This window comes from Aureimonas psammosilenae (assembly GCF_009176975.1).
In the GTDB taxonomy this organism is placed as follows: Bacteria; Pseudomonadota; Alphaproteobacteria; order Rhizobiales; family Rhizobiaceae; genus Plantimonas; species Plantimonas psammosilenae.
In genome coordinates this window covers 399,462-619,788 of sequence record NZ_WEZG01000001.1, presented here as the reverse complement: position 1 = coordinate 619,788, position 220,327 = coordinate 399,462, and the positions used below count along the sequence as shown (strand labels likewise).

Here is a 220,327-nt window from a genome sequence, read left to right as displayed (position 1 = left end):
GATTGCTGCCGCCGTAGAGAACGGAAGCGGGACCGCGCAACACCTCGACGCGCTCCAGAAGGAACGGATCGATGATGAAGCCGCCGAAGGCGTAGGAGTAAAGATTCAGCCCGTCGAGATAGGCGCCGGTCTGTGTGGCGTTGAAGCCGCGAATATAGATCCAGTCCGTGTCGGTGTCCTGGCCGAAGGGCTGCGAGAAGACGCCGGGCGTGTAGCGCAGGGCCTCGTCCACCTTCTGCACGCCGCGATCGTCGAGTTCCTGCCGCCCGATCACGGAGACCGACTGCGGCACCTCCACCAGCGGGGTGCCGGTCTTGGAGCCCGTGGTGGTGCGCTTGGCGACGTAGCCATTAACCGGGCCGGTCGCCGCACCACCGGCGATGTCGCTCGCACCGCCCGCGTTGCCTTGGTTGCCGTTCGCGTCGATCGTCACCGTATCGAGTTCGATCGCCTGTTGCGCCACCGCCGCGGGGGCGAAGGCGGCGACCAGCGCGCAGGCGGCAACGGAAAGGTGAAAGCGGGAAGACATGGAAGGTCCGAACGTCGGTATTGAACGTCCGAGACCTATGGGATTTTAAGCTGACTCAGCAATTCATATTTGCCGCGCGCGCAGCTTCGTGCAGCAATTGTGGCGACGCCGCCACAATTCTGGAAGAGTTCCAGATTCAAGGAGATACGAGCGGGCGTCCGATCTGGGCGAGCGCCAAAAGTGCCGTCCCGACGCAGGCTTCCTGCGAGCGCGCTTCGAGAAAAGGCACCCCGAGCTTCGCCTGTCGGATGGCGCTCCAGGGCTCGTTCGACGCGCCCCCGCCGACGCTGCGCACCGAGACGAGCGGCGGCGCGCCGAGTTCCACCAGCCGGCGATAACCGAGCGCCTCGACGGCGGCGATGCCCTCCAGAACCCCTTGGAAGAACAAGGCCTCGTCGTCCGGGCGCGGGGTCAGGCGCGGCGGGAGCGAACCGTCCGCGATCGGAAAGCGCTCGCCGGGCTTGGCCAGCGGATAATAATCGAAGCCGGTCGGCCGGTCGGGCCGCATGGCGGCGGTGAGCCTCGGCAACTCGCTTTCGGCAAACAGCGACAGAATTGCCTTGCCGCCGGTATTGGAGGCCCCGCCGACGAGCCATTTCTCGGCCAGCCGATGGCTGTAGATGCCGTATTGCGGGGCGAAGACCGGGCGGTCGGACAGGAGCTTCAGCGTCAGGGTGGAGCCGAGCGCGGAGACGCCCTCCCCGAGTTCGCTGGCGCCCGTCGCCAGAAACGACGCGCAGCCGTCCGTGGTCCCGACATGAAGCCGTGCACCGGCCGGCAGGCCGAGCGCCCTTGCCGCTTCACCCACCATGGCGACGGGCGTTCCGGGGGCGAAAACGCGCGGCAGCCTGCCGATCTCGACCCCGACATCGGCGATCCAGTCCGGCCATTGCGCGGTGATCGGGTCGAAGCCCGTTTTCAGCGCATTGTTGAAATCGCTGACGGCAAAGCCTGCGCCGAGGCGACCGAGCAGCCAGTCGGCCTGATGGAGGACGCGCGACACGCCCGGCCGGCGGCCGAGCACCACGGCCCTCGCCAGCGCCGAACTCGCGCCCCGCGCCGCGCTGGTTTCCGGTGCGGCCGCCTCGATAGCCGCCAGAACCGCCGCGTCGCCGGCCGGCTCGTCATACATGATGGGCGCGCCGACCGGCTCGCCCTCCTCATCCAGTCCAAGCATCGTGCCGGACGTGCCGTCGACGCAAACGCCCGCCACGGCGCTAAGATTCGTGCGTCGCCCAAGCTCGCCAACCGCCTCGCCCACCGCCTGCCACCAAAAAGCGGGCGAGCGCGGCGCTTGCGCGATGGACCGGCTGACGAGCCCCAGCACTTCGCCCGCCTCACTCAGAGCCGCGACGCGCACGCCCGACGTGCCGATATCGATGCCGACGACGCGCGCTTCAGCCATTGCTGGCTTGCCTCCCCAAGGTCTGCCGATACTTCTCGGCTTCCCAGTTCGTCAGCGCATGAACCTCCTCACCTGTCAGGCGGCGAAGCGGCGCGCCTTCGGGCAAACGGGCCGCGACCTCGGCGAGGCAGCGCGCCATGAGTTCCCCGCCCCGATCGACGCTTTCGTGGAGGAAAACGCCCCGGCCGGGAGCCACGACGATCTTCGGCGGCTCGGTTGAGGAACCGAAGTCCGACAAGGATCGGCCTTCGGAGAGAACCCCGGTTTGGCTCCCAAGGAAGATCACATGGTCGGGATACATCGGCCCGCCACTCGCGATCTCGACACGCCAGGGCGAGGCCGCGAGCGAATGGATGATCGGATCGGAGGCAGGGCGGTAGGGCGACCCGGCGGCAAGGGCATCGAGGCCGCCCACCCCCTCCGGCGCCGGGAAGCTCGTCGGTTGACGCAAGGCCGCAACGACACGCTCCAGCCGCGCTTCCGCTTCCCCGACATCGGTGCCCGAAACGACGAGGCCGTGATTGGCGAGGATATGGACGTTCGTGCCCGGCGTCTGCGCGTCCACGATGGCTTTGCCGAGCGGCACGCCGGGCCGGCGATAGGGCACATGGGCCCAATCGACGCCCTCGATCCCGCTGAGTCGTCGCGCGACTTCCTCGCGGGCGTCGGTACGAACGGCGAGCGCGATCGTCTCTACGCAGTGGATGTGGAGGACGACCGGATGGTCGATCACCGCATGGACGGAGGTTTCGATGGAAGGCCGCAAACCGCTCGGGTTGCGATCCGTCAGCACGAAGTCCGTCGCCTTCTCGGCGCGCGGATCGCCGTCGCGAAAGGCCTCGCGCAGCGGCTCCACGTCCACCGGCACCATGATGTCGCAGCGTTCGGCCTCGGCGAGCCAGGTGCCGGAGGCCTTGATCCACATGGTGCCGTCGGCTTTCAGCGAGGTGTTGCCGCCCGCGCCCTGCGTGCGCGTCACGTCCTCCCCGAGCCTTGCCGACAGGGCCCTCAGCCTAGCGAGTTCCGTTTGCGCCGCCGTCATCGCATTCCTCCTGCCCCCGTTGAAGTTAGGACAGGACGAGACGCCTCGCAATTATTATCGCGGCATGAACTTTATTGCGTGAGCGAGGCCATGGCGGGCATCGGGTCGGCGGGGCCGAGATAGGCGTCCACCAGCCGCGTCACTTCCGCGTCGCGCGAGCGGCCGGTTTCCCCGCCGATCACCACCACGATGATCCGCTTGCCGTGCCGCTCGGCGCTGGCGACGAGGTTGAAGCCGGCATCGCGGATATAGCCGGTCTTCATGCCGTCGACGCCCTGGACCTTGCCGAGGAGCTTGTTGGTGGAGCGGTAGGGCCGTCCCTCGAAGGAATAGCCGGTCATGGCGTAGAAGGAGGTGAAGCGCGGATGGGCGGCGCGCAGCGACCGGGCGAGGATCGCCATGTCGCGCGCCGTGGAGATCTGGCGCGGATCGGGCAGACCGTTGGGGTTGACGAAGCTCGTGCGGCGCATGCCGATGGAGCGGGCCTTCGCCATCATCATCTTGGCGAAGCCATCGGCGGAACCGCCGAGGTTTTCTGCCACCACCATGGCCGCATCATTGGCCGATTTCGTCGCGATGCCGTGGGCGAGATCGCCGACCGCGACCTTGGTGCCGGCCTTGAGGCCGAGCTTGGACGGAGCCTGCCGCGCGGCGTTGGCGCTGACGTAAAGCGGCGTGTCGAGCGTGAGCTTGCCGGAATCCACCGCGTCGAACAAGAGATAAAGCGTCATCATCTTGGTCAGCGAGGCGGGGTAGCGCAGGCCGTCCGGGTTCAGCTCGTGCAACACGCGGCCGCTTTGGTAGTCCATCACGAGTTCGGCCGGAGCGCGCGGCTCGACATAGCCGAGCGTCACGTCCTCGAAGACGGTGGAGGTTCGGGGGCTCGCCGAAACGCCCTCGGCGGAAAGCTGCGCGCTTTGGCACCCACCGAGCGCGAACGCGGCGGCGAGCGCGAGAAGCCCCGTCCGGGTGAAGGAAAAGCTGGAGGCCATCGTCGTTCCGGCTATGAACCAAGCGCGGAACCGCCGCGCCTTCGCTTAAATTCTAGTCGCCATCTCCTTAAGGCTTGTTCACCATGCGGGGGAATGGCCGCCTTGCATCACGGAGCCTCAAGGAACGGTGGCCGGCTCGGAAAAGCCGCGTTATGAGGCGGTGATGGTGACGAACTCTCCCCTGCCGGACCGCCACGTAGTCTACGGTTTTCCGCCGGACGAACTCGTGGAACTCGCGAGCCACGCGACCCAGGTCTCGCCGCTCGTGCCGAACGCGGCCGCGCTGGAAGACCTTGGGCAATCGGGCGTGGCGTCGGCCGTGATCCTCGCCCCGCCCGGCACGATCGAGCGGCGCTATGCGATCGCCAAGCTTTTGCAAGCGGCCCGGCCGGGAGCGCATTTCACCGTGCTGGCCCCGAAGGCCAAGGGCGGATCGCGCCTCCAGGCCGAACTTGAGGCATTCGGTTGCGAAGCCGCCTTCGACGCGCGCCGACACTTCCGCATCGCCGAGTTCGCGCGGCCGACAAGCCCGGCGGGCCTCGCCGAGGCCATCGCGGCGGGCTCGCCCTTTTTCCACGAGGCGACCGGCTTCTGGACGCAGGCCGGCATCTTCGCCTTCGACCGGATCGATCCCGGCAGCCAGATGCTGCTCGACCACCTGCCCGCCTTGAAGGGGCGCGGCGCGGATCTCGGCTGCGGCATCGGCGTTCTCGGCCGCGCCGCACTCGGGCATGCCGGCGTCACCGAACTCGTCTGCGTCGACACCGACGGGCGCGCGGTGGAGGCTTGCCGCCGCAACCTGCCCGACCCGCGCGTCAGCGTGCGCTGGGCGGATCTGCGCCAACCGCTCGCCCAAGTCGAGAAGCTCGACTTCGTTCTGTCCAACCCGCCCTTCCACGATGGCGGCGCGGAGGATCGCAATCTCGGCCAGGCCTTCATCCGCCGCGCCGCCGACGTTTTGCGCAAGGGCGGCACGGCCTTCATCGTCGCCAACCGGCACCTACCCTACGAGGCGACGCTTTCCGCCGCCTTCGCCCGCGTGTCGACGCTCGCCGAAACCGGCGCCTACAAGATCTTCGAGGCCAGGCGATGAAGATACCGACATCGCGGCTCGACCGTCTTCTCGCCAATCTCGGCTATGGTTCGCGGCGCGAGATCCAGATGCTGGCGCGCCGGGGGCTCATCACGCTGGACGGCGCGCCCGTCTTTGACGCCGAAGCGCGCATGGCGGTCGCGCCGGACCTCTCCGCCCGCATGGTGGTGGACGGCGAAGCGCTCGATCCGCTGCCCGGCCTCGTTCTGATGCTGCATAAGCCGCTCGGCGTCACCTGTTCGCATAGAGAGGCCGGCCCCCTCGTCTACGGGCTCCTGCCGCCGCGCTGGCGGCGTCGCGATCCGGCTCTGTCCACGGTCGGACGGCTCGACAAGGAAACCTCGGGGCTCCTGCTTCTCACCGACGACGGCGCGCTCCTCCACCGCATCATCTCGCCCAAGCACCATGTGCCCAAACGCTATCTCGTGTCGCTCGCGCGGCCCTTGAACGGCACCGAGGCGGGTGTCTTCGCGACCGGCACCCTGATGCTGGAAGGCGAGGAAAAACCCCTGCTGCCGGCCGAGATGGAGGTGCTTGGGGCCCGCGAAGCGGCGCTGACGGTGCATGAAGGGCGTTATCATCAGGTGCGGCGCATGTTCGCCGCGCTCGGCAACCACGTGGAAGCGCTGCACCGCGACCGCATGGGCGCACTGGCACTGCCGGCCGACCTCAAGCCCGGCCAATGGATGGCGCTCGGCCAAGCCGAGATCGACGCGATCTTCGCGGTGAAGGCACCGACACCGTGAAACGCCCTTCTCTCTCGCTGGAGCGGGCCTTCGAGCCACGCCACGGCGAGGCCGTGCCGGTCGCGCCCGGCGTGCTTCGCATCACCGCGCCGAACGGCAGCGCCTTCACCTTTCACGGCACCAACAGCTATCTTCTGGGCGAGGAGCGGCTTTTCCTTCTCGATCCGGGGCCGGACGATGCGCGGCACCTGGCCGTGCTGGAACAAGCGGTCGCGGGCCGCCCGGTGGAGGCGATCCTTCTCACCCACACCCATCGCGACCATACCGCGCTCGTGCGCCAAGCTCGAAAACTCTTCGATGCGCCGGTCTGGGCCGAGGGTCCGCACCGGCCCTCGCGCCCCTTGCGCGCCGGCGAGGGAAACGCGCTCGATTCGGCTGGCGACATGGACCTCGCCATCGACCGAACGCTCGGCGACGGCGAGCGCTTGTCCACCGACATCGGCACGCTGGAAGTCGTCGCGACGCCCGGCCACACCGCCAACCATCTCGCCTTCGCGTTCATCGACGGCGCGGCGGCGGGCACGCTTTTCAGCGGCGATCACGTGATGGCTTGGTCCACCACCATCGTCGCGCCGCCGGACGGCGCCATGGCGGACTACATGGCCTCGCTCGACAAGCTGATGGCGCGGTCGGACAGCCTCTACCTTCCCGGCCATGGCGGCGAGGTCAAGCGCCCCCGCGCCTTCGTGCGCGCGATCAAGGCGCATCGGCTGATCCGCGAGGCAGCCATCGTCGCGGCGGTGCGGAACGGCGACGACAGCGTCGCCGCCATCGTGTCCCGGCTCTACCGCGACACGGACCCCAAGCTCCACGGCGCGGCGGGATTGTCGGTTCTGGCGCATCTGGAAGACCTCGTGCGGCGCGGCCAGATCCTCGCAGACGGACCGCCCTCGCTCGGTGCGCGCTACCGGCTGGCTTAACCTTTGGGCGTCGATGTCGCGCCGATCATGGCGGCGTCGACGCGCTCCAAGAAGTTCTCGATGAAGCGGCGGTTCTGCCCGAGATCGCGCGAGCCGAAGCGCGACACCGAGCGCAGGTCCAGATAGGCCTGTTCCTCGTCTTCCGTGATGCGGATTTCCACATCGCTCGGAAGCCTCAAGATCAGGTCTCTGGCTTCCGCGGTCACGCGATATTCGCCCGATTCCGGCCGGTCGAGCGGATCGGCTTCACCCTCCCCGGCTTCCTCGTCCGGCGCAACGCGGGGCGTCGGCACCGGAATGCCTCCCGCAATCACCGACGGCGCGGGCGCGGGCTCCGGCGGCTCGGCGGTGTCTTCGGCGACGGGTTTCGGGTCGGCCGTTTCGACGCCCGAAACGCTCCAGCCGACATCGCCGAGAACGAGCCGCACGGTCTGGTACATCTGCGACGCGCGCACCGGGAAAACGCGGCCGTTGACCACGGCGGCGGGGTCGACCGGCGCCGGCTCGTCCACGGCTTCGGCAAGACCGTCGGTTTCGGCCATGTTGATCGGCGGATTGGACAAGGCGAGCGCCCCGCCGAGCGCAAAGGGCGCGGCGACGAACAATCCGACGACGAAGGCTCCGAGCGCGGCCGCGCCGCCTTCGTGCCCCCGGCTCCACACACGCTGAAGGCCGAAGCCGGCGAGAACCAGCGCCGCGCCGCCGATCGTCGCGACAAGCGCCAGAAGGATCTCGAAAACGGCGAACTCGACCGCGCCGAGCCGCAGCATCAGCGCCGACACGACGAGGAGAATGCCGGAAAACCATGCCATCCGCCGGGCGACGGGCGCGCTGCGCAGCCTTTTGCGAAGATAATGCCCTGCCATTCGCTCCGGTCCCGGCGAGTGCCGCGAGGTGGTGATCGCAACAGCATTAAGCCGAACCGGCCGGGGGACGGAAGGGGCACGGCGCGCGAAGGCGGCTCCGGCACGCGCCATCATGAGGCCCCATTCGGTGCGGCAATCTCGCCCCGACGAGGCGACACGGCACCAGCCGACGCCTCACCGAAAGGGGGAATATCCATGTCCATGCGAAGCGAAGTCCATGCCGGCGCGGCTGCGCTCTCCCGCCCGGAACAAGTCGAAACCGTCGAGATGGAACTCGCGCTCGACATGCACGAGCCATCCGCCGAGAATTTCGAGGCCTGCGTCAGGGGCGCGGCCGAGGTGGTCGGCGGCGAGATCCTGTTCGACGTGCCCTCCGACGGTTCGGTCGAGGACGCCTCGCGCATCGCCGCCATCCGCGTTCCGGGAGCCACCGAAAGCCGCATCGTCTTCGCCGTCCTCGACGAGGACGAGCGCGAAATCCGCGTCGCGGACCGCGAAGAAGTGGGCGAGCGCTTCCACGGCTTCGCCGAAGCCTATGTCGGCGTGTTGAAGCGCATCCGCGACGATCTGGTGGAGGACGACGAGACGCCGGCCACGCTCGCGTCCTGAGCCGACCCTACTCGCCGGCGGGGGCGAGGCGCCCTCGCCCTTTGACGCCCGGTCCCTTCAGGCTGCGGGAAATGCGGATCGCAGCCTGCGCGGCAGCGATCCTCGCCACGGGCACGCGGAAGGGCGAGCAGGACACGTAGTCCAGCCCCGTCTGCTCGAAAAAAGCGATGGAGGCCGGGTCGCCGCCCTGTTCGCCGCACACGCCGAGCACGATGTCCGGCCGCGTCCGACGCGCCTTCTCGACGCCGAGCGCGATGAGTTCGCCGACGCCTTCCACATCCACCGACTGGAACGGATCGCGGGCGATGATGCCCTTCCTCTCATAGGTCGACAGGAAGTTCGCCGCATCGTCGCGCGAGATGCCGAAGACGGTCTGCGTCAGGTCGTTGGTGCCGAAGGAAAAGAAGTCCGCGACCTCCGCGATGGCGTCGGCCCGCACAATCGCGCGCGGCAGTTCGATCATGGTGCCGACGCGGTAGTCGAGAGACTGGCCGCGTTCGGCCATCACGAGTTGGGCCACCTCGTCCACCCGCGCCTTCACGAAGTCGAGTTCGGCCTTCAGCCCGACGAGCGGCACCATGATTTCGGGCACCACGGCCGCGCCGGAGCGCTTCTCGGCCTCGATCGCCGCTTCGAAGATGGCGCGCGCCTGGACCTCGACGATCTCGGGATGCGAGATCGCGAGGCGGCAGCCGCGATGGCCGAGCATGGGGTTGAACTCTTCCAGCTTGGCGATGCGGTCGGCGAGGACGCGCTCTTCGATGCCGAACTGGCTGGCGACCTCGGCGATCTCGGCCTCGCCCTTCGGCAGAAATTCGTGAAGCGGAGGGTCGAGAAGGCGGATCGTGACCGGCAGGCCGGCCATGATCTCGAAAAGCTCCACGAAGTCCGAACGCTGGAACGGCAGAAGCTCGGCCAGCGCTTCGCGCCGGCCCTTCTCGTCGGGGGCGAGGATCATCCGGCGCATGGCCGGCACGCGGTCGCCTTGGAAGAACATATGCTCGGTGCGGCAAAGGCCGATGCCTTCCGCCCCGAAAGCGCGCGCCGCGCGCGCTTCGGCCGGCGTTTCGGCATTGGTGCGCACCACCATGCGCCGCGCCCTGTCGGCGAAATCCATGAGGCGCGCCAGTTCCCCGGCAAGGCTCGGGCGCTCGAGTTCGGCGCCGCCCAAGATCACCTCGCCGCTGGACCCGTCGATGGTGATCGTGTCGCCGGCCTTCAGCGACAAGGTGCCGGCGGTGAGAAGCCCCCGTGCGGCGTCCAGCCGGAGTGCGCCCGCACCGGTGACGCAGGGCTTGCCGATGCCGCGCGCGACCACGGCGGCGTGGCTGGTGGTGCCGCCGCGAATGGTGAGAATGCCTTCCGAAACATGCATCCCGTGGATGTCTTCCGGATGCGTTTCGTTGCGAACCAGGATCACGGCCCGCCCTTCGCCCGCCGCGCGCCGCGCGTCCTCCGTGGTGAAGGCGATGGCGCCGCTGGCCGCACCCGGCGAGGCCGGCAGGCCCTTGCCGATCACCTGAAGGCTGTCGCGATTGACGATGGCGGGATGCAGCAACTGGTCGAGCGAGGTCGGATCGATGCGCAGGATCGCCTCGTCCTCGTCGATCAGGTCGTCCTCCACGAGGCCGATGGCGATCCGCACCGCTTCGGCGGGGCTGCGCTTGGCGACGCGCGACTGGAGAAGGAAAAGTTCCGAATCGCCGACCATGAAATCGACCTCGACCGCGTCGCCAAAATGCGCTTCCAGCCGGGCCACATGGGCGGCGAGCGCCTGGATATCGGCGGGAAAGGCTGGCTCCGCGCCGGCGCGGGCGAAGTCGGCGAGTTCCCCGATCGGCCCGCCTTCGCCGAAACGCGTTTCGGTGGCCGAACGTCCGCCGAAGCCGAATTCGCCGGTCAAGGCGGCCCGGCCGGTCGCGAAATCGCGCGAACGGGCGCGGCCCGTCCCCGAATTCATGTCGCGCTCGTTGAAGATCATGGCATGCGCCGTCACCGACAGGCCGGCATTTTCGGGTATGCCGTGGAGGGTACGGAACGAGCGCGCCAGCGGGCTGCGCCAGGAGGAGAAGCTCGCTTCCACCACGCTCAGCAACTGCTCGATCGGCGATTGCGGCAGCGGCAGGCCGGCCACTTCCTCGATGAACGCATGGTAGCGCGACACGAGGCGGCGCCATTCGCGCGCCTCCCCGGGCTCGACCCCGTTCCAGCCGCCGTCCAGCCGCTCCGCCTCGAAGACGTCCTCGAACTCGGCCCCGTCGATGCCGAAGACAAGGCCGGCGAAGGATTCCAGGAAACGCCGATAGCTGCGGAAGGCGAAACCCGCGTCACCGAGTTCGGCGGCGATGGTTTCCACCGTGCGGTCGTTCAACCCGACATCGAGAACGGTTTCGGCGAGGCCGGGAATGGGGGTGCGGGCACCGGTGCGAACGGCGAGAAGCAAGGGCCGGGTCGCGCCGTCGAAAACGCGGCCGGTCACGTCCTCCAGCCATTTCACCGCCGTGCCGACATCGACGCGCAAGCCGGCGGGGAGTTCGTTCGGGGTGCTGGAAGCTTCGCGCCATGCGCCGGAGGTGATCGTGAAGCCCGGCGGAACGGGAAGGTCCAGCGCGGCCAGAAGCGCGAGATTGGCGCCCTTGGAGCCGAGCGCCTCCAACGCGTCGGCCGGCCGCTCCGCCGAACCCTGCCGGAATGTGTGAATCCGCTTCGCCATGGCGCGGCGCTTGGCTCCTCGTCCGCGATCCCCATCGCAGGGCGAACTTAAGAAAGAACTGCGCCGCCGCCAATTGCTGCGGCGCAATAAAGTTATCGCATCATGTGCCGGCGGCGTCGATGGCGGCGGCGAACTCGGCCGGAGGCAGCGAGCCCTCGTAGCGCTTGCCGTTGATGAAGAAGGTCGGCGTCGCCTGGACGCCGAACTCCGTTTCGCCGCGCTGCTGCATCGCCACGACCTTGGTTTGAAGGTCCTTGTCGGTGAGGCAGGCCTTGAAGGCCTCGTCCGTGAAGCCGGCGAGCTTGGCGATGTCGAGAAGCGCCTGCGAGGCGTTCTGCGCCCGCGCCCATGTTTCCTGCTGCTCGAACAGGACCTCGACCATGGCGTTGCGGCGACCGTCCGGCGCGCAGCGCGCCAGCATGAAGGCGGCGACGGCGCGCGGATCGAAGGGGAACTCGCGCAGGACGATCTTGGCCTTGCCGGTGTCGACATAGTCCTTCTTGATCTGCGGCAGCGTGTTGACCGCGAAGTCGGCGCAATGGCCGCAGGTCATGGAGGCGTATTCGACGATGGTGACGGGAGCGTTCGGATCGCCCATCACGATATCGGGAAGCGGGCCGGGCTCCATCAGCTTGGCGACATCCACCGTGCCCTTGGCCTCGGGCGCCTTGGCGGCGGCGCCCGGAACGGGCGTCGCGGCTTCCTGAGCAAAAGCCGGCACGACCGCCAATGAGACGGCCGCGAGGAGCCCGGCTGCCGCCAGCGCTCGAAGCGCGGATGAGTTGCGAATGGATGCCATGGCGCGCGGCCTTTCTTTAAAGCCTTCGATTCGCCGTCTCTAGTAGAAGCGGATTGCGGCGCTGCCAAGCCGGCGGCACCGCACCTCCCTCACGGTTTTGCGGGAAGTCGCCGCAGAATGCTTTCGCCATAGGCGGCAAGGGCGGCGCGAAGCTTCGGGTCCTCGATGCGCTCCACCATCGCCTCCACCCGCTCGCCCTCCCCCGGCTTCAAGCTGCGCAGCTTCGGCTTCAGGTCGCGCACCGGAACGGCGACCGGCTTCTGAACGATGCGCAGCCGGTCCACCGCGTGGTGGCCGAGATAGGCGTTGACGCGCTGGACGATCTCGCCCGCCTGATGCTGGAGGCGCAAGGCCGCCGCGCCTTCGCAGGCGACAACGAGGGTGGCGGGACGAAAGTCGCGTTCGGTGCCCTGACCTTCCGGCGGCCAGACCAGCTTTTCGGGGCGTGTCACCTGTTCCAGCCGCGCGCCGACGATCTCGCCCCAGGCTTGGACGAGCCCGATGGTCATGCCGGCCTTGCGGCGCAGCACCGGGTCGAGGATCGCGGAGGCCATTTCGCCGACGGGCGTCGGCCCTCGTCTGGCGCGTTTCATGCGGCCTGCCCTTGCCGAGGCGGAACGGAGGCGGCGATCAGCGTCGCCGCAAACACCCAGACCGAATCGAGGATATCGTGGAAGAACATGATGTTGGAAAAACCCGGCACCAGAAAGGCGGTGACCAGCACCAGTGACGCCGCCAGCCGCCGGCCGCCGCCGATCCGCCCGCGCGCCCGCCAGGCCGTCCAGACCGGCGCGGCCAGGACGAAGCAGAGCGCCGCGATGCCGAGGAGGCCGGCATCCACCCCGACGGTCAGGAAGATGTTGTGGAGATGGCTGAAGGAGAAACCGGCGAAGGCCTGGCTGTCGAGATAGGGCTGGATCGCCGACCAACGCGCCGCTTCGCCATAACCGAAGAAGGGCTGCGCGGCGAAGGCCTGCATCCCCGCCTCGTACATGGCGCGGCGAAGATTGAGCGAGGTCGCCGAATCCACGTCGGCGGCGATTTGCGACAGGTCCGACACCATCGCCTCGACCCGCGTGCCGACCACCCGCGCCACCGCGACGGCGACCAGCGCGACGCCAAGAAGAACCGCGACGCTCATCGCCGCCTGGACGAGCGGCGATTTAGCGCGCCAGCGCTCGACCACGGCGCCACGACGGGCGAAAAGAGCGATGGCGATCACCACCGGCAGGGCCGGCCACGCACCGCGCATGCCCGACATCATCACCGCGAAGCTTGCCCCGAGGCACCCGACGACGGCCAGAACCGCGCGCGAGCGCGTCGGATGGTCCGGCAAGGACAGAACCGAAAAGCCGGCGGCCAGAAGCGCGCAGATCGACAAGGGCCCGGGATTGCCCGCGAGCCCCGCCACGCGCTCGCCCTCGATCGCATAGGACAGGATGCAGATCGGAATCAGGAGAACGCCGCCCACCGCCGCGCCCGCAAAAGCCGGCGGCAGGGTGTCGCGAAACACCGAACAGCGCATCCGGGGGATCAGGAAGACGGGGAGAAGAAACAGGAGAAGCTTGCCGACCAGATGCCAGGCATGGCCGAGACCCGCCCCTCCGTCGCCACCCGCATGGATGAGATCCGACCCCGCCATCACCGCGAAGAAGCCGATCAAGGATAGGAGAACCGGCAGGTCCGAGCGCTCGATCCGGACGCGAAAGCGGCGCAAGGCCATCGAGATCAGCGACCAGGAGGCGAGAAGAATGGCCACCACCGTCGCGCCCGATCCGCCCGCGGCGGCGAGAACGAAGAAGGCGAAGTTCGACCAGCCGTTGCGGCGACCGAGATCGAGACGCGATGGGCGGAACAGAACGGCGCGGGCGTGTCCCAACGAACCGGTCCGCGCGTGAGCGGGCGCCGGCGCCAGGAGATCGAGCCCGCTGCGCGGCGGCATAGGGCCGCTATTCACAGCGCCATCGTGACCCATGCCGAAGGCTCTTGCCAAGGCCGGCGCGGTGGGCTTTGTCGAATGTCGTGGAGCCAAAATTTCGCCGGACGTTGGCGGTCGAGGGCGACCGCGTTTCGATGTCGATGCGACGATACGGTCATGCAAGTCAAGACGAAGGCGGACGGCCATCAGGCGGCCGAGAGCATCGCGGTGCGTATGCTCGGCTGGTACGATCGCCACGCGCGCATTCTACCGTGGCGGGTTTCGCCGGCGGATCGACGCCAAGGCGTCAAGCCCGATCCCTACCGCGTGTGGCTGTCGGAGGTGATGCTTCAGCAGACGACGGTCGCGGCCGTGTCCGGCTACTTCCTCGATTTTCTCCAACGCTGGCCGAATGTCGAGGCCTTGGCGGCCGCGCCGAGCGAGGAGGTGATGGGCGCTTGGGCCGGGCTCGGCTATTATGCCAGAGCCCGCAACCTCCATGCCTGCGCCAAGGCGGTGGCCTCCGAGCATGGCGGCGTGTTTCCATCGACAGCGGAAGGGCTGAAGCGCCTGCCCGGCATCGGCGATTATACGAGCGCGGCCATCGCGGCCATCGCCTTCGACGAGCCGGCCGCCGTGGTGGACGGCAATATCGAGCGCGTCACGTCGCGGCTTTTCGCGATCGAGACGCCCTTGCCGCAATCGCGCCCGCTGATCCGCGCCCGCGTCGAAGCCATGACGCCGCGTTTACGGCCCGGCGATTTCGCGCAAAGCATGATGGATCTCGGTGCGACGATCTGCACGCCGCGCCGTCCGGCCTGCGTGATCTGCCCCGTTCAGCCTTCCTGCGAGGCGCAAGGCAAAGGCATCGCCGAGCGCCTGCCGGCGAAGGCCCCGAAGCGCGCCAAGCCGAGCCGGCGGGGCGCGGCCTTTGTCGCGGTGCGCCGTTGCGACGGCGCGGTGTTCCTGCGCCGACGCCCGGCGCTCGGCATGCTCGGCGACATGGCCGAGCCGCCGACAAGCGGCTGGAGCGCGAAGGCGGACGGCGCAACGGGAGCCGACGCCGCCCCCTTTCCGGCCGCGTGGAAGGAAGCCGGCACGGTGGCGCACGGCTTCACCCATTTCGACCTGACCCTCGAAGTCTGGCGCGCGGAACTGGACGCGGCGCCGAAGGGCACGGACGGTTGGTGGTCGCCGCCCGAGCGCCTCCTCACCGAAGCCCTGCCGACCCTGATGCGCCGGGCGATCGAGACCGCCCTCGTCTCGAAGTCTTAGAACCGGGGACAGAACCCAGCGGGTCGGTCTGACGAGCCTTTCCGCCCCCGGACTTCGTTGCCGATGCTCGCCCATGCGCTGCATGGACTGCGCTCGGCGCCTCGCCGGGAGCGAAAAGTCCGCGCCAGCCCTCCTCCGCCAGGTTCTGTCCCCGGTTCTTAGGCCCCCGCGCCACTCATGCCGGCGCGCACCTTTACGCGCAAGTCGTCGATCAGCGTCAGCGCGCTTCCTTCCCGAAGGTGCCAGAAGGTCCAGCCGTTGCAGGCGTCCAGTCCCTGCACCTTCGCGCCGAGACGGTGGATGGAGGCGACCTCGCCGTTCACCGCGATCGTGCCGTCGGCGCGCACTTCCGCCGTCCAGCGGCCGCGCGCGTCGGTGAGAAGCGAGCCCGGCTTCACCAAACCCGCCTCGATGAGGCTGGAGAAGGGCACGCGCGGCTCGGCGCGCTTGGTGGGCGCGGCCTTGAGGGCGCTCGCCCCCAAGGTTTCCACGGCGGCGATGCGGGCAGTCGCGGCATCGATGTAGGCCTGCTCGCGCTCGATGCCGACGAAATGGCGGCCGAGCTTCTTGGCGACCGCGCCCGTCGTGCCGGAGCCGAAGAAGGGATCGAGCACCACGTCGCCGGGCTTGGTGGAGGATAAAAGAACGCGGGCGAGAAGCGCTTCGGGCTTCTGCGTCGGATGCGCCTTGTTGCCGTCCTCGTCCTTCAGGCGCTCGCTCCCTGAGCATATCGGGAACAGCCAGTCGGAGCGCATCTGCACGTCGTCGTTGGCAGCCTTCATTGCGTCGTAGTTGAAGGTGTAGCTTTTGGCTTCCTTGTCGCGCGAGGCCCAGATCATGGTCTCGTGGGCGTTCTGGAAGCGGCGGCCGCGGAAGTTCGGCATCGGGTTGGTTTTCCGCCACACCACGTCGTTCAGCATCCAGAAGCCGAGATCCTGCATGATCGCGCCGACGCGGAAGATGTTGTGATAGGAGCCGATCACCCAGATCGTGCCGTTCGGCTTCAACACCCGGCGGGCGGCGAGAAGCCAGGCGCGCGTGAAGGCATCATAGGCCGCGAAGCTTTCGAACTGGTCCCAGGCGTCGTCCACCGCGTCCACCTTGGACTGGTCCGGGCGATGCAGGTCGCCACCGAGCTGCAGGTTGTAGGGCGGGTCGGCGAAGATCACGTCGACCGAATGCTTGGGCAGCATCTCCATGCGCGAGATGCAATCGCCGCGAATGATCGTGTCCAGCCACGGCTCGGGAGCGCGGGCGACCTCGCCGATCTCGCGGGTCTTGGAAACGGTACGAAGACGGGTGAGAGCCATGAATCGACATCCGGTACGCAAGAACGATCAACCGGATTCATGGTTACCGAATAGGGTAAACCAATCGCTAAGCGCCGCGCCTTTCTTATCGACCTCCGCACGAGCTTCCTGTACCCGGACGCTCGAACATGCGCATTCCGGAGCCTTCATGTCCTCCCTGTCCCTCGTCATTTTCGACTGCGACGGCGTTCTCATCGATTCGGAGATTCTTGCGGCAAAAGTCGAATCGACGATCCTGAAGGAATACGGCTGCGATCTTTCGGCCGAAGAGATCGCGCATCGCTTCGCGGGGCTGACCTGGGCGCGGATCATCGAGCTCCTGACCGCCGAAACGGGCATCAATTTTCCGGACGACCTGAAAGGGCGCGTGGCGGAAGCCTTCGACAAGCGCGTGCCGAAGGAACTCGTCGCCATCGAGGGCGTCGGCGCGATGCTGGACGCGCTCGACCTGCCGCGCTGCATCTGTTCGAACTCCACCGGCGCGCAGCTGAAGTTCATGCTCGGCCATGTCGGCCTATGGGACCGCTTCCGGCCTTACGTCTACCCGGCGCGCGAGGTCGGCGAAGGCCGGCCGAAGCCCGCGCCCGACGTGTTTCTCCATGCCTGCAAGGAGTTCGACGTCGAGCCGCGCCGGGCGGTGGTTCTGGAGGATTCGGTGCATGGCGCGGCAGCCGCCGTCGCAGCCGGCTGCCGCGTCGTCGGCTTCACCGGCGCTTCGCACAGCTATCCCGGCCACGGCGAGGCCTTGAGCGATGTCGGCGTCGAGACCGTGATCTCGCGCTTGTCCGACTTTCCCGCCGTGGTGGAAGCCCTGTCGAGCTGGGCCGAGACCTGAAAACTTATTTCCCGCTGTCGTCGAAGCCGACGAAGATCGAATAGTTCTTCGCCGCCGGCTCGGGCACGCGCACCATCTCGTCGACATAAACGAAGCGGCCGGCCGAGCCGGTGGCGTAGGACACGCTCTGCGTTCCCTTGTTGGCGTAGAGCACTTCCCCCCCGTTCCGCGTCACGGCGACGCGGATCGGCAGGGGGGCCGAGCCCGCACCACCCGCCGGCCCCGGCACGACGCGGCCCGAAACGCCGACCTTGATGCGAAGCTCGCCGTCCACCACGCGGCATTCGCGCGTCGTTTGCGTGATGGAAGCGATGTACTGGAGGTTCTCGCCCGCCCCCTTGCGCAGGATCGCCGTGCCTTCGCGTAAGGAAACGCGCGGGCAATAATCGGGCACGGTGCCTTCGGCATCGGCGCTGACCGGGCGGCGAAAATCGTCGGTGGGCGCGGCCTGGCGATCGGCCGTCGGCCCGCACGCCGACAAAGCGAGGATCGGAGCCATAAGGGCGGCGAAGCGGCAGGGTCGGGGCGGCATCGTGCGTGGTTCTTCCCATATCGTGGCGCCCCGTTCTATAACAGCCCACCGGGCCGGAGGCGACGGGTGCGAGATGCGAGATCTCGATCCGTGGGGAGGCCGAGCCGAGGCCCGGAAAGACGCGGGAAGTGAGCAGCGACGTGAGATATGTAAGTTCGCGGGGCGAAGCGCCGACCTTGGGCTTTTCCGACGTCCTTCTGGCCGGCCTTGCCAGCGATGGCGGCCTTTACGTCCCGGCGGAATGGCCGCAATTCTCGGATGACGAGATCCGCAGCCTTCGCGACAAGCCCTATGCGGACGTGGCGCTGGCGATCTTCAAGCCCTTCGTCGGACCGGAAATCCCTGAGAGCGTCCTGAAGCGCATGGTGGACGAGGCCTATGCCACCTTCCCCCATCCGGCCGTCGCTCCGCTCGTGCAGATCGGGCCGAAAGACTACGTGCTGGAACTCTTCCACGGGCCGACGCTCGCCTTCAAGGACGTGGCGATGCAGCTTCTCGCCCGCCTGATGGACCATGTCCTCAAAGAACGCGGGCAGCGCGCCACCATCGTCGGCGCGACATCGGGCGATACCGGCGGCGCGGCGATCGCGGCCTTCGCCGCCTCGACGCGCACCGACATCTTCATCCTCTTCCCCAAGGGTCGCGTGTCGCCCGTCCAACAGAAGCAGATGACGACGCACGGGGCGGCGAACGTCCACGCCATCGCCGTGGAAGGCAATTTCGACCATTGCCAGGCGCTGGTGAAGGCGATGTTCAACGACGCGCGCTTCCGCCATGACACGGCCTTGTCGGGCGTCAATTCCATCAACTGGGCGCGCATCATGGCCCAGATCACCTATTACTTCACCGCCGCGCTCAGCCTCGGCGCGCCGGACCGCCAGGTCTCCTTCACCGTTCCGACCGGCAATTTCGGCGACATCTTCGCCGGCTACGCCGCCAAGCGCATGGGCCTGCCGATCGACCGGCTGGTGATCGCCACCAACCAGAACGACATCCTGGCGCGCGCCATGGCGAGCGGGCGCTACGAGACGGCCGGCGTCCATGCCACCGCTTCGCCGTCCATGGATATCGAGGTCTCCTCCAACTTCGAGCGCCTCCTGTTCGAAGCAGGCGGACGCGACGCCGCTTCCATCCGCTCCCTGATGGCCGGCCTGTCGCAAAGCGGCGCCTTCACCCTGCCGGAAGGCACGCTGACGAAGATCCGCGCCGAGTTCGACGCCGGGCGCACCGACGAGGCGCAAACGGCGGAAACGATCCGCGACGTTCTCGACACGAGCGCTTATCTTCTCGATCCGCACACGGCCGTCGGCGTCCATGTGGCGCGTGGACAGACGGGGTCGGTTCCCATGGTGACGCTCGGCACCGCCCATCCGGCGAAGTTCCCGCTGGCGGTCGAGAAGGCCTGCGGCCGCTCGCCTACCCTCCCCCCGAGCCACGAGGGGCTGATGGAGCGCGCCGAAATCTTCGACGAGTTGCCGAACGACCTTCGCGCCGTTCAGGATTTCATCTCCGCGCGCTCGCGGGCGACCAGCGAAGGCAAAGCCGCATGAGCGTCGAGATCACCAAGCTTTCCAACGGCCTGACCGTCGCCACCGAAGTCATGCCGGCGCTGGAAAGCGCCGCGCTCGGCGTTTGGGTGAAGGCGGGTGCGAGAGACGAGACGGAGGGCGAGCACGGCATCGCCCATCTTCTCGAGCACATGGCGTTCAAGGGCACCTCGCGCCGCACGGCCCGCCAGATCGCCGAGGAGATCGAGGATGTCGGCGGCGAACTCAACGCCGCCACCAGCGTCGAGACCACCTCCTACTACGCCCGCGTCCTCAAGGAGGACGTGCCGCTCGCCTTCGACATCCTGTCCGACATCATGCTGGACTCGAAGTTCGACGAGGAGGAACTGGAGCGCGAGCAGCAGGTGATCCTGCAGGAGATCGGCGCGGCGGAAGACACGCCCGACGACATCGTCTTCGACCATTTCCAGGAAACAGCCTTTCAGGACCAGATCATCGGCCGACCGATTCTGGGCACCCGCGACACGGTGCGCTCCTTCACGCCCGATCGGCTGCGCTCCTATCTCGCACGCCATTATTCGCCCGAGCGCATCGTGGTGTCGGCGGCGGGGGCGGTGGACCACGACGCCGTGGTGCGCCAGATCGAAGCGGCTTTCGGCAGGATGCCGAGGTCCGAACTCGACATGGCGGCCCAGCGCCCGACAGCCCTTTATACCGGCGGGGAGTTCCGCGAAACGCGCGACCTGATGGACGCGCAGATGGTGCTCGGCTTCGAAGGGCGGCCCTACTACGCCCGCGACTTCTATTCTTCGCAGATCCTCTCCCTGATCCTCGGCGGCGGCATGTCGTCTCGCTTGTTTCAGGAAATCCGCGAAAAGCGCGGCCTTTGCTACGCGATCTATTCCTTCCATTGGAGCTATTCCGACAGCGGCATCTTCGGCGTCCATGCGGCGACGGGCGAGGAGGAACTCGCCGAACTCGCCCCCGTGATCGCCGAGGAGCTTGCCCGCGCGAGCGAGGGCATCCACGACGCGGAAGTCGCGCGCGCCAGAGCGCAGATGCGCTCCAGCCTGATGATGAGCCAGGAAAGCCCGTCTTCGCGTGCCGGCCAGATCGCCCGCCAGCTCATGTTCAACGGCGCGATCATCTCCAACACCGAGCTTCTCGACCGCTTGTCGGCCGTCACCGCCGGGCGCCTGACGGAACTGGCCGCCGCGACCTTCCTCGATCGCGCGCCGACGCTGGCGGCCATCGGCCCGATCAGCCGCCTGCCGAGCGTCGGCGAGATCGCCGGCGGGCTGACGGCGGCGGGGGCCGGACCGAAGCTGGCCGCCGCGCACCACTGAAACCGCGACGCGATGGGACTTCTGGACATCTTTCTTGCGCCGATGGGTCCGACCCTCAGGAGCGAGCGGGTCGTCCTTCGCCTGCCGCAAGGGCGCGACTACGAAAGCTGGCGACGGGTGCGCGAGGAAAGCCGCGACTTCCTGAAGCCCTGGGAGCCGCTGAGGCCCGTCGACGAACTGTCGCGCCGCTCCTATCGCCAGCATCTGTCGCGCTACGTGCAGGAAGCGCACGAGCGGACCTCCTTCACCTTCTTTCTTCTGCCGCCGGGCGGCGGTGAGGTTCTGGGCGGCATCACGGTCGGGAATATCCGGCGGGGGGTCGCGCAGTGCTGCACGCTCGGCTATTGGATGGGAGAGGCTCACGCGGGAAAGGGCTTGATGCGCGCCGCCGTTGAGCTTCTGAAACCGTTCGTGTTCGAGGTCGAAGGCCTGCATCGCATCGAGGCCGCCTGCCTTCCTTCGAACGCGCGCTCCATGCGCCTTCTGGAAAGAACCGGCTTTCGCCGCGAGGGTTACCTGAAAAAATATCTGAAGATCGACGGCTCCTGGGAGGACCATCACCTTTACGCGCTTCTGGCGGAGGACTGGACACGCCTGCCCGGCCCCGAGAACCGCGACGCGCCGGCCTCCTCGTTCACGAGCCCCGATCCGGTGGGTCCATGAACCCGGTTGCGATGCTCCTTCGGCTCTGTCTTTTCCTCCTGATGGCACTCGCCGCGCCCTTGCCCGCTTTCGCCTTGGAAGCGGTCGGGATCGCGCGCGACGATGTTGCCATCGACCTGAAGCCGGCGGTCGAGATTCACCGTGACCGGGGCAAGAGCTTTCAGGTCTCCACCGCGCCCGGCGCCGACGGCATCGTCCACCGCATCGAGGTGGAGGCCAACTCCCCCAATTCCTCCGGCGACTGGGCGGTGTTCGCCATCGCCAACAATACCGACGTGCAGCTCGACCGCCTCGTGGTCGCGCCGAACTTCCGCCTGCCCGGCTCCGGCGTGATCTGGCCGGATCTCGGGAGCCAGCGCATCGCCTCGATCACGCCGTCGGAGGGTTTCGCGCTGGAGCGCCAGCCGAGTTCCGAGGCCGACGTCTTTCTCGTCACGCTCAATCCCGGCTCCACCGTCACCTTCGTCGCCGAGATGGCGTCCCACGACATGCCGGAAATCCGGCTGTGGGAGCCGAACGCCTACAAGGACACGATCAACGCCTACACGCTTTATCGCGGCATCGTGCTCGGCATCGCCGGCCTTCTGGCGGTCTTCCTGACGATCCTCTTCGTGGTGAAGGGCTCGGCGATGTTTCCGGCCACCGCCGCGCTCGCCTGGGCCGTGCTCGCCTATATCTGCATCGACTTCGACTTCTGGCAGAAGCTCGTGCCGATCCAGCCCGGCCAGGAAGGCGTCTGGCGGGCCGGAACGGAAGTCGCGCTCGCCTTCACGCTGGTCGTGTTCCTTTCGGCCTATCTCCACCTCAACCGCTGGCACGGCGTCTTCTCGGCCTTCACGCTTCTCTGGCTCCTCGGTCTCGGCGCGCTCGGGGCGGCGAGCGGCTTCGATCCGCCGGTGGCGGCGGGCGCGGCGCGTATTTCCATGGCGGCGACGGGCGTCATCGGCCTTGGCCTGATTCTTTATCTAGCGGCCGTCGGCTTCGACCGGGCGATCATGCTGATCCCGACCTGGCTTCTCATCCTCGTCTGGACCTTCGCGGGGTGGATGACGGTGACCGGCCGCGTCAACAACGACGTGATCCAGCCGGCGCTCGGCGGCGGGCTGGTTCTCATCGTGCTCCTCATCGGCTTTACGGTGATGCAGCACGCCTTCGCCGGCTCCGGCTTTTCCGGCGGCGCGATCTCCGATCTCGAACGCCGCGCCCTGGCGCTGGCCGGCACGGGCGACGCGATCTTCGATTGGGACGTGACGCGCGACCGCATCTTCGCGGGAAGCCAGAAGGACGGACCGGAAGTCTTGCCCTTCGGCGAGATGACGGGCCATGCGCGCGACTGGCTGCCGATCCTTCATCCCGACGACCGCGACCGCTTCAAGCTGACGCTCGACACGATCCTGGAGCACCGACGCGGGCGCATCGCGCAGAACTTCCGGGTGAAGGGGCGCGAAGGGCATTACCATTGGGTCCAGCTTCGCGCGCGGCCGGTTCTGGGCAGCGACGGCGAAGTCGTGCGCTGCGTCGGCACGCTGAAGGACATCACCGACGAGCGAAAGGCCGAGGAACGGCTGCTGCACGATTCGCTCCACGACCAGCTCACCGGCCTGCCGAACCGCGAACTCTTTATCGACCGCCTGTCATCGATCGGCGCGCTCGCCACCGCACGGCCGGACGTTCGGCCAAGCCTTCTCGTGATCGACATAGACCGCTTCCGGCAGGTGAACGACGATCTCGGCATCGCCACGGGCGACACGATCCTTCTGACGGTCGGCCGCCGGCTGCGCCGCATCCTGAAGGTTCAGGACTCGCTCGCGCGCCTTTCCGGCGACCAGTTCGGTCTGATCCTCGTGTCGGAAACCGAGATGGAAGCGATCGCGGGCTTCGCCGACAAGCTGCGCGAGGCGATCAAGGCGCCGATCGCCTTCGGCGACAAGGAGATCGTTCTCACCGGCTCCATCGGCATCACCGGCTGGGCGGAAGGCTCGACGCCGGACGCCGCGCTGAAGGAGGCCGAGCTCGCCATGTATCAGGCCAAGCGCCTCGGCGGCGATCGCATCGAGCCCTTCCGCCCGGCGCTTCGCACCAACGGCTCGGGGCGCCTGGAACTCGAATCCGACCTTCGCCGCGCTTTCGGGCGCAACGAACTGTTCCTCGCCTTCCAGCCGATCGTGCGGCTGTCGGACAGGAAGATCGCCGGCTTCGAGGCGCTTTTGCGCTGGAACCACCCCAAGCGCGGCCTGATTTCCCCGGCCGAGTTCGTGCCGCTCGCCGAAAGCTGCGGCCTGATCGTCGATCTCGGGCAGTTCGCGCTGGAAGAAGCCGCGCTTCGCTTGTCCGACTGGCACAAGCTGACGGGCAGCGAGAAGCTCACCGTGTCGGTGAACGTGTCGAGCCGCCAGCTCATCCGACAGGACCTCGTCAACGACGTGCGCACTGTTATCGAGCGCTATTCGCTGCCGCCACGCTGCTTGAAGCTGGAAATCACCGAATCCATGGTGATGGACAATCCAGAGCGCTCGGCCCACCTTCTCGCGCGGCTGCGCGACATGGATGTCGGCCTGTCGATCGACGATTTCGGCACCGGCTATTCCTCGCTCGCCTATCTGACGCGCTTTCCCTTCGACACGTTGAAGATCGACCAGACCTTCCTGCGCGGCGAGCACCGGCCGGAGCGCCCGATCATCGTCCAGTCGATCATCTCCATGGCGCGCGAGTTGGACCTCGCGGTGATCGCGGAAGGCGTGGAAACCGCCGAGGATGCCGACAGGCTTCACGAGCTCGGCTGCGAATACGGGCAAAGCTATCTTTTCTCGCCCCCGCTCAGCCAGGAAGAGGTGCGACGCCGCCTCACCGAGCGCGGCGGGCCGCGCCGCAAGGGCCGCGCCCCGAGCGAACTTCCTCCAGAACGGTCCCATGCCCCTTCATAACGATACGCCGCTCGTCGCCTCGCGCCCCTTGAGCCTTCGCACCGGGCGCACCGTCTGGCTGAAGCTCGACGCGCTGCAGGTGCCGGGCTCCTTCAAGATACGAGGCGTCGGCGCGGCCTGCGAAGCCCATGCCCGCGCCGGCGCCAAGCGCTTCGTCTCGTCGTCCGGCGGCAATGCCGGCATGGCGGTCGCCTATGCCGGGCGCATGTTGGGCATTCCGGTGACGGTAGTGGTGCCTGAAACCGCCACCGACCATGCCAAGCGCCTTCTTGGGCAGGACGGGGCGGAGGTGATCGTCCATGGCGCGGCCTGGGCCGAGGCCAACGCGCTCGCGCAAGGCTTGGTGGACGAGAACACCGCCTTCATCCACCCTTTCGACGACCCCCTTCTTTGGCAAGGCCATGCGACGCTGATCGATGAGGTCGCCGCGAGCGGCGTGGCTTTCGACGGCGTAGTCCTTTGCGTCGGCGGCGGCGGGTTGCTTGCCGGCGTCGCGGAAGGGCTGGAGCGCAACGGCCTCAGTGCCCTGCCGATCCTGACGGCGGAAACGGAAGGCGCGGCGAGCCTCGCAGCGTCGGTCGAGGCGAAACGCCACGTTTCGCTTCCCAAGGTCACGAGCATCGCGACATCGCTCGGCGCGGCGCGGGTGGCGGATCACGCATTCGCGCTCTCGCAAAGCCGACCGATCCGCTGCGGCGTGGTGTCGGACCGGGAAGCCCTCGACGCCTGCGAGCGTTTTCTCGATGATCATCGCATTCTGGTCGAGCCGGCCTGCGGCGCGACGCTCGCGCTCCTCTATGAAGAACGTCACCGGCCGCTTCTCGACGGCTTGGAAGCGCCGCTCGTGGTGGTGTGCGGCGGCGCCACAGTGACCGTCCCCAAGCTCGCCGAATGGCAAGCGAGCCTTGCCGCCTGAAAAAGGCTGCCGGTGACGCCCTTCAGGCGTGGCCGGCTTCGGTCGCGAGAAAGGCCGGATCAACGCCGAGAAGAGCCAGCGCCCTCGAATATTTCCCGTCGAGCTTGGTGTCGAAGATCAGGCCATCATCGGCCTTGCAGGTCAGCCAGCCATTGGCCGCGATCTCGCCTTCCAACTGGCCCGCGCCCCATCCGGCATAGCCGAGCGCCATCAGCGCCGAGTCCGGCCCGACCCCTTGCGAGATCGCCTTCAGGATGTCGAGCGTCGGCGTCAGCGACACACCGGTGGAGATCGCCACGGTGGATTCGGAACTGTAGTCGCCGGTATGAAGCACGAAGCCTCGGCCGCGTTCCACCGGCCCGCCCATGCAGACGGACACGTCGCGCGTGCTGTTCGGCAAGCGGATGGCGTCCTCTTCCTTCACGATGTTGAGCTGCGCGAGAAGGGTCGCGAAGGTGATGGGCTGCGCCTTGTTGATGATGAAGCCCATCGCGCCGCTCGCCGAATGGGCGCAGACATAGACCACGGAGCGCGCGAAGCGCTCATCCTCCATGCCGGGCATGGCGATCAGGAAATGCCCTTCGAGCGAGTTCCCCGCCTCGCCGATCTGTCCGGCTCCCGGTTCGATGCCGGAAGGCATGGTCTGCTCGGTGCTTCCGCCGTTCTCGTCCATATCGGCTATCCCGCTTGATCCGGCACTTTCGGCAATGCGCGAACGCATTGCACCATTGGAGGGCGGCAATCGCAAGCCATCAAGGGCAAACACCGAAAAGTCGCAGCTTTTTCGGCTTGGTCACCATCGAGGACGGATCGAGATCGCGCCGCACTGGACAAGTGGGCACCGCGGCAGCGATGATCCATGCCATGCTACGCTTTGCCATACCGGTTCTCGGCTTCCTTCTTTTTCCGGCCGGGACCATCTCCGCTGCCGGAAAGCATGCCGAGGACGGCGCGCATTTCACGCTTCTGGCCGAGCCGCCCGGACCCGACGGGCGCTGGCGCGGCGCGCTTCTGGTGGATCTGGAACCCGGCTGGAAGACCTATTGGCTCGATCCCGGCGACGCCGGCATTCCGCCATCCATGGATTTCGCGGCCAGCGCCGGCACGAAGGCGGTGGAAGCGCATTTCCCCGCCCCGCATCGCTTCGATGACGGCTTTTCGGAATCCACCGTTTATTCAGCCCCCTTCGCGGTGGCGATCGAGGGCACGGCGACCGGGAATGCCGTCCCGCATCTCGACCTTCGTTTGACGATCGGGCTTTGCCGCGAGGTCTGCATTCCCGCTTCACTCCACCTGACCTCCGAGCCCCCAACCGACGAAGGTTCGATCGAGGCCGCCTTCGCCGCCCTGTCGAAGGCGAGCAGCCGAGACGAGGGCATCGCGTCGATGCGCCTTTCGCCGGACGGGAAAAGCCTCGACGTCACGGTGAAGCCGGGCGATCTCGGGCAAAATGCGGATCTTTTCGTCGCGGCGGAGGGCTGGGCCTTCGACAAGCCGTCCGGCACGAGCGAAACAACGGATGGCGGCGTCGTGCTTCGCCTGCCCGTGCTGCGCCAACCGCGAAAGCGCGGCGGCGAGCCGGTGCGGGCCGAGGCGATCCTCGTCAAAGGCGAGGCAAGCTGGCGCAGTGAGGTGGATTTGCCCCTTCCGGGAAACTGAGGAACGCTATGTTCCGCACCGAGAACACGCAAAAGGAAAGTCGAGCCCCATGACCATCGCGATCGGCGAGCCCATCCCGCAAGCCACCCTGAAGACGCCGACCGAGGACGGCACGCGCGAGATCGCCACGACGGAAGTGTTTGCGGGCAGGAAGGTCGTGCTTTTCGGCGTGCCGGGGGCGTTCACCCCGACCTGCAGCCAGAATCACCTGCCGGGCTTTCTCGACCACAACGACGAAATCCGCGCCAAGGGTGTCGACGAGATCGCCGTTCTGGCCGTGAACGACCACCATGTCATGAAGGCCTGGCAAAAGGCGACGGGCGCTGAGGGGCGCATCCTGTTCCTTGCCGACGGCAACGGCGATTTCACGAAGGCACTCGGCCTCGACGTAGATCTGGCGGTGGCGGGGCTCGGTACGCGCTCGCGCCGGTTTTCCATGATCGTCGAGGACGGCGTGGTGAAGCTTCTGAATGTCGAGGAAAAGCCGGGACTACCGGACAAAAGCTCGGCGGAGACCATCCTCGCGGCTCTTTGAAGCGGCAAGCAACGGCTGCTGAACCGCTTCCATGCTATGAGGGCGCAGCGTGGAAGGATCGAGGAAGGCGGCGGCGACGGGCGATGGACAGATGGACGGACAGCCCGGCCACCAGTGACGCGCCGGAATCAAGCTCGCCGCTCCGGCGCTTGTCCGCGCGCCTCGGCCACGCTTTCCAGACACTGGCGGCGGCCGCCCCTCTTCTGCGGGGCGGGCTCGTCGTGGCGCTCGTCGCCTGCGGCGGCGTCTTCGCCATGCTTTCCATGCGCGCCTCCGAAGAACCGCCGCTCGTGGTGAAGCCTCCGACCTTCACCACCGTTCCGACCGTGCGCCGCGAGCCATCCCCGGCGGCACCGGCGAGCCGGGCGAATGCGCAAGTCACCGATCCCTTCTTCTCGCCCGAGCCGACGCCCATCGGCGGTCGGCGCTTCCTCGCCTTCGCCGGATTGAACCCCGGCGATTTCTGCGAAAGTCTCGCCGCGCTCGGCTTCGATCAGGCGCGGTGGGAGCCGAGCCAGGTTTTCGCGGGCGAATGGGAATGTGCGTCACCGCTGCGGATCGACGGCGCGGCGGATGACGAGGCGTTTCTCGTGGCGCGGGGGCGCGGCGAGCGCGCGGTCGGCAGCCTGATGCTGAAGATGAACCCGCCCTCCCCGGACGGGCGGGACCGCCTGGCGGCCCTTGCCGAACGGGTCGGCGAACTCTTTGCCTCCGAGACGCATATCGTTTTGTCCGACGAGGCGACAGCGCTTCTCCGAAGCTGGACGGCGGGCGATGAGAAAAGCCTTGCCGGCCGGATACGCCTCCTTGGCGATCGCACGAGGCCGGGGAGCCTCACCATGAATCTGAGCGCCGATCCGCTTCTTCCGAGCCCATTGAGGACTTGCGACGCGCGCTGCTTTGCTCATTCGCGCGCTTTGGCGAGCCTCGCCTCGCCGCGTCAGGTCACGGTCGAGGAGCGATAGCGGCGGCGCCGCCCTTCTTGAAGGGCGCCATGGCAAGGCGGGCGAGTTCGTCGGCGCGCTCGTTTTCCGGATGGCCGGCATGGCCCTTGATCCAGTGGAAGGTCACCTCGTGGCGAAGGCGCGCGGCATCCAGCGCCTGCCAAAGCTCGGCATTCTTCACCGGCTTCTTGTCGGCCGTCTTCCAGCCGTTGCGCTTCCAGCCGTGAATCCACTTGGTGATGCCGTCGCGCAGATATTGCGAGTCCGAATGAAGGTCGATCGCCATCGGCCGCTTCAGGGCGTCCAGCGCCGAGATGGCGGCCAGAAGCTCCATGCGGTTGTTGGTGGTCAGCGGCTCGCCGCCCGACAATTCCTTTTCCGTGTCGCCGTAGCGCATGATCGCGCCCCAGCCGCCCGGTCCCGGATTGCCCGAACAGGCACCGTCCGTGAAAATCTCGACGCGCTGCCCGCTCATGCTTCTTCCAGATGCAAACCGTAATCCGCCGCGCTTTTCACGCCGCGATGGAAGCGCAGCTTGCGCAGGTATTCCTTCGGGTCCTTCTTGGTCACGAAGGAATCATCGGGAACGTTCAGCCAGTCGTAGAGCCGCGTCAGGAGGAAGCGCATGGCCGCCCCCCGCGCCAGAACCGGCAAGGCCTCGATCTCGCGCGCCGACAAGGGCCGGACAGCGCGATAGCCCTCGATCATCGCCCGGCCCTTGGTGATGTTGAAGGCGCCGTCCGGCTCGAAGCACCAGGCGCAAAGGCAGATGGCGAGGTCGTAGACGAGGATGTCGTTGCAGGCGAAATAGAAGTCGATCAGGCCCGAAAGCTGGCCTTGCAGGAAAAACACGTTGTCGGGGAAAAGATCGGCATGGATCACGCCGGTCGGCAGATCCTTCGGCCAAAGCGCCTCGATCTCGGCAAGCTCGCGGCTGATTTCGGTGAAAAGACCCGGCTCCACCCGGTTGGACTGCGGCCCGCAGCTTTCCGCGAGCGGCGCCCAAGCGGACACCGACAGCGCGTTCGGGCGATGGCCCTCGAAATCGGCCGTCGCGCCGTGCATGCCGGCCAGCGCGCGCCCGACGGCGCGGCATTCGGCGACGCCCGGCCGGCGCGTCCACATGCCTTCCAGAAAGGTGAAGATCGCCGCCGGCCGCCCGGACAACTCGCCCAGCGTTTCACCGTTCCGCGCTTCCACCGGCAGCGGACAGGACAGGCCGCGCGAGGCGAGATGGCGCATCAGGCCGACGAAGAAGGGCAGATCGCCCTTGTTCACGCGCTTCTCGTAGAGCGTCAGGATGAAGGTGCCGGCCGTGGTGCGAAGAAGGAAATTGGAATTCTCCACCCCTTCCGCGATCCCCTTGTAGCTGAGGAGATCGCCGAGATCGTAGTCCTTCAGGAAGTCCGAAAGCTGGGGCTCGGTGACGTCGGTATAAACGGCCATGGGTTCAACGCTCGCCGTTGACGAAGGCCATGTCCCTGGCCTCCAGCGGCGTTTCGCGAAGCGAGCGCACCACGGGGAAGTTCTCGTTCTCCACCGCCGTCTGCACCAGTTCGAGGCGCAGGTCGAAGCGGTCGCGCAGCGAGTTCACGATCTCGTCCACGATGATCTCGGGTGCCGACGCGCCGGCCGACATGGCCAGCACCATGCCGCCGTGGATACGCTCGAAGGGCACGTCCGCCGCCGTCTGGACGAGACAGGAATCCCTGGCGCCCGCCCGGCTCGCGACTTCCACGAGACGCATGGAATTGGAGGAATTGGGCGCGCCGACGATCATGAAGAGATCGGCTTGCGGGGCTGCGACCCGCACCGCGTCCTGGCGGTTGGTGGTGGCGTAGCAGATGGAATCCGACGAGGGGGCGGTCAGCGCCGGGAACTTCGCCTGCAGCGCCGCGATGACGCCCGCCGTGTCGTCCACGGACAGCGTCGTCTGCGTCACGAAGCCGAGGTTCTCGCGGTCGAGAGGCTCGAAGGCGGCGACGGCTTCTTCCGACTCGATCAGCGTCGCGGTGCCTTCGGGAAGCTGGCCCATCGTGCCGACGACTTCCGGGTGCCCGGCATGGCCGATCAGCAGGACATGCCGGCCGCGCTTCACATGAAGAAGCGCCTGCTTGTGCACCTTGGAAACGAGCGGGCAGGTCGCGTCGAGATACAAAAGCTCGCGGCGCTGCGCTTCCGCCGGCACGGTTTTGGGCACGCCGTGCGCGGAAAACACCACCGGCTGGCCGTCGTCCGGGATCTGGTCGAGCTCCTTCACGAACACCGCGCCGAGATTGCGCAGGCCTTCCACCACGTAGCGGTTATGGACGATCTCGTGGCGCACATAGACCGGCGCGCCGTACTTCTTCAAAGCGAGGACCACGATCTGGATCGCGCGATCGACGCCCGCGCAGAAGCCGCGCGGCTCGCAAAGGCGAAGGGTCAGCGGCGGTTTGGCGAGCGTTTGAAGCAAAGCGAAGCGTCCGTCTCTTCGTCGCGGGGGCAAATCAAGCGCCGTCGGGTCCCGATGGGGTGACCGGGCGCCAGGCGCGATAAACCTGATAACCCAGCATGGCGGCCAGCACGAGTGCCAATCCATACCATGTGATGGCGTATTGCAGGTGGTTGTTGGGAATGTCGATGACGGTCGTGCCGCCGGCCGGCCAGCCGCCGGGCGCACGCCCTTCGCCCGCATCCACCACGAAGTCGAGCACCTTCGCTCCCGCCGGCAAGCCAGCGCCGGCTGTGATGTCGGGCAGCGAGCGCCAGAAGAACTGGTTTCGGCCGATATCGTTGTCCGGGATCATGAAGAAGGGCTTCTCGGCATAGACGTCGCGCGCGAGGCCCGTCACCGTCGTCTCGCCCTCGATCTGGCTTTGCGGACGCTTGGCCGGGTCCTTCAACTCGTAGGGCACGAAGCCGCGATTGACGATCACGAAGCGGTTGCCGCCGATATCCATAGGAACATGGACGTTCCAGCCGGACTGGCCCTCGAAGGTGGACAAGAAGAAGCGTTCCGCCCCGTTGAGGAAGCGCCCCGTCACGGTGACCGGCAGATATTCGACATCGCCCGTCGCCTTCACTTGCGTCTCGATGGCGTCCGCCGTTTGAGGAGCGGCATGGATGCGCGCGTCGATGCGCTCGATGATGGCCTGCTTCCAATGGAGGCGCTCGACCTGCCACGTGCCGAGCGCGCAGAGGATCGCGACGGCGACGAGGCCGAGAACGAGCGCGATGATCCCCTTGCGGCGCGTCGGGCGGGGGACGGGCATGGCCGCTGTCCGATCAAGCATCGAGGCGGCCCTCGGCGGCGCGGTTGCGATATTGGAGCCCGATCAGGAGCCCTTTGAAAAGGCGCATTAGCGGAAGCACGAGAATCACGCTCAAGGGAAGCCAAAGGAGAAGGTGGACCCATAGCGGCGGGGAGAAGCTGATCTCGACCCAAAGCGCCAAACCGATCACCACGACCCCGACGATCAGGACCACGAAGGCGGCGGGGCCATCGCCCGCATCGGCGAAGGCGTAGTCGAGGCCGCAACGGGAACAGGACGGACGCAACTTCAGGAAGCCGTCGAACAAGGGCCCCTCCCCGCAGCGCGGGCAGCGCCCGCGCATGGCGGCGCGGCCAGGATCGACGTCGGGATAGGAGGCTTGCGGGTCCGTCATGGACTCCCCTTCAAAGGAAAAGGGCGGCGCCTCGCGACGCCGCCCTTCATGTAGGGATCAAAAAGCCGCCTGTCAGCCGGCGCCGTGGATCGTGCCGCCCCAGCCGCCCCAGACATAGATGGCGAAGAACAGGAAGAGCCAGACGACGTCGACGAAATGCCAGTACCAGGCCGCGGCCTCGAAGCCGAAATGCTTGTGCGGGGTGAAGCCGCCGCGAATGGCGCGCAGAAGACAAACGGCGAGGAAGATCGTGCCGATGATGACGTGGACGCCGTGGAAGCCCGTCGCCATGAAGAAGGTCGCGCCATAAATCGAGCCCGCGAACTCGAAGGGGGCGTGGGCATATTCGTGATACTGGACGTAGGAGAAGATCAGCCCGAGCGCGACGGTCAGCGCGAGGCCCGTGATCAGGCTCTGGCGGTCGTCTTCCAGCATGGCGTGGTGCGCCCAGGTGACCGTGGTGCCGGATAGAAGCAGCGTCACCGTTCCGAAGAGCGGCAGGTGCAGGGGGTCCAGAACCTCGATGCCCTTCGGCGGCCAAACGCCGCCCAGGACCTGCGCGCGCGAGGCCTGCACGAGTTCGCCCGGAAACAGGCTCGCGTCGAAGAAGGCCCAGAACCATGCGACGAAGAACATCACCTCCGAGGCGATGAACATGATCATGCCGTAGCGCAGGTGCATGGACACGACGGGCGTATGCGCGCCCTCCTGCCCTTCGCGGATCGTATCCGACCACCAGGCGTACATCGTGTAGAGCACGATCGCGAGGCCGAGAAAGAAGATCCACGGCGTCGCCAGATTCATGCCGAGGAAGTTGAACGGCTGGTCGAGGTGGAAGCGCATCCAGCCGACCCCGCCGAACATCATGATGAACGCGCCAAGGCTCGCTACAAACGGCCAGGGGCTCGGATCGATGATGTGATAGTCGTGCTGCTTGCCGTGCGCGTGGCTGGTATCGGCCATATCCCACTCCCCGAGGGTTTCCCGAACCCTCTCCCAACCTGTTCTACACGAGACCGCAACCCGCTTCCAGCAGGCCCATGGCGGGCCGGCGGAAAGGTTTGCGTCTTTCAGAAACTCGCTTGTGTTCCGTTCCGGGCCCCCGCCGCCACCGGAGACGCCGGCTTATCCACCCCGAAGAACGTATAGGACAGGGTGATGGTCGGCAGTCCGCGCATGTCCTCGGCGTCCAGAGCGTCGGGCGATACGAAAAAGATCACGGGCATCAACTGCTCCTCGCCCGGCTGAAGCGTCTGGTCGTTGAAGCAGAAGCAGGCGATCTTGTTGAAGAAGGCGCCGGCTGATTCGGGCGTCACGTTGTAATCGGCGCGGGCCGTGATCGGCTTGTCGGACAGGTTCTTCACCCGGTAGGCGGTCTGGCGCACTTCGCCGAGTTTCACGCGGAGCTGGCGTTCGGTCGGCTGGAAGGACCAGGGCAGCCCCTTCTCGACGTTGGAATCGAAGCGAACGTTGATCGACTGCTCGCTGACGGTAGTGGGTCCGGCTTCGGCGCGCTGGGTGGTGCCGCCATAGCCCGTCGCGTTGCAGAACATTTCGTAGAGGGGCACGGAGGCATAGGCCATGCCCACCATGCCGAACACGAAGGCGACGCAGGACAGGGCGATCGTGCGGCCTCGCGCTTGCTGGCGCTTGTCCTCGCTGGCAGACGGCTTCGCATCGTCAGCGGTCATCGCTCACCCTCCCAGCTTGGCGATCGTCACGACATAGAAGATCACGACGAGGCCGACGAGAAACAGTCCGATCGCCACGGATCGGCGACGCCTCGCGGCCTTCTCCTGCGGGGTCAGCGTAACGCGATCTTCCATTCTCAAACGACGCCCGGGAAGCCGAGGCGCGTCGCCACCGCACCGGCGAGAAGCACCGCGAAGAGCGCGAAGAGATAAAGGATGGAGAAGCCGAAGAGCTTCCTCGCGGGCAGCATCTTCGGATCGCCGTCGGCCATGCGGTAGGTCTTCCAGGCAAGGCGCAGGAAGTTCGCGCCAAGCAGCACGGAGACCGCGCCGTAGATCGGCCCGGCGAAGCCGAGAAGGCTCGGGGCGACGCCGACCGGCACGAGGATCAGGGAGTAAAGGAGGATCTGGAAACGCGTCGCCGCCTCGCCCGCGACGTTCGGCAGCATGGGCACGCCGGCCGCGCCGTAGTCCCGCATCTTGAACATGGCGAGCGCCCAGAAATGCGGCGGCGTCCAAAGGAAGATGATGAGAAAGAGCGTCACGCTTTCGACCGACACGCCACCCGTCGCGGCGGCCCAGCCGACCATGGGCGGGAAAGCACCCGCCGCACCACCGATCACGATGTTCTGCGGCGTCCAGCGCTTCAGCCACATCGTGTAGATCACGGCATAGAAGAAGATGGTGAAGGCCAGAAGCCCGGCGGCGAACCAGTTCACGGCAAGGCCGAGAAGCATCACGGACAGGCACGCCATGGCGGTGCCGAAGGCGAGAGCGGCTTCCGGCGTCACGCGGCCGGCCGGCACCGGGCGCTTGGCCGTGCGGCTCATCACGGCGTCGATATCGGCATCGTACCACATATTCAGCGCACCGGCCGCGCCCGCGCCGAGCGCGATCGACAGGATGGCGATGAAGCCGAGCGCCGGATTGACCGTGACCGGGGACATCAGGAGCCCGGTGATCGCGGTGAAGACGACGAGCGACATCACCCGCGGCTTCAGAAGAGCGAAGAAGTCGCCCGGCTCGGCAAGGCTGATGTTCCGCTCCGTCGCGAAGGCGGACATTTCGGTATGAACAAGCGTCAAGCGGACCTCGATCGCGGCTCGGAAGAGCTTTTCTTCCATGCGGTCGACCCCGCTTGCGCGGGGCCGGGACTATTGTTCGGACTCGAGCGCCCGATCAGCGGATGCGCGGGAGCTGTTCCCACTGGTGGAAGGGCGGCGGCGAGGAAAGCTGCCATTCCAGCGTCGTCGCGCCCTCGCCCCAGGGATTGTCCCCGGCAAGGCGCTTCTTCTGCATGGCTTCGTAGATCCCGTAAAGGAAAACGAACACCGCGATGCCGGAAATATAGGAGCCGAGCGAGGAAATGAGGTTCCAGCCGGCGAAGGCGTCGGGATAATCGACGTAGCGGCGCGGCATGCCCTGAGCCCCCAGGAAGTGCTGCGGGAAGAACACGAGGTTCACGCCGACAAAGGTCATCCAGAAGTGAATCTGGCCGATCCGCTCGTTGTACATGTAGCCGGAGATCTTCGGGAACCAGTAGTACCAGCCGGCGAAGATGGCGAAGACCGCGCCGAGCGACAGGACGTAGTGGAAGTGCGCCACCACGTAATAGGTGTCGTGCAGCACGCGGTCCATGCCGGCATTGGCGAGCTTGACGCCCGTGACGCCGCCCACCGTGAACAGGAAGATGAAGCCGATCGCCCAGAGCATGGGCACGCGGAACGAGATCGAGCCGCCCCACATGGTGGCGATCCAGGAAAAGATCTTGATGCCGGTCGGCACCGCGATCACCATCGTGGCGAACACGAAATAACGCTGCGTGTTGAGCGAGATACCGGTCGTATACATATGGTGCGCCCACACCACGAAGCCGACGACGCCGATGGCGACCATGGCATAGGCCATGCCGAGATAGCCGAAGACGGGCTTGCGGGAGAAGGTGGAGATGACGTGGCTGACGATGCCGAAGGCCGGCAGGATCAGGATGTAGACTTCCGGGTGCCCGAAGAACCAGAAAAGGTGCTGGTAGAGGATCGGGTCGCCGCCGCCGGCCGGCGCGAAGAAGGTCGTGCCGAAATTGCGGTCCGTCAGCATCATGGTGATGGCGCCGGCCAGAACCGGGAGCGACAGAAGAAGCAGGAAGGCCGTCACCAGAACCGACCAGGCGAAGAGCGGCATCTTGTGCAGCGTCATGCCCGGCGCGCGCATGTTGAGAATGGTGGTGATGAAGTTGATGGCGCCCAGAATCGAGGACGCGCCGGCGACGTGCAGCGCGAAGATCGCCAGATCCACCGCTGGACCGGGATGGCCGGAGGTCGAAAGCGGCGGATACATCGTCCAGCCGGTGCCCGCGCCGTGCGAGCCGGGCGCGCCGTCCACGAACATGGACATCACAAGCAGGAGGAAGGCCGGCACCAGGAGCCAGAAGGAGATGTTGTTGAGGCGCGGAAAGGCCATGTCCGGCGCCCCGATCATGATCGGGATCATCCAGTTGGCGAAGCCGCCGATCAGCGCCGGCATCACCATGAAGAAGATCATGATCAGGCCGTGGGCCGTGGTGAAGACGTTATACATCGCCGGGTCGCCGAAGATCTGGAGCCCCGGCTCCTGAAGCTCCATGCGCATGGCGACGGACAAGGCGCCGCCGACGATGCCCGCCATGATCGCGAAGATCAGGTAGAGCGTGCCGATGTCCTTGTGGTTGGTGGAATAGACCCAGCGCGTCCAGCCTTGCGGCTTGTGCGCGTGATCGTCGTGAAGCGCGGCTCCGGTGGCCATGACGATGTCCTTAAGGGGTCGGGTTCTAACGGCTGGCGAGGGCGGGCGCGCGCGCCGCCTCGACCGAAGCGGTCAGTTGCTTGTTGGCGTTCTGAAGATCGGTGGCGGCGCTGGCGAGCCATGCATCGAACTGCGGCTTGGAGACGACGCGAACGCCGATCGGCATGAAGGCGTGGTCGCGCCCGCAAAGCTCGGAGCACTGGCCGTAGAAGATGCCTTCGTGCTTGGCCTCGAAGTAATATTCGTTGTTGCGCCCCGGAATGGCGTCGACCTTCACGCCCATGGAGGGGATGGCGAAGGAATGGATGACGTCGCCGGAGGTCGCGAGGATGCGCACCACCGTATCGACCGGCACCACGAGTTCGTTGTCGACGGTCAGAAGGCGCGGGAATGCGGCCTTGTCTTCCTTGCCGGCCTTCGAGCGGTCGCCTTCCTGCAGCATGTAGGATTCGAAGGACACGGGCTGCGCGGCGGCCGCCGTCGTGGTCGCTTCCTGCGTGCCGGCGCCGGGGGCAACGGTCGGGGCGGGTCCGTTCGTCGCCGCCGGATCGGTTTGGCCCGGCTGGTACTCGTAGCCCCAGTACCATTGGTAGCCCGTCGCCTTCACCGTCAGTTCGGGCTCGCGCGGTGGATTGTACTGCTTGGACAGAAGCTGGAAGGACGGAATGGCGAGAAACACGAGGATCAGAACCGGCGCCAGCGTCCAGATCACCTCGATCGTGGTGTTGTGGCTGGTGCGGGACGGCACCACGTTGCGCTTGGCGTTGTAGCGGAATGCCACCCAGGCCAGGAGGCCCGCCACGAAGATCGTGATCGGCACGATAAAGGCGAGCGTGTAGTTCGAGAACCAGTGGATCTCGGCCTCGGTCGGCGACAAGGCTTCCTGGAGCTGCACGCCCCATGGGTGCGGCTGGCCGGGATGCAATTCCTGAGCCGCCGCCGCCAATACCCCAAGGAAAAGCGCCGGCGCGGCGATGATCGTTCTCTTCACGAAGCCTTCTCCTCTCGCGGGTGCCGACCTGCCGCCACGCGACACGGCCGAAGACGCCGCCTGCACTTGAAGCACTGCGACATCCGAGCCGTCACCCTCCCCGTGATTTTATTCGGCTCCCCGCCAAGGTTCAAACCACGAATGGCCCCGATCTGCAACAATTCCAAACTGCTTGAGCCATGCGGCATGATCGCGAAAGGGGGAAACCGGGTGCGGGAGTGGCGAAGGTCGCCATCGCCGTGCCATATGGGCCACGTTAACGCTTCGTTTTCCATCTTCGCGGCAGACTCATCCGCGGTACTTGATTCGGATTGACAAAGATGGTGGTTCGCCTCGGACGGCTCATGACGGCGGCAGCGCTCGCAGGGATGATCGGGGCTGTCACGGCCCCGTCGGCCCTTGCCCAGCCCGCCCCGGCCCCCTCTCCGGCAACGCCCGCGCCGGCACAGCCGCAGGCGCCGGCCACCGCGACGCCCGGCACGGTGAAGTCGCAGCACGGCGCCTGGAATCTCGTTTGCGACCGCCCGGCGGGCGCGGCCAGCGACCAATGCGCGCTTCTCCAGAACGTCGTGGCCGAGGATCGGCCGGAAATCGGCCTGTCGGTCGTGGCATTGAAGACCGCCGACGGCAAGGCGCGCATTCTGCGCATTCTCGCCCCGCTCGGCATTCTTCTGCCCAACGGGCTCGGCCTTTATGTCGACGGCAAGGACATCGGCCGCGCCCAGTTCGTGCGCTGTTTTTCCGATGGCTGCTATGCCGAGGTGATTCTGGCCGACGAGCTCTTAAGCACCCTGTCGAGCGGCAAGAGCGCCACCTTCATCGTGTTCCAGACGCCCGAACAAGGCATCGGCATTCCGGTGGATCTCAACGGCTTCGGCGACGGCTTCAAGGCGCTTCCGTAGAGCGCTCATTCTCAAACGGCTCGCGAAGTCCTATCTCCGGCCCAGTGAACGCCACCCGGAGACCGTCATGCCCGCATCGCTGATCGAGCGCTTCGATCTTTCGCGCTCCGCGATCGATTCCATTCTCGGCGACACGCTCGCCGGCACCGACGACGGTGAGCTTTTTCTGGAGCACCGCGAATCGGAAGGCCTCGTTTTCGACAACGGCCGCCTGAAATCGGGCAGCTTCAACGTCGATCAGGGCTTCGGTCTCCGCGCCGTCGCCGGTGAAGTCGTCGGCTATGCCCATTCCGGCGAGATGTCGGAAGCCGCGCTGAAGCGCGCCGTTGAAACCGTCGTTGCGGTGAAGGCCGGCCATTCCGGCACCTATTCCGAGCCCCCGCGCGGCACCAACGCCAAGCTCTACGGCGAAGAGAACCCGATTCCCTCCCCCGGCTTCGCCGAGAAGGTGAAGCTTCTTCAGGCGATCGACGCGTATCTTCGCGAGAACGACGGGGAAGTCCGGCAGGTTTCCGTGTCGCTCGCCTCGTCCTGGCAGACGGTGGAAATCCTTCGCGCCGGCGGCATTCTGGTGCGCGACGTGCGCCCGCTCGTCCGCATCAACGTGTCCGTCGTCGCCGGGCGCGGCGACCGGCAGGAAACGGGCTCCTTCGGCACCGGCGGACGCTCCGGTTTCGGCGAGTTTCTGGTGGAAGAGAACTGGCGGCGCGTCGCGGACGAAGCGCTGCGTCAGGCCAAGGTGAACCTCGAAGCCGTGCCCGCGCCCGCCGGTGCCTTCGACATCGTGCTCGGCTCGGGCTGGCCGGGCGTCATGCTGCACGAGGCGGTGGGCCATGGTCTGGAAGGCGACTTCAACCGCAAGAAGACTTCCGCTTTCGCCGGACTGATGGGCCAGCAGGTCGCCGCCAAGGGCGTGACGGTAGTAGATGACGGCACCATCGCGGGACGGCGCGGGTCGCTCACGGTCGACGACGAGGGCAGCCCCACCAACCGCACCACCCTGATCGAGGACGGCAAGCTCGTCGGCTACATGCAGGACCGGCAGAACGCCCGGCTGATGGGAGTGCCCGGCACCGGCAACGGCCGGCGGCAGTCCTATGCCCATGTGCCGATGCCGCGCATGACCAACACGATGATGCTCGGCGGCGACAAGACGCCCGAAGAAATCATCGCCTCCGTAAAGGACGGCATCTACGCCGTGTCCTTCGGCGGCGGGCAGGTGGACATCACCTCCGGCAAGTTCGTGTTCGGCTGCACCGAAGCCTATCGCATCCGCGACGGAAAGGTCGGCGAGCCGTTGAAGGGCGCCATGCTGATCGGCAACGGCCCGGAGGCGATGCACCGCGTTTCCATGATCGGCAACGATTTGAAGCTCGACACCGGCATCGGCATGTGCGGCAAGGCCGGCCAAAGCGTGCCGGTTGGCGTCGGCCAGCCGCATCTGCGGATGGACCAGATCACCGTCGGCGGCACGGAGACCTGACGCCTCAAGGCCACTCGGCGCGTTGGAAATTCGCGCGCCGAGGCCTTCTTGCGAAAAGCTTCACGGCGACAGCCGTGTCCGCTCCCAGCCGCCCGTGCCCTCGCCACCTTTGTACTGGATGCGGTCGTGGAGGCGGAACTCGCCGTCCTGCCAGAACTCGATCTCGGCGGGGCGGATGCGGAAGCCGGACCAGCGCGGGGGCCGGGGAACGGTATCGCCGGGATGTTGCCGGTCGACCTCGTCCACCGCGTCGATCAGGGCCTTCCGGCTTGCGATCGGCTGCGACTGGCGGGACGCCCAGGCGCCGAGGCGGCTGCCGCGCGGGCGCGAAGCGAAATAAGCGTCAGCCTCGGCGTCGGAGACCACCTCCACGGGCCCGCGCACCCGCACCTGACGGCGCAGTGTCTTCCAATGGAAACACATGGCGGCTTTTCGGCTGGCCAGGATCTCCTTGCCTTTCGCGCTCTCGAAATTCGTGTAGAAAACGAAACCGCGAGCGTCGAAGCCCTTCAGGAGCACCATTCGGACGTCCGGAAGCCCAGCGTCGTCGACCGTCGCCAAGGCGACCGCGCCCGGATCGTTGATCTCCGAGGCCTCGGCTGCGCGCAGCCAATCGGCGAAAAGCCCGAAAGGGTCTTCGCCGGCGAGGGTTTCACCAAGAGTTAAGCTTTCGTTCGTCATAGTGGATGGGCTCCGAGCCGACCTGATGCCCATCGCTCATCGCGACCTTCGGGCCAGCGAGACATAGGACCGAGATGCAGACTTACAAAGCCGCGCTCTTCGCCCTGATGACGGCATCCACACTTTCGGCCTGCGTCGTGTCCGGCGGCGGGCTGGAAGACGCCTTGGACAAGACCGCGACCAACTCGATCCCGCCCGCCCAGCAACAAGCGGCTGTCGCGAGCCCGGTCGACCAGTCGGACCAGAATACGGTGCGCAACGCCGTTTCCTCCGCCAACATCACCGGGGGCGACGCGCAGCCCATCGCCTGGGCGAATGCCGATACGGGCGCGAGCGGCGCGATCAGCGTCATCGAGGAGCATCGCGCCGGCAACATGATCTGCCGCCAGTTCCGCACCTCGCGCCAGCGCTACGACGGCGTGGCGCTTTACGACGGCGAAGCCTGCACCAAGGGCCAGGGCGAGTGGACGCTGACGAAGTTCAACGAAGGCGGCTGATCCGTCGCCGATAAGGGCGCTCTCGTCCTTCCGCTCTTCAATTGCCGGCATAAAGACGCCATATGAGGTCGCTGAAGCGGCGGCGCGAACGCCGATGCCACTTCTGTCGATCTTTAGGACGTTGAGCCCATGCGCGATCCCTACGCCGTTCTCGGCGTGCCCAAGACCGCCAGCGAAAAGGACATCAAGAGCGCTTTCCGCAAGCTCGCCAAGAAATATCACCCGGACGCCAATCCGGGCGATAGCCAGGCCGGCGCGCGCTTCAACGAGGCCAATCAGGCCTACGAGATCTTAGGCGACAAGGACAAGCGCGGCGAATTCGACCGCGGCGAGATCGACGGGGAAGGCAAGCCGAAGTTCCAGGGCTTTTCGGGCAGCAGTGGCAATCCGTTCGGGGGCGGCGGCAATCCCTTCGGTGGTTCGGGCGGTTTCGATTTCCGCTCCGCGGGCGGTGGCGGTGCGGGTGGGTCGGACAGCTCGTTCGCGGATTTCTTCGAACAGGCTTTCGGACGAGGAGCCGGTGCCGGCGCAGCCGGCGGTGGCGGCCGGCGTTCGGGCTTCAACGCCGCGCGAAGCGGCTCGGCCAAGGGCGAGGACATCCGCGCCACCTTGAAGGTGCGCCTGGAGGACGTGGTTTCCGACGACAAGGTCGAGGCCGTGTTTCCGTCCGGCAAAAGGCTGGCGATCCGCCTGCCGGCCGGCGTCGAGGACGGGCAGACGATCCGCCTTCGCGGGCAAGGCCAGCCGGCCTCCTTCGCAGGCGGCGAAGCCGGCGACGCGATGGTGACGATCGAATTCGTCGAGCATCCGCGCTTTCGCCTGAAGGACCGCGACCTGATCCTCGACCTGCCCGTGCCGCTCGACACAGCCGTTCTCGGCGGCACCCTGCCGGTGGACACGCTGGACGGCCGCGTTTCGTTGAAGCTCGCGCCCTGGTCGAATACCGGGCGAACCTTAAGGCTTCGCGGCAAGGGGCTCACCACGAAGGCCGGCGGGCGCGGCGACATTCTCGTTTCCGTCCGCATCACCCTGCCCGACGAGCCCGACGCGGCGCTTGCCGATTTCCTGAAAGCGCGCCAGCCGGCCCCCGCCGTGTGAGGCCGACGCCTTGATGGCAGCGAGGCGCTATGCCATACCGCCGCCGCGGGCGGCCGCGCCGTCCCCACATACCGGCAAGGAAACAGTCATGGCAGGAACCCAAGGCTTGATGAGCGGCAAGCGCGGCCTCATCATGGGCGTCGCGAACAATCGTTCGATCGCCTGGGGGATCGCGAAGGCTTTGCGGGAAGCCGGCGCAGAGATCGCCCTCACCTATCAGGGCGATGCCTTGAAGAAGCGCGTGGAGCCGCTGGCCGCCGAGCTCGGCGCCATCCTCGCCGGTCATTGCGACGTCTCCGACGCCTCAACCATCGATGCCGTCTTCCGGACGATCGAGGAAACGTGGGGCAAGCTCGACTTCATCGTCCACGCCATCGGCTTTTCCGACAAGGACGAGCTGACGGGCCGTTACGTCGATACGTCGGAAGCCAACTTCACCAAGACCATGCTGATCTCCGTTTATTCCTTCACGGCGGTCGCCCAGCGCGCCGAGAAGCTGATGACGGATGGCGGCTCCATGCTGACGCTGACCTATTACGGCGCCGAAAAGGTGATGCCGCACTACAACGTCATGGGCGTCGCGAAGGCCGCCCTGGAAGCGTCGGTGCGTTATCTGGCCGTCGATCTCGGCGGCAAGGCGATTCGCGTCAACGCGATCTCCGCCGGCCCGATCAAGACGCTGGCCGCCTCCGGCATCGGCGATTTCCGCTACATCCTGAAGTGGAACGAGTACAACGCGCCGTTGAAGCGCACCGTCACCATCGACGAAGTCGGCAATTCGGCGCTCTACCTCCTGTCGGATCTCGGCAGCGCCGTCACCGGCGAAGTGCACCACGTCGATTCGGGCTACCACACGATCGGCATGAAGGCCGTGGACGCCCCGGACATCTCCGTCGTCAAGGACTGACGCGCGAGCGGCGCGGCGCGATGCTGCCGCACCTTTTTCTTTGCCGGCATGGCGAAACGGCCTGGAACGCGGAGCGCCGCATCCAGGGCCAGACCGACATTCCGCTGAACGATCTCGGCCGCAGGCAGGCCGCCGGCAACGGCGCGCGTCTGCGTGAGCTCTTGGGGGCCGGTGCGCCCGGCTGGGATTTCCTGGCGAGCCCGCTCGGACGCACCCGTGAGACGATGGAGATCCTGCGCGAGGCCCTTGGCCTGCCGCGCGAAGGCTATCCGACCGACCCGCGTTTGATGGAACTCCACTTCGGCGACTGGCAGGGCTTCACCCTCGCCGAGATCGCGAAGGAAACGCCGGGCGCCATCGAAGAACGCGAACGGGACAAGTGGAACTACGTGCCGCCGGGCGCGGGCGCCGAAAGCTATGCGATGCTGGACAAGCGCATCTGGCCGGTCTTCGCCGAACTGACGCGCCCGACGATCGTCGTCGCTCATGGCGGCATCGCGCGCTGCTTCCTTGTTCGCCTCGATGAGATGACCACCGAGGAGGCGGCCCATTCCTTTATCGCGCAGGACCGCGTGATCGAAGCCCGCGAAGAACGCGTCGACTGGGTCTAGAAGCGCGTCAGGCCTTCAGGATCACATGCGCTTCCATGCCCGGCACGACGGCAGCGTAGTCGAAGCCCTTCGGCAGGGCGTAGGAAGAACCGTCCTCGAAGGTGATCGTGGAAAGGTCCGGGTCGAGCGCGGCGACCGTGCCGGTCTTTTCTTCGGCATGGACGGGGATGGTCATCGAGACGCAGAGAAACGAGGACGCGAAGAAGGCGATGATCTCTTTGTTGGTCATTGTTGCGTCCTGCGCCGGAACCCCACCGCTCGCGACTTCGGCACGCCGCGAGACATCTGGAATTTGGCGTCGCAATTATGTCTTTTTACGATCCGGGCGGCGCTTCTTGATCGACCGAAACACGATTTGACCGGAGGGTTGCCGCCCGTCTACATCCGCGTCGGTTCTTGCTATTTCGTAAACGATCCATGTCCCATAACAGCTTCGGCCATCTGTTCCGCGTCACCACCTGGGGCGAAAGCCACGGGCCCGCGATCGGCTGCGTGGTGGACGGCACGCCGCCGGGCCTTCGCTTCACCGAACGGGACATCCAGAACTGGCTCGACAAGCGCCGGCCGGGGCAATCGCGTTTCACCACGCAGCGCCGCGAACCGGACGAGGTGCGCGTCCTGTCCGGCACCATGCCGGGCGAGGCGGAAGGCGAACTGATCTCCACCGGCACGCCCATCGCGCTGGAGATCCAGAATGTCGACCAGCGCTCGAAGGACTATGGTGAGATCGCGCGCCGCTACCGACCGGGCCATGCCGACTACGCTTATGACGCCAAATACGGCATTCGCGATTATCGCGGCGGCGGGCGCTCCTCGGCGCGCGAAACGGCCTGCCGCGTCGCGGCCGGCGCCATCGCGCGCCTCGTTCTGCCGAATGTGCGCATTCGCGGCGCGCTCGTGGCGATGGGCGAGAAGCGCATCGACCGTGCCCGCTGGGACGATGCGGAGATCGACCGCAACCCCTTCTTCTGCCCCGACCCGGAAGCCGCCCGCGAATGGGAGGATTATCTGGATAACATCCGCAAGAACGGCTCTTCCGTCGGCGCGGTGATCGAGATCGTGGCGAGCGGCGTGCCGGCGGGACTCGGCGCCCCGCTCTACGGCAAGCTCGACGCGGATCTGACCGCCAACCTCATGTCGATCAACGCGGTGAAGGGGGTCGAGATCGGCAACGGCTTCGAAGCGGCGACGCTGACCGGCGAAGCCAATGCCGACGAGATGCGCGCTGGCGCGGACGGCAAGCCGGAATTTCTGTCCAACAATGCCGGCGGCGTTCTGGGCGGCATCTCGACGGGTCAGGACATCGTTCTGCGCTTTGCGGTGAAGCCGACCTCCTCCATCCTCAACCCGCGCCGTTCCATGGATGCGGACGGGGCGGAAGTCGATGTGGTCACCAAGGGCCGGCACGACCCCTGCGTCGGCATTCGCGCCGTGCCGGTGGGCGAAGCGATGGTGGCCTGCGCGCTGGCCGACCATTACCTACGCCATCGCGGCCAAACGGGCCGAGGCTGACGGCGAATTGAACAGAGCCGTGGCAAGCCTAGTTTCGCGCCGATGACGACGCGGCTTTATCACCACCCGATTTTTGCCGAGCACCTGACGGGCCTCGGCCATCCCGAGCGGCCGGATCGCATGGGGGCCGTCGAAAAGGCCTTATCCGACGAGCGGTTCGACCGGCTGGAGCGGGTGCTGGCGCCCGAAGCGACGATCGAGGCTGTCTACCGCGCCCATCCCGAGCAGCATGTGCGGCGCATCGCCAAGGCCGCGCCGCCGAGCGGCACGGTGCGGATCGAAGCCGACACGGTGATGAGCCCGAAAAGCTTCTCGGCCGCCTTCCACGCGGTGGGTGCGGCCTGCGCGGGCGTCGACGATGTGGTGGAAGGCCGTGCCGACAACGTCTTCGTGGCCTCCCGCCCGCCCGGCCACCACGCGACGCGGGAAACCGCCATGGGCTTCTGCCTGTTCAACGCGGCGGCGATCGCCGCGCGCCACGCACAGGAAGTGCATGGGCTGGAACGGGTCGCCATCGTGGATTGGGATGTCCATCACGGCAACGGCACGCAGGACATCTTCTGGACCGACCCAAGCGTGCTCTACGCCTCCACGCACGAGATGCCGCTTTATCCCGGCACCGGCGAGCGAAGCGAAACCGGCGCGGGCAACATCGTGAACGCGCCGCTTCTGGCCGGCGATGGCGGCGAGGCCTTCCGCGCGGCGTTTCGCGACGTGGTGATCCCCGCGCTCGACACCTTTCGACCGGACCTCGTGATCGTCTCGGCGGGGTTCGACGCCCACCATCTCGACCCCCTCGCCCACCTGCAACTCGAGGAAGGCGATTTCGACTGGGCGACCGGACAACTGTTAGCCATAGCCGACCGCCATGCTAGGGGCAGGCTGGTCAGCCTCCTCGAAGGGGGCTACGACCTTTTGGGACTGGAGCGCTCGGCCGCCGCGCATGTCGCGCGCCTGATGGCCGGCTGACCAAAAATCCGCAAGGACATCATATGGCATCCGACCTATCCGCGACCCTTCCGCCCGACGATTCCGACATCAAGCGCATGAGCTTCGAGGACGCGCTGTCGGCGCTGGAACGCATCGTTTCGGACCTGGAGCGCGGCGAAGTGGCCCTCGACGTGTCGATTCGCATCTACGAGCGCGGCGAGAAGCTGAAGAATCACTGCGAGCGGTTGCTGACAGCGGCCGAGGACCGGGTGGAGAAGATCAAGCTGTCGCGCGCCGGAAAGGCTGTGGGTACCGAGCCCATGGACCCCGCCTGATCTCCCTTCGACCCAAGGTCGCAGCGCTGCTTGATGGACAGCGCGACCTGATTAGGTTTTAACCATTCTGATTCCAGGCGTCCGTTCCTTTGGTGGTGCGGCGCTCGCCCCTCGTGTCGAAGGCCTTCAGCGCACGTGTCCAACAAGCTCGATACACCGCTCCTCGACACCATCGCGACGCCTGAGGACCTGCGCAAGTTGCCGGCGTCGCAGATGCGGCAGGTGGCGGACGAGTTGCGCACGGACCTCATCGACGCGGTGTCGCGCACCGGCGGCCATCTCGGCGCGGGGCTCGGCGTGGTGGAACTCACCGTCGCCCTCCATTACGTCTTCAACACGCCGGACGACCGCATCATCTGGGATGTCGGCCATCAGGCCTATCCGCACAAGATCCTCACCGGACGGCGCGAGCGCATGCGCACCGTGCGCATGGAAGACGGCCTTTCCGGCTTCGCCAAGCGCGCGGAAAGCGAATACGACGCCTTCGGCGCGGGTCATTCCTCGACCTCCATTTCCGCCGGCCTCGGCATGGCGGTGGCGCGCGATCTGTCGGGGGCCAAGCGCAACGTCGTGGCCGTGATCGGCGACGGCGCGATGTCGGCCGGCATGGCCTACGAGGCGATGAACAATGCCGGCGCGCTCGATGCGCGCCTGATCGTCATCCTCAACGACAACGATATGTCGATCGCCCCGCCGACCGGCGCGATGAGTGCCTATCTGGCGCAGCTCGTGTCCGGCAAGACCTATCGGGGCCTGCGCGATCAGGCCAAGCGCGTCACCAAGCACCTGCCGGACTTCGTGCGCGAAGGCGCGCGCCGGACGGAGGAACTGACGCGCGGCCTCTTCACCGGCGGCACGATGTTCGAGGAACTCGGCTTCTTCTATGTCGGCCCGATCGACGGCCACGACCTCGACCACCTCCTGCCCGTCCTCAAGAACGTGCGCGACGCCAAGAACGGCCCGATCCTCGTTCATGTCGTGACCAAGAAGGGCAAGGGCTACGGGCCGGCCGAAAGCTCCGCCGACAAGTATCACGGCGTTTCCAAATTCGACGTCATCACGGGCACGCAGGCCAAAGCCAAGGCCAACGCGCCGAGCTACACCGCCGTCTTCGCCGAAGCGCTGATCCAGGAAGCGGAGGCCGACGAGAAGATCGTCGCCGTCAACGCCGCCATGCCGAACGGCACGGGGCTCGACCTCTTCGGCGAGGCTTTTCCCAAACGCTCCTTCGATGTCGGCATCGCCGAACAGCATGCAGTGACCTTCTGCGCGGGCCTTGCGGCCGAAGGCTACAAGCCCTTCTGCGCGATCTATTCGACCTTCCTTCAGCGCGCCTACGACCAGATCGTGCATGACGTGGCGATCCAGCATCTGCCGGTGCGCTTCGCCATCGACCGGGCCGGGTTCGTGGGCGCGGACGGGCCGACCCATGCCGGTTCCTTCGACACCGGCTTCCTCGCGCCCTTGCCGGGCATGGTGGTGATGGCGGCGGCCGACGAGGCGGAACTGAAGCACATGGTCCGCACCGCGGCCGACTATGACGAGGGCCCGATCTCCTTCCGCTATCCGCGCGGCAACGGTGTCGGCGTCGATATGCCGGCGCGCGGGCAAAGGCTGGAGATCGGCAAGGGCCGCGTGGTCAAGGAAGGCACCAAGGTCGCCATCCTGTCCTTCGGCACCCGGCTTGCCGATGCGCTCGGCGCGGCGGAGGAGTTAGAGACCTTCGGCCTGTCCACCACCGTCGCCGACGCGCGCTTCGCCAAGCCCCTCGATACCGACCTCATCGCGCGCCTTGCCCGCGACCACGAGGTTCTCGTCACGGTAGAGGAAGGGGCTTCGGGCGGCTTCGCGTCGCAGGTTCTCCAGTTCCTCGCCGCCAGCGGGCTTCTCGACCAGGGCTTGAAGGTCCGGCCGCTCGTGATGCCGGACATCTTCATGGACCATGCCGCGCCCGAAGTGATGAACAAGCGTGCCGGCATCGACAAGGCGGGCATCGTGGATGCCGTGTTCAAGGCCATCGGCAAGGACGCCAAGCGGGTGATGCAGGCCTGACACGCTGACATTCGATGAAGCTTGAACTCTCCATTGAAGCGCTCGGCGCGAAGGGCGACGGGATCGCGCGCGAAGACGGCCGTCCGATCTTTGTCCCCTATGCACTACCCGGCGAGCGCTTCGAGGTCGTGGAACACGGCTCGGAGCGCGCCGATCCGGTGGCGATTCTCCAGAAGAGCCCTGAGCGCGTCGAACCGCCCTGCCCGCATTTCGGCGCCTGCGGGGGCTGCGACTTGCAACATGCCGGGCCGGACCTTTATCGCCGCTTCAAGCGCTCGCTGGTGATCGACGCTTTGGCCTCGCGCGGTCTGGAAACGCAAGTCCACGACCTCGCTCCCTGCCTTCCCCGCACACGTCGGCGCGCCGTCTTCACCGCGCAGCGCATCGGCGGGTCCACCGTCTTCGGCTTCCACGCCCGGCTCAGCGACCGCATCGTGCCGCTCCACGTCTGCCACGTGGTGGTGCCGGCCATCGCCGACAGGCTGGACGCGCTTCGCAAGCTCGCCGATCTCATCGCGCCCCGCAAGGGCGAGCTTCGCCTGACCGTGACGGCGAGCGATGCCGGCCTCGACATCGCGGCGAGCGACGCGCTGAAGCTCGACGACAAGCGGCGGCGCGAGATCGTGTCCTTCGCGATCGGCCAGGATTTCGCGCGCCTGACCGTCGGCAGCGAGACTTTGGTGGAAACGCGCCGGCCGGGCGTGGCCATCGAGGCCTTTCGCGTCGAACCACCGCCCGGCGCGTTTCTTCAAGCGGTGGCGTCCGCCGAGGAAGCGATGGCGAGCCTCGTCACTGCCCACCTTTCGGGCGCGAAGCAGACGGCCGATCTCTTCGCCGGCATCGGCACCTTCGCGCTGCGCCTTGCGCGCAAAAGCGCCGTGCGCGCCTTCGAGACCGACGCGCCCGCGCTGGCCGCGATCGAGAAGGCCAAACGCACCGCGAGCGGCCTGAAACCCCTGAGCGTGGAGCGCCGCGACCTTTTCCGCCGGCCAGTGACGGCGAAGGAACTTGGCAGCTTCGACGCGCTCGCCTTCGATCCGCCGCGCGCGGGAGCCGAAGCGCAGTCGCGGGAACTGGCCATATCGAAGGTCGGGCGGATCGCCGCCGTGTCCTGCAACCCGGCGACGCTGGCGCGCGATTGCCGCATTCTGGTGGATGGCGGCTACAAGCTCCTGTCGGTGACGCCGATCGACCAGTTTCTCTGGTCGCACCACGTCGAAGCGGTCGCGCTTCTGGAGCGCTGACGCGATGCTCGACACGATCATGAACTGGATCGCCGATTACGGCGTCATCATCGTGTTCCTGATGATCCTGGTGGAGTCCTCCGGCCTGCCCGTGCCGGGCGAAAGCATGCTGGTGGCGGCGGGCGTCCTGGCCGGCCAGGGTCGCATCACCTTCTGGGAGGTTTTCCTCGCCGCCTGGGCCGGAGGCACGATCGGCGACAATATCGGCTATCTTCTCGGCCGCCGTTATGGCCGCCGCTTCGTGTACCGCTACGCGGCGCGTTTCGGCATCCGCGAAGCGCAGGTCGCCAGGCTCGAAGCACGCTTCCTGAAAAGCGGGCCGCCGATCATCCTCTTCGCGCGGTTCATCTTCATCCTGCGTCAGCTCGCCGGCTTCTTCGCCGGCACGGCGCGCATGCCCTATGGCCAGTTCTCCTTCTACAACGTCCTCGGCGCAGCGCTCTGGCCGGCGGCCTATTGCGGCGGCGCTTATCTCCTCGGCGCGGCGGTGGAGCGCTATCTCGCCATGGGGCGCTGGGTGTTCCTCGGTGTCGGCGTGATCTTCGTGGTCGCGCTCGGGCTCACGATCCACCGCTTCATCAAGGAAGTGCGAAGCACGTCGGATGCCGACACGCAGACGCCTCCCGAACCCGGCCAACGATAAGAACGAACGCTTCTTCGCACGAACCCGCTTCCCGAACGGCTTCGCCTGCTTAGATTCCGCCGGACATGACGGCGGCCAAGCCGAAAGGGAGTGCAGGCATGAAGTTGGTGCGTTTCGGCAAAAGAGGCTCGGAGCGTCCGGGCCTGCTCGATGAAGCCGAACGCATCCGCGATCTGTCCGATCATGTGGCGGATCTGGCGGGCGGAGGCCTGTCGCCGGTTTCGATCGAGGCCTTGTCGCGGCTCGACCCGCACGCGCTCCCCTATGCGCCGCAGGAGGCCGAGCTTCTGTCGCCGATCGGCGGGGTCGGCAAGGTCATCGGCGTCGGTCCCAACTTTCAGGAAAGCGCGGAACTCGCCGGCTTCCGCATCAATCCCGAACCCACCGTTTTCATGAAAGCGCCCACCGCCGTTTGCGGGCCGAACGACCCGATCGAACTGCCGCGCTTGTCGACGCGCACCGATTGGGGTGTGGAACTCGGCGTCGTGATCGGGTCCACGGCGAAATACGTGTCCGTCGAGCGGGCGATGGACCATGTGGTCGGCTTCACGCTCGCCAACGACGTGACCGAGCGCAGCCTGCAGCTTCAGCGCGGCGGGCAGTGGTTCAAGGGCAAGTCGCATGACAGTTTCGCGCCGCTCGGCCCTTGGCTCGTGACCAAGGACGAGATTCCCGACCACAACGATCTGACGATCTGGCTGGAGGTGAACGGCGCGCGCCAGCAGGAGGACAAGGTCGGGCGCATGATCTTCAAGGTGCCCTACCTCGTGTCCTATATCTCGCGCTTCACGCGGCTGGAGCCCGGCGACGTGATCCTGACGGGAACGCCCGGCGGCGTCGGCCTGTCCTTCGACCCGCCGCGTTTTCTGGCCGCCGGCGACAAGGTGCGACTCGGCGGCGACGGGCTCGGCGTGCAGAACCATGTCTGCATCGCCCCCTGGTCCGACAAGGACCGCTGAGCGACCGTCAGATCTTCGAAACGGCGCGGTGGGCGATGTCGGAGCGGAAGAAGCCTTGCCCCCAATCCACCGCTCGTACCAGTTCGTAGGCCTTGCTTCGCGCTTGTTCGACATCGGTTCCGAGCGCGGTGACGCCCAGAACGCGCCCGCCATCGGCCAGCAGACGCGCCCCGTCCTGCCGCGTGCCGGCCTGGAAGACCACGGCGTCCGGGGCGGTTTCCTTCGGTAGGCCGATTTCGCTGCCTTTGGCATAGCTGCCTGGATAACCCTTCGCCGCCATCACCACGCAGACGGCCGCCTCGTCGCGCCATTTCGGCTGGGCCGAGGAAAGATCGCCCTTCGCCACGGCGAGGAGGATGGGAAGGAGATCGCCGTCGAGACGCATCATCAGCGTCTGGCATTCGGGATCGCCGAAGCGGACATTGTATTCGATGAGCTTCGGCCCCTCCGCCGTCATCATCAGACCCGCGTAGAGAATGCCGGAGAAGGGCGAACCCGCTTCGCGCATGCCGTCCAGCGTCGGACGCACGATGCGCGCCATGGCGGTTTCCACGAGATCGGGCGTCAGGGCGAGCGCCGGGGAATAAGCGCCCATGCCGCCGGTGTTCGGCCCTTCGTCGCCGTCGAAGGCGCGCTTGTGGTCCTCGGCGGTGCCGAAGAGAACGGCCCTCGTACCGTCGCAAAGGCAGAAAAGGCTGGCCTCCGGCCCTTGGAGGAGTTCCTCCACCACGACCTCGGTGCCGAGACCCGGCTCGCCGGCAAAGCAGGCATCCACCGCGCCGAGCGCCTCGTCGAGGCTCATCGCGACGGTGACGCCCTTGCCGGCCGCAAGCCCGTCCGCCTTCACGACGATCGGCGCGCCCTGTTCGCGGATATAGGCTTTGGCCGCTTCCGCCTCGCCGAACCGGCCATAGACGGCGGTCGGGATGTTCTTCAGGGTGCAGAGATCCTTGGTGAAGCCCTTGGAGCCCTCCAGCCGGGCTGCTGCCGCCGAGGGGCCGAAAACGAGGATGCCGGCTTGCGCCAACGCGTCGGCGAGACCCGCGACGAGCGGCCCTTCGGGTCCGACGACCACGAGGCCGATGTTTTTCTCCGTCGCGAAGGCCACCACCGCCGCCCGATCTTCGATATCGAGATCGACAATCTCGGCATGGGCGCCGATGCCGGGATTGCCGGGGGCCGCGTAGAAGCTGCCGAGTTCGGGCGACTGCGCGATCTTCCAGGCCAGCGCGTGCTCGCGGCCGCCGGAGCCGATAAGAAGAACATGGATCGACATGGCGTCTCGCGAAAGTCTACAAAAAGTTGATTGAGCGCTTACGAACGGTTCGCAGGCTTGGTCAAGTCCAATTCCCCTCCGCCAAGGCTTGACGCCGGAGCCGGAGAGATCGAAGTCTGCCGCGATGTCTTCGAAGCTCCATCCGATCGAAACGCCGCTCGGCGACCGCGTCTCGGACGCGCCGAGCAACAATTGGGTCTACCGCGTCCTGCCGCGATGGTTGTGGCCCTATGCCCAGCTCGCCCGCTGGGACCGGCCGATCGGCTGGCAGCTTCTGATGTGGCCCTGCTGGTGGTCGGCGGCCCTCGCGCCGCAGGCGATCGCCCCTTCCGCCATGGCGACGGGCCTGCCGATGCTCTGGCATCTGGCGCTGTTTCTGGTCGGGTCCGTGGCGATGCGCGGGGCCGGCTGCACCTATAACGATCTGGTGGACGAGCGAATCGACGCCAAGGTCGCGCGCACCCGTTCGCGTCCCCTGCCCTCAGGCCGGGTGTCGCGGGCCCAAGCGAAGGCGTTTCTGGTGGTCCAGGCGCTGGTCGGCTTCCTGGTTCTGATCCAGTTCAATCTCTTCGCGGTGGTGCTCGGCATCGCCTCGCTCGGCGTCGTCGCGGTCTATCCCTTCCTGAAAAGGGTGACGGACTGGCCGCAGCTCGGCCTCGGCTTCGCCTTTTCCTGGGGCGCGCTGATGGGCTGGGCGGCCTATTGGGGCGCTCTCGCCCCGCCGGCCTTGCTGCTCTACGCCGGCAGCATTCTCTGGACGGTCGGCTACGACACGATCTACGCCCATCAGGACAAGGAGGACGACGCGCTGGTCGGCGTCCGCTCGACGGCGCGGCTCTTCGGCGCGCGCACGAAACAGGCGCTGGCGATGCTCTACGGCGGCGCGATCTTCTGCTTCCTGTGCGCCTGCCTTCTCACCGAAGACGGCGCGGCCGGGCCGTCCTGGCCGGCCTATGCGGGCCTCCTAGTGGGCGCCGCGCAGATGCTTTGGCAGATCCGCTCCCTCGATATCGAGGACCCGGCCGACTGCCTGCGGCTGTTCCGATCCAACGGGTTGTTCGGCTGGATCGTCTTTTCCGGCTTCGTCTTCTCGGCGCTCTGGTCGCTTTCGTTCCCGATCCCGACCTGAGCATTCAGATTCAGTCGCGGGCGATGATCTCGTCGCCCGCCACGATCATGCGCATTCCAAGGCCGCCCGGCTTGCGGCGGGCGAGGAAGCGCGGCCGGCGATGGCGGCTGCCGCTGGCGCCCGAACGGCGCGAGGTCGGCTGCGAGGAACGGATGCCGCCGAGGGTTTCTTCCAGCGCCGTGACCTGCCCGCTGGCTTCCACCATCAGCATGGGAAGCGAGAAGAGCTCCGACCAGCCGCGCCAATCGGCCGCGACATCGAAGAGATCGGTCGCGACCAGCAAGGGCACGCAGAGTTTCGGGTCGTTGTGGAAGAGTTCCAGCGTCACCGTGACGGTGCCGTCCTCGCTTTCCATCGCTCTCGCCGCGACGCCGGCAAAGGCGGCCGGCGGCAGGGCGATCGTCATCGGCACGCCGGAGCGCTGAAGCCGGCGCTGGATCGCGACGCCGCGCTTGTCGATGCGGTAGGTGACGGTCTCGCCGTCGTCGGTGGTTTCCAGAACCTGCTTGCGGTCGAGAAAGGTCGGGTCGATGCGGATCGGCGCATTGGCCCATTCGGGACGCAAACTGGAAGAAGTCGCCTGTTGCATGATCTTCGCCTCTGCTTACCGGCGCCGGTGATGGCACCTTGGGCGGCCGTTGTTTCCCGGCCTTTGATGAGACGACATTATCGGCGCCATCTTGCAGGCAACCTAAGAAAGGCGGTTAAGTGTTGATGACCCTTTCCAAGGTTAGCAAGACGAAAACTTGAAAGGAACTTTAAACGACTTTTCCGGGGTTTAGAATGCGGTAAGGATCGAAGGTCTCCTTCAAGCGCCGCATCAGTTCGATCTCCGGTCCCGCCTTCACGCGGGCGAGTTCCTCGCGCTTCAACTGCCCGATGCCATGCTCGGCCGAGAAGGTGCCGTCCATGGACAGAACGATGGCGTGGACAATGTCGTTGATCTCCACCCAGCGCTGCAGGAACGTTTCCTTATCCGCGCCGATGGGCTGCGAGATGTTGTAGTGGATGTTGCCGTCGCCGAGATGCCCGAAGGCCGCGATGCGCGCGCCCGGCATCGCGGCGAGGACGGCGGCATCCGCGGCGTGGAAGAATTCGGGAATGCGCGCGACGGGCACGGCGACGTCGTGCTTGATCGAGCCGCCTTCCGGCTTCTGCGCCCAGCTCATCTCCTCGCGCATCCGCCAGAAGTCGGCGGCGTCCGACAAGGACTGCGCGATGGCCGCATCCTCGATCACGCCTTCTTCCAGCGCATTCTCCAGAACGGTTTCCATGGTTTCGCGGGCGTCCTCAGCGGAGCGCTGTGAGGAGATTTCCATGAGGACGTACCATGGATAGGCCGCTCCCAACGGGTCGCGCGCGCCCCGCGTATGGCGAAGCGTGAATTCCATGGCGGTGCGGGCCATCAGCTCGAAGCCGGTCAACTGGCTTCCCGCGCGGTCCTGCGCCCGGCCGAGAAGCGCGACGGCGTCTTCCGGAGAGCGCAGGCCGACATAGGCGACCTCGCGCCCCGCCGGCTTCGGGAAGAGCTTCAGAACGGCCGCCGTGATGATGCCGAGCGTTCCTTCCGCGCCGATCAGAAGATCCTTCCAGTCGTAGCCGCGATTGTCCTTGCGCAGCCGCCGCAACCCTTCCACCACTTCGCCGGTCGGCAGCACCGCCTCCACGCCGAGGCAAAGATCGCGCGCGTTGCCATAGGCGATCACCGCCGTGCCGCCGGCATTGGAAGACAGGTTGCCGCCGATCTGGCAGGAACCTTCCGAGCCGAGCGACAAGGGCAGGAGCAGCCCGACCTCGCTGGCGGCAGCCTGCGCCCTGGCAAGCACGACGCCGGCTTCCGCGACGAGAACGCGGCCGACGGGATCGACCTCGCGAATGCGGTCGAGCCGCGACAGGGACAGGACGATCTCGTCATGCCCGCGCGGCGACTGGCCGCCGACGAGCCCGGTATTGCCGCCTTGCGGCACGACGGGCGTGCGCGTTTCGCAAGCCAAGCTCAGGATGGCGGACACCTCCTCCACCGTTCTCGGCCGCAGCACGAGGCGGGTCTGCCCGCGATAGAGATCGCGCGGCTCGATAAGGTAGGGCTGGATCAGATCGGCTTCGCGCAGCGCGTTGGCCGAACCGACGATCGCGGCGAAACGCTCGGCGAGAGCCGGGGAAAGGTCGGGCGTCAGGTCGTCCATCAGTCCTCCTCGCGGATGAAGGCATCCGCATCATGCATGTCGTGTCGCGGAGCGGCGGCGCGGCTGAGGCGATCGTTGATCGCCATTCCGAGGCCATGATCCGGCACCGGCATCACGGCGATGCGCGCGATGTCCGGCCGGTCGAGTTCGGTGAGGATGGCAAAAAGATTGGCGGCGGCTTCGCGAAGATCGCGCGCGGCGCTGAGTTGGCTGATTCCTGCGGCCTTCTCTTCGCCCGCCACGGCTTCCTCGCCGAAGCGCACCAGCCATTCGCCGGGTTCGACGGAGCGCGCACCGAGCCGCACCGCGCCGTCCGGCGCATAATGCGAGCGAAGCTGGCCGGGCGCTTCGATCGCGCTCCCCTCCCCCACCGCGACGACGGGAAGGCCGCTTGCCGCCTCGATCTCGGCGACGTCCAGGCCGCCGGGGCGCAGGAGATGAATGCGATCCTCGCCCACGCGCAGGATGGTGGATTCCAGACCGACGCCGGCCGATCCCGCATCGAGCACAAGATCCACCGCTTCGCCGAGCGAGCGCGCGACATGGGCCGCGCTTGTTGGGCTGACCTTGCCGGACCGATTGGCGCTGGGCGCGGCGACGGGCCGGCCGAGGGCCTGGATGACGTCGCGCGCGGCGCCATGCGGCATGCGAAGCGCCAAAGTCGGCAAGCCGGCCCGCACCAGCGGGTGGATATCGGAGCCCTCCCTTGCCGGCAGGACGAGCGTCAAGGGTCCCGGCCAGAACCGCTCGGCGAGACCACGCGACACCGGGTCGAAGACGGCGTGTTCCTCGGCCATGGCGAGCGAGGACACATGGGCGATCAGCGGATTGAAGCGCGGCCGCCCCTTGGCGGCGAAGATCGCGGCGACTCCTTCCCCGGAACAGGCGTCGGCCCCGAGGCCATAGACCGTTTCCGTCGGGATCGCGACGAGACGCCCGGCGGCCAGAAGGCGCACGGCGTCAGTGATCGCGTTCGGATCGGAAATGGAAAGAAGGCGAGGCATGCCGTTCCATCGCATGGAAGCGAGGGCTTGGCAAAATCTCGATGTGCTTGAAAACGAACCCCACAAACGAGGAGAGCAGCGGCTCGAGGGGGCGGCCGCTGCTCTCAAAGATCGTCCAGAGGGGTGCTGGACGTGCCTTCAACGACACCGTGCGTCTTAGTCGGGAGGCCCTGAGGGGGGCTAGGCCTTTCCGACCATTCGCGACGAGCGATGTTGCCTCAATAACAAACGGCCGAAACATCGGTTCCGACCGTCAAGAGATTTTTTTCGCGAATGTTTCGGCGGCTCGCGGGCCGGTCGTTCAGCGCGTGGCGACGAAGGCGTCGCTGACCCGGCTGTCGGCCGACAAGCGGGAGCCGAGCCGGTCGGCGCGGCCGGTGGAGGTCGCGGGCATCTGCGAAACCTCGACCACCGGCAAGGCGAGGACGCTGCGGCGGTTCATCGGGTCGGCGGCGCCGAGCCAAGCGCGGATGCGGGACTTCGCCATGTCGTCCAGGCTGGACTCCTTCGGTGCGGGCGCGGCCACGGCCTTGGCCGGCTCCGCCGCGATCGCCGCGACTTTCTTCATTTCGGGCTCGAGCTTATCGAAGCTTGCGCCTTCGCCCTCGCTCCTGGCCGCTTCCTTCTCGCGGCGCGCGGTCTCGGTCAGAAGCTGCAGTGGATCGAGAACCGGGCGGCGGCGCTCCTCGGCCGGTCCATAGGCGGAGATCAGCGTCGTGACCTTGGTTTCGGGCGGCGCGGAGGCCGGCTGGACGGGAGCCGGCGCGGGCGGGTTCGGCAGAGCGACCTCGCCGGCGATCACCTTCTCCACATGGCGCATTCCGGGCTCGGCGATCTCCGCCACCTTGCCTGCGAAGGCGGTGACGAGGCCGCCGGCCTTCTGGCCGAGGCTCGCGACGAGATTGGGTTTGGGCTCGTCCAGCGGGCGCACCAGCTCGTTGAAGGGCCAAGCGGCGCGAAGGCCGGCGACGTCGAGCGGCGAGACATTGACGTCGATGTCGTTCTTGGCGCCCTTGATGCGATAAGGGCACTTGCGGGTGGAGCAGTTATGCATGGAGGAGAACTGCCAGAGCGCATAGCTCGGCCAGGTATTCTCTGGGAACTTGCCCGTGATGTCGTCGCGATAGCGCGCGTACCAGAGCGGCAGGCGCGACAGAAGCTTGTACTTTTCCTTGTAGTCGGAAATCCACTTGGCGGTGGAGCCGTTCGTATAGAGAACGGGGTAGCGGCCGGTGCGGATGAAAACCTGCTGGGCGAAGATTTCGGCATCGGCCAGCGACATCCATTCGGACGTGTTGTCCTCGATGTCGAGCGCGATCAGCTCGTCCGGGCCCGGCTTGGTGAAGTCGATGAAGTGATCGGCCTGCTCGCGCGGATTGCCCGGACGGCCGAGATGATAGGCGCCCCATTTCAGGCCGAGCTCCTTCGCCATGGCCCGGCGCGTCATGTAGAGTTCCTGCGTGACGGAATATTTCCACCAGCGGTTCTTGCAGAGCAACTCGTCGTCGCCCTTCTTGCCCCGGCAGTTCCAGTCCGGCGGCAGACCGTCGGACGCCTTGTTGACGAAACCAACGATGCGCTTGTCGGAGGTGAGTTCCTTCCAGTCGATCGGATTGAACTCGTAGGCGTCAATCACCAGCGCCCTGTCGGCCGATTGCCAGGGCTTGTCCCAGGCGGCTTTCGCCGGGACGACGCCCAATGCCAGCCCGGCGCAGACAAGCGACAGGCCAAGCGTGATGGCAGCCGAACGAACGGCGCTGAATGTCGGCATTCACCCATTCCCCTCGAAGTCGCCGGCCCATTCTCGCGAAACCCTTGCGGTTTCAACCCCTTCGCCAGCGGCTGGTGAGGTGCTTGTGACGGCCCAATCCGGCAGGTTCCGGGCAGAAGCGATCACATGCGATCACGAATTGTAATATTAAGGGAGAATTTATCTTAAATAATTGTTTTTACTGACAAAAATAGCCTTGCGTGAAGCTTTCCCGGCTTACTTGTCCATCTCAAGAAGCGTCGCCGGTCAGCATTTGTGGCGAAATATGGCAGACGGAAGGAAAGGATCAGGCCGCCCTTCCGTCCCAAGCAGCCTTCAGCCGGCGATCTTGGAGAAGTCGGCGACCTGATGCATCGCAGCCCGGATGCGCGCCAGAAGCGCCAGGCGGTTGGCGCGCAGCTTCTCGTCCTCGGCGTTGACGAGCACCTTGTCGAAAAAGGCGTCGGCCGGAAGGCGCAGCCGTGCCAGGGCGGTCGCGGCGTGGTCGTAGTTCTCCGTTCCCATCGCTTCGGCAAGCTCGATCTCGGCGCGATCCACCGCGCCGGCAAGCGCTCGCTCTTCCGGCTCAGTGAGAAGCGAAAGGTCGAGAACATCCCCGATCCGCGTCCCCTTCTTTTCCTCGGCGGCCAGGATGTTCGCGGCACGGCGATAAGCGGCCAGGAGATTGCGGCCGTCCTCGGTGGCGAGCAGGCGACCGAGCGCCTCGATACGGCGCGCGATGTCGAGAAGGTCGTCGCGCGCGCCGTCCCCGCCGCCCGACAGAACCGCATCCACCAGATCGTGGCGCGCGCCCTCGTCGCGAAGCTGCACCTTCAAACGGTCGTGGAAGAAGGACAGGAGATCGCCGGCCGGCATCACGCTGCCGAGTTTGACCGTGAGCTTGTTCGCGAGAAGAATGCGGATCACGCCGAGCGCGGCGCGACGCAGAGCATAGGGGTCTTTGGAGCCGGTCGGCTTCTCGTCGATCGCCCAGAAGCCGACGAGCGTGTCGAGCTTGTCGGCGAGCGCCACCGTGATCGCCACCGGATCGCTCGGCACCGCGTCGGAGGGCCCAAGCGGCTTGTAGTGATCTTCGATCGCGGCCTGGACGGACGGGTGTTCGCCTTGAAGCGCGGCATAGCGCCGGCCCATCAAGCCTTGGAGCTCGGGAAACTCGCCCACGGCTTCGGTGGTGAGATCGGCTTTGGCGAGAAGCGCCGCGCGCTTGGCAAGCGCCGGATCGGCCCCGACCAGCGGCGCGATCTCTTGAGCCAGCGCTGCGATGCGCCGGACGCGTTGCCCTTGGCTGCCGAGCTTGGCGTGGAAGGTAACGTTCAGGGCGTCGAGCTTCGCCATGCGCTGGTCGAGGGGCTTGGCGAGGTCGAGCCCGAGATCGGCGCCGGAAAGCTTCAGGCTTTCGAGATCCGGTAGACCGCCCTGGTCGGTCTGCCAAAAATAAAGCGCGTCCGACAGCCGGGCGCGCACCACCTTGCCGTTGCCGCGCGCGATTTCTAGGCCGCCGTCGCTCGCCTCGATGTTGGACACGAGCAGGAACTTGTTCGACAGCCCCTCCCCGCCGATCGGCTTCGTCACGAAGCACTTCTGGTTGGCGCGAATGGTGAGGCGCACGACTTCCGGCGGGATGGCAAGGAAGCTTTCCTCGAACGTGCCCATCAGCACCTGCGGCCATTCCACGAGGCCTGACACTTCTTCCAGAAGCCCCTCGTCGGCCACGACCTCGAGCCCTTGCGCGAAGGCCAGATGCTCGGCGTCGGTGCGGATGATCTCGCGGCGGCGTTCGGCGTCGAGCACCACGAAAGCGCGACCGAGCTTGTCGACGTAATCGTCGAAGCGGCGCACCGTGATTTCTTCCGGCGCGTGAAAACGGTGCCCGACAGTCGTATTGCCCGAGCGAATGCCGCCGACGGTGAAGTCCACCACCACCGGCTCCTCGGTTTCGGGCCCGAAGGTGCAGAGGATCGACTGAAGCGGGCGCACCCAGCGCATCGCGCCCGGCTCGCGCGAGGCCTTGCCCCAGCGCATGGACTTCGGCCAGGGGAAGTCGCGGATGACGGCGGGCACGAGTTCGGCGATGATCTCGTCCGTCGGCCGGCCCGCCTTGCGGATCACGGCGACGAAGAAGTCGCCCTTCTTCGGATCGGTGCGGACTTCCGCCTCGCTGACGGAGTTGAGGCCGGCACCGCGCAAAAAACCCTCGATCGCCTTTTCGTTGGCGTCGGTGCGCGGTCCCTTGCGCTCTTCCACAGTATCCTTGGAGCGCGCGTCGAGACCGCGGATGTCGAGGGTGAGGCGGCGCGGCGTCCAGTATTCGCGGGCGCCCTCATAGGTCAGACCCGCTTCCACGAGGCCGTCCGTCACGAGCTTCCTGAGGTCCCCGGCAGCCTTGCGCTGCATACGGGCCGGAATTTCCTCGGAGCGCAGTTCAAGCAGAAGATCGGGCATCGTCGTCCGGCGGAAGGTGGTTTGGCGCGAAACACCATGGCCGGGCCTGGAATGCAAGACGAGCCTGCGGCGCGAGGACGAACCCCGCGCCGCAGAAAGGTTGGATCAGCGCGAAGCCTTGTAGAGCTTGGTCGCGATCTCGAACATTTCCTCCGGCGCGTAATCCGGCGTGAAAGCCGACGGAATGCCGGTCAACTGATGGATCTTGCCGCCATCCGGGAAGCCGTCGACGACTTCCAGCTCGCCCGGCGGATCGCCCGGCAGCGCGGTCTCGCCATTGCCCCAGATGCCGGACATTTCCTTGTAGTCGTTCGGGCTGAACGTATACAGGCGCCGATGCGACCCTTCCGCCAGATATTGCTGGCATTCCGGGATCTTGTCCAAGAGGATGTTCGGCGTCGGCAGGAACTTGTCGAGATCGACGCCAGTGATCTTCTTCAGCGCCAGCGCGTAGGCATGGGCGTGAACCGAACCGCGCACCAGAAGATAACCGCAAACGGCGCGGCTCGTCGGGTCGGTAACCGTCTCGTAGACGCGCAGCTTATGGAGGCGCGCGCCGCATTCGAGGTGGAAGTTATGGAGAAGGTCTACCACGACGTTGCCGGTCGAGGTGATGAAGTCCTTGTTCCACGACAGCCCGTTGGAATCCACCGGCATGGCACCGCCCGCGCCCGACAGGAAAGAGGCCGCCGAGCGGATATCCTTCATGTCCTCGAAGGGCGCCTTGGAGATGTCGCCGCCGTCGCCGGCATCGGCACCCTCCTTGTCCGGACCGTTGGCCACCATCGCGACGCCGTTGGACACGAGTTCGACGTGACCGAGCTCCTCCGCGGTGATCGAGGCGACGAGGCTGTAGAATGGCCGGAGTTTCGATTTCGAACGGAAATTGAAGCTCTGGAACATATAGTTGCCGAGTGTCGACATCTCGCCGTACTTGCCGCCCAGCAGTTCCTGCAGGGCCGCGGCGGCATTCGGGTCCGCGCGCTTGGGCGCCGGCAGTTCTGCTTGCAGCTTGTCGATGCGAAGGAACATCAGCCTGTCGTCCTTACGGTTGATCGTAATGGTCAACGGGCGCGAGGTCGCGCCCGTTCCGGCCAGATGGCGCGGACCCCGTTCGTGGCTAGCGAATATCGCCGCTTTCTAGAGGTTGCCCGCGAATGTGTCGCAGGCCTTCATGTCACCGCTTTCCAACCCCTTGCGGAACCAGGAAACGCGCTGGGCCGAGGTGCCGTGGGTGAAGGAGTCCGGCACGACGCGCCCTTGGGATTCGCGCTGGAGCGTGTCGTCGCCGATCCGGTTCGCGGCGTTCAGCGCCTCGTCGATGTCGCCGGTTTCGATATAGCCGGCGTCCTGGTCGTCATGCGCGAAGATGCCGGCATAGCAATCGGCCTGGAGTTCGACGCGCACCGAGATGGCGTTCGCTTGCGCTTCGTCCGACGCGCGCTGACGCGCCTCGTCGGTTTTGGGCAACGTGCCGAGGAGGTTCTGGACGTGGTGCCCGACCTCATGCGCCACAACATAAGCCTGCGCGAAGTCGCCCGGCGCATTGAGCTGGCCGGAAAGCTGCCGGAAGAAGGACAGGTCGATATAAAGCTTGGTGTCGCGCGGGCAGTAGAACGGCCCGGTCGCGGACTGTGCGAAGCCGCAGGCCGAGTTCACCTGCCCGTCGAACAGGACCAGCACAGGCTTCTTGTATGTCTGGCCCATGTCCTGAAATCGCTTCGTCCAGACATCTTCGGTGTCGGCGAGAACGGTCGCGACGAAATCGTCGGTCTTGTCGGGCGTGCCCTGGACGCCGGGGCCTTGGCTCGTCTGCGACGTCTCGTAATTGCCCCCGCCGCCTTCCAGCATGCCGAGGAACTGGAGGGGATTGATGCCGAAGCCGAACCAAAGCACCAGGGCGATGACGATGAGGCCGATCCCGCCCCCGCCGCCCGCCCGGATCGGGATGCGCATGCCGCCGCCGCGCATGCCGCCGCCCCCGCTGCCGCGCACGTCCTCGACATTGTCGGACTGTCTTCGCCCTTCCCACCGCATGGCGCGCTCCGCTCAGATCCCATTGGTTTCCAAACGATATGGGCGCCGATCACGCGAAGGAAATCGGTGCGTGAGGCAAGGAGGGCAATTGCATATCCTGCGTTTCACGCCTCCTATGGCTTCCAACTCGCCGGGGAAGAATGCAATGCAGGCCCACTCCCTTTCGGATCGCATCACGGCGGACCCCGCCATTTGCGGCGGTCGGCCGACGATCACGGGAACGCGAATGCGTGTTGCCGACATTCTCGAAATGCTGGCTTCCGGAGCCGAGCGCGCACAGATTCTGTCGGACTACGATTATCTGACGGATGAAGACATCAGTGCAGCTTTGAGCTACGCGGCGGATGCAATCGACCATCAGGTGATCCGAGCCGCCTGATGGGCCGGTTTCTCATCGACGCGCAATTGCCGCCTGCCCTTGCGGATCGACTGACGGAAGCCGGGCACGAGGCTCATCATGTCCATCGTATCGGGATGGGTGCCGCGTCCGATCGAGCCGTCTGGCAACACGCCTGCGCTATTGGCGCGACTCTCATCTCGAAGGATATCGACTTCCTGGCCTTCTCGAAGGTCGATCCGCCGCCGATTTCCATCGTCTGGGTGCGCTGGGGCAACGTCACAAACGCAGCCCTCTGGCAGTCCTTCGCCAAGGTCCTGCCCCAGATCGAGGCTGCGGTCGAAGCAAAGGACCGCATCGTCGAGCTGCGCTAAGCCGATCAGGCCGCCGCCTTGCCGCCCGCTTCCGTCTGGAGAAACGCCTCGCCGCAGGCTTTGGCCAATGTCCGCACGCGGAAGATGTAGCTTTGGCGCTCCGTCACCGAGATCACGCCGCGCGCGTCGAGAAGGTTGAACACGTGGCTCGCCTTGATCGCCTGGTCATAGGCCGGCTGCGCCATCAGGTGCAGGCCGCGATTGCCTTCCGTACCCGCCGCGCCCGCCTTCAGAAGAGCCAGACACTCGGCCTCCGCCTCGTCGAAATGGCGCAGGAGAACGGCCGTGTCGGCGTGCTCGAAGTTGTAGCGCGAATATTCCTGCTCGGCCTGGAGGAAGACATCGCCATAGGTGACTTTGTCCTCGCCTTCCCCGCCGTTGAAGTTCAGGTCGTAGACGCTGTCGACGTTCTGAACGTACATGGCGAGGCGTTCGAGGCCGTAGGTCAGTTCACCCGCGACCGGCGCGCATTCGATGCCGCAGACCTGCTGGAAATAGGTAAACTGCGACACTTCCATGCCGTCGCACCAGCATTCCCAGCCGAGCCCCCAGGCGCCGAGCGTCGGCGATTCCCAATCATCCTCCACGAAGCGCACGTCATGAAGCATCATGTCGATGCCGATCGCCTTCAGGGAGCCGAGATAGAGTTCCTGCAGGTTCGGCGGGTTGGGCTTCAGGATCACCTGATATTGGTAATAATGCTGGAGACGGTTGGGGTTCTCGCCGTAGCGCCCATCCTTCGGGCGGCGGGAGGGTTGGACATAGGCCGCCTTCCAGGGCTTCGGCCCCAGCGCGCGCAGCGTCGTTGCCGGATGGAACGTTCCGGCGCCGACCTCCATGTCGTAGGGCTGAAGAATAACGCAGCCGTGCTCCGCCCAATAGCGGTGCAGCGTCAGGATAAGCCCCTGGAAGGATCGCTCCGGACGCATGGAGGCCTGGTTATCGGACATCGGACGGCTTTCCTCGATCATCGCAGGCCGGTTGCCATGCCAAGGCGCGGCCAGTCAAGGAGAGCTATTAGAGTGCCCAACGAAACCTCCCGGGGTCGGCTGGCCGGATTTTTCCGCCGTCCGAAGGGGCGAGCCGCTTGTCTCGCCCCGTCCGCATGGACCGTTGCCAATCCTCGCCGATGCCGCCGGCATCGACTGCGTTTGGCGCCTAGCGGAGCGGCGAAAACTTCTCGGCCATCCTCAGCCCTGAGGTTTCGTTGGGCACTCTCAGTCCTTCTTCAGCCGGTAAACGCCATCGTCGCCGCGCACGAGCGTTCCGTGGCTGCGGTTGCGCGCTTCCATCTCGGCGCGCTTGGTGCGCTCGGCGGTGCGGTCGGCTTCCGACTTCAACTGCTTGAAGCCGAGCCAAGCCGCCGCGCCGACGAGACCGAAAAGAAGAAGTTGCGGCATGAGATCGATCACCTCGAACGACGTCACCGATTATGCGCTCCCCTCGCACGGCCGTAAAGCGACCACCGACAAGGGTCGCCGGCATGGTTTCACAGCCCGTAGCGCATCCACAGCGCGCGCTCCTCGAGCGTAGCGGCCAAGCCCTCGCTCAAGCCCGCCGCCAGACGTGCGGGATCGAACGACTGCGCCCCGACAAGGGTTCCCGATACGGGCTTGCGGCCGAGAAGCCCGCGATTGGCCTGAATCAACTGCGGGCGCACCTTTTCGCCGTAGCGCTCGATGAGAACGGATCGCAAGTCGCCGACCCGGTCCACGAGACCGAGTTCAACGCCCCGCTCGCCGGACCAGAACAGGCCGGAAAAGAGATCGGGATGATCCGCCAGCCGCGCCCCGCGCCGCGCCTTCACGAGGGCGATGAAGGTCTCGTGGACGCCGCGCTGGAGTTCCAGAAGGTGCGCCACATCCTCCGGGCGCTCGGGCCGGAACGGATCGAGCACCGCCTTGTTCTGGCCGGACGTGTGGACGCGCCGCTCGATGCCGAGCTTACCAATCGCGTCCACGAAGCCGAAGCCGCCGGACACGACGCCGATGGAGCCGACGATGGAGGACGGGTCGACCACGATCTCGTCGCCCGCGCAGGCGATCATGTAGCCGCCGGACGCCGCGACATCCTCCACGAAAACGAGCACCTCCTTCTTCTTCTCGGCCGCCAGATCGCGGATGCGCTTGTAGATCAGGCGCGACTGCACCGGCGAGCCGCCGGGCGAGTTGATGACCACCGCGACGGCCGGCGCGTCCTTCACCGCGAAGGCCTTGTCGAGAACGCCCGCGACGCCGCTGAGCGACAGGGTCGGCCGGAAGGGGCCGGATTGCGGCATGATTGCCCCTTGCAGGCGCACCACCGGCACCGCGACGCCCTCCTTGCGGAAACGTTTGGGAATGAAGGGTCGGAGGGAGAACGCCACGCGGTTTCGTCTTTCGTCGGAAGGGTTCAAGGCCTCGTAGATAGGGGTGACACGGGCCGACGCCAATTCGCTCTATGACAAGAGCCCGAGATCGATCGTCGCGGTGCCGGCGCCGATCTCCGCTTCCAGGGGCAAAGGGTGCGATTGCGCATCGCGCAGGACGACGGGCGGCAGGAGGGACAACGGAGCGCGCGAGCCCTTCCGGCCGTGCACCAGGATGCGCTTGGCCGGGCGGCCTTCCACCGGATGCACCGGCGCGATCCGCAGGTCGCCGAGGCGGTTCCGAGCACCGGCGAGGATGTCGCCGAGATTGTCGGGCCGGGCGATCATGGCGAAAACGCCGTTCCGCTGGAGAAGCGACGCGGCCACCGCGATCCAGCGCGGAAGAAAGTCCGGCTCCGGCATGGAAAGCGCGGCATGACGGCGCGGATCGGGCGATGTGCGACCGCCGGCCGGATGAAAGGGCGGGTTGGAAACAACGAGCGAGAAGGCACCCTCCCCGAGCCCTGCCGCCTCGCGCGCCGAACGGGGCGACAGGACGTCGATCTCCGCCACGCCCAGCCGGTCCGCGAGGGCTTCGTTGAGGGCAAGCGCGGCCGAGCGTCGCGCGAGATCGGCCATGGCGGGATCGCGCTCAACCAGAAGCACATGGGACGCGGATCGGCGGCTCGCGAGGGCAAAGCCCGCCGCGCCCGCGCCCGCGCCGAGATCGACTGCCCTTCCCCCCATATCGGGCGGGATGCTCGCCGCGAGAAGCAGCGCGTCCAGGCCCGCACGGTAGCCCCAGCCTTTGGGTTGGACGAGATGGAAGGCGCCGGCGTGAAACGAGTCGAGGCTGGTTTCAGGACAACTCATGGCCGAGCTCGGCGTCGCGCAGGAGACGGCGGGCCTGCTCGATCCGCTCTCCGTCCACCAAGATGCGCCGCGGAAGAACGCCGATGGAGCCGTCGAGAATGCTCATATGCGTGTCCGCGACGAAATGCTCGATCCCCGCATCCCGCAGAAGCGCATCCACGAAGGAAAGGAGAACCGGATCGTTGGAACGCATCAGTTCGCGCATGGGGAAAGCTTGGAGTCCGGTTTCCAGACCTTTGCTCATAGCCGGTCGGATGGCAAACTCCGAGCACTTTCCTCGACTGGCGTTCTTGTTGAAGGAGCGCCACACCGATGCTGCGTCACCGCCTTCGCCTTTCCCTTCTCGCCTTTCGTTTTATCTAGAGAGCTTGTCGCTGAGCCCGCAGCCGATTAGTGCTCGCATCACGCGCCGAAGATGAGGCTTGGCGGCCCTCCAGGCTCGGGATCAAAGGAGCGCTCTCTTGAGTTCAGCCAGCCCCGCAAGGGAAAGCCGGCAGGCGGCATCGATCGATGCGATCGTCGCCTTGACGCGCGCCGACATGGAGGAGGTCAACGGCATGATCCTCGCCATGGCGGGCTCGAATGTCGAGCTCATCCCCGAAATCGCCAAGCATCTGATCTCGTCCGGCGGCAAGCGCCTGCGCCCGATGCTGACCATCGCCTCGGCGATCGCCTGCGGCTACAAGGGCGACGGCCACGTGAAGCTCGCGGCCAGCGTCGAGTTCATGCATACCGCGACGCTGCTCCACGACGACGTGGTGGATGAAAGCGACATGCGGCGCGGCAAGAAGACGGCCCGCACGATCTGGGGCAACCAGGCGAGCGTTCTCGTCGGCGACTTCCTGCTCGGCCAAGCCTTCAAGACCATGGTGGAGGTCGGCTCGCTGACCGCCCTCGACATCCTGTCGCGCGCATCCGCCGTGATCGCCGAAGGCGAGGTCTGGCAGCTTTCCGCAGCCAAGAAGCTGACCACCACGGAAAGCGACTACCTCGCCGTGATCGAGGCCAAGACCGCCGCTTTGTTTTCGGCCGCGAGCGAGGTCGGGCCGGTGCTGGCGGGCTCGCCGTCTGAGACGCGCGAGGCCATGCGCTCCTACGGGCTCAATCTCGGCCGCGCCTTCCAGCTCGTGGACGACGTTCTGGATTATCGCGGCTCGGCCAAGGATCTCGGCAAGAACACCGGCGACGACTTCCGGGAAGGCAAGATCACCCTGCCGGTCATCATCGCGCATGAGCGTGGGAGCGAGCCCGAGCGCGCCTTCTGGCGTCGGGCGCTGGAAGAAAACGGCAACGACGACGACGCTCTTGCCGAGGCACGCCGGCTTCTCGACCGGCACGGCGCGCTGGAAGCGACGGTGACGCGGGCGCGCAGCTATGGCGAAACCGCCTATGCCGCCGCCGCTTCCCTGCCACGTTCGGAAGCGCGCGAATCGCTTCTCGATGTGGTCGATTTCTGCATCGACCGGATCAATTGACGGACGGACCGAAGTCCTTCAGATTCAATCACGAACCTGTTCCGCACCCGGCCGCAATGTCGCCAAGCGGAAGTGTCAGGGCTCGGTTTCAATGCCGCCCGCCGCCGAAACGAGGATGCGGGCCGGTGCGACCGGAGCCGGATGACCGGGCGGGTTTCTTGCCAAGAGGATAGCTGCGTGCAGAAGACGCCGACGTGCCGCATTCACTTCGCCCTCGCGCTGGCGGCGACGCTGTCCGCTTCGACGCTCGCTTTCGCGGCGCCAACGGGCGGCGACACCAAGCCGGAGCCCTCCGTCGCGGCCGATCTCGGCTCGCAGACCCTGTCGGGCGCGTATCTCGCGGCAAAGGCCGCGCAGCTCGGCGGTGATCTTCGCGCCGCGACCGCCTATTACGAGGATGCGTTGCGCATCGATCCGAACTCGCAGGTTCTCCAGCAGGACGCGATGTTCGCCTTTCTCGCCGACGGCAAGTTCGAGCGCGGCGTGGCGCTCGCCGCCAAGCTGCGCGACGACCCGGAAGCGGGCAAGGTCGCGCGCATCGCGCTCGGCATCCAAGACATTCGGGACGGCAAGTGGAGCGAGGCGACCGGCGAGTTCGATCTCGTCGACCCGAGCGATCTCGATGCCCTTCTTCTCGGCCACCTTTCCGCCTGGGCCGACCAGGGCGCGGGCCGCACCAACGAGGCGCTGGACCGCGTCGGCGAACTGAAGAAGGCAAGCTGGTATCCCGTCTTCAACAACTATCAGGCCGGTCTCGTCGCCAGCCTCGCCGGGCGTCAGGATTCGGCGAAGCGGCTTCTGGCCAAGGTCGTGGACGATCGCGGCAGCGCGCAGACCTCGCCCGACGCCTTCATGGGCGCGGCCGAGGCGCTGGCGCGCATCGAAGCGCGTGCCGGCCGCAAGAAGGAAGCGCTGCGCGCCATCGGTAAGGGCCTGGATCTGGCCGAGAACTACGAGCCGCTGGTTTTCCTGAAAGACCAGATCGAGAAGGGCGCTCCCATCGACCCGCCCGTGTCATCGGTGCGCGAAGGCGCGGCGGAAACGCTTTATATCCTCGGTCAGGCGATCAATCGCGGCGAAGGGCAGCAGGTCGCGATCCTTTACTTCCAGCTCGCCCGCGCGCTGGACGAGCGCAACCCGCAACTTCTCGTGGCGCTAGCCGGCATCGCCGAGCGCGCCAGCCGCTACGACGAGGCGATCAACTATTATCGCGACGTGCCCCAGACCTCGGCGCTGCGCCGCACCGCCGATCTCCAAACCGGCCTCGATCTCTGGTCGGCCGAGCGGAAGGATGAAGCCAAGGCGCATCTCGAGAAGGCCGTCGCCGATTACCCGGACGATCTCCAGGCCTATATGGCGCTCGCCGACATCCTGTCCTCGGCCAAGAACTACGACGAGATGTCCAGGACGCTCGACAAGGCCGTCGACATCGCCGTGAAGGCCAAGGAGGAAAGCTGGACGCTGTACTACCAGCGCGGCATCGCCTTCGAGCGCACCAAGCAATGGCCGAAGGCGGAAGCCGACTTCCGCAAGGCGCTGAAGCTGTCCCCGAACCAGCCGCAGGTCTTGAACTATCTCGGCTATTCCTGGGTCGACATGCACATGAACCTCGACGAGGGGTTGAGCATGATCAAGACCGCCGTCGATCTTCGACCCAACGACGGCTATATCGTGGACTCGCTCGGCTGGGCCTATTACCGCCTCGCGCGCTTCGACGACGCGGTGGAGCAGTTGGAACGCGCGGTTCTGCTGAACCCTTCCGATCCCACCATCAACGACCATCTGGGCGACGCCTATTGGCAGGTCGGGCGCACCCGCGAAGCGCGCTTCCAATGGCAGCGCGCTCTTGTCGGCGACCCGAAGCCCGAAGCCGCCGAGATCGCCAAGATCGAGGCGAAGATCAAGGACGGCATGGCGACCGACAACCGCAAGGCGGAAGCGCCGAACGGCGTGCCCGCGCGCGCCGAGCCCGCTCCGGCCGAAACGCGGGCCGATACGAGCGCGCCGCAAGCGCCCGCGGGCGCGCAGCCGCCGGCCGTGCAATAGGCATGGCATCCGACACGATCGAGCCGCCCGTCCTGCGGCTCGCCCCCGTCGAGATCCTCGCGCCGGCCAAGATCAACCTCGCGCTGCACGTCACCGGGCGGCGCGCGGACGGCTACCACACGCTGTCGAGCCTCGTCGCCTTCGCCGGGATCGGCGACAGGATCGAGCTTTCCCCAGCCGGCACCGACCGCCTCGACATGACGGGGCCCTTCGCGGCCGCGTTGAGTGACAGCTTGGCCGAAGGCGCGCCCAACATCCTCGCCCGGACGCTGGCGCTGGCGCGGGGCGTCGCGCGGCTGCAAGGCCACGAGATCCCCCCGCTCGCGCTCAAGCTCGACAAGCGCCTGCCCGTTGCCGCCGGCATCGGCGGCGGGTCGGCCGATGCCGCGGCGCTGCTTCGCGCGCTGGCCGATGCCTATCCAGGCCTCGAAGCGCCCTTCGCCGAAGCCTCGCTGGAACTCGGCGCGGACGTGCCGATGTGCTTGGCCGCGCGGGCCGCGCGCGTGTCGGGCATCGGCGAAACGGTGGAGCCTCTGCCGGCCTTTCCGGCTGTGCCGGCTGTTCTCGTCAATCCGGGCGTCCCCGTTTCGACGCCGCTCGTCTTCTCGCGGCTGTCGCGACGCGACAACCCGCCGATGCCGGACCTGCCCGCTCTCACCGATCTCGGCATCCTCCTCGACATACTCCAGGCGACGCGCAACGACATGGAAGACGCGGCGACGGCCATCGCCCCGGCTATCGGGGAAGCGCGCCGAGCGCTCATCGAGGCGGGTGCGCTTTTGTCGCGCATGTCGGGTTCCGGCGCGACCGTCTTCGCCGTCTTCCCGGACGACGCGGCGGCGGCGAAGGCGGCGGCGGCGATCCGCCAAGCCCATCCGCATTGGTGGGTGGAGCCGACGCGCCTCGGCAACGGCGGAGGCCGGGCATGAGCGAGCGCAGCTTCGTGCCGCTCGGGCTCGCCGTTCTGACGATTTCCGACACGCGCGAGATGGCGGACGACCGCTCCGGCACCACGCTCGTTGACCGCCTCAGCCAAGCCGGTCATCGGCTCGCCGATCGCCGCATCGTGCCGGACGATATCGAGGCGATCCGCGACACGGTGCTGGCATGGTCGCGCGATCCGGCGGTGGATGTCGTGATCACCACCGGCGGCACCGGCTTCACCGGGCGCGACGTCACGCCGGAAGCGCTGGAGCCGATCTTCGACAAGCGGATGGACGGCTTTTCCGTCATCTTCCACCGCTTGTCCTTCGACAAGATCGGCACCTCCACCATCCAGTCGCGGGCGACGGCGGGCGTCGTCAACGCCACTTTCGTTTTCGCCCTTCCCGGCTCGCCGGGCGCCTGCCGCGACGGCTGGGATCTTGTCCTGAAGGACCAGCTCGATTACCGGCACAAGCCCTGCAACTTCGTGGAAATCATGCCGCGCCTCGACGAGCATCTGCGCCGCGAAGGCCGTTCCCTTTAAGTTCGCGGGCGCGGCCGGATGGTCGCCTCGAGACGACGCGCGGCAACCCCCTTCGCCAGATCCTCGAGCTCCTGCGAAGCCCTTGGCGCGAGCCCGGCTTTGGGTAGAAGAAGCCCGTCCGCCAGAACGCTCCGTCGCCGTAGAAACCGCGACATGAGACCCCGGCGGTCATGCGGCGATACCGAGAAACGCGCGGCCTTCGGCAACGCACCGGCCAGAACATCGCCGAGATGTGCGGCGACACCCTCGATCCATCCAGGCGCCAAACGCGCACCGGGCTCAATCAGAAGCAGCCATTCTCCCTTCGCAGCAAAGACGACCTGGGCAAGTTGCTCGCCCTCCGCGATCCGGCATCCGGCGTGGTCAGCCACCTTGCGGGTTCCAGCATCCAGCCCGCGATCCAGCACCACGACTTCGCGCACGAGGCCGTCGACCGCACCCGGCACGAGGGTCGCGAGACTTGCCGCCAGCGCCCCCGCATCCTCGCCGCATTCGATCAGGACCGTCATCATCGCCGCAAATCCGCCTCTTCGAACCGTCCTGATCTAGCCGATGCGAGGACGGGCGACCACCCGCCGTCCTTCGCCATTTCGTTCTTGTATTGTTCCTCTTTTCGTACTAGTTCTGTTCTCACCAGCCCGGACATTTGCCGCTGGGGAGGCACCCATGCAGGACGCTTTCGCCGCCGACCGCGCGGCCTTCGCCAAGGGCCGCAAGGTCGGAACGCCGCTCGGCATTCCCGACGATACGGCCATTGCGCCGGAACGACGCCGAGGCCGAGGCGCCGGCATCAATCCGACCGGCCGCTTCGAACCTTTCGCGCGCGTATCCTCCGACGACGGCTGGAATGTCATGGACGAGTTGCCGCCGCTGCGCACGGAGGTCCAGGTCGAAGCGCCGAAGACGATCATCACGCGCAACACCTCGCCCGACATCTCCTTCGAGCGCTCGGTCAATCCGTATCGCGGCTGCGAGCACGGCTGCGTCTACTGCTTCGCGCGGCCGACCCATGCCTATATGGGCCTGTCCGCCGGGCTCGACTTCGAAACCAAGCTCTTCGCTAAGCCGAACGCCGCGCGCCTTCTGGAGCGCGAGTTGTCGAAGCGCGGCTACGAGCCCCGTACCATCGCCATCGGCACCAATACCGATCCCTACCAGCCCATCGAGAAGGAGCGCCGCATCATGCGCGAGCTTCTGGAGGTGCTGGAAGCGGCCAACCATCCGGTCGGGATCGTGACCAAGTCGGCGCTCGTGACACGCGACGTGGACATCCTGGAGCGCATGGCCGCCAAGGGCCTCGTGAAGGTCGCGATGTCGGTGACGACGCTCGACAAGCGCCTCGCCCGCGCGATGGAGCCGCGCGCCGCGACGCCGGTGAAGCGCCTGGAAGCGGTGAAGGTGCTGACGGACGCGGGCATCCCGGCGATGGTGATGACCGCGCCGATCATTCCCGGCCTCACCGATCACGAGATCGAGCGCCTTTTGGAAGCAGCGGCGGCAGCCGGCGCGAAGGAAGCGGGCTACGTGCTTCTGCGCCTGCCGCTCGAAGTCAGCCAGATCTTCAAGGATTGGCTCCTGCGCCATTATCCGGACCGTTATCGCCACGTGATGGCGCTTCTGCGCTCCATGCGCGAGGGCAAGGACTACGATGCCGAGTGGGGCAAGCGGATGCGCGGCACGGGACCCTACGCATTCCAGATCAAGCGGCGCTTCGAACTCGCGGCGGCGCGGCTCGGCTTGAACCAGACGCGGCACATCCTGCGCACCGACCTTTTCCGCGCGCCGCAGCCGGAAGGCGGCGTCCAATTGGCTCTGCTCTGATCCCATCCCTCTGCAAGCGCGTCACAACCGTTCATGCGGGGATGCTTGGAGAGCGCTGACGACCGCGCCGATTTGGGGCGGTCGCTGTCGATGGCGATAAGGAAGGCCGCGCAAGAGAGCAAGCCGTCCTTCCGCGACTGTCTTGCGTCGTGCGCTATTATGCCAGCCGCAGCGGACGACTATTATGCCAACCGGAACGCGCCCCCCCTTGAGGCGAACCGATCAAGCGGCTTATGCGCTTAGGCATGAAGCGCACCCGCTCCCCTGCCCCGCCCTCCGATTTCATCCCGGACTTCACGTTCGAGGCTGCACTGTACGACAAGGGCACGCGCTTCGTCGCGGGCGTCGATGAAGCGGGACGCGGACCACTCGCCGGGCCGGTTGTCGCGGCCGCGGTAATCCTCGATCCAGCCGCCATTCCGAGCGGCCTGAACGATTCCAAGAAACTGACGATGAGGGCGCGCGAGGACTTATTCGCGGCGATCCTTGCGTCATCGACGGTCGCCTTCGCGACGGCCGGGCCTGAGGAGATCGACCGCATCAATATCCGCGCCGCCTCGCTTCTGGCGATGACGCGGGCGGTCGAGGCGTTGCCGGGAAACGAGTCCCATGCCTGCCATTGCCTGATCGATGGCAAGGACGTACCGCCCGGACTGAGCGCACGCGGCACCGCGCTTGTCTCGGGCGATGCCCGGTCGCTTTCGATCGCGGCCGCTTCCATCGTCGCGAAAGTCATGCGCGACCGGATCATGATTCGGCTGTCGGACAGTTTTCCAGCCTTCGGCTTCGCTCGGCATATGGGCTACGGCACGAAGCTCCATCTCGATGCCCTGTCGGCCCAAGGTCGAACGCCGCACCACCGCTTCTCCTTTGGACCCGTCAGAAACGCGAAAGCCGCCGGCTGAAACAACCGGCGGCTTGCGGATCATCAGAAAGCGGAAGAACCGCTTGAGGTCAGTTCAGGCGCTGACGGATTTCGCCAAGCGACTGGTCGATGAAGCGACCCGATTCGCCGTGGGCGGACTTCTCGGCGATGACGCGACCGGCGGCGGCGATGGCGAGATCGACCGCCGTGGCCTTCACTTCGGCGATGGCTTCGGCTTCGGCCTGGGCGATCTTGGCTTCGGCCATCTGCGTGCGGCGCGTGACGTATTCCTCGTTGCGGCGGCGCGCGTCGGTGAGGATCGCTTCGGCTTCGCGGGTCGCGGCGGCGACGATCGCCTGTGCTTCGCGCTCGGCCTCATGGCTGCGGCGCTGATATTCGGCGAGCTGCGTCTTGGCCTCTTCCTTCAAGGCGCGCGCCTCGTCGAGTTCGCGGCGAACGCGGTTGCCGTGATCGTCGAGCGCCTTGCCCATCTTCGGAAAGGCCTTGGCGTACCAGACGATCACGAAGAAGAGGACGAGGGCGATGAATGCCCAGAATGAATTGTCCATCGGAAGGCTCCCTTAGCGGCGGACGCTGGCGACGGCGCCAGCCGCTTCCTCGCGCGAGACGTCGAGCTTGGCGACGTCCGCGAGGATCGACTGCGTGACGTCCTCCGCGATCTGGCCGACCTCGCCGAGAGCGCGGGACTTGATTTCACCGATGCGGGCCTGCGCTTCCTCGAGCTTGGCGTCGAGAGCGCCTTCGGTCCGCTTGCGCTCGGCTTCGGCGCTGTTCTTGGCGTTGTCGCGCGCTTCCGTCGCGATGGCATGCGAGCGGATGCGCGCTTCGGCAAGACCCTGCTCGTAGGCGGCGTGCGCGGCGTCGGCATCCGTCTTCATCTTCGACGCGGCGTCGAGATCGGCGGACACGCGGCTGCGGCGATCGTTCAGCGTTTCACCGATCTGCGGGAGGATGGTCTTCTTCAGGACATAGAAGAAGACGCCGAAGGTGATCGCGAGCCAAAGGATCTGCGAAGGGTAATATTCGGGGTTGAAGGGCGGAAACGCGCCTTCATGGGCAACTTCGGTATGGGCCGCGCCCTCGCCCGGCGCCAACGGCTCCGTGCCCGCATGGGCGCCGTGGGCGTCCGGGCTTTCGGTCTGCGCGAAGGCTGGGGTCACGAACATGAAGGGCTCCGACGCTTTCAAAAAAGGACCGGCGGAAATGGCACCGCCGGTCGCAACGACCTAGCTCGGCTCGTCGTCGATCAGACGGCGAAGAGGAGAAGGAGCGCGATCAGCAGCGAGAAGATGCCGAGCGCTTCCGTCACCGCGAAGCCGAAGATCAGGCGGCCGAACTGGCCATCGGCGGCCGAGGGGTTGCGCAGAGCGCCGGCGAGGTACTGGGCGAACATGTTGCCGAGACCGAGAGCCGTTCCGGCCATGCCGAAACAAGCGAGACCGGCACCGATGTAACGAGCAGCTTCCGCGTCCATGTGAACTCCTTCCTGGATTTAAGCGGTTTGGTCCTGACGGTTCCGGCGGGAACCGCGGATCGGTTTAGTGGTGAACGTGAACGGCGTCGTTCAGGTACATGCAGGTGAGAACGGCGAACACGTAGGCCTGGAGGAACGCCACCAAGAATTCCAAGGCGGTCAGCGCGATCGTCATCAGAAGCGGCAGGATCGAGCCGACGACGCCGAGCGCGCCGAGGCTCGACAAGGACACGACGAAGCCCGCGAAGACCTTCAGCGTGATGTGACCGGCCAGCATGTTGGCGAACAAACGCACCGAGAGCGAAACCGGCCGGGACAGGAAGGACACGATCTCGATGATCACCACGAGCGGCAGAACCGCGCCGGGCACGCCCGAGGGCACGAAGATCTTCAGCCAGCCGAGACCGTGCTTCATGAAGCCGTAGACCACCACGGTGCCGATCACGAGGAGCGCCAGGGCGAAGGTGACGATCAGATGGCTCGTGACCGTGAAGAAATACGGCACCATGCCGAAGAGGTTCGCCACCAGCACGAACACGAAAAGCGAGAACACGAAGGGGAAGAACTTCATGCCGGCATTGCCGGTGGCGTCGCGCAGCATGTTGGCGACGAATTCGTAGGACAGCTCGCTGACCGACTGGACGCGCGAGGGAACGAGCTGGCGGCCCCTTGTCGAGAGGTAAAGGAAGCTGAGCGCGACGGCAGCCGTCACCACCATGAACAGGGCGGAGTTGGTGAACGAGAAGTTCAGGCCGCCGATCTCGATCTGCGGACCGATCGGGAAAAGCTGGAACTGATGGATCGGGTCGGTCGGATTCGCTGCCAAGTTCCCTGGGCCCTTCCCTGCCACGTTTCGCCATAAATTCGGCGTCTTGCCCATAGCGTCAGGCGGCGCGCAGTGCAACAGCCGCAGGCGACTTTCCCGAGCGTTGTCAGCGCGGCGGCGTGTCGGGCGGGTTGGCGGGCTTGGTTGTGGCGCGAATGACGTTGCGCACGCCCGCCGCAAAGCCGATCATCAGGAAGACGATCAGGCCGAAGGGGGTCGTGCCGAAGAACTGGTCGATGCCGTAACCGATGGCGACGCCCACCAGAATGCCGGCCACGAACTCGCTGGCGATCTTGAACCCTTCCGCCGCCCCGCGCATGCCTTGCGTCGGGTTGGCTTCCGGCCGATTGCCGGGCAGTCGCGAGCGGCTTTCGGCGATTCGCCGCTCCAGATCGTCGCCCTGCCGCTTCAGATCCTTGTCGTCGTGATCGCTCATGGCCGCCTTTTCCCGCGCTGAAAACGAGCGATGCCCGCCTCGGCTTACAATGGCAAGGCTGCTTCGGCGATCAGTTCCAGCCGCCGCCATAGGTGCGGTAGAAGATATGCTGGCCGATCTTGTCGACGCGCTTCATCGCGCTCGCCCAGAAGGGGCGGACATAGGTCGCGTGGTAATGGGTCGCCGAGCCGACATCGGCGAGCCAGGTTTCGCCGCGCGTCACCTCCCCCGCGATCCGCATGGAAACGGAAAACGCGCGCTTGTTGGTGACGCGCTTCTTGTGGCCGTCGCAGGCGAAGGAGAACTGGCAGCGGTTGCGCCAGTCCTTGTTTTGGTAGACCACGCCGCAGATCGTCTTCGGATAGGTCGGGTTGCGCACGCGATTGAGAATCACCTGTGCGACGGCCGCTTGGCCGCGCTCCGATTCGCCGCGCGCCTCGAAATAGATGCCCTCTGCCAGGCAAAGCTGCTCTTTCGGCTCGAAGGCCGTGGCGGGAAGCGGCGTCGCGGCCCAGGCGTGGTCGTCGCGCCCAATCGGGGGAACGAAGCCGGCGCCCGTTTCCGCCGCGCCGCTGCCGCGCAGAATGCGCCCGAAAAGCGAGGCGGCCGGGTTCTGAAGGGTTTCGGACGGCGCATAGGCGAGCACCGAGACGTCGCCCGGCGAAGCGGCCGCTTGGGAAACGGCGGCAAGTTTCGCGGCTTTCGGCGAGAGCGAAGCGATCATCACGGTCGGGGCGGCCTGCGGCAGCGGCACGGGACCGCGCGCCGGCTCGAAATTCATGGCGATCTGGATGCTCTCGCCCGCGTCGACACTTCCGACGAACGCGGTGCGGATTTCGGCGTCCGCCGCCGGCGGGGTCAGGAGCGATTGGCGCTCCAGAATGGACCCGGCCGAAAAGGCCTTCGGGGGAGCGAAGGGCGTGACGGCGAGAACGCGGCCGGTCTTCTCCTCGCGGTTGATCCGCGCTTCGTCCGGCGTGTCGAAGGCAGGACGCGGCGCATCGGTGGCGTAGAGACGACCATCGCCGCCGCTGACTCCCGTGCCGGCCGGCAGGCGGGCGCCGTTCTTGCCGGCGAAGGAAACGGTTGCCGCCTCGATGGCCCCGACCGGGGACGGCACGAAGAAGGCTTGCCAACGCGCAGCCGAGCCCCGCCCTTCCAGAAGGCTCGTCATGTCGCCGAAGGCGATGGGCTTGGACAGAACCGGCAGGGCGCAAAGGGACGCGACCGCGAGAAGCAACGGCCGGCGAAGATGCGCGGGGAAACCTGGTCCACCCGCCTTCCGGCGCCTTCTCGCTTTGGCAATCATGAACGAACCCGCCACCTCAATTCCACGGGTGGAGGATCGTCCGACAACCTTTTTTCTTGGTTAACGAGGCGTTGAATTCCTTCGTTAATCAATCCTTTGTGACGAATCCGTCATGCCGACGAAGGCTTACCTTTTCGGCTTGGCGCGCCCGGCAAACGGGTTGTTGCTCTTGCGGAAGTTGAAGCGAATCGGCACGCCGGCGAGGCCGAACGTCTCGCGCAAGCCATTGATGAGGTAGCGCTGGTAGGAGGTGCCGAGCGCTTCCGGCCGCGTGGTCGACAGGATGAAGGTCGGCGGGCGCGTCTTCACCTGCGTCATGTACTTGATGTTGACGCGGCGACCGGCGACGGCCGGCGGCGGGTGGTGGCTCGTCATCCGCTCCAGCCACTGGTTCAGCTTGGCGGTCGAGATGCGCTTGTTCCAAAGTTCGTGCGTGGTGGCGACCGACTGCATCAGGCGGTCGAGCCCTTCGCCCGTTTCGCCCGAAACAGCGACGGCGCGGATGCCGCGTGCCTGGGGCAGAAGGCGTTCGGTCATTTCGCGAAGCGCGGCGAGCGTCGCCTGACGGTCCTCCACGAGATCCCATTTGTTGAAGGCGATCACCGGCGCCCGGCCCTCGCGCACCACGAGATCGGCGATGGACAGGTCCTGCCGCTCGAAGGGGATGGCGGCGTCGAGCACGATCACCACGACCTCGGCGAACTTCACCGCGCGAAGCGCATCGGCGACGGAAAGCTTTTCCAGCTTTTCCTGCACCTTGGCGCGACGGCGCAGGCCCGCAGTGTCGAACATCTTGATTTTGCGCCCGCGCCATTCCCATTCGACGGAAATAGAATCGCGCGTGATGCCGGCTTCCGGGCCGGTGAGAAGCCGATCCTCGCCGAGGAAGCGGTTCACCAGCGTCGACTTGCCGGCGTTCGGGCGGCCCACGACGGCGATGCGCAGCGGCTTCGTCGCGTCATAGGCCTCGATGATCTCCTCGCCGTTCTCGTCGAGAAGGGGGGCGAGCGGCACGTCGGTTTCAGCCTCGTCCAGCTCGTCTTCGAGGTCGAGCCCGAAGGCCGCCTCGCCGAGCATCGAGACCATGGCGTCGCGCAAATCCCCCATGCCCTCGCCGTGCTCGGCGGAGATGGCAACGGGCTCGCCGAGGCCGAGCGAGAAGGCGTCGTAGAAGCCGGCATCGGAGCCCCGCGCTTCCGCCTTGTTGGCGACAAGGAGAACGGGACGGCCCTTGCGGCGCAGAAGATCGCCGAAGAAGTTGTCGTCCGGCGTGACGCCGGACTTGGCATCCACGAGGAAGAGGGACAGATCGGCTTCCTCCACCGCGCGCTCGGTCTGGGCGCGCATGCGCGCTTCCAGGCTGTCATGCGCGGCGTTTTCCAGGCCCGCCGTGTCGATGATGGAGAATTCGATATCGAGAAGTCGCGCGTCCCCCTGCCGTCGGTCGCGGGTCACGCCCGGCCGGTCGTCCACCAGCGCGAGGCGCTTGCCGACGAGGCGGTTGAACAGGGTCGACTTGCCGACATTCGGGCGGCCGATGATGGCGATGGAAACCATGGGGACGTTCAGTTCGCGGGCGCGGCCGGCGCGCCGGCCGGCGGTGCCTGCGTCGCCGGAGCGGCGGGAGCCGGCTCGGCAGAGGGGGTCGGGGCGGGGTCGATAGCGGGCGCAGGGTCGGCAGCGGGGGCCTGCGGGACCACGGGAGCCTCGGTCGTGGCGGGGCTGTCGATCACCGGCGGAGCAATCGGCGCGACAGGCGCGACGGGTGCGACCGGAGACGGCGGAGCGGCAGGCGCGACATCGACAGCCGGCGCTTCCGGCACGGTGACGGACGCATCGGGAACTCCCGGCGCGGCGGGCACCTCGAGATCGAGCGGGATGGGCGATGGCAGGATTTCAGGGGCGGCCGGCGCGGCCGGCGCCGCTGGCGTGGCGGCGGCAGCTTCCGCCGCCGAAGCGGGGGTCGTGCCGGCGTCGACCAGTTCCATCAGGATGCGCGCGCGAAGTCCGATGCCCGCAGGCGCGCCCTGGTCGTCGCGGTTCTGCGTGAGGAAGCGCCGCGCTTCATCGAGATTGCCGGCCTTCCACGACGCGAGCCCCATCGCCTCGCGGGCGGCGAAGCGCAGCGGCTCGCTGTCGCCCGACAAGCGCTCGACCTCGGCCCGCACCTCGTCCACCGAGCCGGTATCAACCAGCACATAGCCGGCGCGGATCGCGGCGATGTCGCGAAGGGCTTTCGGCGCGTTGGTGTCCTTGGCGACCTTGTCGAAGCCCTCGAACGCGCCTTTCAGGTCGCCCTGACGCGCGCGGATGGACGCGAGGCGGAGGTCCGCCAGAAGCGGATAGGAACCGGCCCCGCTCTTGGCGATGGCGTCGAGCTGCGTCACCGCTTCGTCGAACTTGTCGGCATCGGCCAGATCCACCGCCGCGATGAAGCGGTCGCCGGCCGCGTTCGCCTGCGCAACGGTATATTGGCGATACGCGAGGTAGGCGCCCGTGGCGATGACGAGAACCACGGCGGCGACGATCAGCCAGCGGCCGAAGCGGCGCCAGAGATCGTGCACGCGCTGCTGGCGAATCTCCTCGTTGACCTCGCGGAAGAAAGTCTCGTCGCTCATCATGTCGTCCGGACGGGGCGGGCGTCATCTCGCGCAAAAGCGCGAACAAAGCCGGCATTTTTGCCGGTTCTACCGATTTTCACCCGAAACGAAAGCTCCTTCGCCTCCGAGCCTTGGGTTCACCCCCGCTTTGCGCCAAGTGGAATGAATCTTCGACCCCAAGGAAACAACGGCAGATGAGCCTCGAATCCGTGAAAGCCTTCCTCAGCGAACATGCGCCCGACATCGCCGTCATCGAGCCGGAAAGCTCCACCGCGACCGTGGAGCTTGCGGCCGCGACCTTCGGGGTCCAGCCGGGCCAGATCGCCAAGACGCTGTCGCTTCGCGTCGGGGAAAAGCGCTTCCTTCTCGTCGCGCGGGGCGATGCGCGGCTCGACAACGCCAAAGCGAAGCGCGCTTTCGGGGGCAAGGTCTCGATGCTGGGGGCCGAAGAAGTCGCTGCCGTCACCGGCCATCCGGTCGGCGGCGTTTGCCCCTTCGGCCTCGCGCAGCCGCTGCCCGTTTATTGCGACGCGCGGTTGAAGGATTTCGCCGAGGTGCTGCCCGCCGCCGGCTCGACGCACAGCGCGGTGCGCCTGACGCCCGAACGCCTGGCGGTGCTCAGCAACGCGGAATGGGTGGATGTCTGCCGCGACCCGGAAGAGGCTTGAAAGCTTTCGGGGTCGTCATTCCCCGTCGCGACCGCGATGGAGGCGCAAGATCACGTCGACATCCTTCGGCGCATAGCCGAACCGCTTGCAGATGGCGCCGTGCCCGACGCCCTCGTCCAGCATGGCGAGGATCTGCCGGTGCTGGGCACGATCGGGGCGGCGGCGTCTTCCAGACACGACATGAGCCAACATCGCCGCCAGTCTCGTCCGCATGGGTTCGCTCCTTTTCGCGGGGGCCGGAATAAGGCCGGCACGGAAAAGCTAACGGGCGAGACGGAGTCGCGGAAAGAATTATCTACTAATTAAATGGATAATCAGGGAATGGTTCGGGCCGCACTCCTTCGGGAGGCGGCCCGATCGCTTTCGGCCTATTCCGCCGGCTCCGGCATCGGCTGCTGCGCGGTTTCCGGCGGACGGCGCTTCATCTTCTCGCTGAGGCCCACCACTACCGCGTAGAACAGCGGCACGAAGAAGATGCCGAGAACGGTCGCGGCGATCATGCCGCCCATCACGCCGACGCCGATGGCCCGCTGCGCGCCCGCCCCTGCCCCGGTCGCGATCGCGAGCGGCAGAACGCCGAGAATGAAGGCGAAGGAGGTCATCAGGATCGGCCTCAGCCGCAGCCTCGCCGCTTGGAGCACCGCTTCGCGCAGCGGTTTGCCCGCCGCCTGAAGATCGCGGGCGAATTCCACGATCAGGATGGCGTTCTTGGCGGCAAGGCCGATGGTCGTGAGAAGCCCGACCTTGAAGTAGATGTCGTTCTGAAGTCCCGTCAGCGTGGTCGCGACGAGGGCGCCGAAGACGCCGATCGGCACGGCGAGGATCACCGAGAAGGGCACCGTCCAGCTCTCGTAGAGCGCGGCGAGGCACAGGAACACGACCAGCACCGACAGGGCATAGAGAAGCGGGGCTTGGCTTCCCGACAGCCGTTCCTGATAGGACAACCCGCTCCAGTCGACGCTCCAGCCGGGCCCGAGATCGGCCACCATCGCCTCCATCCTGGCCATCGCCTCGCCGGACGAGGTGCCGGACGCGGCCGAGCCCTGGATGTTGACGGCCGAGATGCCGTTGAAGCGCTCCAATCGCGCCGGACCCTGATCCCAGGCGATCTGCGTGAAGGCAGAGAATGGCACCATCTCGCCGGCATCGTTGCGCGCATACCAGCGGTCGATGTCGCTCGGGATCGTGCGGAACGGCGCGTCGGCCTGGACATAGACCGGCTTGATGCGGCCCTTGTTGTCGAAGTCGTTGACATAGGTTCCGGCCCAGGCCTTCGACAGGACGTCGTTGACGGCGGATACGGACAGGCCGAGCGCGCCGGCCATCTGATGGTCGATCTTCACGTCGAGCTGCGGCTGTTCGGGCGTGCCGTTGCGGCGAACGCCGGTGAGCGCCGAATCGGCACCGGCCGCCTGGAGAAGGCGCTGGCCGGCGGCGGCGAGCGCTTCGCGGCCCTGGCCGCCCGAATCCTGCAGATACATCTCGAAGCCGCCGGACTGGCCCATGCCGGGAAGCGCAGGGGGAGACAAAGCCACGACGCGCGCGTCGCGGATCTTGGCGAAAGCCTTCATGGCGCGGCCGGCGATCGACGCGGCATCCTGGCCGTTTCCGCCACGCTGGTCGAAGGGCTTCAGCCGCACGAAGGCCATGGCGAGGTTCTGGCCCTGTCCGCCGAAGGAGAAACCCTGCGTGGCGAAGACGCCGTCGACATTGGCCTTTTCCTTGTCGAGGTAATAGCCCTCGACCTGGGCCAGAACCTCCGTCGTGCGCGCCTTCGTGGCACCGACGGGAAGTTCGATCTGCGTCATCAACACGCCCTGGTCCTCGGGCGGCAGGAACGAGGACGGCAGGCGGCCGAACAGAAAGGCCGCGCCGCCGCAGATCAGGAGAAACACGATGAGGAAGCGGAAGGGCCGTGCGACGAGACCGCCGGTGGAGCGCTCGTAGCCGTTGGTCAGCTTGCCGAACCCCTTGTTGAAGCCCCGGAAGAACCAGTTCTTTCGGCTCCCATGCGTCGGTTTCAGCATGGTGGCGCAAAGCGCTGGCGTCAGCACCACGGCCACCACTACCGACAGGAGCATGGCGGTGACGATGGTGATGGAGAACTGCTGGTAGATGATGCCGACCGAGCCGCCGAAGAAGGCCATCGGCAGGAACACGGCCGACAGGACGAGCGCGATGCCGACAAGCGCGCCGGTGATCTCGCGCATCGACTTTTCCGTCGCCTCGCGGGGAGGAAGCCCCTCCTCCTCCATCACGCGCTCGACGTTTTCCACCACCACGATCGCGTCGTCCACGAGAAGGCCGATGGCGAGCACCATGGCGAACATGGTGAGGGTGTTGATGGAATAGCCGGCGACCGCCAGGACGCCGAAGGTGCCGAGGAGCACGACGGGCACCGCGATGGTGGGGATCAGCGTCGCGCGCCAGTTCTGCAGGAACACGAGCATCACGATGAAGACGAGCACCACCGCCTCGATCAGCGTGTGCACGACCTTCTCGATCGAAAGCTTCACGAAGGGCGTCGTGTCGTTGGGATAAACCACCTGAACGTCGGGCGGCAGCGCGTTCTTCAGGGTTTCCAGCGCCGCCTGCACGCCTTCCGCCGTGTCGATGGCGTTGGCCCCGGCGGCAAGATTCACGCCGAAACCGGCGGCCGGCCGGCCGTTGTAGCGCGCGCTCGTATTGTAGCTTTCCGCGCCCATCTCCACCCGCGCGACATCGCCGATCGTGACGAGCGAGCCGTCCGTGGCGGTCTTCAGGATGATCGAGCGGAACTCGTCGGGCGTTTGAAGCTGGCTTTGCGAGGTGATGGTGAAGTTCATCTGCGCGCCGGGCGCGGCCGGCGTCGCGCCGAGCTGGCCGACGGAGACCTGCGTGTTCTGCGCCGACACCGCCGAGCTGACATCGCCCGGCGTCAGTTGGAACTGCGCGAGCTTGGCCGGATCGAGCCAGATGCGCATGGCATAGCCCGAGCCGAAGATGTTGAGGTCGCCGACGCCCGGCACGCGGCGGATCGCATCCTCCAGATTGGTGGACACGAGATCGGCGAGGTCGATGGAGGAATAAGCCGGGTTGTTGGACGTCAGCGCGGCCACCATCAGGATGCCGGACGAGGACTTCGACACGGTCAGGCCCTGGCGCTGCACGGCTTCGGGCAACTGCGAGGTCACCTGCGCCAGCTTGTTCTGCGTCTGCACCTGCGCGATGTCGGGATCGGTCCCGTTCCGGAAGGTCAGGGTGATCGAGGCGGTGCCGGCGGAGGTGGAGTTCGACGCCATGTAGAGAAGACCGTCGAGCCCGGTCATGTTCTGCTCGATGATCTTGGTCACCGAGTTTTCAAGGGTCGCGGCGCTCGCGCCCGGATAGGTCGCCGAGATGCGAACGTTCGGCGGGGCGATGTCGGGATAGCGCGAGATCGAAAGCTGCGTCAGGCCGAGAAGGCCGCCCAGCATGATCGCGATGGCGATCACCCAGGCGAAGACCGGGCGGCGGATGAAGAATTGCGCCATCGGATCAGTCCTTCGCCTCCGCCGTCACCTGTGGCTTGCCGGTCGTCGTGGCATCGGCCACCGGCTGCGCGGAAACGGGCTTTGCCACGCCGTTCTCGTCGAGGATCACTTCAACCGGCGAAACCGGTTTCCCGACTTGGAGCTTCTGGAACCCGTCCACCACGATGCGGTCGCCGTCCTTCACGCCCGACGTCACCACCCAGTCGCTGCCGATATCGGTTGAGATGGTCAGGACCCGGTTCTCCACCGTGTCGTCGTTCTTCACGAACATGGCCGTTGGCTCGCCCCGGTTGTTGCGTGACACGGCGCGCTGGGGAACGAGAAAGCCGTTGTCGTTGATGCCGACCTTCAGCGCCGCGCGCACATACATGCCGGGCAGAAGCACGGCATCGGGATTGTCGAAGCGCGAGCGGATGGTGAAGCTGCTGGTGGTTTCGGACACGAAGCGCTCGCGCGCCTCGATAGCGCCCTTGCGCGCATAGGGGGTGCCGTCCGCGAAGCTCAGCGAGATCTCGGGCGGCGAGGCTTCGTCGCCGAAGGCGGAGCGGAACGAGCCGGCCTGAAGCTGCGCCCGGTGGCGGATGAGGTTGCCCGACGATTCGGTGAGGTCGACATAGATCGGGTCGAGCTGCCGGATCGTGGCGACGACCTCGCTCTGGCCCGCCGTCAGAAGCGTGCCGGCATTGACGTTGGTCGTGCCCGTCACGCCGTCGATCGGCGCCTTGATCTCGGTATAGCCGAGATTGATGCGCGCGGTCTCGACCGCCGCTTCCGCCGCCGCGATGTCGGCCTTCGTCTGGAGAAACAGCGATTGCGCGTCCTCCCGGTCCTGCTGGCTGACGATGGCGGACGACGACAGGTTGGCGTAGCGTTCGGCCTTCGCCTGGACGCTCGGCAGCGCCGCGCGATACTTGGCGAGCGAGGCTTCGGACGAGGCGAGCGCGGCCTGATACGGGCGCGGATCGATGCGGAACAGGACGTCGCCCGCCTTCACCCGGCTTCCCGGCTCGAACACCCGCTCCTCGACGATGCCACCCACCTGCGGGCGAACATCGGCCGAGCGAAAGGACACCACGCGGCCGGCCATGTCGCTGCGGATCGCCACTTCCTCGGGGCGCAGCGTGACGAAGCCGACCTCGGGCGGCGGCACGGCCTGCTTTGCGGATGCGGACGCGGTGGGCGCGGATTCCGTGCAGGCCGCGAGCGGCGCGGCGGCTGCGGCCAGCATGGCGGCAACGACGATCCGGCGGGTCCGGGCGGGGGAAGCGAAGAGCATGAAGGCCTTTCCGGGAGAGCCGAAGCCCCAAAAGTCAGAAGCGTCTTAACGCAGTGCAGCATCGGCAGTTTGTCAGGGCGATGGCGCTTTGTCGCAAAGTGTATCAACATCGCCCGAACCGGGGTTTTCGGGACATCGCGATACAATTTTTCCCGCCCGTTCCCCGCCGGCCTGTTCTAGAGCGGAAGACGAAGCACAACGCAGAAGCGAGGGTCGTCCATGGCGTCCGCTCACCATATCGTGGTGGTCGACGACCATCAGGAAATCCGCGAACTCGTTCGCAAATATCTGGTCGGTCAGGGCTATCGCGTCAGCGTGGCCGATGGCGGGCGCGCGCTTCGCCGCATCATGCAGACCGCCAAGCCGGATCTCGTGGTTCTCGACATCATGATGCCGGGCGAGGACGGCCTTGCCCTTTGCCGGGACCTGCGCGCCACAAGCAACGTGCCGATCATCTTTTTAACGGCGGTGGCGGATGAGACGGACCGGGTCGTCGGCCTGGAACTCGGCGCCGACGACTACCTCACCAAACCCTTCAGCGCACGCGAGTTGCTCGCCCGCATCAAGGCGGTGCTGCGCCGGGTCAACGCAGTGCCGAGCCATCTCGACCTGCCGCTCGGCAAGACGGTGCGCTTCGGCGACTGGCTTCTGGATCTCGGGCGGCGCGAATTGCAAGGCGCGGACGGCGTGTCGGTCTCGCTTTCCACGGCCGAGTTCCGGCTTCTCAAGGTCTTCGTGGAACATCCCGGCCTCGTTCTGACCCGCGACCAGCTTCTGGAACTCACCGTCGGGCGCGAGGGCGACGCCTTCGACCGCTCCATCGACAATCAGGTCAGCCGCCTGCGCAAGAAGGTGGAAGCGGACCCGAAGAACCCGTCGCTGATCCAGACGCATTGGGGCGGCGGTTATCGCCTCGCCGCCGAGGTCTCGGCCGCATGACGAGCTGGTGGCGGAAAAGCCTCACCGGCCGGCTCGTCGCCGCCATTCTCGGCGCGCTTCTCCTGTCGCAGATCGTATCCTTCCTGTTCGTCTGGCAGGAGCGCAAGCAGGTTCTGGAGAATCTGGAGCGGACCGAGTTCATGGACCGCACGATGACGATCGCCCGTCTCGTGGAAGCCGTGCCGCCCACCTTGCGCGACCGCGTCGCGCTCGCCAGCGGCACGGAATATACGCGCTTCTGGATCGGCTCGGGGCACGGCGCGGAGCCTTCGATCTGGCTGCCGGTCATGCGGCTGCAGTTCGCGGTGCCCTTGTCCGATCTCCTGCGGGCCGCGGATGCGGGGATCGCGGGCGTCGAGCCCGAGATACGGCCGGCAGCCGGTTCGGCCCCGGCGGCGGCCGCGCTGGCCGATGCCCGCATCGCGGATACGCGCTCGCCGCCCGAAGACTGGCCGGCCGACCTCCCGCTCGATGCCCGCGCCTTCACCTTCGCCGACAATGTCGGCCTCGGCATCAGCGTGCCGCTCGGCGACGGGACGGTGTTCAACGCCTCTTACTACAACCACTTCTCGGACACGATCCTGTCGACGCCCATCCCGCTGACCTTCGGCCTGACGGCGGCTCTCGTGGCGCTGGTGGCGGTGGTTGTGATCCGCCGCATCACGAAGCCCCTGGCGCAGTTGACCGAGGCCGCCGAAACGCTCGGGCGCGGCGAGCCGACAGTTCCCCTGCCCGAAACCGGGCCGGACGACATCCGCCACACGGCGATCGCCTTCAACCGGATGCAGGAACGGCTCCAGCGCTTCGTGGAAGACCGGACGCGCATGCTGGCCGCGATCGGCCACGATCTGCGAACGCCCCTGACGACGCTTCGCCTTCGCACCGAGTTCGTGGAGGACGAGGAACTGCAATCGCGCATGGTCGCGACCATCGAGGAGATGCGCTCGATGACGGAAGCGATCCTGGCGCTGGCGCGGCAGGACATCGCCTCGGAGGAAACCCGCAACGTCGATCTGGAAACGCTGGTGGAAAGCCTCTGCGAGGATCTGGCGGAAGTCGGAGCGGATGTGTCCTTCACCCCCGGCTCCCGCGTTCCTTATCGCTGCCGGCCGGACGCCCTGCGCCGCGCCGTGCGCAACCTCGTGGAAAACGCCGTGCGCTACGGCGAGCGGGCGCGGGTCGGCATCAAGGTCGCGAGCGAGGGGATCGAGATCGGCGTCGAGGACGACGGTCCCGGCATTCCACCTGAGCGCCGCGAAGACGTCTTCGCGCCCTTCTTCCGGCTGGAAGAATCGCGCAACCGGGAAACCGGCGGCGTCGGCCTCGGCCTGTCGATCGCCCGCACCATCGCGCGCCAGCACGGCGGCGACGTGATGCTCGGGCAAGGAGCGGGCGGCGGACTTCGCGCCGCGATCACCCTGCCGAAATAGATACTAGCGCTGCGGCCAGTTCGCCTGGGTGAAGACGCCGCCATCGACCCAAAGCGTCTGACCGGTGACGAAAGCGGCATTCTCGCCCGCCAGAAACAAGACCGGTCCGACGATGTCGTCCGCCGTGCCGACGCGGCGCAGCGGCGTGATCGCCGACCAGCTCGCCGCGTAATCCGGCGCTTCCGCCACCGTGCGCTCGTTGATGATCGCGCCGGGCGCCACGCAATTCACACGGATGCCGTGGTGGCCGAGTTCCACCGCCGCCGACTTGGTGAACTGCTCGATGCCGCCCTTGGAGGCCGTGTAGTCCACGAGGTTCGGGAAGGCGAGCTTGTTGCAGCCCGAGCCGATATTGACGATCGCGCCGCCCTTGCCCGCCGCCACCATGCGCCGGCCGGCTTCCCGCGTGTTCAGGAACGTGCCTTTCAGATTGGTGCGGATCACCGCATCCCAATCGCTTTCGTCAAGATCCAGAAGCGGCGCCCAGGTCTGGATGCCGGCATTGTTGACGAGGATATCGGGGGCGCGTTCGAACTGTCTTTCCGCAGCGTCGAAGAAAGCCAGCACCTCGGCCTCGACCCCGACATCGCAAGGCAACCCCATCGCGGACACGCCACGGGCCTCGATCTCGGCGACGAGGCTTTCGGCCATGTCCGGCCGCGAGACCCAGGAAAAGGCGACGTCGTGGCCGGCCTTGGCGAAAGCCAAAGCCAGAACGCGGCCGATGCCCGTATTGCCGCCGGTGACGAGCGCAAGTTTCCTCATCACGATGCCTTCCCTCATTCGATCTCACCCGTTGTTCTCACGAGCCATAGCCAAAGGAGATGGTGATCGGCCATATCCGGTGTATTGAACCGGCCGAGCGAATGGCGAAAGCCCGTTCGAAAACTCTCCGGCAGCCGATTCTTGGATATCCCTCCCCCGTCCGAAAGTGCCGACATCGAGCGCCCGCCCGGCCCGCCGACCTTTATCGAGCGCGGCAGTCCGGGCTATGCGAAGGTCGGCGTCGCGCTGTTTCTCGCCGGCTTCTCGACCTTCTCGCTGCTTTATTCGGTGCAGCCGCTTCTGCCGGAATTCTCGCGCAGTTTCGCGGTCTCGCCCGGCACGAGTTCGCTCGCCCTTTCGCTGACCACCGGCTTTCTCGCCTTCGCCATTCTCCTGGCGGGCGCCTTGTCGCAAGGCTTGCCGCGACGGGGGCTGATGTTCGGCTCCATGGCGGTCGGTGCGATCCTCAACATCCTGGCGGGCCTAGCGCCCGACTGGCACCTTCTTCTCGTCGCCCGCGCGCTGGAAGGGCTGGTGCTCGGCGGCGTTCCGGCGGTGGCCATGGCCTATCTCGCCGAGGAGATCGACCCGCGCCATCTCGGCAAGGCCATGGGCTTGTACGTCGCCGGCACGGCGTTCGGCGGAATGATCGGCCGCGTCGGCATGGGCGTTCTCACCGAATTCGCCTCGTGGCGCGCGGCGATGGCGATTCTGGGCGTCGCCGACCTTCTTTCCGCGATCGGCTTTGCCCTCCTGCTTCCCCCTTCGCGCAATTTCGTCGCGCAGCGGGGCATCCCGTTCCGGCATCACCTGCGCACATGGTCGGGTCTGCTGGCGAGCCCTTCCCTGCTTCGCCTGTTCCTCGTCGCCTTCGTGGCGATGAGCGTTTTCGTGACGCTGTTCAACTATGCGAGCTTCCGCCTGTCCGAGCCGCCCTACGGCCTCGGCCAAACGGCGATCAGCATGATCTTCCTCGCCTATGGCTTCGGCATTTTCGCGTCTTCCACCGCCGGCGGCCTCGCCGACCGCTTCGGCCGCCGCATCCCCCTCGTTTCGGGTTTCTGCCTGATGGCCTTGGGCGTCGGAGCCACCCTTTTCGCCCCCCTGCCGGTCGTGATCCTCGGCATTGCCCTTGTCACGGTCGGCTTCTTCACGGCCCATTCGGTGGCGAGCGGCTGGGTCGGCCGGTTGTCGGGCTCCTCGAAGGGGCACGCGGCCTCGCTTTATCTCCTTTTCTATTATCTCGGCTCCAGCTTTGTCGGCTCGGCCGGCGGCCTGTTCTGGGAGTATGGCGGATGGACGGCGGTGGCGGCGTTGACCGGCATGCTCTCCCTTTGCGGGGCGATGCTCGCCTTCTCGGTTCGCGACGCGCCGGCCCGTTGAAGGCGACCGCATGACCCGCATGGACGAGTTCATCGCCAAGCTCGGCTCCCTGCCGGAAGGCCATGCCGACTATATACACGACGGCCGCCGCTATGGCGGAACGCTGTCCGTTTCCGCCGACCGGCGGCGCTTCTGGTTCTATGCAGAGGAGCTTGGCGGCACTGACCGGATAAGCTGCAACCTCTACCTTCTCGCCGGTGGCAAGCCGCTGCTGCGCCCCTGCGATATGCCGGCCGAAAAGGTCGTGGATTTCGTGATCCGCTGCGAACAGGCCTGATCGGCGCGATCCCAAGTGATCAGGCCGTGATCTTCCTGCACTTGCGGGTCCGCGAACCGGACGGGATAGGTATCCTATCGCCGCACCGGAGATTCGCCATGCGCCACCTGGCCCGAGCCATCCTCGTCTTGGCTTTCGCCGGCACGGCCTCGATCGGCGCGATGGCCCAGCAGCCGCAACGAAGCGGCGCGGGCGATCTCGACCCGAGCGTCGATCCCGACCCGTTGCGCTTCGGCACGGACGAGGCCTTCCTCAGCATCCAGCCCTTCTTCCAGTTCGAAGCGGGTGCAGCTTCCTCCGCGCCGGACGCGCTTCTCGACACCGTGGATCACGTCGACGGGCAGATGCGCCGGGCGCGGCTTTATTTCGATTTCGGCTTCCACCAATTCGGCGGGCGCTTTGCGGCCGATGTCGGCGGCCCGACTCCGCCCGAAATCACCTATGCCTATCTGAACTACAATTTCAGCAACCAGTTCGCTCTTCAGGTCGGCCACCAGGAGCAGCAATTCTCCATGGAGGAGCTGATCGGCAGCCGTTCGGCCCTCTTCAACGAGAACGGCGTCAACGCGACGCTCGTCCCCTCGGCCGCCGTCGGCGCGGCGACTTTCTACGGCCAGGAAAATTTCAGTCTCGGCCTCGGCGTCTACGGCACCGACATCAACAACGAAAAGCCGCTCGGCGAAGGCACCACCGTCGCCGGCCGCGCCACCTTCGCGCCGATCAACGACGAGGACACGGCGATCCATTTCGGCGCAGCCTTGGCCGGCACCTTCGATCCGCAGATCCCGCTGGCCTTCGCGGGAAGCAACGGCACGGAACTCTTCGAGGCCTCGCCCGTCGAGACCGGCGAGTTCGAGGCGGTCGATACCTATCTCGCCGCCAACCTCGAATTTGCCGCCGCGATCGGGCGTTTCACCATCCAGAGCGAATACACGCTCGGCAAGGTGCGGGACGACATTCGCCGGGATGCCTTCCTGCACGGTGGCTATTTCGGCGTCCTCGCCTTTCTGACGAACGACCGACGGTCCTATGACGGCCAATACGGCACGTTCGAGCGGGTTTCGCCCGAGGCGCCGGTGGAAGAGAACACAAGCGGGTTCGGCGCGGTGGAGATCGGCGCGCGGCTCGATTATCTCAACCTGTCCGAGGCGAGCGATGCCGACGAGGACAGCGCCGGCACGCAGATCGCGGGAACGGCCATCGCCAACTGGTATCTCACCGACCAGCTTCGCATTTCGGCCAGCAACACCTATACCGCGGTGATCGAAGGCACGGGCGACGGCGACGACTACAACACGGCGATCCTGCGCTTCTGGTTCATGTATTGAGGGCCCGTCCCGAAAGAAGCGTTCCGCGAGAAGGCATGGCATGACGATCCCGCGCGAGGGCGCCCATCGAACGGAAATCCGCTGCGGCGCGATCGATCTCGGCGGCACGAAGATCGAGGCCCGGTTGTTCGGCGCCGAGATGGAAACGCTGGAAACGCAAAGAATGCCGACGCCGGTCGGGGACTTCGACAGCTTCATGGCGGGGCTCGCCCATCAAACGGGCTGGCTGCTGGAGCGCGCCGGCAATCCCGACCTGCCGATCGGCATCGGCATTCCGGGCCTGATGGACCCCGAAACGGGCGTGTGCTTCGCCTCCAACATCCCGGTTTCGGGCCGCAACGTGCGCGATGCCCTGCGGCAGCGGCTCGGCCGAAACTTCACCTTCGGCAACGACTGCATGAGCTTTGCTTATTCCGAAGCGCATGGCGGGGCCGGCGAAGGATTCCAGGCGGTGGTCGGTCTCATTCTCGGCACCGGCCTTGCAGCGGGCTTTTGCGTGGACGGGCGCGTGCCGCCCCGCCACAACGGCATGGCGGTGGAAATCGGCCATGTCGGCATGCCCGCCCATGCGCTCAGCAGTGCCGGCCTGCCCGTCTGGCCCTGCGGCTGCGGCAAGAGCGGCTGCATCGAGCGCTACGTTTCGGGCAGCGGGCTCGCCGCCATCGGCCGCCATGTGCTGGGGCGGCCCCTTGAGGCGGCAGAGATCGTGGAGTCGTCGGCGAAGGGCGACCCTGATGCAACCCGCGTCCTCGACATCTGGACGGGGCTTGCCGCCGAATGCCTTCTCGTCCTGCAACTGGTGCTCGATCCCGATTGCATCGTGCTCGGCGGCGGGTTGTCGAAGATGGACGGCATTCTCGACCGCCTGACGCCCGCCTTCCGAAGCAGGCTCCTCGGCCATACCCGCCTGCCCGCCCTGGTCCTCGCCCGGCATGGCGACAGTTCGGGCGCGCGCGGCATGGCGCTTCTCGCCCTCGACGCTGACGGCAAGGAAACGCCGGCCGGGTGAGCGTCGGTTACGGCTCGTTGGACGCGACGGCCGTGCCGGAAATGCCGAACCAGCGGCGCGGATCGCTGGCGGACTGCACTTTCTGATAAACAAGGCCGGCTTGCGTCCAGGGCACGATCCGGTTCGTGCGGTTGTCGAGAAGCATGTCGCCCTGATCGGTGCTGACGACGAGCGCCGCATGCCCTTCGCCGCTGCGGGTGATGGCGGTCACGAGGCGCAGCGCTTGAGCCGGCACGCCCTTGGCGACCAGACGATGGCGCTTGGTGACGGCGAAGTCCTCGCAGTCCCCCTTCGAAGGCGACAGCGACCACACATCGCCGAGCGGCGTCTTCTTGTCGTTGACCGGCCGGATCGCGCGGTTCACCGCGACATTCACCTCGTTGAGGAGCCGGGTATTCGCGGGGTCGAGATCGATCCGCGAGGGTCCGGTTTCCGCGGTTCGGCATTCGTTCGGATTGCTGCGGCAGAAGACGACATGGGCGAAAGGCGCAAGGGCCGGTTGGCCGGCTTCCAGGCGTCGGACGCTCTGCGACCTTTCGCGCGGCGATCTTTCCTCGGTCGCTCCGATCGCCGAAGCTGCATGAGGCAGCATGGCAAGCGCAAGACCGAGACAGACATGGACCGGGGGCAGCAAGCTCATCGCGAAGTTCTTTCTATCGACCCGGAATGACGTTACTTCGCACGCGCTACGCCCCGGTTAGATCGTCCTCGTCCATTTGATGATAGTTTTACGGGACGGGGCCTCACGGCGGAGTTTTCCCGGAAATCCGACGATCTCGACTTCGACTTACCGAAGATATCGTTGGCGATTGCTTGCCCGGACAGGGCTGGATTCTAGACGAATATGTCTCAAATGCTGTTCGATCACCCGGCAATCAAGGTCGGGCGCACTGCCGAGGGGCTTCCTCGGCTTCGATAGCCGACTATTGCGTCCGGCCGGCGCTGCGCCATTTCGGCATCGACCGGCGGAGGAAAGCAGCTTGAAACCGATGGAAAGGGAGTTGGCCCTTCGCGCGACGGAGTGGAATCTGGACGCGGTGGTGGCCGAACTGGAACACTCGCGCGACGTCAGCCACAATGTCCGGCATCTGGGGAAACTGCGCCCGCCCCCGTTGCGCGAGGCAATCGGCGAAGCGCTGGACGGCATCGCCGCCGCCCTCTTCCCCGCCCATTTCGGCGCGGCCGGCCTGACGCCGGGCAACATCAATCACTATGTGCGCCAAACGCTGGAGGAAGCTCTTTCGACGCTCTGCGAGCAGGCGGGGCGCACGCTTCCTTTCTCGCGCGCGGAAATCGTGGACGAGGGCGAACTCGAAGCTCGCGCCCACGCCATCATCGGGGAACTCGCCGCACGGCTGCCGGAAATCCGGGGGCTTCTCGTCAGCGACCTGCGCGCCGCCTATGAGGGCGATCCCGCAGCGACCGGCTTTTCCGAGATCCTTCTGGTTTATCCCGGCATCACGGCGATCATCCACCATCGCGTGGCGCATGTCTTGAACGGCCTCGGCGCGACGTTTCTCGCCCGCATCATCTCGGACATCGCCCGTTCGCGCTCAGGGATCGACATCCATCCCGGCGCGACGATCGGCGCGGGCTTCTTTATCGACCACGGCACGGGCGTCGTGATCGGCGAAACCGCCATTGTTGGGGAAAGGGTGCGGCTTTACCAGTCGGTGACGCTCGGCGCGCGCTCGTTCCCGCGCGGCGAGGACGGCTCGATCATCAAGGGCCTGCCGCGCCATCCGATCGTGGAAGACGATGTGGTGATCTATGCCGGCGCCAGCATCCTCGGCCGCATCACGGTCGGGCGCGGCTCGATCATCGGCGGCGGAGTGTGGCTGACGCAGGACGTGCCGCCCGGCAGCCAGATCTCGCAGGCCCATACCCGCGACGTCTGCCTGCCGAAGTGATTTCGAAGGCGGCAAGGAAACCGGAAAGGCGCGCAGGCGCTTCCCGGTTTCCCTTCCGGTCGAGGTCTCGTCAGAAGGGCGAGTCGGGGTAGTGGAACTCCTTGGCGTTGCTCGCATCGATCAGCGTCGAGGGAATGGTCGTGGTCGCCGGCAGCGCCTCGCCCTTCAACCGCGCTTCCGCCGTCAGCTTGATCGCGTCGTAGATGAATTTCGGCGAATAGCTGACATCGGCTTGGATGCGCGGGTCCTTCTTGTCGAGGATGGTCTTGACCATGTCTTTGGCGCCCGCGCCGCCGAAGATGATCTTGATGTCCTTGCGGTTCGCCTGGTCGATGGCGCGGATCGCGCCGAAGGCCATGTCGTCGTCGGCCGCCCAGAACGCGTCGATCTCCTTGAAGCGGGTCAGGTAGTCCTGCGTCACCTTGTAGGCGTCGTCGCGGTTCCAGTTGGCGTATTTGGCGTCGAGCAGCTTGATGTCGGGATGCTCTTTCAGAACGGCGTTGAAGGCGTCCATGCGCTCGTTGTCGAGCGTCGTCGGAATGCCGCGCAGCGCCACGACATTGCCTTTGCCGTTCAGCGTCTTGGCGATGTATTCGGCCGGAATGCGCCCGAAGGCGGTGTTGTCGCCGGCGACATAGGCGTCCTGCGCCGAGGTGTCGGTGAGGCCGCGATCCACCACCGTCACATAGGCCCCGGCGCGCTTCACGTTGGCAACGGGCCGCGTCAGCGCCGCCGATTCGAAGGGAAACACGACAAGCGCGTTGATGCGGTTGACGGAGGACAGATCCTGAAGCTGGTTCGCCTGTTCGGTGGCGTTGGCTGCCGTGCGGATGGTGATCTTCAGATCCGGGTGCGCGGCCTCCAGGTCCTTCTTGGCTTGATTGGCCCAGAAGTTGATGCCGCCCATGAAGGAATGGGTCGCGGCGGGGATCGAGACGCCGAGCCGGACTTCCTCGGCGGCGCTCGCCCCTCGCGCAAGGCTTGCAAGCGCCAGCCCCGCCGCCACGCCGGCCAAGAGCGCGCGTCTGGTTTGGTTGAACATGGATTTCCTCCCTGCGACACGAGCCGTTCTAGCGACGGCCCTTTTGGATGAACGCGACGGCGATGATGACGAAGCCCTGCACCGCGGCGTTGAGATAAACGCTGATGAGGCTCGTCAGATTGAGGATGTTGGCGATCACCGACAGGAGCACCGCGCCGATGACGGTGCCGAGGATGCTGCCCTGCCCGCCCTTCAAGGCCGCGCCGCCGACGATCACCGAGGCGATGGCCTCCAGCTCCCACAGGAGGCCCGTCGTCGGCGAGGCGGAGCCGAGGCGCGGCACGTAGAGAAGCGTCGCGATGCCGACGCAGATGCCGAGCGCCATGTAGGTGAGAATCTTGACGCGCTCGACATCCACCGCCGCGTAGCGCGCCACCGTCTCGTTGGAGCCGATCGCCTGCACCTGCCGGCCGAAGGCGGTCTTGTTCAGGAGAACCGCGCCGACCACGGCCACGAGAAGGAACACCACCACCGGAACGGGAATGCCGAGGATGTTGCCGTAATAAACCGGGGCGTAGATGTCGGCGAGTTCGTTTTCCAGCGTCAGCGCGCCGCCATCGGCGAAGTAGGTCAGGTAAGCGCGAAAGATCCCGAGCGTCCCGAGCGTGACGATGAAGGGCTCGATCCGGCCCTTGGCGATCAGGAAACCGTGGATGAGGCCGAACACGGCGCCCAGCACCACGGACAAGGCGGCCCCCGCCACAACCGCCAGAAGCGGCGAGCCGAGATGGCTGGAGGCCCAGTTGATGAACATGATCACGCAGCCCGCGATCAGGGCCGCCATCGATCCGACGGACAGGTCGATGCCGCCTAGGATGATGACGAAGCACATGCCCACCGCGATGATGCCGATGAAGGCCGTGCGCGTCAGGACGTTCAGCGCGTTGTCGAAGGAAGCGAAGTCGGGGTTGAGGACCGCGCCGAGGATGCAAAGGGCGATGAGGCCGACCACGGGGCCGATGCCCGCCAGCTTTTCGGCGAGCGGCGTTCCGGTTTCGCGCCGCTCGTCGGCCGCGCCGGCCGCGATCTCAGGCTGCGACATCGCGGCTTCCCGTGGCAAAGGCGATCATCGTTTCCTCCGTCATGTCGGCTTCTTCCAGCGTGGCGACGAGCCGGCCGCCGCGCATCACGGCGACGCGGTGCGCGAGCCCGATCAGCTCCACGAGTTCCGACGAGATCACCACCACCGCCAGCCCTTGCGCGGCCAGCCGCTGGATCAAAAAGTAGATTTCGCGTTTCGCCCCGACATCGACGCCGCGCGTCGGCTCGTCGAGAACCAGCACCCGAGGCTCGGGATGCAGGACCTTGGCGAGGGCGAGCTTCTGCTGGTTGCCGCCGGACAAGGAGCCGGCCCGCGCGTGGAGCGACCCGGCGCGGATGCCGAACTCGGCGACCGCGCCCTTCAGGGCCTTTTCCTCGGCTTGCCCGTCGAGCCAGGGCTTGGCGTAGCGCTCCAGCGCCATCAGGGTGAGGTTCTGGCGCAGGGGAAAGGCGACATGCAGGCCCTTTCCCTTGCGGTCTTCGCTGAGATAGGTGAGCCGATGGCGCGTCGCGTCGCGCGGCGAAGAAATGCGCGTCGCCTGGCCGGCGATCTCCACCGTTCCCGTCGCGGGCCGCAGCCCCATGATGCCTTCGAAGAGTTCCGTGCGGCCCGCGCCGACGAGGCCCGCGAAGCCCAGGATCTCGCCCGGCCGCACCGCGAAGGAAACTCCCTCCGCCCAGCCCGGCACCGCGAAATCGCGCACCTTCAGGGCCGGCGCGGCCGAGGCGTCCGGTTCCACCTTCGGCGGGAAGAGATCGGACACCTCGCGCCCGACCATCATCGTCGCCATGGCGTGGCGCGACAGGGAGGCCGTGGCGGAGCGGCCGACGAAGCGGCCATCGCGCATCACGATCACCTCGTCGGTGATGCGCTCCACCTCGTCCAGCTTGTGGGAAATATAGACCACCGTGACTCCCTCGGCGCGCATACGGCGGATGAGTTCGAACAGGCGCGAGACTTCCGACGGCGTCAGCGTGGCGGTCGGTTCGTCCATGACGAGAAGCCGGGCGCGCCGCGAGATGGCGCGGGCGATCTCCACGAGCTGCTTCTCGGCGACGATCAGGCGGCGAACGGGCGTATCGGGATCGCGCCTCAGCCCGACGGCGTCGAGCGCGGCGCGCGTCTCCGCGCGCATGGCCCGCTCGTCAAGAAACAACCCGCGCCGGCGCTCATGGCCGAGAAAGATGTTGCCGGAAATGGTGAGGTCGTCGGCGAGATTGAACTCCTGATGGATCAGGAGAATGCCCTTTTCTTCCGCGTCGCGCGGGCCGGAAAGCTCGACCGGCTCGCCGCCCAGAAGAACGCGCCCGCCGCTCGGCCGCTCGTAACCGGCCAGAATCTTCATCAGCGTGGACTTGCCCGCGCCGTTTTCTCCCAGGAGGCCGTAAACCTTGCCCGCCGCCAGATCGAAGGAGACCTCGCGCAGCACCTCGACCGGGCCGAACCGCTTCGTGATCTTCTCGAAGGAGACGGCCAGTCCCGAACAGTCGCTCATGGCGTCGCTCATGGGCGGCGCTCCGCCCCGGCGCCTTCAAAACGACGGCCGACGAGGGATAAACGCGGACGCGCTCCCTTCGCCCCGTCAGAAAGAAGGCAGCTCCCATTGTCCATCGATCTGCTCATCCTCCCAGAGAAGCAAAGAATAGGCGGGGAAAACGACCGGGCACAAGCGCGGGGAACGGCTCGATCCCGAACTTTGCCGTCATCGTCCCCGCAACCGGGGCGAGTTGGCGGGGCAAACGTGGCGGGATCGCCCGCATACCGGGTACGGTAACGAAGATCGACGGCGGATTACAGCGAAGGGACGGCTGAATCGCGCGAAAACCGCCGTCATTCCATGAGGTCACACGACATTTTCGCGTGACCGTTTAATTAAGGCGCGAGGAACGCGAAAACCCGTGGAAGAAGGGCTCAGGCCATGTGCCGCTCGCGCGTCGCGGTGAAGCGAACCGCCGGATAGTTCTTCTGCGCGTAGGAAAGCTCCCAGGAATTTCGCGCCAGAAACACCGGACGATCCTCGCGGTCACGCGCCAGATCCCCCTGATTCGACTTCACGAACCGGTCGAGTTCGGCCGCATCGTCCGCATCCACCCAGCGCGCCGTGTCGAAGGGCGAGTTTTCCAGCATGATCTCGACGCCGTATTCCACGGCAAGCCGCGACACGAGAACGTCGAGCTGCAGCGCGCCGACGACGCCGACGAGCCATGACGAGCCGATCACCGGGCGGAACACCTGGATGACGCCTTCCTCCGCCAGATCGTTCAGCGCCTTCTGGAGCTGCTTCACCTTCATCGCGTCCGGCAGGCGGACGCGCCGGATCATTTCGGGCGCGAAGCTCGGAATGCCGGTGACGGTCAGGCTGGTGCCTTCCGTCAGCGTATCGCCGACGGACAAAGTGCCGTGGTTGGGGATGCCGACGATGTCGCCGGCCACCGCCTCGTCGGCGATCTCGCGGTCCCGCGCGAAGAAGAACATCGGCGAGGCGATCTTCATGTCCTTGCCGGTGCGCACGTTCTTCAGCTTCATGCCGCGCTTGAAGACGCCGGAGGTGAGGCGCACGAAGGCGATACGGTCGCGATGGTTCGGGTCCATGTTCGCCTGGATCTTCAGGACGAAGCCGGAAACCTCCTTCTTGCCCGGCTCGATCGGCGCGGGGAGCGCCGGCTGCGGCAGCGGGGACGGCGCGAAGGCGCTGATCGTATCCAGAAGATCGCGCACCCCGACCTCGCGCATGGCAGAGCCGAAAACGACCGGCGTCAGGTGCCCGGCGCGATAGGCCTCGACATCGAAGGCCGGCAGCGAGGAGCGCGCGATTTCCAGGCCCTCGATCGAGGGGCCGAAGATCGGATCGGCGGAAAGCGTCGGATCGCTGGCGAAATCCTCCAGGCTTTCGAACTCCTGCCGCTCGCGCGTGTTGCGCGTCAGGCGCACGGGGCCCTCTGTAGCCACCTGCACGATGCCGCGGAAATCCGTGCCCATGCCCATCGGCCATGTGACGGGCGTCACGTCCAGCGCCAGCGAGGACATGATCTCGTCGAGGATTTCGAGCGGATCGCGCCCTTCGCGGTCGATCTTGTTGACGAAGGTGATGATCGGAATGTCGCGCAGGCGACAAACCTCGAAGAGCTTCAGGGTCTGCGCCTCGATGCCCTTGGCGGCGTCGATCACCATGATGGCCGAGTCCACCGCGGTCAGCGTGCGATAGGTGTCCTCGGAGAAGTCGGCGTGGCCGGGCGTATCGAGAAGGTTGAGGACGAGGCCTTCATATTCGAAGGTCATCACGGAGGACGAGATCGAGATGCCGCGCTTCTGCTCGATCTCCATCCAGTCCGAGCGGGTGCGCCGGCGCTCGCCGCGCTCCTTCACTTGGCCCGCGAGGCGGATCGCGCCGGACTCGAACAGAAGCTTTTCCGTCAGCGTCGTCTTGCCGGCGTCCGGGTGCGAGATGATCGCGAAGGTGCGCCGCTTCAGGTGCCCCTTGTCGGCGGAGAAGAGTTCGGCATCGGCGATGCGCGAGGCTCCGTCGGCGCTATGGGAAAGGTTGAGGTCGTCCATCGGGAAAAGGCGGCTCGTATCGCGAAACGAAAAGGGGCCGGCGCTTAAGGCGCCCGGCCTCATGTGCCGCCCCTATATCACGACCGGACGCGCGAGGCGCAAGTTTCCGCTATTCGGCCGCCTGCGCCATCGGGGCTTCGAGGATCTGTCCGTCGGAGGGTGCGAAATGCACCGCCACCGCCGAGCCTCTTTCGGGCGGCGGGGCGGCCGGATCGTTGAAGGCGTCGAGAAGCACGGCGGTGGAGCCGAGCCGAACGCGCATCCGCACCACGGAGCCGAGAAAGTCGACATCCTCCACGGTGCCTTCCAGACGGTTCACCTTGCCGCGCCCCGGCATCAGCGACAACGCCTCGGGGCGCAGAGCGAGCGTCAGCGGCGTGCCGGGCGTGTCGTTGTTGGCGGAAACGAGGATTTCCTGACCCTCGACGCGCATGCGCCCCGCCCCCGTCGCCTCGCCTTCCAGAAGGCTGAGCGTGCCGATGAAGGACGCCGCGAAGCGGGTCCGGGGGTGGTTGTAGATCTCGAAGGGCGAGCCGACCTGCTCCGCCCGGCCTTCGTTCAGAACCACGATGCGGTCGGAGATCGACAGCGCTTCTTCCTGGTCGTGCGTGACGAAAATGGCGGTGATGCCGAGCTTGCGCTGGAGTTCGCGGATTTCCTGGCGCAAGGACAAACGGATCTTGGCGTCGAGCGCCGACAGGGGCTCGTCGAGAAGGAGGACCTGCGGGCGAACGGCCAGCGCGCGGGCCAGCGCCACGCGCTGCTGCTGGCCGCCGGAGAGTTGATAGGGATAGCGCGACGCGAGGTGCCCGAGCTTGATGAGGTCGAGCATCTCGGCGACGCGCGCCCGGATTTCCACCTTCGGTTGCCCCGCGACCTTCAGGCCGAAGGCGACGTTGTCGGCCACCGTCATGTTGGGAAACAGCGCATAGGCCTGGAACACCATGCCCACTTTCCGCTGGTTCGGCGGCAGATGGGTGACATCGCGCCCGTCGATGGTGATCTGCCCGGCGCTCGGCTGCTCGAAGCCGGCGACCATGCGCAGAAGCGTGGTCTTGCCGCAGCCCGAAGGGCCGAGAAAGGTGATGAACTCGCCGCGCTCGATGCCAAGATCGAAATCGTGCACCACGGTGTTGGAGCCGAAGCTCTTGCGCACGCCCTTCAGAACAAGAAAGCTCATCGCGCTGGTCTCCGGGTCAATGTTGCCGCCGCGCTCGTCATCGCGCCTTCCTTTGCCCGCGCCCGCCCAAAAGCTGCAACGCGCCCATGCAGCCCCAGGTGACGGCAAAGGCGATCAGCGCCAGCGCCGCCGGCTCGTAGGCGCGATTGGCCCCGACGATCTGCAGGTAAGGCCCAAAGCCCGGACGGTTCAGGAGGCTGGCGAAGACGAACTCGCCGATCACGATGGCGAAGGTCAGAAAGGCGCCGGACAGAACGGCGGCGCGCACGTTCGGCAGGATCACGTCCAGCATCACGCGGAGGCGCGACGCGCCGAGACTTTCGGCCGCTTCCGTCAAGGTGCCGATATCGATGGCGGAAAGGCCCGTATCCACGGCGCGATACATATAAGGAAGCGCCAGGGTGACGTAGCCGCAGACGAGAAGGACGTTGGTGCCGGAGATCGTGGCGGTCAGCGGCAGGAAGGACGAGGAGTTGTACATCCTCAAGTATCCGAAGACGATCACGATGGCCGGGATCACCAGGGGCAAAAGGGTGACGAACTCGATCACCGGCCGCCAGCCCGGCAGTTTCAGGCGCACCCAGTAAGCGGTCGGCACCACGAGAAGCGTGCCCACCACGATGGTCGCGACGGCCGCCAGAACCGAGAAGGTGAAGGTCTCGCGAAACCGCGGATCGCCGAACACCACCTCGTAGGCGCGGAAGGAATAGATGCCGCGCACCATGCGCAGCGAAAACTCGAAGGTCGCGACAAGTGGCAGGAGGAAATAAAGCGCGCCGAACAGGACGATGGCCCAGGAGCCGAGATGGAGCCGCTTCATTTCTGCCACCGCTCCGCCCGGCCGCGCAGCCAGATATAGAAGCCGTTCGACAGCCCGGTGATCACAATCATGCCGAAGGCCAGCGCATAGCCGAGATTGGGGTCGTGCAGGACATCGCCGCGAATCTGCGCGTAAAGAAGGATCGGCACGATGTTGAGCGACGAGCCGGTGAGCGCATAGGCGGTGGCGATGGCCCCGAAGGCGTTGGCGAACAGAAGAAGGAAACAGCCGAGAAGGCTTGGGAACAGCACCGGTAGCGCCACCATGCGCCAATATTGCCAGCGCGACGCGCCGAGCACGGTGGAGGCCTCTCCCCATTCGCGCTTCAACCCGTCGATGGCGGGCGCGATGATGAGCACCATCAAGGGAATCTGGAAATAAAGATAGGTCGCCGTCAGGCCCCAGAAGCTGAGGAGGTTGAAGCCGTAGCGATAGATGTTCAGCCCGAACCAGTCGCTGAGAAACACCGTCACGAGGCCGAGCCGGCCGAGCGTGGCGATAAAGGCGAAGGCGAGCGGCACGCCGGCGAACTGCGAGGCGACGCCCGAAAAGGTCATCAGCGTCGGGCGAACCCATTCGGGCAGGCTGCCCTTCACCACGGCATAGGCGAGAAAGAAGCCGATCAGCGCGCCCAGAAACGCCGAAGCCGCCGACACCTCGATGCTGATCCGGTAGGCCGCGAGGATCGAGGGCTGGAACAGCTTGGCGAGATTGGCGAGCGTCGGGTTGCCGGCGGCGTCCTGGAAGGCGCCGACAACGAGATTGAGCGTGGGCAGGACCAGAAACAGAAGCGCGAAGGCCATGAACGGCACGATGCCGAGCCAAGCCAGAGAGCGCCTGCGCCCCGCGACAGCGCCCGTCGCGGAACTTAAGGGATCGTGCAGAACCGCGCCGGGCGCGGCCTCAGCCTCGAAGGACATCGGCCGCTCCTCGAACGGTCGGGAAAGGCGTCATTTCATCGCTCATGCCGCCTCCCCCTCCCAAGAGCCTTACTGAACGTTCGCGCCGACGACCTTGTCCCAGTCGGCGGTGATCTTGGCCTTGGCCGTGTTCTGCTGCTCGATCGTCGGGAAGACCGCCTTCTCATAGGCGGACGCCTCGGGGAGCTTGGCGAGAAGATCGGCCGGAATCTTGCCTGCCTTCGACATCGCATTGAAGCGGATCGGGTGGCAATAGCCCTTCAGCCAGCCGATCTGGCCCTCGTCGGAATAGAGATACTCCATCCACAGCTTGGCGGCGTTGGGATGGGGCGCGTAGGCGCTGATCGCCTGCACGTAGACGCCGGCCACGACGCCGTTCTTCGGCACGACCACTTCCGTTTCCGGGTTGCCGGCCAGCGTGTCGCGGTCGGACAGGGCGTTGTAGTCCCAGCGGATCAGGATCGGGGTCGCGCCTTGCGCGATGGACGCGGCCTTGCCGATCACCGGCACGAAGTTGCCGGCCTTGTTGAGCTTGCCGAAGAAGTCGAGGCCCGCTTCGCCGGCTTTCGCAGCGTCGCCGCCGGCCTCGGCCAGACCCGCCGCGTAGACCGCCTGGATCGCCTGGTTCGAGGTGCGCGGATCGCCGGCCAGAGCCACCGAGTTGGCGTATTCGGGCTTCAGGAGATCGGCCCAGTCGGTCGGCATCTCCTTCACGATGTCCTTGTTCACCTGGAAGGCCAGGACGCCGTAGTAATCGCCGTACCAGTAGCCCTCGGGGTCCTTGGCATCAGCCGGGATCTCGTCCCAGGTGGAAACCTTGTAGGGCTGGATCAGGCCGTCGGCCTTGGCGGAAGGTCCGAAGGACAGGCCGACATCGATCACGTCGGGGGCCTGCGGGCCCTTGTTGTCCTTGTTGGCCTTGATCGCCTCGATCTCGTCGCCCGAACCGGCATCGGGGTTCAGCTCGTTGATCTGGATGCCGTACATGGCCTTGAAGCCTTCCAAAAGCGCGCCGTAGCCGCACCAGTCGTGCGGCAGCGCGATGGTGGTGAGCTGGCCTTCCTTCTTGGCCGCGGCGATCAGCTCGTCCATGGACTGCGCCGAGGCCACGCTCGCGCCCATGACATTGGCGGCGAACGCGCCGATCGCGATCGCCGATGCGGCACGCCGAAGAATATGGCTCATCTCAAGACCCCCTGGGAACATCGCCCGACCGGCGACGGAAAACGGCGCAGCCGTATGGCGGATGCGGCGCTAGCATCGTCACATGACAATCCAATGTCAGCCGGCGGAGGGAAACTGGCAACCGTCTCGTTGCGGTTTTCTTGACTTCCCAAACAATAGACGCCTTCCTTTCAACAACCCTTCTTGCCCTTACGCGGCGAAGTACTAATCTGGCACCGTCGTCGGCGTCTCGAAAGCGGGATGCGAGGCGGGTTGGGAGACAGTGCTTAGTGACGACCGCTTGAACAAAGACGCCATCTCCGCCGCAGCGCTCGCCGGCCTTCTCGAACAGGCCGCCCGCCGCATTCACAGCCAGGGCTATGCTGCTGATCTGTTTCCCGCCCAGTGGGCGGCGTTGCGCTATCTCCAGACGGCGAACCCGCAGCTTCGAACGGCCATCGATCTGGCGCGGTTTCAAGGACTTGCTTCGGGCGCCGTGGCGCGCACGGTGCGAACCCTGATCTCCAAGGGGCTCCTCGTGAAGGCGGGCACGATCGGGCGCGGGCGCGCCGAACAGCTCGATCTCACCGAAAAAGGGCGCGCCCTTCTCACCGGCGATCCGCTGCACGCCATCGCGCGGGCCTTCGAATCACTTGGGTCCTCCGAGCGTGAGGGGCTGGCCATCGGGCTGGAAACGGCGATTCGCGCCACCATGCCGGACACGGATGCCGACTGACGCGCGATGAGCACTGCAGCGAGAGCCTTCGTCGCCCTTCTGCTGATCATCACCGCAACGGCGCTCAGCGGATGTTCCGTCCGCTCGCAGGACAACGCCCTGAAGCTGAGCGACAGGGCTTTCGTGCTGGCCGACCCTTCCGGCACCCTTCCCTTCGAGGACGTGCGCGGGCGCGAGTTCCAGGCCTGGAGCGCGGCCGAGCCCGTGCGCGTGCCGGACGGCGGCGCCGTTTGGCTGAAACTCTCGCCGCTGGACGCCGAGGCGCTGATCGCCGGGGGATGGATGCGTCCCTTCGCCCTCGTGGTGAAGGAGCCGTGGGTCCGGCACGTCGATCTCTTCATCGACGACGGCACAACGGTCACCCAGCGCGCCTGGGACTGGCAGGACAGCCGGCGGCTCGACGGCAACGGTTATCGTTATCCGCTGGTCGGCCTCGAGCCGGACGCCTTGCAGGCCGAGCTTTTCCTGCGCGTTTTCCCGAGCGAGCCGCTCGGCCGCAACATCTGGATCACCGACTTCCAGAGCTTCTTCGGAAGCTACAACAACGAAACCACGTCGCTTTCCATTGCGATCGGCATCCTCGTCGCGGTGCTCCTTTACAGCTTGGCCCAGGGCGCGACGCTGCGCAATCGCACCACGCTCTGGTTCGCGGCGGTTCTGGCGGCCGAACTCGTCCACATCCTGACGCGAAGCTCGGCCTATGAAACGCAGTTCGTGCCGGGTGCGGTGGAGTCCTCGATCGCGCTGGCCTTCGCGAGCAGCTTCGCGCTCCAAGGCGCGCTCGTCGGCTTTGCCGCGCATTTCCTGCGCAGCGGGCGCGACGGCGTGGTTGTTTCGCGGCTCGTGCGCGGCTTCGTCGCCGTGCTTCTCCTTCTGGCTCTCGTCAGCCTCCTTTCGCCGGACGCGCTGCGCTTTCTCCACGGCGTCTTCAAACCGGCGACCGTTCTCGTCCTCGTCACCTTATGCGCGCTGGCCGCGCGGCGGACGGTTTCGCGCGTCGCGGTTTTCGCGCTTTCCTGGGCGCCCGCTCTCGTGCCGATGATCGCCAGCCGTGAGGCGCACGCCATCGCCCCGGCCTTTTCCGACAACCTCGTTTTTTCCGACGGGGTGCTGTTCGGCCTTTGCGCCACCAACGCGATCTTCGCCGCCATCGCTTCGCTCGACATCCGCCAGCGCGAACACGCGCTTCTGGCGCAGGTGCGGCACAATGCCGAGCGCTTTCGCGGCTTTGCGGAAATCGGCACGGACGGTTTCTGGGAGGTCGATCCCGAAGGCCGCCTGACTTTCCTGTCGGGCCGGATCGCCGATCCGGTGCGCTTGGCCCTCGGCGACCTCCTTCTGGATCGTCTCGCGCAACATTCCTCGGCCGATTACGTGCGGCCGATTCGCGAAACCATCGCCGACCGGCTGCCGCTCGACGGCCGGCGCATCCGCATCGAGAACGAGGGCAGCGACGTCTGGATCTCGCTCAGCGGCCGCGCGATCGGCGATCCGGGCGGATATGCCGGCGAGGCCGTTTATCGCGGCGTCATCCGCGACGTCACGGAGGAAACGGAGCGCGAAAGCCGCCGGGTCGTGGAACAGCAGATGCTGGCGCTCGGCCAGCTCGTCGGCAGCGTCGCGCACGAGATCAACAACCTGATCCACCCGATCGTCAATCTCACCAAGCGCCTGCGCAACCGCTTCGCGCAGACCGCCGATCCCGAATCCATGCGCCTGATGGAACTGATCGACATGTCCAGCCGCCAAGCGGCCAAGGTCGTCTCGGAACTCCTTCACTCCACCCGCGACCAGCGCTGGAAGGACGTGCGGCGCCCCTTGTCGCTGGCGGTGGAATACGGCGTCGAGGCGGTTCGCCCTGCCCTGCCGGCAAGCGTGCGCATCGATGTCGTGACCGAAGACGTGGCGAGTCCGACCGTGAAGGTCGGCGATATCCTTCAGGTCGTCGGCAACCTCCTGTCCAACGCCGTTCACGCGATGGATGGCAAGGGCACCGTGTCCATCGCTTTATCGCGCGTCGATGAAGGCGGGCGTTTGACGGTGGCCGACGACGGCGCGGGCATGGACGAAACCGTCCGGCGGCGCGCCATGCAGCCCTTCTTCACGACGAAAACCGATGGTCGCGGAACCGGCGTCGGCCTTTATGTCGTGCAGAAGATCGTGCAGGACTACGGCGGATGGATCACGATCGACTCGTCGCCGGGTCTGGGCACGACGTTCACCATCCTGTTTCCCTCCCGAGAGGACGATAATGGCGAGTTCGGACAACAAGCCGACGGTTCTGGTCGTGGATGACATGCCGATGGTGCGCGAATCGCTCGCCATCGCGCTTTCCGACGCGGGCTTCGCGGTGGAAAGCGCCGCGAACGGAAACGAGGCCCTGGCTCTCCTCGGTGAGCGGCCCTTCGACGTTCTGGTGACCGATATGTGGATGCCGGAAATGGATGGCCTGCGCCTCCTGAAGGAGATTCGGGGAACCCGGCCCGAGATGCGCATCTTCGGCATCACCGGCGGAGGCCCGCGCCTCAGCATCGAGACCATGAGCTCGCTCGCCGAGGTCTGGGGGGCGGAGCGGGTGTTCCTGAAGCCCTTCGACGACGACGAACTGGTGGACGCGATCAAGGCGCCTCGAAAAGCGGATTGACGCGAAAATCGGCGACGAGGGGAAGGTGGTCGGACAACGCTCCGGCCTCCCGTCCGACATCGACGCCGTGCAGGTGGAGCGCGCGCGACGCGTAGATCCGGTCGAGGCGAAACATCGGCCGCCGTGCCGGAAACGTGCGCAGGGTGGCAAGCTCCGGCAGAACGGCCCCGAGCGCGCCGTGAACCGGCCCCTTGTCGAGACGCCAGTCGTTGAAGTCGCCGAGCGCGATCGTCGGCCTGTCGGTTCCCGCGCAACGCTCGGCCACATAAGCCGCTTGGCTGCGCCTGTCCGCCGCCCCGAGGCTGAAATGGCTGGCGAGGATGCGCATGAGACCGGCCGGGGTTGGCGTTTCGGCGTCGATCACCGCGCGCGGCTCCAGGCGGCCGCCCGGCAGGCGCAGCACTGCGGCGCGTGCGAACGGCCGGGCGCTCCACAGAAGATGCCCATAGGCCTTGTCGCCCCGCCCGGTGGTGCGCGCTTCCACCACATGGCCGCCGAGCGCCTCGGCGATGCGCTCGAAAGCGCGGGGTCGGCGGCCGAGATGCGTGCGCCCGTCGATCTCCTGAAGCGCCGCGACATCCGGGCGAAGCGCGAGAAGCGCTTCAGCGACCCGTTCCAGATCGCAGCGGCCGTCGCGCCCGACGCCCCCATGGACGTTCCAGGTGACGACGCGGAACGAGGCGGCGGCGGCGAGGCTCGCGTCAGCGGGCGACATGGTCCCCCTGCCCGCTGCCGGTCAGCGTTTGCAGGATGATGGCGAGATCCCCGAAGAAGGAGCGCGTTTCCACATAGCGCGCGTCGACTTCCGCCAGCCGTTCGGGCTCAGACATATCGACACCCTGCACCTGCGCCAGCCCCGTGATGCCCGGCCGCGCGCGATGAACCCCGAGCCTTTCCCGCGCGTCGATGACATCCTTCTGGATCGGCAGGCAGGGGCGCGGTCCGACAAGGCTCATCTCGCCTTTCAGGACGTTCCAAAGCTGCGGAAGCTCGTCCACCTTCACGCGCCGAAGCCGGCCGCCGAGCGGCGTCACCGCCGCCGCCGGCGTGTCGTGCGTGGCGGCCGAGCGCGTGTCGGCGCCCATGGTGCGCAGCTTCAGGCAGGTGAAGGGAAGGCGGTTGCGCCCGACGCGCTCCTGTCGAAAAATGCCGGGACCGGGCGAATCCCGCCTGACCAGAAGCGCGAGAAGCAGAATTGCCCAGCCGAGAACGAGGAGCCCGAAAAGGCTCGCCAGGATATCGAAAACACGCTTGGCCAGAAGCGACATGCGCTGCCCTTTTCAGCGGGAGCCGGCCATGAGCGGCGAGCGATCGGACAAGGCCGACGCGCGCCGCCAAAGGCTGGAGGAAACGCTGCGAGAGAATCTGAAGCGGCGCAAGGACCAGGCCCGCGCCCGCCGGCAGCGCCCGGCCGACGAGACCGAGGGCTCGCCTGCCGCCGAGCCCGCCCCCGATGAGGAATGAGCCTTATTCGGCATTGCGCTTCAGAAGGCGCTTTTCCCAATCCAGCGCATGGGTGACGATCTCGGAAAGGTCGTCATGCCGGGGCACCCAGCCGACCGTTTGCCGCAGCTTGGTGGAATCGGCCACGACGCTCGGGCTGTCGCCGAGGCGGCGCCCGCTTTCGCGGATCTCGAAATCATTGCCGGACACGCGCCGCACCACATCGAGCACCTCGCGCACGGAGAAGCCGCGGCTGTAGCCGACATTGGCGACGAGGTTGCCGTGCCCACCCCGCAGATGGTCGAGGGCTGCCAGATGCGCGCCGATGAGGTCGGTGACGTGGATGTAGTCGCGGACGCAGGTGCCGTCCGGCGTCGCGTAATCCGTACCGAACACCTCGATATGGGCGCGCTTGCCGACCACGACCTCGTTGGCGACCTTGATGAGATGGGTCGCGCCCTTTGTGGACTGGCCGGAGCGGCCCTGCGGATCGGCCCCCGCGACGTTGAAGTAGCGGAGCGCCGCATAGGAAAGCGGATGGGCGGCGGCGGCATCCTCCAGCATCATTTCGCTCATCAGCTTGGAGCGGCCGTAGGGGGACAGGGGTTTCAGCGGGCTGTCCTCCGAAACCGGCTTCTTCCCCGCTTCGCCGTAAACGGCGGCGGTAGAGGAGAAGATGAAGTTCGGCACCTTGTTGCGCACGGCCGATTCGATCAGGTCGCGCGTCTTGGCGGTGTTGTTGCCGTAATAACCGAGCGGGTCCTTCACCGAATCGGGCACCACGATGGAGCCGGCGAAATGCACGATCGCGTCCACCCCGTGCTCCGTCACCAGCCGGTCGAGAAGCGCGCCGTCGGCGACGTCGCCCTGCACCACGGTCGCGGCCGGCGAGATCAGCCAGTCGAAGCCGGTGGTGAAGTTGTCGAGAACCACGACGTCCTCGCCGCGATCCACGAGGCCCAGCACCATGTGGCTGCCGATATAACCGGCGCCGCCCGTCACAAGTACGCTCATGCCTGCCGTATCTCTTTTTTTCGTTGCGCGAAGGGGTCGGCACCCATGCGAGCATTGCATAAGCGCCTCATGGACATGGCCTTGCCGGGACTTTAGAACCCTTCTCGACAGGAGTTCAGCATGACCGACTACCAGAGTCACTTCGAGTCTGCCATCGAAGCTCTGCACGCGGAAAGGCGTTATCGTGTTTTCGCGGACCTTGAGCGTATCGCGGGCCGCTTTCCACAGGCGATCTGGCGCAGAAACGGCGTAGCCAGCGAAATAACCGTCTGGTGTTCCAACGATTATCTCGGCATGGGCCAGCATGGAAACGTCGTCGGCGCGATGCGCGACGCGGTCACCGCCATGGGCTCGGGCGCCGGCGGCACGCGCAACATTTCCGGCACCAACCATCCGCTGGTGGAACTCGAAACCGAGCTCGCCGACCTTCACGGCAAGGAAGCCGCCCTGGTCTTCACCTCCGGCTTCGTGTCGAACGAGGCCTCGATCTCCACCATCGCCAAGCTCCTGCCCGACTGCCTGATCCTGTCGGACGAATTGAACCACGCTTCCATGATCGAGGGCGTCCGAAAGTCCGGCGCGCACAAGCAGATCTTCCGGCACAACGACGTCGGCCATCTGGAAGAGCTTCTGAAGGCGGCCGGCCCCGAGCGGGCGAAGCTGATCGTCTTCGAGAGCGTTTATTCGATGGACGGCGACATCGCGCCGATCGAGGCGATCCTCGATCTGGCGGAGCGCTACAACACCATGACCTATATCGACGAGGTCCACGCGGTCGGAATGTACGGCAAGCGCGGCGGCGGCATCTCGGAGCGCGATGGCGTCGCGCATCGCATCGACGTGATCGAGGGCACGCTCGCCAAAGCCTTCGGCGTTCTGGGCGGCTACATCGCCGGCTCGCGCGCCGTGATCGACGCCGTACGCTCCTATGCGCCGGGCTTCATCTTCACCACCGCCCTGCCCCCGGCGCTGGCGGCCGCGGCCACGGCGTCCATCCGGCATCTGAAGGAAAGCGGCGCGGAGCGCCAAGCGCAGCAGCGTCAGGCGGCGCGCGCCAAAGCGGTTCTTGCCGGCGCCGACCTGCCGGTGATGCCGTCGCCGACGCATATCGTGCCGCTTCTGGTCGGCGATCCCGATCTTTGCAAGAAGGCGAGCGACCGGCTTCTGGAGCGCCACGGCATCTATATCCAGCCGATCAACTATCCGACGGTGCCGCGCGGCACCGAGCGCCTGCGCATCACGCCGACGCCGCTTCACGACGACGCGCTGGTGGAAAAGCTGCGGGACGCGCTGGTGGAAACCTGGGAAGCTCTCGGCATTCCTTTCGGCACGGCCGAGTCGCTGTCCAAGAAGGACGAAGCGACCCGCGCCCGTCCCCTTCTGGTGTCGCAGGCCGGCGGCTGACGCCGCCTTCCTTCAGAGCTTGCCTATCCAGTCCGACAAACGGCCCGCCGCTTCCTCGACCTGATCGAGACGGCGGTGGAAGCAGGCTCGCAGGAAACGCGGGGCCGAAGCGCCGAAAGCCGTTCCGGGCGCGAGGCCCAGGCGCGTTTCGTCCAGAAGGCGGAAGGCCGTGCGCATCGAGTCTTCCACCCCGTCGATCGCGAAAAAGGCGTAGAACGCCCCGTTCGGCGGCACGAGCGACACGCGGTTCGTCTCAATGAGGGCCTTACAGAAGATGTCGCGCGCTTGATGGGCACGTTCCACCTGCGACGACACGAACTCCTCCCCTTCCTCCAAGGCCGCCACCGCGCCGCGCTGCATGAAGGCCGCGACGCCGGAGGTGGAATACTGGATGAGGTTCTCGATCACCGGGCCGAAGGCCGGCGGGGCCTCGATCCAGCCGACGCGCCAACCGGTCATCGCCCAGTTCTTGGAGAAGGAATTGACGAAGAAGATCGCCTCGTCCTCTTCCATCACGTCGTGGAAGGATGGCGCGCGGCCTCCGGCATAATGGAAGCGGCTGTAGATCTCATCGGCGATCAGCGTGATGCCGGCTTCGCGCACGATGCCGAGAATCTCGCGCAGAACCTCCGTCGAGGCCGTCCAGCCGGTCGGGTTCGACGGCGTGTTGACGAACAGGGCGCGGGTGCGAGGGGAAATCGCGGCGCGCAGCTTGTCGAGATCGAGATCCCAGCCGGCCTCCGTCCAGTCCAGCGTCACTTCGCGCGCCACCCCGCCGGCGACGCCGACGGCCGCCGCGAAATTCGGCCAGGCCGGACCGATGAAGGCCACCTCGTCGCCTTCGCCGGCGAGTGCCGCGACGACGATCTGGATCGCCTGCATGCCCGATCCCGTGACGAAGAAGCGGTCATAGCTGGAAGGCCGGCCGTAGACATTTTCCGTGTAGCGCGCGAGCGCCTGGCGAAGCTCGGGGATTCCGCGCTGCCATGTATAAAAGGTTTCGCCGGCCTGAAGGCTCGCGGCCGCCGCGTCGCTGATGAAGCGCGGCGTCGCGAGATCGCCTTCGCCGGCCCAAAGGGGAATGACGCCGTCGAGCGTGCGGCCATAGTTCATCACGGCGACGATGCCGCTTTCGGGCGCCTGCGACGCCCGCGCATGCAGCCGGTCGAGGGGATTCATGAGCGGCGGGACCTCGTGGATTTCGGACCGCCGCAACTCGCTCGTTATGTCCCCGCCGTCAACAGTTAAACCGGGCTGCGGCCGGGCGTTGGGGTGGCCGGTGGCACCGGGGACACGGCGCGGCCGGTGGCCAGAAGATCGCGGATCTCGCCGAGAAGCTTTTCTTGCGCCGGCACTTCCTTGACAGCGTCGGGCTTGGCTTCTTCCTTGCGCTTCAGGCGGTTCATGCCCTTCACCACCAGGAACAGGACGAAGGCGACGATCAGGAAGTTGATCGCGAGGGTGATGAAGTTGCCATAGGCCAGAACCGCGCCCTGTTCGCGCGCGCCGGTGAGCGAGGGCGCGGTGACGTTGCCCGACAGCGGATAGAAGAGGTTGGTGAAATCGAAGCCGCCCGTCAGGAGGCCGACGACCGGCATGATGATGTCCTGCACCAGGGATTGGACGAGGCCGGAAAAGGCCGCGCCGATGATGATGCCGATCGCCAGATCGACCATGTTGCCCTTCAGGGCGAATTCCTTGAATTCCTTCAGCATCGAGCTTCCCCGTCTCAGTGCACAACAGTTCGGACAAGGAATAGGCGACTGACGGTTCTCGGCAACGGCTGACGGGTTCAGTCTCGGCTCGGAACCGGATAGGGGCGACCAGGCTGGGGTGCGCGGGTTCCCGAAAAATGCAGAAGCACCTCGCGGGTATGGGGGCGGCTTCGATGCTCCACGACATAAAGCCCCTGCCACGTCCCCAGCATCAGGCGGCCATGAAGCACGGGGATGGCGATGCTGGTCTGCGTCAGGACCGTCTTGATATGGGCCGGCATGTCGTCCGGCCCTTCCACCGAATGGCGGTAGATGGGGCCGGCCGGCGCGAGGCGATCCAGGGCGTCCAGAAGATCGGCCCGGACGTCCGGATCGGCATTCTCTTGGATCGTCAGGGATGCGGAGGTGTGGCGGATGAAGGCCGTCAGAAGCCCGTCGCCGCTTTCGAAGGCGACCAGCCGATCCTGAACGGCGGAGGAGATGTCGAGCATCGACCGCGGCTTGGTGCGGATCGACAGGGTTTCGATGAACTGCATCGGCCTCTCGGCGGAATGGAACGGAAAATGGGGCCGCCGCGCGGAGCGGCGATGCACCATGGGATTGCCATGCCGCGAAACGCTCGGCAATGCGTCACCGCCGGGTCTTGGCCCCTTATCCGTCGGTTCAGGTCCGGTCGGGCATCCGTTCCTCGCTTCCCCGATCGTCGCCCTTCTTGTCCTGATCGAACTCGCGGGCCGCTTCGCCGAAGGCGCGAAGAGCGCGCTTCATGCGCGAAAGCGCCTTGTCGAACTCGGCATCGTCCTTGCGCTCCGCCTTCTCGGACTTCTCGTCCTCGTCTTCTCTGTCGTCGCGCCGCCGCTCGTAGCCGCGCGGCTCGTCATCGTCGCTTTGGCGGGAAGAATAGCTCGGTTCATCCTTTTCCTCGGCGGGGCTGCAGCGAAGGCTCCCGTCCTCGGCTTTGCAAAGGGTGATCTCGCCGGTCAGCGTATCGAGCCGGGCGACGCCGCCATCGATCGGTTGAAGCTCGTAGCGACCGGGCGAAGTCCGCTCGGGCAGAAGGCTCTGGGCGCCGGCGGGCGTGGCGGCGGCAAGGGCGAGAAGAAGAAGGCCGTGGATGCGCATGGGCAGATCGCTCCGACGAGGATTTCGAGTTCTCCTATCTAGCGCGACGACGACGGCGACAATCGGGCCGCCGCGCTCGATTGACGCCGCCGCGCCGCTCTGGCACCGCAGGAACCCATGAGCGATCCCATCTACAAGATCCTTCCCGCCCCGCTTTGGCAGGAGGCCGAGCGCACAGGCGCGCTCCGTGGCGCCCCGGTGGATATCGCCGACGGCTTCATTCATTTTTCGACGGCGTCACAGGCCAAGGAGACCGCAAGGCGGCATTTTGCCGGCATGGACGACCTCCTTCTCGTGGCGGTCGATCCGATGCCGCTCGGGGACGCCTTGAAATGGGAACCCTCGCGGGGCGGTGATCTTTTCCCGCATCTCTACGCGCCCTTGCCCGTCTCCGCCGTTCTGTCCGTCCGTCCCCTGCCGCTGAGCCCCCAGGGGCTCCACGAGTTTCCCAGCGACATCACATGAGCCGCGCTTATTCCCTCGCCCGCCCGCTCCTCTTCAGGCTCGCGCCCGAAAAGGCCCATCGCCTGTCGATCCAGGCGTTGAAGAACGGCCTCGTGCCGCGCATCGACGTGCCGATCGACAGCCGCCTTCGCGTTTCCGTCGCGGGAATCGCCTTTCCCAATCCGCTGGGTCTGGCGGCGGGCTACGACAAGGACGCGGAAGTGCCGGACGCGGTCTTGCGCCTCGGCTTCGGCTTCGCCGAGGTCGGCACGCTGACGCCTCAGCCGCAAAGGGGCAACCCGATCCCGCGCGTGTTCCGGCTGCCGGAGGAAGGCGCGCTGATCAACCGGCTCGGCTTCAACAACGAGGGCCATGCCGACGCCTATGAGCGGCTGGACGCGCGCCGCCGCAAGCCTGGGATCGTCGGCGTCAATATCGGGGCCAACAAGGATTCGGCCGACCGCGTCGCCGACTACGTCGCCGGCATCAGCCGCTTCGAGCCGGTGGCGAGCTATCTCACCGTCAACATCTCCTCGCCCAACACGCCCGGCCTGCGCAAGCTGCAATCGGGCGAGGACCTGGATCGCCTGCTCGACGCCGTGATGGCGGCCCGCAACGGTTATGCCGCCATGACCGCGACGCCGCGAAAGCCCGTTTTCGTGAAGGTCGCGCCGGATCTGGAGCGGGACGACATCGCGTCCATCGCGCATGCCGTTTCCGACCACGGCGTCGACGGACTGATCGTTTCCAACACCACGATCCGCCGCGAGGGCCTTCGCACCGACCTTCCCCATCGCGACGAAGCGGGCGGGCTGTCCGGGCGTCCCTTGTTCCGCCGCTCGACCTATGTGCTCGCCGCCTTCCGCCGCGCGCTCGGGCCGGACTTCGCGCTGATCGGCGTCGGGGGCATCGACAACGCGGCGCGCGCCATCGAGAAGATCGAGGCGGGCGCCGACCTTCTCCAGATGTATACGGGCCTCGTTTATGGCGGCTGGACGCTGCCGACGCGCATTCTCGCCGATATCAGCCAGCACATGGACCTCAACGGCATCCGCCACGTTTCGGAAATGCGCTGCCGGCGCACCGACGCGATCCTGTCCGCCGGTCCCGGTTGAAGCGGGCTGCCCGGTGCCCCCTCCCATCGTCCACCATCCCGCCTTCGACGCGCTTTTCGACGAGAAGCACCGCTTTCCAATGCGCAAGTTCTCGCGCATCGCCGAAATCCTGGTGGAGGACGGCGTGGTCGGCGGGGAAGGCTTCGCGGTGCCTGAACCCGCGCCCGAAGGCTGGCTGACGCTCGCCCATTCGCACGCCTATGTGGAAGCGGTGCTGACGCAGACCGTTTCGCGGGAAACGGAAAGAGCCATCGGCTACCCCGTCGACGCGCGCGTCGCCATGCGCTCGCGCTGCGCCACCGCCGGCACGGTGCTGGCCGGCCGCCTCGCGCTGCAAGGCGGGCTCGCCTGCAACACGGCCGGCGGCAGCCATCATGCCAGCCGCGAAGGGGGCGCGGGCTTTTCCGTCTTCAACGACGTCGCGGTCGGGGCCTGCGTGCTTCTGGCCGAGGGCGAGGTGGGCCGCGTTCTCGTGTTCGATTGCGACGTCCACCAAGGCGACGGCACAGCGCGCATCTTCGCCGGCTCGACGCGCGTCTTCACGCTGTCGATCCACGCGGCGCTGAACTATCCCGACGTGAAGCCGCCCTCCGACATCGACATCGCCCTTCCCGACGGGCTCGGCGACGAGGCCTATCTGGCGGTCGTGAAGCCGGCCCTGGAACGCGCCTATGCCGAAGCGCGGCCGGACATCGTGTTCTTCAATGCCGGCGTCGATCCGCATCGCGACGACCGGCTCGGCCGCCTGGATCTCACGGACCAGGGCCTTGCCGAGCGCGACCGGCGGGTGATCGGCTTCTTCCGCGACCGGAACGTGCCCGTCGCCGGCGTCATCGGCGGGGGCTATTCGCGCGACATCGACGCGCTCGCCCGCCGCCACACCATCCTCCACCGCGTGGCGAAGGAATTCGGCTGAACGCCCGTCAGCGCCGGCCGAGTTTCAGGAGGCGCGAGATGATGAAGAGCGGGAAGACGATCGCCGCGCCGAGAAGGAAGTAGTCCATCGCGCGATCGAAGGAGCCGAACAGGGTCCACCAGATGTTGCGCACCGAGTCTTCCAGCCAGAACAGGATCTCGCGCGGGCTCCAGCCGAGCCAGGACAGGACGAATCCGACGATCAGCGAAATGACGACGAGCCGGACAAGCACGCCGAGCGGAGAACCGCCGAGAAAATCCGACATCCGACCGTTCATGAGCGTCCTTGTCCGCGACTATACTTACGAACCGAGGTAGGCACGGAGCCGCCGCCCCGCAAGCCTTCAAAACTTTGAGGGGTGGCGTTCAGGCCGAGAGCATCGCTTCCAGCGTTTCGATGCGGTCCGCTTCGTTGGCCGGCTTGTCCCAGCGAAGGCGCGACACGCGGGGAAAGCGCATCGCGACGCCCGACTTGTGCCGGGTGGAGCGCTGCAGCCCCTCGAAGGCGACCTCGATCACCAGACCGTGGTCGGGCTCGGCCCGCACCGAGCGCACCGGCCCGAAGCGGCCGATCGTGTTGTCGCGGATATATTTGTCGAGCTGCTTCAGCTCCTCGTCGGTGAAGCCGAAATAGGCCTTGCCGACGGGCACCAGCACCGGGTCGTCGGCAGGCCCCGACCAGACGCCGAAGGTGTAGTCCGAATAAAAGCTCGACCGCTTGCCGTGGCCGCGCTGGGCGTACATCAGAACCGCGTCGATCACGTGCGGGTCCTGCTTCCACTTGAACCACGGCCCCTTGGGACGGCCGGGCACGTAGGAACTGTCCCAGCGCTTCAGCATCAGCCCCTCGATCACGGCATGGGGCGGGGCGGCGCGAAGCTTGGCCAGATCCTCGAAATTCTCGAAGGGCACGAAGGGCGATACGTCGAAGCGCGTGGCGTCTAAACCTTCCACGAAGCGGTCGAGCCTTTTGCGCCGCTCGATGAAGGGCAAGGGGCGGAGGTCCTCCGTGCCGTCCTGCAGAAGGTCGTAGGTTCGCAGGAACACCGGATGTTGGCGGATCACCGCCACTGATACGCTCTTGCGGTTGAGGCGCTGCTGGAGGTCGGAGAAGGTGCCGACCACGATGTCGTCGCGCGGGGGACCGCGATGGGGTTCGACCAGCGGCTCGCCCTCACCCGCCGGCCGCGCCACCAAAAGCTCGCCGTCGAGCGAACCCTCGAAGCGCATATGTTCCAGAAGGTCCGGGAAGGCGCGCGAGATGTCGTCGCCCGAGCGCGAATAAAGCCGCGCCACCCCGCGCTCGCAGGTCGCCTGGACGCGGATGCCGTCCCACTTCCATTCGGCGGCGTAATCTTGGGGGCTGATGCGGTCGTAGTCCGGCTTTTCCAGAGGCTGCGACAGCATCACCGGGCGGAACGGGCTGGCAGCCGCCGAAACCGGCTTCTCACTGTTGCCCGACAGCCAGGCGAAGAGATCGAGATAAGGGGCGTTGAGGCCATGCCAGAGTTCCTCGATCTCGGCGATGTCCTTTCCCCCGAAATCGGCGAGCGCCTGCTTGGCAAGACGCGACGAAACGCCGATGCGCATGGAGCCGGTGACGAGCTTCAACAGGGCGTAGCGGCCCGACGAATCGAGACGGTCGAGCCATTCCTCCACGAGCTTCGGCCCTTCGAGCCGCGAGGCGCGGTCGAGCGTCTCGACGATCTCGGCCAGCGTCGGCAGGTCGTTGCGGCCGCGCCGTTCCCCGTCGTGGGGCGAGGGCCAGACGAGGGCGATGGCTTCGGCGAGATCGCCGACATAATCGTAGGAATAGTTGAACAGGACCTCGTCCATGCGGCTCGCCATCAGGGCGCGCAGCATGGCGGGCTTGACCGAGCGGATATCGAGACCGTCCGTGATGGCGGCCAGCGCATAGCCGCGCTCGGGGTCCGGCACCGCGCGGAAATAATCCCCCATCAGCTTCAGCTTGCCGTTGCGCGAGGGCGTCAGCACGAGACGGTCGAGAAGTTCGGCGAAGCGCTTCACGCCAGACCCCGCTTCACAGAACCGGCAGCATGGGCGCCGCGCGCACGCCCCGGATTTCGATGCGATCAAGATGATGGCGCGCGGTGAACACCGCGTCGGCATCCATGCCCGGCTCCTTCACCAGCCATTCGAGATAATCGGGCGGCACCTCGCCGATCGGGATGCCCTTGTACTTGCCGAAACGGAGCTTCGTGAGAAGCGCGGGCTCGGCCGAGACCTTCTCTGCCCGCTCCAGAAAATCGGCGATGTCGGAGCAGCGCGGCATGAGCGTGCGATGAATCTCGCGCAGAAGAACGGCCGTGCACAGCGCGTCGTAAAGGGCGCGGTGGGGGTGCAGGGATTCGAGTTCCGCCCGCACGTCGGAAAGATCGAGCGGCAGATATTTCACGAGGCTCTGCAGGCCATGCGCCCTGACGCCGGGAAAAGCGCGAAGCGCCAAGCGATAGGTGCACAGCCAGCGGCCGGGCAGGCGCAGGCGCGAGCGATCGAACTCGGCGCGCTGCGCGGCGTAGATGGCCGCGCCCGCGAAGGGCTTCACGGCTTGCGCGAACGGCGGCGCGCCGACGAGCATCTCGTCCGAGATGTGATGAACGCGCCGTGCATGAGGGTCGATCTCCACGCCCGCCGGATCGACCAGCGTCTGCATCGGGTTGCCGATCTGTCCCGTCGCTAGGTCGAGGTCGGCCGAGCCGATCTCGATCACCGCGTCCTCCTCGATCCGCCGTCCCGCCGTTTCCACGTCGATCACGCGCACGAGCGTCGGCGCGTCCGTCGGAAACAGCGGCAGCGTGGAAGGGCGCGGGGGAAAGAGGTCCGTCATCTCGTTTCGATGTCGCGCCGAAACGCGATGCCTTCAAGCGGTGCGCTCATTTGCCCTTTGCGGCATCCACCGCGATCATCATGAAGAAGGTTGCGTCGCGCGCCGCCAACTGGCGCTGCTCGATCGAGGCGACATAAACACGCCCGTCGGTCCGCGCGATGCCGAGACCGACGAGATTGCCGTAATTGGTGTTGGCCGGATCGACCGGGCGCGACAGGTCGTAGCCGCCGGGCGGCGGACCACTCGGCGCGTCGCGCCCGCCGGCGACCGCGACGCCATTCTCGAGAAGCTGCAACTGCAAGGTCAGGTTGTCGCCGCTCAGCCGCACGAGGTTCAATCCGCCATCGGAAAGCCGGTCGACGCGGCAGCGGTCGCGGGCCACCTGTTTGGCTGGCTCTCCCGCCTGACCGAAATGATAAACGGTGCATTGCCGCTCGCCGGGGGCAACGCCCGTCAGGTCGCCGGCCGTATCCTTGTCGGGCTGGCCACCGGCGGCCGCGACCACGGAAGCCGCCGCGTTTCTTGCAGCCTTCGCACCCGCATCGGTGATCGGCTGCGTGGCGGTTTCCGCCAGCGTTCGGCGAACCTGCTCGGGAAGCGCCAGAAGCTGGTTCTGGTCGGCAGCCGAGATCGCCGTCCAATGCGCCAGACAGTCCTGCCCGCATGTCGCGGATCCCGGATAGATCAGCGTCGCCGCCGTGCCGCCGGGCGCGACTTGCGCGCCGACGGGGAAATCGGCTGCGGCGTCCGTGGCGTTGGCGAGATCGAGAAGGCCGCCGACCTCGGCGCGCTTCGATTGTCGGTCGTAAAGGCAGATCACCGAGCGCGTGTCGCGCGTGCCCTTCTGAACACCCGATACGAGGGCGAGGCCGTAGCGCTTTGTTCCCGTCGGATCGCGCGTGGCGGTCACGTCGTCCAGCGCGGCGGAGCTTGCCGCTTCGCACGCGGCTTCGATGGCCTGAGTCTCGCCCGCAGGTGCGGAGCCTTGCGCGGCGGAGCCTTGCGCGAAGGCCGTTCCGATCAGGCCGGAAAGAGCGAGGAAGGAGAGCGCAAGGGCTTGTCTCGGCAAGATCGGCATCCGGGTTGCGGGCGGTTCACGACGCCTCAGAATTAAGCCGGGCTCGTCCGGTGGAAAGGGCCAGTCCATGCCTCCTCGCGAAATGCGAGACGCGGTTTTTGGCATCCACTGCGCGAGTTCCGCTTGCTTCGGCCGCCAGTTCTGGTATTAGCCCCGTCAGTCGCGCTTTTGAGCCAAGGCCGAACGCGACGGGCCGCTTTAGCTCAGCCGGTAGAGCACATCATTCGTAATGATGGGGTCAGGTGTTCAAGTCACCTAAGCGGCACCATTCTTATCAAGCACTTAGGCTGCACAAGCTGGAAGGTGCTTCCCATAAATCGCAGTTGGGAAGCACATGGGAAGCGAACTCACGGCCTTCCTATCGCCGGAACCCTGCCAGCACTTCCGACACCCTGCCCCCGCTGACGCCAACGTATGCGCCTATGCGCTCCATGGACCATGATGGATGCGCGAGGGCTGTATTGCGGATGCGATCCTCTATCGCAGGCGTCATGGGCATGGACCGGGCTGGAGCGCGACGCACAGCCGGCCGGCGCTTGGTCTCATCTGCGAGACTTCGCAGCTTGCCGGCTTCGGCCGTCATGCCCTTCGCCTCGATGTCGCTTGCCAGGACGTACAAGGCGCTGCGGATCTCGGGAAGCCTCATTCCTCCCGCTCCTCGCCAACCGGTTTGCCGTCGAAGTCGAACTCATCCCGAGTGCTGATGAACCTTCTAAAGCGCGGATCAGGGTCGAAGGCCCCTTCCGTTGCCCGGAAGTCTCCCCAGCCGAGGCTATGTTCGTCGTCGTCATCCATCTCGCGGTTGTCGCCAGCATCGTCCTGCCGGCTTTCTGCCTCGTCTAGTTCGCGATCATCTACGCCGTTGCCGGCGTACTGGTACGGGGCGCACGACCTATGAGTATCTTGGCGCTCGCCCATAGGGTTCGGCCAGCCCAGCGACGGTTCCTCATCGCCGGACGGCTCAAGGTCGGGGTCATCGTCCAGCGCGTCGATGAGGTTCAACAGGCGATCAATCTCGTCCGCGAGCGCGTGACGGATGGAAGCGCGGATGCGGTGATCGGTGAACGATGCAGTGGCAAAGTTTGCCGTTGCATTGCGCTCTTCGCCAAGTTGGCGACGAGTAGGTTTCAAACGGCGAAGTTTGCCACTTGCTCCGAAGCGGATATGCACGCTCATGGCTCGCGCCTCCGCTTCTCCAGCGGCTCCGCTCCGACTTCTGGCACAAGCCAGTGAGCGAACGTGTCGAGCCAGCGCGCAACGGCGTCCAGCGTGTCGCCAAGGATGCCAACCAGCATCGCCACGAGCAGCGCGGTGACGCCAAGAATGCCGCGTAGGATGAGGGGAACGGCGGGGATCATGCGCGCCCTCCCTGGTACGCGCCGCCGGCCGCATGAAGGGCTAGGCGACGGTCAAAGACCATAGTGGCCACCTTCTCAAGGTAAGCCTGTTCCTCCTCTGGCAGGCCGTGCCAGTCGTCCAGCAGATCGGGCAGACCATCGGCGAATGTGGCGTCGAAGACGGGCCGAATAGACGGCGGCAGGACCGCGCCGAAGATCAGCACCGCGAGGTCGGCAAGGTCCCTGCCATAGTCGGCAGAGGCCTTAACGGATGCGAGGACGCGGGCGCGGTCGGCAAGCGTCACCATGTCGGCAATCGGGGTCGGGATCATTGGCCGGCGTCCTCCCCGCACAGTAGGGTTGTCAGGCGACGGAGGCGAGACTTCTCGTCTGCGCTCATGACCGAAAGAGCGGCGGCAGCTTCCGCCAAGGCCTCTACGGTCGGGTCTTTCGTGGCGTTCGAAAGGAAGCGGATCGCGCGGTCCTTTTCCTCTGTCGGCATGGTCGCAACGATGGCACGGACTTCCGCCGCGTCCGAAGAGGAGAAGCCGGCGTTTTCCAAGCTGGCGGCGGGGGTCATCGAGCAACCTCCACACGAACGCCGGTCGTCACTTCGACTGCATGGCGGGCCAGATTATCGGATGCCGCTTCCAGCGCCTCGGCTATCTCGCTGTCGTCCGCATTCGGTTCGGCGATGTGCAGGCATTCGAGAACCGATGCGTGATCGTCGCGATAAGCCCGCAATGCCATGACCGCCGCATGGGCAAGAATAGCGCGCCGCGCGGAACCGTGCCGCTGGATTTCCTCCAGATCAGCGAGCGCCGGATACAGTTCCCGTACCCCGCTATCATGGACATAAAACCCAATTTCAGCGTGGCGACGTGGACCGAAGGCGCTCCAGAGTTCGTCAGCGCGTGCGGCCCATCGTGACGGCAGGTGCGCGAAGCTAGCCGGGATCGCGACGCTTCCAGCGAAGCCCGGAGCGTGGGGGAAAGTGATGCCAAGCGCCGCATAGCCAAGAACGAGGTCATCAACTCCAATAGTCGCCAGCTTCGGCAAGACCCCTTCGGCGTTCGCCAGATAGGCCCGTCCAGCAATGACGACTGGCACCATGTCAGGCAGGTACAGGCCGCCTCGATAGACGGCCACGATGTCGTGCGTGAGTTGCGCGTCGATGCGGATCATTTGACGCTCTCCGCCGAAACGCGCGCGTTCAGTTCCAACAGCTTTCCCTCACAAAGCCGAGCGGCATCCAGAGCCTTGCCGCTCACGAACATGATGAGGTCCGCAGAGCCCTCGGGAACCCGATAGAAGCCGCCTTCTCGCGTTCCAAAGTTGTCGGCAAGCAGGTAGTCCAGAAGGCGGGTGTAATACGCAGCCTCGCCCACAACCTCGCCCATGGCTTCAGCGTCGGAAACAGCGCTTTCGGTGCTGGTGACAGAAGCCATAATCAGGCCCTCCCGTCGAAGTAGGCCACGACTTCGGCAATCAGTGCTTGCTCGAAACCACCATGCGAGAAGCGCAGGTAGTTGCTGGTGAGACGGAGGGCCGCGAGCGCGCCGGCTTCTGTCGTGGCGGCCGGCGGGTTGTCTCGCAGCTCGAAGAACAGTTCGTCCAGATGCTCCATGTCCGCTTCGGCATCCTCCTCCGTGGCGTGATGCGTAGCGTTGAAGCGTTTCTCTTCAGCCTCGTAGCGCTGGATCAGGGCCAGGAGCGGGTCGTGAGGCGTCACAGCCTCGGCAGGCATGGCCATCATGGCCACACCTCCAGCGGTGACGGCAGCGCCGAGGCTGGCAGATGTCGTCAGGAAGCGGCGGCGGGAAACGGTAGGCAAGCCTTCGGCGGCGGTCGCAAGCGGATGCTTCGACATTGGGTGTCTCCGGTTTGTTCAGGATTGGTTTTGGTCTGGCGGTGTTCGGCTCACCCAAATGGGTGAAACGTTCGGTTGCAGGTTAGCGGCCGGCGGTGAGCGTCACGGCATTGTCGAGGCGGGCGGTGCGGACGGCATCAGAGCCGAGCGCGGACACGCCGTAGAAGCTGGCGAGGAAGAGGCCGATGGAGGCCAAGGCGGCAAGGTCGCGGATCATAGGCGTCTCCTTCGGGTTGATGTCAGGCGGCGTAGGCGGCGCGGATCTGCGCCTCGGCACGGGCGGCGCTCATGTGCGCCGGCAGGTACTTCACCGCGTCCAAGGCGATCTGCATGGGCGTCATCGGGCGGAGCGCAACCAGCTTGCGGGGACGAGCGGCGCGGTGGGCGCTATCGGCATCCACCTGCACGGCGCCGGCATTGATCCATGCCATGCGGAGAACACGAGCGAACAGGCGACGGTCGAAGCGGGCATAACCGCCCTCGGCGGCAACGACGCGGTAGCGAGCCCAAGCGGCAATCATGATGCCGGCGCGGTTGGCGACGAGCCGAGCGGCGAACCAACGGTCACGCAGGATCGCGGCGAACGTCTTGCGGCAGAACGCGCCGCGATGGGTGCGGCGGTATTCGGCCCAAGCTGCTTTCATGATGGTGGATCGGTTGAGCATGAGAGCGCTCCGCTGGTTGCTCCATCCTTACATTTTTGATATAACCCTAATCCAACACACAGTCAACACTTTTGATATAAGGTTATATCAATTTGGCTATTTCGTCTTCACAGTGCCGCGCTGCTCGCGCGCTATTGAGCTGGTCCCAAGATCAGCTCTCCGGTGCCGCGAAAGTGGCGAAGGCTACCATCGCGAATTTTGAGGCGGGGAAACGGGTGCCGTATGACCGTACTCTTGCCGATATGCAGGAAGCGCTAGAAGCGGCCGGCGTCATCTTCCTAGACGACGGTTCCAACGTTGCAGGCGGGGCCGGCGTCAGGCTGCGGAAGGGCGAATGAGGGTGGCGAACTCCCATACCCCTTCAAAAGGTGCTGCCGCCTCTATGGACGACGACGCCAACCGGAAGCCCTTTGAGACCGTAGAGCTTACATGGCAGCTTCTGTTGATATCGAAATACACCCGAGCGCTCATGGTGGCGAAGCTGGAGAAGATCGGCATTGAGGCCGGCCAAGATCAGCTCATTCACGCTTTGCCTCTTGATGGTTCCTTGGGGGTTAGCGGCGTTGCTGATGCGTTGAATGTCCGCGCTTCCACTGTCTCGAAGATGGCTGATCGGTTGGCTAAAGATGGACTGATACAGAGGGTTCCACACCCTTCAGACCGCCGGAAAACCAGTCTCGTCTTGACGGAAAACGGCATCGCCAAGAGGACCCAGATCGAGGCGTTGATGGAAGATGTAGAACGAGAATTGAGCGCAGGACTTGGTGATAGCGCGGTCGAAATCACTGGTATGTTAGAGCGCCTTGAAGAGACCGTTCTGAAAAAGCTGAGGCGTCTGCGTTGAGTTGAGTGCCGAGGCAACCCGTTCTGACCGCTACCAGTCGCAACGGTCATCAAGGCCACTGAACTGGTTAGGCCGCCTAATTCTTGTGCCTTCTTACCGTCATTCGTGACCGCTACAGAGCGCCATGCTTGCCTCACGCTCCGTCCAAGTCTTCTACTGCACTCGTGAGGTTCGAAGCCTCATGGTCGAACTCCCGTTGGAGGGCCTCCTAGAGCAAGGCGCGAAAACCCTATCTTCCGAAGAGTTCTCGTACTTGAAGGACAAGTTGCTGCATGGGCTTCAAGCGAAGCTCGATGGGACGGATTGCTGGTTCGAGTACGTGTTGGTGAAACAAGACGCGGCTTAGCCTCTGCATATGCTCCCGCAAATTCTGGGATGGCCGCTGTGCCGATAGTGCCGTTAGTGCCAATAGGGAGCGCCGGCACGAGAAACGGCAGGCTGTAGCCGACACCAAGTCCGCCGCGCTGGGTACGGTTGATAGGTATCCTGACGTGGTTATAAGGTTGCCACAGCCGAATTGTGAGCGGTTGATCCTGAACGTGCCATGGCCGCCCCAAGGAGCGAGGCTTGCCGATGAGCCCACCAGTTGAAGACGCCTCGTTGATGCGTTTGGTCTACCTCTCAACGCTATCGGTCGGCCTCACGTCATCAAATCTCAAAGAGCCTGTCGAGCGCTGGGCAGTATCGAACAAGCGCCATGACATCACAGGCGTGTTGGCGCTGGATGGAGAGCGGGTTTGCCAGATCCTGGAGGGGCCTCACCTCGCTGTTCAAACGCTCTTTCAGGCGATCAAAGTAGACCCGAGACACATCGGGGTGACGGAGCTATCCATCGAACAGATTGACGCTCGCCATTTTGGTCAGTGGGGCATGGTCCGCAGGCAAATGGTCGATATCGTCTCCTTGGCGTTCAGCCTTTAACTACCCCGAAAACGACGACGTATTAGCGACGCACGGAACGCCGCCGGCCGAATGTTTACGGTAGCGAACAAATCTCTATCGGCAGCCGTGCAACAATTCCGTCATCTGCGCCTTCTGCCTTTGCAAATTATCAGCGCGGCAGACGTATATGTTCGGAGTTGCTTTCGCTGAGGTGTTTCACCGACGCATACTGATCGTAGAAAACGATCCGACGATTGCTGAAAGCTTGATCAGGTTCGTAGAGGGAAACGGCGGCGAAGTTGTCGCGCACGTCGATTGTCCACTCAAAGCCCTAGCCGCCATAATCGCGGACCAAGGTATCGATAGCGTCTTTGTCGAAGCTGATATGGGTGTTGCCTATACCCTGCCGCTGATGCGCCAACTGGAACGCATGGTTGTCCATGCCGTCTGGATGATCGGGCATGAGGGACATTACCCACCCGCGACGGCCGGCGAAACGACCCCGCTGGTCTACCGACTAGCCGGAGATCCAGAGAACGTCATGCGCGTCCAAATTTTCGCGAATTCGCCCGCCTGACGAACTGACAAAACTGACAGAACCTCCAGCGTGAATTTGCCGATTTGCCCGGATCGCAAACCCTCAAAACCTTCGAAACCCCTCCTCGGCGCTCTCTGCGTTTCGCGTCAGATTGAGGCAAAACCCCGTCCGGCCTGCGCTTCTTCAGAGCGCCGCTGTCCTTTCACGGCATAATAATCGGCAATGAGCCGCTGAGTTTGCCGGCATCCATTTACGAATTGACAAGGTGCGTAATCTACATACTTATGCGGAGGATGCACACGGTGTCAGAGCTTCATTCCTTCCGTAGGCAGGCCGCCCAGGCCGGAATGTCCAATGACGACATTGCGGATTTCATCAACTTCATTGCCGACAATCCCGAAGCGGGAGACGTGATGGAAGGCACCGGTGGCTGTCGGAAGGTCCGCTTCTCCATTCGTGGCAACCATAAGGGCAAGAGCGGAGGCGTTCGGACTATCACATTCTACAGTGGGGATGCGTTGCCGGTTTTCCTCATTGCGGTTTTCGGGAAAAGCCAAGTGGTGAACCTGACGAAAGCCGAACGTAACAAACTGAAAAAGCTGACGGAAGCGATTGTGGATGCCTATGCACGGCGCGTCCAACCGCTAGCCGCAGGTGGAGAAAGAGCATGAGCAAGAAGGTATTCGACCAGATCGCGGAGGGCTTGCACGAAGCGTTGGCCATCGCTCGCGGCGAGGCCGAACCGTACCAGCTTCATGTACCTGCTGAAATCGACGTGAAGGCCATCCGGGCCAAGACCGGATTGTCTCAGAAAGACTTCGCTTCGACGTTTGGATTTGGCTCCGATCAACTGAAGCAGTGGGAGCAAGGTCGTTCGCGCCCGGTTCAAGCGATGCGTGCTTATCTGCTTTTGATTAACTCCCGCCCTGTGGAAATGGTCAGGGCTTTGCGTGATCTGCAAAGTGAAATCGCTGCCGAGCCGCCTGTGCGCAAGCAGGCCTGCCAGTAAGGGCGTATCCAGAATGACAGATCGTTCATTCCCAACTCTTCCCATGCCCGCAGCTATGCCCCGGATCAAAGATCCGGCAGAGGCCTTGAAGGATAAGCTGGTAGAGAGCACGGCCCGCTTCAAACGTGGGTGCCAACGCGACGAAGAAACTCCGGTTTTCTACGCTACCGATGGCTCCCGACAGATCCGAGTAACCTCGATGGCTAGTGTGGGATCGCAACTAATTCTATTCATCGGAGAGGATGAAGAGGGGCGTCACGTCGAGCTACTGCAACATTTCACCCAAGCCTCGTTTCGGATGGTTGCCATTCCGAAGGAAGAAGCACGTCCGTCGAATTCAAGAATTGGCTTCAACGACAAGTATCTGGCGGGTGAAGCCGAAGGGCTTACCGACCTTTGAGGACGGGAGATGAAGAAAGCTTGATATCCAAAGGCGAACTGACATCGGAAGAATGGGATTGGCTGTTGAAGCTGTATCGCCACGATACGGCGTTCCTAACAACAACAATGGCCGACCGCTTGCTTGAACTCGAATTGGCAGAGCGCAAACTTGGCGGGGTCGGGATTTCAAGCGTTGGCAAACGGCTCGTAGATGCCGAGATCACCCGGCGGCGCTGAAAATCAGTTCAGGGCTTGCGACAGTTGCGACGTTTGCGACAGTCTAACGGCACCCCGCGAGAAACCGCATGCCGATTGGAAACGTCCCGTCCTACGTCAACATCAAGACCCTCTCAGCCGAGCTGGAGATCAGCGAAACGCAGGTTTACGCACTCGTGCGAGGTGGAGTGCTTCCAAAACCGCTGAAGCTCACCGCTGGCTGTGTCCGTTGGTCATGGGCGTCTGTCGAAGCTGCGCTTGCCTCATTGCAGTCTGGCGGCCAACCTGAAGCGGGCAACGATCCCGACCCGCTTATGAAGATGATCCACGATGCTCAAGCCCGCGAACGTGGTGCAGACCCTGACCCTATCGTGAAGCGTATCCACGAGGCGCAGCGGGCGAAGGCAAAGGCAAAGCAACAAGGCAAAATGGGGGAAAACCATGAGCCGTGATGCCAACTCCATCGGCGATCATGATCCCGTTCGGCTTGCCGAAGCATGTGAACTATTCTTTGCCGGCAGTCTCAAGCCCGCAGCCCTTCGTACCGAGGCGACAAAGGGCAACCTCGATATGCTGATGATCGCCGGCAAGCACTTCGTCACCAAGGCGGCGATCCGAGACATGCTTGAGAGATGTAGACTTCGACCGGCGACATTAGATAATAGCAACCTGCCCAACCGCCAAGTTACCGGAGTAACGGAGTAGAAACTGCCCTCCGCAGGAAAGGAAACCTGGAACAAGAAGCGCAATGGGGATTTGCGCTAGAGCCTCCCAACGAGGTTGGCGAAAGCATCTTTGTACCGATTGAGACTGTCTTTCGGGACTTGGGTATCCCTATCATGAATTTGATACTTACCAAGCTTAATTTTGTGCAGAGGTAGACCAAGATGTGCCGTGACAACGCTGACGCTGTGCGCATCAGGAATGTCCAAGAACTGGTCTTTAGACGACGTGAAAGCTCCCTTGTTCGCAGAATATAGCTTTGCGGCGCGCGCCTTTATTGCACTGTACATTGCGGAAAAAGCCTTCGAGGCTTTCTGCTCATATTGAGTGCTGCGATTGAGCGGAATAACGTGGATAGTAGGAAGAGGTAGCGAATAGGTTGCCGCACGCTTCGAGAAGCTTACAGCGGCGTAGGCCGCCGGAACGTTGATACCATATACCAACTGGCCAATATTCGTGATCGCACGAGCAGATGAGCCATCAGCGGTGCAAGGGACGATTAGGCGATCCGAAGCTATGATAGCTAGCTCGGTGTACGCTGAAAAACTCGGATTGCAGTCGATAAAGAACACCGGATCGTCGTGTTTCCGAGTGATCGTGTTCAGCAGGTCCTTCAGCCATTGATGGACATTTGACCACGAGTTTGGCGGGAGCGTTTGTCCCGCGATCTGGTTGATCGCCTCCGCTTGGATCTCCAGCGAAGGGTCGCCAGCGATTAGGTAGATGTTTTCATCCAAGTTGGGGTTGTAGGTGTTCGCCTTGAGCAAGTAGCTGGTCTCGTTGCCCGTCATGGCATGAGGGCTAGAGATACGCTCGTCAAAATATCCGCCAACTGTCTTCCTTGGGGTTGCCGTAAGAAGCTTTTCGAGTTCGTCCGCTCCCTTCCCATTGCCGCCAAGCACGACTTCACTGACGTTGGCCTGTGGGCACATATCTACAATCACGACCATCTTCTCAGGATGAACTCGCGCATATTCGCAAGCCGTGATGAACGTGACGAAAGACTTCCCAACGCCACCCTTGTTGTTCCAAATTGCGTAGCGCATCCGTGATCCCCGGTCCTTTTCGCGCGACCGTAGAGAGCCAGCCGTAACGATACAAATAACTTCGATGCTTATGCGGGTCTGGATTGCGTGTAGCTTGCCTCAAGGGTCTCTAGCCTCTTCAACACGTCCACCGTCTCGATGGCCTTGCGCTGCGCCTCAATGACGGCAACCATGCTCTGCCCCTCACTCGGCGCAATCTCGCCTACCGCTACGGATTGAACGACGCGAGCGATAGCATCGCGCACGCCTTCCGCCGTCGAGGTGTCGGGCAAGTCGAGCGTCACCTTCTGAGCGGTAGGGGCAAGGCGAGGATGCACATACGGGGCGACAGCGTTCGCGGCCCAGGCGCGGTCCTTCGGGTCGGCCTGCTCATTCCGATACAGGGTGACGAGGTATTCGGCCGGCGATTGACCGGACGCCATCAAATCCGCGACAATCTCCATTGACCGACGATTGGCCGTTCCCGCCTTCCGTCCTGCGCCTTCTCTAACTCCACCGCGCGACATACCGCTTGATTTCCTATGATTGATTTCAGGCCGTCAACGGCCGGCCGTCGAGGGAATTGATGCTCACGATCCGAAGTGGCGTCGGGGCTTCATCTGAACCCGGCTTGGCCTCGTAAGTCGTCAGGAACAGGATATCGCGCGGCTTGATGCTGATGCCATTCTTCGCGAGGAAGGCATCGCACTTGTCGGCTGTCGTTTCCCCACCGGTCACGAAGATGACGCGCGACTGTGGGCCGGCAGATCCGATCCGTTGTTCAAGCTGTGCGAGGCGCGCGGCAAGTGTTTTCATGTTCGTCCCCTGCATGGCGTGATGTTGAGAAGCTGGAGCGGTTCGATTGGTGCGGCGCTACCGTCCGGTTCCCCCAGTTGCAGCCGAATATAAGCGATCTGGTCGGACGGCGTGAGCTTGATCCCCTTGGTAGCCAAGAAGGCCTCAATCGCTCCATCCGAGAAGCCCGCCCCTCCTTGCACGACAATAAAGCGACGGGGAGCTTTGGCCCCGGTCATCTTGGCTTCCAGCTTTTCCAAGCGAGCCTGCAGCGTCGCCATCGTCAGCCTCCGAATATCTTCCGGTACGCGGGCTTGAAGTCGTCCGCTTCGCCGGGGAACACGCCCGAGCCCGTATGGATGGATTTGCTCCCGGTTTCGGCTGTCCATGCCGGCGGAGACTGCGGCGTCGAGGCCGATTGCTGCGGCTGTTGGCTGAAGCCGTCCCACCCTGCATTCATCGCCGCTTGTGCCTCCTGCGAGCGGTCGGGCTTGTGAAGAGCGCGAGCGGCACCGCCAGCAAGGAGCGCGCCGGCAACCGCGCCAATCGGCCCACCGAGGGCTCCACCAACCAACGCGCCGCTGAGGCCGCCGCCAATCGTGTTGCGGGTCTGCCCGGAGAACATCGGCGCTTGCTGCGGCGCGGGCTTCCCGAAGCCGATGGGCGCAGACGGGATCGCAGGCAGGCCCGGAGATTGACCGCCCAGCATCATGGCTTGCGCCACCTGCTGCTTCTTGCGCTGCGCCGCCTGTTCGGGAGTTTCGTTCGAATTGAAGATGAAGCTGTCCATGGTGCCTCTCAGTTCGCTTTGCCGGGAATGCCGGTGAAGGCCTCGGGCGGAATGCCGGTGCTGGTGACAAGCGCGTCACGTGCGCGATCCGCCATGTTGCAGGCATTGCCGATGATGTGGCGTAGCGCGACCGCCGTCCCTTCGTCCTCGATGGGCACCGCGAGCGCCTGTGGCAGCAAAGCCGAGATCCACGACACAAGAGCCAAGGCATCGGCAATCGTCGTTGCGGGCGCGGCGGTGAACCTTTCCACGATGTCGGTGAGGTGGTTCGGATCGCCGCCGGTCGTTGCCGTCGCATTGAGGTAGGTGGCGAGTTCCGCCCCGACTTCGGACGCACCGGGCGCGGGCATGATGGAGGCCGCGAACTCGTTGTAGCGCTGCGCGTCGATAGGATTGCTCGTCATGCGGCTTCTCCATGCCCGTGGCGTGTCGTATGGTGCGGCCATGCCCCGACCGGAGCCGCACCATTGAGCCCTGCCGCCGTATTCATCTGGCGAGCCGCCGCGCTGATCTTGTTCGCGGCAGTGATGACCGTGGCGTGGTTTGGGCTGAATTGGTTTTTCCGATCCATCCCCTTCAGCGCCGCATCGCTCATCGTCGGCATCATGATTGGCCTATGCGCTGGCGTTCTCATCGGAGAGCGTTCTGGCCGTAAGCAAGCATCCCGCCCCGAGTAAGGGCCTCGGCAATCGCCCTCACCTTCGGGTCTGTCACTCGCGCCTGCGCGCGCCGTGCGTCCTGATCCATCAAGGCTCGCACAATGCGCTCCCTGGCGTCTCCGGTGGCCGTGAGAGTGGAGCCAAGCTCGTCGGCCATCGTAGCCGCGCCACGCCGCTCCAGCGCGTCTTTGCCGTATTCCAGCGCCCGCATGGCGGCATCGCCGAACTTGAGGTTCGCGGCGCTGCGGATGATGCCGGCGCGGTCGTCCGCTGTGCGCTGTTGAACGCGGAACGGGTTGTCCATCCGCCGAGACGTTGCCGAGTTGCCGATCGCCTGGTGCGCGGTTTCGGCCATCGCCTGTTCGCCCTGAAGCGAATTGATGAGGGTGCGACCATCGTCCTCGCCAAGGACGGTGAGGATCTTGCGCTCGTTGAAATCGCTATCGAGAAGCTGGCGGCCCTTCAGTGCGCCGTTGCGGACCTGCCCCATCGCATCGTCCACTGCCGAGCGGGCGCCGAGCTGCAAGGCCTGCCGCTCCGCATCGCTCATGTCCGCGACTTCGGCCGCAAGGAAGTCGGGATGGACCTTCCGGCCGAAGAGTTTCTGCCCGGTCTCGAAAGCCTCCTTGACGCTCATGTCATCGGCGAAGGTCTGGCGGGCCTGCGCATAGATCGGGCTGGAAGCCTTCATCTGGCCCCGCAGCACCTTGCCCACCTCGTTGAGCGCGTGCCCCACATCGGAGCGCCCGCCCTCGAATGCCGATTTCGTCTGCGCCCTGACACGGCGCTCTAGCCGGTCAAGATGATCGATGCCGGTTCGCTGCGATTGCCCGTCCGTCAGATGCGAACGAACCCACGATAGCGCCTTGTCCACGTCATCGGCAGGAAGCCCGGAGGGGCCGGCGATACGGTCGGCTGGCGTCATGAGTTGCCCGTCGATGGCCTGGATAACCGGGTTCACGTCTACCGGCAGGTTTTCGGCTCGGGCCTGCGCATAGAGCGGATCGGCGCGGCCCTTGGCCTCCTTCGCCATGGTCGTGATCGTTTCATGAACGTTCGGGCGCGGCCCAAGTGCATCGTTATAGGCGGAATTGATCCGACCGCCGGCCGCCGCGCTGCGATCCTTCAGGGCACCGATGACGCCCGACCGGGCCGGGTTGTCGCTCTGCGCGATCTGTTCGGCGCGATATCGAAGACCTTCGCTCGCATCGGCAAGCATGGCGCTCGGACCCATCTCGCGGGCGCGGCGGGCGGCGTCTTCAAGGGTCAAGCCTTCGTCGGCAAGAGTGCGCTGGAGAAGGTCTTGGCCGGATCGCCCAACCGGGCCGCCCCGAGAGGCCAGGAAATCGCCAGCATAGTTCAGGCCCTTGCCAATCGCTGCGCCGGCAGGAACCGCCAAGAACCCCATACCGCCGCCGATACCTGCTCCTAAGACGGCTTCCTCCATGCGCTTGTTGAAGCCGCCTTCACCAGCACCGAAGCCCTGCACCGCACCCGTACCCGCTCCGGTCCCGGTGGAGATGGCGAGCTTTGCCGGAATGGATCGCGCTGCGCCCCCGACAATGCCTGCGCCCGCGATTGGCGCGGACGATGCAATACCGCCCGCGATCTGGCCGGTAAGGTATGAGCCGGGAGCCTCTTCCTGCGCCTGACGGTTCTGCGCGCGGATCTGGTCGCGAAGCTCACCATAGGAGCGCCCCGGCGTGCCAGTGATGTAGCTGGCCAGCCCTTCCGACACCGCGCCGAGGCCAGCGCCCAGCTCGTCACCGAAGGATAGGGACGCGCCGTCGAGCGCGCCCAGATAGGCACCGCGCGCCATCTTGTACCCGTTGGAGCTGCCGCCGCCGTCCTGCGGCATGTCCTCCACAAGCGTTCCGCTGAAGCGCGGCCGGCGCACCGGCTCCGAGGCCGGCGCATCTTCGACAAGGGTTCCAGAGAAGCGAGGCATGGGCGTTACTTCCTGTAGGTCTTGCCGTCCTCGGGATCGACGTAGAGGCCGCCCTTCGGAATGGCGTTGAACTCAGCATCGGTGCGAGGCCGGGACACCTGCCCGCCTTGAGGCCAGTTGGCTCCCATGTTCGGCGCACTGGCGGCCGGCGCAGGTGGCGGGCTTCCGGTCGGAGGCGGATCGTAAGGCGTGGGGGTCATGTCGGGCATATCCACCCCGAACAGCGCTCGCTCCCGGTCGAACTGCCCACCTGCCGGATAGACCTTATCGAGCCGGGACATATGGCCTGCGACCGCTTCCGTGGACGCCTTCTCCATGATGGTGAGGAGGCGCTTGATGCTGGCGGGCTCCAGCGTGATGTTGCCGCCGGCCGCCTTCTCTGCGAACTCGCGATCCGTATTGGAGATGTTGGCGCTGCCGACCGTGGACTTCAGGACTGCCGACACCTGCGGAGCGATGGCCGCTCGGAACGTTTCTGTGTTCGTGATCGCTGACGGGTCCGTAACTCCGAGATAAGCGCCGACCTTCTGAAGCCCGAGGCGCATATCGGCCCCTGCGCCGAAGATACCGCCGGCATCGATCGCTTGGCGGGCATCGCGAATGGCCTTCAAGCCCGACACGGAGGAACGAGCGCCCGAAGCGCTTTCCGCCATCGCATCGAAGACCTGTTTGTTTTCGCCACCGCCGATGGTGATGCTCTGGCCTTTGCCGTTGCCGATGGCATCAACCTTGTTGTCCGGGCCGATTTGGTAGGTTGCCCCGGGCGGAAGCCCACGCGATGCGGCTTCTTCTGCACTGAGCGTTCGATAACCCGACCCCTTCGCCGTAGCGGCAGTGATCTGCGCGCGCTTGTAGTCACGATCTAGGGCGATATCAGGATCGACCGCCTTCAACTCAGCATCGAAACGGGCTTTGCGCTGGTAGTCCTCCCAAGCGTTGCGCCGTTCTAGCTGCGCCTGGTTCGCCTCGTAGCTTCGACGGTCTGTGAGATCCTGGCGGGACTGCGAGCGCTGGAGGACCTGCGCCGCGACTTGGCGCTGTTCGTCCGTCGCGAAGGGCGAACTCAACACCCGCATCATCAGCGCCGTGGGGTCCGCCCCGTTCTGGGCCTGCCCGACCATCTGGGCTTCGGCGACGCGTTGGACGGGGCTCCTATTCGGATCGCCGAAGTGTCCGAGCGGGCCACCCTGATCGTCGGGAGGTGGGGGAGCCGTGGGCAGGCCGATGCCGCGATCAATCATGATGCGGGCAATCTTGCGCGTCATGGTCTCCGGCGGCCCCGACTGGCTGAAGCCGTCAAAGCTCGGATCGTTCGCGGCGGCCTGCTGGACGGCGGGCGAGAATGTAGAAGCTGCCGGCGGTGTCGGATTGGCATCCACCATCCGCGGCGACGGCAGGGCGGCGAGCTGCGTCGGGTCTTGCGGCGGCGCGCCCCCTCCCTGTGCCATCAGGGCGTTGACGACCGCCTGCTTTCCCGGGGCCATCCGCTCCTGGCTATCCCGCGTCACGCGAGCGCCGTTCGTGTCGAGGCGCAGTTCCGGCGTGTTGTATTCCGCGGGGCCGGTATAGGGGACCGCGTTCGGGTCCACCTGCCCCGGCTGGCGACCGACAAGGGTGTTGTAGCGAGCCTGATCTTCGGGGCTCATCTGACCGTCGATGGACGCACCGCTCGCCTGCGCCGCGTTCACCGTCGCCGATGCGCGCTCTAGCGCTTGCCGCGTGGTCGGAGGAGTTGCCGAGCCCATGCCCGCCGAAGGGTCCAAGCTTGCGACCTGAACCTGTTGGCCCTGCGCAGGTGCCGCCGCTTGAATAGCGCGAGCCGAACCGTTGCGGCTAAGCGCGCCCTGGTAAGCGGAGGTAAAGGCGTCCTTATTCGTGCCCTGCTCAATACCGCCGGGAAGCGATGTCCACACGTCCTTGAGAGCCGGCCCGACGCCCGCGATAGCGTCGGGATCGCCCGATTGCAGCACCACCGACAGGTCATTGCCCGTCTTCTTGCGGTACGTGTCGGACGCCAGCGACCACGCGGCGCGATCCTGATTGGCGGGGCTGAAATCGGAAAGCCCGAGCTTCTTGGCCTCGTCGTCCCATGTGCTTCCGAGGAATTGGTAGCGGCCGGCCGCGCTCGATGTCTTCCCAACGTGGGGGCCGGATTGGATCAGGATATCCTGCCGCGGATGGTCGGAGAAATCGCTGAAGGTGTCGCCGCCGTATTTGACGTTGTAGGCTCCTGCGCTCTCAGGGCCGGCCAGCGTATCGAGGAATGCCGTCTGGAAAGGCTGAAGGCCGTTGTCGTTGTCGGCTGCACTGGCCTTCAGCTTCGGAGCCGAGGCGTCGGAGCCTGTAGCGCCTGAAAGCGCCGGGCCGGCCGGATCGTAAGAGAGCGCAGAGGTCGAACCTCGCATTGCCGCTCCGATGTCACCCCATAGCCCCTCTTGCTTCCCGCGCATCTCCTCCTCTTGCTTGCGGAGGTAGCGAGCTTCCAAACCGTTGGCGATGCCCTGCCCCAGCGCGGCGATACCTTCACCGAGGTTCTGCGGCGTGCGACTGGACTGTTGCGCGAGCATGGCGCTCAGCACCTTCCGGCGGGCCTGTAGCTCGTCATAGCTGAGGCCAGTGTTGCCGCCGAAGACGTAACCCGGAGACGCGGCCATTAGGCGGCCCTCGGCTGTGCATGGAGGCGAGCAAGGAGAGCTTCGCGCACGATCTGCGCCGGCTTCTTGCCCTCGCGCTTGGCGGCTTCTTCCAACGCCTTGGCGGTGCCGCTCGGAGCCCGGACATTCAGGTATTCTGGATACTGCGACACGGCCTCACTCCGTTGCGGTATTGTGATACCACATATAGAGGAAAGCGCATGGCTCGTCCATCGAAGGGGACGCTATCACCCAAGAATGTCGTTAGCATTTCAGAGAGTTACGGCACGTTGGCACAAGCCTTGCAGAGCAATCTGTCGGAGACGACGACTTAAGGCGGGGGAGGCCATGCTGTCGCGCATCGTGAATGAAGCAAGGACATTCAAAATCGCTAAGCCGGTGGATATCGGCGACGATATCGTTCTGCCCGCCGGCCGATATGCAGGCTGCGCTGAGTGGGTTGAAACGCGGATGCCAGCGGGAAACCTGCGCAAAACCAAAGCAGTCTGGCGCATTCGTCTACAGGCGAACGACATTCGGCGGTTCGGCGGAGATGTCTCGGCTCATACGCGCGAGATGAGTTTCGACATCAGCACCCAGGTGCGCGACGGTCGAGTTCTCTGAGTTCTCGATCCATCTGACCTGATGCATGAACGATCATCAGATGTAACGCCAGAATGGCGGCCTTTCGCACATCTACTGAAAGCTAATTAAGCTGACCATTTGGTTTTGCCGAAATGCTGTTTGGCGATCCAACAAACGGTCCCCCTTGCCGGTCGGCTACGGTTTCACCAGTTCATATCGCCAAGGGGGACTGGACATATTCAAACATTTGCGGAAGTTTCGCAGATCGACCCATGCCGCCGTGGGCGTGTTGTTTGCGGGCGTCAGCGCCGTCCTGGGCTTAGTCTCGCTTTCGTCAAACCACATCGCTCGGCGCATGGTGCATGTATTCTGTGAGCATCATGCTATCACTGACAACTACCGTTCTAGTGCTTGGAGCTTTCGACCTGTTCCATCGGGGACATGTCGAGTTCCTGAAGTCAGCCCGCGCTCTTGGTGACCGTCTTGTTGTGGCGGTCAACTCTGATGCGAAGGTCGCGAAATACAAGCGTACGCCTGTGATTGCAGAAACAGATCGGCTTGCAATCGTTTCGGCGATCCGCCACGTCGATCACGCCGAGATCGTAGATGGGTTTTCCGTCCGGAACCTCATTGATCGACATAGCCCGGCGGTCATCGTCCACGGCGATGACTGGACGCGAGAGCGGTATCTCACCCAGATCGGCGTAACCGAAGAAGAACTCGCCTCGCTTGGTATCCGACTAGAGTTGGTTCCCTATTACGATGGCGTCAGCACAACCGCGATCATCCAAGAGATTGAGGATGCCGCTTGAGGGTTCGAGATATCCCGAAGGCCGCGAAGGTCTACTTCAAGCTTGCCGAATTTTATGCCGCTGGTCGAACTACGAGTGATCGCAGGCTGTGGCTTTTCCACGGCCCGTTCGAGGGCAATACGAAGTACCTGTACCTTTGGATCACTATCCATCGGCCGGACATCCGCGCGGTCTGGATCGCCAACTCCGACGCCCTGGCGAAGCGCCTAAACAATCATGACGCGAAGGCTGTCCGCTACCCTTCGCTCGACGGAATTCGGCTGGTAGCAGGTGCTGGATTTCACTTCGTCAACGACTACGGAAAGAAGATCCCTTTTCGCTCCAGCCGCAGCTTTCTCGTCTCCCTCTGGCATGGCGTCGGGGTCAAAAACATCGGCGTAACCCGAGAGAAGAACAGTGGACCGCTCTACATCCGGAGCATCTTCAGGCCGAACTTCTTGGTCGCCGCTTCAGAGCGTCATTCCAAACGGTTCGCGGCGTCGTTCCTACTGCCGAGAAAAAATTGCCCCATTCTTGGCACGCCGCGCTTGGATGTAGCCTTCGATCCAGAGCTTCACCAGTTAGCGACAGCGATCGACGCTGACGTAACCCGTTCGGATGTGTCGTTGCGTCTGGGTAAGGTCACCTATCTCTACGCACCCACACTGCGCGCCGGAAACCGGCCATTCATAGACAGGGCGTTTCCGCACCCCAATCAGCTGAACGACACTTTGGCGCAGCGAGACGCGGTTCTCTACGTCAAGCTTCATCCGAACACCATTCGAGCGAAGACCGACATTCAACGGCTCCGGGAGCTGGCGGATTGCTATCCAAGGATTAAGGTCTGGCCGGAGGGGGCAGATTTCTACACCGCCATTCCCGACATCGACTTCCTCATCACCGACTACTCCTCAATCTTCGCCGATTTCCTGTTCTCAAAGTCGAGCGGCTTGATCCTCTACCCGTTTGATCGTGCTGAGTACGAAGGGGCTGACCGCAGCTTTCACTTCCCATACGAATTGATCGAAGGCGTTCGTGCCGATGATTTTGATAACTTGTGTCGGATCATCGAAGCGGGGAACGGCAACTCAGTTGAAGATCGCGAGGCAAGCGCGCGAACCCGCAGAGCGTTCTGGGACGAAAACCGTGGCATTGCTTCGCCGCGTATCGTTGCGTTTTTCAGCAGTCTGAGCCCAACGGTACTGGGAGGACTGGCTCCGCTGGCAGATCGGGGTCCTCGAAGCGACAAGCCGCTTTAGTCGCCATACATCACGACACGGGTCTAAACGAAGGTACTCGGTCATGTCCGCCCCCGCTTGAATAGTCGTTCGCCGCACTCGTCAAACAAAAACGGCCGGCGATATCCGCCGGCCGCTCGTATCCAAGAAAATGGCGCTGGTTCAGTTCTGTTGAACCCCGAACCGCGCTGTTAACCTCCTTAGGTTACTCCTGCGTCATCTGAACGTTCGTTGCATCCATGCTCCGCGACCGGTGCGCGCGTTCGCTTACCTGGCGCTGAGCCCATCCGTCCATCCACTCGCGATGCATAGTGGACCCGTTCGGGAACTGGCAGGAAGCGGTGGGTGCTTCATTGAGAAAGGCCTGGCCGCCTTGCGTGAATGGTGTGGTGTTCATGATCAAATTCCTTTTGCGTTTTGATTGGCCAATGACTGTTCGGCCAGCTTCACATCGAGTTCGGCAGCGAGCCGGGCAATCTCCGCATTCTCTCGCAGGGATGTCGCGTATCGCGCGGCTACACCCATTCCACGTGACGTGACGATTGGAGACGGCTTCCGGATGTTTTGGATGCGATCCCGTGTCGGATATTTGTTCCAGTACGGCATGTCAGCCTCCGACCATCACGAGCGTTTTCGCCCGAAGCTGGGGTCTTGCTTCCGACCCTGTTTCATCTGTTTTGGGGAACAAGTCGCGAGCGTTACTGACTTCGACGCTTTGTGGAAGTGAGTGTGGCAGGGTAACGATAGAGTTCGGCGCATGAAGTCTTCGGAAGCGTTTCCGCCCCGACCCGGACATCAGCATTGGGTAAACTTTCGGTCAGCCGGATGAGTGATCGCATCACGCAGAAGCGTGGAAAATCCGACACCATTCTATTGGAACAAGTGCCAGTCGCTTGGAAACGTTCCAAATACGGTCGTCCGGATACAGACGATTATTGGCGCTTCAAGGGACATCCGATCTCGGCACCAGCCTTCGCGAATATCCAACGTTCGAGCATCGACGCAGTTATGCTCAGAACCGTCCCCTGGTGAAGATCCGCCGCCCCTCGCATTCTACGACCCAGCCCTTGCGTTTGGCGAAGATGAGACGCTGAACCTCGGCCGATCCAGCGGGTAAAGTGGCGATGAGCCGGTCCAAGTGCATGTCGTATTCTATGGCGGGTAGTTCGGCCGCCGGCCGCAGGATCGTGACGCCAGAGCCGGGCTCGGGCATCCAGTTGGCGGGGCGATCCTCGAAGCGGCCGGCATGGACTGCGACTGACCGCGCTTCGCCGACAACAGCAAGTCTTGTCACCGCATCGCTGGCAGGGTTGGCAAAGTTGGCCAACCCTCTTTCGCCGCGCTCTTGCGCCACTTCGCCCTGCGGCTCGCCATAAATAGCTAGACGCTCTTCGCGCTCGATGTCGTCATCATGGATGGTCGGGACAGCCGCACTCTCGTTTGGCGGCGTTGTGCCAATAGTGCCAATAGTGCCGTTAGCCTCGTTTCGGTCGGCTATTGGCGCTAATGGCACTAACGGCACAGAGGCCAAAGCTCGCTCAAGCCATTTGCCCATCACGCCCTCCGTAGGACAATCGAGTTAACTTCGAAGCTCTTGGAACGGCGGCCGGCGCTACCGCCAGCGCGCCCGCCGATGTCGCGGATAAGGCCGGCATCGCAGAGCGCATTGCAGGCTCCATCCATCGCCAGAGCATCGCGGAGCGCCCCGCCTATGTCGCGCCGGAGATCGCGAGCGTTGAACTTCGCTAGGCCGTGCTTCTTCAAATACCGAGCGAGGGTCATCGCCGCGCGCTCGTCTGCCGGGATAGCCGCGTCGCCGAACACACGCGCCGCCATCGGGACATAGTAGTCATCCAGCAAGGCCGCAGCCGCCTCCACTGCCTTGTCAGAGATCGCGCCGGGTTCCCGCATCCCTACCTGCCCGCACCACCACAGATGCTCAATGACAGTTGAGAGGCGAAGCGCGTGACCGCGAGACTTGCCCATAGCGCCAGAGAAGATGCCGGTCGCCTCGTTGGCTTCCCTCGACATCTCGCGGGCGAACTCCTCCAGAACGTCTTCGGCTTCGGTCGTCAGCCGAAGGCGGATAGGCTCGGGCATCCCGAACTCGTCACTTCCCATGGCGAGATCCGAAAGACGGGTGAACGCGGCCTTGGCGTCGTCGTCGTTCGCGTGTTCTCGTGACAGGGTGAATTCAGGCAGAACATCGGGCCAGGACCATAGAAGGCGCGACGCAAGGCCATCGTCAGGACCGGCGATGATGCCGGGGAGCTTGTCGGGCTGAACCCCGCCCAGGACCCCGACGCTGAGATGGCGAATGCGGATCGGGTCCGGGCTCTTCATGCGATCCACGACGTAGGAGCGTCCGCCGTACATCTCGATGGCGAACGCGCGATCCGAGCCCCCACCCCCATACTTGTCGAAGGCACCGAACCAGCCCGCAAGCTCGTCACGAACAATCATCATCCCGCGCGGCAGGCCGGCCGCCAGAGCCGCCAGCTTTTCTATCGTCACGTCGGCAACCCGGACGCGGGGGCGAACGGGCTCTTCTGGCAGGATCGCGTCTTCCGGCATGGATGAAGGGAACTGCCCGTTCTTGAGGTCGATTTTGACATCAGCCTCCCAGGCCTCTCGCTTGGCGCGCGCGATCTGCTTCGTTGTTTCGTGCTGGCGCTGAGTGTCTTCGAAGCCAGCGGCCATACGGTCTTCGGCATGGCGCACGAGATCGAAGGCCGCATCCATTGCCGGCGATTTGGAGGACGATGGCGAGCCGACGACGGCGCACCAAAGAACTGGAGGCTCACTCCAATTGGAGCCTGCGACGGGCCAGCGCACATTAGCGAGCATCGCCCCGATACTGGCGAGCAACGAGGTTGCCACATAATCGACCGGCGCGGAGGCGGCGGCGGCGCGACGCTTCACCCATGACGCCCAGAACGGCCCCATAAGCTGCAACGGGAATTCGGGAGCGACACGACGCCCTGTGCCGAGGAGCGACAGGTCGGGCGAACGCCATGGGTCTTGATCGCTGGAGCGGCCGCGCTGGTAGTCCGACAAGGGAACGGGCACAAAGTCCTGGGCGTGCATCAGGCCGCCTCTCTTTCTTCGATTTGAATGGGGGCGACAATCTGGACGCGCTCGACAAGGCCGGCGATCATTGCGCCTAGCTCTTGGGAGTGTTCGCGATCTTCACCGCTGATCTTGCCGGCCGCGTCGAGAAGGCGGCGGGCTGCGATGGCAGGGTCTAGGACGACGACACCTCGGCAACCGGCCTGAAGCCAGCCCAAAGGCTTTCTGAATGCCATCAAAGGGCTATCGAGGACGTAGCTCGCCGCAGAGGCGATGTTCCACGCCCCGAGGCAGTCGGCCCGGCCGAACATGCGTCGGACGCGGGTGGGATCCGCTACCGGCCACGCCACGAGATCCGAAACGGTCTCGCAGTCGGAGGCGTAGGCCTCGATGACGGCGGCCACCACCGCCTTCTCATCGTTCACCGGGGCGAACTCGAAACCGCCGTCACGTAACGGCCGGATCGTCGTCACCGCCATGCAGCCGCAGTAGTCGCGGATGGGGTCGGCATCGGCAAGGGACTTGAGCGCCAAGCCGTTGGCGCGGACATAGGCGAGATAGGCGTTGTGCGGCTGAGCCCGAGCATACAGCTGCGCGCGAGCCGCCATGAATTCCAAGGCGATGGTCATTGCGCCACCGCCTTCTCCCCGCGCCGGACGACGACGGGGATGATATCGGGACCGCAGGCGAGGACGACCGCCCCCAAGTCTTTCGCGACGGCACCAGCGATGGCGCGAGCGGCCGGCCGGTTGGCATAGGAGGACGACTTATCAAGCCGCTCACCCTTCCAGATTTCGACGTGCCACGCGGTGCGAGAGCCGCGCCGGACTTCACGGAGGCGGAGGAGAGCCGTCATTTCGGCTCCCCCTTCGATCTGTCGATGATGCGTATGCCAAAATCGCGGGCCAGGGATACAGCGGCGGTATCCGCCGCGTGACGATCCGGGCCGATATAGTCGTGAAGTTCGCCACCTTCGGCATCTACAAGCGCGACGGCATAAACCCAGCGGCCAACAAGGCTTGGGTCATCACCGCCAGTGCAACGACCGGCATCGATGGTGACGTGGCCTTTTTCGAGAGAAGGCGCGCTCATACCGCGCCTCCCGCATAGTACCCGACCGCGAAGAGCCGGCCGCCGCAGGAAACGACGCGCGAGATAGATCCGCTGCGCTCCGTCGAGGGCATTGCCGTGAGGACCGGCAAGCTATAAGTCTGAGAACTGGAAGTGCTGCCCTGCTTTTCCGTTTTGCTGGCGTTCCGGGTCTTAGCTCCCCGGAGCGCCAGTTCCATTTTATGGGTCATGTCCTCACGCAGCCTCCATCTTCGAAGCCGCGTTGACGAAGTCCACGAGGACCCCGACGCGCCAGCCAAGCTTGCGTTCGCTGATCTTGATGGGGGCAGGTACTTTGCCCGTTTGGTAGAGACGGCGGAAATGAGGAAGGCTAACGTTCAAGAACGTTGCTGCCTCTTTCGAGCCTACGACACGGTTGCGGGCCATATCGGCCGGCAAAGGACTGTTTGTTGCGGTACTCATTGCTTGTGATCCCCGCCGTTGCCTGACGCTTCGGCTTCAGTAATCACAAGCTATCAAGAGCTATCTTGACGGTATCGCCTCTGTATTTTTCAGGTACGGGTAGCGTACCTCATTTGTAGAGAACATCGCTGATCGCTCGCGTAAGGTCGTCTACTCGGCCGTGCCTCGCCATGATTGGATTGAGGACGGCGCGGGCAAATGGGGTGAAGTTTGCATGGGTAGCGTTTGATTGCGGTCGCCTACCCCACCCATCCTTCCAGACATCGACAAGACATCGGAGGCAAATTCGGATCGCTTCTGCTTTTTGGGCTCGCTCTTTTATCTCTTCGGCGTCGTCCATCTGAAGCACACTATCAGCCCATGCGATCATGTCCTTTAGGCCGTTGCTGACGGTCGCTATTCTCTCGTCGCCCAGATGTTGCCGGAAATCTTGCGGCTTGCCGTTTATGATATCCGTAAACTCGAAACGCGGCCCATCGCTCATAGCGAGCCGTCCGCCTAGACTGTCGTCGTCGGCAGCATTGCTCAATGCTTTCCGGCCTGAGTAATCCAAGCCGTCGAGCACTGCGGAAACTTCAGTCAATTGATCCCTCAACTTAGATACTCCCGCTTTTGTGCTCGCGAGAGTAGGAGCCCTGGCATAGTGCAGAGCCGCGTTGAGGTGCGCCGCTGCGTTCATTATGCGGTTTCGTAAAGTCCGCTTCATGTAGGAGGTGCTGCTTCCAGCACCTACGAACTCAAGAAACGCCAGCCGATCTTTGAGGCTGAAAACTGCGCGCATCTCGTACAGTTCAATTCCGGCAGGCTTCCAATCGCTCGGGCGTGGTCTAGGCATGGATGCCCTCCACCACATCACGCACTCGCAAGCCCCACATATCCAGCGCGGCCCGTTTCTCGCTGGCATAGGTCGCGCGGTTGTAGATCCCCGCCACTCCCGCCCGGTGCCCGCTGATGTGGTTTAGGACGGCTTCCACGACATGCGGCAACACCCCGATATCTCCGAGCCGGGTCGCTACAGTCCTGCGGATGTCGTGAAGTCGCCAAGGGGGCATAGGCTTCGGCTTAGCGCCGGCCGCCTTGGCGGTTTCCGCGATGTCGGCAGACACACGAGCATCAAGCGCGGCCTTCGACTTGCTCCAGCCCGAGAATGATCCTTCGCCGGCCCCGAATAGGAAATCGCGCTCCTCAGCCTCCGGGGTTTCGAAGGTTTTGAGGGTTTGTCGTTTGCGCGTATCAGCAATTTTCGGCGCGGCCGGCTCGTCTATGATTGCGAGCGCCGATGCCGACAACGGCACGTCATGCGCCAAGCCGTTCTTCGCCCGCTCTTTCGGGATCGTCCATAGAGCTTTGGCTAGATCCAACTCGGAATGAGCCATGCCGCCAACCTCTTCGCGGCGCTGGCCCGTCAGGATGAGCAACCGAACGATGCGGCCATAGTCGCCAGCGCCAGCATGTTTCCAGACAAGCGATAGCTCAGCATCCGATAGCACCCGATCCCGCGACACCTCCTCCGTGGCCTTGCGGGTGCCTATGACGGGGTTTCCCTCGGCAAGGCCTTCGCTCATGGCCCAGGCGAACAGCGAGGAGAGGACAACCCTTGCGCGGTTGGCGGCAAAGGGGCCGTTCTCTTCTGCGATCTCGTTCAGCCGGGACGCGATGTCGGCTCGCTGGATGCCGTGGAGCGGGCGATCACGTAGCGGCTTCCAGTGCTTGTTGAGATGCACCAGCAACGAGGCGTAGCTATTCGGTCGCAAGCTCCTTTTTGCCGGCCCGTTGGAATAGGTGTCGGCTATGCTGCCGAGCGTGACGGACGCCTTATTGCGAGCCTCCACCTTCTCGTTCTGCGGATCGGTCCCAAGCTGCGCTTTGGCGAGGATGGCTCTCGCTTCGGCCCGCGCCGCGTCCAGTGACAGCTTGTCAGTCGAGCCAATCGTCAGCCGCCGCTGTTTCGTGCCGACGCGATACTGCGCAATCCACACCTTTTTGCCGCCGGCCCGAAGTCGAATTCCGAACCCCGGCATGGCGTCATCAAAAATGATGTGATCGCTCTTCCCCTCGGGGAGCGTCAGCTTCGCTATGGCTGGAACCGTGAAACGCATGGCAATCCCGAATTGGGAAGCGCATGGGAAGCAATCTCCTGCTTCCCAATCATCTCTTATGCTTCCCTAAGTGATGAGGTATGGCCGGTTTATCGGGGTCGTGCAATACGTTATGCGCACCTAACCTCACTTAAGCGTAGTGCGCAGCCCATACTTCGTAATGATGGGGTCAGGTGTTCGAGTCACCTAAGCGGCACCATTCCTTCTCAAGGGGTTAGCCCCCACTTCCCAGAACAACGCCGGAACGTTTGTGAAGCGTGTGAGACTGAGAGCCTCACAAGCTCCAATCAGACCATGATCGAGGCGGACGCGCCCCGCCTGAGCGTCTTGCAAGTCTGTTCCCATTATGTTCTAGACTTCCGTCATGACGGATCGTTCGATCGGAAGGATCCGCCAGCAAGGTCAGGAGCGATCGGCGGGATTCGCGTGGGGATGGCGATGGCGGCGTTTGCGGCGGGAATCGCGGAGGACGGGGGGCGCGAGCCTTTGTCCGAGCGCGGCGCGCCGGAGATTCGCGCCGACGGCCTGAATCCCGTCCGGCAGCGCAAGATCATCCATATCGACATGGACGCCTTCTACGCGTCGGTGGAACAGCGCGACGATCCGTCCCTGCGGGGCAGGCCGGTGGCGGTCGGCGGCTCGCGCGAGCGGGGCGTCGTGGCGGCGGCGAGCTACGAAGCGCGCAAGTTCGGCGTGCGCTCGGCCATGCCGTCGGTCACCGCCAAGCGCAAATGTCCCGACCTCGTTTTCGTGAAGCCGCGCTTCGACGTTTATAAGGCGATCTCCGCCCAGATCCGCGAGATCTTCGCCGAGCATACGCCGATCATCGAGCCGCTGTCGCTGGACGAGGCCTATCTCGACGTCACCGAGAACATCCAGAACATCCCGTCCGCCACCGCCATCGCCGAGGCCATTCGCGGGCGCATCCGCGAGGTGACGAACCTCACGGCCTCGGCCGGCGTGTCCTACAACAAGTTCCTGGCCAAGCTCGCCTCCGATCACCGCAAGCCCGACGGGCTGTTCGTCATCACTCCCACGATGGGGGCCGGGTTCGTGGAGGATCTGCCGGTCGGCCGCTTTCACGGCATCGGACCGGCAACGGCGGCGAAGATGGAACGCCTCGGCATCCATACCGGCCGGGACCTGCGCGAGCGCCCCCTCGCCTTTCTGCAGGAGCGCTTCGGCAAGGCGGGCCCTTACTACTATTCCATCTCGCGCGGCGTCGACGAGCGCCCCGTTCGCGCCAACCGCATTCGCAAGTCGGTGGGCGCCGAGAACACTTTCGGCAGCGATCTCCATCAGTTCGACGCGATGCGCGAGGCGCTGCAGCCGATCCTCGACAAGGTCTGGCGCTATTGCGAAACGAGCGGCATCCGCGGCCGCACCGTGACGCTGAAGGTGAAGTTCTCCGATTTCCGGCAGATCACCCGCAGCCTTTCGGTGCAGGCGCCCGTTTCGGGCCGCGCGGCGCTGGAAGGCTTCGCACTCGATCTCCTCCACCCGTTGATGCCCGTGCCGAAAGGCGTGCGGCTTCTCGGCGTGTCCTTGTCCTCGCTTGTCGTTGCCGACGAGGAAGCGCCCGAAACCCAGTTCACCCTGCCACTTTGATCCTCATCCGATGAGAATCGGAGCCGAATGCAACATTCTCTCGAAGCGAGCCGTTCCCCACTGAAACGCGAAATGGATTTCCGAGAAGATCGCATTCGCGGATGATTGTTCCGCCACAGCTCGCAACAACGGTCACGCAATTCTGTCTATTGCGATGATGGATATTAGAATAAGCGCATTCCGCCGGGGGTCGTTTCCTCCCAGCCCCTTCGGCGGCTTTTTTCTTCAACGGACGCTTCGTATGAGTTTCTCGACCTCGCCCGCCTCCTTCTCCGGCCGCCGTCTCTTCCTGTCGATGATCGCGGCCGCCCTGCCCCTGGCGATGCTCGGCGCGCCGACGGCGCATGCCGAGCCGAAATCGATCAAGGTCGGCATCATGAGCGGCGAGGACGAGGATGTCTGGCGCGTCGTGGTCACTGAAGCCGCCAAGAACGACCTCACGATCGAAACCGTGATCTTCAACGACTACACCCAGCCGAACGAAGCGCTCGAGAACGGCGAGATTCAGGCCAACGCCTTCCAGCACCAGCCCTATCTCGACAACCAGATCAAGACCAACGGCTACCACATCGTCAATGTCGGCTACACTGCCGTTTGGCCGATCGGCCTTTACTCCAGGACGGCCGAGAATATCGCCGATCTGAAGGAAGGCGCGGTGATCGGCGTTCCGAACGATCCGTCGAACGAGGGCCGCGCCCTGAAGCTTCTGGAGCGCGAGGGCGTCATCAAGCTCAAGGCCGGCACGGGCATCCTCGCCACCATCGCCGACATTGAGGAGAACCCGAAGAATGTCGAGATCAAGGAGCTGGACGCCGGCGTCGTCGGGCGCGCCATCGACGATCTCGACGCGGCGGTGGTGAACACCGACTGGGCGTTGAAGGCCGGCCTGAAGGCGGACGAGGATCGCATCGCGCAGGAGCCGGTCGCGGACAATCCCTACCGCAACTTCATCGCCGTGAAGGCGGGAGAAGAAAACGAGCCCTGGGTGAAGACGCTCGTTTCCGCTTACCAGAACCCGACCGTGAAGGCCGAGTTCGACAAGGTCTACAAGGGCACGGGCATCGCGGCCTACTGATCCCTTTCTATATGTAAGCAACGATCGAAGGCGTCGGCTCGGGAAACCGAGCCGCGCCATTCTTGTTTCCGGCCCTTCAAGGCACGCCCCGCGACCCATGAATCAGCATGTTCCATCGACAAGGCTCGAAGCCTCGTCAGGCAGCGTCCCGGCCATCGTCCGTTTAACGGATGTGCGGCGGCACTTCGGCGAGGTGCGGGCGCTGGACGGCGTGTCGCTTGAAGTCGGTGCCGGCGAGATTCTCGGCGTCATCGGCCGTTCGGGCGCTGGCAAGTCGACGCTGATCCGCTGCCTCAACGGGCTGGAGCGGCCGGATTCGGGGCGCATCGAGATCGAGGGGCGCGACATCGCCGGCCTCGCCGAGTCCGAGCTTCAGCCGCTGCGCCGCCGCGTCGGCATGATCTTCCAGCACTTCAATCTCCTGTCCGCCAAGACGGTGGCGGAGAACGTCGCGCTTCCCTTGAAGATCGCGGGCGAGAACAAGGCGGCGCGCCGGCAAAGGGTGGCCGAGCTTCTTGATCTCGTCGGTCTTGCCGACAAGGCTAAATCCTATCCCGCCCAACTATCGGGTGGCCAGAAACAGCGCGTCGGCATCGCGCGGGCGCTCGCCGCAAAGCCGGCGCTTCTCCTTTCGGATGAGGCGACATCCGCCCTCGATCCCGAAACGACGCGCTCGATCCTGGCGCTTTTGCAGGACATCAACCGCCGCCTCGGGCTGACGATCATTCTCATCACGCACGAGATGGAAGTGGTGCGCGCCATCGCCGACCGCGTCGCGGTGATCGAGGCCGGACGCATCGTGGAGGAAGGCCCGGTCTGGCAGGTCTTCGCGCAGCCGCACCAGGCGCTGACGAAAGGCCTCCTCGGCGGCATCCGGCCGGAACTCCCCGACGCCATCTCGCGCACGCTTTCATCGACTATGGCCAACCATGCTGTTCTGCGCGCCGATCTCGTCGGCGACGGCGCGGGCACGATCATCACTGATCTGGCGCGGGTCACCGGCCGCCCGGCCGAGTTCCTGCATGGCGGCATCGACCATATCCAGGGGCGTGCCGTGGCGAGCCTTTTCCTGAAGATCGCGGCGCAAAACGAGGCCGAGTTGCGGCAAGTCCTCGCCTTTCTCGCCTCGCGCGGCGCTGAGACGGAGGTTCTCGGCCATGTCTGAGACCATGATCCGGCTTCTCCTGAAAGCCATCTGGGAAACCATCCTGATGACGGCGGCCTCGGGCGCGATCTCGTTGGTTGTCGGCCTGCCGCTCGGCCTCGTTCTCGTCGCAACCGCCAAGGGCGGCTTTGCGGAAAACCGTTGGGTGAACTCGGCGCTCGGCGCGGTGGTGAACGGCTTCCGCTCCGTGCCTTTCATCATCCTTCTCGTCGCGCTGATCCCGGTGACGAGGCTGATCGTCGGCACCTCGCTCGGCACCTGGGCCGCCATCATGCCGCTCGCCATCGCCGCGACGCCCTATTATGCGCGCATCGCGGAAGTCTCCCTGCGCGAGGTGCATCCGGGCCTCATTGAGGCGGTGCGCGCCATGGGCGGCAACCGCTGGCATATCGTGCGCGAGGTACTGGTGCCCGAAGCCCTGCCCGGCATCGCAGCGGGTTTCACCGTGACGCTCGTGACGCTGATCGGCGCTTCCGCCATGGCGGGCGCGATCGGCGCGGGGGGCCTGGGCGATCTCGCCATCCGCTACGGCTACCAGCGTTTCGAAACCGGCGTGATGATCGCGGTGGTCGCGGTCTTGATCGTTCTCGTTTGTGCCCTGCAATGGGCGGGCGACCGCATCACGGCCCGGCTCGACCACCGCTGAGCGGAGGGAAACATCGATGACGGCAGCGCGGCAATTGAGGCTCGGGGCTTTCATGCGCCCCGTCAGCATCCATACGGGCGCGTGGCGCTATCCGGGCGCGTGGCGCGACGCCAATTTCAGCTTCCCGCGCCTCAAATATCTCGCCGGCCGGCTGGAAGCGGCGCGCTTCGACGCCTTCTTCATGGCCGACCATCTCGCCGTTCTGAACATGTCGACGGAAGCGTTGCGCCGCAGCCATACGGTGACGTCCTTCGAGCCCTTCACGCTCCTGTCCGCGCTGGCGAGCGTCACGAACCGCATCGGGCTCGTGGCGACGGGCTCCACCAGCTTCGACGAGCCCTATCATGTCGCCCGCCGCTTCGCTTCGCTCGACCATATCAGCGAAGGACGCGCCGGATGGAACATCGTGACGACATCGAACCCGGACGCCGCCTTGAATTTCGGGCTGGAAGAGCATCTGGACCATGCCGAACGCTATCGGCGGGCCCGCGAATTCTACGATGTCGTCACCGGCCTTTGGGACTCGTTCGCCGACGACGCCTTTCCGCGCGACCGGGAAAGCGGCACCTATGTCGAGCCGGAGCGGATGCATGTCCTCGGCCACAAGGGCGAGTTCTTCCAGGTACGCGGGCCGCTCAACATCGCGCGCCCCGTCCAGGGCTGGCCGGTGATCGTCCAGGCCGGCGCGTCCGAGCCCGGCCGCCAGCTCGCGGCCGAAACGGCGGAAGTCGTCTTCGCCGCGCCCAACGCCCTTCGCGACGGGCAGGAGCTTTACGCCGACATCAAGGGGCGGATGGCGCGGATCGGGCGCGACCCGGACCATCTGAAGATCCTGCCGGGCGCCTTCGTGGTGGTCGGCGACAGCGTGGAGGAAGCGCGCAAGAAACGCGCCCTTCTCGACAGCCTCGTTCATTACGAGAACGCCATCGGCTCCTTGTCCATCGCGCTCGGCCATGATGCGAGCGGCTTCGACCCCGACGCGACGTTGCCGGATATCCCTGAAAGCAACGCTTCGAAGAGCGGGCGGGAAAAGACCATCGATCTGGCGCGGCGCGAGAACCTGACCGTTCGCCAACTCGCCCAGCGCCTCGGCGGCTATGGCGGGCTGTCCTTCGTCGGCACGGCAGAGACCATCGCGGACGAGATGCAGGAATGGCTGGAAACCGGGGGATCGGACGGTTTCAACGTCATGTTCCCCTCTCTGCCGGCCGGCCTCGACGACTTCGTCGACAAGGTCGTACCCGAGCTTCAGAAGCGCGGCATCTTCCGGCGCGAATATGAAGGCACGACGCTGCGCGACCACCTCGGATTGCCGAGGCCGAAGAACCGCTTCTTCGCCTGACGCCGTGGTCTCGAGGCCGTTCCCGAAGAGGGCATCGACTTCGTTTGACGATCAAAACAAAACCGGGCCTCGCGAAGCGAAACCCGGTCGAACTGTCCAGACGCTAGCCGAGGGACTTAAGCGTCCCTCAAGCCTTCTCGATTGCTCAGGCGGCGATGCCGGTGCGGGACGCGACCGGCGCGTTGGCGATGGCGAGCCCGAGATCGGGCGCGAGGATGCCGCGCTCGGAGGCGAACTGCACGAGAGCGGCGCGGGCGGCTTCGCCACGCGTTTCACGCCGCATCGCGGAACGACAGGCTTCCATGGCGCGAAGATGGGCGCCGCCCCGAAGAGCGTTCGGGCATTCGTCCAGAAACACGAAGGCCTCGGCCACCGTTTCCAAGGACGAAGGCACGTTCAATCCGACGTAAACCCATACCGGCTCAGAGAACTTATCGTATTCCACCGTACTCTCCACGAATGTCGATCGCGGGATTTCTTCCAGCGAGATGAAACGGATTTTGGCGGAACTTCGCGCGTCTTCAAGAGGGCAAGAAGGTTAAGACGTGGACTGAAACGATTGAAAAAATTAGGAACCTGTTAATACGGTGAATAAGGTTACTTCGTGGGGTGGCGATGGGGCCTCAGGCACCCGAAAACACGCCTGAAGGGGAACTTCTATTGTGTCCCTTCGAGCGGTCGGGCTGTCGGATAGAGGATCAGAACAGGTCGCCCGCTTTCGCCGAAATCACCAGAAGCGACAGGACCGCCAAACTCATCTGCGGCGGACGCAACCGGGCAAAGTAAAGCGGCGCTTCGCCCCAACGGGCGGCGACAGGATCGAGCACGAGAAGGCTGGCATAGGCCAGAAGTTGCACGAGGCCGGACGCGAGCGGAAACTGGAAGGCAGCGGCCAGAACCGCCGCGAAGCCCGCCAGAAACAACCACATCATCATGGCAAGCTGCGCGAGGGTTGCCCCGCCAGGCGTCCGGAAGCTGACGCCCCGGCGCACGCCCGACAGGAAGAGCACGATCGCCGCGCCCCACAGAAGCGTGCCCTTCAAAAGGAAAGCCGCGTATTCGCCGGGCACCAGGACAACCACCGCAGCGCCGGTCACCAAAGGCACCATCGCGGCATAGGCGAAGAGGATTTCGCGGAGCGGGGTCGATGCCGGCTCATCGATCCTGATGGTAACGCCCTCGACGGGCCGATCTGCCGCCATCCTTGCCCGCCCGCGTTGAAGAAGCGTTCGGATCAGTTGCCGCGGATCGCCTGGAGAAGGCTCGCCAAGCGCTCCTCACCCGATTCCGTCAGCCGGCCGCGATCGCCTTCGACCTCCAGAAGACCGGCCTCGGTCAAGGCCGACACGCCTTCGCTGTCGGCGCGGTGCCCCTTGCCGTCGTCTAGAACGACGTCGCGCACCTTCTCGCCGCTCGTCAGGGAGTGATAAGCGGCGAAGGTGAGGATCGACAAGGCTTTGTCGGATAGCGATTGATCGGCCATGGAATGCTCCCGCTGGTTTCGCGGGTCAACGCGCCAGGGTCCCGTCCCGATCCGGCAGGGACGAGACGCCGCAGGTCCACTCTTGCGGGAAGAACAACGAGGCTTCATCCTCGCCGCCGGACCGGGCGGTTCCACCACCGGATCTTTCGGCAAGGATGGGCAGAAATGCTCTACGATTCGAAATGGGAGCGCAGGTTCGAGAAGCCGCAGCCGCCCGACCGGCACGGATGGTTCCTGTTCTTTCTGTCGGTGCTGGTTCCGGTCTCCATCGTCGCCTACGCGATCGCCGATACGTTCAACGACGTGATGCTGCTGATCTGGCCCGTTCTCGCCAACATGGCGGCCATCGGCGTGAGCTGGTTCGTGGGCCGTTGAGAGGGCTCAGAAGGTCTCCGGCTCGACTTCAGAATCGTCCGGCGCGCCGATCGAAAGATGAAGCGCTTCCACGGGAATAATGACCTTCAAGCCGCGCCGCTTGAAATCCGGCGCGATGCGCGCGCCGCCGATCTCCACGGACAAGGGAAACGGGCGCGACGGATCGCCTTCCGGCATCGAACGCAGCAATTCGCCGACGCGGCGCTCGAAGCCACGCCCTTCCTCCGGGCGGAAGTCGGGCAGGAAATCCTCGACGCTCTGCGCCATCGCCCATTGCGGCGGGGTGACGATCAGAAGGGAAGCGCAGAGCGCGCCGGCACGCTTGCCCAACCCTTCAGCTCCTTCCCGCCCGCCCGAATATTCGACCACCACTGTGGAAGGGTGAGGCTTGCGGAGCCTTCTGTAAAGCGAGAGACGTTGGCCGCCCACGCAAGCCAGCGAGCAGAGTTAGCGAGCGGTTGACCTGAGTTTTCGCAAGAACGCGTCGTGAGACCGGGATCGCGCGAAACGCGGGTCCCGAGCCTCGTCCGAACTGGCACGGGCTGACGATGAAAAGCGACGCGGATACTGAGTGGAATCGTCGAATGAACTGGCCCGTTGGCCGATCTGCCGCTCGACTTCGCGGCTTTATGCGTGGTGGTCCCTAGAGGAAACGCAGGGACGCGGTGTTGCTGCGCATGACATCCGCAACGGCTTCGATACGCTCGGCACTCGCGCGCTCGTGCAGCGCATCGAGAGTATCCACCTGTCCTTGTTCGAGGGCCTCATCTTCCGTGATCAGGCCGTCTTCCAAAGCTTCGAGAGTTTCGGTTCTCGACATCAGGGACCCCTTTTTGTGGTTAACGGTTGCGAGAATCCCTCGCGAAGCGATCGGTTCCAATTTTCCGGCCAACTTTTCGAAAAAAGCGGATGACCTTGGTGAAACAGGATTCGGGCATCCGTCATTCGCGCTTTCCGCCTCGCAAAGGCTCAGAAGGCAATTTCTTTGCGTCGGCGGGCCTGCCCGTAGAGTGATTTGGCTTGAGTTTCCGAGCATCTGCCCCAAACCTTGGGTGAACAACAGGGCTGCGTATGACGCGTCGGCCTGCGAGGGGAGTTCCACCCGTGCCTATCTCCAAAATCCTGTTCGCCGGCGCGGTGGCGCTCGGCTTGTCGATGGGCGCCGCTTCCGCAGCTCCCGTCGTCGTGTCCTCCAAGATCGACACCGAAGGCGGCGTTCTCGGCAACATCATTCTTCTGGCCTTGAAGAACGCCGGCATCGAGACGACCGATCGCCTTCAACTCGGCGGAACGCCCGTGATGCGCAAGGCCATCACCGGGGGCGAGATCGACATCTATCCCGAATATACCGGCAACGCCGCCTTCTTCTTCAACCGCCCGGACGACCCGGCCTGGAAGGACGCGACCAAGGCCTACGAGCAGGCCAAGCAACTCGACTACGACGCCAACAAGATCGTCTGGCTGTCGCCCGCCCCCGCCAACAACACCTGGGGCATCGCGGTGCGCGAGGATGTCGCCGGCCCGAACAACCTCGAAACCATGTCGCAGTTCGGCAAGTGGATCACGGATGGCGGCGCGGCCAAGCTCGCGGCGTCCGCCGAATTCGTGAACTCGGCGGCGGCGCTTCCCGCCTTCCAGACCACCTATGCCTTCGCCCTGAAGCCCGAGCAGCTTCTGACGCTTTCGGGCGGCGACACGGCGGCGACCATCGCGGCCGCCGCGCAGGGCACGAACGGCGTCAACAGCGCCATGGTCTACGGTACGGATGGCGGCATCTCGGCGTCCAGCCTCGTGGTGCTGACCGACGACAAGAACGTCCAGCCGGTCTACCAGCCCTCGCCGATCATCCGCGAAGCCGTTCTGAAGGAAAACCCGAAGATCGCGGACGCCTTGAAGCCCATCTTCGACACGCTCGACCTCAAGACGTTGCAGGACCTCAACGGCCGCGTTCAGGTCGGCGGCGAGCCGGCCAACGCCGTCGCGGAAGGCTATCTGAAGGACAAGGGCTTTCTGAAGTAAGTCCGGCATCGTCGCGGCGATGGGGGACAAGCTCGACAAGCTCGGGGTTCTGATCGCGGCGCTCGCCGCCTTCGCCGCGCTCTGGCTGCCCTTCGCCGCGTTTCGCGCGAACCGGATCGTCGCGGCGCAGCCCCGCACGATCTGGGAAGCGCTGCCGGCGACCGGGGCCGCCGCGCTTCTGGCCGTCCTCGTTCTCGCCGGCCTCGTCGCGCTTTTCCGCGCGCCCGCCGTTTGGCGCTTGTGCCTCGGCTTCGCGGCCATCGCCGCGCTGGCCTTGGCGGTCGGCGCGGCCCCCTCGCACCTCACGCCCGCCAACAACACCTATGCGCGCGTTTCGCCGGCCTCCGGCTTCTGGCTGGCGCTTTTCGCCTTTTCGATCCTCTGCACCGATGCGCTGACGCGCCTTCGCCCGAAGCCCCTCGCCCGCATCGCAATCCTGATCGCCGTTGCCCTGGCTTTCGCGCTCGTTCTCGGCTCCGGCCTTTGGGACGGGTTGTCGATCCTGAAGGAATATTCCACCCGCGCCAGCGCCTTCTGGCGCGAAGCCCGCCAGCACGTGCTTCTCGCCTTCGGGTCGCTCGCCGCCTCGGTGGCGGTCGGCGTGCCGCTCGGCATCCTTTGCCACCGGATACGGGCCTTCCGCGAGCCGATCCTGAACGTCCTCAACATCGTCCAGACCATCCCCTCCATCGCGCTGTTCGGCCTTCTGATCGCCCCGCTCGGCTGGATCGCGCTGAACGTTCCGGGCGCGCAGGCGCTGGGCATCAGGGGCATCGGCGCCGCGCCCGCCCTCGTCGCGCTGTTTCTTTATTCGCTGCTGCCGGTGGTCGCGAACACGGTGGTCGGCCTCGCCTCCGTGCCGGCGGAGGCGAGCGACGCCGCGCGCGGCAGCGGGATGACGGACCGCCAGCGCTTGTTCAAGGTCGAGCTTCCGCTGGCCTTTCCGGTGATCCTCACCGGCATCCGCATCGTGCTCGTGCAGAATATCGGCCTTGCCACCGTCGCGGCGCTGATCGGCGGCGGGGGCTTCGGCACCTTCGTCTTCCAGGGCATCGGGCAGACCGCGATGGACCTCGTGCTGCTGGGCGCCGTGCCGACCGTCGCCCTCGCCTTTGCGGCCGCCGTGGTTCTCGACGCGCTTGTCGAAGCCGCCACTCCTCGAACAAGGAGGCAAGCCGCATGATCGAGCTTCGCCATCTCGTGAAGCGCTACGGCGAAACGAATGTCGTCGACGACGTGTCCATGGTCATCCAGCCGCGCACGATCGCGGCGATCGTCGGAACGTCCGGCTCCGGCAAGACGACGCTGATGCGCATGATCAACCGCATGACGGAGCCGACCGGCGGCGAGATCCTGATCGACGGCGAGGACAACCGCTCGCTGCCCGGCCATGAGCTGCGCCGGCGCATCGGCTATGCGATCCAGAACCACGGCCTTTTCCCGCACCGCTCGGTGGCCGAGAACATCGCCACCGTGCCGCGCCTTCTCGGCTGGAACGAGAAGCGCATCGCGGACCGCGTGGACGAACTCCTCCACCTTTTCGGCCTCGACCCTGCGCTCTTCGCCAAGCGCCATCCGCACGAGCTTTCCGGCGGGCAGCAGCAGCGGGTCGGCGTGGCGCGGGCGTTGGCCGCCAAGCCGAACATCCTTCTGATGGACGAGCCCTTCGGCGCGCTCGACCCGATCATCCGCACAAAGGCGCAGGCCGATCTCCTGACCATCCAGAAGGCCACCGACACGACGATCGTGATCGTCACCCACGACATGGAGGAAGCGATCCATCTCGGCGGCAGGATCGCCGTGATGGACGGCGGCAAACTCCTTCAATATGCGAGCCCCGCCGGGATTCTCGCCCATCCCGCGACGCCCTTCGTGGAGGAGTTGATTGGCACCAACGAGCGGCCCTTCCGCTTTCTGTCGCTCGGCACGCTCGACGCGCTGGTGGAGCCGGGGCAAGCGCCGGGCGCGCCGATCGCGGCTTCCGCCAACCGTCGCGACGCGCTGGCCGAGCTTCTGTGGTCGGGCCGGGACGCAGCGCCCGTCGCGGACGCGCAAGGCCGCACCGTCGGGGTCGTTCGCACCGCCAGCCTCGTGTCTGGCGCGGCAAGGCCGGCGGCGTGAAGCGGCTTCCCCTTCTGCTCCGCCTTCTCGCCCTGGCGCTTCTCGTGCTCTTCCTTTGGAGCCCGGCGAGCTTCGAGCCGCTTTTGCGACCGCTGACGGAGAACGGCGCGCCGGCCATCTACAACCAGGGCAACCTCCTCACCCTGACACTCCAGCATCTGGAACTCGTTTTCGCCGCGACAGCGCTTTCCACGCTCATTGCCGTGTTGCTCGCGATCCTCGTGACGCGGCCATTCGGGGCCGAGTTCCTGGCCCTATCGCGCAGCCTCGTGAATATCGGCCAGACCTTTCCGCCCGTCGCGGTTCTGGCGCTTTCCGTGCCGGCGCTCGGCTTCGGTTGGAAACCGACCTTCGTCGCCCTTTTCCTTTACGGCCTCCTGCCGATCTTCGAGAACACGCTGACGGGCCTCACCACATTGCCGCCCGCCGTTACGGAAGCCGCGCGCGGCATGGGGCTCACCAACCGCCAGCGCTTGCTGAAAGTGGAACTGCCGCTCGCCCTTCCGGTGGTCCTCGCGGGCATCCGCCTGTCGGCCGTGATCGGGCTTGCCACCGCCACCATCGGCTCGACGGTCGCGGCCCGGACGCTCGGCGAGGTCATCATCGCCGGCCTCCTGTCGAACAATCTCGCCTTTATCGTGCAGGGCGGCTTGATCGTCGCGGTTCTCGCCGTCCTCATCTACGACGGGCTGTCGGGTATCGAGGCGCTCCTGTCCCGCCGGCTTGGGGACACGACGCGGCGCTGAGGGCATCAGGTTCTGTCGGGGTTACACGGCGTTAAGCCTTTGCCGCGAAAATCGGCCCGACAAAACATGCTCTCGGGGCCGCCGCCATGTCGCGTTTCCGCCCAACACCCCGCGCTCTCGCCATTCTCGGCCTCGCCCTTCTGGCAGGCCTGTCCGGCTGCGCCCGCATGAAGCGGCTGACCGAAGAGGACTGCATGGCGCGCGCCATGTATTTCGAATCGAACCGCTCCAGCGCCGATGGCATGCTGGCGGTCGGCACCGTCGTTATGAACCGCAAGAATTCCGGCAAGTATCCGCGATCCGTTTGCGGCGTCGTCGGGCAGAAGAAGCAGTTCGCGCCGGGCGTACTTTCCAAGCCCATGGCGCGCGGCGAGGCGCTCGCCCGCAAGACCGCCCGCGACGTGCTGCGCGGGGCGCGGCACGGAGAGGTCGGTCGACAGGCGATGTTCTTCCACACCGCGGGATATTCCTACCCCTACAACAACATGCATTACGTCGCGATCGCCGGGGGCAACGCCTTCTACGAGAAGCGCCGCAACCCGACGCAAACCCAGTCCGACGTGGCGAGCCGGGGCGACCGTCTGATCACCGCGCCGCAAGCCCGCCGCGACCGCCTCGTCGCCGAGCGTATCGGCGGGGCGAACGCCGTTCCCGTCGCCGTCCTCCCGCCGGTCGGGACCCTGGAAACGCCTTCCCGAACCGTGTCGGAACCCCTGCCGCTGCCCGGTCCGGCCGTGCGGCTTCAAAGCCAGAGCGACGTCGCCCTGCCCGCGATCACGATCGAGCAGGCCATCGCCGGCGACGGCCTTTACTGAACATGAGCGGGGATCGGCGGCATAAACGCTTCGTTCACCACATCCAAGCGAAGATCATTTTAGGAAAATCCGAAGCGAAACCCTCCGACCGAATCGGCATTCATCCTGTATGAGCTATCCGCCGCTCCCCTCCCCCTGCAAAGTCCTCGTGGTCGAGGACGAGCCGCTTCTGCGGCTCGACGCCATCGACCTCATCGAGGAAGCGGGCTTCGAGGTGGTGGAAGCCACCAATGCCGATCAGGCGCTGCGGCTTCTGGAGCGCGACCCGGATATCCGCATCCTCTTCACCGATGTCGACATGCCGGGTTCGATGGACGGCGTGAAGCTCGCCCATCTCGTACGCCTGCGCTGGCCGCCGGTGGCGATCCTCGTCTGCTCCGGCCACCTGAAGGTCACGCAAACGACCCTGCCGGAAAACGGCCGGTTCTTCTCCAAGCCCTATCCCGCCCATGCCGTGCAGGATGCGTTGCGCCAAGCCGCCAGCAACCGCCTCGCCGCCTGATGGGCCGAGAGCCTGTTTGACAACTCGCCGGCAGAGGGCCGGCGAGGGATTTTTCGTTCTCATGAGGCGCCAAACGCAGTCGATGCCGGCGGCATCGGCGAGGATTGGCAACGAAATGGGGGCGGAAAAGACCCGGCGAGACCGACCCGGTCGGGTTGTCAAATAGGCTCTGACGACTCGCCAAGGCGTGGGCAAGGCATTAGACGCTTCGGGCGAGCAAGGCGCCGCCCGTTCATGGACCAGCCGGTCACCGATTCCTCGACCATCATCACGGCATCGGACGGCGGCAGCCGGGTTCCGAACCGCCTTCGCGCCTTGGTGCGCGCCAACGAGATTGGCATCGCCGCCGTCGCGGTGGTAATCGGGGCGATTGCCGGCCTTCTCGTGATCGGCATCTCGGCGGCAGCGCAAGGGCTACATGTTCTCCTGTTCCGGATCGATCCCGACGAGCGCCTGAGCGCCGTTTCCGGCTTCGCCACGCCCTCGCTCGTCTACATGCCGGCCCTCGGCGGCCTTTTCCTCGGCCTCGTCCTGTTTATCTTGTCGCGCTGGCGAAAGCGGGCGCTGGTCGATCCGATCGAGGCGAACGCGCTGCATGGCGGGCGCATGTCCTTAAGCGACAGCATCGTCGTGGTGGTGCAGAACCTCATCTCCAACGGCTTCGGCGCGTCCGTCGGGCTGGAAGCGGCCTATACGCAGATCGGCTCCGGCATCGCCTCGCGGATCGGCATCGCCTTCGAACTGCGCCGCTCCGACATGCGGGTCTTCGTCGGCTGCGGCGCGGCCGGCGCCATCGCCAGCGCCTTCAACGCGCCGCTGACCGGCGCCTTCTACGCCTTCGAGCTCATCATCGGCACCTATTCCATCGCGACGCTCGCGCCCGTCGTGGCGGCAGCCTTGAGCGGCGCCCTCGTCGCGCGCCTTTTCATCGGCAACGAATATCTGATCGACATCGGCACGCCGGAAGCCGTCGGGGCGGCCGATTATCCGCCCGCCATCGCCCTCGCCATTCTCGCGGCCGGCATCGGTATTCTTGTAATGCAAGGCGTGACGCGCACGGAAGGCCTGTTTCGGCGAAGCCGCATTCCCCTGCCCCTTCGCCCGGCGCTGGGGGGCCTTGCCCTCGCGGGCCTCGCCACGATCACGCCGCAGGTGCTGTCGGCCGGTCACGGCGCCATGCACATGACCTTCGACATCGATCTGCCGCTGACCGCCCTGATGCTTCTTCTCGTGGCCAAAGCTCTGGCGGCCGCGATCTCCATCGGCAGCGGCTTTCGCGGCGGCCTCTTCTTCGCGTCCCTGTTTCTCGGCACGATCCTCGGCAAGCTCTTCGCCATCGCCGCCTTCACTGTCATGGGCGAAGACGCGCTCGGGGCCCCGATCTACGCCCTTGTCGGCATGAGCACGCTCGCGGTCGCCATTATCGGCGGCCCGCTGACCATGACCTTTCTGGCGCTGGAAATGACGGGCGATCTGCCGATCACCGCCCTCGTCCTCGCGGCGGTGGCGGTCACGTCCGTGACGGTGCGCAAGACCTTCGGCTATTCCTTCGCCACCTGGCGCTTCCACCTGCGCGGCGAGAACATCCGCGGCGCGCACGATATCGGCTGGATTCGCAACCTTTCGGTCGGCCGCATGATGCGCCGCGACCTGCGCACCGCCTCGATCGACACGACGCTGAAGGTGTTTCGACGCGATTTTCCCTTGGGATCGGCCCAGCGCGTCGTCATCACGGACCGCTCCGACGCCTATGCGGGGATCGTTCTCGTGCCCGACGCCTATGGCGAGACGGTCACCGATCTCGACCGGACGGTTGCCGACCTCCTGCGCTTCGCGGACGCGATGCTGTTTCCGCAGATGAACGCGCGGGAAGCCAGCCGATTGTTCGACCTTGCCGAAAGCGAAGCGCTAGTGGTGGTGGACGGGGCGGACACGAAAAAGGTGCTCGGCCTTCTCACCGAAAGCCATCTTCTGCGGCGCTATGCCGAGGAACTGGAAGCCCGGCGAAGGGAGGCGGCCGGAGAGACCGCCTGAGACAGGCCTTCAGCGGCCGGCGTCCACCACATGCGTTTCCGGTCGGTCGGTGCCGTCGGCGACTTCCTCGTGCCATTTGCCTTCGGCGTCCTGATAGGAGATGCCGTCGGTCTCGCCGGCAAGGCTCTGACGCTCGGCCGCGTCCCGCGCCGCCGCCAGCGCATGGTCGTGGCTCGGGAAGGTTTCCGAGAACACGCCGCCCACCTTATAGGCCCAGCCGCCGTCGTGTTCGACGATCTCGTAGTTCAGTTCGCTCATGAGCGTTCCTCCTTCATGCCAATAGCGTCAAAGGTCGGGCGCTCCCTCCCCTTCGGCAAGGGCCAGAAGCGCGGCCGGCAGTTCGTCGAGACGCTCGATCGCGCGGTCCGCGCCGAGCGCCTCGGGCGTCAGTTCCGTGTAACCGCCGGCAACCGCCACCACCGGCATTCCGGCCGCCCGCGCGGCCTGGACGTCGTTCTCGCTGTCGCCGACGAACACGGCCTCTTCGGGCCTCAGCCCCAGTTGCTCGCAGGCATGGAGGATGAGGCCCGGCTCGGGCTTTCGCGCCGGCCCGGCATCGCCCCCGACCACGACCGCCATCAAGGGCAGAAGCCCGAAATGGTCCAGAACGGTGCGCGTCGCCGCGCCTGGCTTGTTGGTCACGGTGCCGAGCCGGACGCCCTTCTCGTGGAGATCCCGCAGAAGGTCGGAAACGCCGGCCATCAAGGTGGTGGACTGCGTCGCACGCGCCTCGTAGATCGCGGTATAGCGCTCGCCGACCTTGGTCCGCGTCGCCGGGTCGATCTCGACGCCGAGCGCCGCATAGGCGCGCTCGATCAAGACCGGCACGCCGCGCCCGATCATGCGTGTCACGGCGTCCAGCGTCAGCGGCGGCTCGCCGTAGCTTTCCAAGGTTTCGTTCAGCGCCGCGTGGATATCGGGCGCGCTGTCGATCAAGGTGCCGTCGAGGTCGAAGAGAATGGCGTGCGGCCAGTCGGTGGGCTTCGTCGTCATGTCGTTCACTCCGTCGGAGGCTCAAGCACCGCGACCGTCGTCCAGCGCGCGGTCAGGGCAGGCTTGGCCGTATTCTCGATTTCGATCGTGGCGTCCCAGGTGGATTGAAGCGACACCGCCCGCTCCACGAGACCCACGAGCCGGAAGCGGCCGCGCACCCGCGCCCCGCTCTTCACGGGAGCCACGAAGCGCACCGTCTCGAAGCCGTAATTGATGCCCATGCGCGTGCGCTCGACGCCGGGCAGCGCGTCGAAGGCGAGCGTCGATAGAAGCGACAGCGTCAGGAAGCCGTGCGCGATAGTGCCGCCGAAAGGTGCTTCGGCCTTCGCCCGCTCGGGGTCCACATGGATGAACTGATGGTCGTGCGTGGCGGTGGCGAAGGTGTCGATCATCGTCTGGTCGACAGCCAACCAGTTCGACACGAAATCGTCGCCGTCGAGATGCCGGCGATAGACTTCCAGGGGCACGAGCCGCGCGCGAAGCGCTTCTTCCGTCGTCGACATCTCGGCCAAGTCCTGCCACCCTTTCCGCTTCACGGCTTCCCTGTTGACATCGAACGGCATGCCCCGTCCACTCCCCGAGCTTCGGAGGGGACGGGGATGGGCAAGGCGGAGCGTCATGCGAAGGGCGGAGGACAAGCCTCGGCGCGGCGCGCATCCTTCGCCGGCGGCCGTCTCGAACGCCTCAGCCCCGCCGGCGAAACGAGCCGCGCGACCCTTCTTCGGGCAGCGGCCGAATGCTTCGGCGAGACCGGCTATAGGCAAGCCTCCATCCATGCCGTCGCGCGGCGGTGCGGCGCCACCAAAGGCCTCGTCTACCACCACTACCGCTCGAAGGGCGACCTTTACCTCGACGCGATGCGCTGGGGCCTGAACCATCTGGAAAGCGCCATCCAGCCCGTCTTCGCTTCGCGCGAGCGCGCCGCGACGCGGCTGAAAGGCATGGCGACGAGCCACCTCGCCGCGCTTCTCGCCGAGCCGGCGGCCCGGCACGCCCGGCGCGGGAATCCCCCGTCCGATCTCGGGCCCGACCTGGAAGAGGAGGCGGCCGCCATCACCGGCTTCTCGCTGCGCTACGACGGCTTGTTCGGCGCGGTGCTGGACGACGCGCGGCGCGAAGGCGACGCCGACACGCGCCTGCCCGCCGGAACCACGCTTCCGGCGCTTCTCGCCGTTCTGGACCTTCCCGCCCGATCCCGTGAGCCTTTCGCGCCGGCCGATCTCGCCCTCGCCGCGCTCCGGGCCGCTGGTCTCCAACCCGCCGTTCTGGACGAGGAGTTCGCGTGAGAAGACAACCCAGGCGGGAATGCGGTTCCACCTGACGGGTCGCCGCCTATATGCGGGCGCATCGGCAACCAGCGAAGGCGAACCCAACATATGTGCGGCATCTGCGGCGAAATCCGCTTCGACGGCGAACAGGCATCGGCGGAACGGTTGTCGCGGATGAGCGGATGTCTCCAGGCGCGCGGGCCTGACGGCGCGGGTCTCATCCTGCGCGGGCGCGTCGGCTTCGCGCACCGCCGGTTGAAGATCATCGACCTGACCGAAAAAGCCGAACAGCCGATGACCGACCCCGATCTCGGCCTCACCGTCGCCTTCAACGGCTGCATCTACAATTATCCCGAACTCCGGCGGGAGCTGGAAGGGAAAGGCTACCGCTTCTTCTCCACCGGCGACACGGAAGTCATCATCAAGGCCTTCCACGCCTGGGGCCCGGATTGCGTCCGGCGCTTCCACGGCATGTTCGCCTTCGCCATGCTGGAGCGCGATTCCGGCCGGGTCACGCTTGCCCGCGACCGTTTCGGTATCAAGCCGCTTTATCTGGCGCAGGACGAGAAGCGCCTCCTTTTCGCGTCCTCCCTCCCCGCGATCCTCGCCGCCGGCGACATCGATACGCAGATCGATCGCGAGGCGCTTCACCATTACATGACGTTCCACGCCGTGGTACCGGCGCCGATGACGATCCTGAAGGGCGTCCGCAAGCTGCCCCCTGCGACGATCCGGCGGATCGAGCCGGACGGGTCCTTCACCGACGAGGTATTTTGGCAGGCGAGTTACGCGCCCGCCCCCGGCGAAGAGCGCTACAGTTCCGCCGATTGGCGCGACCGCGTGATGGACGCCCTGAAGCTCGCCGTGAAGCGCCGCATGGTGGCCGACGTGCCGGTGGGCGTCCTCCTGTCGGGCGGCGTCGATTCCTCGCTTCTCGTCGGGCTTCTGGCGGAAGCCGGCCAGACCGGGCTTTCCACTTTCGCCATCGGCTTCGAGGAGGCGAACGGCGAGAAGGGCGACGAGTTTGTGTATTCCGACCTCATCGCCAACCATTACGGCACCGACCACCACAAGATCTTCGTGCCGGGCTCCGAGCTCATGGAGAACCTTCCCGGCACGATTCAGGCGATGTCGGAGCCGATGGTCTCCTATGACAATGTCGGCTTCTATCTCCTGTCGCGGGAAGTCTCGAAGCACATCAAGGTCGTGCAAAGCGGGCAAGGGGCCGACGAGGTTTTCGGCGGCTACCATTGGTATCCGCCGATGCGCGGGGCGGGAGATCCCCTCGGCACCTATGCCGGCCATTTCTTCGACCGCAGCCACGAGACACTGAAGACCCAGCTTGCGCCGGAATGGCTGATCGACCGGGACGCCAGCCGCGACTTCGTTTCGCGCCATTTCTCAGGCGACGGCGCGCCCGATCCGGTGAACAAGGCGCTGCGGCTCGACACCAATGTCATGCTGGTGGACGATCCGGTGAAGCGCGTCGACAACATGACCATGGCCTGGGGGCTGGAAGCGCGCGTGCCCTTCCTCGACCACGAATTGGTGGAGCTTGCCGCGCGCATTCCGGTGGAGGAGAAGTTGAAGGACGGCGGCAAGGGCGTCCTCAAGGATGTCGCCCGGCAGGTGATCCCGCACGAGGTGATCGACCGGCCGAAGGGCTACTTCCCCGTGCCGCAGCTCAAATACATCGCCGGCCCCTATCTCGACATGGTGCGGGACACGCTGACTTCGCAAAGCGCCCGCGAGCGCGGGTTGTTCCGACAGGATTATCTGGACCAGCTTTTCACGGACCCCGCCTCGCACATCACGCCCCTGCGTGGTTCCGAACTCTGGCAGGTCGCGCTTCTGGAGACATGGCTCCAGCTTCACGGAATCCGTTCGTGAGCGGCCCCCAAGACTCCTTCGTGGATTGCGGCTGGGGCCGGCTGATCTTCGGCCAGACCTTTGCGCGGACGGAAGACCTCGTCTCGGCGCTGCGCGAGGAAGGCGCGGACCGGCGGGACATCGCCTTCTATATCAGCGACCCGCATGTGGTCCTCGCCCACGCGCCGCAGGATCTCTTTCTCGATCCGTCGCACACGTTCCGTCTCGACCTTGCCGGCTTCGAGACGACGCAAGCGCCCTCCCCCGGCTTTCGCGTCCGGCGCATCGAGACCGACCGCGACGCCACCGAGATGAACCGGCTTTACCGCGCCCATCGCATGGTGGAGATCGATCCGAGCTTCTTTCAGGTGAAGCGCGGCGATCCTGCCCTCGCCCAACTCGTCGCAGAGGACGAGACCACCGGCGCGATCATCGGCACGGTGTCGGGCGTCGACCACGCCGCAGCTTTCGGCGACCCGGAACGCGGCTCCTCGCTTTGGTGCCTCGCCGTGGACGCGCAAGCCGTCCATGCCGGCATCGGGGCCGCCCTGGTGCGTGCGCTGGCCGCGATCCATGCCGGGAACGGCGCGGTCTGGATGGACCTGTCGGTGATGCACGACAATGCCGGGGCCATCGGCCTTTACGAGAAGCTCGGCTTCCGGCGCGTGCCCTTCTTCGCGGTGAAGCGCCGCAACGCCATCAACGAGCGCCTTTACGTCGGTCCGGCCGAGGGCATTGAGGCCTTGAACCCCTATGCCCGGATCATCGTGGACGAAGCGCGCCGGCGCGGCATCCACGCCGAGGTGACGGACGCCGAAGGCGGCTTCTTCCGCCTAACCTATGGCGGGCGCTCCATCCATTGCCGCGAAAGCCTGTCGGAACTGACCTCCGGCGTCGCCGTCTCCATCTGCGACGACAAGGCGGTGACGCGCCGCATCGTGGAAAGCGCCGGCGTCACCGTGCCGGAGCAGATCGTGGCGGGCGACGACGACGCGGCGCTCGCCGCCTTCATCGAGAAGCACCGAAGCATCGTGGTGAAGCCCGCGCGCGGCGAGCAGGGGCGCGGCGTCGCCGTCGGGATCGACACGGTGGAGGAAGCGAAAACCGCCATTGCGGTGGCGCGCGAGCAATCGGACCGCGTTCTCTTGGAAGCCTGCTTCGAGGGCGACGACCTTCGCCTCGTGGTCATCGACTTCCGTCTCGTCGCCGCCGCGCTCCGCAGGCCCCCGACCGTCACCGGCGACGGCAAACGCACGGTGCGCGACCTTATCGAGCACCAGTCGCGGCGGCGCGCCAGCGCGACGGGCGGCGAAAGCCGCATCCCGCTCGATGGGGAAACCGAGCGATGCCTTCGCGCGGCGGGCTTCGCGCTCGAGGATGTGTTGCCGGAAGGCGAGCGCGTCACGGTGCGCAAGACCGCGAACCTCCATACCGGCGGCACGATCCACGATGTTACCGGCGAGGTGCATCCGACCCTGGTGGAGGCCGCCTGCCGGGCGGCGCGCGCCATCGACATTCCCGTTTGCGGCGTGGACTTCATGGTGAAGGACCCGCGCCAACCGGATTACATCTTCGTGGAAGCCAACGAGCGGCCGGGCCTTGCCAATCACGAGCCGCAGCCCACCGTCGAGCGCTTCGTGGACCTTCTGTTTCCCTTATCGCTGCCGAGGGAAGCCAGCCGGGTGCGCGACCCGAACCGCCGGAGGCGTCCGCTTGCCAAGGCTTGATATCGACATCCACTACCTGACGAACCAGTTGAAGGCGCTGCTCGCGATCCCGAGCCCGACCGGCTACACCGACACGATCGTGCGCCACGTCACCGGGGAGCTGGAACGGCTCGGCCTGCCTGTGGAGCTGACGCGCCGGGGCGCGATCCAGGCGGTGCGCCAGGGCTCGCGCCGCGCCTCGGCCCGCGCCATCGTCGCTCATGTCGACACGCTCGGCGCGCAGGTGAAAGCGATCAAGGAGAACGGCCGCCTCGAACTCGTGCCCATCGGCACCTGGTCGGCGCGCTTTGCCGAAGGCGCGCGCGTCACGATCTTTTCCGAGGCCGGCACCTATCGCGGCACGATCCTGCCCCTGAAGGCGTCCGGCCATACCTACAACGAGGAGGTCGACAGCCTGCCCGTCGGCTGGCCCTATGTGGAGCTTCGGATCGACGCCCTCGCCCGCACGGGAAGGGAAGTGGAACGGCTCGGCATCGAGATCGGCGACACGGTGGCGGTGGACCCGCAGCCCGAATTTCTCGACAACGGCTTCATCAATTCGCGCCATCTCGACGACAAGGCGGGCGTCGCCTGCATGTTGGCCGCCATCGAGTCGCTGGAGCGCAACCGGGCCGTGACGCCGGTCGACATCCATTGGCTCTTTTCCATCGCGGAAGAAGTCGGCGTCGGCGCGGCTTCGATCCTGACGCCGGACGTGGCCTCCATGGTCGCCATCGACAACGGCACGTCGGCCCCCGGCCAGAACTCGTCGGAGTTCGGCGTGACGCTCGCCATGGCCGACCAGACCGGCCCCTTCGACTACCACCTGACGAAAAAGCTCGCGCGTCTCTGCCGGGACGAGGAGATCCGCTACCAGAAGGACGTCTTCCGTTATTACCGTTCGGACTCGGCCTCGGCGATCGCGGCAGGCCACGATGTGCGGACCGCGCTCATCACCTTCGGCGTCGATGCCAGCCACGGCTGGGAGCGCATCCACGTCCATGCGCTGCGCTCGCTCGCCGAGCTCGTCACGGCCTACGCGACCTCGCCGGTGGAGATCGAGCGCGATCTCGAAGTGCATGCCGGCATCGAGGGCTTCACGCGCCAGCCCCTGGCGGAAGCCACGCAGGAACTGACGGAAGAGGCCGAACCGACCGACTGAAGAATCAGCGGGCGGCGCGAAAACGCATCATCTGCGCGCTGCCGCGATCGAAGCCGATATGGCGGCCCCGGCCATAGGCTTTGGCCTGATAAAGTGCCGCATCGGCGCGGCGCATGGCTTCGTCGAGATCGAGCCCGGTCTCGTCGCAGCGCGCCGAGCCGATGGACGCGCCGATATCGATGTCGTGGTCGCCGATGGCGAAGGTCTTGCCGAGAGCGCGCAGGAGCCGAAGCGCGACGCTTTCCGGGCCGTCGTGCCGGCCGGTGCGGGCGAGCAGCACCACGAACTCGTCGCCGCCGAAACGCGCCAGGAAATCCGTGTCGCGCAGGCAATCGGCCATGCGTGCGCCCGCCGCCCGAAGCAACTCGTCGCCGATCCGGTTGCCGTAAAGATCGTTGGCGCCTTTGAAGCCGTCGAGATCGACGTAAAGCACGGCCTCCACGTTGCGGCGTCGCATACCGTCCTCGAAGCGCCGGCGCAGCATCGACCGATTGCCGAGGCCGGTGAGCGCGTCGTGTTCGCTCATGTGGCGGATCTGGCGTTCGGCCTCGTGCCGCTCGGTCACGTCTTCCGTGGTGGACAGCCAACCGCGGCCGGGCAGCGAAACTCGCGAAAAGCGCAGGTGCCGGCCGGCGGCCTCGGCATCCTCGGTCTTGGGCCCCGTCGAGACGCTGGTCCGGTGGTGCTCCGCGATGGAGGCCGCCTCGGCCCTCGTCAGGCGCCCGAGCGAAACGCCGATCGCCAGCAGTTCGGGAAAGGCGATGCCGACCGGCACGCTTTCCGGCAAGCCGAGATCGGCGAGGAAGCGACGGTTGGAGAAAACCAGGCGGTCGTCCACGTCGAAGACGGCGAGCCCGCAGGGCATGTGCATGGCGGCCAAGGCCACCAGATCGAGATTGCCGGACCCGTTCGCCTGTTCGAGCAAAGACAGGGGCCTCGACCCTCCGATAGACATGACCTTGCCTCTCCTCTTTCGCCCGCCGACACGAAGCGCGTCGATCTACTCAATCCTACATTGTGACAAGAATGCATAAAATTGGTGAATCTTTGATTGATGCTGAATTGATGCGCATCTTTCCACGACCCACGAGGGATTTCGCGGATCAACCGTCGCCTTCCGACGCTCCGATGACGCGCTCGGGATGCGTGAACACTTCGAAATCCTCGCCCCGCGCGACCGCCGCGAGGGTGAGACCGACGCTTGTGGCCGTCTGAATCGCGAGTTCGGTCGGCACCGACACGGCGGCGAGAAGGGGCACGCCCATCGTGGCGCATTTCTGAATGAGTTCCACCGAAACGCGGCTGGTGATCGCGATCATGCCCGTCGCCGGATCGAGCCCGCGCCGGGCGATGTCGCCGGCCACCTTGTCGAGCGCATTGTGGCGCCCGACATCCTCGCGCACGCTCAAATCCCCAGCCCCCGGCGCGACGAAGGCGGCGGCATGGACGGCACGGGTCTGCCGGCCGAGAACCTGCCCTTCCGCCATCCTTCCCATGGCTTCCACGATCTGCGAGGGCTCGAAGCGGGTTCCTGCCGACACGCAGGGCAAAGGCGGCACGGCGAGTTCTAGGGATTCGACGCCGCAAAGGCCGCAGCCGACCGGGCCCGTCATCTGGCGGCGGCGCGCGACATAGGAACGGCCGCGCTCCGGCACGAGACGGATCTGGCAGTCGAGACCGACTTCCGTTTCCACGACTTCCAGATGCTCGATCTCTGCCAGTGATGCGACGATGCGCTCGTTGAGGGCAAGGCCGATCCCGAGGTCCTCCAGATCGCGCGGCGTCGCCATCATCACGGCATGGGTGGAGCCGTCCACCGAGATCGCCACCGCCACCTCGTCGGGAACGCTGCGGGTGCCAGCCGAAAACGAGCCGCCGCGGTAAAGGAGAACAGGCCGCGACGGGCTCAACGCGCCCGTCCGTTCGACCGATGATGCGGAGCGCGGGGCGTCATGGGGTTGTGTCTCCGATCCGACGGGCAGGAACCCCCTATGTGGTCCCGGCCGGGACATGCGCCAGCATTCCGTCGATGGACCGGGTAGCAAAGCAAAGGCCGGAAACGCTTTCGCATTCCCGGCCCGGTCGATGAATGGAACGATGCGGACGCGTCAGTTGACGGTGGCGGAGGTCTCGAAATGACCGCACCAGTCGGATTTGGCGACCACCGGCCAAAGGCCGTGCGCGTCCGGTTGGGGCTGCGAGACCGGCGGGTTGAAGCGGCAAAGGCCGGCTTCCGCGTCGGCATGCTGCTCGTTCGTCGCGTGGTTGTCGAAGAAATTGCACTTGTTGCAGGCGGCTTCGCTGTGGATCGACATGGAATTTCCTTCTCTCCGAACGGGCGCTTGAGCGCCCTTCAACCGAATGGAAGTCCTTCTCGGACATCCGCCATCTTGGAACGTTTCCAAACTAGCAAACATCATTCTCTTTGGAAAGGTTCCAAACTAGCGTGTCGGCAGCTTTCTAGCGAAGCCGGCCCGGCGCGCTATGAAGAAGGAGGACGCATTCGCCGGAGCCTTCGGCGGTGAAGGAGGTGTGCCGGTGAACGAAAGCTTCTGGGTCACGGAAGGGGCGGCGCTGGCGCAGGTTTTTCTGATCGACGTGGCGCTGGCGGGCGACAACGCCGTGGTCGTAGGCATGGCGGCGGCGGGCGTCGCCGAAGCGCGGCGCGGGCGGGTGATCCTGTGGGGCATCGTGGCGGCCGTCGTCATCCGCATCTCGCTGGCCCTCGTCGCGGTCGAGCTTCTCGACATCGTCGGGCTGACGCTCGCAGGCGGCCTCCTTCTTCTCTACGTCGCCTACCGAATGTTCCGCGAATTTCGCGAAAGCGGCAGCGCGGCGGAAAAAACGGCGGCCGAAGCCGCGAAAGCCAAGCCAAAGAGCTTTCGCGCGGCGCTTTTCCAGATCGTCGTCGCCGACATCTCCATGTCGCTCGACAACGTCCTGGCGGTGGCGGGCGCGGCGCGCGAGCACCCGGAAGTGCTGGTCGCGGGCCTTCTTCTGTCCGTCGCCTTGATGGGGGCTGCCGCCAATCTCATCGCCCGGCTTCTCCAGCGCTGGCGCTTCATCGCCTGGGGCGGCCTTCTGGTGATTCTGTTCGTGGCTTGCGAGATGATCTGGAGCGGCTACAACGAGGTCGCCGAGGTCGTGCCGGTTCTGCCGGCCTTCGGAACGAATTGAAATAACAGGAAGAAGTGCATTGAGCGACGCGCTGCAGCAACTCGGGCGGGAGGTGTCCCTGCCCCGGTCCCCCGACGAGGCCGTTCTGGAAACCGTTCCCTACGAGCGCCCGAACGGACCGCCGGTGATCGTGCGCTTCGTGGCGCCCGAATTCACCTCGCTCTGCCCCGTCACGGGCCAGCCCGACTTCGCCCATCTCGTGATCGACTACGCGCCGAGCGAGCGCCTCGTGGAATCGAAGTCCCTGAAGCTCTTCCTCACGAGCTTCCGCAACCACGGCTCCTTCCACGAGACCTGCACAGTGAAAGTCGGCCAGCGCATCGTGGAAGCCACGAACCCGATCTGGCTGCGCATCGGCGGCTACTGGTATCCGCGCGGCGGCATTCCGATCGACGTGTTCTGGCAGACCGGCGCGCCGCCCGAAGGCACCTTCCTGCCCGACCAGGGCGTCCCGCCCTATCGCGGACGCGGCTGACGATCCGTTTCCGACCGGAGGCTGCCTGGGAAGTCTCCGGTTGAGGATCGGCGAGGGATTTTCGTCGTTCCGCGAGGCGCCGAACGCAGTCGATGCCGGCGGCATCGGCGAGGGTCCGAAGGACGGGCGAGACAAGTGGCTCGCCCCGGGCCGGACGGCGAAAAGAACCGCCGAGCCGACCCGGAGACTTTTCAGGCAGCCTCTCATGCAGTTGATCCGGGCGCGGGGTCTCGTTAAGCCGCTGTAAGTGAGGCGTGAACGGACCCCATTCCCATGGAATTCGAGCTCGATACGATCGACGACGCGGTAGCCGCCATCGCGCGCGGGGAACTCGTGGTCGTGGTGGACGACACCGACCGCGAGAACGAAGGCGACCTCATCATGGCCGCCTCCAAGGCGACCCCCGAAACCATGGCCTTCATGATCCGCCATACGAGCGGCATCCTGTGCGTGCCGATGACGGGCGAGCGGGCGGCCAAGCTCAACCTGCCGCCGATGGTCGCCAACAATCTCGACCCGATGCGCACCGCCTTCACCATCTCGGTGGACTACAAGGTCGGCATGACCACGGGCATCGCGGCCGAAGAGCGTGCGAACACGGCCCGCGCGCTCGCCAACGACAACGCGATCGCCACCGACTTCCTGCGCCCCGGCCATATGTTTCCGCTGATCTCGCGCGAGGGCGGCGTCCTCACCCGTTCCGGCCACACGGAAGCGGGCACCGATCTCGCCCTTCTGGCCGGTCTCCAGCCCGTCGGCATCCTTGCCGAAGTGGTGAACGACGACGGCACGGTGAAGCGCCTCACCGAACTCGTGCCCTTCGCGCGCGAGCACGGGCTGAAGATCGTGTCCATCGAGGACCTCATTTCCTGGCGCATCCGGCGCGAAAGCTTCGTGACCTGCGTGCGCGAGGAAGCCATGCTCGTGGGCGGCATGAAGGCGCGGGTGCGCGTTTATGAGACGCCCTTCGACCCGATGCAGCATGTCGTGGCCGTGTTCGGCGACGTGGCGGGCGCGGAAAAGGTGCCGACGCGCATTCACCGCGAACAGCCGGTGACCGATCTCTTCGGCCATCGACACGGCGACAAGAGCTGGGTCGAGCACGCCGTGGATTCCTTGAAGACCTGCGACCGGGGCGTCCTCATGCTTCTGCGCCAGCCGAAGGTGGACGATTTCGAAACCGAAGTGCCGACCGCTGCGGACATCGCGCCGACCGACGGCGAGCGCCATGCCAGCGCCAAGGCGCGCCAGCAGCGCTGGCGGGAAATCGGCATGGGCGCGCAGATCCTGCGCGACCTCAAAGTGCGCTCCATCGCCGTCATGGCGACGCAGGAGCGATCCTATGTCGGCCTGACGGGTTTCGGCATCGAGGTGGCGGGAACCATTCTCGTCAAGGACTGACCGCGAGCGGTCCGCATTCGCATCGAAGGGAGAAAAGGCCATGTCGGCATTATCGAAATCGGCGACCGGAGGGCAAGAGCGTCGCGCGCTCGTTCTGGAAGCCAAGGACCGCCTGTCCTTGCGCGAGTTCCCGCTGGAAGAAACGATCGGCCCGCGCGACGTGCGGATCGCCATCCACACGGTCGGCATCTGCGGCTCGGACGTCCATTACTACACGCATGGCGCGATCGGCCCCTTCGTGGTCAAGGAACCGATGATCCTCGGCCACGAGGCGTCCGGCACCGTGACGGAGATCGGCGCGGAGGTGGAAAGCTTGAAGGTCGGCGACCGCGTCTGCATGGAGCCGGGCATCCCCGATCCCACCAGCCGCGCGACGCGCCTCGGCCTCTACAACCTCGACCCGGCCGTGCGCTTCTGGGCGACGCCGCCGATCCACGGCGTGCTCCGCTCCAGCGTGGTTCACCCGGAGGCCTTCACCTTCAAGCTGCCGGACACGGTGTCCTTCGCCGCCGGCGCGATGGTCGAGCCGCTGGCCGTCGGCGTTCACGCCGCGACCAAGGCGCGCGGTGCGCCCGGCCATGTGGCGGTGGTGATCGGGGCGGGTCCGATTGGGCTCGTCACGGTTCTCTCGGCGCTGGCGGCCGGCGCGGCGCGCGTCATCGTCAGCGATGTCGACGACACCAAGCTGGAGATCGCCGCCAAGCTCGGCCCCGTCTCGACCGTCAACGTTTCGCGCGACGATCTCGCCACCTTCGTGAAGCGCGAAACCGAGGGCTGGGGCGCGGACGTGATCTACGAATGCGCCGGCTCCGAGCGGGCCATCGCCGGCATCTTTCAGCCGCTTGCCCCCGGAGGTGTCGTGGTTTTCGTCGGCCTGCCGCTCAGCGCGCCAACCTACGACGTGACGGCGGCGATGGTGAAGGAAGCGCGGGTGGAGCACGTTTTCCGCTATGCCCATGTCTTCCCGCGTTGCGTGGCCATGCTGGCGTCGGGCGCGATCGACGTGTCGTCCCTCATCACCAAGGTCTTCCCGTTCGAAGACAGCGTGCGCGCCTTCGAACTGGCCGCAAGCGCGCCCAAGGGCGAAGTGAAGATGCAGATCGAGCTGTAGAAGCCTCGATTGGCGGAGAAGGCGGGTTGTTCCTGCCTTCTCCCACCGCTTGTTGCGAACCTTCACGGTGAGCCGAGCCCACGCGATGCCCTGCCGCCTTTCGAAGCCGCGCTCCTAGCCTCGCAGCGCTCAAATCCCCCAAATACGAAAAATCATTCCCCCCTCGCCCTTCCCGACGCCAATCGCTTTCGTTGAACCCATTAAATCTACAGGATTACTGTAGTTTGCACCGGGTCGAAGCTTTTCTTCCAGCTTCGGCGCTTCCGAAACGACATTGGCGGGAAGCCCGGTTCGCCGGCGCGTCCCCGGACAAGGACGATGGTCATGAGCGGCACCCGCATCACCCTCGGTCTGATGCTTCACGGCGCGGGCGGCAACATGAATGCGTGGCGCCATCCTGCCGGCCCGGCGGATGCCAGCGTCAATCTCGGCTTTTATGTCGATCAGGCTCGCCGCGCGGAAAGCGCAGGCTTCGCCTTCGTGTTCGTCGCCGACGGGCTCTACATCAACGAGAAATCGATCCCGCACTTCCTCAACCGCTTCGAGCCGCTGACCATCCTGTCGGCGCTGGCGACGACGACCTCGCGGATCGGCCTCGCCGGCACGGTTTCCACTTCCTACAGCGATCCCTTCACGATCGCCCGGCAGTTCGCCTCGCTCGACCTCATCTCCGGCGGGCGCGCGGGCTGGAACGTCGTGACCTCGCCCTTGGAGGGGTCGGGCAGGAACTACGGCCGCGCCCATCCCGAGCACGCGCTTCGCTACGAGATCGCCGACGAATATCTGGAAGTCGCGCAGGGCCTTTGGGATTCCTGGGACGACGACGCCTTCCCGCGCGACCGTGAAACCGGCGCCTTCTTCGATCCGGCCCGGCTGCATCGCCTGGATCATAAGGGACGCTTCTTCCAGGTTGAAGGGCCGTTGAACATTCAGCGCTCGCCCCAGGGGCAGACGGTGATCTTCCAGGCCGGCTCCTCGGACGACGGGGTGAAGCTCGCCGGCAAATATGCCGATGCGGTCTTCACCCATTCGCCGTCCCTCGAAGAAACCCGCGCCTTCCTTGCCCAGGTGAAGGCGAGCGCCGTGGCCCACGGCCGCGCTTCCGGCGACGTGCGCGTTCTGCCCGGCATCCACCCGATCGTCGGCGCGACGCGCGAGGAAGCGGAGCGCAAATACGAGACGATCCGCGATCTCGTGTCGCTGGACGATGCCCTCGCCTATCTCGGCCGCTACTTCGACCATCACGATTTCACGCAATACGATCCCGACGCGCCCTTCCCCGACCTCGGCGACATCGGCGCGAACTCTTTCCGATCCACCACCGACCGCATCAAGCGCGACGCGCGGGAAAAGGGCCTGACGCTGCGCCAAGTGGCGCTGGCTTCCGCCACGCCCCGCCCGAATTTCCTGGGGTCGGGCGAAGAGGTCGCCAATGAACTCATCCGCTGGGTGGAGGAAGGCGCGGCGGACGGGTTCATCGTCGGCTTCCCGGTGTCCGCCGAAGGACTCGCCGATTTCGAGCGTCATGTGATTCCGGTTCTGGAAGCGCGGGGCGTCTACGACCGAACGCTCCATGAAACGACGCTGCGCGGCAATCTCGGCCTGCCCTTCAAGACAAGCCGCCATGCCGGTGGGGATGAAGCCTCGGCACCGTCCCGCGTGTCGGCATGAGCCTGCGCGAGCGGATCGCCGCTTCCGTGCCGGACTTCGTCGCCCTCCGGCACGATCTCCACCGCCATCCCGAACTCGCCTTTCACGAGGAGCGGACGAGCGACAAGGTGGCCGGCCTCCTCCGGGGATGGGGCTACGAGGTGTCGCGCGGCATCGGCGGCACGGGTCTCGTCGGAACGCTGAGGAAGGGCAACGGCCATCGAAGCCTCGGTATCCGCGCCGACATGGACGCGCTGCCGATCAAGGAGGAAACCGGCCTCGCCCACGCGAGCCGGATCGATGGCGCGATGCATGCCTGCGGCCATGACGGGCATACCGCGATCCTTCTCGCCGCCGCCCGCTATCTTAGCCAGAACGGCCGCTTTTCCGGCACCTTGAACCTCATCTTCCAGCCGGCCGAGGAGATCGGGCAAGGCGCGAAGCGGATGATCGGGGACGGGCTCTTCGAGCGTTTTCCTTGCGACGCCGTGTTCGGTCTCCACAACTGGCCGAACGAGCCGGCCGGCCGCTTCGGCTTCGTGCCCGGCCCTTCCATGGCCTCGGTGGACTGGGCGCGGATCAACGTTCGCGGCCGGGGCGGCCACGGCGCGACGCCGCAGGAAACGGTGGACCCGGTGGTGGCCGCCGCCCATCTCGTCACCGCCCTCCAGACGATCGTGTCGCGCAACGCCGCGCCGCTCGATCTCGCCGTCGTCACCGTCGGCTCGATCCATGGCGGCTCGGCCGCCAACGTAATTCCAGATGCCGTGGAACTGACGCTGACGACCCGTGCCTTCCGACCCGAAATCCGCACGCTTCTGGAAAAAAGGGTGAAGGCGCTGGCGGTTTCCCAGGCGGAAAGCTTCGGCGCGCTGGCCGAGATCGAATGGAAGCACGGCTTCCCGAGCGTCGTGAACCACGCCGCCGAGACGGATTTCGCCCGTCAGGTCGCGCTCGACGCCTTCGGGGAAGCGGCGGTTCTATCCGATTTCGCGCCGCGCACCGCCAGCGAGGACTTCGCCTTCATGCTGCAAGCGCGGCCCGGCAGCTACCTTTTCGTCGGCAACGGCGAAAGCGCCCCTCTTCACAGCCCGCACTACGACTTCAACGACGCCCTGATCGAGCCGGCCGCCGCTTATTGGGCGAGCCTCGCCGAGACCTTCCTCACCCCTTCGGAGGGAACGCATGTCTGACGTCATCGCCCAAACCAGCCCGCTCGACCCGCGCGCCAAACCGCTGATCGACGATCTGCTGCGCGAATATGACAATCGCTACGGCACCTTCTTCGATCCGGCGGGCGCGGCGACGGAGATGAACCGCTATCCGGCGGACGTCTTCGCGCCTCCGAACGGCAACTTCCTCTTGATCCTGCGAAACGGCGAAACGATCGCCGGCGGCGCGTTCATGCGCCACGAAGAGGACACCGCCGAGGTGAAGCGCATGTGGACGCGCGGCGACCTGCGCCGCCAGGGCCTTGCCGCCACCGTTCTCGGCGCGCTCGAAGCCCACGCCGTGCAACAGGGCTACAGCCGCTTCTATCTCACCACCGGTTTCCGCCAGCCGGAAGCCGTGCGACTTTACCTGTCGCTCGGCTACACGGCGCTTTTCGACACGAAGGCCGATCCCGAAACCTATCGCCATCTGCCCTTCGAGAAGGACCTGCGCTCGGGCTCACTCGCCGCCGCGCTCGCCGCCGCCCGCCCGCACCATGGCAGCGCGAAGACGGGAGCCGACGCACGATGAGCCTTTCCGCTCCCTTCGACGGGCGTCTCGCGCCCTCCGCCGCCGCCGCCAAGGACACCCCCACCGGCCTTCGCATCGTGCCGGCGCGCCATCCCTTGCGCGCGGTCGGCACGGTTGCCGCCCTTCTTCTCGTGGCAGCGATCGTCCAGTCGACGCTCACCAATCCGCGCTGGGGCTGGGATGTGTTCGCTGAGTGGTTCTTCGCCGAGCCGGTGCTCGTCGGGCTCGGCCGCACCCTCCTTCTCACCGCGATCGGCTCCGCCCTCGGCTTCACGCTCGGCACCGTTCTGGCGCTGGCGAGGGTCGCCGGATCGCCGGCGGTCGCGGGCGTATCCTGGGCCTATGTGTGGATCTTCCGCTCCATTCCGCTGATCGTTCTCCTCCTCGTCCTCAACAATCTCGGCTATCTCTACGAGACGGTGCGCTTCGGCGTGCCCTATACCGAGATCACCTTCGCTTCCTGGTCGACGACGCAGCTCATCACGCCGTTTGCGGCAGCGGTGATCGGCCTCACCCTGCATCAGGCCGCTTATTCGGCCGAGATCATCCGGGGCGGCATCCTGTCCGTGGACCAGGGACAGATGGAAGCCGCCGCCGCGCTCGGCCTGCCGCGCGCCCGCCAAACGCGCCGCATCCTCCTGCCGCAGGCCATGCGCTCCATTCTGCCGAGCGCCTTCAACGAGATCATCGGCCTCGCGAAAGGCACCTCGCAGGTCTACATCATCGCCCTGCCGGAACTCTTCTACTCGGTGCAGGTCATCTACCGGCGCAACATGGAGGTCATTCCCCTCCTGATGGTGGCGACGGTCTGGTATCTCGTGATCCTGTCCGTCCTGTCGCTCGCCCAGCGCGCCATCGAGAAGCATTACTCGCGCGGCGCGCTGCGCAATCCGCCGCCGTCCTTCCTGTCGCGCTTCTTCGCCCAACGCTCCTCGGACGCCCCGAACCCGGTCGCAACTGCCGCGAACGCCGCGCCGCTTTGGACGGGCACCCACGCGGCGGGCGGCTCGGTGGAAATCCGCAACGTCCACAAGAGCTTCGGCGACCTGAAGGTGCTGAAAGACGTGTCCCTGTCCTTGAAGCCGGGCAGCGTCACCGCGATCATCGGCCAGTCCGGATCGGGCAAGTCCACGCTTCTGCGCACGATCAACCATCTGGAGCGCGTCGATGCCGGGCTCGTATCGGTGGACGGCGAGCTGATCGGCTACCGGCGCGAAGGCGACACGCTCTACGAACTGCACGAAAAGGACGTCCTGAAGCGCCGCGTCGACATCGGCATGGTGTTCCAGAACTTCAATCTCTTCCCGCATCTGACGGTGTTGGAGAACGTGGTCGAAGCGCCCTTGTCGGCACAAGGCCTGCCCCGCCCGCAAGCTGAAGCGCTCGGCCGCGAGTTGCTCGCCCGCGTCGGCCTGTCCGACAAGGAAGGCGCTTATCCGCGCCAGCTTTCCGGCGGCCAGCAGCAGCGCGTCGCCATCGCCAGAGCCCTCGCGCTGCGGCCCAAAGTGCTCCTTTTCGACGAGCCGACCTCGGCGCTCGACCCGGAACTCGTCACGGAAGTGCTGGACGTCATCAAGGAGCTCGCCCGCTCCGGCACGACGCTGGTGATCGTCACCCACGAAACCGGCTTTGCCCGCGAAGTCGCCGACACGGTGGTCTTCATGGAAAGCGGCGAAGTGCTGGAAGTCGGTCCGCCGGCGCAGATCTTCGGCGCGCAGAAGCACCCCCGCACCAAGGCCTTTCTCGCCAAGGTTCTTTGATCCCGGTCTCCGGCCGATGCGACGGCCGGACCCATGCTTCCCCTCCCTCCCCTTCTTTCAAGGAACGACATCCGTGACGCCCCCCTTTTCGCGCGCCCTGTCCGCGCTCGTCCTCGCCGCTTCGCTCGGTCTCGCCTCCAACGCGACCGCGGCGGGGATCGAGGTCGATCTCGACCCCGCGCAGCCGAATCGCATTCGCGCGCAGAAGGTGCCAGAAGCGATCGCCCTTCTGCCGAAGGACCATCAGTTCGTGACGAGCGGCACCTTCACGGTGGCGACCAATCCCGGCAATCTGCCCTTTTCCATCTATGCGAGCGACACGAAGACTCCCGTCGGGGGCGAGCCTGATCTTGCCCAGCTCGTCGCCGACAGCCTCGGCCTGAAGCTCGAAGTCGTCGGCGTCGCCTGGCCGGATTGGCCGCTCGGCGTGACGTCGGGCAAGTACGATGCGGCCATCACCAACATCACGGTCACGGAAGCGCGCAAGGAGAAGTTCGACTTCTCCACCTATCGCGCCGACCTTCTCGGCTTCTACGTGCCGAACACCAGCAAGATCGAGAAGATCGCCAAGCCCGAAGACGTGGCGGGTCTCAAGGTCGCCGTTTCCTCGGGCACCAATCAGGAGGAAATCCTGATCCGCTGGTCGAAGGCGAACGAGGACAAGGGACTGAAACCCACCGAAATCGTTTATTTCGACGACGAGGCCGTACAGACCCTCGCCCTCCAGTCCGGCCGCATCGACGCCTATCTCGGCCCGAACTCGACATCGGCCTTCAAAGCGGCGCGCGACGGCAAGACCAAGCTGATCGGCACCTTTTCCGGCGGCTGGCCGGAAACGGCCGAGATCGCCGTGACCACGAAGAAGGGTGCCGGCCTCGCCGATGCGATCACCGCCGCCATCAACGCGCAGATCGCCAACGGCAACTACGCCAAGGTCCTGGCGAAATGGAACCTTTCCGCCGAGGCCGTCAAGGAATCGCGCACCAATCCCGCCGGCCTGCCCAAGAGCTGAACCGGCGAGCCCGCGCCGCGCCGGTTTCCTCCCCCCGGTGCGGCGCTCGAGCCTTCTCGATCCTTCGGAGTTCCGTTTCCATGCCCTTCGCCCAGCGCGCCCGCCGCGTCGCAACTGTGCTTCTGCTGATCGCTCCCGCCGGCCCGGCCTTCGCCGATGCCGGCTTCGACTTTTCGCCCGAACAGCCGGGGCGGCTTCATGCCGAGCGCGTCCAGGCGGCCGCCGACGCCATCCCGAAGGACTTCCCCTTCGTGCGGCCGGGCCATCTCACCGTCGCCGTCAACCCGGCCGGCGGCCCGCCCATCGCGACCTATGCCACGGACGCCGCGACCGTCATCGGCGCCGACCCCGACTTCGCCTCGCTCGTCGCCGACAGCCTCGGGCTGACGCTCGATCTCGTGCCCGTCGCCTGGGCCGACTGGCCCCTTGGGATGACGTCCGGCAAATACGATGCGGTGATCTCCAATGTCGGCGTCACCGAACAGCGGAAAGAGAAGTTCGACTTCTCCACCTATCGCCAGGGGCTCCACGGCTTCTTCGTGAAGAAAGGCTCCGGCATCGCCACGATCGCCGAACCGAAGGACATCGCGGGGCTGCGCATCATCGTCGGTGCCGGCACCAACCAGGAGCGCATTCTCCTCGAATGGGACAAGCGCAACGTCGACGCCGGCTTGAAGCCCGCTGAGCTGCAATATTTCGACGACGAGGCGACGAGCCTCGTGGCGCTCCAGTCGGGCCGCGCCGACGTGATCGTGCAGCCGAACGGACAGCTCGTCTTCATCGCCGCGCGCGACGGCAACATCGGGCGCGTCGGGACCCTCAGCGCCGGCTGGCCGGAACGGTCCGATGTCGCGATCGTCACGAAGAAGGGCTCGGGGCTGGCGGACGCGCTGACGGTGGCCGCCAACGCTCTGATCGAGAACGGTCTCTACGCCAAGGCGCTCGACCGCTGGGGCTTGAGCGAGGAAGCCCTGCCGCGATCGGAAACCAATCCGCGCGGCCTGCCGAAATTCTGAACCGCCCGCCAGACGCCAAGGACCTTCCCCATGACCGCCACAAACCCGCTGAATTTCTTCTGGTTCATCCCGACCCACGGAGACGGCAGCTATCTCGGCACCGACAAGGGCAGCCGCAAGCCGGAATTCCGCTACTTCAAGCAGATCGCCACCGCCGTCGACCAGCTCGGGTTTCAGGGCGTGCTTCTGCCGACCGGCCAGTCCTGCGAGGATTCCTGGATCACCGCCACGGGTCTGGCGACGGCAACGGAGAAGCTGAAGTTCCTCGTGGCGCTTCGTCCCGGCATCATCTCGCCCACCGTCGCCGCGCGCCAGACCGCAACGCTCGACCGCTTGTCGAACGGCCGCCTTCTCCTCAACGTCGTGGTCGGCGGCAATCCGGCCGAGCTTGCCGGCGACGGCGTCCATCTTTCGCACGACGAACGCTATGAGCAGGCCGGCGAGTTCCTGGAAATCTGGCGGCGTCTCCTTCAAGGCGAGGTCGTGGATTTCGACGGGCGGCATTATCAGGTGAAGGGCGCGCGCAACGACTTTCCGCCAATCCAGGCCCCGCACCCGCCGCTTTATTTCGGCGGCTCGTCGGAGGCGGGACAGGCGCTCGCCGCGCGGGCCGTCGATCTGTATCTGACCTGGGGCGAGCCGCTCGATCAGGTCGCCGAAAAGCTCGACGCGGTGCGCGCCAAAGCCAAGGCAGCCGGCCGGGCGGTGCGCTTCGGGATGCGCGTGCATTTCATCGTCCGCGAAACGGAAGAAGAAGCCTGGGCCGCCGCCGACAAGCTGATCTCGCATATCTCCGACGCGCAGATCGAGCGCGCTTATACCCGCGCGTCGAGTGAGATGGATTCGGTCGGCCAGCGCCGGCAGGCTGCGCTCCATGGCGGCCGCCGCGACAAGCTGGTGGTGGCGCCCAATCTCTGGGCGGGCGTCGGCCTCGTGCGCACCGGCGTCGGCACGGCGCTCGTCGGCACGCCCGATCAGGTGGCCGCCCGCCTTGCCGAATATCAGGCGCTCGGCGTGGATACGATCGTCGGCTCGGGCTATCCGCATCTGGAGGAAGCCTACCGCGTCGCCGAACTCCTGTTCCCCAAGCTCGGCATCGCCGTGGAAGGGCAGCGCGCCCACGAGTCGATCGCCAATGAATTCACGGTCGGCAGGAGGGCGTAAGCATCCCGTCGGATTTTAGATGGCTCGAACGATGGAATATTCGGGCCTTTCCCAGGCATCAACCTGAAGCTTCACACCGTATGCACCGACTTCCACGAGTTGCATGACACGCTGATCTCGGGAGCCGCATCGGAGCCGCTACAAGTCTTGAGTAAGGAATGAGGGCTATGAACTCACTCGAATAATAGCGACCTAATTTCCGGCCGCTGCCAGAAGCCAACCATGCTTTCGAGAAGCGTTCTTTCCCTCGTCGCCCTTGCGATCAACATCCTGCCGCATCGCAGCCTCGCCGCCGATGCCACGGTGCAGGATATGCAGATCGTCGGGCGGGCGCTTTCGTTCAAGAACGGCCAGAAGAAGGGCGCGATCACCCTCGCGGTCGTCTATGCCGGGGCGAGCGAGCAATCGAACGCGGAAATGCAGGCGGCCGTCGCGATATCGAGGAACGGTTTGAAGGTCGGCGACAACCTTCTGCGCATCGTTCCTGTGGAGCAGTCCCAGCTCTCCTCGGCCTCGGGCTATGACGGCGTCTTCAGCGTCGGCGGCGTCGATCAGGAGCGGTTGCGCAAGGCCCTGAACCGCAGCGGCACGCCCTGCTTCACGCTGGAGGCGGCGCAGGTCAAAGGCGGTGCCTGCACCGTCGCCGTCCGCTCCCGGCCTGCCGTTTCCATATCGATCAATTCGGGCAACGCCGCTGCGACGGGCGTCGGCTTCGCCACGGCGTTCATCATGATGGTCCGCGAAATATGAATGCGCGCAAGCTATCGGTGCTGGCAGCCGCCTTTCTGGTTATCGCGCCGGCGGCCCATGCGCAGACCGTGGACTACACGGCGGCCGAACAGATGTTCGGCGAACCCGTCACGGCGTCGGCCATCGGCAAGCCGCAGCGCGCCAGCGAAGCGCCCGCCAATATCGACATCATCACCGCCGACGACATCCGCCGTTCGGGGGCCACCGACATTCCCTCGATCCTGCGCTTCGTGCCGGGCCTCGACGTCAGGCGCTACGGCCAGTTCGACGCCGCCGTCGGCATCCGGGGCTACAACACGGCGCTCAACCCGCGCGTTCTCGTGCTTCTGGATGGACGCCAGGTCTACCAGGACGACTACGGCTATACGCTCTGGTCGCAGATCCCGGTGGCGCTCGGTGAGATCCGCCAGATCGAGATCATCAAAGGGCCGAACGCGGCGCTCTACGGCTTCAACGCGGTGTCGGGCGTCATCAACATCGTCACCTTCGATCCCCTGCGCGACAGGAAGAACGCCGTCGACATGCGCGGCGGGACGCAGGGCCAAGCCTATGGCGAGGGTGTCGCGACCATACAGGTGCCGGATCGTTTCGGCCTTCGCGCATCAGTCAAAGGCACGCGGGCCGACGAGTTCGAGGGCAAGTCGGTTCTCGACGATGCGGAAAAGCCCAATGTGAAGACCGGCGCGGCCGATATGCGCTACCGGCTGAACGACCATGTGGAACTCGGCGTTTCGGCCTCCATCGGCGGCATCGAAACGGAGTATTATCCCGATTTCGGGTCCTATATCGCCATGGACACCAAGACGCAGAGCTTGCGCGGCGTTCTGACGGCGGACACCTCGCTTGGCCTTCTGCAACTCGACGCCTATCGAAACGCCACCGATTTCAGTTCGAGCGGCTGGATCTACGATCTCGGCTGGCGACAGGACGTCACCGTGGTGAAGGCGAGCGATCTCGTGCGTGTCGGCGGCGACCATACGTTGCGTATCGGCGCGGAATACCGGCACAACTCGCTGAAGGACGACGATTTCTTCGGGGGCGAAACCTCCACCGATCTCGTGGCCGGTTCGGTCATGTGGAACTGGCAGATCCGCCCGGATCTCGTGGTGACGAATGCCGTGCGCCTCGACGCGATGTCGGTTCGCAAGAATGATACGCCGGAAGAGTTCGACCAGACGCAAGACGATGTGGACTATCCCGACATCGTCCAGCCGAGCTTCAACAGCGCGCTTCTGTATTCGCCGACCGACTTCGATACGTTCCGTCTCAGCGCGGCCCGCGCCCTTCAGCTTCCGAGCCTCGTGACCTTGAGCTACTATTATCGACTCAGCCCGTTTTTCGAGGAACTGGCGCCTTTGCGGCCGAGTGCCGTGATGAACTACGAGGCAGGCTACAGCCGCGAGCTTCCTTCGCTGGACTCGCAGTTCAACTTTTCCCTGTTCGTTCAGGATACCGACAAGACCATCGGCTCACCCTTCGCCTTGCCGCTGATCTTCACGCGGGAGGACGAACTCGTTTCCTTGTCGCGCAACTTCGCCGGCAGCGGCGCGGTGGGCGGCGAGATCGGGATCGACGGACGTAACGAGGCCGGCTGGCGCTGGAACCTCAGCTATTCCCTCGCCAGCCTGAACGATCGGACATCGGCCGACATCCTGTCCCTGATTCCGGCGATCGACTACGCCGTGCAGAACCCGGTTCATTCCGTGATCGCCGGGCTCGGCTTCACATGGGACAGACTGGAAGTGGATGGCCAAGCCCGCTGGCAATCCAGCTTCAAAGACTTCCGGTTCGACGAGGCGACCTTCGGAAGCGCTGCCGAGAATGTACCGGACTATGTGACGCTGAACGCGCGCGCCGGGTACAAGGTCACCGATCAGGCGACGTTCTCGGTCACGGCCGAGCAGTTGAACGCCGCCCGCATCGTGACCTCCGCCGGCCGGCGCAGCGAGCGCCGTCTCCTCGCCGGCCTGAAGATCGAGTTCTGATCCATGCCGTTCGCGTTGGAGCCGAGGCAAGAGCGATGAGCCATCTCCTGGCCGATCTGACGGGATATCACGACCCCTTCTGGGGCGCTCTCGTGGTTCTGGCGGCGCTGTGCGGCGCCTTTCTGCTCATGATCCTTCTGCGCCAAGCCACCAGCTTCTACGGCTGGCGAAGGGCCGGCCTCGTCGCGGTCGGCGGCCTTGCTTCCACCGGCATCAGTTGGGGGGCATTCCTGGCGGCCTTCAAGAGTACCTATCCGCAGATCGCGATCTCGATCCCGCCATCCCATGCGGCATCATCTCTCACGACGTCCCTCGCCTTCAACCTTTTCGGTTTGAGCATCGCCGCCGCCGGTCGCCGGTCGGGTCGCAACGTCCTTCTTGCCGGCTCCCTTCTTTCCTTCGGCTTCTCGTGCATGGTGTTCACGAGCATGTCGGGAATGGTCAGCCCATACGCCCTGTCCTACGACCTTTCCGCCGTTCTCCTCGTCATGATCTTCGGCGCGCTGCTCGCCAGCTTCGCCATCTCGGAAATCGGCAAGAAAGGGCACAACAACAGCCTTGCGATCGGAACCCTGCTCGGGGGCGCCGCCATCGCCTTCTCGGCCTTCGGCTCCCTGTCTTCCATCCTGTCCTTCGGGGACTGGATGAGCGCGGTCGCCGAGCCCGACGATCTCACCGCCTCGCCCATCGTGGTGATCGGGGCGGCGGAAGCCGTCACCGTTCTCGTGCTGAGCTTCGTCGGTTCGCTCGCGACCACCGCGCCGCCGCCCGCGACAAACTCGAAGCGGAACGGCTGCGCCAGCTCGCCAACAGCACGTTCGAGGCGATCGTGATCCACCGGGACGGATCGGTTCTCGACGGCAACGAAGCGCTCGCCTCGCTGCTCGGCGTTCGGGAAAACAGCTTGGCCGGCCAGCATCTCGGCCGGATCGTGCCGGAAGGCGCGACGCCGTTCTGGACCGCGAACCGCTCCTCGACGCGCGGCGAAAGCGAGATCGTCACCGCCACCGGCCAGCGACTTCCCATCGAGATGCTGTCGCGCACGATCCCCTATCGCGGCAGTCTCGCTACGGTGACGGCGCTTCGCGACATCAGCGAACGGCGCGATTCGGAGGCAAGGATTCGCTTCCTCGCCCATCACGACATGCTGACCGCACTGCCCAACCGTGCGCTTCTGACCGAGGAACTCGAGAACAAGCTCGCCGCCGCGACGGAGAAATCGGATACCTTGGCGGTTCTCTGCCTCGATCTCGACGGCTTCAAGCTCGTCAACGACACCTATGGCCATGCGACGGGCGACGAGCTTCTGCGTCAGGTCGCGGCGCGGCTGCGGGCGGCCATGCGCGAGGGCGAGTTCGTGGCGCGCATCGGCGGCGACGAGTTCGTCGTTCTCCAGTCGTCGGGCACGCAGCCCGGCAAGGCGGGCGATCTGGCGCAGCGCATCATCGCCGCGCTCACCTCGCCCTTCGATCCGGGCGGACGCCGGGTCACGATCGGCACGAGCGTCGGCGTCGCCATCTTCCCGCGCGACGGAGCCGAGCCGAACCAGTTGGTGAAGCGCGCCGACATCGCCCTTTACCGCGCCAAGCACAACGGCCGGGGATGCGTGCGCTTCTTCGACGCCGCCGTGGACCACGAGGTCGACGACAGGCCGCAGCTCGAACAGGAACTTCGCGACGCCCTGGCGAAGGGCGAGCTGAGCCTTGCCTATCAGCCGATCTTCGATTGCGTGGGGAAGCTCGTTTCCTTCGAGGCCCTCATGCGCTGGACCCATCCGGTGCTGGGGCCCATCTCGCCGGCGCGCTTCATCCCGATCGCCGAAAGCCGCCAATTGATCCTGCCGATGGGCGAATGGGCCTTGCGCGAAGCCTGCCGGACCGCCGCGACCTGGGCGGGCGACATCCGCGTCGCCGTGAACCTGTCCCCCGTTCAGGTCGTGCAGAAGGATCTTCTGTCCCGTATCGACGCGGTGCTTCGCGAAACGGGTCTGTCGCACGAGCGGCTCGAACTCGAAATCACCGAGGGCGTGCTTCTAAAGGATGAGGAGGCCGCCTGCGACGTCATCACGGCACTCGGGAAACGCGGCGTCAGGATCGTCCTCGACGATTTCGGCACCGGCTATTCGAGCCTGTCCTATCTTCACCGCTTCCGTTTCGACAAGCTGAAGATCGATCGGTCCTTCATCCACCGGCTGCTGCACGAGCGAAGCGCGCAGGCGATCGTGAAGGCCATCATCTCGATGAGCCGCGACCTCGGGATGGAGGTAACGGCCGAGGGCGTGGAAACCACTGAGCAGATGGAGGCCCTCACCGCGCAAAGCTGCCACGAGTTGCAGGGCTTCCTGCTCGGCAGGCCGATGCCCGGCGAGGACGCGAACCGCTTGGCCCTGGAACACGGCGCGGAAGGCGGTCTTCGAGAGCTGGAGCGCCTCCGCACGGCGATGGGCGGCGGCCGGACCGAGGCCGTTTCCGCCGCCTGAGATGTTCCCCCGCGTATTTCGCGCCGGGGTGGCGGATCAGCGCGTCGCCGTCTCGATGGGCAGCGGCTGCACCGGCGCGCCGGGCCCGATCTTCTGGAGATTGCCGGTGATGACGCGATCGTCCTCGCGCACGCCGGAAGCGGCCACGAGATCGCCGTCCGTCGCGCCGAGCGTCACCGGGCGCTGCTCGGCGACGCCCTTCTCGCCGACCACATAGACATATTTGCCGAGCTGCCCCGAGCCGATGGCCGCCTGCGGCACCATCAGAACGCCGTCGCGCTCGTCCACCACCAGCCGGGCGCGCACATACTGGCCGGGCAGAAGCGCGAAATCCGGGTTGGCGATGGTGGCCCGCGCGGCGATGGTGCCGGTCTGCGGGTCCACCGCGTTGTCGATGAAGGTCAGTTCGCCGGCGCGTGTTTCATCGTCGGTGCCCGGCAGCGTGACTTCCACCTTCACGCCGCCGCTCGCCCGCTTGGCCTTGGCGATGGCCGCGAGATCCCGCTCGCTCGGATTGAACGAGACATAAACCGGATCGAGCTGCACGAGGGTGTTGAGAACAGACTCACCTGCCCCGACGAGCGTGCCGACGGGCGCGCGGTCGCGGCCCAGACGCCCGGCGAAGGGCGCGCGGATTTCGGTGTAACCGACATTCAGTTCCGCCGCCTGCATCGCGGCCCGGCCCAGCATCACCGCCGCATCCGCCTGCCGGCGCGCGCTGGAGCGCTGGTCGAAGGTGTCCTTCGCCAAGGAGCCGCTTTGAACGAGCGAGGTGGAACGCTCGGCCGTCGCCTTGGCATAGTCGAGGGCGGCGGAATCGCGTTCCACCGCGGCCTTGGCCTGATCCAGCGCGGCCTGGAAATCCCGCGGATCGAGCTTGTAGAGAAGGTCGCCGGTCTTCACGTCGGCGCCGTCCGGCAGAAGCTGGTCCGACACGAAGCCCGTCACCTTGGTCTGGAGCGACACGGAGCGGATCGCTTCGGTGCGGGCAGAATAATCGAGCCAGGTGGGCAGCGAGCGCTTCACGACGCGCGCCACCGGCACGGGCATGGCCGGCGGGGCGGCTTGCGCTTGCGCCGTGCCGGTCCCGGCGGCCGCGTCGCCGCCGGTGGACCCGAGTTCTTGAAACAGGACGGCACGATGGCGCCATGCCAATTCGCCGCCCGATACGAGGGCGAAGACGGCAACGGTCGCGAACGCGATCTTCAGGATACGCATGGATGGCAACTCCGAAAGCTCATTCGGCCGGGACGGTCTGGGCGGTCGCGCCCTTCTCGTCGGCAAGGCGATGGGACGAGGACTCGTGGGGAGCCCTGCCCTCGCGCCAGCGCTCGATCATCGCATAGAAGACCGGCACGAACAGGAGGGTGAGAATGGTCGCGGCCAGCATTCCGCCGAACACCGTGGTGCCGATCGACTGGCGGCTGGCGGCGCCCGCGCCTTCCGCGTTCATTAAGGGCACGACGCCGAGAATGAAGGCGAAGGCGGTCATCAGGATCGGGCGAAGGCGAAGGCGCGCGGCGTCCTTTGCCGCATCCACGATCGAAAGCCCTTCCTCGCGCCGCCGTTTGGCGAATTCCACGATCAGGATGGCGTTCTTGGCGGCAAGGCCGATCAGCATCACGAAGCCGATCTGCGAATAAACGTCGATCTGCATGCCGCGCACGAACAAGGCACCCACCGCGCCGAACAAGGCGAGGGGCACGGCCAGAAGCACCATGAAGGGCATCGACCAGCTTTCGTACTGGGCGGCCAGGATCAGGAACACGAAAACGATGGCGAGCGCGAAGATGACGCTGGCGAGCGAGCCGGCCTTGATCTCCTGATAGGTGATGCCCGTCCATTCATAGGCGAAGTCGCGCGGCAGCACGGCTTCGGCGACGCGCTGCATGGCAGCGCTCGCCTGGGCCGAGGAAAAGCCGGGCGCCGCCGCGCCGTTGATGAGCGCGGACGCGTAGTTGTTGTAGTGCGGCACGGTTTCGGGGCCGACCACCGGCTTCAGTTGCCCGAGCGTCGAAAGCGGCACCATGCCTCCTTCGGAATTTCTCACGTAGAGACGCGACAGGTCGGACGCGTTGGCGCGCGCCTGCGCTTCCGCCTGCAGCGTGACGCGGAAGGTGCGCCCGAACAGGTTGAAGTCGTTCACGTAGAGCGAGCCGAAGAAGATCTGCAGCGTGTTGAAAACGTCCGGCAGGTCGAGGCCGAGAAGCTTGGCCTTGTTGCGGTCGAGATCGAAGTCGAATTGCGGCGTCGATGTCGAGAAGGACGAGAACAGGGCGTGAGGGTTGAGTTCGGGCTGCTTGCGCGCTTCCGCGAGAACGGCCTGGACCGCCTGATCCAGCGCCGCCGAGCCGCGCCCGGTGAGGTCCTCGACCTGGAACTCGAAGCCGCCGGTCGCGCCGAGGCCTGGAATGGACGGCGGGTCGAAGGGCAGAACGATCGCTTCCGGAATCTGGATCAGCTTGCCCTGAAGCTCGGCCACGATCTTGGAAGCGTTCTGCTCCGGCGGGCGCTCGTTCCAGGGCTTCAGGATGGCGAACTCGACCGCCGAGTTGGATTGCGCGGCATTGGTCAGGAAGTTGAGACCCGAGATCGAGCCGACGATGTCGATGCCGGGCGTTCCTTCCAGAACACCGCGCACCTTGGCGGCGACCGCGTCCGTGCGCTCCAGCGAAGCGCCGTCGGGCAACTGGATCACCACGAAGAAGTAGCCCTGGTCCTCGACGGGAAGAAAGGTCGAGGGCAGCTTCTGCCAGATCCAGTAGGTGCCGCCGAGGGTCAACGCGAACAGGAGAACCACGATGAAGCGCGCCCGCACCAGCCCCCCGACCAGCCGCGCATAGGCATGCGACATCCAGTCGAAGGCGGCGTTGAACCAGCGGAAGGCGAAGAAGCGCGTCTGCGGCTTGTGGCTGAGGAACACCGCCGCAAGCGCAGGGGAGAGCGTCAGCGAGTTGAAGGCGGAAATGCCGACCGAGATCGCGACGGTCAGCGCGAACTGGTTGTACAAGCGCCCTGCGACGCCTGGAATAAAGGCGACGGGAATGAACACGGCCATCAGAACGGCGGTGGTCGCGATGATCGGCCCGGTCACCTCGCGCATGGCGCGCAGCGTCGCCTCCATCGGCGGATAACCGTCCTCCAACTGCCGCTCGACATTCTCGACCACGACGATGGCGTCGTCCACCACCAGACCGATGGCGAGCACCATGCCGAGCAAGCTCAGCATGTTGAGCGAGAAGCCGAGCAGCGCCATCACCACGAGGGTCGCGATCAAGGACACCGGAATGGCGATGATCGGGATCAGGGTCGTGCGCCAGCTTTGCAGGAAGATGTAGACGACGAGGATGACGAGGAACAAAGCCTCGGCCAGGGTGATGAGGACGTCCTCCATCGCCGCCGACACGAAACGCGTCGTGTCGTAGTGCATGGCGTAGGAAATGCCCGCCGGGAAGCGCTTCGACAATTCGTCCATCTTGGCATGGACGTTCTTCTGGAGGTCGAGCGCGTTGGAGCCGGGCATCTGGAAGATGCCGAGCACCACGGTCGGGTCCTTGCCGAAAAAGGCGGTGGAGGCGTATTGCAGCGCGCCGAGTTCGGTGCGCGCGACATCGCTGAGGCGCACCACGGAGCCGTTCTGCGAATTGGCGCGCACCACGATCTGGTCGAACTCGGCCGGATCGCTCAAGCGGCCGACGGCGTTCACCTGCATCTCGAAGGGCGTGCCGGCGGGAGCTGGCGACTGGCCGATCTTACCGGCCGCGACCTGCACGTTCTGCTCGGCGATGGCCTGTTGGACGTCCACGGCGGTGATGCCGAGATTGGCCATGCGGTCGGGATCGAGCCAGACGCGCATGGAATAGCGCCGTTCACCGAAGATCTGCACGTCGCCGACGCCCGGCACGCGCTTCAAGGGGTCGGCGACCTGAAGAAAGGCGTAGTTCGACAAGGCCACCGGATCGACCGAACCGTCCGGCGAGGTGAGGTTCACGATGAGCGCGAAGTTCGGGTTCTGCTTCTTGACCGTCACGCCGCTCTGGTTGACGATCGCCGGCAACGCGGACGCCGCCTGGCTCACGCGGTTCTGGACGTCCACGGCCGCGATATCGAGCGGATAGCCGACCTCGAAGGTCACCGTGATCGTCGCCGAGCCGTCGTTGGAACTCGTCGAGGACATGTAGGTCATGCCTTGGACGCCGTTGATCTCCTGCTCCATCGGCGTCGTCACTGTGTCGGCGACGACCTGCGCGCTGGCGCCCGGATAACGCGCGCTCACCACCACCTGCGGCGGCGTGATGTCGGGAAACTGCGCGACGGGCAGCAGGAAATAACAGATCGCGCCGGCCAGAACCATAACGATGGCGATGGCCGAGGCGAAGATCGGACGGCGCGTGAAGAACTCTACCAAGGCTGGTGCCCTCGTTCGGAATGCTTGAAGCTTAGCCGCAGCAGCGATCGGCGATGGCCGACATCGCCTTGGCGGCGAAGCGCGGCCGGTCGATCGGCGCAAGACGGGGAAGGCTCGGCGCGGACAGCCGAGCGGGGCCTTGCGACACGAAGCGCAGGCGCGCTTCGAAATCGTTCGGGTTCACCCGGTCGGCCCTCATCAGGGCGCGCACGGCCGGTTCCTTCATGATCTCGGCGATCGTCGGCTCGAAGTTCGCGTCAAACATTCTCGGCTCCTTTCCCTCGACCCACACCGAACCGCTTTGCGTTCGGCTCCCGCTTGCCCATATCGATCTTGCGAACAGGCTCAGTCGATGTTACGGGTTAGTAACATCGACAGGTGACAGATCGGTAACATGACGTCAAGCGCAAACGTCCTTCAAGGTCTGAGGATTCGATGACGGACGCAGCATGCGGCCTTGGACGACCGCGGGATCGCATTCTCGATACGGCCCGAAACCTCTTCCGCCGATGCGGAATCCGGGGCGCGGGCGTCGACGCGATCGCGGAGAATGCCGGCACCAACAAGATGACGCTCTACCGGCACTTCCGGTCCAAGGACGAGCTCATCGTCGCCTGCCTGAACGAGGCGGCGACCGAAGCCGACAAAAGCTGGGTCGAACTCGAAGCGGCCCATCCCGCGGACCCCAAGGCCCAACTCGACGCCTGGGTCGACGCGGTCGACGGCTGCATCCGCGAGGGTCAGGCCTGCGAGATCGCCAATGCCGCCGTGGAGCTGCCCGAAGCCTCCGAGCTTCTGCGCACTACCATCGTCGGGTTCAAGAACCACCAGCGCCAGCGGCTCGGCCAGCTTTGCGCCGATGCCGGCATCCACCGCGCCGAAGCGCTCGCCGACATGCTTTGCCTTCTGATCGAAGGCGCGCGGGTCAGCCGCCAGACGCTCGGGCAGGAAGGTCCGAGCCACAGCTTCTCCACCTGTGCCCGGTCCGCGATCGCGGCCTTCTCGGTGGAGTCCGGCGCTTCGAAGTGAAGGCCGTTCGAGCCGGCGAGGCGACAGTGCCGCCGGCCCTTTTCCTTTCAGCGATCATTCGCCGCGACTATTCCGCCTCCGCCAGCCGGGACGCGAGGCTGGACGGAAGAGGCCATGGAAACAGTGTTTCCGTGGGGTATCGTCAGGGGCGCTCCCAGCCGTTCGAGCGGCCGGAGCGGAAAAAGGCGTCGATGACGCGCATGTTGAGAACGGCGTCCTCGATGCCCCATTCGAGCGGCGCCTCTCCACGAACGGCGGCCGAGAAGGCGTCGCCCTGAAGCGTGTACTGGTCGATGACCGGGAACTCGACGACCTCGGCGCCGCCGCCGACGAGGTCGCGGCCGTCGTCGATGACGATGCGCCCCGGCCGGTCGTTCGGCGCGTTGAAGGGGATCTCGATCGCGATCCGACCCTTCGTGCCGAGCACCTCGACAGCCTGGCGCGGCACGAGCTGCGTGGCGCAGGTGAAGCCGAGATGCCGGCTGCCGGAAAACTCGGCGATGCCGGTCAGCATCCGGTCGGTCTTCATGGCCGGATCGATGTCGAAGGCGCCGACGACGCGGCTTGGCTCCGCGCCGAACACGAAGCGCGCCGTGTTGATCGCGTAGCAGCCGATATCGTAAAGCCCGCCGCCGCCGATCTCCGGCTGGTTGCGGATGTTCTCGGGGTCGGTGAGGTAATAGGAAAACACCGTGTGGATGGCGCGCACCTCGCCGATGCGACCTTGCCCCACCAGTTCGCGCACCCGCCGCCATTGCGGATGGTGGCGCACCATGAAGGCTTCGGCGACGAGCCGTCCGGTGCGCTTCGAGGCTTCCACCAGTTGCCCGGCCTCTTCTGCGCTCATCGCGATCGGCTTCTCGCAAAGCACGTGCTTGCCGGCTTCCAGCGCCTTGATCGTCCAGGGCACGTGGAGATGGTTCGGCAGCGGATTGTAGATCGCCTCGATCTCCGGGTCGGCCAGAAGCTCCTCGTAGGAGCCGTAGGCTCGGGCAATGCCGAGCCTGTCGGCCGCCGCCTTCGCCTTTGCCCCGTCGCGCGAGGCAAGAGCGGCGACCGTCGATTTCTCGCCCTTCAGCATGGCGGGGATCACGGCGTTGAGACCGATCTGGGCGGTGGAGAACACGCCCCACTGAACCTTCGACGTCATGACATCTCTTTCGTTTCTTCAAAGCACTCCCGACAGGAAGCGCTTCGCCCGAGGGCTTCGTGGATGGCCGAACATGGCGTCCGGCGGCCCGCTTTCGACCTCCCTCCCCTCGTCCGTGAAGACGACTTGGGGCCCGACGCGGCGCGGGAAGTTCATTCCATGCGCGATTTGAACAGCGGATTGCGGCCCGATCGGCCTGGTTCTCAATGATCGAAGCCGAGGAGTTCGCGAACGGCCCGCAGGAAGACGCGCGCGCCGACCGCGAGGAGATCGTCGGGAAAATCGTAGTCCGGGTTGTGGAGCCTCGGATGGTCGATGCCCGCGCCGAGAAAGAACATCGCCGACTTCGAAACATCGGCGAAACGGCCGAAATCCTCCGACGGATAGATCGGCTCGCCGGGACGGTGCGCGATCCCTTCGCCATCCAGCGCGCGGCGCAGAAGGGCGACGGCTTCCGGGTGGTTGTCGCAGTGCCGGAAGATGTCGTGATAGGACATGGCGCAATCGAGCCCCGCCCCGCGGGCCACCGCCACCGCGATCGCTTCGGCCTCGGCGACGAGACCCTGCATGGCTTCGTCCTGGAGCGTGCGCAGCGTCGCCCAGATCTCACCATGTCCCGGCGCGATCCCGAAGGCGGGCTCGCCGAGGCGCGCGTGAGTGACGGTGACGAGCCGGAAGCCGTCGCGGAGCGGCCCGCCCGCGCCCAAAGCCGTCAGCGCCGGCATCAGTCGGGCCATTGCGCCCATCGGCGACACGCCGTCCTGCGGCATCGACGCATGGGCCGTGCGGCCACGGAGTTCGACCCGCAGCCCGCGCGAGGCGCAGTTGACCGGCCCTTCCCGCAAGGCGACTTCGCCGAAGGGTAGGCCCGGCAGGTTATGAAGCGACAGCGCATAGTCCGGCTTGATCTGCGCGAAGGCCGGATCGGCGATCACGGCGTCGGCCCCGGCTCCCGTTTCCTCCGCCGGCTGGAACAAAAGCACCACCCGCCCCCGCTGCGGCCTTCGGCGCGCGAGTTCGGTGCCCACCAGCGTCAGGATCGCCGAATGGCCGTCATGACCGCAAAGGTGACCCTTGTTCTCGATCTGCGAGCGATGCTCGATTGCGCCGATCTCCTGGATCGGCAGCGCGTCGAGTTCGCTTCGCAGGAGAACCGTCGGTCCCGCCGCCGCTCCTTCGAAAACGGCGGCGACGCCATGACCGCCGAGCCCGGACAAAAGCCGGTCCGGCTCTTGTTCGGCGAGCCGGCTTAGCACGGCGGCGGCCGTCTTCGCCTCCTCGCCCGACAGCTCGGGATGTCGATGAAGCTCGCGACGAAAGTCGATCGCCTCGCCGATATCCCGAATGTCGAAGGCCATGCGCGATCTCCTGTCCCGCCCTCAGGCCTCGGCCGAGCCGCCGTCGACGTCGAACTTCACCCCTTGCGCCAGCGGCAGGGAGCGGCCGTAGTTCACCGCGTTGGTCTGCCGGCGCATATAGGCCTTCCAGGCGTCCGAGCCCGATTCGCGCCCGCCGCCGGTCTCCTTTTCTCCGCCGAAGGCACCGCCGATCTCCGCGCCGGAGGGTCCCATATTGACGTTGGCGATGCCGCAATCGGATCCCGCCACTGATAGGAAGCGCTCGACATCGCGGATGTCGGTGGCGAAGATCGAGGAGGACAGGCCCTGCGGCACACCGTTCTGCAGCGCGATGGCTTCCTCCAACGTCGCGTATTTCAGGACGTAAAGGATCGGCGCGAAGGTCTCCTCCACCACCGGCCCGACCTGCTCGGGCATGGTGACGAGCGCCGGGCGGACATAGAAGGAGTCCGCGCCGTTGACGTCCACACGCTCGCCGCCCTGCACCGTACCGCCCGCCGCTTTCGCGGCTTCGAGCGCGCGTGCCATGCCTTCGAAGGCGGCTTGGTCTACCAGCGGGCCGACAAGCGCTTCGCTCGCCACCGGCGAGCCGACCGAGATGGTGGCATAAACACGTTTTAGCTTTTCCACCAGCTCGTCATGGACGCTTTCATGCACGATCAAACGGCGGAGCGTCGTGCAGCGCTGGCCGGCGGTGCCCATCGCACCGAAGGCGACGGCGCGCAACGTCAGATCGAGATCGGCCGAAGGCGTGACGATGGACGCGTTGTTGCCGCCGAGTTCCAGGATGGAGCGGCCGAAGCGCGCGGCGACCTTGACCCCGACGATGCGGCCCATGCGGGTCGAGCCGGTGGCGGAAACCACGGGAACGCGCGCGTCCTCCACCAGCACTTCGCCGGTGCCGGCATCGCCGATGAGGAGCGTCGACAGGTCGGCGGGCGCGTCCGCGCCGAAGCGCGCCACGGCTTTCTCGAAGATCGCCTGCGTCGCCAGCGCCGTCAGCGGCGTTTTCTCGGAGGGCTTCCAGATCACCGGATTGCCGCAGACGAGCGCCAGCGCCGCGTTCCACGACCAGACGGCGACGGGGAAGTTGAAGGCCGAGATGATGCCGACCGGGCCGATCGGGTGCCATTGCTCGGCCAGACGGTGGTCGGCGCGCTCGGACGGCATCGTGAGGCCATAAAGCTGGCGCGACAGGCCCACCGCAAAGTCGCAGATGTCGATCATTTCCTGAACCTCGCCGAGGCCTTCGGAAACGACCTTGCCGGCCTCGATCGTCACGAGCCGGCCGAGCGCTTGCCTGTTGGCGCGCAGTTCCTCGCCGAGCAGCCGCACGAGCTCCCCGCGGCGCGGCGCCGGCATCAGACGCCATTGAAGAAAGGCGGCGGTCGAGCGCGCGATGGTCTCGCGCGCCGCGTCCGGCGTGGTTTCGGGCACGCGCGCGATCGTCTCGCCGGTGATCGGCGAGCGCACGGCCCGCGCGCCGCCGGTGAACCGCGCGTCTTCGAGGCCGAGGGAGCGCAGGATCGCGGCGGTCTCTTGTTCGAGCGAGGCGGCGCTGGCGGTTTGCGGCATGATATCTCCTGATGGTCGGACGTGGCGGCGGTTTTGCCGCTTCTAGCGCCGGGCGCTTGTTGCGTGGGCGAGCTGCGAGCCGATCTCGTACCAGGCCTCGCGGCTTTTGCGGAAGCGCACCGGCTCGGCCACTGTTTCGGGTAGCGGCAGGTCCTCCACCGCGATGCGCCCGAGGATGAGGTCGGCGAGAAGACGGCCGAACACGGTGCCCGGCGCGATGCCCCGGCCGTTGAAGCCGCTGAAGGAATAAACGTGCGTGGCCGGTCGATGGAAGCGCGGCAGGCTGTTCTGCGTCATGCCGATCTTGCCGTACCATTCCATCTCGAAGCCGACCCCGTCGAGCTGGGGAAAGAGCTTCGTCATCGCGCGCCGCCCCCAATTGCGATGAATGGAAGCGCCGAACCCGCGAAGCGCGCCGACCGATCCGAAGACGAGCCGTCCGGCGCGGTCGAAGCGGAAGGAGGACAGGATTTCCTCCGTATCCCACGCCCCTTGGCGCTCGGGCAGGATGGAGTGGCGAAGGTTGTCACTGAGCGGCTTCGTGGCGAGGTTGAAATAAGGCAGGTGGACCTGCTCTTCCCGAACTTCCGGAAAGACGCCCGCCCCATAGGCGTCGGTCGCCAGCACGATCCGGGGCGCGCGCACCCGCCCCCCGTTGCCGGCGTCGAGCATCCATGCGCCGTTCTCGTGCCGCGCCGCCGTGACAGGACTTCGGGTGAAGATCCGCGCACCGGCTTGGAGCGCCGCATGGCCGAGCCCCCGCGCATAGCTCAGTGGCTGGATCGTGCCCGCGCGGTGGTCGAGAAGCGCACCGGAGTAAGCACGGCTGCCGACCTTGGCGGCGGTCTCGTCGGGGCTGAGGAGTTCCACCGCCACGCCCCTCGCCTGCCATTGGCGAGCGCGGTCCTTCAACTCGCGAAGCCCCTTTTCGCCGACGGCGCAGTGCAGCGTTCCTTGCGTTTCCACCTCGCAGTCGATCCGATGGCGTTCCACGAGGTCGAACACGGCGCGGGGGCCATCGCCCAGAACCTGCAACAAGCGTTCGCCATGCGTTTCTCCGAGCGCGGCCGGCACGTCGTCCGGCATCACCCACATGCCGGCATTCACGAGGCCGACATTGCGACCCGATCCGCCGAAGCCGATCTCCTCGGCTTCCAGAACCGCGACGCCGCGCCCCGCTTCGGCAAGATGCAGGGCTGCCGAAAGCCCGGTATAGCCCGCGCCGATCACCGCGACGTCCACATGGATCTCGCGATCGAGGACCGTGGTCGCGGGGGCCGGGGATGCCGAGCGCTCCCAAAGGCCGTGACTGCGCGGATCGTTCTTCACCGGACGAGCCTCCCGACTCTTCGACGCTTATTCCGCCGCAGCCTGTCGGCCGGCCACGCCGAGTTCGGCTTCGAGAGCCTCGATCGAGCGGGTCTCGGCCTCCTCGTAGAGCACGAACTCGTCGGCGGGCTCAGCGCCGAGCGCTTCGGCGAAGGCGGCGCGGCTCGCATTGCCGGCATAGGCGCGCTGCTCCGTGCCGCCGAGATTGGACTGGAAGATGCCCGCCGCGCTGACGGGCAGGAAGTCCTCGTAGACGATCGGGTCGGCGAGGACGCGGCCTTCCGACACCAGCCGGTCGAGCGCCTCAGAATCCAGCGGTCCGGTGATGCCGCCCCCCGTCGCGCCCAAGCGATACCGGAAGAAGCCGAGGCCCTGCCGGCGGATCTCGTTGTAGGTGTCGGGAAAGGTCGCGAAGGTTTGCGCCAGGCGCGTGTCGTAATCCGCCCCGGCGCTTCCCGCGCCGCCGATCTCGCGCACCGATTGGAGAAGGTCGTCGTAGAGCGTCCGGCCCTTTCTCGTCAGCGCGATGCCGCGCTGTTCGATCTCGCCGAAACGCGCCGTGTGGGTGCCGGCCGCCTCGCCGTCGCCGCCTCGAAAGCGGATGGGCTCTTCCAGCGCCTTGAAGCTCGTTTGGCGAAGGAGGATCGGGCAGGCGCGCGTCGGCGGCCCTTCCACCACGGCCTTGGCGGCGATGTCGCGCGCCGGCATGCCGGTCTGCACCTCGTCGATATCGAGGGTGCGCGGCGTCAGATGGTTGATATGTGGACCCTTGAAAGACACGACGTCGGCGATCAGCCGGTGCGCGTCGTGAAGCTTCTTGTAGGTCGCGGCATCCACCGTCGCTTCCCCGTGCCAGCGGAAAGTTTCCAGAGCCTCGCGCACGAATTCCTGCGCTTGATCGTCGGTGAGGCCACCTTGGCGCTCGTGGAGGTCGATGAGTTCGAGAGCGCGGCTGGTGAAGATTTGCCGGCGCGAAAGAATGGCGGCGGCCTCCTCGCGCAAAGCTTCGTCCTCGATCAGTTCGAGCCGCAGAAGCGAGGTGAAGACGCGGAAGGGATTGCGCGACAGGGCCGCATCGGCCACCGGCCGGAAGGCGGTGGAATGAACAGGCACGCCCGCCACCGAAAGATCGTAATAGCCGACCGGCTCCATGCCCATCACCGCGAACAAGCGGCGGATGGTGAAAAGTTCCTGCGCCGTACCAAGGCGGATCGCGCCGTGGCGCTCCAGATCGAGCCGCTCCAATTCGTCGGCCCGTTCCAGATCGGCCTTCAGGGCGGGATCGCGCGCGAGAACGCCGGCATTGACGTCGCGCACCAGTTCCATGAGCGTCCCGTATTGCGGGACCTCCTGGCGATACATTTCCGACATCGCGCGCGAGAACAGGGTGCGGACGTGATCCGTCGACACGAAGCCGGGGGCGGCGGGGCTCGAAGAGGTCATGGGCGCATCACGCTCCGAAACGGGGATCGCATCCGGCGAGGCGGAAATCCATGCGAGTTTGGCATGAGGTTTGACGAGGCAACGCAGTTCTGCAAACGAAGATTTTATCTGACATCATTCGGTTGTGGAATGACATGGCCGTCGCGCGCCGCTTCCTGCCTTCCATGTCGCTCTTGCGCGCCTTCGAGGCGGCGGCGCGGCTGCAAAGCTTCACGGCGGCCGGGGCCGAGATCAATCTGACGCAAAGCGCGGTCAGCCGCCAGATCCGCGCCCTGGAAGAACTCTTGGGGGCGGAACTCTTTGTTCGCGAGCGGCAGTCGGTGCGCCTCACGGTGGCGGGCGAGGCCTATGCGCGCGAGGTGCGCGAAGCGCTCGGGCGCATCGCCGGGGCGACGCTCGCCTTTCGCGCCAATCCGGGAGGCGGCACCCTCAACCTCGCCATTCTGCCAACCTTCGGAACGCGCTGGCTGGCCCCTCGCCTGCCGGCCTTCCTCAAGCTCCATCCGGGCATCACCTTCAATCTGACGACGCGGCTGTCGCCGTTCGATTTCAGGCTGGAAGCGCTGGACGCCGCGATCCATTTCGGCGCCGCCGACTGGCCGGGGGCCGAACTCGATCTTCTGATGAGCGAAACGGTGGTGCCGGCCTGCAGCCCGCAACTGGCGGAGCGCTTCGGCTTCGGGCAACCGGCCGATCTTCTCGCCGCGCCCCTTCTTCATCTCGCCTCGCGTCCCGACGCCTGGGAGCGCTGGTTCGATCTTCAGAAGGCGAGTCCCGGCCCCTTGCGCGGCATGCTGTTCGACCAGTTCGCGACGGCTGCGCAGGCCGCCGTGTCCAACCTCGGCGTCGCGCTTCTGCCTGAATTCCTGATCGAGGACGACATCCGGCGCGGCGATCTCGTGCGCGCCCTCCCCCTCCCGATGGAAAGCACCGAACGCTATTATCTCGCCTGTTCTGTGACCCGGACATCCTATCCGCCGCTGGCCGCCTTCCGCCGATGGATACGCGAAGAAGCCTCAAACCCGACCCTTCAGGGGTAGAGGCTGAAGCTCATTCCCACTCGATCGTGCCCGGGGGCTTGGAGGTCACGTCGTAGACGACGCGGTTGATGCCCTTCACCTCGTTGATGATGCGCGTCGCCGCATTGCCGAGGAATTCCATGTCGAAGGGATAGAAATCGGCCGTCATGCCGTCGACGGAGGTGACGGCGCGAAGCGCGCAGACGAACTCGTAGGTGCGCCCGTCGCCCATCACGCCCACCGTCTGGACGGGGAGCAGCACGGCGAAGGCCTGCCAGATCGTGTCGTAGAGGCCGGCCTTGCGGATCTCGTCGAGATAGATCGCGTCGGCCTGGCGCAGGATGTCGAGCTTTTCGCGCGAAATGCCGCCCGGGCAGCGAATGGCGAGGCCCGGCCCGGGAAAGGGATGGCGCCCGACGAAGCTGTCGGGCAGCCCGAGCTCGCGGCCGAGCGCGCGCACCTCGTCCTTGAAGAGCTCGCGCAAGGGCTCCACGAGCTTCATGTTCATGCGCTCAGGGAGTCCGCCGACATTGTGGTGCGACTTGATGGTGACGGAGGGACCGCCGGTGAAGGACACCGACTCGATCACGTCCGGGTAGAGCGTGCCCTGCGCCAGGAACTCCGCGCCGCCGAGCTTGGCGGCTTCGGCCTCGAAGGTCTCGATGAACAAGCGGCCGATGGTCTTGCGCTTCTTCTCCGGGTCGCTTTCGCCTTCCAAAGCGCCGAGGAAAAGCTCTTCGGCTTCCACATGGACGAGCGGGATATTGTAGTGGCCGCGGAACAGGCCGACCACCTCCTCCGCCTCGCCCTGACGCATCAGGCCGTGATCCACGAAGATGCAGGTGAGCTGGTCGCCGATCGCCTCGTGGAGAAGAACGGCCGCCACCGCCGAATCGACGCCGCCGGACAGGCCGCAGATGACGCGCGCCTTGCCGACCTTGGCGCGGATCTCGGCGATCGCCTGATCCTTGAAGGCCGCCATGGTCCAGTCGCCGGCCAAGCCGGCGATGCGGTGGACGAAATTGGAGATGAGCTTGGCCCCGTCCGGCGTGTGGACGACTTCGGGGTGGAACTGCACGCCATAGAAGCGCCGCGCCTCGTCGGCGATGGCCGCGAAGGGCGCGCCGGGCGACAGGGCGACGATTTCGAAACCGGGAGGAAGCGCCGTCACGCGGTCGCCGTGGCTCATCCACACCTGATGGCGCGTGCCTTCGGCCCAAACGCCGTCGAAGAGCGGCGAGGAGCGCTTCACTTCCACGAAGGCACGGCCGAACTCGCGATGGAGGCCGCCCTCGATCCGGCCGCCGAGCTGCGCGCACATGGTCTGCTGGCCGTAGCAGATGCCGAGCACCGGAACGTCGGCCTCGAAGATCGCGTCGGGCGCGCGGGGCGAGGCTTCTTCGGTGGTGGAGGCGGGCGAGCCGGACAGGATCACCGCCTTCGGCTTCAACCGCGCGAAGCCTTCGGCGGCGGACTGAAAGGGCACGATCTCGGAATAAACCCCGGCCTCGCGCACGCGCCTGGCGATGAGCTGCGTGACCTGGGAGCCGAAATCGACGATGAGGACGGTGTCTGGATGCGCGGTCATTGCGGGGCTTTAATCAAGCAGGCCAGCCTATGCAAGCGCATCGCGCCGTCTATATGATGCCGGCTTCCATCGCGACGGCCAGCCGGTCGAGTGCGTCGGCCAGCCGCTCGTCCAGATGGCCGAGAAGCGAAGTCCAGTCGTCGTAGTGGTGGAGATCGGCGGCCCCGTCCGAGATGCCGCGAAGGCCCACCATCGGCAGCGCGAAACGCTGGCAGGCGCGCAAAACGGCGAATGTCTCCATATCCACCATCTCCGCGTCGATCTCATGATAGCGAAGCCCCGTGACGACATCGCCGCCGGTGGAAAGGCGTGCAGCCGGAATGCTCGGGATCGGCGTCGGCAGCGGGGTGTCGATCGGATGGTCGAGGAGGGGTGTGACGCCCTTGGTGAAGCCGAGGGCCGAGGCATCGATGTCGCGCCAGGAAACGGACGCGACCTGATAAACCGCGCCCTGTTCCAGAACGCGCGATCCGGCGGAGCCGAGCGAAACAACCAGATCGGGCCGGCGGCCGCCGGCTTCCAGCGCCTGGAAAGCGATGCCCGTGGCGAGTGCCGCCTCGATCGGCCCGACGCCCGTCATCAGCGGGCGGATGCGGCGGCGAAGATGGGGTCCGTATTCCGGCTCGGCGGCCATGACGAACAGAACGTCGCGACCCGCCACCCGCTCGGGCGCGAGTTCGAACTCCGCCGCCTGCCCCATGCCGCCGACCCCATCCGTTTCGAGCCCGCGACCTTCTGGGAGATCGCAGGCTGTTCCGTTTTTTTCGAGAACCAGAACATGAGATAGAGGACGCGATCACGCGCCCGTCAACAGCTCAGTTCAGGAGCGCGATCGAGCCGTTCAACGCGGCAGCATAGGCGACCCAGACCGCATAGGGCAGAAACAGGATCGATGCCGCGCGATTGCGCCGGAAGGCGACCGCCACGAAGACGAGGATCGCCGCGAGCAGCGCCAGGATGATCGCAAACCCGGCTTCGATCCGGTGCGCGCCGAAAAAGGTCGGCGACCAGGCGAAGTTCAGCCCGAGCTGGACGAGCCAGAGCATCACGCCTGCGGCCGGTCCTTTGCGATAAACGAGCCAGCCCGCAACGGCGATGAAAACGTAGAGTACCGTCCAGGCGATCGGGAACAGCCAGTTCGGCGGCGTGAAGCCGGGCTTGGCGAGCGCCTGATACCATTCGCCCGGCGGGTTGGAGACGCCGATCCAGAGCCCTCCCCCGACCGTGACGAGGAGGAAGATCGCGAGAAGAACGAAGTCGCGTGGGCTCAGCTTCATCGCCGCACCAGCCGCGCGAAGAAGAAGCCGTCCGTGCCGGATTTCAGCGGAGTGAGGGTCAGTGTTCGTCCCTCGCCGACCGTGTGGGCGTGGTAATCGGCTGGCGCGCCCGGCAGAAGGTTTTCCCAGACGCCGCCCGCATCCTCGACCGCAAAGCCCGGATGGCGCTGGAGGAAGGCTTCGACCCGCCGGCCGTTCTCGCGCGCCAGGATCGAGCAGGTGACGAAGGCCAGCCGGCCGCCCGGCCTGACGAAGCGCGCGGCCTCATTCAGAACGGCGTCCTGCTCGGCCATCCTCTTTTCCAGCGCCGAAGACGACAATCGCCATTTGGCGTCCGGCCGTCGCCGCCACGTGCCCGAGCCGGTGCAAGGCGCGTCGACCAGAACGAGGTCGCAAGCGTTTTCCAAGCCTGCGAGTTCATCCGCGCGCCCGTGCGGCTCGACATTCTTGGCGTCCGCGCGGCGCAGCCGGTCGTAGATCGGCGCGAGGCGTCGCTTGTCGGAATCGAAGGCGTGGATGGTGCCCTGCCCTTCCATCGCGGCCGCCAGCGCCAGCGACTTGCCGCCGGCCCCCGCGCAAAGGTCGAGCACGGTTTCGCCGGCTTTGGCGCCTGCAAGCCAGCTCGCGAGCTGCGAGCCCTCGTCCTGCACTTCGACAAGGCCGGTGAGGAAGGTCGCTTCGGACTGGACATTCGGATGCCGGCCGGCGCCCTTGATCGGCGGAATGCGAAGGCCTACGGGCGACAGGCGGCTCGGCGTCGCGCCGAATTCGGCCAGCGCGGTTTCAGCCTTGGAGCGTCCGCCCAGAAGCGTGTTGACGCGAAGGTCCAAAGGCGGCCGGCCGCTCAAGGCCGAGGCTTCCGCGATCCAGTTCTCACCGAGCGATGCTTCCAGTTCGCTCGCCAGCCAATCGGGCACGTCGGCGCGAACGGCGGCGGGAGCCTTGGCGAGATCGACGTTTCCGAAACGCTGCAGTTCGTCCGGCGTCGGGAGCTTGGGCGCGAAGCGGTCGCCTTCCAGCGCTTGTTCGATAGCGTCCGGCGCGAGGCGATAGCCCTCCGCCAACGCGGCGAAGACGAGGGCGCGCGTCGAATCGTTGCCCATGCGCCAGCCGAAGGAGCGGCGGCGGCGAAGCACGTCGTAGACGAGATTGCCGATGGCGGAGCGGTCGCCCGATCCGGCGAAGCGGTGCGACAGGCCCCAGTCCTTCAGGGCGTCGGCGACCGGGCGGTGACGTTTGGAAACGTCGTCCAGAACCTCGATCGCGGCGGCGAGACGTCCGCCTAGGCGCATGGAAAGACCTCGGACGGCAGGCGAATGGCGGTGATGTTCAAGAATTTAGGCTTCGTAGGGGTTGAAAAGCTTCGCCCCGGTCGGCTCGAAATGCCGGACGTTGCGGGTGGCGACGGTGAGGTCGTGTTCGAGCGCGGTGGCCGCGATGAGGAGGTCGGGATCGCGGCGGTTGAGGCGAGTCGCGAGTTCGCCCCAACGCAGAGCGATGGCCATCGTGACAGGAAGCGTCCGGTCTCCGAGATCGGCTTGCGCATCCGATGCCCAAGCCTGCAGGCGGGTTGCGAAAACCGGATCGCTCACGCGCTTCTTCGCGATCCCCGCCGCGATCTCGCCGAAGGTGCGGACGCTGACATAGGCCTTACCCTTGGCGGTTCCATCAAGCCATGCCGAGACGGCCTCGTGCGGCCGCCGCTTCCCGCGTTCGGAAAGTACCATCGTATCGAGGAGAAACACGCGTCAGTCCCAATCGATCTCGCGAGGCGCGAATTCCAACGCTTCGGGATTGCGTTTGTCGAAGAGATCCTGCGCGTCGTCCGGCAGCTTCGGGAAATTCGCCAGATGCTCGTTCAGCGTCTTCGGCCGCTTTGACATCAGCTCGTAGTCCCGGACCGAGACGACGACCACCGCCTCGTCGCCTTCCACGCAAACGCGCTGCGGCTCGCCGTTGCGCGCGGCTTCCACCACGGCGGTCAGCTTCTCGCGCGCGTCCTCCAACGTCCAGATCGATCCCATGGCCGGTCTCCGTGCCTGCTGATCCCAAGGATAGAGACGGGACGCCCCTGCAACAAGGCGGAACGCCCAAGCCGGAACAAGGAAAGGGCCGGGATCGCTCCCGGCCCTTCGTCTCGTATCCGCGATGGGCGGATGGCTTACTCGGCCGCCGCCGCGTGGCTGGTGGTCAGGCTCGCCTGCGCGTCGTCCTTGCCCTGCCGCGCCAACGCCTCGCGCACGCCCGCCCCGTAGGCCGGATCGACCTTGTCGAAATGGGCGAGCTGGCGGTCGAGGATGAACTGCGGCACACCCTGCATCGCGCCGGCCAGCGTCGCGAAAAGGCGCTGCTTGTGGGCGTCGTCGAAGAGGTTGAACAGCGCGCGCGGCTGCGAGTAGTGGTCCGCTTCGCCACGATAATCGTAGCGTCCCACCTCGCCCGAATAGCGATGCGGCGGCTCGGCGACGCTCGGGTCCTCCACCGGACCGCCGAACGAGTTCGGCTCGTAATACGCGTCCGGGTTGGTGCGAAGGCCGAAGGGCGTCGTGCCGTCGCGGTTGTAATGGTTCACCGGCGAGCGCGGCTTGTTCACGGGAAGCGACTCGTAATGCGTGCCGATGCGGTAGCGGTGCGCGTCCGGATAGGAGAACAAGCGGCCCTGCAGCATCTTGTCCGGCGAGAAGCCGATGCCCGGCACCACGTTGGACGGGTTGAAGGCGGACTGCTCGATATCGGTGAAATAGTTCTCCGGATTGCGGTTCAGCTCGATCTCGCCGACCTTGATCAGCGGATAATCGGCATGCGGCCAGACCTTGGTCAGGTCGAAGGCGCTCCAGCCGGTCTTCTTCTCGAACTCGTCGGCTTCCAGTTCCGGCATGACTTGGATGAAGAAGTCCCATTTCGGGAAACGGCCTTCCTCGATCATGCCGTAGAGGGCTTCCTGGTAGCTCTCGCGCGACTTCGAGATGACCTTCTCGGCCTCCTCGTTGGTGAAGGTCTTGTGACCCTGTTTCGTCTTGAAGTGGAACTTCACCCAGAACCGCTCGCCTTGATCGTTCCAGAGCGAGAAGGTGTGGCTGCCGTAGCCGTTCATACGCGAGGGGTCGACCGGGATGCCGCGGTCCGACATCAGGATCGTCACCTGATGCAGAGATTCCGGGCAAAGCGACCAGAAGTCCCACATGGCGGTGGCCGAGCGCAGGTTCGTGCGCGGATGGCGCTTCTGCGTGTGGATGAAGTCCGGGAACTTGTAGGGGTCGGCGACGAAGAAGACCGGCGTGTTGTTGCCGACGATGTCCCAGTTGCCTTCCTCGGTATAGAACTTCAGCGAGAAGCCGCGCACGTCGCGCTCGGCGTCCGCCGCACCCTGCTCGCCGGCGACCGTGGAGAAGCGGGCGAGCATTTCGGTCTGCCCGCCGATCTTGGCGAAGACCTTGGCGCGCGAATAGCGCGTGATGTCCTCGGTGACGGTCAGGGTGCCGTAGGCGCCCCAGCCCTTGGCGTGGACGACGCGCTCGGGAACGCGCTCGCGGTTCTGGTGGGCGAGCTTCTCGATGAGCTGATAATCTTCCAGAAGCACGGGGCCGTTGCGGCCGACCGTCTTGGCGTTCTGGTTCGAGGAAAGCGGCGCGCCGGCCGTGGTGGTCAACCGCGGTCTGTCGGTCATGGAGATCCTCCTTCGAATGAGGGCGTTTAATTAGAGCCGTTCCAACAGATTCAACCAATCGGTTCCAATCGTATTTTCATGTCAGGCCGATCAGTTTATCCGATCGGGATGCTCTCCACGCGTCAGCTCCGCTATTTCGAAGTTCTCGCCGAAACGCTTCATTTCGGGCGCGCCGCGCAGCGCCTCAACATCAGCCAGCCGGCGCTTTCGGCGCAGATCGCGGCCCTCGAGGAAGCGATCGGCGCGCGTCTCGTGGAGCGCCGGCCGACCGGCGCCGCGCTCACCCCGGAAGGCTCGGCCATTCTGGAGCGCGTCCAGAACATCCTTCACGAGATCCGCGAACTCGAAGCCATCGGCGCCGGGCGCGGCGAGGCCCTTGGCGGCCAGTTGCGCCTCGGGCTCATCGCCACCGTCGCGCCCTATCTCCTGCCGCGTCTTCTGCCACGCCTCGGCTCCGACCATCCCGCCCTGGAACTCGCCATTCGCGAGAACCTCACCGACGTTCTGACCGCCGACATCCTGGCCGGCGATCTCGACTGCGCCCTTCTCGCCCTGCCGATCGCCGACGGGAACCTCGTTTCGATCGAGATCGCCGAGGATCGCTTTCGCCTTGCCGTGCCGGCGCGCGAGGCCGGGCGCTTCAAGGGCGCGGTGGAGGTCGGCGACCTGCCCGGCGAGAAGCTGATCCTTCTGGAAGAAGGCCATTGCCTGCGCGAGCAGGCGCTGAAGGTCTGTCAGCTCGCGAGAGCCCACCGTTTCGCCAATGTCAGCGCCACCAGCCTGACGACGATCCTGCGCATGGTGGCGGGAGGGCTCGGCGCGACGCTGATCCCGGAGATCGCCGTGTCCGCCGAAGCTGCGGGCGGCGATATCGAGGTGCTGCCGTTTCGCGATCCCGCGCCGTTCCGCACCCTCGCCCTCGTGTTCCGCCGCTCGACCTCGCGCCGGCGCTCGTTCGAGGCGCTGGCCGACGTGATCCGCGCCAGCCTTGCCTGACCGTTCAGGGCGCGTGGAGAAAGGCGCCCCGGTTGCCCCGCACCCGGAGCGCGGCGAGGCGGCCGGTGGAATAAGCGAAGGTATCGAGGCAGATGCGGTTGCCGAGCTTCACCGGCACGATGCTCGGCGTATGGCCGTGGACGACCGTGACCGGAAGCCTGGGCCCTTCCGTCAGGAACGGCTCGCGGATCATCAGGAGATCCCGGTCGCGCTGCTTGGGCAAAGCCACGCCCGGACGAATGCCGGCATGGACGAAGACCATGTCGCCGCCCACCGCCATCACCGGAAGGGATTGGAGAAAGGCGCGATGGTGCTCGGGAACGACGCTTTCGATGATCGAGGCGGCTTCCCGGCTGCCGAGACCGCCGCTGCGCATCAGTTGCCGGATGTCCAGCCCATAGGAGGACAGCGTCGCCTCGCCGCCGATCTCCAGCCAGCCGAGCCCGCGCTGGGGGGCGCGGAGAAACGACAGCATCGCCGCCTCGTGGTTGCCGCGAAGGCAAACGCGGCGGAACCCCTGCGGCATGGGCTGGATCAGGTGCTCCAGGACGCGGGCGGAGTCGCGGCCCCGATCGACATAGTCCCCCAGCATCACCACGATCTTCGGGCAGTCGAACCGCTCGCCGTCCCGTATGATCCTGTTCTCGATCGCCAGGAGCGGATCGAGCATCCCGTGCACGTCGCCCACCGCGTAGAGAACCACGTCGTTCCGAGGCAGAACGATGCGGGGCAGGAGCGAGGCGGCCTTCGCGGCCGGCTTCTTGGAGCGTAGCAAGAGGAATCCGATACCCAACGCCGGCAGGCACGCCTTCCCGGTGGAAGACCATCGCTCGGCGGCCGGTCCGATCCGGCCCGGTATAGTGCCCTCTTACTTCTCGCGAAAGGCCCGCGACACCTGCTCGCTCAAGGGTTGCACGAGATAAGCGAGCGCGGTGCGGTCGCGCGTCTTCACGAAGGCCTCGACCGGCATGCCCGGCACCGGCTTGACGCCTTCCAGGCGATCGAACTGGTCCTTGGCGATGGCGATGCGCACCAGATAATAGTTCGCGCCGGTTCGCTGCTCCTGCGAGGTGTCGGCCGAAACCTGCGCCACCGTGCCGTCGAGATCGGACGTGGTGCGGCTGTTGAGGCCGGAAAAGCGCAGGGCGGCCGTTTGCCCCTTGTGGATGTCGTTGATGTCCTGCGGCGAGATGCGCGCTTCCACCACCAGTTCGTCGTCCAGCGGCACGATCTCCATGATCGTGTCGCCCGGCCGGATCACGCCACCGACCGTGTGGACGTCGAGCTGGTGAACGGTGCCGTCCTGGGGCGCGCGGATGTCGATGCGCCGAAGCTGGTCCTCGGCGGCGGTGCGCCTTTCGGCGAGCTCGGCGAGCTTGGCGCGCACTTCCGACAGATCGCGCGAGACTTCCGAGCGCAGGTCGTGATCGATCTGGATGATCTGCAGCTCGGCCTCGGCGATACGCCCGGCGATGCCGGCGAGATTGGCGACATATTGCCCGCGCTCGCCGCGCAGCGCCGCTTTGTCGCGCTCCAGCGCCGCGACGCGTGTGAACTGCACGAGCTTCTTTTCCAGAAGCTCGTTGACCCCCGTCAGCTCCTTTTCGATGAAGCCGAGCTGGTCGTCCTTGGCGGCGATCTGCTCCTTGATCCCCTCGATCTCGTGGCGGAACTCGGTGATCTTCTCGCGAAGCTGCGACTTCTGGCCGTCGCGGGCGGCAAGCCGGATCATGAACAGCTTGTCCTCGTCCGCCATGATGCGGGCGACCTGCGGATCGGACGCGCGAACCGTCATTTCGGGCGGAAAGGCGATCGTCTCGGCCTCGGTCTGCTCGGCTTCCTCGCGGGCGCGGCGGGCCAGAAGCTCGTCGATCTGCTTCAGGACGATCTGGAGGCTGGCCTTGGCCTGCGTCGCATCGAGGCGCAGGAGCACGTCCCCCGTCATCACGCGGTCGCCTTCACGCACCGCCAGTTCGCCGACGACGCCGCCGGTGGGATGCTGGACCTTCTTGACGCTGGAAGCCACGACGAGCGTGCCATGCGCGATCACCGCGCCGGAAAGCTGGGCGGTGGCAGCCCAGGTGCCGACCGCACCGGTCAGAAGGACGCAAACGGTGACGCCGACCACCAGATGGCGGCGGATGGAGCGGAGCGCGGGCGAGGAGGAAGCGGACATCAGGCGGCTCCGGCAACGGAATGAACGGCGCGTGGCTCGGGAACGGGTTCGGGTCTGGGCTGCGGTTCGACCGGACGCAGCACGCGGCCGAGAACCTCTTCCTTCGGCCCGAAGGCCTGCATCCGCCCCTCGTTCATCACCAGAACCATGTCGAGCGCGGCCAGAGCGCTCGGGCGATGGGCGACCACCACCGCGATGCCGCCGCGCAGACGCACCGAGATGATGGCCTGTCCGAGCGCATCCTCGCCTTCGGCATCGAGATTGGAGTTGGGCTCGTCCAGAACCACGATGAAGGGATCGCCATAAAGCGCGCGCGCTAGGCCGATGCGCTGGCGCTGGCCGGCGGAAAGGGCCTGACCGCCCTCCCCGATCTCGGTCTCGTAGCCGTCCTTCAGCCGCACGATCATGTCGTGGACGCCGGCCTTGCGCGCGGCCAGGACAACCTCGTCCGAGGAGGCTTCTGGATCGAAGCGCGCGATGTTCTCGGCGATCGTTCCGGCGAAAAGCTGCACGTCCTGGGGCAGATAGCCGACATGGCGGCCGAGACGGTCGGCGGGCCATTGCCGGAGGCTCGCCCCGTCGAGGCGCACCTCGCCGCGCACGGGCTCCCAGGCCCCGACAAGGGCGCGCACCAGGGAAGACTTGCCGGACGCGCTTTGTCCGATCACGCCGAGACCCTGGCCGGCATTGAGGCGCAGCGACACGTCCTGCACCACGAGCGAGCGAGTGCCTGGAACCGCGATCGTGACGTTCTCCAGGCTCAGGCTCCGTTCGGGCTTCGGCAGATCCAGGACGCGCGTATCGGCCGGCACGGAGCGCAGCACCTGATCGAGCCGCTTCCAGCTCTGGCGCGTGGACACGAAGCTCTTCCATTGGCCGATGGCGAGTTCCACGGGGGCGAGCGCGCGGGAGGTGAGGATGGAGCTTGCGATGATGATGCCGGCGGTCGCCTGCCCCTCGATCACGAGATAGGCGCCGACGGCGAGCACCGCCGATTGAAGAACCATGCGCAACGTCTTGGAGGTGGAGCCGAGCGCGCTCGACACGTCCGCCGCCTGCTGCTGGTGTTCCTTGTAGGTCTCGTTCAGCGCGCTCCAGCGACGGCCGAGGCGATGTTCCATGCCGAGCGCCCGAAGCGCCTCGGCGTTGCGCCGCCCGGCCTCTGCCATGGCGTTGCGCTTCAGGCCGAGATGCATGGACGTCTTCACCGGACCGCGCGTGAACTGCTCGGTCAGAAGCGTCAGAACAACGAGGATCACGCCGCCGGCAACCGCCGTCCAGCCGATCGCCGGGTGGAAGGCGAAGCAGATCGCGAGATAAAGGGGCATCCAGGGCAGATCGAACAGCGCCGTCGGCCCGAGCCCGGACAGGAAACCGCGGACCTGATCGAGATCGCGCGAGGGCTGAACGCTGTCCACCCCGCCGCTCGACAAGGGCAGGCGCGTCACCGCCTGAAACACGCGGGCGCCGAGCGCGTCGTCGATCGCGCCGCCGATGCGGGTGAGGATGCGTCCGCGCAGGACATCCACGACGCCCTGGAAGGCGTAGAGAACCAGCGCGATGATCGCCAGCCCCACCAGCGTCGGCACGCTGCGGCTCGGCAGCACGCGGTCGTAGACCTCCAGCATGAAGAACGAGCCGGTGAGGTAGAGAACGTTCATCAGGCCGCTGAGAACGGCCACGCCCAGAAAGGCCGAGCGGCATGTGCGCAGGGCCGCGCCGAGTTCGCCCTTCCCGTCGGAAGGCATTGCCCGCGAATTATCCGTCACGAAGGGCGCTCCTCGCTTCGGGCCGGCTCGAATTCACATCAGGTATCGAGTGCCCATGCCGTCGGCCGACAAGGTCGGGCCGCGAAAGGAGCCTATGCCGAGACGCTTGAAAAATTCGTCAACGAACGAAATTCGCACCGGGCGGGATTCGCGTTCTCCGCCCGTATGATAGCGCCGGAGGACTTTGCGATCAGGCGAGTTCGGGATTGTCGACCCGCCAACGCCGGATCGCTTCGGCAAGATCGGTCTCGAAACGATATCCGGCCCCATTGAGATAGCCGGGCTCGACATTGGTGGATTTCACCAGCTTCGAGATGCGCTGGCGGTCGATGCTGTTGTTGATGCCGATGCGCGAGATCAGTTCGAAAGGCAACGCCGCCGCGTTCATCGCGCCGTGGGGAATGGTGCCGCGCGGCGCGGGAAGGCCCGCCACCTCGCCGAAGGTGCGGCAGATGTCCTCGATGGTGTAATGCGTCGGATAGCAGAAGTTGTAGATGATCAGGCGTTCCGGCCGGTCCATGGTGAAATCCATGGTCCGGACAAGCTCGCCGACATAACCGCAGCTTTTCACCGTGTCCCGCCGGCCGGGGTAAAGGAAGATGCCGCGACGAAGGGCGGCGGCGAGCCGCGTGAAGTTGCCCTTCTCGCCCTTGCCGAAGATCACGGCCGGGCGGACGATGACGAGCTTGCGCCTTTCATCGCCTTCGGCCCATTCCCGCTGGACGGTTTCGGCCAGAAGCTTGGAATAGCCGTAGTCGGATTTGGGCGTCGGGGTGGTGGTCTCGAGCTTGCGGTCCTCGCCCGGCCCGTAAACCGCGATGGAACTCGTGAAGAAGAGTTCGTTGATATCGTTCTGACGGGCGAAAGCGCAGATGCTGACCGCGCCTGCGACATTCGTGTCGTAATATTCATGGGCGGGATGGCCCGGCGTGCGGTGCACGGCGGCCAGATTATAGATGCGGTCGATGCCTTGCCCGAGCCCATCGGGGATCGGGCGCCGAATATCGTGGCGCACATATTCCACGCCCGGAACGCTTTCGGTGGGGTCGGCCACGTCGACGCTGATCAGCCGGACATTCCCTCCGCGCTCCGAAAGGGACCGCAGCAGGTGAGTTCCAATAAATCCGGCACCGCCGAAGACGATCGTACCCTTCACCTCAACCCCTCATTCATCCGACGCCTTCGCCTTCGCAAGGCGTCAATTTCGTTAAGTGGTATTAAGGAGGCAAACCGAAGGGTCAAGCGGTGAAGACGTGTTTTGAAGTCGCAGAGCGTCGGTTCAGGCTTCACCACGGCCCTGTCCCCGCATCATGACTCGGCGGAAGCTTTTGATTTCCCAGTAAGGCCTTCAGCAATCGCATTGCTGCCATGCACCAAAGTCATGGCTTGAACTTTCACTCGGCCGTTCATGGAACGTTAAGACAGTCGTCGTGAATAGTGGACCAATTGCAGACCTCGAAGACCTGTTTCTTCGAATAACCGGTGCGAAGACAGAGGTTTAGTCCAAAGGAGCTAGTCGCTCACATGAAGGTGGATCACGTCGGAATGATGTCAATCGAAGGCATGACCTGAAGTGAGAAATTCCCAAAAAAAGTAACCATGCCAAGGGATAAGCCCCCCTTGTTTGGTTGGCAAAATGCATTTCGCAGTTGCACAAAAAAAACCGAGGCGATATCCCCTTCGGTACTTAATAATCGATTAAGCGGATGAGGCGAAAATGTCTGCGACTGAAGCCTACGTCGACTCGTCGTCGGCCCTTGGGGCACGACGCAATCCGACGGGCGGCTCCGCCAAGCGGGCCTTCGATGTCGTCGTGGCCAGCCTCCTGATCCTGTTCTTCGCGCCGATCCTTCTGATCATCGCGGCGGCGATCTGGATTCGCGATCCGGGCCCGATCTTCTTCGGTCATACACGCATCGGCTACGACGGCCGTCGCTTCAAGTGCCTGAAGTTCCGCTCGATGGTGGTGAACTCCGCCGAAGCCCTGGAACGGCATCTGGCGTCCTCGCCGGCGGCCCGCACCGAATGGGAACTGACCCGCAAGCTGAAGGACGATCCGCGCATCACCGGCATCGGTCGCATCCTGCGCGTTTCCAGCCTCGACGAACTGCCGCAGCTCTTCAACGTCCTGCGCGGCGAGATGAGCCTCGTCGGCCCGCGTCCGATCGTGGCGGAAGAGGTCGAGCGTTACGAAGATCGCTTCAGCTACTACGTCGCCGGGCGTCCGGGCGTCACGGGCCTTTGGCAGGTCAGCGGCCGCAGCGATACCTCCTATGCGCAGCGCGTCGAACTCGACACCCGCTATGTACAGGGCTGGGGCTTCGGCTCCGACATCAAGATCCTCGCCCGCACCGCGCTGGTGGTGCTGAAGCGCGAAGGAAGCTGCTGAACTTTCTCGAACTCCCAAGCTTTCCTCGAACCGGCGGGATCTTCGGATCGCCGCCGGTTTTCGTTTGAGCGGAAGCGTTTCTGCGCGGATCACGGGCCGACCGGAAAATCCACCTTCAGGCGGTCGCCGAGCCGCCCAATCGCTCCCCCTCGCCGTCGCACCCCTCCCGGATGGCGCGCTTAAGCGTCCTTAACCTCTTCGCCTCGCCCCGCCTCAGATGAGGTAGTAGGCGACACCGACCCAGAAACTCGCGCAGATCGCGACAGCGGTCAGACGGATCGTGACACCGGAGATCGGGTCCTGAAACGTCTTGGCATCCTGAGCGACGATCATGTCTCGCGTCCTGCGGCTCTTTTCTCTGCCGGCACTATGGACGTAGGCCATTTCGCTTTGCTTTCTCGAATTGCTCGAACTTTACCTTCCGGTTACGTTGTCCCAACGGGAAGGTTCCGCAAGGTGGAATCACAGCACCGCGACCTTTCGCCAACCCTGCGACTTGCCGAAAACCGCGCGGATCGGGTCTCGATCCCTCCATTGATCGAGCCGCAAAAGCCTAATTGTAGCGCGATCGGTTTAGAACAGTTCCAGAACACAGCGATTGCTGAGTTTTTGGGAAAGGATTATGAGATCGCCACGGCTTGGCGGCCGGCACGTCCCGTCAACCCTCGCGGATCTCCTCGATGCTCGTTCCATTCCTGATCATGCTCCGCGAAGGGCTGGAAGCGGCTCTGATCGTCGGCATCGTGGCAGGCTACCTGTCGCGCACCGGCCGCGCGGGATGGATGCCGGCGGTCTGGACGGGCATCTTCCTCGCGGTGGCGCTCGCGCTCTTCGTCGGCGCCGGCCTTCAGCTCGCCAGCGCCGAGTTTCCGCAAAGAACGCAGGAACTCTTCGAGGCCGTGGTGGGGCTCATCGCCGTCGCGATCCTGACCTCCATGGTTCTCTGGATGCGCAAGGCGGCGCGGTCCATCAAGTCGGACCTCCATTCCTCCATCGAAGCGGCGATGACGAATGCCGGCGGCAGCGGGCTCGCGCTGGTCGGTCTCGTTTTCTTCGCAGTGGCGCGCGAAGGGCTGGAATCGGTGTTCTTTCTCCTTGCCCTTTTCCAGCAGAGCCCCGGCCCCGGCGCGCCGCTTGGGGCCTTGGCCGGCCTTCTCGTTTCCGTGGCGCTCGGGTTCGCGATCTATGCCGGCGGCGTGAAGCTCGATCTCAAGCGCTTCTTCCGGTGGACCGGCATCTTCATCCTGTTCGTTGCCGCCGGCCTTCTCGCCGGCTCGCTGCGCCATTTCCACGAGGCCGGTCTTTGGAACAGCCTTCAGGAAGTCGTCGTGGACCTCAACGGCGTCCTTCCCGAAGACGGGGTCGCCGGCACGATCCTGGCCGGCCTCTTCGGCTATATGGACGATCCGCGCGTCGGCGAACTGATCCTCTACGCCGTGTTCCTGGCGACCTCGCTGTTCCTGTTTCTGCGTCCGGCCGGAACCGCTCATCCCTCGCGCCGAGCCGCTCGCGCGCCGGCCCTTCGCTGAGGAGGCTTCATGTCGGATCTTTCCCCAAAGCCCACCGCCGCAGGGCCGAACAAGCGCGTCATGGTCTGGGCGCTCGCCGGGGCGGCCTGCCTGATGCTGGCGGGCGGCGCGGCCTTTGCTTTCGCTTCCATGCGGGCGGGCGCGGCGAAGGATGACGGCGGCAACGCGGTGACGGTGACCCTTCGCGATGGCCGGTGCGAGCCGAACGCGCTGTCGGTGCCGGCGGGCAGAGCCCAGTTCCGCATCGTGAATGCCACGACGCGCGCGGTGGAATGGGAAATCCTCGACGGCGTGATGGTGGTGGAAGAGCGCGAGAACATCGCCCCCGGCCTGTCCCAGACACTCGGCGCCAAGCTGCGCCCCGGTGGATACGCCATTACCTGCGGCCTTCTTTCCAATCCGCGCGGCACGTTGACGGTGACGCCCGGCACGGAAACGGGCGGCGCGCGGCCGGAACTCGTCGCCTTTATCGGGCCGCTCGCCGAATATCGCGTTTACCTCAGCCTCCAAGCGAACGAGTTCGCGAAGGCCGCGAGCGCGCTCGACGCGGCGATGGAGGCCGGCGACATGGGAAAATCGCGCGAACTCCTCGCTGCGGCCCGTGCGCCTTACTTGCGCATCGCGCCCGTCGCGGGCCGGTTCGCCGATCTCGACAGCGCCATCGATCCGGTGGCGACCTATCTGGAAAAGCGCGAAGCCGATCCGGCCTTCACGGGCTTCCACCGCATCGAATACGGGCTTTTCGCGAAAAACAGTCTGGATGGCCTCGCCCCTGTTTCCGCGAAGCTCGTCGAGGACGCGGGCGCGTTGAAGGAAAGGCTTCGCGCCCTTCGCCTGGCTCCGAACGACATGGGCGATGGCGCGGTGCGCCAGCTCGAAGCGCTGGCGGAAACGCGCATCCCGGCCGGCGAGAACCTCTACGCCCACACCGATCTTCCCGACATCGAGGCGGAAGTCGCCGGCATCGCCAAGATCGTGGCCCTCCTGAAGCCGGTGACAAAGGAGAACGCGCCGGAAAAGACGAAGGAGGCCGAGGAGAAACTTGCGGCGCTCGGCGCGGCGGTGAAGGCGCTCGAGGGCCCGAACGGTTATCCCGGCTTCGACACGGTCGATGCGGCCGCCCGCACCGATCTGAGCCAGAAGGCGAAAGCCGCGGCCGAGGCGCTCGCCGCCCTGAACCTTGCCGTCGGCATGGACGCGGACGGCGCCTGATGGGACACGTGGTGAAGAACGAGCGGATGCACACCAGCCGGCGGGGTCTCCTTTGGGGCGCGGCCGGCGGGGCCGTGGCGGCGGCGGGCCTCGGCCTCTGCCCCCACAGGGCCAGCGCCCGAGAGGCCCAAGTCGCGGACGCGCCCGAAAGCGATAAGGCGCGCTCTTCCGTCCCTTTCTCGGGCAAACATCAAGCGGGCATCGTCACCCCGCGCCCGGCGGCCGGCATGATCGCCGCCTTCGACGTTCTGGCGAAGTCTCCGGAAGAGGTG

General features: G+C 65.6%; 232 protein-coding genes, 1 tRNA gene and 1 pseudogene (2 of these 234 only partly in view). 105 read left to right on the top strand and 129 right to left on the bottom strand.

The features are described 5' to 3' along the window. The 4 genes from F9929_RS02965 to F9929_RS02950 form a co-directional block, all read right to left on the bottom strand. Nucleotides 1–529, bottom strand: partial view of a TonB-dependent siderophore receptor gene (locus F9929_RS02965; RefSeq protein ID WP_152045023.1) — the start only. 1,673 nt of this gene lie to the left of the window's left edge; only the first 529 of its 2,202 coding nucleotides appear in the window; it begins with the start codon at nt 527–529; its stop codon lies off the left edge, out of view. Nucleotides 530–665: 136 nt separating this feature from the next. Beyond that, nucleotides 666–1,934 carry an FGGY-family carbohydrate kinase gene (locus F9929_RS02960; RefSeq protein ID WP_152045022.1) on the bottom strand — a complete coding sequence of 423 codons (1,269 nt, stop codon included), beginning with the start codon at nt 1,932–1,934 and terminating at the stop codon, nt 666–668. Next, complete coding sequence (locus F9929_RS02955; protein ID WP_152045021.1) at nt 1,927–2,976, bottom strand: class II aldolase/adducin family protein; 1,050 nt, start codon at nt 2,974–2,976, stop codon at nt 1,927–1,929. Before F9929_RS02955 ends, F9929_RS02960 begins: the two co-directional genes overlap by 8 nt. A 71-nt stretch (nt 2,977–3,047) precedes the next feature. Beyond that, the gene (locus F9929_RS02950) at nt 3,048–3,968 is read right to left on the bottom strand and encodes a D-alanyl-D-alanine carboxypeptidase family protein (RefSeq protein WP_152045020.1); all 921 of its coding nucleotides are present in this window, start codon (nt 3,966–3,968) and stop codon (nt 3,048–3,050) included. Nucleotides 3,969–4,131: 163 nt separating this feature from the next. Between F9929_RS02950 and F9929_RS02945 the strand changes: the two genes are divergently transcribed. Genes F9929_RS02945 through F9929_RS02935 form a run of 3 tightly spaced genes read left to right on the top strand, consistent with a single transcriptional unit; the run spans nt 4,132 to nt 6,727 of the window. After that, nucleotides 4,132–5,061: a class I SAM-dependent methyltransferase gene (locus F9929_RS02945; RefSeq protein WP_152045215.1), complete on the top strand. Its 930-nt coding sequence runs from the start codon at nt 4,132–4,134 to the stop codon at nt 5,059–5,061. Beyond that, nucleotides 5,058–5,807 (top strand): pseudouridine synthase, encoded by a 750-nt coding sequence (locus F9929_RS02940; protein WP_193227586.1) that lies wholly within the window; start codon nt 5,058–5,060, stop codon nt 5,805–5,807. Before F9929_RS02945 ends, F9929_RS02940 begins: the two co-directional genes overlap by 4 nt. After that, complete coding sequence (locus F9929_RS02935) at nt 5,804–6,727, top strand: MBL fold metallo-hydrolase (RefSeq protein ID WP_235918962.1); 924 nt, start codon at nt 5,804–5,806, stop codon at nt 6,725–6,727. The genes F9929_RS02940 and F9929_RS02935 overlap by 4 nt, the downstream gene beginning before the upstream one ends. Here F9929_RS02935 and F9929_RS02930 read toward each other — a convergent pair. Continuing rightward, nucleotides 6,724–7,593 (bottom strand): DUF1499 domain-containing protein, encoded by an 870-nt coding sequence (locus F9929_RS02930; RefSeq protein ID WP_193227585.1) that lies wholly within the window; start codon nt 7,591–7,593, stop codon nt 6,724–6,726. The two genes, F9929_RS02935 and F9929_RS02930, sit on opposite strands and share 4 nt — an antisense overlap. A 195-nt stretch (nt 7,594–7,788) precedes the next feature. On the opposite strand from F9929_RS02930, the gene F9929_RS02925 reads away from it, so the two are divergent. Continuing rightward, nucleotides 7,789–8,202, top strand: a complete 414-nt coding sequence (locus tag F9929_RS02925) for a hypothetical protein (protein ID WP_152045017.1) — start codon at nt 7,789–7,791, stop codon at nt 8,200–8,202. Nucleotides 8,203–8,209: 7 nt separating this feature from the next. Here the strand turns inward: F9929_RS02925 and ppdK are convergent, their stop codons facing one another. The 4 genes from ppdK to F9929_RS02905 all read right to left on the bottom strand — a co-directional run bounded on the left by ppdK (nt 8,210) and on the right by F9929_RS02905 (nt 13,656). Then, the gene (ppdK, locus tag F9929_RS02920) at nt 8,210–10,915 is read right to left on the bottom strand and encodes a pyruvate, phosphate dikinase (RefSeq protein ID WP_152045016.1); all 2,706 of its coding nucleotides are present in this window, start codon (nt 10,913–10,915) and stop codon (nt 8,210–8,212) included. A 100-nt stretch (nt 10,916–11,015) separates the two neighbouring features. After that, nucleotides 11,016–11,714, bottom strand: a complete 699-nt coding sequence (locus F9929_RS02915) for a DsbA family protein (RefSeq protein WP_152045015.1) — start codon at nt 11,712–11,714, stop codon at nt 11,016–11,018. Between the two features lie 89 nt (nt 11,715–11,803). Continuing rightward, nucleotides 11,804–12,307: a DUF721 domain-containing protein gene (locus F9929_RS02910; protein WP_152045014.1), complete on the bottom strand. Its 504-nt coding sequence runs from the start codon at nt 12,305–12,307 to the stop codon at nt 11,804–11,806. Beyond that, nucleotides 12,304–13,656 (bottom strand): O-antigen ligase family protein, encoded by a 1,353-nt coding sequence (locus F9929_RS02905; protein WP_193227584.1) that lies wholly within the window; start codon nt 13,654–13,656, stop codon nt 12,304–12,306. Before F9929_RS02905 ends, F9929_RS02910 begins: the two co-directional genes overlap by 4 nt. Nucleotides 13,657–13,809: 153 nt before the next feature. Here F9929_RS02905 and mutY point away from each other — a divergent pair, with 153 nt between their 5' ends. Beyond that, nucleotides 13,810–14,907 carry an A/G-specific adenine glycosylase gene (gene mutY, locus F9929_RS02900; RefSeq protein ID WP_193227583.1) on the top strand — a complete coding sequence of 366 codons (1,098 nt, stop codon included), beginning with the start codon at nt 13,810–13,812 and terminating at the stop codon, nt 14,905–14,907. A gap of 158 nt (nt 14,908–15,065) precedes the next feature. Here mutY and F9929_RS02895 read toward each other — a convergent pair whose 3' ends face one another. Next, nucleotides 15,066–16,217 carry a site-specific DNA-methyltransferase gene (locus F9929_RS02895; RefSeq protein ID WP_152045011.1) on the bottom strand — a complete coding sequence of 384 codons (1,152 nt, stop codon included), beginning with the start codon at nt 16,215–16,217 and terminating at the stop codon, nt 15,066–15,068. A 148-nt stretch (nt 16,218–16,365) separates the two neighbouring features. Here F9929_RS02895 and F9929_RS02890 point away from each other — a divergent pair, with 148 nt between their 5' ends. Then, complete coding sequence (locus F9929_RS02890; RefSeq protein WP_152045010.1) at nt 16,366–17,052, top strand: HAD family hydrolase; 687 nt, start codon at nt 16,366–16,368, stop codon at nt 17,050–17,052. A 4-nt stretch (nt 17,053–17,056) separates the two neighbouring features. Here the strand turns inward: F9929_RS02890 and F9929_RS02885 are convergent, their stop codons facing one another. Further along, the gene (locus tag F9929_RS02885; protein WP_152045009.1) at nt 17,057–17,584 is read right to left on the bottom strand and encodes a hypothetical protein; all 528 of its coding nucleotides are present in this window, start codon (nt 17,582–17,584) and stop codon (nt 17,057–17,059) included. Nucleotides 17,585–17,724: 140 nt separating this feature from the next. On the opposite strand from F9929_RS02885, the gene thrC reads away from it, so the two are divergent. From thrC to F9929_RS02860, 5 genes are read left to right on the top strand one after another with little or no spacing between them, the layout of a single operon-like run. Beyond that, a complete protein-coding gene (gene thrC / locus F9929_RS02880; RefSeq protein WP_152045008.1) occupies nt 17,725–19,134 on the top strand; it encodes a threonine synthase in 1,410 nt (469 codons plus the stop codon). Further along, the gene (locus F9929_RS02875; RefSeq protein ID WP_152045007.1) at nt 19,131–20,438 is read left to right on the top strand and encodes a M16 family metallopeptidase; all 1,308 of its coding nucleotides are present in this window, start codon (nt 19,131–19,133) and stop codon (nt 20,436–20,438) included. The genes thrC and F9929_RS02875 overlap by 4 nt, the downstream gene beginning before the upstream one ends. Before the next feature lie 12 nt (nt 20,439–20,450). Continuing rightward, nucleotides 20,451–21,101, top strand: coding sequence for a GNAT family N-acetyltransferase (locus F9929_RS02870; RefSeq protein WP_152045006.1), 651 nt, complete (start codon nt 20,451–20,453; stop codon nt 21,099–21,101). Between the two features lie 11 nt (nt 21,102–21,112). Further along, nucleotides 21,113–24,025, top strand: a complete 2,913-nt coding sequence (locus tag F9929_RS02865; protein WP_235918960.1) for an EAL domain-containing protein — start codon at nt 21,113–21,115, stop codon at nt 24,023–24,025. Next, entirely contained in the window at nt 24,012–24,941 is a 930-nt protein-coding gene (locus F9929_RS02860) for a pyridoxal-phosphate dependent enzyme (RefSeq protein ID WP_152045004.1), read from the top strand. Before F9929_RS02865 ends, F9929_RS02860 begins: the two co-directional genes overlap by 14 nt. 22 nt (nt 24,942–24,963) lie before the next feature. On the opposite strand, the gene F9929_RS02855 is transcribed toward F9929_RS02860, so the two are convergent. Next, nucleotides 24,964–25,581: a YqgE/AlgH family protein gene (locus F9929_RS02855; RefSeq protein ID WP_152045213.1), complete on the bottom strand. Its 618-nt coding sequence runs from the start codon at nt 25,579–25,581 to the stop codon at nt 24,964–24,966. A gap of 224 nt (nt 25,582–25,805) precedes the next feature. On the opposite strand from F9929_RS02855, the gene F9929_RS02850 reads away from it, so the two are divergent. From F9929_RS02850 to F9929_RS02840, 3 genes are all read left to right on the top strand, one after another. Continuing rightward, nucleotides 25,806–26,600, top strand: coding sequence for a protein-disulfide reductase DsbD domain-containing protein (locus tag F9929_RS02850; RefSeq protein WP_193227582.1), 795 nt, complete (start codon nt 25,806–25,808; stop codon nt 26,598–26,600). A 49-nt stretch (nt 26,601–26,649) separates the two neighbouring features. Beyond that, nucleotides 26,650–27,135 carry a peroxiredoxin gene (locus tag F9929_RS02845; RefSeq protein ID WP_152045002.1) on the top strand — a complete coding sequence of 162 codons (486 nt, stop codon included), beginning with the start codon at nt 26,650–26,652 and terminating at the stop codon, nt 27,133–27,135. Between the two features lie 83 nt (nt 27,136–27,218). Continuing rightward, the gene (locus F9929_RS02840; RefSeq protein ID WP_152045001.1) at nt 27,219–28,100 is read left to right on the top strand and encodes a DUF6030 family protein; all 882 of its coding nucleotides are present in this window, start codon (nt 27,219–27,221) and stop codon (nt 28,098–28,100) included. Here the strand turns inward: F9929_RS02840 and rnhA are convergent. From rnhA to coxB, 11 genes are all read right to left on the bottom strand, one after another. Next, the gene (gene rnhA / locus F9929_RS02835) at nt 28,081–28,554 is read right to left on the bottom strand and encodes a ribonuclease HI (RefSeq protein ID WP_152045000.1); all 474 of its coding nucleotides are present in this window, start codon (nt 28,552–28,554) and stop codon (nt 28,081–28,083) included. The two genes, F9929_RS02840 and rnhA, sit on opposite strands and share 20 nt — an antisense overlap. Further along, complete coding sequence (locus F9929_RS02830) at nt 28,551–29,525, bottom strand: homoserine kinase (RefSeq protein ID WP_152044999.1); 975 nt, start codon at nt 29,523–29,525, stop codon at nt 28,551–28,553. Before F9929_RS02830 ends, rnhA begins: the two co-directional genes overlap by 4 nt. Nucleotides 29,526–29,529: 4 nt before the next feature. Next, the gene (gene ispH, locus F9929_RS02825) at nt 29,530–30,534 is read right to left on the bottom strand and encodes a 4-hydroxy-3-methylbut-2-enyl diphosphate reductase (protein ID WP_152044998.1); all 1,005 of its coding nucleotides are present in this window, start codon (nt 30,532–30,534) and stop codon (nt 29,530–29,532) included. A 34-nt stretch (nt 30,535–30,568) separates the two neighbouring features. Further along, a complete protein-coding gene (locus tag F9929_RS02820) occupies nt 30,569–31,333 on the bottom strand; it encodes an SURF1 family protein (RefSeq protein WP_152044997.1) in 765 nt (254 codons plus the stop codon). A gap of 13 nt (nt 31,334–31,346) precedes the next feature. Beyond that, the gene (locus F9929_RS02815) at nt 31,347–31,727 is read right to left on the bottom strand and encodes a DUF983 domain-containing protein (protein WP_152044996.1); all 381 of its coding nucleotides are present in this window, start codon (nt 31,725–31,727) and stop codon (nt 31,347–31,349) included. Nucleotides 31,728–31,799: 72 nt separating this feature from the next. Continuing rightward, a complete protein-coding gene (locus F9929_RS02810; RefSeq protein ID WP_152044995.1) occupies nt 31,800–32,690 on the bottom strand; it encodes a cytochrome c oxidase subunit 3 in 891 nt (296 codons plus the stop codon). Nucleotides 32,691–32,797: 107 nt separating this feature from the next. After that, complete coding sequence (locus F9929_RS02805) at nt 32,798–33,418, bottom strand: cytochrome c oxidase assembly protein (RefSeq protein ID WP_152044994.1); 621 nt, start codon at nt 33,416–33,418, stop codon at nt 32,798–32,800. 3 nt (nt 33,419–33,421) lie between these two features. Continuing rightward, on the bottom strand, nt 33,422–33,553 hold the full coding sequence (locus F9929_RS02800) for a protoheme IX farnesyltransferase (protein WP_152044993.1): 132 nt from the start codon (nt 33,551–33,553) through the stop codon (nt 33,422–33,424). A gap of 2 nt (nt 33,554–33,555) precedes the next feature. Further along, the gene (cyoE, locus tag F9929_RS02795) at nt 33,556–34,482 is read right to left on the bottom strand and encodes a heme o synthase (protein WP_152045212.1); all 927 of its coding nucleotides are present in this window, start codon (nt 34,480–34,482) and stop codon (nt 33,556–33,558) included. A gap of 115 nt (nt 34,483–34,597) precedes the next feature. Beyond that, on the bottom strand, nt 34,598–36,199 hold the full coding sequence (ctaD, locus tag F9929_RS02790; RefSeq protein WP_152044992.1) for a cytochrome c oxidase subunit I: 1,602 nt from the start codon (nt 36,197–36,199) through the stop codon (nt 34,598–34,600). A 25-nt stretch (nt 36,200–36,224) separates the two neighbouring features. Continuing rightward, nucleotides 36,225–37,190 (bottom strand): cytochrome c oxidase subunit II, encoded by a 966-nt coding sequence (coxB, locus tag F9929_RS02785; RefSeq protein WP_152044991.1) that lies wholly within the window; start codon nt 37,188–37,190, stop codon nt 36,225–36,227. 320 nt (nt 37,191–37,510) lie between these two features. On the opposite strand from coxB, the gene F9929_RS02780 reads away from it, so the two are divergent. After that, on the top strand, nt 37,511–38,092 hold the full coding sequence (locus tag F9929_RS02780; protein ID WP_193227581.1) for an invasion associated locus B family protein: 582 nt from the start codon (nt 37,511–37,513) through the stop codon (nt 38,090–38,092). A gap of 67 nt (nt 38,093–38,159) precedes the next feature. Continuing rightward, nucleotides 38,160–39,575 (top strand): metalloprotease TldD, encoded by a 1,416-nt coding sequence (tldD, locus tag F9929_RS02775; RefSeq protein ID WP_152044990.1) that lies wholly within the window; start codon nt 38,160–38,162, stop codon nt 39,573–39,575. Between the two features lie 60 nt (nt 39,576–39,635). Here the strand turns inward: tldD and pdxH are convergent, their stop codons facing one another. After that, nucleotides 39,636–40,256, bottom strand: coding sequence for a pyridoxamine 5'-phosphate oxidase (gene pdxH, locus F9929_RS02770; RefSeq protein ID WP_152044989.1), 621 nt, complete (start codon nt 40,254–40,256; stop codon nt 39,636–39,638). Nucleotides 40,257–40,330: 74 nt separating this feature from the next. On the opposite strand from pdxH, the gene F9929_RS02765 reads away from it, so the two are divergent. The 4 genes from F9929_RS02765 to F9929_RS02750 all read left to right on the top strand — a co-directional run bounded on the left by F9929_RS02765 (nt 40,331) and on the right by F9929_RS02750 (nt 43,369). After that, entirely contained in the window at nt 40,331–40,753 is a 423-nt protein-coding gene (locus F9929_RS02765) for an RT0821/Lpp0805 family surface protein (RefSeq protein ID WP_152044988.1), read from the top strand. A gap of 129 nt (nt 40,754–40,882) precedes the next feature. Beyond that, nucleotides 40,883–41,851, top strand: coding sequence for a DnaJ C-terminal domain-containing protein (locus F9929_RS02760; RefSeq protein WP_152044987.1), 969 nt, complete (start codon nt 40,883–40,885; stop codon nt 41,849–41,851). 88 nt (nt 41,852–41,939) lie between these two features. Beyond that, nucleotides 41,940–42,758, top strand: coding sequence for an enoyl-ACP reductase FabI (gene fabI, locus F9929_RS02755; protein ID WP_152044986.1), 819 nt, complete (start codon nt 41,940–41,942; stop codon nt 42,756–42,758). 20 nt (nt 42,759–42,778) lie between these two features. Beyond that, on the top strand, nt 42,779–43,369 hold the full coding sequence (locus F9929_RS02750) for a histidine phosphatase family protein (protein ID WP_152044985.1): 591 nt from the start codon (nt 42,779–42,781) through the stop codon (nt 43,367–43,369). A 7-nt stretch (nt 43,370–43,376) separates the two neighbouring features. Here F9929_RS02750 and F9929_RS02745 read toward each other — a convergent pair whose 3' ends face one another. After that, nucleotides 43,377–43,598 carry a DUF1344 domain-containing protein gene (locus F9929_RS02745; protein ID WP_152044984.1) on the bottom strand — a complete coding sequence of 74 codons (222 nt, stop codon included), beginning with the start codon at nt 43,596–43,598 and terminating at the stop codon, nt 43,377–43,379. Between the two features lie 188 nt (nt 43,599–43,786). Between F9929_RS02745 and aroC the strand changes: the two genes are divergently transcribed. The 7 genes from aroC (at nt 43,787) to F9929_RS02710 (ending at nt 51,044) form a co-directional block, all read left to right on the top strand. After that, on the top strand, nt 43,787–44,881 hold the full coding sequence (gene aroC / locus F9929_RS02740) for a chorismate synthase (RefSeq protein WP_152044983.1): 1,095 nt from the start codon (nt 43,787–43,789) through the stop codon (nt 44,879–44,881). A 42-nt stretch (nt 44,882–44,923) separates the two neighbouring features. Then, a complete protein-coding gene (locus tag F9929_RS02735; protein ID WP_152044982.1) occupies nt 44,924–45,850 on the top strand; it encodes a histone deacetylase family protein in 927 nt (308 codons plus the stop codon). A 23-nt stretch (nt 45,851–45,873) separates the two neighbouring features. After that, entirely contained in the window at nt 45,874–46,146 is a 273-nt protein-coding gene (locus F9929_RS02730; protein WP_152044981.1) for an exodeoxyribonuclease VII small subunit, read from the top strand. 135 nt (nt 46,147–46,281) lie between these two features. After that, nucleotides 46,282–48,198 carry a 1-deoxy-D-xylulose-5-phosphate synthase gene (gene dxs, locus F9929_RS02725; RefSeq protein WP_152044980.1) on the top strand — a complete coding sequence of 639 codons (1,917 nt, stop codon included), beginning with the start codon at nt 46,282–46,284 and terminating at the stop codon, nt 48,196–48,198. Nucleotides 48,199–48,212: 14 nt separating this feature from the next. After that, the gene (locus F9929_RS02720; RefSeq protein ID WP_152044979.1) at nt 48,213–49,442 is read left to right on the top strand and encodes a class I SAM-dependent RNA methyltransferase; all 1,230 of its coding nucleotides are present in this window, start codon (nt 48,213–48,215) and stop codon (nt 49,440–49,442) included. Between the two features lie 4 nt (nt 49,443–49,446). Continuing rightward, the gene (locus F9929_RS02715) at nt 49,447–50,085 is read left to right on the top strand and encodes a DedA family protein (protein ID WP_152044978.1); all 639 of its coding nucleotides are present in this window, start codon (nt 49,447–49,449) and stop codon (nt 50,083–50,085) included. 98 nt (nt 50,086–50,183) lie between these two features. Next, nucleotides 50,184–51,044, top strand: a complete 861-nt coding sequence (locus F9929_RS02710; RefSeq protein ID WP_152044977.1) for a fumarylacetoacetate hydrolase family protein — start codon at nt 50,184–50,186, stop codon at nt 51,042–51,044. A gap of 7 nt (nt 51,045–51,051) precedes the next feature. On the opposite strand, the gene purD is transcribed toward F9929_RS02710, so the two are convergent. Further along, the gene (gene purD, locus F9929_RS02705) at nt 51,052–52,320 is read right to left on the bottom strand and encodes a phosphoribosylamine--glycine ligase (RefSeq protein WP_152044976.1); all 1,269 of its coding nucleotides are present in this window, start codon (nt 52,318–52,320) and stop codon (nt 51,052–51,054) included. A gap of 124 nt (nt 52,321–52,444) precedes the next feature. On the opposite strand from purD, the gene ubiA reads away from it, so the two are divergent. Continuing rightward, nucleotides 52,445–53,449, top strand: coding sequence for a 4-hydroxybenzoate octaprenyltransferase (ubiA, locus tag F9929_RS02700; protein WP_152044975.1), 1,005 nt, complete (start codon nt 52,445–52,447; stop codon nt 53,447–53,449). 10 nt (nt 53,450–53,459) lie between these two features. On the opposite strand, the gene F9929_RS02695 is transcribed toward ubiA, so the two are convergent. The 7 genes from F9929_RS02695 to ypfJ all read right to left on the bottom strand — a co-directional run bounded on the left by F9929_RS02695 (nt 53,460) and on the right by ypfJ (nt 62,889). Further along, complete coding sequence (locus tag F9929_RS02695; RefSeq protein WP_152044974.1) at nt 53,460–54,038, bottom strand: DUF6101 family protein; 579 nt, start codon at nt 54,036–54,038, stop codon at nt 53,460–53,462. A gap of 169 nt (nt 54,039–54,207) precedes the next feature. Continuing rightward, nucleotides 54,208–55,635 (bottom strand): FAD-binding oxidoreductase, encoded by a 1,428-nt coding sequence (locus tag F9929_RS02690; protein ID WP_152044973.1) that lies wholly within the window; start codon nt 55,633–55,635, stop codon nt 54,208–54,210. Continuing rightward, the gene (locus tag F9929_RS02685; protein WP_152044972.1) at nt 55,635–56,639 is read right to left on the bottom strand and encodes an L-threonylcarbamoyladenylate synthase; all 1,005 of its coding nucleotides are present in this window, start codon (nt 56,637–56,639) and stop codon (nt 55,635–55,637) included. The genes F9929_RS02690 and F9929_RS02685 overlap by 1 nt, the downstream gene beginning before the upstream one ends. A 301-nt stretch (nt 56,640–56,940) precedes the next feature. Next, a complete protein-coding gene (locus F9929_RS02680) occupies nt 56,941–58,410 on the bottom strand; it encodes a glycoside hydrolase family 25 protein (RefSeq protein ID WP_152044971.1) in 1,470 nt (489 codons plus the stop codon). A 315-nt stretch (nt 58,411–58,725) separates the two neighbouring features. Then, on the bottom strand, nt 58,726–60,852 hold the full coding sequence (gene glyS / locus F9929_RS02675) for a glycine--tRNA ligase subunit beta (RefSeq protein ID WP_152044970.1): 2,127 nt from the start codon (nt 60,850–60,852) through the stop codon (nt 58,726–58,728). A 105-nt stretch (nt 60,853–60,957) separates the two neighbouring features. Further along, a complete protein-coding gene (locus F9929_RS02670; protein ID WP_152044969.1) occupies nt 60,958–61,884 on the bottom strand; it encodes a manganese catalase family protein in 927 nt (308 codons plus the stop codon). 108 nt (nt 61,885–61,992) lie between these two features. Next, entirely contained in the window at nt 61,993–62,889 is an 897-nt protein-coding gene (gene ypfJ, locus F9929_RS02665; protein ID WP_152044968.1) for a KPN_02809 family neutral zinc metallopeptidase, read from the bottom strand. A 145-nt stretch (nt 62,890–63,034) separates the two neighbouring features. On the opposite strand from ypfJ, the gene F9929_RS02660 reads away from it, so the two are divergent. Together F9929_RS02660 and F9929_RS02655 are read left to right on the top strand one after the other, a co-directional pair. Beyond that, nucleotides 63,035–63,268, top strand: coding sequence for a DUF433 domain-containing protein (locus F9929_RS02660; protein WP_152044967.1), 234 nt, complete (start codon nt 63,035–63,037; stop codon nt 63,266–63,268). Continuing rightward, nucleotides 63,268–63,600: a DUF5615 family PIN-like protein gene (locus F9929_RS02655; protein ID WP_152044966.1), complete on the top strand. Its 333-nt coding sequence runs from the start codon at nt 63,268–63,270 to the stop codon at nt 63,598–63,600. The genes F9929_RS02660 and F9929_RS02655 overlap by 1 nt, the downstream gene beginning before the upstream one ends. Nucleotides 63,601–63,605: 5 nt before the next feature. Here F9929_RS02655 and F9929_RS02650 read toward each other — a convergent pair whose 3' ends face one another. From F9929_RS02650 to F9929_RS02630, 5 genes are all read right to left on the bottom strand, one after another. Then, the gene (locus tag F9929_RS02650; RefSeq protein WP_152044965.1) at nt 63,606–64,550 is read right to left on the bottom strand and encodes a glycine--tRNA ligase subunit alpha; all 945 of its coding nucleotides are present in this window, start codon (nt 64,548–64,550) and stop codon (nt 63,606–63,608) included. Between the two features lie 267 nt (nt 64,551–64,817). Beyond that, nucleotides 64,818–65,027 carry a hypothetical protein gene (locus F9929_RS02645; RefSeq protein ID WP_235918958.1) on the bottom strand — a complete coding sequence of 70 codons (210 nt, stop codon included), beginning with the start codon at nt 65,025–65,027 and terminating at the stop codon, nt 64,818–64,820. Between the two features lie 62 nt (nt 65,028–65,089). Continuing rightward, on the bottom strand, nt 65,090–65,965 hold the full coding sequence (locus F9929_RS02640) for a S49 family peptidase (protein ID WP_193227580.1): 876 nt from the start codon (nt 65,963–65,965) through the stop codon (nt 65,090–65,092). 72 nt (nt 65,966–66,037) lie between these two features. Continuing rightward, complete coding sequence (locus tag F9929_RS02635) at nt 66,038–66,820, bottom strand: methyltransferase (RefSeq protein WP_152044964.1); 783 nt, start codon at nt 66,818–66,820, stop codon at nt 66,038–66,040. After that, complete coding sequence (locus F9929_RS02630) at nt 66,807–67,025, bottom strand: putative signal transducing protein (RefSeq protein WP_152044963.1); 219 nt, start codon at nt 67,023–67,025, stop codon at nt 66,807–66,809. Before F9929_RS02630 ends, F9929_RS02635 begins: the two co-directional genes overlap by 14 nt. A 256-nt stretch (nt 67,026–67,281) precedes the next feature. On the opposite strand from F9929_RS02630, the gene F9929_RS02625 reads away from it, so the two are divergent. The 4 genes from F9929_RS02625 (at nt 67,282) to moaB (ending at nt 71,809) form a co-directional block, all read left to right on the top strand. Beyond that, nucleotides 67,282–68,295: a polyprenyl synthetase family protein gene (locus F9929_RS02625; RefSeq protein ID WP_235918956.1), complete on the top strand. Its 1,014-nt coding sequence runs from the start codon at nt 67,282–67,284 to the stop codon at nt 68,293–68,295. A 177-nt stretch (nt 68,296–68,472) separates the two neighbouring features. Beyond that, nucleotides 68,473–70,341, top strand: a complete 1,869-nt coding sequence (locus F9929_RS02620; RefSeq protein WP_235918955.1) for a tetratricopeptide repeat protein — start codon at nt 68,473–68,475, stop codon at nt 70,339–70,341. Nucleotides 70,342–70,343: 2 nt separating this feature from the next. Continuing rightward, nucleotides 70,344–71,270: a 4-(cytidine 5'-diphospho)-2-C-methyl-D-erythritol kinase gene (locus F9929_RS02615; protein WP_152044961.1), complete on the top strand. Its 927-nt coding sequence runs from the start codon at nt 70,344–70,346 to the stop codon at nt 71,268–71,270. Further along, entirely contained in the window at nt 71,267–71,809 is a 543-nt protein-coding gene (gene moaB / locus F9929_RS02610) for a molybdenum cofactor biosynthesis protein B (RefSeq protein ID WP_152044960.1), read from the top strand. The genes F9929_RS02615 and moaB overlap by 4 nt, the downstream gene beginning before the upstream one ends. Here the strand turns inward: moaB and F9929_RS02605 are convergent. Continuing rightward, entirely contained in the window at nt 71,806–72,318 is a 513-nt protein-coding gene (locus F9929_RS02605; protein WP_210251297.1) for a glycosyltransferase family protein, read from the bottom strand. The genes moaB and F9929_RS02605 overlap by 4 nt on opposite strands. Before the next feature lie 157 nt (nt 72,319–72,475). Between F9929_RS02605 and F9929_RS02600 the strand changes: the two genes are divergently transcribed. Further along, on the top strand, nt 72,476–73,630 hold the full coding sequence (locus F9929_RS02600; RefSeq protein ID WP_152044958.1) for a PA0069 family radical SAM protein: 1,155 nt from the start codon (nt 72,476–72,478) through the stop codon (nt 73,628–73,630). Between the two features lie 245 nt (nt 73,631–73,875). Continuing rightward, nucleotides 73,876–74,535, top strand: a complete 660-nt coding sequence (locus F9929_RS02595) for a ribonuclease HII (protein WP_152044957.1) — start codon at nt 73,876–73,878, stop codon at nt 74,533–74,535. Between the two features lie 49 nt (nt 74,536–74,584). On the opposite strand, the gene F9929_RS02590 is transcribed toward F9929_RS02595, so the two are convergent. The 8 genes from F9929_RS02590 to F9929_RS02555 all read right to left on the bottom strand — a co-directional run bounded on the left by F9929_RS02590 (nt 74,585) and on the right by F9929_RS02555 (nt 81,179). Then, nucleotides 74,585–75,064 (bottom strand): F0F1 ATP synthase subunit B family protein, encoded by a 480-nt coding sequence (locus F9929_RS02590; protein WP_152044956.1) that lies wholly within the window; start codon nt 75,062–75,064, stop codon nt 74,585–74,587. Between the two features lie 12 nt (nt 75,065–75,076). Next, on the bottom strand, nt 75,077–75,682 hold the full coding sequence (locus F9929_RS02585) for a F0F1 ATP synthase subunit B (protein WP_152044955.1): 606 nt from the start codon (nt 75,680–75,682) through the stop codon (nt 75,077–75,079). A gap of 80 nt (nt 75,683–75,762) precedes the next feature. Continuing rightward, nucleotides 75,763–75,990 (bottom strand): F0F1 ATP synthase subunit C, encoded by a 228-nt coding sequence (locus tag F9929_RS02580; protein WP_152044954.1) that lies wholly within the window; start codon nt 75,988–75,990, stop codon nt 75,763–75,765. Nucleotides 75,991–76,054: 64 nt separating this feature from the next. Further along, the gene (locus F9929_RS02575; protein ID WP_235918954.1) at nt 76,055–76,816 is read right to left on the bottom strand and encodes a F0F1 ATP synthase subunit A; all 762 of its coding nucleotides are present in this window, start codon (nt 76,814–76,816) and stop codon (nt 76,055–76,057) included. 106 nt (nt 76,817–76,922) lie between these two features. Continuing rightward, the gene (locus F9929_RS02570) at nt 76,923–77,252 is read right to left on the bottom strand and encodes an AtpZ/AtpI family protein (protein WP_152044953.1); all 330 of its coding nucleotides are present in this window, start codon (nt 77,250–77,252) and stop codon (nt 76,923–76,925) included. 70 nt (nt 77,253–77,322) lie between these two features. Next, entirely contained in the window at nt 77,323–78,492 is a 1,170-nt protein-coding gene (locus F9929_RS02565; protein ID WP_210251296.1) for a cell wall hydrolase, read from the bottom strand. Between the two features lie 195 nt (nt 78,493–78,687). After that, a complete protein-coding gene (gene der / locus F9929_RS02560) occupies nt 78,688–80,118 on the bottom strand; it encodes a ribosome biogenesis GTPase Der (protein ID WP_152044951.1) in 1,431 nt (476 codons plus the stop codon). An 8-nt stretch (nt 80,119–80,126) separates the two neighbouring features. Continuing rightward, nucleotides 80,127–81,179 (bottom strand): tetratricopeptide repeat protein, encoded by a 1,053-nt coding sequence (locus tag F9929_RS02555; RefSeq protein WP_193227579.1) that lies wholly within the window; start codon nt 81,177–81,179, stop codon nt 80,127–80,129. 176 nt (nt 81,180–81,355) lie between these two features. Between F9929_RS02555 and F9929_RS02550 the strand changes: the two genes are divergently transcribed. Further along, entirely contained in the window at nt 81,356–81,829 is a 474-nt protein-coding gene (locus F9929_RS02550; protein ID WP_152044949.1) for a YbaK/EbsC family protein, read from the top strand. 15 nt (nt 81,830–81,844) lie between these two features. Here the strand turns inward: F9929_RS02550 and F9929_RS02545 are convergent, their stop codons facing one another. From F9929_RS02545 to F9929_RS02535, 3 genes are all read right to left on the bottom strand, one after another. Beyond that, on the bottom strand, nt 81,845–82,042 hold the full coding sequence (locus F9929_RS02545; protein ID WP_152044948.1) for a hypothetical protein: 198 nt from the start codon (nt 82,040–82,042) through the stop codon (nt 81,845–81,847). A 155-nt stretch (nt 82,043–82,197) separates the two neighbouring features. Continuing rightward, a complete protein-coding gene (locus F9929_RS02540; RefSeq protein ID WP_152044947.1) occupies nt 82,198–85,341 on the bottom strand; it encodes an efflux RND transporter permease subunit in 3,144 nt (1,047 codons plus the stop codon). A gap of 4 nt (nt 85,342–85,345) precedes the next feature. Further along, nucleotides 85,346–86,617: an efflux RND transporter periplasmic adaptor subunit gene (locus F9929_RS02535; RefSeq protein ID WP_152044946.1), complete on the bottom strand. Its 1,272-nt coding sequence runs from the start codon at nt 86,615–86,617 to the stop codon at nt 85,346–85,348. A 219-nt stretch (nt 86,618–86,836) separates the two neighbouring features. On the opposite strand from F9929_RS02535, the gene F9929_RS02530 reads away from it, so the two are divergent. Beyond that, entirely contained in the window at nt 86,837–87,556 is a 720-nt protein-coding gene (locus tag F9929_RS02530) for a response regulator (RefSeq protein ID WP_152044945.1), read from the top strand. Continuing rightward, entirely contained in the window at nt 87,553–88,986 is a 1,434-nt protein-coding gene (locus tag F9929_RS02525; protein ID WP_152044944.1) for an ATP-binding protein, read from the top strand. The genes F9929_RS02530 and F9929_RS02525 overlap by 4 nt, the downstream gene beginning before the upstream one ends. A 3-nt stretch (nt 88,987–88,989) precedes the next feature. Here the strand turns inward: F9929_RS02525 and F9929_RS02520 are convergent, their stop codons facing one another. Next, nucleotides 88,990–89,751, bottom strand: coding sequence for an SDR family NAD(P)-dependent oxidoreductase (locus tag F9929_RS02520; RefSeq protein ID WP_152044943.1), 762 nt, complete (start codon nt 89,749–89,751; stop codon nt 88,990–88,992). A gap of 141 nt (nt 89,752–89,892) precedes the next feature. Here F9929_RS02520 and F9929_RS02515 point away from each other — a divergent pair, with 141 nt between their 5' ends. From F9929_RS02515 to F9929_RS02500, 4 genes are all read left to right on the top strand, one after another. Beyond that, nucleotides 89,893–91,134: an MFS transporter gene (locus tag F9929_RS02515; protein WP_210251295.1), complete on the top strand. Its 1,242-nt coding sequence runs from the start codon at nt 89,893–89,895 to the stop codon at nt 91,132–91,134. Nucleotides 91,135–91,144: 10 nt separating this feature from the next. Next, a complete protein-coding gene (locus F9929_RS02510) occupies nt 91,145–91,411 on the top strand; it encodes a hypothetical protein (RefSeq protein ID WP_235918953.1) in 267 nt (88 codons plus the stop codon). Nucleotides 91,412–91,509: 98 nt separating this feature from the next. Further along, the gene (locus F9929_RS02505) at nt 91,510–92,739 is read left to right on the top strand and encodes an OprO/OprP family phosphate-selective porin (RefSeq protein WP_152044942.1); all 1,230 of its coding nucleotides are present in this window, start codon (nt 91,510–91,512) and stop codon (nt 92,737–92,739) included. A 40-nt stretch (nt 92,740–92,779) separates the two neighbouring features. Further along, nucleotides 92,780–93,748 (top strand): ROK family protein, encoded by a 969-nt coding sequence (locus F9929_RS02500; protein ID WP_152044941.1) that lies wholly within the window; start codon nt 92,780–92,782, stop codon nt 93,746–93,748. Between the two features lie 7 nt (nt 93,749–93,755). Here the strand turns inward: F9929_RS02500 and F9929_RS02495 are convergent, their stop codons facing one another. After that, nucleotides 93,756–94,388: a transglutaminase-like cysteine peptidase gene (locus F9929_RS02495; protein ID WP_152044940.1), complete on the bottom strand. Its 633-nt coding sequence runs from the start codon at nt 94,386–94,388 to the stop codon at nt 93,756–93,758. Between the two features lie 349 nt (nt 94,389–94,737). Here F9929_RS02495 and epsC point away from each other — a divergent pair, with 349 nt between their 5' ends. After that, nucleotides 94,738–95,658 carry a serine O-acetyltransferase EpsC gene (gene epsC / locus F9929_RS02490; RefSeq protein ID WP_152044939.1) on the top strand — a complete coding sequence of 307 codons (921 nt, stop codon included), beginning with the start codon at nt 94,738–94,740 and terminating at the stop codon, nt 95,656–95,658. Nucleotides 95,659–95,728: 70 nt separating this feature from the next. Here epsC and F9929_RS02485 read toward each other — a convergent pair whose 3' ends face one another. The 8 genes from F9929_RS02485 to F9929_RS02450 all read right to left on the bottom strand — a co-directional run bounded on the left by F9929_RS02485 (nt 95,729) and on the right by F9929_RS02450 (nt 105,339). Continuing rightward, nucleotides 95,729–96,700: a substrate-binding domain-containing protein gene (locus F9929_RS02485; protein WP_152044938.1), complete on the bottom strand. Its 972-nt coding sequence runs from the start codon at nt 96,698–96,700 to the stop codon at nt 95,729–95,731. A gap of 28 nt (nt 96,701–96,728) precedes the next feature. Next, a complete protein-coding gene (locus F9929_RS02480; RefSeq protein WP_152044937.1) occupies nt 96,729–97,742 on the bottom strand; it encodes an ABC transporter permease in 1,014 nt (337 codons plus the stop codon). Next, entirely contained in the window at nt 97,729–99,249 is a 1,521-nt protein-coding gene (locus F9929_RS02475; protein WP_152044936.1) for a sugar ABC transporter ATP-binding protein, read from the bottom strand. The genes F9929_RS02480 and F9929_RS02475 overlap by 14 nt, the downstream gene beginning before the upstream one ends. A gap of 404 nt (nt 99,250–99,653) precedes the next feature. After that, a complete protein-coding gene (locus F9929_RS02470) occupies nt 99,654–101,297 on the bottom strand; it encodes a peptide chain release factor 3 (RefSeq protein WP_152044935.1) in 1,644 nt (547 codons plus the stop codon). 109 nt (nt 101,298–101,406) lie between these two features. Beyond that, nucleotides 101,407–102,477, bottom strand: a complete 1,071-nt coding sequence (locus tag F9929_RS02465; protein WP_152044934.1) for an ABC transporter ATP-binding protein — start codon at nt 102,475–102,477, stop codon at nt 101,407–101,409. Nucleotides 102,478–102,514: 37 nt separating this feature from the next. Further along, nucleotides 102,515–103,297 (bottom strand): ABC transporter permease, encoded by a 783-nt coding sequence (locus F9929_RS02460; RefSeq protein WP_210251294.1) that lies wholly within the window; start codon nt 103,295–103,297, stop codon nt 102,515–102,517. Further along, complete coding sequence (locus F9929_RS02455) at nt 103,294–104,100, bottom strand: ABC transporter permease (RefSeq protein ID WP_235919001.1); 807 nt, start codon at nt 104,098–104,100, stop codon at nt 103,294–103,296. The genes F9929_RS02460 and F9929_RS02455 overlap by 4 nt, the downstream gene beginning before the upstream one ends. A gap of 186 nt (nt 104,101–104,286) precedes the next feature. Next, on the bottom strand, nt 104,287–105,339 hold the full coding sequence (locus tag F9929_RS02450; RefSeq protein WP_152045204.1) for an ABC transporter substrate-binding protein: 1,053 nt from the start codon (nt 105,337–105,339) through the stop codon (nt 104,287–104,289). 343 nt (nt 105,340–105,682) lie between these two features. On the opposite strand from F9929_RS02450, the gene F9929_RS02445 reads away from it, so the two are divergent. From F9929_RS02445 to F9929_RS02435, 3 genes are read left to right on the top strand one after another with little or no spacing between them, the layout of a single operon-like run. Then, nucleotides 105,683–106,117: a MarR family winged helix-turn-helix transcriptional regulator gene (locus F9929_RS02445; RefSeq protein ID WP_193227577.1), complete on the top strand. Its 435-nt coding sequence runs from the start codon at nt 105,683–105,685 to the stop codon at nt 106,115–106,117. Nucleotides 106,118–106,123: 6 nt separating this feature from the next. Beyond that, nucleotides 106,124–108,412: an ATP-binding protein gene (locus F9929_RS02440; protein WP_152044930.1), complete on the top strand. Its 2,289-nt coding sequence runs from the start codon at nt 106,124–106,126 to the stop codon at nt 108,410–108,412. Continuing rightward, entirely contained in the window at nt 108,369–108,761 is a 393-nt protein-coding gene (locus tag F9929_RS02435; RefSeq protein ID WP_193227576.1) for a response regulator, read from the top strand. The genes F9929_RS02440 and F9929_RS02435 overlap by 44 nt, the downstream gene beginning before the upstream one ends. On the opposite strand, the gene F9929_RS02430 is transcribed toward F9929_RS02435, so the two are convergent. Beyond that, entirely contained in the window at nt 108,736–109,476 is a 741-nt protein-coding gene (locus tag F9929_RS02430; RefSeq protein ID WP_152044928.1) for an endonuclease/exonuclease/phosphatase family protein, read from the bottom strand. The two genes, F9929_RS02435 and F9929_RS02430, sit on opposite strands and share 26 nt — an antisense overlap. Then, the gene (locus F9929_RS02425) at nt 109,463–110,029 is read right to left on the bottom strand and encodes a sugar transferase (RefSeq protein ID WP_152044927.1); all 567 of its coding nucleotides are present in this window, start codon (nt 110,027–110,029) and stop codon (nt 109,463–109,465) included. The genes F9929_RS02430 and F9929_RS02425 overlap by 14 nt, the downstream gene beginning before the upstream one ends. Before the next feature lie 28 nt (nt 110,030–110,057). On the opposite strand from F9929_RS02425, the gene F9929_RS02420 reads away from it, so the two are divergent. Next, nucleotides 110,058–110,225 (top strand): hypothetical protein, encoded by a 168-nt coding sequence (locus tag F9929_RS02420; RefSeq protein WP_235918952.1) that lies wholly within the window; start codon nt 110,058–110,060, stop codon nt 110,223–110,225. Nucleotides 110,226–110,228: 3 nt separating this feature from the next. On the opposite strand, the gene galE is transcribed toward F9929_RS02420, so the two are convergent. Next, nucleotides 110,229–111,218, bottom strand: coding sequence for a UDP-glucose 4-epimerase GalE (gene galE, locus F9929_RS02415; RefSeq protein WP_152044925.1), 990 nt, complete (start codon nt 111,216–111,218; stop codon nt 110,229–110,231). Nucleotides 111,219–111,338: 120 nt separating this feature from the next. Here galE and hemA point away from each other — a divergent pair, with 120 nt between their 5' ends. Further along, nucleotides 111,339–112,622 (top strand): 5-aminolevulinate synthase, encoded by a 1,284-nt coding sequence (gene hemA, locus F9929_RS02410; protein WP_152044924.1) that lies wholly within the window; start codon nt 111,339–111,341, stop codon nt 112,620–112,622. 12 nt (nt 112,623–112,634) lie between these two features. Here hemA and F9929_RS02405 read toward each other — a convergent pair whose 3' ends face one another. The 4 genes from F9929_RS02405 to F9929_RS02390 all read right to left on the bottom strand — a co-directional run bounded on the left by F9929_RS02405 (nt 112,635) and on the right by F9929_RS02390 (nt 115,459). Beyond that, the gene (locus tag F9929_RS02405) at nt 112,635–113,801 is read right to left on the bottom strand and encodes a pyridoxal phosphate-dependent aminotransferase (RefSeq protein ID WP_152044923.1); all 1,167 of its coding nucleotides are present in this window, start codon (nt 113,799–113,801) and stop codon (nt 112,635–112,637) included. Between the two features lie 65 nt (nt 113,802–113,866). Next, nucleotides 113,867–114,337 (bottom strand): large conductance mechanosensitive channel protein MscL, encoded by a 471-nt coding sequence (mscL, locus tag F9929_RS02400; protein ID WP_152044922.1) that lies wholly within the window; start codon nt 114,335–114,337, stop codon nt 113,867–113,869. 77 nt (nt 114,338–114,414) lie between these two features. After that, on the bottom strand, nt 114,415–114,873 hold the full coding sequence (locus F9929_RS02395; RefSeq protein WP_152044921.1) for a secondary thiamine-phosphate synthase enzyme YjbQ: 459 nt from the start codon (nt 114,871–114,873) through the stop codon (nt 114,415–114,417). Nucleotides 114,874–115,000: 127 nt separating this feature from the next. Then, the gene (locus F9929_RS02390) at nt 115,001–115,459 is read right to left on the bottom strand and encodes a hypothetical protein (protein ID WP_152044920.1); all 459 of its coding nucleotides are present in this window, start codon (nt 115,457–115,459) and stop codon (nt 115,001–115,003) included. A gap of 117 nt (nt 115,460–115,576) precedes the next feature. Here F9929_RS02390 and F9929_RS02385 point away from each other — a divergent pair, with 117 nt between their 5' ends. Genes F9929_RS02385 through F9929_RS02375 form a run of 3 tightly spaced genes read left to right on the top strand, consistent with a single transcriptional unit; the run spans nt 115,577 to nt 117,934 of the window. Then, a complete protein-coding gene (locus F9929_RS02385; protein WP_152044919.1) occupies nt 115,577–115,924 on the top strand; it encodes a DUF952 domain-containing protein in 348 nt (115 codons plus the stop codon). Continuing rightward, entirely contained in the window at nt 115,921–117,018 is a 1,098-nt protein-coding gene (locus F9929_RS02380; protein WP_152044918.1) for a quinone-dependent dihydroorotate dehydrogenase, read from the top strand. The genes F9929_RS02385 and F9929_RS02380 overlap by 4 nt, the downstream gene beginning before the upstream one ends. 13 nt (nt 117,019–117,031) lie before the next feature. Next, complete coding sequence (locus F9929_RS02375; RefSeq protein WP_152044917.1) at nt 117,032–117,934, top strand: histone deacetylase family protein; 903 nt, start codon at nt 117,032–117,034, stop codon at nt 117,932–117,934. Nucleotides 117,935–117,941: 7 nt separating this feature from the next. On the opposite strand, the gene F9929_RS02370 is transcribed toward F9929_RS02375, so the two are convergent. The 4 genes from F9929_RS02370 to F9929_RS02355 all read right to left on the bottom strand — a co-directional run bounded on the left by F9929_RS02370 (nt 117,942) and on the right by F9929_RS02355 (nt 121,850). Then, nucleotides 117,942–118,199 (bottom strand): DUF6460 domain-containing protein, encoded by a 258-nt coding sequence (locus F9929_RS02370; protein WP_152044916.1) that lies wholly within the window; start codon nt 118,197–118,199, stop codon nt 117,942–117,944. A 100-nt stretch (nt 118,200–118,299) separates the two neighbouring features. Beyond that, nucleotides 118,300–119,961, bottom strand: a complete 1,662-nt coding sequence (locus F9929_RS02365) for a cisplatin damage response ATP-dependent DNA ligase (RefSeq protein ID WP_152044915.1) — start codon at nt 119,959–119,961, stop codon at nt 118,300–118,302. 13 nt (nt 119,962–119,974) lie between these two features. Further along, nucleotides 119,975–120,781 (bottom strand): exonuclease domain-containing protein, encoded by an 807-nt coding sequence (locus F9929_RS02360; protein WP_152044914.1) that lies wholly within the window; start codon nt 120,779–120,781, stop codon nt 119,975–119,977. Nucleotides 120,782–120,827: 46 nt separating this feature from the next. Further along, nucleotides 120,828–121,850 carry a hypothetical protein gene (locus F9929_RS02355; RefSeq protein ID WP_152044913.1) on the bottom strand — a complete coding sequence of 341 codons (1,023 nt, stop codon included), beginning with the start codon at nt 121,848–121,850 and terminating at the stop codon, nt 120,828–120,830. A gap of 201 nt (nt 121,851–122,051) precedes the next feature. On the opposite strand from F9929_RS02355, the gene F9929_RS02350 reads away from it, so the two are divergent. After that, nucleotides 122,052–122,127, top strand: a tRNA-Thr gene (locus tag F9929_RS02350). Between the two features lie 374 nt (nt 122,128–122,501). Here the strand turns inward: F9929_RS02350 and F9929_RS02345 are convergent. The 9 genes from F9929_RS02345 to F9929_RS02310 form a co-directional block, all read right to left on the bottom strand. Further along, nucleotides 122,502–123,035 (bottom strand): hypothetical protein, encoded by a 534-nt coding sequence (locus tag F9929_RS02345; protein WP_152044912.1) that lies wholly within the window; start codon nt 123,033–123,035, stop codon nt 122,502–122,504. Continuing rightward, the gene (locus tag F9929_RS02340) at nt 123,032–123,217 is read right to left on the bottom strand and encodes a hypothetical protein (RefSeq protein WP_152044911.1); all 186 of its coding nucleotides are present in this window, start codon (nt 123,215–123,217) and stop codon (nt 123,032–123,034) included. The genes F9929_RS02345 and F9929_RS02340 overlap by 4 nt, the downstream gene beginning before the upstream one ends. Continuing rightward, nucleotides 123,214–123,528, bottom strand: a complete 315-nt coding sequence (locus F9929_RS02335; RefSeq protein ID WP_152044910.1) for a hypothetical protein — start codon at nt 123,526–123,528, stop codon at nt 123,214–123,216. Before F9929_RS02335 ends, F9929_RS02340 begins: the two co-directional genes overlap by 4 nt. Then, on the bottom strand, nt 123,525–123,776 hold the full coding sequence (locus tag F9929_RS02330) for a hypothetical protein (RefSeq protein WP_152044909.1): 252 nt from the start codon (nt 123,774–123,776) through the stop codon (nt 123,525–123,527). The genes F9929_RS02335 and F9929_RS02330 overlap by 4 nt, the downstream gene beginning before the upstream one ends. Beyond that, the gene (locus F9929_RS02325) at nt 123,773–124,381 is read right to left on the bottom strand and encodes a hypothetical protein (RefSeq protein ID WP_152044908.1); all 609 of its coding nucleotides are present in this window, start codon (nt 124,379–124,381) and stop codon (nt 123,773–123,775) included. Before F9929_RS02325 ends, F9929_RS02330 begins: the two co-directional genes overlap by 4 nt. After that, complete coding sequence (locus F9929_RS02320; RefSeq protein ID WP_152044907.1) at nt 124,378–124,644, bottom strand: hypothetical protein; 267 nt, start codon at nt 124,642–124,644, stop codon at nt 124,378–124,380. The genes F9929_RS02325 and F9929_RS02320 overlap by 4 nt, the downstream gene beginning before the upstream one ends. A 2-nt stretch (nt 124,645–124,646) precedes the next feature. Beyond that, on the bottom strand, nt 124,647–125,066 hold the full coding sequence (locus tag F9929_RS02315; protein WP_152044906.1) for a twin-arginine translocation signal domain-containing protein: 420 nt from the start codon (nt 125,064–125,066) through the stop codon (nt 124,647–124,649). 82 nt (nt 125,067–125,148) lie between these two features. Continuing rightward, nucleotides 125,149–125,283, bottom strand: coding sequence for a hypothetical protein (locus F9929_RS24630; protein ID WP_268915620.1), 135 nt, complete (start codon nt 125,281–125,283; stop codon nt 125,149–125,151). A gap of 22 nt (nt 125,284–125,305) precedes the next feature. Continuing rightward, nucleotides 125,306–125,731 carry a hypothetical protein gene (locus F9929_RS02310; protein ID WP_152044905.1) on the bottom strand — a complete coding sequence of 142 codons (426 nt, stop codon included), beginning with the start codon at nt 125,729–125,731 and terminating at the stop codon, nt 125,306–125,308. A gap of 92 nt (nt 125,732–125,823) precedes the next feature. Between F9929_RS02310 and F9929_RS24790 the strand changes: the two are divergent. The 10 genes and pseudogenes from F9929_RS24790 to F9929_RS02260 form a co-directional block, all read left to right on the top strand. Further along, nucleotides 125,824–126,060: pseudogene (locus F9929_RS24790) on the top strand (helix-turn-helix domain-containing protein); the annotation flags it as partial. A 5-nt stretch (nt 126,061–126,065) separates the two neighbouring features. Further along, nucleotides 126,066–126,575 (top strand): MarR family winged helix-turn-helix transcriptional regulator, encoded by a 510-nt coding sequence (locus F9929_RS02300; protein ID WP_152044903.1) that lies wholly within the window; start codon nt 126,066–126,068, stop codon nt 126,573–126,575. Nucleotides 126,576–127,148: 573 nt separating this feature from the next. After that, nucleotides 127,149–127,496, top strand: coding sequence for a BLUF domain-containing protein (locus F9929_RS02295; protein ID WP_152044902.1), 348 nt, complete (start codon nt 127,149–127,151; stop codon nt 127,494–127,496). A 148-nt stretch (nt 127,497–127,644) separates the two neighbouring features. Beyond that, the gene (locus tag F9929_RS02290) at nt 127,645–128,034 is read left to right on the top strand and encodes an ANTAR domain-containing protein (RefSeq protein ID WP_152044901.1); all 390 of its coding nucleotides are present in this window, start codon (nt 127,645–127,647) and stop codon (nt 128,032–128,034) included. 254 nt (nt 128,035–128,288) lie between these two features. Further along, on the top strand, nt 128,289–128,666 hold the full coding sequence (locus tag F9929_RS02285; protein ID WP_152044900.1) for a type II toxin-antitoxin system RelE/ParE family toxin: 378 nt from the start codon (nt 128,289–128,291) through the stop codon (nt 128,664–128,666). Then, nucleotides 128,663–129,004, top strand: a complete 342-nt coding sequence (locus F9929_RS02280; RefSeq protein ID WP_152044899.1) for a helix-turn-helix domain-containing protein — start codon at nt 128,663–128,665, stop codon at nt 129,002–129,004. The genes F9929_RS02285 and F9929_RS02280 overlap by 4 nt, the downstream gene beginning before the upstream one ends. A 13-nt stretch (nt 129,005–129,017) precedes the next feature. Further along, nucleotides 129,018–129,404, top strand: coding sequence for a DUF6173 family protein (locus tag F9929_RS02275; protein ID WP_152044898.1), 387 nt, complete (start codon nt 129,018–129,020; stop codon nt 129,402–129,404). Nucleotides 129,405–129,424: 20 nt separating this feature from the next. After that, the gene (locus tag F9929_RS02270) at nt 129,425–129,622 is read left to right on the top strand and encodes a hypothetical protein (RefSeq protein WP_152044897.1); all 198 of its coding nucleotides are present in this window, start codon (nt 129,425–129,427) and stop codon (nt 129,620–129,622) included. A gap of 68 nt (nt 129,623–129,690) precedes the next feature. Next, a complete protein-coding gene (locus tag F9929_RS23890) occupies nt 129,691–130,053 on the top strand; it encodes a helix-turn-helix transcriptional regulator (protein WP_193227575.1) in 363 nt (120 codons plus the stop codon). Continuing rightward, a complete protein-coding gene (locus tag F9929_RS02260) occupies nt 130,043–130,306 on the top strand; it encodes a hypothetical protein (protein WP_152044896.1) in 264 nt (87 codons plus the stop codon). Before F9929_RS23890 ends, F9929_RS02260 begins: the two co-directional genes overlap by 11 nt. Before the next feature lie 56 nt (nt 130,307–130,362). On the opposite strand, the gene F9929_RS02255 is transcribed toward F9929_RS02260, so the two are convergent. The 10 genes from F9929_RS02255 to F9929_RS23885 form a co-directional block, all read right to left on the bottom strand. Then, nucleotides 130,363–131,370 (bottom strand): ParA family protein, encoded by a 1,008-nt coding sequence (locus F9929_RS02255; protein ID WP_152044895.1) that lies wholly within the window; start codon nt 131,368–131,370, stop codon nt 130,363–130,365. Between the two features lie 68 nt (nt 131,371–131,438). Further along, nucleotides 131,439–131,813: a hypothetical protein gene (locus F9929_RS02250; RefSeq protein ID WP_152044894.1), complete on the bottom strand. Its 375-nt coding sequence runs from the start codon at nt 131,811–131,813 to the stop codon at nt 131,439–131,441. Between the two features lie 88 nt (nt 131,814–131,901). Further along, the gene (locus tag F9929_RS02245; protein WP_152044893.1) at nt 131,902–132,165 is read right to left on the bottom strand and encodes a hypothetical protein; all 264 of its coding nucleotides are present in this window, start codon (nt 132,163–132,165) and stop codon (nt 131,902–131,904) included. Continuing rightward, the gene (locus F9929_RS02240) at nt 132,162–132,425 is read right to left on the bottom strand and encodes a hypothetical protein (RefSeq protein ID WP_152044892.1); all 264 of its coding nucleotides are present in this window, start codon (nt 132,423–132,425) and stop codon (nt 132,162–132,164) included. The genes F9929_RS02245 and F9929_RS02240 overlap by 4 nt, the downstream gene beginning before the upstream one ends. Nucleotides 132,426–132,427: 2 nt before the next feature. After that, on the bottom strand, nt 132,428–132,934 hold the full coding sequence (locus F9929_RS02235) for a hypothetical protein (RefSeq protein ID WP_152044891.1): 507 nt from the start codon (nt 132,932–132,934) through the stop codon (nt 132,428–132,430). An 8-nt stretch (nt 132,935–132,942) separates the two neighbouring features. Then, complete coding sequence (locus tag F9929_RS02230; RefSeq protein WP_152044890.1) at nt 132,943–133,338, bottom strand: hypothetical protein; 396 nt, start codon at nt 133,336–133,338, stop codon at nt 132,943–132,945. Next, nucleotides 133,335–133,529, bottom strand: a complete 195-nt coding sequence (locus F9929_RS02225; protein ID WP_152044889.1) for a hypothetical protein — start codon at nt 133,527–133,529, stop codon at nt 133,335–133,337. Before F9929_RS02225 ends, F9929_RS02230 begins: the two co-directional genes overlap by 4 nt. Before the next feature lie 35 nt (nt 133,530–133,564). After that, nucleotides 133,565–135,541 (bottom strand): hypothetical protein, encoded by a 1,977-nt coding sequence (locus F9929_RS02220; protein WP_152044888.1) that lies wholly within the window; start codon nt 135,539–135,541, stop codon nt 133,565–133,567. 5 nt (nt 135,542–135,546) lie between these two features. Further along, a complete protein-coding gene (locus F9929_RS02215; RefSeq protein ID WP_152044887.1) occupies nt 135,547–138,195 on the bottom strand; it encodes a lysozyme family protein in 2,649 nt (882 codons plus the stop codon). Next, nucleotides 138,195–138,347: a hypothetical protein gene (locus F9929_RS23885; protein ID WP_193227574.1), complete on the bottom strand. Its 153-nt coding sequence runs from the start codon at nt 138,345–138,347 to the stop codon at nt 138,195–138,197. The genes F9929_RS02215 and F9929_RS23885 overlap by 1 nt, the downstream gene beginning before the upstream one ends. Nucleotides 138,348–138,522: 175 nt before the next feature. Here F9929_RS23885 and F9929_RS02210 point away from each other — a divergent pair, with 175 nt between their 5' ends. The 3 genes from F9929_RS02210 (at nt 138,523) to F9929_RS02200 (ending at nt 140,809) form a co-directional block, all read left to right on the top strand. Further along, complete coding sequence (locus F9929_RS02210; RefSeq protein ID WP_152044886.1) at nt 138,523–138,798, top strand: hypothetical protein; 276 nt, start codon at nt 138,523–138,525, stop codon at nt 138,796–138,798. Between the two features lie 323 nt (nt 138,799–139,121). Then, on the top strand, nt 139,122–139,571 hold the full coding sequence (locus F9929_RS02205; RefSeq protein ID WP_210251293.1) for an adenylyltransferase/cytidyltransferase family protein: 450 nt from the start codon (nt 139,122–139,124) through the stop codon (nt 139,569–139,571). Beyond that, entirely contained in the window at nt 139,568–140,809 is a 1,242-nt protein-coding gene (locus tag F9929_RS02200) for a CDP-glycerol glycerophosphotransferase family protein (RefSeq protein ID WP_152044885.1), read from the top strand. Before F9929_RS02205 ends, F9929_RS02200 begins: the two co-directional genes overlap by 4 nt. Before the next feature lie 378 nt (nt 140,810–141,187). Here the strand turns inward: F9929_RS02200 and F9929_RS02195 are convergent, their stop codons facing one another. The 9 genes from F9929_RS02195 to F9929_RS02155 all read right to left on the bottom strand — a co-directional run bounded on the left by F9929_RS02195 (nt 141,188) and on the right by F9929_RS02155 (nt 147,489). After that, nucleotides 141,188–141,394: a hypothetical protein gene (locus tag F9929_RS02195; RefSeq protein ID WP_152044884.1), complete on the bottom strand. Its 207-nt coding sequence runs from the start codon at nt 141,392–141,394 to the stop codon at nt 141,188–141,190. A gap of 406 nt (nt 141,395–141,800) precedes the next feature. Continuing rightward, a complete protein-coding gene (locus tag F9929_RS02190) occupies nt 141,801–142,343 on the bottom strand; it encodes a hypothetical protein (RefSeq protein WP_152044883.1) in 543 nt (180 codons plus the stop codon). After that, the gene (locus F9929_RS02185) at nt 142,343–143,710 is read right to left on the bottom strand and encodes a DUF3987 domain-containing protein (RefSeq protein WP_193227573.1); all 1,368 of its coding nucleotides are present in this window, start codon (nt 143,708–143,710) and stop codon (nt 142,343–142,345) included. The genes F9929_RS02190 and F9929_RS02185 overlap by 1 nt, the downstream gene beginning before the upstream one ends. 164 nt (nt 143,711–143,874) lie before the next feature. After that, nucleotides 143,875–144,486 carry a hypothetical protein gene (locus F9929_RS02180; protein WP_152044881.1) on the bottom strand — a complete coding sequence of 204 codons (612 nt, stop codon included), beginning with the start codon at nt 144,484–144,486 and terminating at the stop codon, nt 143,875–143,877. Beyond that, nucleotides 144,483–144,713: a hypothetical protein gene (locus F9929_RS02175; protein WP_152044880.1), complete on the bottom strand. Its 231-nt coding sequence runs from the start codon at nt 144,711–144,713 to the stop codon at nt 144,483–144,485. Before F9929_RS02175 ends, F9929_RS02180 begins: the two co-directional genes overlap by 4 nt. Next, entirely contained in the window at nt 144,710–144,949 is a 240-nt protein-coding gene (locus F9929_RS02170; RefSeq protein ID WP_152044879.1) for a hypothetical protein, read from the bottom strand. Before F9929_RS02170 ends, F9929_RS02175 begins: the two co-directional genes overlap by 4 nt. Before the next feature lie 213 nt (nt 144,950–145,162). Beyond that, the gene (locus F9929_RS02165; protein WP_152044878.1) at nt 145,163–145,390 is read right to left on the bottom strand and encodes a helix-turn-helix transcriptional regulator; all 228 of its coding nucleotides are present in this window, start codon (nt 145,388–145,390) and stop codon (nt 145,163–145,165) included. Between the two features lie 109 nt (nt 145,391–145,499). Further along, nucleotides 145,500–146,225, bottom strand: a complete 726-nt coding sequence (locus F9929_RS02160; protein WP_152044877.1) for a hypothetical protein — start codon at nt 146,223–146,225, stop codon at nt 145,500–145,502. Further along, a complete protein-coding gene (locus tag F9929_RS02155) occupies nt 146,218–147,489 on the bottom strand; it encodes a tyrosine-type recombinase/integrase (RefSeq protein ID WP_152044876.1) in 1,272 nt (423 codons plus the stop codon). Before F9929_RS02155 ends, F9929_RS02160 begins: the two co-directional genes overlap by 8 nt. Nucleotides 147,490–147,927: 438 nt before the next feature. On the opposite strand from F9929_RS02155, the gene dinB reads away from it, so the two are divergent. The 5 genes from dinB (at nt 147,928) to F9929_RS02130 (ending at nt 153,325) form a co-directional block, all read left to right on the top strand. Next, nucleotides 147,928–149,097 (top strand): DNA polymerase IV, encoded by a 1,170-nt coding sequence (dinB, locus tag F9929_RS02150; RefSeq protein WP_152044875.1) that lies wholly within the window; start codon nt 147,928–147,930, stop codon nt 149,095–149,097. Nucleotides 149,098–149,338: 241 nt separating this feature from the next. Beyond that, nucleotides 149,339–150,172 (top strand): MetQ/NlpA family ABC transporter substrate-binding protein, encoded by an 834-nt coding sequence (locus F9929_RS02145; RefSeq protein WP_152044874.1) that lies wholly within the window; start codon nt 149,339–149,341, stop codon nt 150,170–150,172. Nucleotides 150,173–150,269: 97 nt separating this feature from the next. Then, nucleotides 150,270–151,337 carry a methionine ABC transporter ATP-binding protein gene (locus F9929_RS02140; RefSeq protein ID WP_328595977.1) on the top strand — a complete coding sequence of 356 codons (1,068 nt, stop codon included), beginning with the start codon at nt 150,270–150,272 and terminating at the stop codon, nt 151,335–151,337. After that, nucleotides 151,330–151,983, top strand: coding sequence for a methionine ABC transporter permease (locus F9929_RS02135; protein ID WP_152044873.1), 654 nt, complete (start codon nt 151,330–151,332; stop codon nt 151,981–151,983). Before F9929_RS02140 ends, F9929_RS02135 begins: the two co-directional genes overlap by 8 nt. A gap of 16 nt (nt 151,984–151,999) precedes the next feature. Further along, nucleotides 152,000–153,325 carry an LLM class flavin-dependent oxidoreductase gene (locus tag F9929_RS02130; RefSeq protein ID WP_152044872.1) on the top strand — a complete coding sequence of 442 codons (1,326 nt, stop codon included), beginning with the start codon at nt 152,000–152,002 and terminating at the stop codon, nt 153,323–153,325. Nucleotides 153,326–153,470: 145 nt separating this feature from the next. On the opposite strand, the gene F9929_RS02125 is transcribed toward F9929_RS02130, so the two are convergent. From F9929_RS02125 to F9929_RS02115, 3 genes are all read right to left on the bottom strand, one after another. Continuing rightward, nucleotides 153,471–153,770: a DUF982 domain-containing protein gene (locus F9929_RS02125; RefSeq protein ID WP_193227572.1), complete on the bottom strand. Its 300-nt coding sequence runs from the start codon at nt 153,768–153,770 to the stop codon at nt 153,471–153,473. Between the two features lie 253 nt (nt 153,771–154,023). Beyond that, a complete protein-coding gene (locus F9929_RS02120; RefSeq protein WP_152044870.1) occupies nt 154,024–154,527 on the bottom strand; it encodes a DUF3429 domain-containing protein in 504 nt (167 codons plus the stop codon). Between the two features lie 32 nt (nt 154,528–154,559). Next, the gene (locus F9929_RS02115; RefSeq protein WP_152044869.1) at nt 154,560–154,808 is read right to left on the bottom strand and encodes a hypothetical protein; all 249 of its coding nucleotides are present in this window, start codon (nt 154,806–154,808) and stop codon (nt 154,560–154,562) included. A 165-nt stretch (nt 154,809–154,973) separates the two neighbouring features. Between F9929_RS02115 and F9929_RS02110 the strand changes: the two genes are divergently transcribed. Then, the gene (locus F9929_RS02110; protein WP_152044868.1) at nt 154,974–155,183 is read left to right on the top strand and encodes a hypothetical protein; all 210 of its coding nucleotides are present in this window, start codon (nt 154,974–154,976) and stop codon (nt 155,181–155,183) included. Between the two features lie 6 nt (nt 155,184–155,189). Here F9929_RS02110 and F9929_RS02105 read toward each other — a convergent pair whose 3' ends face one another. Then, a complete protein-coding gene (locus tag F9929_RS02105) occupies nt 155,190–155,513 on the bottom strand; it encodes a hypothetical protein (protein ID WP_152044867.1) in 324 nt (107 codons plus the stop codon). A 313-nt stretch (nt 155,514–155,826) separates the two neighbouring features. Beyond that, entirely contained in the window at nt 155,827–156,285 is a 459-nt protein-coding gene (locus F9929_RS23880; RefSeq protein WP_193227602.1) for a hypothetical protein, read from the bottom strand. Between the two features lie 53 nt (nt 156,286–156,338). Here F9929_RS23880 and osmF point away from each other — a divergent pair, with 53 nt between their 5' ends. From osmF to F9929_RS02070, 7 genes are all read left to right on the top strand, one after another. Then, nucleotides 156,339–157,202: a glycine betaine ABC transporter substrate-binding protein OsmF gene (osmF, locus tag F9929_RS02100; protein ID WP_235918997.1), complete on the top strand. Its 864-nt coding sequence runs from the start codon at nt 156,339–156,341 to the stop codon at nt 157,200–157,202. Between the two features lie 19 nt (nt 157,203–157,221). Further along, nucleotides 157,222–158,385, top strand: a complete 1,164-nt coding sequence (locus F9929_RS02095; RefSeq protein ID WP_152044865.1) for an ABC transporter permease — start codon at nt 157,222–157,224, stop codon at nt 158,383–158,385. Next, complete coding sequence (locus F9929_RS02090; protein WP_152044864.1) at nt 158,382–159,323, top strand: ABC transporter ATP-binding protein; 942 nt, start codon at nt 158,382–158,384, stop codon at nt 159,321–159,323. The genes F9929_RS02095 and F9929_RS02090 overlap by 4 nt, the downstream gene beginning before the upstream one ends. Further along, a complete protein-coding gene (locus F9929_RS02085) occupies nt 159,320–160,069 on the top strand; it encodes an ABC transporter permease (protein ID WP_152044863.1) in 750 nt (249 codons plus the stop codon). The genes F9929_RS02090 and F9929_RS02085 overlap by 4 nt, the downstream gene beginning before the upstream one ends. Nucleotides 160,070–160,155: 86 nt before the next feature. Next, entirely contained in the window at nt 160,156–160,884 is a 729-nt protein-coding gene (locus tag F9929_RS02080; RefSeq protein WP_152044862.1) for a cell wall hydrolase, read from the top strand. Nucleotides 160,885–160,993: 109 nt separating this feature from the next. After that, entirely contained in the window at nt 160,994–161,386 is a 393-nt protein-coding gene (locus F9929_RS02075; protein ID WP_152044861.1) for a response regulator, read from the top strand. A 234-nt stretch (nt 161,387–161,620) separates the two neighbouring features. Further along, the gene (locus F9929_RS02070) at nt 161,621–163,420 is read left to right on the top strand and encodes a chloride channel protein (RefSeq protein WP_152044860.1); all 1,800 of its coding nucleotides are present in this window, start codon (nt 161,621–161,623) and stop codon (nt 163,418–163,420) included. 9 nt (nt 163,421–163,429) lie between these two features. Here F9929_RS02070 and F9929_RS02065 read toward each other — a convergent pair whose 3' ends face one another. The 3 genes from F9929_RS02065 to F9929_RS02055 are packed head-to-tail and all read right to left on the bottom strand — an operon-like array spanning nt 163,430 to nt 164,976. Then, nucleotides 163,430–163,678: a DUF2188 domain-containing protein gene (locus F9929_RS02065; RefSeq protein ID WP_152044859.1), complete on the bottom strand. Its 249-nt coding sequence runs from the start codon at nt 163,676–163,678 to the stop codon at nt 163,430–163,432. Between the two features lie 27 nt (nt 163,679–163,705). Then, nucleotides 163,706–164,413, bottom strand: coding sequence for a phosphoglycolate phosphatase (gene gph / locus F9929_RS02060; RefSeq protein WP_152044858.1), 708 nt, complete (start codon nt 164,411–164,413; stop codon nt 163,706–163,708). 5 nt (nt 164,414–164,418) lie between these two features. Further along, the gene (locus F9929_RS02055) at nt 164,419–164,976 is read right to left on the bottom strand and encodes a MaoC family dehydratase (RefSeq protein ID WP_407922195.1); all 558 of its coding nucleotides are present in this window, start codon (nt 164,974–164,976) and stop codon (nt 164,419–164,421) included. Nucleotides 164,977–165,012: 36 nt separating this feature from the next. On the opposite strand from F9929_RS02055, the gene F9929_RS02050 reads away from it, so the two are divergent. The 4 genes from F9929_RS02050 (at nt 165,013) to F9929_RS02035 (ending at nt 170,418) form a co-directional block, all read left to right on the top strand. After that, on the top strand, nt 165,013–165,699 hold the full coding sequence (locus F9929_RS02050) for a TetR/AcrR family transcriptional regulator (RefSeq protein WP_193227571.1): 687 nt from the start codon (nt 165,013–165,015) through the stop codon (nt 165,697–165,699). 90 nt (nt 165,700–165,789) lie between these two features. Then, a complete protein-coding gene (locus tag F9929_RS02045) occupies nt 165,790–167,571 on the top strand; it encodes an N-acetylglutaminylglutamine amidotransferase (RefSeq protein ID WP_152044855.1) in 1,782 nt (593 codons plus the stop codon). Then, nucleotides 167,541–169,277, top strand: a complete 1,737-nt coding sequence (ngg, locus tag F9929_RS02040) for an N-acetylglutaminylglutamine synthetase (protein WP_152044854.1) — start codon at nt 167,541–167,543, stop codon at nt 169,275–169,277. The genes F9929_RS02045 and ngg overlap by 31 nt, the downstream gene beginning before the upstream one ends. After that, nucleotides 169,264–170,418 carry an osmoprotectant NAGGN system M42 family peptidase gene (locus tag F9929_RS02035; protein WP_152044853.1) on the top strand — a complete coding sequence of 385 codons (1,155 nt, stop codon included), beginning with the start codon at nt 169,264–169,266 and terminating at the stop codon, nt 170,416–170,418. Before ngg ends, F9929_RS02035 begins: the two co-directional genes overlap by 14 nt. Before the next feature lie 4 nt (nt 170,419–170,422). On the opposite strand, the gene F9929_RS02030 is transcribed toward F9929_RS02035, so the two are convergent. The 3 genes from F9929_RS02030 to F9929_RS02020 form a co-directional block, all read right to left on the bottom strand. Next, a complete protein-coding gene (locus F9929_RS02030) occupies nt 170,423–171,373 on the bottom strand; it encodes a sensor domain-containing diguanylate cyclase (RefSeq protein ID WP_152044852.1) in 951 nt (316 codons plus the stop codon). Between the two features lie 148 nt (nt 171,374–171,521). Further along, on the bottom strand, nt 171,522–172,328 hold the full coding sequence (gene fdhD / locus F9929_RS02025; RefSeq protein WP_235918951.1) for a formate dehydrogenase accessory sulfurtransferase FdhD: 807 nt from the start codon (nt 172,326–172,328) through the stop codon (nt 171,522–171,524). Nucleotides 172,329–172,526: 198 nt separating this feature from the next. After that, nucleotides 172,527–172,733, bottom strand: a complete 207-nt coding sequence (locus F9929_RS02020) for a hypothetical protein (protein ID WP_152044850.1) — start codon at nt 172,731–172,733, stop codon at nt 172,527–172,529. A gap of 169 nt (nt 172,734–172,902) precedes the next feature. On the opposite strand from F9929_RS02020, the gene F9929_RS02015 reads away from it, so the two are divergent. From F9929_RS02015 to F9929_RS01945, 15 genes are all read left to right on the top strand, one after another. Beyond that, nucleotides 172,903–173,595: a YjbE family putative metal transport protein gene (locus F9929_RS02015; RefSeq protein WP_152044849.1), complete on the top strand. Its 693-nt coding sequence runs from the start codon at nt 172,903–172,905 to the stop codon at nt 173,593–173,595. 19 nt (nt 173,596–173,614) lie between these two features. Then, entirely contained in the window at nt 173,615–174,070 is a 456-nt protein-coding gene (queF, locus tag F9929_RS02010) for a preQ(1) synthase (RefSeq protein ID WP_152044848.1), read from the top strand. Nucleotides 174,071–174,343: 273 nt separating this feature from the next. Beyond that, nucleotides 174,344–175,471 (top strand): 3,4-dihydroxy-2-butanone-4-phosphate synthase, encoded by a 1,128-nt coding sequence (ribB, locus tag F9929_RS02005; protein ID WP_152044847.1) that lies wholly within the window; start codon nt 174,344–174,346, stop codon nt 175,469–175,471. Between the two features lie 40 nt (nt 175,472–175,511). Further along, nucleotides 175,512–176,582, top strand: coding sequence for an NAD(P)-dependent alcohol dehydrogenase (locus F9929_RS02000; protein WP_152044846.1), 1,071 nt, complete (start codon nt 175,512–175,514; stop codon nt 176,580–176,582). Between the two features lie 324 nt (nt 176,583–176,906). Next, complete coding sequence (locus F9929_RS01995) at nt 176,907–178,253, top strand: LLM class flavin-dependent oxidoreductase (protein ID WP_152044845.1); 1,347 nt, start codon at nt 176,907–176,909, stop codon at nt 178,251–178,253. After that, nucleotides 178,250–179,425: a M20 aminoacylase family protein gene (locus F9929_RS01990; protein ID WP_152044844.1), complete on the top strand. Its 1,176-nt coding sequence runs from the start codon at nt 178,250–178,252 to the stop codon at nt 179,423–179,425. Before F9929_RS01995 ends, F9929_RS01990 begins: the two co-directional genes overlap by 4 nt. After that, nucleotides 179,418–179,975, top strand: coding sequence for a GNAT family N-acetyltransferase (locus F9929_RS01985; RefSeq protein ID WP_152044843.1), 558 nt, complete (start codon nt 179,418–179,420; stop codon nt 179,973–179,975). Before F9929_RS01990 ends, F9929_RS01985 begins: the two co-directional genes overlap by 8 nt. After that, nucleotides 179,972–181,735: an amino acid ABC transporter permease/ATP-binding protein gene (locus F9929_RS24785; RefSeq protein WP_152044842.1), complete on the top strand. Its 1,764-nt coding sequence runs from the start codon at nt 179,972–179,974 to the stop codon at nt 181,733–181,735. The genes F9929_RS01985 and F9929_RS24785 overlap by 4 nt, the downstream gene beginning before the upstream one ends. A gap of 73 nt (nt 181,736–181,808) precedes the next feature. Further along, complete coding sequence (locus F9929_RS01975) at nt 181,809–182,747, top strand: ABC transporter substrate-binding protein (protein WP_235918950.1); 939 nt, start codon at nt 181,809–181,811, stop codon at nt 182,745–182,747. An 80-nt stretch (nt 182,748–182,827) separates the two neighbouring features. After that, the gene (locus F9929_RS01970) at nt 182,828–183,763 is read left to right on the top strand and encodes an ABC transporter substrate-binding protein (protein ID WP_152044840.1); all 936 of its coding nucleotides are present in this window, start codon (nt 182,828–182,830) and stop codon (nt 183,761–183,763) included. Between the two features lie 30 nt (nt 183,764–183,793). After that, the gene (ssuD, locus tag F9929_RS01965) at nt 183,794–184,927 is read left to right on the top strand and encodes an FMNH2-dependent alkanesulfonate monooxygenase (protein WP_152044839.1); all 1,134 of its coding nucleotides are present in this window, start codon (nt 183,794–183,796) and stop codon (nt 184,925–184,927) included. A 222-nt stretch (nt 184,928–185,149) separates the two neighbouring features. Next, nucleotides 185,150–185,677, top strand: a complete 528-nt coding sequence (locus F9929_RS01960; RefSeq protein ID WP_152044838.1) for a hypothetical protein — start codon at nt 185,150–185,152, stop codon at nt 185,675–185,677. Beyond that, entirely contained in the window at nt 185,674–187,662 is a 1,989-nt protein-coding gene (locus F9929_RS01955; RefSeq protein ID WP_152044837.1) for a TonB-dependent receptor plug domain-containing protein, read from the top strand. The genes F9929_RS01960 and F9929_RS01955 overlap by 4 nt, the downstream gene beginning before the upstream one ends. A 35-nt stretch (nt 187,663–187,697) precedes the next feature. Then, complete coding sequence (locus F9929_RS24370; RefSeq protein WP_152044836.1) at nt 187,698–188,495, top strand: MHYT domain-containing protein; 798 nt, start codon at nt 187,698–187,700, stop codon at nt 188,493–188,495. After that, the gene (locus tag F9929_RS01945; RefSeq protein ID WP_152044835.1) at nt 188,492–190,141 is read left to right on the top strand and encodes a putative bifunctional diguanylate cyclase/phosphodiesterase; all 1,650 of its coding nucleotides are present in this window, start codon (nt 188,492–188,494) and stop codon (nt 190,139–190,141) included. Before F9929_RS24370 ends, F9929_RS01945 begins: the two co-directional genes overlap by 4 nt. Nucleotides 190,142–190,177: 36 nt before the next feature. On the opposite strand, the gene F9929_RS01940 is transcribed toward F9929_RS01945, so the two are convergent. From F9929_RS01940 to F9929_RS01930, 3 genes are read right to left on the bottom strand one after another with little or no spacing between them, the layout of a single operon-like run. Beyond that, nucleotides 190,178–191,359, bottom strand: a complete 1,182-nt coding sequence (locus F9929_RS01940; protein WP_152044834.1) for an efflux RND transporter periplasmic adaptor subunit — start codon at nt 191,357–191,359, stop codon at nt 190,178–190,180. Nucleotides 191,360–191,378: 19 nt separating this feature from the next. Continuing rightward, nucleotides 191,379–194,549: an efflux RND transporter permease subunit gene (locus F9929_RS01935; protein WP_152044833.1), complete on the bottom strand. Its 3,171-nt coding sequence runs from the start codon at nt 194,547–194,549 to the stop codon at nt 191,379–191,381. Between the two features lie 31 nt (nt 194,550–194,580). Further along, entirely contained in the window at nt 194,581–194,814 is a 234-nt protein-coding gene (locus tag F9929_RS01930) for a hypothetical protein (RefSeq protein ID WP_152044832.1), read from the bottom strand. 170 nt (nt 194,815–194,984) lie between these two features. Between F9929_RS01930 and F9929_RS01925 the strand changes: the two genes are divergently transcribed. Continuing rightward, nucleotides 194,985–195,578 carry a TetR/AcrR family transcriptional regulator gene (locus F9929_RS01925; RefSeq protein WP_152044831.1) on the top strand — a complete coding sequence of 198 codons (594 nt, stop codon included), beginning with the start codon at nt 194,985–194,987 and terminating at the stop codon, nt 195,576–195,578. A 142-nt stretch (nt 195,579–195,720) separates the two neighbouring features. On the opposite strand, the gene F9929_RS01920 is transcribed toward F9929_RS01925, so the two are convergent. The 5 genes from F9929_RS01920 to hglS form a co-directional block, all read right to left on the bottom strand. Beyond that, nucleotides 195,721–196,728 (bottom strand): Gfo/Idh/MocA family protein, encoded by a 1,008-nt coding sequence (locus tag F9929_RS01920; RefSeq protein WP_152044830.1) that lies wholly within the window; start codon nt 196,726–196,728, stop codon nt 195,721–195,723. Nucleotides 196,729–196,931: 203 nt separating this feature from the next. Further along, nucleotides 196,932–198,086, bottom strand: a complete 1,155-nt coding sequence (locus F9929_RS01915) for an amidohydrolase (RefSeq protein ID WP_152044829.1) — start codon at nt 198,084–198,086, stop codon at nt 196,932–196,934. A gap of 21 nt (nt 198,087–198,107) precedes the next feature. Beyond that, nucleotides 198,108–199,661, bottom strand: coding sequence for an L-piperidine-6-carboxylate dehydrogenase (gene amaB, locus F9929_RS01910; protein WP_152044828.1), 1,554 nt, complete (start codon nt 199,659–199,661; stop codon nt 198,108–198,110). A 42-nt stretch (nt 199,662–199,703) separates the two neighbouring features. Further along, nucleotides 199,704–200,990 (bottom strand): NAD(P)/FAD-dependent oxidoreductase, encoded by a 1,287-nt coding sequence (locus F9929_RS01905; protein WP_152044827.1) that lies wholly within the window; start codon nt 200,988–200,990, stop codon nt 199,704–199,706. A 27-nt stretch (nt 200,991–201,017) separates the two neighbouring features. Further along, nucleotides 201,018–202,433 (bottom strand): 2-oxoadipate dioxygenase/decarboxylase HglS, encoded by a 1,416-nt coding sequence (gene hglS / locus F9929_RS01900; protein ID WP_152044826.1) that lies wholly within the window; start codon nt 202,431–202,433, stop codon nt 201,018–201,020. Between the two features lie 134 nt (nt 202,434–202,567). Between hglS and F9929_RS01895 the strand changes: the two genes are divergently transcribed. Next, complete coding sequence (locus F9929_RS01895; protein ID WP_152044825.1) at nt 202,568–203,473, top strand: LysR substrate-binding domain-containing protein; 906 nt, start codon at nt 202,568–202,570, stop codon at nt 203,471–203,473. Between the two features lie 10 nt (nt 203,474–203,483). Here F9929_RS01895 and guaA read toward each other — a convergent pair whose 3' ends face one another. The 7 genes from guaA to F9929_RS01860 all read right to left on the bottom strand — a co-directional run bounded on the left by guaA (nt 203,484) and on the right by F9929_RS01860 (nt 209,984). Beyond that, nucleotides 203,484–205,040: a glutamine-hydrolyzing GMP synthase gene (guaA, locus tag F9929_RS01890; protein ID WP_152044824.1), complete on the bottom strand. Its 1,557-nt coding sequence runs from the start codon at nt 205,038–205,040 to the stop codon at nt 203,484–203,486. A 49-nt stretch (nt 205,041–205,089) separates the two neighbouring features. Then, complete coding sequence (locus F9929_RS01885) at nt 205,090–205,740, bottom strand: 5'-methylthioadenosine/S-adenosylhomocysteine nucleosidase (protein ID WP_152044823.1); 651 nt, start codon at nt 205,738–205,740, stop codon at nt 205,090–205,092. A 115-nt stretch (nt 205,741–205,855) separates the two neighbouring features. Next, nucleotides 205,856–206,317 carry a TspO/MBR family protein gene (locus F9929_RS01880; protein WP_152044822.1) on the bottom strand — a complete coding sequence of 154 codons (462 nt, stop codon included), beginning with the start codon at nt 206,315–206,317 and terminating at the stop codon, nt 205,856–205,858. Beyond that, nucleotides 206,314–207,609 carry an RsmB/NOP family class I SAM-dependent RNA methyltransferase gene (locus F9929_RS01875; RefSeq protein ID WP_152044821.1) on the bottom strand — a complete coding sequence of 432 codons (1,296 nt, stop codon included), beginning with the start codon at nt 207,607–207,609 and terminating at the stop codon, nt 206,314–206,316. The genes F9929_RS01880 and F9929_RS01875 overlap by 4 nt, the downstream gene beginning before the upstream one ends. A 45-nt stretch (nt 207,610–207,654) precedes the next feature. Then, nucleotides 207,655–208,062, bottom strand: coding sequence for a type II toxin-antitoxin system VapC family toxin (locus F9929_RS01870; RefSeq protein WP_152044820.1), 408 nt, complete (start codon nt 208,060–208,062; stop codon nt 207,655–207,657). A gap of 3 nt (nt 208,063–208,065) precedes the next feature. Further along, complete coding sequence (locus F9929_RS01865; RefSeq protein WP_152044819.1) at nt 208,066–208,341, bottom strand: type II toxin-antitoxin system prevent-host-death family antitoxin; 276 nt, start codon at nt 208,339–208,341, stop codon at nt 208,066–208,068. 137 nt (nt 208,342–208,478) lie between these two features. Further along, entirely contained in the window at nt 208,479–209,984 is a 1,506-nt protein-coding gene (locus F9929_RS01860) for a catalase (RefSeq protein ID WP_152044818.1), read from the bottom strand. A gap of 78 nt (nt 209,985–210,062) precedes the next feature. On the opposite strand from F9929_RS01860, the gene F9929_RS01855 reads away from it, so the two are divergent. After that, nucleotides 210,063–210,980 carry a hydrogen peroxide-inducible genes activator gene (locus F9929_RS01855; protein WP_235918948.1) on the top strand — a complete coding sequence of 306 codons (918 nt, stop codon included), beginning with the start codon at nt 210,063–210,065 and terminating at the stop codon, nt 210,978–210,980. Between the two features lie 4 nt (nt 210,981–210,984). Here the strand turns inward: F9929_RS01855 and F9929_RS01850 are convergent, their stop codons facing one another. The 4 genes from F9929_RS01850 to F9929_RS01835 all read right to left on the bottom strand — a co-directional run bounded on the left by F9929_RS01850 (nt 210,985) and on the right by F9929_RS01835 (nt 216,081). Next, nucleotides 210,985–211,773, bottom strand: coding sequence for a metallophosphoesterase family protein (locus tag F9929_RS01850; protein WP_152044817.1), 789 nt, complete (start codon nt 211,771–211,773; stop codon nt 210,985–210,987). Nucleotides 211,774–211,848: 75 nt separating this feature from the next. Next, the gene (locus tag F9929_RS01845; protein WP_152044816.1) at nt 211,849–213,156 is read right to left on the bottom strand and encodes an HlyD family type I secretion periplasmic adaptor subunit; all 1,308 of its coding nucleotides are present in this window, start codon (nt 213,154–213,156) and stop codon (nt 211,849–211,851) included. Further along, nucleotides 213,156–214,904 (bottom strand): type I secretion system permease/ATPase, encoded by a 1,749-nt coding sequence (locus F9929_RS01840; RefSeq protein WP_152045200.1) that lies wholly within the window; start codon nt 214,902–214,904, stop codon nt 213,156–213,158. Before F9929_RS01840 ends, F9929_RS01845 begins: the two co-directional genes overlap by 1 nt. Nucleotides 214,905–215,115: 211 nt before the next feature. Then, nucleotides 215,116–216,081 carry an NAD-dependent epimerase/dehydratase family protein gene (locus F9929_RS01835; RefSeq protein ID WP_152044815.1) on the bottom strand — a complete coding sequence of 322 codons (966 nt, stop codon included), beginning with the start codon at nt 216,079–216,081 and terminating at the stop codon, nt 215,116–215,118. Nucleotides 216,082–216,642: 561 nt separating this feature from the next. Here F9929_RS01835 and F9929_RS01830 point away from each other — a divergent pair. From F9929_RS01830 to efeB, 4 genes are all read left to right on the top strand, one after another. Further along, the gene (locus tag F9929_RS01830) at nt 216,643–217,314 is read left to right on the top strand and encodes a sugar transferase (RefSeq protein WP_152044814.1); all 672 of its coding nucleotides are present in this window, start codon (nt 216,643–216,645) and stop codon (nt 217,312–217,314) included. Between the two features lie 680 nt (nt 217,315–217,994). Further along, nucleotides 217,995–218,843 (top strand): iron uptake transporter permease EfeU, encoded by an 849-nt coding sequence (efeU, locus tag F9929_RS01825; RefSeq protein WP_152044813.1) that lies wholly within the window; start codon nt 217,995–217,997, stop codon nt 218,841–218,843. A 9-nt stretch (nt 218,844–218,852) separates the two neighbouring features. Continuing rightward, nucleotides 218,853–220,055: an iron uptake system protein EfeO gene (gene efeO, locus F9929_RS01820; RefSeq protein WP_152044812.1), complete on the top strand. Its 1,203-nt coding sequence runs from the start codon at nt 218,853–218,855 to the stop codon at nt 220,053–220,055. After that, nucleotides 220,055–220,327: the 5' portion of an iron uptake transporter deferrochelatase/peroxidase subunit gene (efeB, locus tag F9929_RS01815; RefSeq protein WP_152044811.1), read on the top strand. The gene runs 1,029 nt beyond the window's last position; only the first 273 of its 1,302 coding nucleotides appear in the window; it begins with the start codon at nt 220,055–220,057; its stop codon lies off the right edge, out of view. The genes efeO and efeB overlap by 1 nt, the downstream gene beginning before the upstream one ends.

What these genes read in the sequence shown, in the direction of transcription:
- F9929_RS02075 (WP_152044861.1), top strand. Translation starts at nt 160,994, where the DNA reads ATGAGCTATCCGCCGCTCCCCTCCCCCTGCAAAGTCCTCGTGGTCGAG.
- F9929_RS01990 (WP_152044844.1), top strand. Translation starts at nt 178,250, where the DNA reads ATGAGCCTGCGCGAGCGGATCGCCGCTTCCGTGCCGGACTTCGTCGCC.
- F9929_RS02520 (WP_152044943.1), bottom strand. Translation starts at nt 89,751, where the DNA reads ATGAGGAAACTTGCGCTCGTCACCGGCGGCAATACGGGCATCGGCCGC.
- F9929_RS02050 (WP_193227571.1), top strand. Translation starts at nt 165,013, where the DNA reads ATGGGCAAGGCGGAGCGTCATGCGAAGGGCGGAGGACAAGCCTCGGCG.
- F9929_RS02225 (WP_152044889.1), bottom strand. Translation starts at nt 133,529, where the DNA reads ATGAGCGATGCGGCGCTGAAGGGGATGGATCGGAAAAACCAATTCAGC.
- F9929_RS02595 (WP_152044957.1), top strand. Translation starts at nt 73,876, where the DNA reads ATGAAGCGCACCCGCTCCCCTGCCCCGCCCTCCGATTTCATCCCGGAC.
- F9929_RS02760 (WP_152044987.1), top strand. Translation starts at nt 40,883, where the DNA reads ATGCGCGATCCCTACGCCGTTCTCGGCGTGCCCAAGACCGCCAGCGAA.
- fabI (WP_152044986.1), top strand. Translation starts at nt 41,940, where the DNA reads ATGGCAGGAACCCAAGGCTTGATGAGCGGCAAGCGCGGCCTCATCATG.
- F9929_RS02315 (WP_152044906.1), bottom strand. Translation starts at nt 125,066, where the DNA reads ATGTCGAAGCATCCGCTTGCGACCGCCGCCGAAGGCTTGCCTACCGTT.
- F9929_RS02480 (WP_152044937.1), bottom strand. Translation starts at nt 97,742, where the DNA reads ATGTCGCAGCCTGAGATCGCGGCCGGCGCGGCCGACGAGCGGCGCGAA.
- F9929_RS02285 (WP_152044900.1), top strand. Translation starts at nt 128,289, where the DNA reads ATGCACACGGTGTCAGAGCTTCATTCCTTCCGTAGGCAGGCCGCCCAG.
- amaB (WP_152044828.1), bottom strand. Translation starts at nt 199,661, where the DNA reads ATGCCGCAAACCGCCAGCGCCGCCTCGCTCGAACAAGAGACCGCCGCG.
- F9929_RS02570 (WP_152044953.1), bottom strand. Translation starts at nt 77,252, where the DNA reads ATGAGCGATCACGACGACAAGGATCTGAAGCGGCAGGGCGACGATCTG.
- F9929_RS02015 (WP_152044849.1), top strand. Translation starts at nt 172,903, where the DNA reads ATGAAGAAGGAGGACGCATTCGCCGGAGCCTTCGGCGGTGAAGGAGGT.
- F9929_RS02420 (WP_235918952.1), top strand. Translation starts at nt 110,058, where the DNA reads ATGAGCGGCGAGCGATCGGACAAGGCCGACGCGCGCCGCCAAAGGCTG.
- glyS (WP_152044970.1), bottom strand. Translation starts at nt 60,852, where the DNA reads ATGCCCGATCTTCTGCTTGAACTGCGCTCCGAGGAAATTCCGGCCCGT.
- F9929_RS01985 (WP_152044843.1), top strand. Translation starts at nt 179,418, where the DNA reads ATGTCTGACGTCATCGCCCAAACCAGCCCGCTCGACCCGCGCGCCAAA.
- F9929_RS02830 (WP_152044999.1), bottom strand. Translation starts at nt 29,525, where the DNA reads ATGGCCGTTTATACCGACGTCACCGAGCCCCAGCTTTCGGACTTCCTG.
- ribB (WP_152044847.1), top strand. Translation starts at nt 174,344, where the DNA reads ATGGAATTCGAGCTCGATACGATCGACGACGCGGTAGCCGCCATCGCG.
- F9929_RS02945 (WP_152045215.1), top strand. Translation starts at nt 4,132, where the DNA reads ATGGTGACGAACTCTCCCCTGCCGGACCGCCACGTAGTCTACGGTTTT.
- F9929_RS02530 (WP_152044945.1), top strand. Translation starts at nt 86,837, where the DNA reads ATGGCGTCCGCTCACCATATCGTGGTGGTCGACGACCATCAGGAAATC.
- F9929_RS02205 (WP_210251293.1), top strand. Translation starts at nt 139,122, where the DNA reads ATGTATTCTGTGAGCATCATGCTATCACTGACAACTACCGTTCTAGTG.
- aroC (WP_152044983.1), top strand. Translation starts at nt 43,787, where the DNA reads ATGTCCCATAACAGCTTCGGCCATCTGTTCCGCGTCACCACCTGGGGC.
- F9929_RS02960 (WP_152045022.1), bottom strand. Translation starts at nt 1,934, where the DNA reads ATGGCTGAAGCGCGCGTCGTCGGCATCGATATCGGCACGTCGGGCGTG.
- ssuD (WP_152044839.1), top strand. Translation starts at nt 183,794, where the DNA reads ATGACCGCCACAAACCCGCTGAATTTCTTCTGGTTCATCCCGACCCAC.
- F9929_RS02635 (WP_152044964.1), bottom strand. Translation starts at nt 66,820, where the DNA reads ATGAGTTGTCCTGAAACCAGCCTCGACTCGTTTCACGCCGGCGCCTTC.
- F9929_RS02510 (WP_235918953.1), top strand. Translation starts at nt 91,145, where the DNA reads ATGACCCGCATGGACGAGTTCATCGCCAAGCTCGGCTCCCTGCCGGAA.
- F9929_RS02820 (WP_152044997.1), bottom strand. Translation starts at nt 31,333, where the DNA reads ATGCCCGTCCCCCGCCCGACGCGCCGCAAGGGGATCATCGCGCTCGTT.
- F9929_RS02865 (WP_235918960.1), top strand. Translation starts at nt 21,113, where the DNA reads ATGCTCCTTCGGCTCTGTCTTTTCCTCCTGATGGCACTCGCCGCGCCC.
- F9929_RS01885 (WP_152044823.1), bottom strand. Translation starts at nt 205,740, where the DNA reads ATGGGGCAGGCGGCGGAGTTCGAACTCGCGCCCGAGCGGGTGGCGGGT.
- F9929_RS02885 (WP_152045009.1), bottom strand. Translation starts at nt 17,584, where the DNA reads ATGCCGCCCCGACCCTGCCGCTTCGCCGCCCTTATGGCTCCGATCCTC.
- F9929_RS02405 (WP_152044923.1), bottom strand. Translation starts at nt 113,801, where the DNA reads ATGAATCCCCTCGACCGGCTGCATGCGCGGGCGTCGCAGGCGCCCGAA.
- F9929_RS02135 (WP_152044873.1), top strand. Translation starts at nt 151,330, where the DNA reads ATGTCTGAGACCATGATCCGGCTTCTCCTGAAAGCCATCTGGGAAACC.
- rnhA (WP_152045000.1), bottom strand. Translation starts at nt 28,554, where the DNA reads ATGAGCGGGCAGCGCGTCGAGATTTTCACGGACGGTGCCTGTTCGGGC.
- F9929_RS02000 (WP_152044846.1), top strand. Translation starts at nt 175,512, where the DNA reads ATGTCGGCATTATCGAAATCGGCGACCGGAGGGCAAGAGCGTCGCGCG.
- F9929_RS02875 (WP_152045007.1), top strand. Translation starts at nt 19,131, where the DNA reads ATGAGCGTCGAGATCACCAAGCTTTCCAACGGCCTGACCGTCGCCACC.
- F9929_RS02470 (WP_152044935.1), bottom strand. Translation starts at nt 101,297, where the DNA reads ATGGACGACCTCAACCTTTCCCATAGCGCCGACGGAGCCTCGCGCATC.
- F9929_RS02550 (WP_152044949.1), top strand. Translation starts at nt 81,356, where the DNA reads ATGAGCCTCGAATCCGTGAAAGCCTTCCTCAGCGAACATGCGCCCGAC.
- F9929_RS01925 (WP_152044831.1), top strand. Translation starts at nt 194,985, where the DNA reads ATGACGGACGCAGCATGCGGCCTTGGACGACCGCGGGATCGCATTCTC.
- F9929_RS02605 (WP_210251297.1), bottom strand. Translation starts at nt 72,318, where the DNA reads ATGACGGTCCTGATCGAATGCGGCGAGGATGCGGGGGCGCTGGCGGCA.
- F9929_RS02585 (WP_152044955.1), bottom strand. Translation starts at nt 75,682, where the DNA reads ATGTTCGTGACCCCAGCCTTCGCGCAGACCGAAAGCCCGGACGCCCAC.
- F9929_RS02310 (WP_152044905.1), bottom strand. Translation starts at nt 125,731, where the DNA reads ATGCTCAACCGATCCACCATCATGAAAGCAGCTTGGGCCGAATACCGC.
- F9929_RS02630 (WP_152044963.1), bottom strand. Translation starts at nt 67,025, where the DNA reads ATGCGCGAACTGATGCGTTCCAACGATCCGGTTCTCCTTTCCTTCGTG.
- F9929_RS02720 (WP_152044979.1), top strand. Translation starts at nt 48,213, where the DNA reads ATGAAGCTTGAACTCTCCATTGAAGCGCTCGGCGCGAAGGGCGACGGG.
- guaA (WP_152044824.1), bottom strand. Translation starts at nt 205,040, where the DNA reads ATGACCGCGCATCCAGACACCGTCCTCATCGTCGATTTCGGCTCCCAG.
- F9929_RS02230 (WP_152044890.1), bottom strand. Translation starts at nt 133,338, where the DNA reads ATGACGAGCAATCCTATCGACGCGCAGCGCTACAACGAGTTCGCGGCC.
- F9929_RS01845 (WP_152044816.1), bottom strand. Translation starts at nt 213,156, where the DNA reads ATGTCCGCTTCCTCCTCGCCCGCGCTCCGCTCCATCCGCCGCCATCTG.
- ppdK (WP_152045016.1), bottom strand. Translation starts at nt 10,915, where the DNA reads ATGGCGAAGCGGATTCACACATTCCGGCAGGGTTCGGCGGAGCGGCCG.
- F9929_RS02020 (WP_152044850.1), bottom strand. Translation starts at nt 172,733, where the DNA reads ATGTCGATCCACAGCGAAGCCGCCTGCAACAAGTGCAATTTCTTCGAC.
- F9929_RS24785 (WP_152044842.1), top strand. Translation starts at nt 179,972, where the DNA reads ATGAGCCTTTCCGCTCCCTTCGACGGGCGTCTCGCGCCCTCCGCCGCC.
- mscL (WP_152044922.1), bottom strand. Translation starts at nt 114,337, where the DNA reads ATGCTGAAGGAATTCAAGGAATTCGCCCTGAAGGGCAACATGGTCGAT.
- F9929_RS01875 (WP_152044821.1), bottom strand. Translation starts at nt 207,609, where the DNA reads ATGCGCCTAGGCGGACGTCTCGCCGCCGCGATCGAGGTTCTGGACGAC.
- F9929_RS02615 (WP_152044961.1), top strand. Translation starts at nt 70,344, where the DNA reads ATGGCATCCGACACGATCGAGCCGCCCGTCCTGCGGCTCGCCCCCGTC.
- F9929_RS02165 (WP_152044878.1), bottom strand. Translation starts at nt 145,390, where the DNA reads ATGAGTACCGCAACAAACAGTCCTTTGCCGGCCGATATGGCCCGCAAC.
- F9929_RS01960 (WP_152044838.1), top strand. Translation starts at nt 185,150, where the DNA reads ATGCTTTCGAGAAGCGTTCTTTCCCTCGTCGCCCTTGCGATCAACATC.
- F9929_RS02810 (WP_152044995.1), bottom strand. Translation starts at nt 32,690, where the DNA reads ATGGCCGATACCAGCCACGCGCACGGCAAGCAGCACGACTATCACATC.
- F9929_RS02455 (WP_235919001.1), bottom strand. Translation starts at nt 104,100, where the DNA reads ATGGCCTTCGCGCTTCTGTTTCTGGTCCTGCCCACGCTCAATCTCGTT.
- F9929_RS02545 (WP_152044948.1), bottom strand. Translation starts at nt 82,042, where the DNA reads ATGCGGACGAGACTGGCGGCGATGTTGGCTCATGTCGTGTCTGGAAGA.
- F9929_RS02070 (WP_152044860.1), top strand. Translation starts at nt 161,621, where the DNA reads ATGGACCAGCCGGTCACCGATTCCTCGACCATCATCACGGCATCGGAC.
- F9929_RS02320 (WP_152044907.1), bottom strand. Translation starts at nt 124,644, where the DNA reads ATGGCTTCTGTCACCAGCACCGAAAGCGCTGTTTCCGACGCTGAAGCC.
- F9929_RS02275 (WP_152044898.1), top strand. Translation starts at nt 129,018, where the DNA reads ATGACAGATCGTTCATTCCCAACTCTTCCCATGCCCGCAGCTATGCCC.
- F9929_RS02300 (WP_152044903.1), top strand. Translation starts at nt 126,066, where the DNA reads ATGAGGGTGGCGAACTCCCATACCCCTTCAAAAGGTGCTGCCGCCTCT.
- F9929_RS02290 (WP_152044901.1), top strand. Translation starts at nt 127,645, where the DNA reads ATGTTCGGAGTTGCTTTCGCTGAGGTGTTTCACCGACGCATACTGATC.
- F9929_RS01830 (WP_152044814.1), top strand. Translation starts at nt 216,643, where the DNA reads ATGTCTGCGACTGAAGCCTACGTCGACTCGTCGTCGGCCCTTGGGGCA.
- F9929_RS02590 (WP_152044956.1), bottom strand. Translation starts at nt 75,064, where the DNA reads ATGGACAATTCATTCTGGGCATTCATCGCCCTCGTCCTCTTCTTCGTG.
- F9929_RS01920 (WP_152044830.1), bottom strand. Translation starts at nt 196,728, where the DNA reads ATGACGTCGAAGGTTCAGTGGGGCGTGTTCTCCACCGCCCAGATCGGT.
- F9929_RS02195 (WP_152044884.1), bottom strand. Translation starts at nt 141,394, where the DNA reads ATGCCGTACTGGAACAAATATCCGACACGGGATCGCATCCAAAACATC.
- F9929_RS02650 (WP_152044965.1), bottom strand. Translation starts at nt 64,550, where the DNA reads ATGTCCGATAACCAGGCCTCCATGCGTCCGGAGCGATCCTTCCAGGGG.
- F9929_RS02780 (WP_193227581.1), top strand. Translation starts at nt 37,511, where the DNA reads ATGGTGGTTCGCCTCGGACGGCTCATGACGGCGGCAGCGCTCGCAGGG.
- F9929_RS02525 (WP_152044944.1), top strand. Translation starts at nt 87,553, where the DNA reads ATGACGAGCTGGTGGCGGAAAAGCCTCACCGGCCGGCTCGTCGCCGCC.
- F9929_RS02395 (WP_152044921.1), bottom strand. Translation starts at nt 114,873, where the DNA reads ATGCAGTTCATCGAAACCCTGTCGATCCGCACCAAGCCGCGGTCGATG.
- F9929_RS02330 (WP_152044909.1), bottom strand. Translation starts at nt 123,776, where the DNA reads ATGACCCCCGCCGCCAGCTTGGAAAACGCCGGCTTCTCCTCTTCGGAC.
- F9929_RS02695 (WP_152044974.1), bottom strand. Translation starts at nt 54,038, where the DNA reads ATGCAACAGGCGACTTCTTCCAGTTTGCGTCCCGAATGGGCCAATGCG.
- F9929_RS02120 (WP_152044870.1), bottom strand. Translation starts at nt 154,527, where the DNA reads ATGGCGGCAGATCGGCCCGTCGAGGGCGTTACCATCAGGATCGATGAG.
- F9929_RS02235 (WP_152044891.1), bottom strand. Translation starts at nt 132,934, where the DNA reads ATGGACAGCTTCATCTTCAATTCGAACGAAACTCCCGAACAGGCGGCG.
- F9929_RS01915 (WP_152044829.1), bottom strand. Translation starts at nt 198,086, where the DNA reads ATGGCCTTCGACATTCGGGATATCGGCGAGGCGATCGACTTTCGTCGC.
- mutY (WP_193227583.1), top strand. Translation starts at nt 13,810, where the DNA reads ATGCAAGTCAAGACGAAGGCGGACGGCCATCAGGCGGCCGAGAGCATC.
- F9929_RS02325 (WP_152044908.1), bottom strand. Translation starts at nt 124,381, where the DNA reads ATGATCCGCATCGACGCGCAACTCACGCACGACATCGTGGCCGTCTAT.
- F9929_RS02380 (WP_152044918.1), top strand. Translation starts at nt 115,921, where the DNA reads ATGAGCCGCGCTTATTCCCTCGCCCGCCCGCTCCTCTTCAGGCTCGCG.
- F9929_RS02495 (WP_152044940.1), bottom strand. Translation starts at nt 94,388, where the DNA reads ATGAGCTTGCTGCCCCCGGTCCATGTCTGTCTCGGTCTTGCGCTTGCC.
- F9929_RS02460 (WP_210251294.1), bottom strand. Translation starts at nt 103,297, where the DNA reads ATGAAGCGGCTCCATCTCGGCTCCTGGGCCATCGTCCTGTTCGGCGCG.
- F9929_RS02905 (WP_193227584.1), bottom strand. Translation starts at nt 13,656, where the DNA reads ATGCCGCCGCGCAGCGGGCTCGATCTCCTGGCGCCGGCGCCCGCTCAC.
- F9929_RS02800 (WP_152044993.1), bottom strand. Translation starts at nt 33,553, where the DNA reads ATGGAAGATCGCGTTACGCTGACCCCGCAGGAGAAGGCCGCGAGGCGT.
- F9929_RS01840 (WP_152045200.1), bottom strand. Translation starts at nt 214,904, where the DNA reads ATGCCTTCCGACGGGAAGGGCGAACTCGGCGCGGCCCTGCGCACATGC.
- F9929_RS02295 (WP_152044902.1), top strand. Translation starts at nt 127,149, where the DNA reads ATGAGCCCACCAGTTGAAGACGCCTCGTTGATGCGTTTGGTCTACCTC.
- F9929_RS01865 (WP_152044819.1), bottom strand. Translation starts at nt 208,341, where the DNA reads ATGGGATCGATCTGGACGTTGGAGGACGCGCGCGAGAAGCTGACCGCC.
- F9929_RS01955 (WP_152044837.1), top strand. Translation starts at nt 185,674, where the DNA reads ATGAATGCGCGCAAGCTATCGGTGCTGGCAGCCGCCTTTCTGGTTATC.
- F9929_RS02430 (WP_152044928.1), bottom strand. Translation starts at nt 109,476, where the DNA reads ATGTCGCCCGCTGACGCGAGCCTCGCCGCCGCCGCCTCGTTCCGCGTC.
- F9929_RS02890 (WP_152045010.1), top strand. Translation starts at nt 16,366, where the DNA reads ATGTCCTCCCTGTCCCTCGTCATTTTCGACTGCGACGGCGTTCTCATC.
- F9929_RS02685 (WP_152044972.1), bottom strand. Translation starts at nt 56,639, where the DNA reads ATGCCTCGCCTTCTTTCCATTTCCGATCCGAACGCGATCACTGACGCC.
- F9929_RS02680 (WP_152044971.1), bottom strand. Translation starts at nt 58,410, where the DNA reads ATGCCGACATTCAGCGCCGTTCGTTCGGCTGCCATCACGCTTGGCCTG.
- F9929_RS02940 (WP_193227586.1), top strand. Translation starts at nt 5,058, where the DNA reads ATGAAGATACCGACATCGCGGCTCGACCGTCTTCTCGCCAATCTCGGC.
- F9929_RS01930 (WP_152044832.1), bottom strand. Translation starts at nt 194,814, where the DNA reads ATGTTTGACGCGAACTTCGAGCCGACGATCGCCGAGATCATGAAGGAA.
- F9929_RS02465 (WP_152044934.1), bottom strand. Translation starts at nt 102,477, where the DNA reads ATGAGCTTTCTTGTTCTGAAGGGCGTGCGCAAGAGCTTCGGCTCCAAC.
- F9929_RS02910 (WP_152045014.1), bottom strand. Translation starts at nt 12,307, where the DNA reads ATGAAACGCGCCAGACGAGGGCCGACGCCCGTCGGCGAAATGGCCTCC.
- F9929_RS01970 (WP_152044840.1), top strand. Translation starts at nt 182,828, where the DNA reads ATGCCCTTCGCCCAGCGCGCCCGCCGCGTCGCAACTGTGCTTCTGCTG.
- F9929_RS02255 (WP_152044895.1), bottom strand. Translation starts at nt 131,370, where the DNA reads ATGCGCTACGCAATTTGGAACAACAAGGGTGGCGTTGGGAAGTCTTTC.
- F9929_RS02860 (WP_152045004.1), top strand. Translation starts at nt 24,012, where the DNA reads ATGCCCCTTCATAACGATACGCCGCTCGTCGCCTCGCGCCCCTTGAGC.
- F9929_RS02850 (WP_193227582.1), top strand. Translation starts at nt 25,806, where the DNA reads ATGCTACGCTTTGCCATACCGGTTCTCGGCTTCCTTCTTTTTCCGGCC.
- F9929_RS02140 (WP_328595977.1), top strand. Translation starts at nt 150,270, where the DNA reads ATGAATCAGCATGTTCCATCGACAAGGCTCGAAGCCTCGTCAGGCAGC.
- F9929_RS02180 (WP_152044881.1), bottom strand. Translation starts at nt 144,486, where the DNA reads ATGACCATCGCCTTGGAATTCATGGCGGCTCGCGCGCAGCTGTATGCT.
- ypfJ (WP_152044968.1), bottom strand. Translation starts at nt 62,889, where the DNA reads ATGCGGTGGGAAGGGCGAAGACAGTCCGACAATGTCGAGGACGTGCGC.
- F9929_RS02745 (WP_152044984.1), bottom strand. Translation starts at nt 43,598, where the DNA reads ATGACCAACAAAGAGATCATCGCCTTCTTCGCGTCCTCGTTTCTCTGC.
- F9929_RS01855 (WP_235918948.1), top strand. Translation starts at nt 210,063, where the DNA reads ATGTCAGGCCGATCAGTTTATCCGATCGGGATGCTCTCCACGCGTCAG.
- tldD (WP_152044990.1), top strand. Translation starts at nt 38,160, where the DNA reads ATGCCCGCATCGCTGATCGAGCGCTTCGATCTTTCGCGCTCCGCGATC.
- F9929_RS02475 (WP_152044936.1), bottom strand. Translation starts at nt 99,249, where the DNA reads ATGAGCGACGCCATGAGCGACTGTTCGGGACTGGCCGTCTCCTTCGAG.
- F9929_RS02425 (WP_152044927.1), bottom strand. Translation starts at nt 110,029, where the DNA reads ATGTCGCTTCTGGCCAAGCGTGTTTTCGATATCCTGGCGAGCCTTTTC.
- F9929_RS02440 (WP_152044930.1), top strand. Translation starts at nt 106,124, where the DNA reads ATGAGCACTGCAGCGAGAGCCTTCGTCGCCCTTCTGCTGATCATCACC.
- F9929_RS02385 (WP_152044919.1), top strand. Translation starts at nt 115,577, where the DNA reads ATGAGCGATCCCATCTACAAGATCCTTCCCGCCCCGCTTTGGCAGGAG.
- F9929_RS02095 (WP_152044865.1), top strand. Translation starts at nt 157,222, where the DNA reads ATGGGGGACAAGCTCGACAAGCTCGGGGTTCTGATCGCGGCGCTCGCC.
- F9929_RS24370 (WP_152044836.1), top strand. Translation starts at nt 187,698, where the DNA reads ATGAGCCATCTCCTGGCCGATCTGACGGGATATCACGACCCCTTCTGG.
- F9929_RS02845 (WP_152045002.1), top strand. Translation starts at nt 26,650, where the DNA reads ATGACCATCGCGATCGGCGAGCCCATCCCGCAAGCCACCCTGAAGACG.
- F9929_RS02765 (WP_152044988.1), top strand. Translation starts at nt 40,331, where the DNA reads ATGCAGACTTACAAAGCCGCGCTCTTCGCCCTGATGACGGCATCCACA.
- F9929_RS02895 (WP_152045011.1), bottom strand. Translation starts at nt 16,217, where the DNA reads ATGGCTCTCACCCGTCTTCGTACCGTTTCCAAGACCCGCGAGATCGGC.
- F9929_RS02115 (WP_152044869.1), bottom strand. Translation starts at nt 154,808, where the DNA reads ATGGCCGATCAATCGCTATCCGACAAAGCCTTGTCGATCCTCACCTTC.
- F9929_RS02710 (WP_152044977.1), top strand. Translation starts at nt 50,184, where the DNA reads ATGAAGTTGGTGCGTTTCGGCAAAAGAGGCTCGGAGCGTCCGGGCCTG.
- epsC (WP_152044939.1), top strand. Translation starts at nt 94,738, where the DNA reads ATGGAAAGGGAGTTGGCCCTTCGCGCGACGGAGTGGAATCTGGACGCG.
- der (WP_152044951.1), bottom strand. Translation starts at nt 80,118, where the DNA reads ATGGTTTCCATCGCCATCATCGGCCGCCCGAATGTCGGCAAGTCGACC.
- F9929_RS02055 (WP_407922195.1), bottom strand. Translation starts at nt 164,976, where the DNA reads ATGCCGTTCGATGTCAACAGGGAAGCCGTGAAGCGGAAAGGGTGGCAG.
- F9929_RS01995 (WP_152044845.1), top strand. Translation starts at nt 176,907, where the DNA reads ATGAGCGGCACCCGCATCACCCTCGGTCTGATGCTTCACGGCGCGGGC.
- F9929_RS02130 (WP_152044872.1), top strand. Translation starts at nt 152,000, where the DNA reads ATGACGGCAGCGCGGCAATTGAGGCTCGGGGCTTTCATGCGCCCCGTC.
- F9929_RS02220 (WP_152044888.1), bottom strand. Translation starts at nt 135,541, where the DNA reads ATGCCTCGCTTCTCTGGAACCCTTGTCGAAGATGCGCCGGCCTCGGAG.
- F9929_RS02950 (WP_152045020.1), bottom strand. Translation starts at nt 3,968, where the DNA reads ATGGCCTCCAGCTTTTCCTTCACCCGGACGGGGCTTCTCGCGCTCGCC.
- osmF (WP_235918997.1), top strand. Translation starts at nt 156,339, where the DNA reads ATGGGCGCCGCTTCCGCAGCTCCCGTCGTCGTGTCCTCCAAGATCGAC.
- F9929_RS02335 (WP_152044910.1), bottom strand. Translation starts at nt 123,528, where the DNA reads ATGATCCCGACCCCGATTGCCGACATGGTGACGCTTGCCGACCGCGCC.
- F9929_RS02390 (WP_152044920.1), bottom strand. Translation starts at nt 115,459, where the DNA reads ATGCGCATCCACGGCCTTCTTCTTCTCGCCCTTGCCGCCGCCACGCCC.
- hglS (WP_152044826.1), bottom strand. Translation starts at nt 202,433, where the DNA reads ATGACCTCTTCGAGCCCCGCCGCCCCCGGCTTCGTGTCGACGGATCAC.
- F9929_RS02690 (WP_152044973.1), bottom strand. Translation starts at nt 55,635, where the DNA reads ATGGACGACCTGACGCCCGACCTTTCCCCGGCTCTCGCCGAGCGTTTC.
- F9929_RS02815 (WP_152044996.1), bottom strand. Translation starts at nt 31,727, where the DNA reads ATGACGGACCCGCAAGCCTCCTATCCCGACGTCGATCCTGGCCGCGCC.
- F9929_RS02160 (WP_152044877.1), bottom strand. Translation starts at nt 146,225, where the DNA reads ATGCCTAGACCACGCCCGAGCGATTGGAAGCCTGCCGGAATTGAACTG.
- F9929_RS02175 (WP_152044880.1), bottom strand. Translation starts at nt 144,713, where the DNA reads ATGACGGCTCTCCTCCGCCTCCGTGAAGTCCGGCGCGGCTCTCGCACC.
- F9929_RS02340 (WP_152044911.1), bottom strand. Translation starts at nt 123,217, where the DNA reads ATGATCCCCGCCGTTCCCCTCATCCTACGCGGCATTCTTGGCGTCACC.
- F9929_RS02450 (WP_152045204.1), bottom strand. Translation starts at nt 105,339, where the DNA reads ATGGGCGCGAGCGTGGCCTCGGCGCAGTCCATGGACGAGCTGATCGCC.
- F9929_RS02190 (WP_152044883.1), bottom strand. Translation starts at nt 142,343, where the DNA reads ATGGGCAAATGGCTTGAGCGAGCTTTGGCCTCTGTGCCGTTAGTGCCA.
- F9929_RS02730 (WP_152044981.1), top strand. Translation starts at nt 45,874, where the DNA reads ATGGCATCCGACCTATCCGCGACCCTTCCGCCCGACGATTCCGACATC.
- F9929_RS02280 (WP_152044899.1), top strand. Translation starts at nt 128,663, where the DNA reads ATGAGCAAGAAGGTATTCGACCAGATCGCGGAGGGCTTGCACGAAGCG.
- F9929_RS02655 (WP_152044966.1), top strand. Translation starts at nt 63,268, where the DNA reads ATGGGCCGGTTTCTCATCGACGCGCAATTGCCGCCTGCCCTTGCGGAT.
- ngg (WP_152044854.1), top strand. Translation starts at nt 167,541, where the DNA reads ATGGCTCCAGCTTCACGGAATCCGTTCGTGAGCGGCCCCCAAGACTCC.
- F9929_RS02090 (WP_152044864.1), top strand. Translation starts at nt 158,382, where the DNA reads ATGATCGAGCTTCGCCATCTCGTGAAGCGCTACGGCGAAACGAATGTC.
- hemA (WP_152044924.1), top strand. Translation starts at nt 111,339, where the DNA reads ATGACCGACTACCAGAGTCACTTCGAGTCTGCCATCGAAGCTCTGCAC.
- F9929_RS02715 (WP_152044978.1), top strand. Translation starts at nt 49,447, where the DNA reads ATGCTCGACACGATCATGAACTGGATCGCCGATTACGGCGTCATCATC.
- F9929_RS02210 (WP_152044886.1), top strand. Translation starts at nt 138,523, where the DNA reads ATGCTGTCGCGCATCGTGAATGAAGCAAGGACATTCAAAATCGCTAAG.
- efeO (WP_152044812.1), top strand. Translation starts at nt 218,853, where the DNA reads ATGTCGGATCTTTCCCCAAAGCCCACCGCCGCAGGGCCGAACAAGCGC.
- F9929_RS02915 (WP_152045015.1), bottom strand. Translation starts at nt 11,714, where the DNA reads ATGGCATCCATTCGCAACTCATCCGCGCTTCGAGCGCTGGCGGCAGCC.
- F9929_RS02930 (WP_193227585.1), bottom strand. Translation starts at nt 7,593, where the DNA reads ATGGCAGGGCATTATCTTCGCAAAAGGCTGCGCAGCGCGCCCGTCGCC.
- F9929_RS02540 (WP_152044947.1), bottom strand. Translation starts at nt 85,341, where the DNA reads ATGGCGCAATTCTTCATCCGCCGCCCGGTCTTCGCCTGGGTGATCGCC.
- F9929_RS02535 (WP_152044946.1), bottom strand. Translation starts at nt 86,617, where the DNA reads ATGCTCTTCGCTTCCCCCGCCCGGACCCGCCGGATCGTCGTTGCCGCC.
- F9929_RS02555 (WP_193227579.1), bottom strand. Translation starts at nt 81,179, where the DNA reads ATGAGCGACGAGACTTTCTTCCGCGAGGTCAACGAGGAGATTCGCCAG.
- F9929_RS02045 (WP_152044855.1), top strand. Translation starts at nt 165,790, where the DNA reads ATGTGCGGCATCTGCGGCGAAATCCGCTTCGACGGCGAACAGGCATCG.
- F9929_RS02065 (WP_152044859.1), bottom strand. Translation starts at nt 163,678, where the DNA reads ATGAGCGAACTGAACTACGAGATCGTCGAACACGACGGCGGCTGGGCC.
- F9929_RS01880 (WP_152044822.1), bottom strand. Translation starts at nt 206,317, where the DNA reads ATGAAGCTGAGCCCACGCGACTTCGTTCTTCTCGCGATCTTCCTCCTC.
- F9929_RS02145 (WP_152044874.1), top strand. Translation starts at nt 149,339, where the DNA reads ATGAGTTTCTCGACCTCGCCCGCCTCCTTCTCCGGCCGCCGTCTCTTC.
- F9929_RS02155 (WP_152044876.1), bottom strand. Translation starts at nt 147,489, where the DNA reads ATGCGTTTCACGGTTCCAGCCATAGCGAAGCTGACGCTCCCCGAGGGG.
- F9929_RS02435 (WP_193227576.1), top strand. Translation starts at nt 108,369, where the DNA reads ATGGCGAGTTCGGACAACAAGCCGACGGTTCTGGTCGTGGATGACATG.
- gph (WP_152044858.1), bottom strand. Translation starts at nt 164,413, where the DNA reads ATGACGACGAAGCCCACCGACTGGCCGCACGCCATTCTCTTCGACCTC.
- F9929_RS02080 (WP_152044862.1), top strand. Translation starts at nt 160,156, where the DNA reads ATGTCGCGTTTCCGCCCAACACCCCGCGCTCTCGCCATTCTCGGCCTC.
- galE (WP_152044925.1), bottom strand. Translation starts at nt 111,218, where the DNA reads ATGAGCGTACTTGTGACGGGCGGCGCCGGTTATATCGGCAGCCACATG.
- F9929_RS02670 (WP_152044969.1), bottom strand. Translation starts at nt 61,884, where the DNA reads ATGTTCCTTCGCATCGACAAGCTGCAAGCAGAACTGCCGGCGCCCAAG.
- F9929_RS02870 (WP_152045006.1), top strand. Translation starts at nt 20,451, where the DNA reads ATGGGACTTCTGGACATCTTTCTTGCGCCGATGGGTCCGACCCTCAGG.
- F9929_RS02110 (WP_152044868.1), top strand. Translation starts at nt 154,974, where the DNA reads ATGCTCTACGATTCGAAATGGGAGCGCAGGTTCGAGAAGCCGCAGCCG.
- F9929_RS02215 (WP_152044887.1), bottom strand. Translation starts at nt 138,195, where the DNA reads ATGGCCGCGTCTCCGGGTTACGTCTTCGGCGGCAACACTGGCCTCAGC.
- F9929_RS01895 (WP_152044825.1), top strand. Translation starts at nt 202,568, where the DNA reads ATGGCCGTCGCGCGCCGCTTCCTGCCTTCCATGTCGCTCTTGCGCGCC.
- dinB (WP_152044875.1), top strand. Translation starts at nt 147,928, where the DNA reads ATGGCGGCGTTTGCGGCGGGAATCGCGGAGGACGGGGGGCGCGAGCCT.
- F9929_RS02370 (WP_152044916.1), bottom strand. Translation starts at nt 118,199, where the DNA reads ATGTCGGATTTTCTCGGCGGTTCTCCGCTCGGCGTGCTTGTCCGGCTC.
- F9929_RS02260 (WP_152044896.1), top strand. Translation starts at nt 130,043, where the DNA reads ATGAGCCGTGATGCCAACTCCATCGGCGATCATGATCCCGTTCGGCTT.
- F9929_RS02660 (WP_152044967.1), top strand. Translation starts at nt 63,035, where the DNA reads ATGCAGGCCCACTCCCTTTCGGATCGCATCACGGCGGACCCCGCCATT.
- F9929_RS02600 (WP_152044958.1), top strand. Translation starts at nt 72,476, where the DNA reads ATGCAGGACGCTTTCGCCGCCGACCGCGCGGCCTTCGCCAAGGGCCGC.
- F9929_RS01940 (WP_152044834.1), bottom strand. Translation starts at nt 191,359, where the DNA reads ATGCGTATCCTGAAGATCGCGTTCGCGACCGTTGCCGTCTTCGCCCTC.
- F9929_RS02030 (WP_152044852.1), bottom strand. Translation starts at nt 171,373, where the DNA reads ATGTCTATCGGAGGGTCGAGGCCCCTGTCTTTGCTCGAACAGGCGAAC.
- ctaD (WP_152044992.1), bottom strand. Translation starts at nt 36,199, where the DNA reads ATGGCCACCGGAGCCGCGCTTCACGACGATCACGCGCACAAGCCGCAA.
- F9929_RS02250 (WP_152044894.1), bottom strand. Translation starts at nt 131,813, where the DNA reads ATGGAGATTGTCGCGGATTTGATGGCGTCCGGTCAATCGCCGGCCGAA.
- F9929_RS02485 (WP_152044938.1), bottom strand. Translation starts at nt 96,700, where the DNA reads ATGTTCAACCAAACCAGACGCGCGCTCTTGGCCGGCGTGGCGGCGGGG.
- cyoE (WP_152045212.1), bottom strand. Translation starts at nt 34,482, where the DNA reads ATGTCCGCCTTCGCGACGGAGCGGAACATCAGCCTTGCCGAGCCGGGC.
- F9929_RS02580 (WP_152044954.1), bottom strand. Translation starts at nt 75,990, where the DNA reads ATGGACGCGGAAGCTGCTCGTTACATCGGTGCCGGTCTCGCTTGTTTC.
- F9929_RS02245 (WP_152044893.1), bottom strand. Translation starts at nt 132,165, where the DNA reads ATGAAAACACTTGCCGCGCGCCTCGCACAGCTTGAACAACGGATCGGA.
- F9929_RS02240 (WP_152044892.1), bottom strand. Translation starts at nt 132,425, where the DNA reads ATGGCGACGCTGCAGGCTCGCTTGGAAAAGCTGGAAGCCAAGATGACC.
- pdxH (WP_152044989.1), bottom strand. Translation starts at nt 40,256, where the DNA reads ATGACGAACGAAAGCTTAACTCTTGGTGAAACCCTCGCCGGCGAAGAC.
- purD (WP_152044976.1), bottom strand. Translation starts at nt 52,320, where the DNA reads ATGTCGATCCATGTTCTTCTTATCGGCTCCGGCGGCCGCGAGCACGCG.
- F9929_RS02500 (WP_152044941.1), top strand. Translation starts at nt 92,780, where the DNA reads ATGACGATCCCGCGCGAGGGCGCCCATCGAACGGAAATCCGCTGCGGC.
- F9929_RS02925 (WP_152045017.1), top strand. Translation starts at nt 7,789, where the DNA reads ATGTCCATGCGAAGCGAAGTCCATGCCGGCGCGGCTGCGCTCTCCCGC.
- F9929_RS02840 (WP_152045001.1), top strand. Translation starts at nt 27,219, where the DNA reads ATGGACAGATGGACGGACAGCCCGGCCACCAGTGACGCGCCGGAATCA.
- efeU (WP_152044813.1), top strand. Translation starts at nt 217,995, where the DNA reads ATGCTCGTTCCATTCCTGATCATGCTCCGCGAAGGGCTGGAAGCGGCT.
- F9929_RS02505 (WP_152044942.1), top strand. Translation starts at nt 91,510, where the DNA reads ATGCGCCACCTGGCCCGAGCCATCCTCGTCTTGGCTTTCGCCGGCACG.
- F9929_RS02750 (WP_152044985.1), top strand. Translation starts at nt 42,779, where the DNA reads ATGCTGCCGCACCTTTTTCTTTGCCGGCATGGCGAAACGGCCTGGAAC.
- F9929_RS02955 (WP_152045021.1), bottom strand. Translation starts at nt 2,976, where the DNA reads ATGACGGCGGCGCAAACGGAACTCGCTAGGCTGAGGGCCCTGTCGGCA.
- F9929_RS01860 (WP_152044818.1), bottom strand. Translation starts at nt 209,984, where the DNA reads ATGACCGACAGACCGCGGTTGACCACCACGGCCGGCGCGCCGCTTTCC.
- F9929_RS02360 (WP_152044914.1), bottom strand. Translation starts at nt 120,781, where the DNA reads ATGACGGACCTCTTTCCCCCGCGCCCTTCCACGCTGCCGCTGTTTCCG.
- ubiA (WP_152044975.1), top strand. Translation starts at nt 52,445, where the DNA reads ATGTCTTCGAAGCTCCATCCGATCGAAACGCCGCTCGGCGACCGCGTC.
- moaB (WP_152044960.1), top strand. Translation starts at nt 71,267, where the DNA reads ATGAGCGAGCGCAGCTTCGTGCCGCTCGGGCTCGCCGTTCTGACGATT.
- F9929_RS02805 (WP_152044994.1), bottom strand. Translation starts at nt 33,418, where the DNA reads ATGACCGCTGACGATGCGAAGCCGTCTGCCAGCGAGGACAAGCGCCAG.
- F9929_RS23890 (WP_193227575.1), top strand. Translation starts at nt 129,691, where the DNA reads ATGCCGATTGGAAACGTCCCGTCCTACGTCAACATCAAGACCCTCTCA.
- F9929_RS24630 (WP_268915620.1), bottom strand. Translation starts at nt 125,283, where the DNA reads ATGATCCGCGACCTTGCCGCCTTGGCCTCCATCGGCCTCTTCCTCGCC.
- F9929_RS02735 (WP_152044982.1), top strand. Translation starts at nt 44,924, where the DNA reads ATGACGACGCGGCTTTATCACCACCCGATTTTTGCCGAGCACCTGACG.
- F9929_RS02170 (WP_152044879.1), bottom strand. Translation starts at nt 144,949, where the DNA reads ATGAGCGCGCCTTCTCTCGAAAAAGGCCACGTCACCATCGATGCCGGT.
- F9929_RS02345 (WP_152044912.1), bottom strand. Translation starts at nt 123,035, where the DNA reads ATGAGCGTGCATATCCGCTTCGGAGCAAGTGGCAAACTTCGCCGTTTG.
- F9929_RS02855 (WP_152045213.1), bottom strand. Translation starts at nt 25,581, where the DNA reads ATGCCTTCCGGCATCGAACCGGGAGCCGGACAGATCGGCGAGGCGGGG.